General features: G+C 60.4%; 202 protein-coding genes, 2 tRNA genes and 2 pseudogenes (2 of these 206 running past the window's edge). 101 read left to right on the top strand and 105 right to left on the bottom strand.

Annotated elements, in window-relative coordinates; translation table 11 throughout:
- Positions 1 to 3,736, top strand: partial view of a translocation/assembly module TamB domain-containing protein gene (locus FAA97_RS14220; protein ID WP_136599200.1) — the 3' portion only. Its footprint begins 425 nt before the window's first position; 3,736 of the gene's 4,161 nt are visible here — the last part of the coding sequence; the start codon falls outside the window, past its left edge; it ends in the stop codon at positions 3,734 to 3,736.
- Between the two features lie 3 nt (positions 3,737 to 3,739).
- Here FAA97_RS14220 and FAA97_RS14215 read toward each other — a convergent pair whose 3' ends face one another.
- Entirely contained in the window at positions 3,740 to 4,165 is a 426-nt protein-coding gene (locus tag FAA97_RS14215; protein WP_136599199.1) for an Lrp/AsnC family transcriptional regulator, read from the bottom strand.
- Between the two features lie 124 nt (positions 4,166 to 4,289).
- Between FAA97_RS14215 and rocF the strand changes: the two genes are divergently transcribed.
- The 5 genes from rocF (at position 4,290) to FAA97_RS14190 (ending at position 9,386) form a co-directional block, all read left to right on the top strand.
- Positions 4,290 to 5,222 carry an arginase gene (gene rocF, locus FAA97_RS14210; protein ID WP_136599198.1) on the top strand — a complete coding sequence of 311 codons (933 nt, stop codon included), beginning with the start codon at positions 4,290 to 4,292 and terminating at the stop codon, positions 5,220 to 5,222.
- 221 nt (positions 5,223 to 5,443) lie between these two features.
- On the top strand, positions 5,444 to 5,884 hold the full coding sequence (locus tag FAA97_RS14205; RefSeq protein WP_136599322.1) for a glyoxalase superfamily protein: 441 nt from the start codon (positions 5,444 to 5,446) through the stop codon (positions 5,882 to 5,884).
- Positions 5,885 to 6,119: 235 nt separating this feature from the next.
- A complete protein-coding gene (locus tag FAA97_RS14200; RefSeq protein WP_136599197.1) occupies positions 6,120 to 7,856 on the top strand; it encodes a methyl-accepting chemotaxis protein in 1,737 nt (578 codons plus the stop codon).
- A 46-nt stretch (positions 7,857 to 7,902) separates the two neighbouring features.
- Entirely contained in the window at positions 7,903 to 8,379 is a 477-nt protein-coding gene (locus FAA97_RS14195) for a chemotaxis protein CheW (RefSeq protein WP_136599196.1), read from the top strand.
- 158 nt (positions 8,380 to 8,537) lie between these two features.
- Positions 8,538 to 9,386, top strand: a complete 849-nt coding sequence (locus FAA97_RS14190; RefSeq protein ID WP_136599195.1) for an asparaginase — start codon at positions 8,538 to 8,540, stop codon at positions 9,384 to 9,386.
- Between the two features lie 40 nt (positions 9,387 to 9,426).
- On the opposite strand, the gene FAA97_RS14185 is transcribed toward FAA97_RS14190, so the two are convergent.
- From FAA97_RS14185 to FAA97_RS14140, 10 genes are all read right to left on the bottom strand, one after another.
- A complete protein-coding gene (locus tag FAA97_RS14185) occupies positions 9,427 to 11,079 on the bottom strand; it encodes an OFA family MFS transporter (protein WP_136599194.1) in 1,653 nt (550 codons plus the stop codon).
- A gap of 85 nt (positions 11,080 to 11,164) precedes the next feature.
- On the bottom strand, positions 11,165 to 11,503 hold the full coding sequence (locus tag FAA97_RS14180) for a formate dehydrogenase subunit delta (RefSeq protein WP_136599193.1): 339 nt from the start codon (positions 11,501 to 11,503) through the stop codon (positions 11,165 to 11,167).
- Positions 11,493 to 12,326 carry a formate dehydrogenase accessory sulfurtransferase FdhD gene (gene fdhD, locus FAA97_RS14175; RefSeq protein WP_246041465.1) on the bottom strand — a complete coding sequence of 278 codons (834 nt, stop codon included), beginning with the start codon at positions 12,324 to 12,326 and terminating at the stop codon, positions 11,493 to 11,495. The genes FAA97_RS14180 and fdhD overlap by 11 nt, the downstream gene beginning before the upstream one ends.
- A gap of 6 nt (positions 12,327 to 12,332) precedes the next feature.
- On the bottom strand, positions 12,333 to 15,215 hold the full coding sequence (fdhF, locus tag FAA97_RS14170; RefSeq protein WP_136599192.1) for a formate dehydrogenase subunit alpha: 2,883 nt from the start codon (positions 15,213 to 15,215) through the stop codon (positions 12,333 to 12,335).
- Between the two features lie 60 nt (positions 15,216 to 15,275).
- Positions 15,276 to 15,491 carry a DUF4287 domain-containing protein gene (locus tag FAA97_RS14165; RefSeq protein ID WP_136599191.1) on the bottom strand — a complete coding sequence of 72 codons (216 nt, stop codon included), beginning with the start codon at positions 15,489 to 15,491 and terminating at the stop codon, positions 15,276 to 15,278.
- A complete protein-coding gene (locus FAA97_RS14160) occupies positions 15,488 to 17,044 on the bottom strand; it encodes a formate dehydrogenase beta subunit (RefSeq protein WP_136599190.1) in 1,557 nt (518 codons plus the stop codon). The genes FAA97_RS14165 and FAA97_RS14160 overlap by 4 nt, the downstream gene beginning before the upstream one ends.
- Positions 17,041 to 17,520: a formate dehydrogenase subunit gamma gene (locus FAA97_RS14155; RefSeq protein ID WP_136599189.1), complete on the bottom strand. Its 480-nt coding sequence runs from the start codon at positions 17,518 to 17,520 to the stop codon at positions 17,041 to 17,043. The genes FAA97_RS14160 and FAA97_RS14155 overlap by 4 nt, the downstream gene beginning before the upstream one ends.
- A gap of 128 nt (positions 17,521 to 17,648) precedes the next feature.
- Complete coding sequence (locus tag FAA97_RS14150; protein WP_136599188.1) at positions 17,649 to 18,584, bottom strand: LysR family transcriptional regulator; 936 nt, start codon at positions 18,582 to 18,584, stop codon at positions 17,649 to 17,651.
- A 27-nt stretch (positions 18,585 to 18,611) separates the two neighbouring features.
- Complete coding sequence (locus FAA97_RS14145; RefSeq protein WP_136599320.1) at positions 18,612 to 18,974, bottom strand: ArsR/SmtB family transcription factor; 363 nt, start codon at positions 18,972 to 18,974, stop codon at positions 18,612 to 18,614.
- A 46-nt stretch (positions 18,975 to 19,020) separates the two neighbouring features.
- Positions 19,021 to 19,956 carry an L-lactate dehydrogenase gene (locus FAA97_RS14140; protein ID WP_136599187.1) on the bottom strand — a complete coding sequence of 312 codons (936 nt, stop codon included), beginning with the start codon at positions 19,954 to 19,956 and terminating at the stop codon, positions 19,021 to 19,023.
- A gap of 162 nt (positions 19,957 to 20,118) precedes the next feature.
- Between FAA97_RS14140 and FAA97_RS14135 the strand changes: the two genes are divergently transcribed.
- The 4 genes from FAA97_RS14135 to FAA97_RS14120 all read left to right on the top strand — a co-directional run bounded on the left by FAA97_RS14135 (position 20,119) and on the right by FAA97_RS14120 (position 25,431).
- A complete protein-coding gene (locus FAA97_RS14135; protein ID WP_246041464.1) occupies positions 20,119 to 21,030 on the top strand; it encodes a LysR substrate-binding domain-containing protein in 912 nt (303 codons plus the stop codon).
- Positions 21,031 to 21,134: 104 nt separating this feature from the next.
- Positions 21,135 to 22,559, top strand: coding sequence for an aldehyde dehydrogenase (gene aldA / locus FAA97_RS14130; protein WP_136599186.1), 1,425 nt, complete (start codon positions 21,135 to 21,137; stop codon positions 22,557 to 22,559).
- Between the two features lie 25 nt (positions 22,560 to 22,584).
- Positions 22,585 to 23,802 carry a mandelate racemase/muconate lactonizing enzyme family protein gene (locus tag FAA97_RS14125; protein WP_136599185.1) on the top strand — a complete coding sequence of 406 codons (1,218 nt, stop codon included), beginning with the start codon at positions 22,585 to 22,587 and terminating at the stop codon, positions 23,800 to 23,802.
- 9 nt (positions 23,803 to 23,811) lie between these two features.
- Positions 23,812 to 25,431, top strand: coding sequence for a GMC family oxidoreductase (locus FAA97_RS14120; RefSeq protein WP_136599184.1), 1,620 nt, complete (start codon positions 23,812 to 23,814; stop codon positions 25,429 to 25,431).
- A gap of 65 nt (positions 25,432 to 25,496) precedes the next feature.
- On the opposite strand, the gene FAA97_RS14115 is transcribed toward FAA97_RS14120, so the two are convergent.
- The 8 genes from FAA97_RS14115 to FAA97_RS14080 form a co-directional block, all read right to left on the bottom strand.
- Complete coding sequence (locus FAA97_RS14115) at positions 25,497 to 25,904, bottom strand: F0F1 ATP synthase subunit epsilon (protein WP_136599183.1); 408 nt, start codon at positions 25,902 to 25,904, stop codon at positions 25,497 to 25,499.
- 69 nt (positions 25,905 to 25,973) lie between these two features.
- Entirely contained in the window at positions 25,974 to 27,437 is a 1,464-nt protein-coding gene (atpD, locus tag FAA97_RS14110; protein WP_136599182.1) for a F0F1 ATP synthase subunit beta, read from the bottom strand.
- Between the two features lie 24 nt (positions 27,438 to 27,461).
- Positions 27,462 to 28,340 (bottom strand): F0F1 ATP synthase subunit gamma, encoded by an 879-nt coding sequence (locus FAA97_RS14105; protein ID WP_136599181.1) that lies wholly within the window; start codon positions 28,338 to 28,340, stop codon positions 27,462 to 27,464.
- Between the two features lie 29 nt (positions 28,341 to 28,369).
- Complete coding sequence (gene atpA / locus FAA97_RS14100; protein ID WP_136599180.1) at positions 28,370 to 29,899, bottom strand: F0F1 ATP synthase subunit alpha; 1,530 nt, start codon at positions 29,897 to 29,899, stop codon at positions 28,370 to 28,372.
- On the bottom strand, positions 29,899 to 30,465 hold the full coding sequence (locus FAA97_RS14095; RefSeq protein ID WP_136599179.1) for a F0F1 ATP synthase subunit delta: 567 nt from the start codon (positions 30,463 to 30,465) through the stop codon (positions 29,899 to 29,901). The genes atpA and FAA97_RS14095 overlap by 1 nt, the downstream gene beginning before the upstream one ends.
- A gap of 263 nt (positions 30,466 to 30,728) precedes the next feature.
- A complete protein-coding gene (locus FAA97_RS14090) occupies positions 30,729 to 31,112 on the bottom strand; it encodes an AGROH133_08824 family phage infection protein (RefSeq protein WP_136599178.1) in 384 nt (127 codons plus the stop codon).
- 60 nt (positions 31,113 to 31,172) lie between these two features.
- The gene (locus FAA97_RS14085; protein ID WP_136599177.1) at positions 31,173 to 33,386 is read right to left on the bottom strand and encodes a primosomal protein N'; all 2,214 of its coding nucleotides are present in this window, start codon (positions 33,384 to 33,386) and stop codon (positions 31,173 to 31,175) included.
- A 57-nt stretch (positions 33,387 to 33,443) separates the two neighbouring features.
- Entirely contained in the window at positions 33,444 to 34,337 is an 894-nt protein-coding gene (locus tag FAA97_RS14080) for a GNAT family N-acetyltransferase (RefSeq protein ID WP_136599176.1), read from the bottom strand.
- 144 nt (positions 34,338 to 34,481) lie between these two features.
- On the opposite strand from FAA97_RS14080, the gene FAA97_RS14075 reads away from it, so the two are divergent.
- Positions 34,482 to 35,408: a tyrosine recombinase XerC gene (locus FAA97_RS14075; RefSeq protein ID WP_246041498.1), complete on the top strand. Its 927-nt coding sequence runs from the start codon at positions 34,482 to 34,484 to the stop codon at positions 35,406 to 35,408.
- Between the two features lie 79 nt (positions 35,409 to 35,487).
- Positions 35,488 to 36,582 (top strand): TraB/GumN family protein, encoded by a 1,095-nt coding sequence (locus FAA97_RS14070; RefSeq protein WP_136599174.1) that lies wholly within the window; start codon positions 35,488 to 35,490, stop codon positions 36,580 to 36,582.
- A 138-nt stretch (positions 36,583 to 36,720) separates the two neighbouring features.
- Here the strand turns inward: FAA97_RS14070 and lpdA are convergent, their stop codons facing one another.
- From lpdA to sdhC, 14 genes are all read right to left on the bottom strand, one after another.
- Positions 36,721 to 38,127: a dihydrolipoyl dehydrogenase gene (gene lpdA, locus FAA97_RS14065; protein ID WP_136599173.1), complete on the bottom strand. Its 1,407-nt coding sequence runs from the start codon at positions 38,125 to 38,127 to the stop codon at positions 36,721 to 36,723.
- A gap of 35 nt (positions 38,128 to 38,162) precedes the next feature.
- Complete coding sequence (locus FAA97_RS14060) at positions 38,163 to 38,663, bottom strand: hypothetical protein (RefSeq protein WP_136599172.1); 501 nt, start codon at positions 38,661 to 38,663, stop codon at positions 38,163 to 38,165.
- 8 nt (positions 38,664 to 38,671) lie between these two features.
- Positions 38,672 to 39,085: an MAPEG family protein gene (locus tag FAA97_RS14055; protein WP_136599171.1), complete on the bottom strand. Its 414-nt coding sequence runs from the start codon at positions 39,083 to 39,085 to the stop codon at positions 38,672 to 38,674.
- A 12-nt stretch (positions 39,086 to 39,097) separates the two neighbouring features.
- Entirely contained in the window at positions 39,098 to 40,321 is a 1,224-nt protein-coding gene (gene odhB / locus FAA97_RS14050) for a 2-oxoglutarate dehydrogenase complex dihydrolipoyllysine-residue succinyltransferase (protein ID WP_136599170.1), read from the bottom strand.
- Between the two features lie 56 nt (positions 40,322 to 40,377).
- Positions 40,378 to 43,374 carry a 2-oxoglutarate dehydrogenase E1 component gene (locus tag FAA97_RS14045; protein WP_136599169.1) on the bottom strand — a complete coding sequence of 999 codons (2,997 nt, stop codon included), beginning with the start codon at positions 43,372 to 43,374 and terminating at the stop codon, positions 40,378 to 40,380.
- A gap of 163 nt (positions 43,375 to 43,537) precedes the next feature.
- A complete protein-coding gene (gene sucD, locus FAA97_RS14040) occupies positions 43,538 to 44,440 on the bottom strand; it encodes a succinate--CoA ligase subunit alpha (protein WP_113461512.1) in 903 nt (300 codons plus the stop codon).
- A 17-nt stretch (positions 44,441 to 44,457) separates the two neighbouring features.
- Entirely contained in the window at positions 44,458 to 45,651 is a 1,194-nt protein-coding gene (sucC, locus tag FAA97_RS14035; protein WP_136599168.1) for an ADP-forming succinate--CoA ligase subunit beta, read from the bottom strand.
- Positions 45,652 to 45,682: 31 nt separating this feature from the next.
- Complete coding sequence (mdh, locus tag FAA97_RS14030; RefSeq protein WP_136599167.1) at positions 45,683 to 46,645, bottom strand: malate dehydrogenase; 963 nt, start codon at positions 46,643 to 46,645, stop codon at positions 45,683 to 45,685.
- A 162-nt stretch (positions 46,646 to 46,807) separates the two neighbouring features.
- On the bottom strand, positions 46,808 to 47,986 hold the full coding sequence (gene zapE, locus FAA97_RS14025; RefSeq protein ID WP_136599166.1) for a cell division protein ZapE: 1,179 nt from the start codon (positions 47,984 to 47,986) through the stop codon (positions 46,808 to 46,810).
- Positions 47,987 to 48,041: 55 nt separating this feature from the next.
- A complete protein-coding gene (locus tag FAA97_RS14020; protein WP_136599165.1) occupies positions 48,042 to 48,554 on the bottom strand; it encodes a protease inhibitor Inh/omp19 family protein in 513 nt (170 codons plus the stop codon).
- Between the two features lie 182 nt (positions 48,555 to 48,736).
- Positions 48,737 to 49,516: a succinate dehydrogenase iron-sulfur subunit gene (locus FAA97_RS14015; protein ID WP_136599164.1), complete on the bottom strand. Its 780-nt coding sequence runs from the start codon at positions 49,514 to 49,516 to the stop codon at positions 48,737 to 48,739.
- Positions 49,517 to 49,533: 17 nt separating this feature from the next.
- Positions 49,534 to 51,378, bottom strand: a complete 1,845-nt coding sequence (gene sdhA, locus FAA97_RS14010; RefSeq protein WP_136599163.1) for a succinate dehydrogenase flavoprotein subunit — start codon at positions 51,376 to 51,378, stop codon at positions 49,534 to 49,536.
- A 6-nt stretch (positions 51,379 to 51,384) separates the two neighbouring features.
- Positions 51,385 to 51,765 (bottom strand): succinate dehydrogenase, hydrophobic membrane anchor protein, encoded by a 381-nt coding sequence (sdhD, locus tag FAA97_RS14005; RefSeq protein ID WP_136599162.1) that lies wholly within the window; start codon positions 51,763 to 51,765, stop codon positions 51,385 to 51,387.
- Between the two features lie 11 nt (positions 51,766 to 51,776).
- Entirely contained in the window at positions 51,777 to 52,172 is a 396-nt protein-coding gene (gene sdhC / locus FAA97_RS14000; protein WP_136599161.1) for a succinate dehydrogenase, cytochrome b556 subunit, read from the bottom strand.
- A 283-nt stretch (positions 52,173 to 52,455) separates the two neighbouring features.
- Here sdhC and FAA97_RS13995 point away from each other — a divergent pair, with 283 nt between their 5' ends.
- Positions 52,456 to 52,821 carry a hypothetical protein gene (locus FAA97_RS13995; protein ID WP_136599160.1) on the top strand — a complete coding sequence of 122 codons (366 nt, stop codon included), beginning with the start codon at positions 52,456 to 52,458 and terminating at the stop codon, positions 52,819 to 52,821.
- On the opposite strand, the gene FAA97_RS13990 is transcribed toward FAA97_RS13995, so the two are convergent.
- The 5 genes from FAA97_RS13990 to tsaD are packed head-to-tail and all read right to left on the bottom strand — an operon-like array spanning position 52,802 to position 56,295.
- Positions 52,802 to 53,461: a class I SAM-dependent methyltransferase gene (locus FAA97_RS13990; protein WP_136599318.1), complete on the bottom strand. Its 660-nt coding sequence runs from the start codon at positions 53,459 to 53,461 to the stop codon at positions 52,802 to 52,804. The genes FAA97_RS13995 and FAA97_RS13990 overlap by 20 nt on opposite strands.
- 4 nt (positions 53,462 to 53,465) lie before the next feature.
- Entirely contained in the window at positions 53,466 to 53,897 is a 432-nt protein-coding gene (locus FAA97_RS13985; protein WP_136599159.1) for an EVE domain-containing protein, read from the bottom strand.
- 4 nt (positions 53,898 to 53,901) lie between these two features.
- Positions 53,902 to 54,195, bottom strand: a complete 294-nt coding sequence (locus FAA97_RS13980) for a YciI-like protein (RefSeq protein WP_136599158.1) — start codon at positions 54,193 to 54,195, stop codon at positions 53,902 to 53,904.
- A gap of 19 nt (positions 54,196 to 54,214) precedes the next feature.
- On the bottom strand, positions 54,215 to 55,195 hold the full coding sequence (locus tag FAA97_RS13975) for an NAD(P)H-dependent glycerol-3-phosphate dehydrogenase (RefSeq protein WP_425467426.1): 981 nt from the start codon (positions 55,193 to 55,195) through the stop codon (positions 54,215 to 54,217).
- A 5-nt stretch (positions 55,196 to 55,200) separates the two neighbouring features.
- Positions 55,201 to 56,295 (bottom strand): tRNA (adenosine(37)-N6)-threonylcarbamoyltransferase complex transferase subunit TsaD, encoded by a 1,095-nt coding sequence (gene tsaD, locus FAA97_RS13970; RefSeq protein WP_136599156.1) that lies wholly within the window; start codon positions 56,293 to 56,295, stop codon positions 55,201 to 55,203.
- Between the two features lie 73 nt (positions 56,296 to 56,368).
- Here tsaD and hemC point away from each other — a divergent pair, with 73 nt between their 5' ends.
- The 6 genes from hemC to FAA97_RS13940 all read left to right on the top strand — a co-directional run bounded on the left by hemC (position 56,369) and on the right by FAA97_RS13940 (position 62,306).
- The gene (gene hemC, locus FAA97_RS13965) at positions 56,369 to 57,298 is read left to right on the top strand and encodes a hydroxymethylbilane synthase (RefSeq protein WP_136599155.1); all 930 of its coding nucleotides are present in this window, start codon (positions 56,369 to 56,371) and stop codon (positions 57,296 to 57,298) included.
- A 1-nt stretch (position 57,299) separates the two neighbouring features.
- Positions 57,300 to 58,028 (top strand): uroporphyrinogen-III synthase, encoded by a 729-nt coding sequence (locus FAA97_RS13960; RefSeq protein WP_136599154.1) that lies wholly within the window; start codon positions 57,300 to 57,302, stop codon positions 58,026 to 58,028.
- Positions 58,029 to 58,102: 74 nt separating this feature from the next.
- Positions 58,103 to 59,440, top strand: coding sequence for a COG4223 family protein (locus FAA97_RS13955; RefSeq protein ID WP_136599153.1), 1,338 nt, complete (start codon positions 58,103 to 58,105; stop codon positions 59,438 to 59,440).
- Positions 59,441 to 59,443: 3 nt separating this feature from the next.
- Positions 59,444 to 61,108: a heme biosynthesis protein HemY gene (locus FAA97_RS13950; RefSeq protein WP_136599152.1), complete on the top strand. Its 1,665-nt coding sequence runs from the start codon at positions 59,444 to 59,446 to the stop codon at positions 61,106 to 61,108.
- Between the two features lie 9 nt (positions 61,109 to 61,117).
- Positions 61,118 to 61,594, top strand: coding sequence for a tellurite resistance TerB family protein (locus FAA97_RS13945; protein WP_136599151.1), 477 nt, complete (start codon positions 61,118 to 61,120; stop codon positions 61,592 to 61,594).
- Positions 61,587 to 62,306: a glutamine amidotransferase gene (locus FAA97_RS13940; protein WP_136599150.1), complete on the top strand. Its 720-nt coding sequence runs from the start codon at positions 61,587 to 61,589 to the stop codon at positions 62,304 to 62,306. Before FAA97_RS13945 ends, FAA97_RS13940 begins: the two co-directional genes overlap by 8 nt.
- On the opposite strand, the gene FAA97_RS13935 is transcribed toward FAA97_RS13940, so the two are convergent.
- Complete coding sequence (locus FAA97_RS13935; protein ID WP_136599149.1) at positions 62,291 to 63,538, bottom strand: MFS transporter; 1,248 nt, start codon at positions 63,536 to 63,538, stop codon at positions 62,291 to 62,293. The two genes, FAA97_RS13940 and FAA97_RS13935, sit on opposite strands and share 16 nt — an antisense overlap.
- 124 nt (positions 63,539 to 63,662) lie before the next feature.
- On the opposite strand from FAA97_RS13935, the gene FAA97_RS13930 reads away from it, so the two are divergent.
- Positions 63,663 to 63,953 carry a YggT family protein gene (locus FAA97_RS13930; RefSeq protein ID WP_136599148.1) on the top strand — a complete coding sequence of 97 codons (291 nt, stop codon included), beginning with the start codon at positions 63,663 to 63,665 and terminating at the stop codon, positions 63,951 to 63,953.
- The gene (locus FAA97_RS13925) at positions 63,950 to 64,264 is read left to right on the top strand and encodes a DUF167 domain-containing protein (protein WP_136599147.1); all 315 of its coding nucleotides are present in this window, start codon (positions 63,950 to 63,952) and stop codon (positions 64,262 to 64,264) included. The genes FAA97_RS13930 and FAA97_RS13925 overlap by 4 nt, the downstream gene beginning before the upstream one ends.
- A 3-nt stretch (positions 64,265 to 64,267) precedes the next feature.
- Here the strand turns inward: FAA97_RS13925 and ppa are convergent, their stop codons facing one another.
- The 4 genes from ppa to FAA97_RS13905 form a co-directional block, all read right to left on the bottom strand.
- On the bottom strand, positions 64,268 to 64,801 hold the full coding sequence (ppa, locus tag FAA97_RS13920; RefSeq protein WP_136599146.1) for an inorganic diphosphatase: 534 nt from the start codon (positions 64,799 to 64,801) through the stop codon (positions 64,268 to 64,270).
- Between the two features lie 117 nt (positions 64,802 to 64,918).
- The gene (locus FAA97_RS13915) at positions 64,919 to 65,425 is read right to left on the bottom strand and encodes a GNAT family N-acetyltransferase (RefSeq protein WP_136599145.1); all 507 of its coding nucleotides are present in this window, start codon (positions 65,423 to 65,425) and stop codon (positions 64,919 to 64,921) included.
- 175 nt (positions 65,426 to 65,600) lie between these two features.
- Positions 65,601 to 67,424 (bottom strand): translational GTPase TypA, encoded by a 1,824-nt coding sequence (typA, locus tag FAA97_RS13910; protein ID WP_136599144.1) that lies wholly within the window; start codon positions 67,422 to 67,424, stop codon positions 65,601 to 65,603.
- Between the two features lie 159 nt (positions 67,425 to 67,583).
- Positions 67,584 to 69,647 (bottom strand): M3 family metallopeptidase, encoded by a 2,064-nt coding sequence (locus FAA97_RS13905; protein WP_136599143.1) that lies wholly within the window; start codon positions 69,645 to 69,647, stop codon positions 67,584 to 67,586.
- Positions 69,648 to 69,840: 193 nt separating this feature from the next.
- Between FAA97_RS13905 and FAA97_RS13900 the strand changes: the two genes are divergently transcribed.
- Positions 69,841 to 70,266 carry a hypothetical protein gene (locus FAA97_RS13900; RefSeq protein WP_136599142.1) on the top strand — a complete coding sequence of 142 codons (426 nt, stop codon included), beginning with the start codon at positions 69,841 to 69,843 and terminating at the stop codon, positions 70,264 to 70,266.
- A gap of 118 nt (positions 70,267 to 70,384) precedes the next feature.
- On the top strand, positions 70,385 to 71,575 hold the full coding sequence (locus FAA97_RS13895; RefSeq protein WP_206110027.1) for a multidrug effflux MFS transporter: 1,191 nt from the start codon (positions 70,385 to 70,387) through the stop codon (positions 71,573 to 71,575).
- Between the two features lie 60 nt (positions 71,576 to 71,635).
- Here FAA97_RS13895 and FAA97_RS13890 read toward each other — a convergent pair whose 3' ends face one another.
- Positions 71,636 to 72,856: an argininosuccinate synthase gene (locus FAA97_RS13890; protein ID WP_136599141.1), complete on the bottom strand. Its 1,221-nt coding sequence runs from the start codon at positions 72,854 to 72,856 to the stop codon at positions 71,636 to 71,638.
- A 268-nt stretch (positions 72,857 to 73,124) separates the two neighbouring features.
- On the opposite strand from FAA97_RS13890, the gene FAA97_RS13885 reads away from it, so the two are divergent.
- On the top strand, positions 73,125 to 73,988 hold the full coding sequence (locus tag FAA97_RS13885) for an SDR family NAD(P)-dependent oxidoreductase (RefSeq protein ID WP_136599140.1): 864 nt from the start codon (positions 73,125 to 73,127) through the stop codon (positions 73,986 to 73,988).
- A gap of 74 nt (positions 73,989 to 74,062) precedes the next feature.
- On the top strand, positions 74,063 to 74,704 hold the full coding sequence (locus FAA97_RS13880) for a LysE family translocator (protein WP_136599139.1): 642 nt from the start codon (positions 74,063 to 74,065) through the stop codon (positions 74,702 to 74,704).
- A gap of 30 nt (positions 74,705 to 74,734) precedes the next feature.
- On the opposite strand, the gene rlmN is transcribed toward FAA97_RS13880, so the two are convergent.
- The 6 genes from rlmN to FAA97_RS13850 form a co-directional block, all read right to left on the bottom strand.
- Positions 74,735 to 75,973 carry a dual-specificity RNA methyltransferase RlmN gene (gene rlmN / locus FAA97_RS13875; RefSeq protein ID WP_246041462.1) on the bottom strand — a complete coding sequence of 413 codons (1,239 nt, stop codon included), beginning with the start codon at positions 75,971 to 75,973 and terminating at the stop codon, positions 74,735 to 74,737.
- A 222-nt stretch (positions 75,974 to 76,195) separates the two neighbouring features.
- Entirely contained in the window at positions 76,196 to 76,699 is a 504-nt protein-coding gene (locus tag FAA97_RS13870) for an invasion associated locus B family protein (protein WP_136599137.1), read from the bottom strand.
- Between the two features lie 268 nt (positions 76,700 to 76,967).
- On the bottom strand, positions 76,968 to 77,348 hold the full coding sequence (locus FAA97_RS13865) for a YkvA family protein (RefSeq protein WP_136599136.1): 381 nt from the start codon (positions 77,346 to 77,348) through the stop codon (positions 76,968 to 76,970).
- Positions 77,349 to 77,415: 67 nt separating this feature from the next.
- Positions 77,416 to 77,706 carry a 4a-hydroxytetrahydrobiopterin dehydratase gene (locus FAA97_RS13860; RefSeq protein WP_136599135.1) on the bottom strand — a complete coding sequence of 97 codons (291 nt, stop codon included), beginning with the start codon at positions 77,704 to 77,706 and terminating at the stop codon, positions 77,416 to 77,418.
- Positions 77,707 to 77,756: 50 nt separating this feature from the next.
- On the bottom strand, positions 77,757 to 78,338 hold the full coding sequence (gene thpR / locus FAA97_RS13855; RefSeq protein WP_136599134.1) for an RNA 2',3'-cyclic phosphodiesterase: 582 nt from the start codon (positions 78,336 to 78,338) through the stop codon (positions 77,757 to 77,759).
- Between the two features lie 66 nt (positions 78,339 to 78,404).
- On the bottom strand, positions 78,405 to 79,052 hold the full coding sequence (locus tag FAA97_RS13850; protein WP_136599133.1) for an arylesterase: 648 nt from the start codon (positions 79,050 to 79,052) through the stop codon (positions 78,405 to 78,407).
- 72 nt (positions 79,053 to 79,124) lie between these two features.
- On the opposite strand from FAA97_RS13850, the gene FAA97_RS13845 reads away from it, so the two are divergent.
- From FAA97_RS13845 to FAA97_RS13835, 3 genes are all read left to right on the top strand, one after another.
- Positions 79,125 to 79,841 carry an ABC transporter ATP-binding protein gene (locus FAA97_RS13845; protein ID WP_136599132.1) on the top strand — a complete coding sequence of 239 codons (717 nt, stop codon included), beginning with the start codon at positions 79,125 to 79,127 and terminating at the stop codon, positions 79,839 to 79,841.
- Positions 79,838 to 82,384 carry an ABC transporter permease gene (locus FAA97_RS13840; protein WP_136599131.1) on the top strand — a complete coding sequence of 849 codons (2,547 nt, stop codon included), beginning with the start codon at positions 79,838 to 79,840 and terminating at the stop codon, positions 82,382 to 82,384. Before FAA97_RS13845 ends, FAA97_RS13840 begins: the two co-directional genes overlap by 4 nt.
- A gap of 160 nt (positions 82,385 to 82,544) precedes the next feature.
- A complete protein-coding gene (locus tag FAA97_RS13835; protein WP_136599130.1) occupies positions 82,545 to 83,273 on the top strand; it encodes a Bax inhibitor-1/YccA family protein in 729 nt (242 codons plus the stop codon).
- A gap of 293 nt (positions 83,274 to 83,566) precedes the next feature.
- Here the strand turns inward: FAA97_RS13835 and FAA97_RS13830 are convergent, their stop codons facing one another.
- The 4 genes from FAA97_RS13830 to FAA97_RS13815 all read right to left on the bottom strand — a co-directional run bounded on the left by FAA97_RS13830 (position 83,567) and on the right by FAA97_RS13815 (position 88,476).
- Positions 83,567 to 84,142 (bottom strand): CarD family transcriptional regulator, encoded by a 576-nt coding sequence (locus tag FAA97_RS13830; RefSeq protein ID WP_136599129.1) that lies wholly within the window; start codon positions 84,140 to 84,142, stop codon positions 83,567 to 83,569.
- Between the two features lie 388 nt (positions 84,143 to 84,530).
- A complete protein-coding gene (gene fdxA / locus FAA97_RS13825; protein ID WP_136599128.1) occupies positions 84,531 to 84,869 on the bottom strand; it encodes a ferredoxin FdxA in 339 nt (112 codons plus the stop codon).
- Positions 84,870 to 85,045: 176 nt separating this feature from the next.
- Positions 85,046 to 85,456, bottom strand: a complete 411-nt coding sequence (locus tag FAA97_RS13820) for an RNA-binding S4 domain-containing protein (protein WP_136599127.1) — start codon at positions 85,454 to 85,456, stop codon at positions 85,046 to 85,048.
- A 2-nt stretch (positions 85,457 to 85,458) separates the two neighbouring features.
- Positions 85,459 to 88,476, bottom strand: coding sequence for a helicase-related protein (locus FAA97_RS13815; protein ID WP_136599316.1), 3,018 nt, complete (start codon positions 88,474 to 88,476; stop codon positions 85,459 to 85,461).
- Between the two features lie 256 nt (positions 88,477 to 88,732).
- Between FAA97_RS13815 and FAA97_RS13810 the strand changes: the two genes are divergently transcribed.
- Genes FAA97_RS13810 through FAA97_RS13800 form a run of 3 tightly spaced genes read left to right on the top strand, consistent with a single transcriptional unit; the run spans position 88,733 to position 90,178 of the window.
- Positions 88,733 to 89,731, top strand: coding sequence for an alpha/beta fold hydrolase (locus FAA97_RS13810; protein ID WP_136599126.1), 999 nt, complete (start codon positions 88,733 to 88,735; stop codon positions 89,729 to 89,731).
- A gap of 14 nt (positions 89,732 to 89,745) precedes the next feature.
- A complete protein-coding gene (locus FAA97_RS13805; RefSeq protein ID WP_082511155.1) occupies positions 89,746 to 89,898 on the top strand; it encodes a DUF3309 family protein in 153 nt (50 codons plus the stop codon).
- Positions 89,899 to 89,923: 25 nt separating this feature from the next.
- Positions 89,924 to 90,178 carry a glycine zipper domain-containing protein gene (locus tag FAA97_RS13800; protein ID WP_136599125.1) on the top strand — a complete coding sequence of 85 codons (255 nt, stop codon included), beginning with the start codon at positions 89,924 to 89,926 and terminating at the stop codon, positions 90,176 to 90,178.
- Positions 90,179 to 90,477: 299 nt separating this feature from the next.
- On the opposite strand, the gene phbB is transcribed toward FAA97_RS13800, so the two are convergent.
- Complete coding sequence (phbB, locus tag FAA97_RS13795) at positions 90,478 to 91,203, bottom strand: beta-ketoacyl-ACP reductase (RefSeq protein ID WP_136599124.1); 726 nt, start codon at positions 91,201 to 91,203, stop codon at positions 90,478 to 90,480.
- A 148-nt stretch (positions 91,204 to 91,351) separates the two neighbouring features.
- Positions 91,352 to 92,533 carry an acetyl-CoA C-acetyltransferase gene (locus tag FAA97_RS13790; protein ID WP_136599123.1) on the bottom strand — a complete coding sequence of 394 codons (1,182 nt, stop codon included), beginning with the start codon at positions 92,531 to 92,533 and terminating at the stop codon, positions 91,352 to 91,354.
- 227 nt (positions 92,534 to 92,760) lie between these two features.
- Between FAA97_RS13790 and phaR the strand changes: the two genes are divergently transcribed.
- Positions 92,761 to 93,339 carry a polyhydroxyalkanoate synthesis repressor PhaR gene (gene phaR, locus FAA97_RS13785; protein ID WP_136599122.1) on the top strand — a complete coding sequence of 193 codons (579 nt, stop codon included), beginning with the start codon at positions 92,761 to 92,763 and terminating at the stop codon, positions 93,337 to 93,339.
- A gap of 57 nt (positions 93,340 to 93,396) precedes the next feature.
- On the opposite strand, the gene FAA97_RS13780 is transcribed toward phaR, so the two are convergent.
- From FAA97_RS13780 to mtgA, 3 genes are all read right to left on the bottom strand, one after another.
- On the bottom strand, positions 93,397 to 93,792 hold the full coding sequence (locus FAA97_RS13780) for a hypothetical protein (RefSeq protein ID WP_136599121.1): 396 nt from the start codon (positions 93,790 to 93,792) through the stop codon (positions 93,397 to 93,399).
- A gap of 129 nt (positions 93,793 to 93,921) precedes the next feature.
- Complete coding sequence (gene rpmF / locus FAA97_RS13775; RefSeq protein ID WP_027487079.1) at positions 93,922 to 94,107, bottom strand: 50S ribosomal protein L32; 186 nt, start codon at positions 94,105 to 94,107, stop codon at positions 93,922 to 93,924.
- A 184-nt stretch (positions 94,108 to 94,291) separates the two neighbouring features.
- Positions 94,292 to 95,086 (bottom strand): monofunctional biosynthetic peptidoglycan transglycosylase, encoded by a 795-nt coding sequence (gene mtgA, locus FAA97_RS13770; protein ID WP_136599120.1) that lies wholly within the window; start codon positions 95,084 to 95,086, stop codon positions 94,292 to 94,294.
- An 82-nt stretch (positions 95,087 to 95,168) separates the two neighbouring features.
- Here mtgA and FAA97_RS13765 point away from each other — a divergent pair, with 82 nt between their 5' ends.
- Genes FAA97_RS13765 through FAA97_RS13755 form a run of 3 tightly spaced genes read left to right on the top strand, consistent with a single transcriptional unit; the run spans position 95,169 to position 97,831 of the window.
- Positions 95,169 to 96,083 carry a polyprenyl synthetase family protein gene (locus tag FAA97_RS13765; RefSeq protein ID WP_136599119.1) on the top strand — a complete coding sequence of 305 codons (915 nt, stop codon included), beginning with the start codon at positions 95,169 to 95,171 and terminating at the stop codon, positions 96,081 to 96,083.
- A 1-nt stretch (position 96,084) separates the two neighbouring features.
- Complete coding sequence (hisC, locus tag FAA97_RS13760) at positions 96,085 to 97,140, top strand: histidinol-phosphate transaminase (RefSeq protein ID WP_136599118.1); 1,056 nt, start codon at positions 96,085 to 96,087, stop codon at positions 97,138 to 97,140.
- Positions 97,141 to 97,198: 58 nt separating this feature from the next.
- On the top strand, positions 97,199 to 97,831 hold the full coding sequence (locus FAA97_RS13755; protein ID WP_136599117.1) for a LysE family translocator: 633 nt from the start codon (positions 97,199 to 97,201) through the stop codon (positions 97,829 to 97,831).
- A gap of 56 nt (positions 97,832 to 97,887) precedes the next feature.
- On the opposite strand, the gene FAA97_RS13750 is transcribed toward FAA97_RS13755, so the two are convergent.
- From FAA97_RS13750 to FAA97_RS13735, 4 genes are all read right to left on the bottom strand, one after another.
- On the bottom strand, positions 97,888 to 98,553 hold the full coding sequence (locus tag FAA97_RS13750; RefSeq protein ID WP_136599116.1) for a YiaD family glycine zipper/OmpA-like lipoprotein: 666 nt from the start codon (positions 98,551 to 98,553) through the stop codon (positions 97,888 to 97,890).
- A 76-nt stretch (positions 98,554 to 98,629) separates the two neighbouring features.
- Positions 98,630 to 99,895, bottom strand: coding sequence for a flavodoxin-dependent (E)-4-hydroxy-3-methylbut-2-enyl-diphosphate synthase (gene ispG / locus FAA97_RS13745; protein ID WP_136599115.1), 1,266 nt, complete (start codon positions 99,893 to 99,895; stop codon positions 98,630 to 98,632).
- A gap of 127 nt (positions 99,896 to 100,022) precedes the next feature.
- A complete protein-coding gene (locus FAA97_RS13740; RefSeq protein WP_136599114.1) occupies positions 100,023 to 101,228 on the bottom strand; it encodes an MFS transporter in 1,206 nt (401 codons plus the stop codon).
- A 149-nt stretch (positions 101,229 to 101,377) separates the two neighbouring features.
- Positions 101,378 to 102,541, bottom strand: a complete 1,164-nt coding sequence (locus FAA97_RS13735; RefSeq protein WP_206110025.1) for a M20 aminoacylase family protein — start codon at positions 102,539 to 102,541, stop codon at positions 101,378 to 101,380.
- Positions 102,542 to 102,685: 144 nt separating this feature from the next.
- Between FAA97_RS13735 and FAA97_RS13730 the strand changes: the two genes are divergently transcribed.
- A complete protein-coding gene (locus tag FAA97_RS13730; protein ID WP_136599113.1) occupies positions 102,686 to 103,339 on the top strand; it encodes a TetR family transcriptional regulator C-terminal domain-containing protein in 654 nt (217 codons plus the stop codon).
- 273 nt (positions 103,340 to 103,612) lie between these two features.
- A complete protein-coding gene (locus tag FAA97_RS13725; protein WP_136599112.1) occupies positions 103,613 to 112,123 on the top strand; it encodes a GH36-type glycosyl hydrolase domain-containing protein in 8,511 nt (2,836 codons plus the stop codon).
- 68 nt (positions 112,124 to 112,191) lie between these two features.
- Here the strand turns inward: FAA97_RS13725 and pyc are convergent, their stop codons facing one another.
- Both pyc and FAA97_RS13715 read right to left on the bottom strand, forming a co-directional pair.
- Positions 112,192 to 115,653, bottom strand: coding sequence for a pyruvate carboxylase (gene pyc, locus FAA97_RS13720; protein WP_136599111.1), 3,462 nt, complete (start codon positions 115,651 to 115,653; stop codon positions 112,192 to 112,194).
- 100 nt (positions 115,654 to 115,753) lie between these two features.
- Positions 115,754 to 116,491, bottom strand: a complete 738-nt coding sequence (locus FAA97_RS13715; protein WP_136599110.1) for a LuxR family transcriptional regulator — start codon at positions 116,489 to 116,491, stop codon at positions 115,754 to 115,756.
- A gap of 268 nt (positions 116,492 to 116,759) precedes the next feature.
- On the opposite strand from FAA97_RS13715, the gene FAA97_RS13710 reads away from it, so the two are divergent.
- Complete coding sequence (locus FAA97_RS13710) at positions 116,760 to 118,505, top strand: glucan ABC transporter ATP-binding protein/ permease (protein WP_136599109.1); 1,746 nt, start codon at positions 116,760 to 116,762, stop codon at positions 118,503 to 118,505.
- A gap of 61 nt (positions 118,506 to 118,566) precedes the next feature.
- On the opposite strand, the gene FAA97_RS13705 is transcribed toward FAA97_RS13710, so the two are convergent.
- From FAA97_RS13705 to FAA97_RS13660, 10 genes are all read right to left on the bottom strand, one after another.
- Entirely contained in the window at positions 118,567 to 120,105 is a 1,539-nt protein-coding gene (locus FAA97_RS13705; RefSeq protein WP_206110023.1) for a cryptochrome/photolyase family protein, read from the bottom strand.
- A complete protein-coding gene (locus FAA97_RS13700; RefSeq protein WP_246041460.1) occupies positions 120,099 to 120,812 on the bottom strand; it encodes an SDR family NAD(P)-dependent oxidoreductase in 714 nt (237 codons plus the stop codon). The genes FAA97_RS13705 and FAA97_RS13700 overlap by 7 nt, the downstream gene beginning before the upstream one ends.
- Positions 120,813 to 120,880: 68 nt before the next feature.
- Entirely contained in the window at positions 120,881 to 121,687 is an 807-nt protein-coding gene (locus FAA97_RS13695) for an alkaline phosphatase family protein (protein WP_136599107.1), read from the bottom strand.
- 46 nt (positions 121,688 to 121,733) lie between these two features.
- Positions 121,734 to 122,591 (bottom strand): SDR family oxidoreductase, encoded by an 858-nt coding sequence (locus FAA97_RS13690; RefSeq protein WP_136599106.1) that lies wholly within the window; start codon positions 122,589 to 122,591, stop codon positions 121,734 to 121,736.
- Between the two features lie 116 nt (positions 122,592 to 122,707).
- Positions 122,708 to 124,639, bottom strand: coding sequence for a beta-galactosidase (locus FAA97_RS13685; RefSeq protein ID WP_136599105.1), 1,932 nt, complete (start codon positions 124,637 to 124,639; stop codon positions 122,708 to 122,710).
- Positions 124,639 to 125,730 carry an ABC transporter ATP-binding protein gene (locus FAA97_RS13680; protein ID WP_136599104.1) on the bottom strand — a complete coding sequence of 364 codons (1,092 nt, stop codon included), beginning with the start codon at positions 125,728 to 125,730 and terminating at the stop codon, positions 124,639 to 124,641. The genes FAA97_RS13685 and FAA97_RS13680 overlap by 1 nt, the downstream gene beginning before the upstream one ends.
- Positions 125,723 to 127,828, bottom strand: coding sequence for an alpha-galactosidase (locus tag FAA97_RS13675; protein WP_136599103.1), 2,106 nt, complete (start codon positions 127,826 to 127,828; stop codon positions 125,723 to 125,725). Before FAA97_RS13675 ends, FAA97_RS13680 begins: the two co-directional genes overlap by 8 nt.
- Entirely contained in the window at positions 127,825 to 128,676 is an 852-nt protein-coding gene (locus FAA97_RS13670; RefSeq protein ID WP_136599102.1) for a carbohydrate ABC transporter permease, read from the bottom strand. Before FAA97_RS13670 ends, FAA97_RS13675 begins: the two co-directional genes overlap by 4 nt.
- Positions 128,676 to 129,584, bottom strand: coding sequence for a carbohydrate ABC transporter permease (locus tag FAA97_RS13665; protein ID WP_136599101.1), 909 nt, complete (start codon positions 129,582 to 129,584; stop codon positions 128,676 to 128,678). The genes FAA97_RS13670 and FAA97_RS13665 overlap by 1 nt, the downstream gene beginning before the upstream one ends.
- Positions 129,585 to 129,673: 89 nt before the next feature.
- A complete protein-coding gene (locus FAA97_RS13660; protein WP_136599100.1) occupies positions 129,674 to 130,906 on the bottom strand; it encodes an ABC transporter substrate-binding protein in 1,233 nt (410 codons plus the stop codon).
- A gap of 151 nt (positions 130,907 to 131,057) precedes the next feature.
- Here FAA97_RS13660 and FAA97_RS13655 point away from each other — a divergent pair, with 151 nt between their 5' ends.
- Complete coding sequence (locus tag FAA97_RS13655; protein ID WP_136599099.1) at positions 131,058 to 131,981, top strand: helix-turn-helix domain-containing protein; 924 nt, start codon at positions 131,058 to 131,060, stop codon at positions 131,979 to 131,981.
- 20 nt (positions 131,982 to 132,001) lie between these two features.
- On the opposite strand, the gene FAA97_RS13650 is transcribed toward FAA97_RS13655, so the two are convergent.
- Positions 132,002 to 132,889, bottom strand: a complete 888-nt coding sequence (locus FAA97_RS13650; RefSeq protein WP_136599098.1) for a GntR family transcriptional regulator — start codon at positions 132,887 to 132,889, stop codon at positions 132,002 to 132,004.
- 229 nt (positions 132,890 to 133,118) lie between these two features.
- On the opposite strand from FAA97_RS13650, the gene FAA97_RS13645 reads away from it, so the two are divergent.
- From FAA97_RS13645 to FAA97_RS13615, 7 genes are all read left to right on the top strand, one after another.
- Positions 133,119 to 134,624 (top strand): UxaA family hydrolase, encoded by a 1,506-nt coding sequence (locus tag FAA97_RS13645; RefSeq protein ID WP_136599097.1) that lies wholly within the window; start codon positions 133,119 to 133,121, stop codon positions 134,622 to 134,624.
- 30 nt (positions 134,625 to 134,654) lie between these two features.
- Positions 134,655 to 135,674, top strand: a complete 1,020-nt coding sequence (locus FAA97_RS13640; RefSeq protein ID WP_136599096.1) for an aldo/keto reductase — start codon at positions 134,655 to 134,657, stop codon at positions 135,672 to 135,674.
- A 9-nt stretch (positions 135,675 to 135,683) separates the two neighbouring features.
- Positions 135,684 to 136,130, top strand: coding sequence for an RbsD/FucU family protein (locus FAA97_RS13635; RefSeq protein WP_136599095.1), 447 nt, complete (start codon positions 135,684 to 135,686; stop codon positions 136,128 to 136,130).
- A gap of 160 nt (positions 136,131 to 136,290) precedes the next feature.
- Complete coding sequence (locus FAA97_RS13630) at positions 136,291 to 137,277, top strand: ABC transporter substrate-binding protein (protein ID WP_136599094.1); 987 nt, start codon at positions 136,291 to 136,293, stop codon at positions 137,275 to 137,277.
- A gap of 100 nt (positions 137,278 to 137,377) precedes the next feature.
- The gene (locus FAA97_RS13625) at positions 137,378 to 138,931 is read left to right on the top strand and encodes a sugar ABC transporter ATP-binding protein (RefSeq protein ID WP_136599093.1); all 1,554 of its coding nucleotides are present in this window, start codon (positions 137,378 to 137,380) and stop codon (positions 138,929 to 138,931) included.
- 53 nt (positions 138,932 to 138,984) lie between these two features.
- Positions 138,985 to 139,956, top strand: coding sequence for an ABC transporter permease (locus tag FAA97_RS13620; RefSeq protein ID WP_136599092.1), 972 nt, complete (start codon positions 138,985 to 138,987; stop codon positions 139,954 to 139,956).
- Between the two features lie 78 nt (positions 139,957 to 140,034).
- Positions 140,035 to 141,051: a zinc-binding alcohol dehydrogenase family protein gene (locus tag FAA97_RS13615; RefSeq protein ID WP_136599091.1), complete on the top strand. Its 1,017-nt coding sequence runs from the start codon at positions 140,035 to 140,037 to the stop codon at positions 141,049 to 141,051.
- 60 nt (positions 141,052 to 141,111) lie between these two features.
- On the opposite strand, the gene FAA97_RS13610 is transcribed toward FAA97_RS13615, so the two are convergent.
- Both FAA97_RS13610 and FAA97_RS13605 read right to left on the bottom strand, forming a co-directional pair.
- Entirely contained in the window at positions 141,112 to 141,720 is a 609-nt protein-coding gene (locus FAA97_RS13610; RefSeq protein ID WP_136599090.1) for an alpha/beta hydrolase, read from the bottom strand.
- Positions 141,721 to 141,779: 59 nt separating this feature from the next.
- Positions 141,780 to 142,712 carry a ring-cleaving dioxygenase gene (locus tag FAA97_RS13605; protein WP_136599089.1) on the bottom strand — a complete coding sequence of 311 codons (933 nt, stop codon included), beginning with the start codon at positions 142,710 to 142,712 and terminating at the stop codon, positions 141,780 to 141,782.
- A gap of 123 nt (positions 142,713 to 142,835) precedes the next feature.
- Here FAA97_RS13605 and FAA97_RS13600 point away from each other — a divergent pair, with 123 nt between their 5' ends.
- Positions 142,836 to 143,747, top strand: coding sequence for a LysR family transcriptional regulator (locus FAA97_RS13600; protein ID WP_136599088.1), 912 nt, complete (start codon positions 142,836 to 142,838; stop codon positions 143,745 to 143,747).
- A 107-nt stretch (positions 143,748 to 143,854) separates the two neighbouring features.
- On the opposite strand, the gene FAA97_RS13595 is transcribed toward FAA97_RS13600, so the two are convergent.
- Together FAA97_RS13595 and FAA97_RS13590 are read right to left on the bottom strand one after the other, a co-directional pair.
- Entirely contained in the window at positions 143,855 to 144,541 is a 687-nt protein-coding gene (locus tag FAA97_RS13595; protein WP_136599087.1) for a type 1 glutamine amidotransferase, read from the bottom strand.
- 154 nt (positions 144,542 to 144,695) lie between these two features.
- Positions 144,696 to 147,410, bottom strand: a complete 2,715-nt coding sequence (locus tag FAA97_RS13590) for an HAD-IC family P-type ATPase (RefSeq protein ID WP_136599086.1) — start codon at positions 147,408 to 147,410, stop codon at positions 144,696 to 144,698.
- Positions 147,411 to 147,695: 285 nt separating this feature from the next.
- On the opposite strand from FAA97_RS13590, the gene FAA97_RS13585 reads away from it, so the two are divergent.
- Entirely contained in the window at positions 147,696 to 151,955 is a 4,260-nt protein-coding gene (locus FAA97_RS13585; RefSeq protein WP_136599085.1) for a hypothetical protein, read from the top strand.
- Here FAA97_RS13585 and phnF read toward each other — a convergent pair.
- A complete protein-coding gene (gene phnF, locus FAA97_RS13580) occupies positions 151,952 to 152,677 on the bottom strand; it encodes a phosphonate metabolism transcriptional regulator PhnF (RefSeq protein WP_206110021.1) in 726 nt (241 codons plus the stop codon). The genes FAA97_RS13585 and phnF overlap by 4 nt on opposite strands.
- A gap of 95 nt (positions 152,678 to 152,772) precedes the next feature.
- Between phnF and phnG the strand changes: the two genes are divergently transcribed.
- From phnG to phnN, 14 genes are all read left to right on the top strand, one after another.
- Positions 152,773 to 153,240 carry a phosphonate C-P lyase system protein PhnG gene (phnG, locus tag FAA97_RS13575; protein ID WP_136599083.1) on the top strand — a complete coding sequence of 156 codons (468 nt, stop codon included), beginning with the start codon at positions 152,773 to 152,775 and terminating at the stop codon, positions 153,238 to 153,240.
- Positions 153,240 to 153,848, top strand: coding sequence for a phosphonate C-P lyase system protein PhnH (gene phnH, locus FAA97_RS13570; RefSeq protein ID WP_136599082.1), 609 nt, complete (start codon positions 153,240 to 153,242; stop codon positions 153,846 to 153,848). Before phnG ends, phnH begins: the two co-directional genes overlap by 1 nt.
- Positions 153,849 to 153,851: 3 nt before the next feature.
- Positions 153,852 to 154,958 (top strand): carbon-phosphorus lyase complex subunit, encoded by a 1,107-nt coding sequence (locus FAA97_RS13565; RefSeq protein WP_136599081.1) that lies wholly within the window; start codon positions 153,852 to 153,854, stop codon positions 154,956 to 154,958.
- An 11-nt stretch (positions 154,959 to 154,969) separates the two neighbouring features.
- Positions 154,970 to 155,848, top strand: a complete 879-nt coding sequence (locus FAA97_RS13560; RefSeq protein ID WP_136599313.1) for an alpha-D-ribose 1-methylphosphonate 5-phosphate C-P-lyase PhnJ — start codon at positions 154,970 to 154,972, stop codon at positions 155,846 to 155,848.
- Positions 155,845 to 156,621: a phosphonate C-P lyase system protein PhnK gene (phnK, locus tag FAA97_RS13555; protein ID WP_136599080.1), complete on the top strand. Its 777-nt coding sequence runs from the start codon at positions 155,845 to 155,847 to the stop codon at positions 156,619 to 156,621. The genes FAA97_RS13560 and phnK overlap by 4 nt, the downstream gene beginning before the upstream one ends.
- 23 nt (positions 156,622 to 156,644) lie before the next feature.
- Positions 156,645 to 157,352, top strand: coding sequence for a phosphonate C-P lyase system protein PhnL (phnL, locus tag FAA97_RS13550; RefSeq protein WP_136599079.1), 708 nt, complete (start codon positions 156,645 to 156,647; stop codon positions 157,350 to 157,352).
- The gene (locus tag FAA97_RS13545; RefSeq protein ID WP_136599078.1) at positions 157,349 to 157,963 is read left to right on the top strand and encodes a DapH/DapD/GlmU-related protein; all 615 of its coding nucleotides are present in this window, start codon (positions 157,349 to 157,351) and stop codon (positions 157,961 to 157,963) included. The genes phnL and FAA97_RS13545 overlap by 4 nt, the downstream gene beginning before the upstream one ends.
- Before the next feature lie 124 nt (positions 157,964 to 158,087).
- On the top strand, positions 158,088 to 158,945 hold the full coding sequence (gene phnC, locus FAA97_RS13540) for a phosphonate ABC transporter ATP-binding protein (protein WP_136599077.1): 858 nt from the start codon (positions 158,088 to 158,090) through the stop codon (positions 158,943 to 158,945).
- A gap of 80 nt (positions 158,946 to 159,025) precedes the next feature.
- Positions 159,026 to 159,931 (top strand): phosphonate ABC transporter substrate-binding protein, encoded by a 906-nt coding sequence (gene phnD, locus FAA97_RS13535; RefSeq protein WP_136599076.1) that lies wholly within the window; start codon positions 159,026 to 159,028, stop codon positions 159,929 to 159,931.
- 80 nt (positions 159,932 to 160,011) lie between these two features.
- On the top strand, positions 160,012 to 160,974 hold the full coding sequence (gene phnE / locus FAA97_RS13530; RefSeq protein ID WP_136599075.1) for a phosphonate ABC transporter, permease protein PhnE: 963 nt from the start codon (positions 160,012 to 160,014) through the stop codon (positions 160,972 to 160,974).
- 7 nt (positions 160,975 to 160,981) lie between these two features.
- Complete coding sequence (gene phnE / locus FAA97_RS13525; RefSeq protein ID WP_136599074.1) at positions 160,982 to 162,508, top strand: phosphonate ABC transporter, permease protein PhnE; 1,527 nt, start codon at positions 160,982 to 160,984, stop codon at positions 162,506 to 162,508.
- A gap of 50 nt (positions 162,509 to 162,558) precedes the next feature.
- A complete protein-coding gene (locus FAA97_RS13520) occupies positions 162,559 to 163,257 on the top strand; it encodes a DUF1045 domain-containing protein (RefSeq protein WP_136599073.1) in 699 nt (232 codons plus the stop codon).
- A 4-nt stretch (positions 163,258 to 163,261) separates the two neighbouring features.
- On the top strand, positions 163,262 to 164,398 hold the full coding sequence (locus FAA97_RS13515; protein WP_136599072.1) for an alpha-D-ribose 1-methylphosphonate 5-triphosphate diphosphatase: 1,137 nt from the start codon (positions 163,262 to 163,264) through the stop codon (positions 164,396 to 164,398).
- A complete protein-coding gene (phnN, locus tag FAA97_RS13510) occupies positions 164,398 to 165,003 on the top strand; it encodes a phosphonate metabolism protein/1,5-bisphosphokinase (PRPP-forming) PhnN (protein ID WP_136599071.1) in 606 nt (201 codons plus the stop codon). The genes FAA97_RS13515 and phnN overlap by 1 nt, the downstream gene beginning before the upstream one ends.
- 23 nt (positions 165,004 to 165,026) lie before the next feature.
- Here phnN and paoC read toward each other — a convergent pair whose 3' ends face one another.
- The 3 genes from paoC to paoA are packed head-to-tail and all read right to left on the bottom strand — an operon-like array spanning position 165,027 to position 168,811.
- A complete protein-coding gene (paoC, locus tag FAA97_RS13505; RefSeq protein ID WP_136599070.1) occupies positions 165,027 to 167,231 on the bottom strand; it encodes an aldehyde oxidoreductase molybdenum-binding subunit PaoC in 2,205 nt (734 codons plus the stop codon).
- Between the two features lie 3 nt (positions 167,232 to 167,234).
- On the bottom strand, positions 167,235 to 168,179 hold the full coding sequence (locus FAA97_RS13500) for an FAD binding domain-containing protein (RefSeq protein ID WP_136599069.1): 945 nt from the start codon (positions 168,177 to 168,179) through the stop codon (positions 167,235 to 167,237).
- On the bottom strand, positions 168,176 to 168,811 hold the full coding sequence (paoA, locus tag FAA97_RS13495; RefSeq protein WP_136599068.1) for an aldehyde dehydrogenase iron-sulfur subunit PaoA: 636 nt from the start codon (positions 168,809 to 168,811) through the stop codon (positions 168,176 to 168,178). The genes FAA97_RS13500 and paoA overlap by 4 nt, the downstream gene beginning before the upstream one ends.
- Positions 168,812 to 168,958: 147 nt before the next feature.
- On the opposite strand from paoA, the gene ppsA reads away from it, so the two are divergent.
- Together ppsA and FAA97_RS13485 are read left to right on the top strand one after the other, a co-directional pair.
- Positions 168,959 to 171,343 carry a phosphoenolpyruvate synthase gene (ppsA, locus tag FAA97_RS13490; RefSeq protein WP_136599067.1) on the top strand — a complete coding sequence of 795 codons (2,385 nt, stop codon included), beginning with the start codon at positions 168,959 to 168,961 and terminating at the stop codon, positions 171,341 to 171,343.
- A 216-nt stretch (positions 171,344 to 171,559) separates the two neighbouring features.
- Positions 171,560 to 173,455: a polysaccharide biosynthesis protein gene (locus FAA97_RS13485; protein ID WP_136599066.1), complete on the top strand. Its 1,896-nt coding sequence runs from the start codon at positions 171,560 to 171,562 to the stop codon at positions 173,453 to 173,455.
- An 83-nt stretch (positions 173,456 to 173,538) separates the two neighbouring features.
- Here FAA97_RS13485 and FAA97_RS13480 read toward each other — a convergent pair whose 3' ends face one another.
- The 4 genes from FAA97_RS13480 to FAA97_RS13465 form a co-directional block, all read right to left on the bottom strand.
- A complete protein-coding gene (locus FAA97_RS13480) occupies positions 173,539 to 175,161 on the bottom strand; it encodes a GumC family protein (protein ID WP_168801001.1) in 1,623 nt (540 codons plus the stop codon).
- Between the two features lie 117 nt (positions 175,162 to 175,278).
- Positions 175,279 to 176,295, bottom strand: coding sequence for a glycoside hydrolase family 5 protein (locus FAA97_RS13475; RefSeq protein ID WP_425467425.1), 1,017 nt, complete (start codon positions 176,293 to 176,295; stop codon positions 175,279 to 175,281).
- 67 nt (positions 176,296 to 176,362) lie between these two features.
- Positions 176,363 to 177,415 carry an acyltransferase family protein gene (locus tag FAA97_RS13470; RefSeq protein WP_136599063.1) on the bottom strand — a complete coding sequence of 351 codons (1,053 nt, stop codon included), beginning with the start codon at positions 177,413 to 177,415 and terminating at the stop codon, positions 176,363 to 176,365.
- A 91-nt stretch (positions 177,416 to 177,506) separates the two neighbouring features.
- Positions 177,507 to 178,739 carry a hypothetical protein gene (locus FAA97_RS13465; protein ID WP_136599062.1) on the bottom strand — a complete coding sequence of 411 codons (1,233 nt, stop codon included), beginning with the start codon at positions 178,737 to 178,739 and terminating at the stop codon, positions 177,507 to 177,509.
- A 243-nt stretch (positions 178,740 to 178,982) separates the two neighbouring features.
- On the opposite strand from FAA97_RS13465, the pseudogene FAA97_RS21465 reads away from it, so the two are divergent.
- Together FAA97_RS21465 and FAA97_RS13460 are read left to right on the top strand one after the other, a co-directional pair.
- A pseudogene (locus FAA97_RS21465) lies at positions 178,983 to 179,537 on the top strand (flagellin N-terminal helical domain-containing protein); the annotation flags it as partial.
- 24 nt (positions 179,538 to 179,561) lie between these two features.
- On the top strand, positions 179,562 to 180,650 hold the full coding sequence (locus FAA97_RS13460; protein ID WP_484237559.1) for a flagellin: 1,089 nt from the start codon (positions 179,562 to 179,564) through the stop codon (positions 180,648 to 180,650).
- 4 nt (positions 180,651 to 180,654) lie between these two features.
- On the opposite strand, the gene FAA97_RS13455 is transcribed toward FAA97_RS13460, so the two are convergent.
- Together FAA97_RS13455 and FAA97_RS13450 are read right to left on the bottom strand one after the other, a co-directional pair.
- The gene (locus FAA97_RS13455) at positions 180,655 to 181,335 is read right to left on the bottom strand and encodes a helix-turn-helix domain-containing protein (RefSeq protein ID WP_136599061.1); all 681 of its coding nucleotides are present in this window, start codon (positions 181,333 to 181,335) and stop codon (positions 180,655 to 180,657) included.
- A 359-nt stretch (positions 181,336 to 181,694) separates the two neighbouring features.
- Positions 181,695 to 181,784 (bottom strand) — tRNA-Ser (locus tag FAA97_RS13450).
- Between the two features lie 274 nt (positions 181,785 to 182,058).
- Between FAA97_RS13450 and FAA97_RS13445 the strand changes: the two genes are divergently transcribed.
- Together FAA97_RS13445 and FAA97_RS13440 are read left to right on the top strand one after the other, a co-directional pair.
- Complete coding sequence (locus tag FAA97_RS13445; RefSeq protein ID WP_168800999.1) at positions 182,059 to 183,234, top strand: DNA cytosine methyltransferase; 1,176 nt, start codon at positions 182,059 to 182,061, stop codon at positions 183,232 to 183,234.
- A gap of 275 nt (positions 183,235 to 183,509) precedes the next feature.
- Positions 183,510 to 184,514 (top strand): DNA cytosine methyltransferase, encoded by a 1,005-nt coding sequence (locus FAA97_RS13440; RefSeq protein WP_136599060.1) that lies wholly within the window; start codon positions 183,510 to 183,512, stop codon positions 184,512 to 184,514.
- Here the strand turns inward: FAA97_RS13440 and FAA97_RS13435 are convergent.
- Entirely contained in the window at positions 184,439 to 185,545 is a 1,107-nt protein-coding gene (locus FAA97_RS13435) for a 5-methylcytosine restriction system specificity protein McrC (RefSeq protein WP_136599059.1), read from the bottom strand. The two genes, FAA97_RS13440 and FAA97_RS13435, sit on opposite strands and share 76 nt — an antisense overlap.
- Positions 185,542 to 186,954, bottom strand: a complete 1,413-nt coding sequence (locus FAA97_RS13430; RefSeq protein WP_136599058.1) for an AAA family ATPase — start codon at positions 186,952 to 186,954, stop codon at positions 185,542 to 185,544. Before FAA97_RS13430 ends, FAA97_RS13435 begins: the two co-directional genes overlap by 4 nt.
- 133 nt (positions 186,955 to 187,087) lie before the next feature.
- On the opposite strand from FAA97_RS13430, the gene FAA97_RS13425 reads away from it, so the two are divergent.
- From FAA97_RS13425 to FAA97_RS13415, 3 genes are all read left to right on the top strand, one after another.
- Positions 187,088 to 187,519, top strand: a complete 432-nt coding sequence (locus FAA97_RS13425) for a very short patch repair endonuclease (protein ID WP_246041457.1) — start codon at positions 187,088 to 187,090, stop codon at positions 187,517 to 187,519.
- A gap of 167 nt (positions 187,520 to 187,686) precedes the next feature.
- Positions 187,687 to 188,826 carry a hypothetical protein gene (locus tag FAA97_RS13420; RefSeq protein ID WP_136599057.1) on the top strand — a complete coding sequence of 380 codons (1,140 nt, stop codon included), beginning with the start codon at positions 187,687 to 187,689 and terminating at the stop codon, positions 188,824 to 188,826.
- Positions 188,827 to 188,982: 156 nt separating this feature from the next.
- Positions 188,983 to 189,471, top strand: coding sequence for a hypothetical protein (locus FAA97_RS13415; protein WP_136599056.1), 489 nt, complete (start codon positions 188,983 to 188,985; stop codon positions 189,469 to 189,471).
- On the opposite strand, the gene FAA97_RS13410 is transcribed toward FAA97_RS13415, so the two are convergent.
- Positions 189,428 to 190,027, bottom strand: a complete 600-nt coding sequence (locus tag FAA97_RS13410; RefSeq protein WP_136599309.1) for a recombinase family protein — start codon at positions 190,025 to 190,027, stop codon at positions 189,428 to 189,430. The genes FAA97_RS13415 and FAA97_RS13410 overlap by 44 nt on opposite strands.
- Positions 190,028 to 190,158: 131 nt before the next feature.
- Between FAA97_RS13410 and FAA97_RS13405 the strand changes: the two genes are divergently transcribed.
- Positions 190,159 to 190,485, top strand: a complete 327-nt coding sequence (locus tag FAA97_RS13405) for a hypothetical protein (RefSeq protein ID WP_136599055.1) — start codon at positions 190,159 to 190,161, stop codon at positions 190,483 to 190,485.
- Between the two features lie 387 nt (positions 190,486 to 190,872).
- Here the strand turns inward: FAA97_RS13405 and FAA97_RS13400 are convergent, their stop codons facing one another.
- Entirely contained in the window at positions 190,873 to 191,478 is a 606-nt protein-coding gene (locus FAA97_RS13400) for a hypothetical protein (protein ID WP_136599054.1), read from the bottom strand.
- Between FAA97_RS13400 and FAA97_RS13395 the strand changes: the two genes are divergently transcribed.
- Positions 191,465 to 192,187 carry a hypothetical protein gene (locus FAA97_RS13395; protein WP_136599053.1) on the top strand — a complete coding sequence of 241 codons (723 nt, stop codon included), beginning with the start codon at positions 191,465 to 191,467 and terminating at the stop codon, positions 192,185 to 192,187. The two genes, FAA97_RS13400 and FAA97_RS13395, sit on opposite strands and share 14 nt — an antisense overlap.
- A 1,025-nt stretch (positions 192,188 to 193,212) precedes the next feature.
- Here the strand turns inward: FAA97_RS13395 and FAA97_RS13390 are convergent.
- From FAA97_RS13390 to FAA97_RS13375, 4 genes are all read right to left on the bottom strand, one after another.
- Positions 193,213 to 194,205, bottom strand: coding sequence for a site-specific integrase (locus FAA97_RS13390; RefSeq protein WP_136599052.1), 993 nt, complete (start codon positions 194,203 to 194,205; stop codon positions 193,213 to 193,215).
- A gap of 59 nt (positions 194,206 to 194,264) precedes the next feature.
- The gene (locus tag FAA97_RS13385) at positions 194,265 to 194,981 is read right to left on the bottom strand and encodes an HNH endonuclease (RefSeq protein WP_136599051.1); all 717 of its coding nucleotides are present in this window, start codon (positions 194,979 to 194,981) and stop codon (positions 194,265 to 194,267) included.
- Between the two features lie 15 nt (positions 194,982 to 194,996).
- Positions 194,997 to 196,442, bottom strand: a complete 1,446-nt coding sequence (locus FAA97_RS13380; RefSeq protein ID WP_136599050.1) for a P-loop ATPase, Sll1717 family — start codon at positions 196,440 to 196,442, stop codon at positions 194,997 to 194,999.
- Positions 196,443 to 196,652: 210 nt separating this feature from the next.
- Positions 196,653 to 196,742: transfer RNA gene (locus tag FAA97_RS13375), tRNA-Ser, on the bottom strand.
- A gap of 273 nt (positions 196,743 to 197,015) precedes the next feature.
- Here FAA97_RS13375 and rplU point away from each other — a divergent pair.
- The 4 genes from rplU to FAA97_RS13355 all read left to right on the top strand — a co-directional run bounded on the left by rplU (position 197,016) and on the right by FAA97_RS13355 (position 198,980).
- Complete coding sequence (gene rplU / locus FAA97_RS13370) at positions 197,016 to 197,330, top strand: 50S ribosomal protein L21 (protein ID WP_136599049.1); 315 nt, start codon at positions 197,016 to 197,018, stop codon at positions 197,328 to 197,330.
- A 33-nt stretch (positions 197,331 to 197,363) separates the two neighbouring features.
- Entirely contained in the window at positions 197,364 to 197,633 is a 270-nt protein-coding gene (rpmA, locus tag FAA97_RS13365) for a 50S ribosomal protein L27 (protein ID WP_136599048.1), read from the top strand.
- A gap of 124 nt (positions 197,634 to 197,757) precedes the next feature.
- Positions 197,758 to 198,396 (top strand): GNAT family N-acetyltransferase, encoded by a 639-nt coding sequence (locus FAA97_RS13360; protein ID WP_136599047.1) that lies wholly within the window; start codon positions 197,758 to 197,760, stop codon positions 198,394 to 198,396.
- A 5-nt stretch (positions 198,397 to 198,401) separates the two neighbouring features.
- Entirely contained in the window at positions 198,402 to 198,980 is a 579-nt protein-coding gene (locus FAA97_RS13355; RefSeq protein WP_246041455.1) for a GNAT family N-acetyltransferase, read from the top strand.
- Positions 198,981 to 199,013: 33 nt separating this feature from the next.
- On the opposite strand, the gene FAA97_RS13350 is transcribed toward FAA97_RS13355, so the two are convergent.
- Positions 199,014 to 199,877 carry an endonuclease/exonuclease/phosphatase family protein gene (locus tag FAA97_RS13350; RefSeq protein ID WP_136599045.1) on the bottom strand — a complete coding sequence of 288 codons (864 nt, stop codon included), beginning with the start codon at positions 199,875 to 199,877 and terminating at the stop codon, positions 199,014 to 199,016.
- 86 nt (positions 199,878 to 199,963) lie between these two features.
- On the opposite strand from FAA97_RS13350, the gene obgE reads away from it, so the two are divergent.
- From obgE to FAA97_RS13300, 10 genes are all read left to right on the top strand, one after another.
- Entirely contained in the window at positions 199,964 to 201,052 is a 1,089-nt protein-coding gene (gene obgE, locus FAA97_RS13345) for a GTPase ObgE (RefSeq protein ID WP_136599044.1), read from the top strand.
- Entirely contained in the window at positions 201,052 to 202,230 is a 1,179-nt protein-coding gene (gene proB / locus FAA97_RS13340) for a glutamate 5-kinase (RefSeq protein ID WP_136599043.1), read from the top strand. The genes obgE and proB overlap by 1 nt, the downstream gene beginning before the upstream one ends.
- Positions 202,223 to 203,506, top strand: coding sequence for a glutamate-5-semialdehyde dehydrogenase (locus tag FAA97_RS13335; RefSeq protein WP_136599042.1), 1,284 nt, complete (start codon positions 202,223 to 202,225; stop codon positions 203,504 to 203,506). Before proB ends, FAA97_RS13335 begins: the two co-directional genes overlap by 8 nt.
- A 37-nt stretch (positions 203,507 to 203,543) precedes the next feature.
- Entirely contained in the window at positions 203,544 to 204,134 is a 591-nt protein-coding gene (locus FAA97_RS13330) for a nicotinate-nucleotide adenylyltransferase (RefSeq protein WP_206110030.1), read from the top strand.
- 133 nt (positions 204,135 to 204,267) lie between these two features.
- Positions 204,268 to 204,678, top strand: coding sequence for a ribosome silencing factor (gene rsfS, locus FAA97_RS13325; protein WP_136599040.1), 411 nt, complete (start codon positions 204,268 to 204,270; stop codon positions 204,676 to 204,678).
- Positions 204,679 to 204,783: 105 nt separating this feature from the next.
- On the top strand, positions 204,784 to 205,266 hold the full coding sequence (rlmH, locus tag FAA97_RS13320) for a 23S rRNA (pseudouridine(1915)-N(3))-methyltransferase RlmH (protein ID WP_136599039.1): 483 nt from the start codon (positions 204,784 to 204,786) through the stop codon (positions 205,264 to 205,266).
- A gap of 178 nt (positions 205,267 to 205,444) precedes the next feature.
- Complete coding sequence (locus FAA97_RS13315; protein ID WP_136599308.1) at positions 205,445 to 206,827, top strand: murein hydrolase activator EnvC family protein; 1,383 nt, start codon at positions 205,445 to 205,447, stop codon at positions 206,825 to 206,827.
- Complete coding sequence (locus FAA97_RS13310) at positions 206,817 to 208,136, top strand: S41 family peptidase (protein WP_136599038.1); 1,320 nt, start codon at positions 206,817 to 206,819, stop codon at positions 208,134 to 208,136. Before FAA97_RS13315 ends, FAA97_RS13310 begins: the two co-directional genes overlap by 11 nt.
- Before the next feature lie 84 nt (positions 208,137 to 208,220).
- Entirely contained in the window at positions 208,221 to 209,390 is a 1,170-nt protein-coding gene (locus tag FAA97_RS13305) for a divergent polysaccharide deacetylase family protein (protein WP_136599037.1), read from the top strand.
- Positions 209,391 to 209,415: 25 nt separating this feature from the next.
- On the top strand, positions 209,416 to 209,946 hold the full coding sequence (locus FAA97_RS13300; protein WP_425467422.1) for an RNA pyrophosphohydrolase: 531 nt from the start codon (positions 209,416 to 209,418) through the stop codon (positions 209,944 to 209,946).
- A gap of 9 nt (positions 209,947 to 209,955) precedes the next feature.
- On the opposite strand, the gene FAA97_RS13295 is transcribed toward FAA97_RS13300, so the two are convergent.
- Positions 209,956 to 210,861: a LysR family transcriptional regulator gene (locus FAA97_RS13295; RefSeq protein ID WP_136599036.1), complete on the bottom strand. Its 906-nt coding sequence runs from the start codon at positions 210,859 to 210,861 to the stop codon at positions 209,956 to 209,958.
- A 131-nt stretch (positions 210,862 to 210,992) separates the two neighbouring features.
- On the opposite strand from FAA97_RS13295, the gene FAA97_RS13290 reads away from it, so the two are divergent.
- Both FAA97_RS13290 and FAA97_RS13285 read left to right on the top strand, forming a co-directional pair.
- Complete coding sequence (locus tag FAA97_RS13290; RefSeq protein ID WP_168800998.1) at positions 210,993 to 211,577, top strand: hypothetical protein; 585 nt, start codon at positions 210,993 to 210,995, stop codon at positions 211,575 to 211,577.
- A complete protein-coding gene (locus FAA97_RS13285) occupies positions 211,574 to 211,837 on the top strand; it encodes an Atu4866 domain-containing protein (protein WP_136599035.1) in 264 nt (87 codons plus the stop codon). Before FAA97_RS13290 ends, FAA97_RS13285 begins: the two co-directional genes overlap by 4 nt.
- 57 nt (positions 211,838 to 211,894) lie before the next feature.
- Here FAA97_RS13285 and FAA97_RS13280 read toward each other — a convergent pair whose 3' ends face one another.
- Positions 211,895 to 212,332, bottom strand: coding sequence for a rhodanese-like domain-containing protein (locus FAA97_RS13280; RefSeq protein ID WP_136599034.1), 438 nt, complete (start codon positions 212,330 to 212,332; stop codon positions 211,895 to 211,897).
- Between the two features lie 69 nt (positions 212,333 to 212,401).
- On the opposite strand from FAA97_RS13280, the gene ftrA reads away from it, so the two are divergent.
- Entirely contained in the window at positions 212,402 to 213,472 is a 1,071-nt protein-coding gene (gene ftrA / locus FAA97_RS13275) for a transcriptional regulator FtrA (protein ID WP_425467421.1), read from the top strand.
- 171 nt (positions 213,473 to 213,643) lie between these two features.
- Here the strand turns inward: ftrA and FAA97_RS13270 are convergent, their stop codons facing one another.
- Entirely contained in the window at positions 213,644 to 214,087 is a 444-nt protein-coding gene (locus FAA97_RS13270) for a metallopeptidase family protein (protein WP_136599032.1), read from the bottom strand.
- 161 nt (positions 214,088 to 214,248) lie between these two features.
- Between FAA97_RS13270 and FAA97_RS21305 the strand changes: the two genes are divergently transcribed.
- The 5 genes and pseudogenes from FAA97_RS21305 (at position 214,249) to bfr (ending at position 221,295) form a co-directional block, all read left to right on the top strand.
- Positions 214,249 to 215,217 (top strand): hypothetical protein, encoded by a 969-nt coding sequence (locus tag FAA97_RS21305; RefSeq protein WP_246041454.1) that lies wholly within the window; start codon positions 214,249 to 214,251, stop codon positions 215,215 to 215,217.
- Positions 215,218 to 215,257: 40 nt separating this feature from the next.
- Positions 215,258 to 216,721, top strand: coding sequence for a Y-family DNA polymerase (locus tag FAA97_RS13265; protein ID WP_246041491.1), 1,464 nt, complete (start codon positions 215,258 to 215,260; stop codon positions 216,719 to 216,721).
- A 7-nt stretch (positions 216,722 to 216,728) separates the two neighbouring features.
- A complete protein-coding gene (locus tag FAA97_RS13260) occupies positions 216,729 to 220,151 on the top strand; it encodes an error-prone DNA polymerase (RefSeq protein ID WP_136599030.1) in 3,423 nt (1,140 codons plus the stop codon).
- A 21-nt stretch (positions 220,152 to 220,172) separates the two neighbouring features.
- Positions 220,173 to 220,574: pseudogene (locus FAA97_RS13255) on the top strand ((2Fe-2S)-binding protein).
- 235 nt (positions 220,575 to 220,809) lie between these two features.
- Positions 220,810 to 221,295 (top strand): bacterioferritin, encoded by a 486-nt coding sequence (gene bfr, locus FAA97_RS13250; RefSeq protein ID WP_136599028.1) that lies wholly within the window; start codon positions 220,810 to 220,812, stop codon positions 221,293 to 221,295.
- Positions 221,296 to 223,027: 1,732 nt separating this feature from the next.
- On the opposite strand, the gene FAA97_RS13245 is transcribed toward bfr, so the two are convergent.
- Together FAA97_RS13245 and FAA97_RS13240 are read right to left on the bottom strand one after the other, a co-directional pair.
- Complete coding sequence (locus FAA97_RS13245; RefSeq protein ID WP_113459052.1) at positions 223,028 to 223,234, bottom strand: DUF1737 domain-containing protein; 207 nt, start codon at positions 223,232 to 223,234, stop codon at positions 223,028 to 223,030.
- Positions 223,231 to 224,148, bottom strand: coding sequence for an HpcH/HpaI aldolase/citrate lyase family protein (locus FAA97_RS13240; RefSeq protein WP_136599027.1), 918 nt, complete (start codon positions 224,146 to 224,148; stop codon positions 223,231 to 223,233). Before FAA97_RS13240 ends, FAA97_RS13245 begins: the two co-directional genes overlap by 4 nt.
- Positions 224,149 to 224,258: 110 nt before the next feature.
- Here FAA97_RS13240 and FAA97_RS13235 point away from each other — a divergent pair, with 110 nt between their 5' ends.
- The 6 genes from FAA97_RS13235 to FAA97_RS13210 all read left to right on the top strand — a co-directional run bounded on the left by FAA97_RS13235 (position 224,259) and on the right by FAA97_RS13210 (position 230,515).
- Entirely contained in the window at positions 224,259 to 224,489 is a 231-nt protein-coding gene (locus FAA97_RS13235; protein WP_136599026.1) for a hypothetical protein, read from the top strand.
- A gap of 149 nt (positions 224,490 to 224,638) precedes the next feature.
- Positions 224,639 to 225,244, top strand: a complete 606-nt coding sequence (leuD, locus tag FAA97_RS13230) for a 3-isopropylmalate dehydratase small subunit (protein ID WP_136599025.1) — start codon at positions 224,639 to 224,641, stop codon at positions 225,242 to 225,244.
- Positions 225,245 to 225,423: 179 nt separating this feature from the next.
- The gene (leuB, locus tag FAA97_RS13225; RefSeq protein ID WP_136599024.1) at positions 225,424 to 226,536 is read left to right on the top strand and encodes a 3-isopropylmalate dehydrogenase; all 1,113 of its coding nucleotides are present in this window, start codon (positions 225,424 to 225,426) and stop codon (positions 226,534 to 226,536) included.
- Between the two features lie 313 nt (positions 226,537 to 226,849).
- On the top strand, positions 226,850 to 227,719 hold the full coding sequence (locus FAA97_RS13220; protein WP_136599023.1) for an RNA polymerase factor sigma-32: 870 nt from the start codon (positions 226,850 to 226,852) through the stop codon (positions 227,717 to 227,719).
- An 83-nt stretch (positions 227,720 to 227,802) separates the two neighbouring features.
- A complete protein-coding gene (locus FAA97_RS13215; RefSeq protein ID WP_136599022.1) occupies positions 227,803 to 228,444 on the top strand; it encodes a glutathione S-transferase family protein in 642 nt (213 codons plus the stop codon).
- A 154-nt stretch (positions 228,445 to 228,598) separates the two neighbouring features.
- Entirely contained in the window at positions 228,599 to 230,515 is a 1,917-nt protein-coding gene (locus tag FAA97_RS13210; RefSeq protein ID WP_136599021.1) for a diguanylate cyclase, read from the top strand.
- A 42-nt stretch (positions 230,516 to 230,557) separates the two neighbouring features.
- On the opposite strand, the gene FAA97_RS13205 is transcribed toward FAA97_RS13210, so the two are convergent.
- Positions 230,558 to 230,686 carry the 3' portion of a M48 family metalloprotease gene (locus FAA97_RS13205; RefSeq protein ID WP_136599020.1) on the bottom strand. Its footprint extends 1,371 nt past the window's final position, so 129 of the gene's 1,500 nt are visible here — the last part of the coding sequence; the start codon falls outside the window, past its right edge; its stop codon occupies positions 230,558 to 230,560.

The following is a 230,686-nucleotide window of genomic DNA, read 5'->3' as shown; positions in this document are numbered from 1 at the left end:
CGTGCGCAACGTCGATCTGCCGATGGTCAGCCTTGGGGCGGCCCTTGCCGGGCAGGAGATCGGACTGTCGGCGCAGGGGTCGCTGCGCATTGCCGATAACACGATTGCGAGCCGGCTTACGGCAACGCGGCTGAACGATGTCGGCAACAATGCCATTGCCGATATTCTCTACGCACCCAACGACAACCGCCTGCGCATCCGCATGGATTATCAGGAACCGAGCCGCGGCTTTCTGGGCAACCTGATCGACATCCCGGGTCGGCCGCCGCTTGCCTTGCGCATGGATGGCGATGGCCCGCTCAACGATTGGGCAGGCCGCTTGGTTGCCTCACTTGCCGGTGTGGAAACCGTTTCGGTCGACACCACGCACACACTTTCCACCGAGGGTATACGCAGCATCACCGCCAAGGGCGGCGGCATGTTTGCCGATCTGTTGCCGCCAACCCTCCGCGACGCCTTTTCCGGGGAAACGGCAATCGACGTTGCCGCAAGGCTGACTGAGACGGGTGCTGTGACGATCGATAGCGGGCGCCTGACAAGCGGTGCCGTAACGATCACCGCCCAGGGGACTTACGACCCGAACGGAGAAAACGACCTGAAGGTCAGTGCTGCGGCAAACGGCGATGCGGTCGACCTGCCCATCGGAACCGAGGCTAGCGCGGGAACCGCAAGCATTCGCGCAGCCGAGCTCAGCGTGTCCGGCAGCGCGGCAGCGGCCAATCTAGCCGTTGACGCGGACCTTGCGGAACTCCGATTGCCGCAGGGCCGGTTCGGTGATGTGGCTCTTAGCGCCAAGAGCGCTTCTTTTGACCTTCTGAACCGCCAGGGCCCCGCTACGGCCGAACTGACCATCCAGCGCGCCGAGATACTGGACCCGCAGCTTTCCCCCTATGTGAAAGCGCCGATGGCCGCCGTGGCAGATCTGGTGATTGCCGAGACGATCGACATCAAAAGCCTGACGCTGGCTTCGCGCGGGTTGGACGCCGCAATCGATGGCACGTTCGATCCGGCCACGCTTGCCTTTTCCGGCACGGTCGCGGCAAGCGCTGAAAGCGCTCTCCTGCCGCCCGGTCTGCGTGAAAAGCTCAGCGGGCCGGTCTCTGCCTCGGCACGGATCGACTTTACTGCCCCGCAGGCCGTGAGCATCCGTGAACTTGCGCTCCAGTCCAGCCTTGGCACGGCGCAAGGGGCGCTCGCAATCGATCCTCAGGGCGCCATATCGGCCAACCTGACGGGCAGACTGAACGATGTGGGAAGCTTCATCGACAACGCCGAAGGAGCGGCAGCCTTCGACCTTTCGGGTTCCGGCCCACCGGAGGCGCTGCAAGTCGATGTCACCGCCGTCATCGAACAGGGAACGGCCGCTGGCTATCCGGTCGAGGACCTTTCTCTGAAGTTCTCTGGCCTTGCCAATCCCGAAGCTCCCAGCGGGCTGCTGGCAATAACAGGGCAGCTCGATGGCAAACCGGTAAATGCCGATGCGCGATTGGCAAGTGCCAATGGGCAAACGACCATCGATGGGCTGTCACTCGAAATCGGACCCAATCGGCTGACCGGCGCGCTTGCGCTTGACGACGGCTTCAAGCCCGAGGGTAAACTCGATTTCAACTTCCCGGATTTGAGCCTCCTGACTGCCTTGGCCGGACAGAACATCTCGGGCGATCTGACGGGCAGCATTGCGCTCGACAACGCCGGCGGCACGATCAGTGGCACTGTCGAGGCCAGGGGCGCGTCCCTCAAGCGGGACGACCTGACGATCGAAAACCCCGTCGTTGACCTGAAAATCAACGACCTTTCAGCCCTTTCGGCCGAAGGCGCAATCCGGGCAGACACGGCAATCCAAGGCACCAACCGGCTGGAAAATGCCGCGCTGACCCTGCAGAGCCTTGCCGGCAAAACGCAATTCGATCTGAATGCACTGTTCGAAGGTGCGCCAGCGCAATTGCAGGGACAGTTGACCCGAGGGACCGATGGGCTCTCCATCTCGCTCAACCAGTTGAGGCTCCAGCCACGCGGCATTCCGCTTGCGCTGAGCCAGCCGACGGACCTTAATCTGCTCGAGGGCGGGGTCACACTGAACCAGACGGTGATCCGGGCCGGCAATGGCCGCATCACGATCAACGGACGGGCCGGTGCCGATCTGGATCTGACGGTGGACATCACCGACCTGCCGGCATCGCTTGCCGCACAATTTGCGCCATCGGCGGCCCCGGAGGGCACGGTCAACGGACGGATCACGGTACGTGGCACGCCGTCGGCCCCGATTGCTGACTATCGGCTGGCGCTTGGCGCTGTTTCGGTGGCGCAAACACGGGCGGCCGGTCTGCCCGCCCTCGATATCAGCGCCAATGGCGACTTCCGCGACAACAGGCTTGGCCTGACAAGCCAGATCGCCGGCGGCGGGATCAACCTCGGCATCAACGGCGCGGTAACGCTTGCGACAGGTGCAGCACTGGACCTTCGCGTCAACGGCACCGTACCGCTCTCGGCCCTCAACGGGCAGCTGTCAAACCAGGGCTTCGTGGCCGATGGCACAGCGGCAGTCGATCTGACGATCCGCGGCAATGCCGCACAGCCCGAGATTTCCGGAACGGTCTCGACCAGTGGATCGCGCATCGTTGATGTGAGGCGCAATCTCGCTGTCGAAAACCTGACCACCAGCATCAACCTGACCGGCAGTCGCGCCGAGATTGGCGCCCTCACCGGCAGCTTTGCGACCGGCGGAACCCTCAATGCCTCCGGCTATATCGACATCCGGGGCACTGGCCTGCCAGCCGAACTCACGATCGCGCTCGACAAGGCCGTCTATGTCGATGGCGACACGGTGACCAGCACTGCCGACGCCCGGCTGACCCTGTCCGGCCCCCTGCTCGCCGGCCCGACGCTGGCCGGCACCGTCAATCTGGACCGCACCTCCATCACGCTGAGCGAAAGACGTCCGGCAAGTCTTGCAGAGCTGGATATCGTCCACAAAAACGCGCCGCCCCAGATCCTGAGGCAACAGCGAGACGACCGGCCGGCAGAAGGGCGAAGCTCCAGCAGCCCCTTGCGTCTGGACCTGACCTTGTCCGCCCCTTCGCAAACCTTCATTCGCGGTCGTGGCATTGATGCGGAAGTCGGCGGCACCATCCAGCTCACGGGAACGGCGGCAGCACCGTCCGTGACCGGTGCCTTTGAACTTCGTCGCGGCCGCATGCAGATCCTGACCCGCCGACTGGACGTGACGCGTGCGACCATCACCTTTGGCGGCGATCTGGTACCGATCCTTGATCTTGAAGCGCAGACGCTTTCCGGCAATGCGACGCTGACGATCAACCTCACCGGACTTGCCAGCGACCCGCAGGTTGCCTTCTCTTCGTCGCCAAGCCTGCCGCAGGACGAGATTCTGGCGCAGATCCTCTTTGGCCAATCCATGTCGCGCCTGTCTGCCCTCCAGATCGCGCAGTTGGCGGATGCGGCAGCCCAGCTGGCGGGCGGGCGGGGCACCTCGCTCTTTCAGGCGCTGCGCACGACGCTCGGGATCGACGATCTCGACATATCGACGGACGAGACAGGCCAAACGACAATCAGCGCCGGCAAATATCTGAACGACCGAACCTATTTCGAGCTGCAGCAGACGGGGAGCGGCGATGCCAAGGCCGTGATCAACCTCGATGTCGGACGGGGCGTGAAGCTCAAGGGCGAGGCCGGCGGCAGCGGTGCCGGCGGCGGCATCTTCTACGAGAAGGAATACTGAGGATCAGCCGATTTTGCTGGTTTTCAGGAGAATGCTGGATTCCGTCAGATTGATGCCCTCGATCAGGCGGATGCGTCGCAAGGTTTCGTCGAAGCCGGCGAGATCCTTGTCCTCGAGCTCGGCAATAAAGTCCCAGCGCCCATTGGTGGAATGCAGTGCCCTGACCTGCGGCAGCCCACGCAGCTGATGCGCCACGCGATCGGCAAACTTGCCGACCACCTCGATCATCACGATGGCCCGCACGCCCGCCGACTGGATCTCCTTGCCGGTCAGGATCGTAAACGCTGCGATGGTGCCATTGGCGACGAGCCTGTCGATGCGCGCCGAGACCGTTGCGCGCGACGCTCCCGTCATCGCCGCGAGCGAGGCGACCGGCAGGCGCGCGTTTTGGCGCAGGGCGCCGAGAATGTCGCGATCAAGATCATCCATTGAGCAAAACGTCATAGTGGTGTTGCGATATGCGAAGACTATCGCGCTTTATGACGATCTTCCACCTTTTTGACAGCATGAGCTGCGGCGAGAATGGCGACACGATCCGATATGGAGTGCGAGAATGAGCAAAACCTCTGACATCACCCTGATTGGCGTGCCTTTGGAGGAAGGATCCGGTCGGGGCGGATGTGCCATGGGTCCTGCAGCGCTCCGGATCGCCGGGATCAGCCAGGCGATGATTGACCTCGGTTATATCGTTGAGGATAGAGGCGATCTCAGGCCCGCTCCTGCAACAGACCTGGAGGAACTGCCGAAGGCCAAGAAGCTGCCTGTTGTCGCAGCCTTCACGCGCGCCATCGAACAGGAAACTTACTCAGCCGTCGCGCGCGGCTCGGTTCCCGTTCTGCTTGGTGGTGATCACAGCCTCTCTATGGGCAGCGTCTCCGGCATGGCGCGTCATGCGCAAGAAGTCGGTCGCCCGCTCTTCGTTCTATGGCTTGATGCGCATTCGGACTTCAATGCTCCGGAGACCTCACCTTCCGGCAACATCCATGGGATGCCGGTTGCCTTCTTCTGCGGCAGAGCCGAATTTGCCCCGATCCTTCCCTCGAACCGGCCGCTGGTTGATCCGCGCCACGTCTACCAGGTCGGCATCCGCTCCGTTGATGACGAAGAGCGCCGCGCCATCCGCGAGAACGCGGTCAATGTCTTCGACATGCGAGCAATCGATGAAGAGGGCATCGGCGCGATTCTCAGGCGGGTTCTCAATGATGTGCGCCAGGCGAACGCGCTTCTGCATGTCAGCCTCGACGTCGACTTCCTCGACCCGGATGTGGCGCCAGGTGTCGGCACCACTGTGCCAGGAGGCGCAACCTTTCGGGAAGCGCATCTGATCATGGAACTGCTGCACGATTCCGGTCTCGTCTCCTCGCTCGACTTGGTGGAGCTCAACCCATTCCTCGACGATCGTGGACGCAGCGCCCGCATCATGGTCGATCTCGCTGCAAGCCTGTTTGGCAAGCACATTCTCGACCGACCGACGCGTGCAGCGTAACACCCTCAGAAGGCCAGCCTTCAAGGCGCGGTGAGGGAGAGCTTGACAGTCAGGCCGTGACACCACATCTAGGGGTCACGGCAGAGGCGCCGGCCGCCCGCGGGGAAACCCTTGGTGAAGTCCTTGAACATTTGAAATCGCCCTTCCTGCGCATGCATGAATGGGGCAATGCGGGCACCTTGATCATCCTTTCGCATGCCGAACAGGACATGAGGCACGCCATGACCATGGCAAATATTTCGATTGACGACCTGAAAGCCCAGGCAAAGCGCCTGCGCACCACGATGGCGGCTGATGGCATGACCGTCAGCCACAGCAAGGCACTGGAGCTAGTGGCGAAGAGCCACGGCGCCCGCGACTGGAACACGGTTGCGGCGCAGGCATCACGCGACGATAACCGGCATGTACCACCGACAACGGTGGGCGCGATTGTCGAAGGCACCTATCTGGGGCAACGCTTTCGCGGGCGGGTTCTCTCGCTGACCGGGCTGTCGGATGGCGCCCACTGGCAGATCAGCCTGCACTTTGATGAGCCGGTGGATGTTGTCACCTTCGACAGCTTCTCCGCCTTTCGGCAGAGAGTGAACGGCACGATCGACGCCAAAGGCGTCTCTCCCCGCCGAACCTCGGATGGGAAACCGCATCTCGCACTGAATCTTTAGCACGCGGATTGGGCCGGGGCGGCAACGCCCGGGCCCTTCGGTTCGGTAGCCGCTATTCGCGCATTTGCGACAAACAGTCGGCTTCTTTACCTAAAATTGAACAGTTTGGGATCATTGCCGGATCACCCCGAGCTGATGGCTATGAAGGCTCCATTAAGTTTAACCAAATACAATTTGTATCACGACAAATCGGCAGCGACCTTGCGCCGCCGCTCGACATATTAGGACAAGAGCAGTGCGACTGAACTTTCTTTCCGGTTTCGATTCAAACGCAATTCTCGATGCACTGAGCCGGTCTCAGGCGATCATCGAATTTACACCTGATGGCATCATTCAGAACGCGAATGAAAACTTCTGTCGCGCAGTCGGCTACAGCCTCGCGGAAATCCGCGGCAAACATCACCGGATCTTCTGCGATCCGGCCTATGCTGCAAGCGCCGACTATCGTGAATTCTGGTCCAATCTCAATCGCGGCCAGTTCGACAGCCGGGAATACCGACGCCTGCGCAAGGACGGCTCCGAGATCTGGATCCAGGCCTCGTACAACCCGGTCTATCGCGGCAGCAAACTGACCAAGATCGTCAAGATCGCCGCTGATATCACCGAGGCAAAGCGCAAGGCGACCGAAGATGCCGGCAAGCTCGCCGCCATCGGTCGCGTCCAGGCGGTCATCGAATTTACGCCGCAGGGCAAGATCCTGAACGCCAATGAGAATTTTCTCGCAGCGGTCGGCTATGACCTCACCGAGATTGTCGGCAGGCATCATTCGATCTTCTGCGAACCGGCCTATGCACAGAGCGCCGCTTATCAGGGATTCTGGCAGACACTCGCCGAAGGGCAGTTCGTGACGGACGAGTTCAAGCGCATCGGCAAGGGCGGCAAGGAGATCTGGATCCAAGCCTCCTACAATCCGATCGTTGATCACAATGGCAAGGTGCTGAAGGTCATCAAGTTTGCCACCGACATCACCGATCGCATCCATGCCGTCGATGCGATTGCAGATGGACTGGAGGCCTTGGCAGACGGCGATCTGACCTGTGAAATCGGCGCTGCCTTCACGCCTGCCTTCGAGCGCATGCGCAAGGACTTCAACGGCACGCTCTGCCGCCTGCGACAGACGATCGCTTCGGTGAGCAACAATACGGAGAATATTGCCGGTGGCGCAGGCGAGATCATGGCGTCCTGCTCGGATCTGGCAAAACGTACGGAGGTCCAGGCAGCCTCGGTAGAGGAAACGGCAGCCGCTCTCCAGCAGATAACCCGCACCGTGACCGACAGTTCGCGCCGTGCATCCGAGGCGGGTGAACTCGTCGCCCGGACCAAGGCCGGCGCCGAGAAATCCGGCGAAGTGGTGCGCAGCGCCATTGATGCGATGGACCAGATCGAAAATTCCTCCCGGGAAATTTCCAATATCATTGGCGTGATCGACGACATCGCGTTTCAAACCAATCTTCTGGCACTCAATGCCGGCGTCGAGGCTGCTCGCGCGGGTGAAGCAGGCAAGGGTTTCGCGGTTGTGGCCCAGGAAGTGCGGGAACTGGCCCAGCGCTCCGCCAATGCTGCCAAGGAAATCAAGACACTGATCAACGCCTCTTCGGATCATGTGCGCAATGGCGTGCAACTCGTCGGCGAAACCGGACGGGCACTTGAGCAGATCGTCTCGGAAGTTCAGGAGATCAACGGCAACGTCATTGCAATTGTTGGATCTGCCCAAGAACAGGCAACCGCCCTTTCGGCTATCGGCGCGTCCGTGACCGGCATGGATGCCAATACCCAGCAGAACGCCATCATGGTGGAGCAGAGCACGGCGGCGAGCGAAAACCTTGCAAGTCAGGCATCCGCCCTGCGCAATCTCGTTGGGCAGTTTAGAATTGAGAAACGAACTTTCGATAAGCTTGCACCAGCACGTCGAGTGACGCCTGTCGCAACCGAGCCGGAGCGAAAACTTGTGGCGGGTGGTGCGCGCGGCTGAAACGCACACCGGACGCTTTGACTTTAAAAGATTGGGAAGACGAATCATGGCCACGATCAATTCCACCACCTTCGGCGGCGACACTCTCGAAATCATCGCATTCCGGCTGCACGATCAGGAATTCTGCGTGAAGACGACGACCATCCGCGAAATCCGCGGCTGGGCACCGTCGACGCCGATCCCGCATGCACCCGCTGACGTTATCGGCGTGATGAACCTGCGCGGCTCCGTCATTCCGATCATCGACCTCGCCTACAAGCTCGGCATGAAGAGCACGGTTGCCAACGAGCGCTCGGCCATCGTTGTCGCCGAGGTGCACAACATGGTCATCGGCATGCTGGTCGATCGCGTCTCCGACATACTGACGATTCCCTCAAGCCAGGTTCAGCCTGTGCCGGAAGTCTCGGCCTCGTTCGACAAGACCTTTTCGGAAGGTATTATCGCCAACGAAAACGGCATGATCTGCTTCCTGAACCTCGCCAAGATGTTCAAGGGCAGCGATCTCGAAGACCTGGCCGCCTGATTACCAAGGCAGCTTGAACGTATCGCAGGGCAGTGCGGCAACGCACTGCCCTTTTTTGCTGTGCGCAGGACCGTTGATCTTGGTCCCCACCTCGCTTAGGCCTTTGGCAGAGGCCGATCCGCCGATGGGATCGGGCAGATGAAGCAAGGGAATGCACGATGGAGCTTTTGCTGATCCATACCGGCGGCACGATCGGAATGGCCGAGACGCCCGAAGGACTGGCGCCGAAGGCGGGCCTTGTGGAGGATGCGCTCACCGCACGTCTGCCGCAGACGGTAACCTTGAAGAGCCATGTCTTCTCGCCGCTGCTCGATAGTGCCGATGTCGGGCCTCAGCACTGGAACACCATGCTCGACGCAATCAGAAGCCATCCGCAGGCCTCGGTCATCATCACCCACGGAACAGACACCATGGCCTTTACCGGGGCCGCGCTTTCACAGGCGCTGGCGGGAGAAAACCGCAAGGTCGTGTTGTGCGGCTCCATGGTACCGCTGGGCCACGAAGGCGATGCGGAGGGCAATCTCGATCTCGCGATTGCGACAGCCCTTGGGAACGATCCCGGCATCCATCTCGCCTTCGCTGGCAAGGTGATGGAAGCCGGCGGACTGGTGAAGCACAACAGCCATGACGTGGAAGCCTTCCGGGCGCAACCACAGGACCCGTTGCATCCGCCGCAAAGCCTACGGTTCGATACGACGCGCAAACTTGCAATCCTGACGCTCTCGCCCGGCATGCCAGCAGACGCGGTCGAGGCCATTGTGTCAAAGCTGGATGGTGCCGTCCTTCGCCTCTTCGGCTCCGGCACGGCGATGAATGATCCGGCGCTGATTTCGGTTCTGGCGGCAGCGGTTTCGGCGGGCAAACGCTTGCGCGGCGTCAGCCAATGCGAGGCCGGCGGCTTGCAGCCCGGCAGCTATGCCGCTGGTGCCGGGCTCTGGGGCGCGGGCGTCGAAAACGGCGGCAGACAGACGCCGGAGGCGGCCTTGATCCACCTCTGGCTCAACTGATCCTGCATGAAAAAAGCCGGCCCCGAGGCCGGCTTTCCCTTTATCCGAAGAGAGCAAAGCTGCTCTTGAGCGTTACCCAGACGCCCCACAGAAGAGGCAGGCCAACCACGGCCCAGGCAAGTGCCGCCTTGGCATCGAGACCGCCCTTGCCGATGCCGAAGGCGCCGGTGGGACCCGCGGTTGCAGCCACGGTCTTTGCCTGCAGCGAGGCCACTTCCTCATCCGACATGAACCACTTGTCGGAAAGAGGACGGACGAAGGCGTTGGCAACAAGGCCGAGCGCCAGCATGCCTGCCAGAATATACATGGTGCTCGTGTAGAGTTCCGGCCCCGGTGCCACGCCCGCCGCGATCTGCGCCTCACGGATGTAGTTGACGACGACCGGGCCGACGATGCCGGCGGTCGCCCAGGCTGTCAGAAGACGACCGTGGATCGCACCGACGAACTGCGTGCCGAAGATATCCGCGAGATAGGCGGGGATGGTGGCGAAACCACCGCCATACATCGACAGGATGATGCCGAAGGCAAGCACGAAGAAGGCCTTGGAGCCCATTTCGGCGAGCGTCGGGGCAAGAGCATAGAGAATGATGCCGAGGATGAAGAAGCAGAAGTAGGTGTTCTTGCGACCGATCTTGTCCGACATCGACGCCCAGAAGAAGCGTCCGCCGATGTTGAAGAGCGACAGAAGCCCCGTAAAGCCGGCGGCGATCGCTGCGATCTGCGCCTTCTGGCTGGCATCCAGTTCGGCAAATGCCACGCCCGGAACGCCGATCAGCGAGCCGGCGAAGATTTCCTGCAGCATGGGCGAGGCCATGCCGATAACACCGATGCCGGCCGAGACGTTGAGGCAGAGAACGGCCCAGATCAGCCAGAACTGCTTGGTCTTGTGGGCATCGCGCAGATGAACGTGACGGGTGGTGATCATCGAGCTCTTGGCGGCAGGCGGGGTCCAGCCTTCCGGACGCCAGCCGGCGGGCGGGATGCGATAACCGAAAGCGCCGCCGAGCATGAAGACGAAGTAGATGAGCGCCATGACGACGAAGGTCTGCCAGACGCCGACCGTCACATCCGTCTTGAAGGTGTTCATCAGAAGGTTTGCCAAAGGCGCGCCGATCATCGCACCGCCGCCAAAGCCCATGATCGCCATGCCGGTCGCCATGCCGCGCCGGTCGGGGAACCACTTGATCAGCGTCGAAACTGGAGAAATGTAGCCGAGACCAAGGCCCACGCCGCCGATTACACCGGCACCGAGCCACATCAGCCAGAGCTGGTGGGTCATGACGCCGACCGCGGCCACGAGAATGCCGCCGCACCAGCAGCAGGCGGAGACGAAACCGGCCTTGCGCGGACCAACACGCTCGAGCCAGCCGCCCCACATCGCCGCGGAGCAACCGAGAAGAACGAAGAACAGCGTGTAGATCCAGCCGAGATCGGCGACGCGCCAGTTGCACTCCGTGGTGAACAGCGCGCCAATCAGAGTGAGGCTCGAGCAGGAGGGATCGGCATTCGGGATTGCCTTGGTCAATGGTAGCCAGAAGACGCTGAAGCCGTAGGCCATGCCAATGCAGAGATGGATGGCCAGAGCTGCCGGCGGGACCAACCAGCGGTTAAATCCGGGCTGCGCGACTATGCGCTCCCGGTCGAGGAAACCTGTCCCCTCGAAATCTTTCGTCGTTGCACCTGTAACTGCCATTGCCCGTACCTCCTCTAAAATAGCTTTCAGAACTGAAATGACTCTCGTCGCGGGCAGGCGACCAGAATTGATGTGAGAATGTCGATCAGGCCTCTGGAATGCTCGGTTCCGACAGCGATTCTCCGGCTGCCGGTCCCTTGCCGCCAGGCGCACCAGCCGCTGCATCGCGTCCCACGCCGACCGCACCGGCATCCGGTTCGCCCGGACGCTTGATGGCAGACGATGCGGAGAGCACGAGCGGCAGGAAATCACCCAGTCGCTGATCGATCATTTCGAAAAAACGGCGCCGCATGCGCGGCTCCCAGAACTTGTTGATATGTGTCGCAACGCCTTCGATACGCACCTCTTCCGGCTGCGACAGGAAAAACACGGCGATCTGGTTGGCCATGCGAACCAGCTTCTCGTCGGTATGGCTAAGCGACATCAGAGATTCCTTTGAGATTGAGGCGATCGGGCCGGGTGAAGACTTCGCAATCCTCGTCCCTTGCGATTGCAACCAGGGTCATGCCGGCCTCGCTCGCGGTGCGCACGGCAAGGGTGGTGGGGGCCGAAATGGCGATGAGAACGGGACTGCCGGCGATGGCGGCCTTCTGCACCATCTCGACCGATAGCCGGCTGGTTACGACGATGGCACCAGCCGACGCCTGCCAGCCGCCAAGGGCGATGGCGCCGATGAGCTTGTCGAGCGCATTGTGCCGACCGACATCTTCGCGCACCGCAACCATCCCCTGACCAGGCAGATAGAAGCCGGCGCCATGCACCGCACGAGTACGCCGGTTGAGCCTCTGCTGGTCCTGCAGCGCGCTGGTGGCCGTGGTGACGTCTTCCAGGGAGAGCACCAGGTCTGCCGCGCTGACCGACGGTACGACCCGCATCGCCTGATCGATGGACTCGATGCCGCACATGCCGCAGCCGACCGGACCCGCCATCTGCCTGCGGCGCGCAGAGAGCGCCTCGGCATTGGCTTGCCTGAGCACGATCTGCAGATCGAGACCGTTGCCGGCTTCGACCACGTCGACCGCCTCGATCTCCACGGCTGACCGCACGATGCCCTCGGTCAGGGAAAAACCGACGGCGAAATCCTCAAGATCGTCAGGCGTTGCCATCATCACGGCATGTGTGGAGCCGCTATAGGAGAAAGCGACGGGAACTTCCTCGGGAATGGCGCGCTCGCCCTCCGAGACGAGGCCCTGTCTGACGATAATGGCCGGCACGCTGGCCGCAGTGGCTGGCGGGCTCCCGGACACCCGGCCTTACTCCGCCGCTTCCAGCTTGCCGACGATCCGGCGGGAGCGCTTCGACAGGTCGTCATACTCCTCCTGCCATTCCGTCGGACCATTCGAGGGCGAGATCTGCACCGCGGTCACCTTGTATTCCGGGCAGTTGGTGGCCCAGTCGGAGAAGTCGGTGGTGATGACGTTGGCCTGCGTGCCCGGATGGTGGAAGGTGGTGTAGACCACGCCCGGAGCAACGCGATCGGTGATGAGCGCGCGGAGTGTCGTGTCACCGGAGCGGCTGGCGAGCTTCACCCAATCGCCATCCTTGATGCCGCGTTGTTCCGCATCATGCGGATGAATTTCCAGAAGATCCTCTTCGTGCCAGACCACATTTTCGGTACGCCGGGTCTGGGCACCGACATTGTACTGGCTGAGGATACGGCCGGTGGTGAGCAACAGCGGGAAGCGTGGTCCTGTCCGCTCGTCCGTCGCGACGTATTCGGTGCGGATGAACTTGCCCTTGCCGCGCACGAAGCCATCGACATGCATGATCGGCGAGCCGAGCGGGAACTTTTCGTTGCAGGGCCACTGCACCGAACCCATTTTTTCCAGGTAATCATAGGAGACACCCGCAAAGCTTGGCGTCGAGGCGGCAATCTCCTCCATGATCTGGGAGGGATGCGTGTAGTTCCAGGCAAGGCCCATGGCCTTTGCGAGGTTCTGCGTGACTTCCCAGTCAGCATAGCCGTTCTTCGGCGTCATCACCTTGCGGACGCGATTGATGCGGCGCTCGGCATTGGTGAAGGTGCCGTCCTTTTCAAGGAAGGTCGAGCCGGGCAGGAAGACATGCGCGTAGTTTGCCGTCTCGTTGAGGAAGAGGTCGTGCACCACGACGCATTCCATGGCGGCGAGCCCGGCGGACACATGCTTGGTATCCGGATCGGACTGCAGGATATCCTCGCCCTGGATGTAGATGCCCTTGAACGAGCCGTCGACGGCCGCATCGAGCATGTTCGGGATGCGCAGCCCGGGTTCGTTGTGGAGCGTGACGCCCCAGAGCTTTTCGAAGGTCTCGCGCGTTGCGTCGTCCGAGATGTGGCGATAGCCCGGCAACTCATGCGGGAACGAGCCCATGTCGCAGGAGCCCTGAACGTTGTTCTGGCCGCGCAGCGGGTTCACACCGACGCCCGGACGTCCGATATTGCCGGTTGCCATGGCGAGATTGGCAATCGCCATCACGGTTGTCGAACCCTGGCTGTGTTCGGTAACACCGAGGCCGTAATAGATGGCGCCATTGCCGCCCGTGGCAAACAGGCGGGCCGCTCCGCGAAGATCGGCGGCGGGAACGCCGGTGAAGCTTTCCGTTTCTTCCGGAGAATGCTGTGGTTCGGCAACGAAAGCCGCCCAATCTTCGAACTCCGACCAGTCGCAACGCTCGCGGATGAAGGCTTCGGCAAACAGGCCCTCGGTGACGATGACATGCGCGAGCGCGGTCATGACGGCGACGTTGGTGCCGGGCTTCAAGGGCAGATGGAAGGCCGCCTCGATATGCGGGCTGCGGACGATATCGGTACGGCGCGGATCGACGACGATCAGCTTTGCGCCCCGGCGGAGGCGCTTCTTCAGCCGCGAGCCGAAGACGGGGTGACCGTCCGTCGGGTTGGCGCCGATCACCATGACGACGTCGGAATGCTCGACGCTGTCGAAGTTCTGCGTGCCGGCCGAGGTGCCGAAGGCCTGGCCGAGACCATAGCCGGTCGGCGAATGGCAGACACGGGCGCAGGTATCGACATTGTTGTTGCCGAAGCCGGCGCGGATCAGCTTCTGGACCAGGAAGGTTTCCTCGTTCGTGCAGCGCGACGAGGTGATGCCGCCGATCGACTCGCGGCCATACTGATACTGGATCCGCTTGAACTCCGAAGCGACATGCGCATAGGCCTCTTCCCAAGTGACTTCGCGCCAGGGATCGGTGATCTTCTCGCGGATCATCGGGTTGAGGATGCGGTCCTTGTGGCTCGTATAGCCATAGGCAAAGCGGCCCTTGACGCAGGAATGGCCACGGTTGGCCTGACCATCCTTCCAGGGCACCATGCGCACCAGCTCCTCGCCGCGCATTTCAGCCTTGAACGAACAGCCGACGCCGCAATAGGCGCAGGTCGTCACCATGGAGTGTTCGGGCTGGCCGATGGCAATGACGGATTTCTCCGTCAGCGTCGCCGTCGGACAGGCCTGGACGCAGGCGCCGCACGATACGCATTCGGACGACAGAAAGGCCTCGTGCGCACCGGGCGAGACGCGGCTGTCGAAACCGCGGCCCTCGATGGTCAGCGCAAAGGTGCCCTGGACCTCCTCGCAGGCCCGCACGCAGCGCGAGCAGACGATGCACTTCGAGGGGTCATAGGTAAAGTACGGGTTGCTCTCGTCCTTAGGCATCCACTGCGCATTGACATCGCCTGTCGCCGAACGGGCCTTGACGTGATTGTCGCCCTCGTAGCCGTAGCGGATATCGCGCAGGCCAACTGCGCCGGCCATGTCCTGCAGTTCGCAGTCGCCGTTCGCCGCACAGGTCAGACAGTCCAGCGGGTGGTCGGAGATGTAGAGTTCCATCACGCCCTTGCGGATCGCCTTCAGGCGCTCCGTCTGGGTGTGGACGACAATACCCGAGGCAACGGGGGTCGTGCAGGAGGCGGGCGTGCCGTTGCGGCCCTCCACCTCGATCAGACAGAGCCGGCAGGAGCCAAAGGCGTCGACCATGTCGGTCGCGCAGAGTTTGGGCACCTGGATGCCTGCCTCCATCGAGGCCCGCATGATGGATGTGCCTTCCGGCACGGTGATCTCGCGGCCATCGATGGTCAGCGTCACCATCTTCTCGGAGCGCGAGGCGGGTGTGCCGTAGTCGATTTCAGGAACGAGGGACATGAGGGCCTCCAGGTGGTCTGTCCGCAGCGGGTGAAGCCGCGCGAACATGTTCACTTCTGCTTACGGTTTCGTTTCGGCAAGGGTTGCGGCGACGATGGCATTGGCGTGCCCATGGCCGAGGCCATGCTCCTGCTTCAGCACACCGACAATCTGCATATGCGTCTTGCCCGTCTGCTGGCGGACAATGTCCTGCCAGTGCCGGATTGGCTTTCCATAGGTCTTCTCGATCGACGGAAAATAGGACGCAGGCCCCTTCACTTTCGTCGGTTCGCTCATTCCGCCGCCTCCCGCACTGGTGCCGGCCCAAAATCCTCCGGGAAATGCGTAAGCGCGCTCATCACCGGATAGGGCGTGAACCCGCCCAGCGCACAGAGCGAGCCGAACTTCATCGTGTTGCAGAGATCTTCCAGCAGCACCTTGTTCTTGTCCGGCTCGATACCTTGCGCGATCTTGTCGACCGTCTCGACGCCGCGGGTCGATCCGATGCGGCAGGGCGTGCACTTGCCGCAGCTTTCGATGGCGCAGAATTCCATGGCGAAGCGCGCCTGCTTCAGCATATCGACAGACTCATCGAACACCACCACACCCGCGTGACCGATCAGGCCACCGGCGGCCGTGAAGGCTTCGTAGTCGAAGATCGTGTCGAACAGCGACGGCGGGAAATAGGCACCAAGCGGCCCGCCGACCTGGACGGCCTTCACGGGGCGACCAGAGATGGTTCCACCGCCGATCTCGTTGATCAATTCACCGAGTGGCAGACCAAACGCGGTCTCGTAGAGGCCGCCATGCTTGAGGTTGCCGGCAAGCTGGATCGGGATTGTGCCATGCGAGCGACCGACGCCGAAATCGCGATAGAACGGAGCGCCCCGGTCCATGATGACGGGAATGGATGCGAGCGAGATGACATTGTTGACCACAGTCGGCTTGCCGAACAGGCCCTGCAGCGCAGGCAGCGGCGGCTTGGCGCGCACGATGCCGCGCTTGCCCTCAAGGCTGTTGAGCAGCGAGGTCTCTTCACCGCAAACATAGGCCCCTGCCCCCATGCGCACTTCCATGTCGAAGGCGTGAGCCGAACCCATGACCGACGATCCGAGAATGCCTTCGCGCCGGGCAATCGCAATTGCCTCTTCCAACATGGCAATCGCATGCGGATATTCGGAGCGGGTATAGACGTAACCCTTGGTCGCGCCGGTCGCGATACCCGCAATCGCCATGCCCTCGATCAGAACGAAGGGGTCGCCTTCCATGATCATGCGGTCGGCGAAGGTGCCGCTGTCGCCCTCATCGGCATTGCAGACGATGTATTTCTGATCGGCGACCGCATCGGCAACCGTTTTCCATTTGATGCCGGTCGGGAAACCCGCGCCGCCGCGACCGCGCAGGCCGCTGTCCGTCACCTGTTTGACGATATCGCCGGGTGCCATAGCTATGGCATTGGCAAGACCCTTCAGACCTTCGTAACGCCTGTAGTCGTCGAGCGACAACGGATCCGTGACGCCGCAGCGCGCGAAAGTCAGCCGCGTCTGCCCCTTGAGGAAGGGAATGTCCTTGGTGATGCCGTGGCCGAGCGGATGCGCGCCGCCGGACAGGAAATCCGCATCGAACAAGGAAGGCACATCCGAGGCTTTGACCGGGCCGTAGGCAACGCGTCCATGATCAGTGCGAACCTCGACCAGAACCTCCAGCCACAGCATGCCGCGCGAGCCATTGCGCACGAGACGGACGTCAAGGCCGCGGGTCGTGGCCTCCCGTTCGATGGCCGCAGCGACCTTGTCGGCGCCGACGGCGAGAGCGGCTGCATCGCGGGGTACGAAAACCGTGACGGTCATGCGCGCGCCTCCGCGAGAATTTCGCCAAGACAGTGCTCGTCAAGCCTCGCGTGCAGATCGCCGTCCAGCATCGCAGCCGGCGCCTGGGCACAAAGACCGAGACAGAAGACCGGCTCCAGCGTGATCGCACCATCAGCCGTCGTTTCATGCCAGTCGATGCCCAGGATCTGCCTGACGCGATCCGCCAGTGGTTCGGCGCCCATGGACTGACAGGCCTCGGCGCGACAGAGTTTCAACACATGCCGACCGGCAGGCTTGGCGCGGAAATCATGATAGAAGGTAACGACGCCATGCACTTCCGCGCGCGACAAATTGAGGGCCGTGGCGATGATCTGCTTCGCCTCTTCCGGGATGTAACCGAATTCTGCCTGGATCTCATGGAGGATCGGCAGCATCGGCCCCTCCATCTGACGACAGTGATCAATAATTTCGGAAATTCGGGCCGTTTCCTGCGAAACGACAGCGCGGATATTCATAGAATATGTCCTCCCAATCGACCATGCAGGGGCCGCGAATGTGCAATCCGGCATGGCAGGCCAGCTTCGAGATCCTCAACGGTGGAATTCGAAATTGCCTTTTGCGAAGGATGGCTGCCACGACGGGCTCAGGTCAATATCGGGAAATCGTCGCTCAATAGATAATTTCTATCAAAGGCCTCTGCTTTAACGAGCATCCGTGCCTCATGCAGCAATGCTGAGACGAGCGGCGTATGCGGCTCCCGGTGCGTGGCGACCAATCCGACAAGATGCGAGGCATCGGGCTCAGATATCGGAATCATCCGTATTTGCTCAGAAAATCCAAAGGATTCCGCGACATTTCGCGGCATGATCGAGGCCCACTGGCCGGTTCGGATATGCGAGAACAAAACAATCATCGAATTGGATTCCAGCGTCGGAGACACCTCAACACCGGCTTCCTGCATATGTTTATTGATAATACGACGATTTTGCATGTCGGCGGTCAATAGACAAAGCCGAAGACCCGAGACATCACGCCACGTGACGACATCGCGGTCTGAAAGCGGCGTTCCGGCCGCTGTAATCAGATGATAACGTTCGGAATTGAGCGGCACGGTCGTCACGCGGCCCAGTGGTTCGTTGTCGAGATAGGTGATGCCCGCATCGATCTCGAGATTTTCAAGAAGGCTCAAAACCTGCAGCGAGGTGCGCGACAGTACCGAGAATGTGACATTCGGATGCCGCTTCTGAAAAGGCTCCGTCAGCTTGCGGACCATGGCAAGCGCTGTCGGAATGGCAGCCAAGCGGATATGGCCTGCCAGACCACGCCGGGTTGCGCGCATTTCCTCGCGCATGGTGCGGGTATCGCCAACAATCCGGCGCGCCCATTCGAGGACGCGCTGACCTTCCGGAGTCAGTCCATGAAAGCGTGATCCGCGAACGACTAGACTGACACCGAGCTGCGACTCTAACTGCTGAATGGCAGCAGACAAGGTCGGCTGAGTGACACCGCATTCTTCTGCGGCACGACCGAAATGCTGTTCGCGGGCGAGCACGATGAAGAATTCGAGTTTGTCGATCATGGCATGTCCAACGGCCGCCGGCCCGGATCAGGCCTTTGCTTCATGCAGATCCGGCTGCGGGGCTGCCGACGGATCGCAGTACATCTTGTAGAGCACCGAGATCAGTTCGGCCAGTTGCGGATCAACGATACTGTAATAGATCTGCCGGCCATCCCGCCGCGTTTGAACGATCCGATCCATCCGCAAGCGTGCCAGTTGCTGCGACACCACTGCCTGCTGCATACCGAGAAAATGCTCAATCTCGGTCACAGTCCGCTCGCCCTTGCACAGCATGCACAGCATCAGCAGGCGCGATTCATGCGAGAGTGCTTTCAGGAGAGCGCTGGCGTCCCTGGCTTTATCGATCATTCCTTCAAGCCCGGGGTCAACAAGGTCCTCGGGCCCCTGCATGCCCTCCGCCTGCACCAAAAGAGATGCTTGTAGGGCGTCGTCCACCTCAGGCGAGTGCGATTGCATCGGCTCTCTCCTTCAAGATCGAGGCGCTCCGATGGAGAGCACGGGTCTCTTCGTCGTCGAGAACAGGAAAAAGGTCCGCGACAACTCCTTCGGCACCGATGACCCGCGGGATGGAAAGCGCGACATCCTGAACTCCGGTTGCATCTGCGGTCACCATGGACACGGAGAGCACATCCCGCTGATCATGGACGATCGCCTTGACGATGCGGGCAAGGCCGGCGCCGATGCCGTAATAGGTTGACCCTTTTCCGGCAATGATCTTGTAGGCGGCATTCCGCACCGCATGGTCGATGGTCGCGCGAACATCCTGCGTGAGTGGAGAGCCCACCTGGGCGGCAAAGGAGGTCAGGGGCACCGAACCGGCGCAGGCGCTCGACCAGGCCAGAACCTCGCTATCACCATGCTCACCGAGCACATAGGCATGCACGGATTGTGGCGAAATGCCGAGATGGCGACCGACCAGGCTACGAAAGCGTGCAGTATCCAGGATGGTCCCCGAGCCAATAACGCGGTGCGCCGGCAATCCGGAAAGGCGCGTTGTGATCTGCGTCATGATGTCGACCGGATTGGAGGCGATCAGCAGGATGGCATCCGGAGCCACAGGCAGGACCCGATCAAGCACCACTTTGAAAACGGCTGCATTGCGCTCCAGGAGAGCAAGCCGGCTCTCACCTGGCTTCTGGCTGACGCCGGCTGCAAGAATGATGACGCTTGCGCCAGCGAGATCTGTATAGTCACCGGCGTTGACAAGCGTGGATGACATGAAAGGCACGGCGTGAGCAATGTCTTCAGCCTGCGCCACAGCCAGCGCTTCGTTCTGGTCGATCAGAATGATTTCGCTAACAATGCCCATGAGCGCGAGAGCGTATCCGGCCGAGCTTCCCACCATGCCAGCGCCGACAATCCCGACCTTCATTTCGTCCCCCCATCCACTCCTTGGCTGACTTTTTAACGGCTGTTGCCGCGAGTTGAAAGCAGATGCCCGTTACAATTAGCGAGCATTATTGGTGGCATTCCGCCACAACTGACGGCAATATTGCCCTTCCGTGAAGACCAGCACTCCCCGACGAGAGGTTCCATGCGACGGCTGCCGGCGCTCTCCGCCATGAAAGTCTTTGAGGTCGTAGGCCAGACGCGCAGCTTTACACGGGCTGGGGAACTGCTGAACCTCACGCAGAGCGCCGTCAGCCGACAAGTTCGCAATCTGGAAGATCAGCTGGGCGAGCAGCTGGTGATCCGCCGCCATCACCATCTTGACCTGACGCCTTCGGGTGCCGAGCTCTTGAGCGCCTTGCAGCAGGCATTCCACGATGTAGAAGCCACGTTGCGCAATATTCGGGAAAAAGGCAATCTCAAACGGCTGCGCATCAATGCGCCTCCGACTTTTGCCAAGCGCTGGCTGATGCCCCGACTGGCGGAATTGCGAACAGTCCTGCCCGACATCGATCTCAGCATGACGACGGAACCGAACGACCGGCTGGCGGAACGCGGCATGCTCGATTGCGCCATCCGGTTCGGTGACGGTGAGTGGCCAGGCCTTCGATCCGAACGGCTGTTTACCGAACGGCATATTGCCGTCTGCGCGCCGCAACTGCTCACCGATATGCCTGCGGGCGACGCTTTCGACCTCGCCCGTTTCAAGCTTCTCCATGTCTTGGCGGCTGCCGATCGACGCTATCTCACCTGGCAGCGCTGGCTGGATGCGGCGGGCTACGGATCACACGACACTTCGGGCGGTCTGGAATTCGATCTGCTCGATCTCGTCATCGAGGCGGCCTGCAACGGGCTGGGCCTCGCCGTCGCCGATCAGGTTATGGTGGCGCCGCTGATGCGCGAAGGGCGCCTGATGCAAGTTCTGGACGTCGAAGTCGAAGGCCATGAGTCCTACTGGCTGGTCACCCGTACCGACCGCGCCACCTCACCTCATGTCGATCGCTTCAAGATCTGGCTCGACGAGCAGATCGGGGAATCGAACGCAGCACCGAGCTGAAGCATTCGCTTTTGGAATGGTTCACCCGATAAAACCTCGTTTGCAACAGATGCGGTAAGGCGTTCAACTTCAAGGCTCTAAGTGCATTACGGAGCCTCGACCCCATGGACGCGTTTCGCCTTTTCATCGACGGCGCCTTTGTCGACACCCAGAACCGGCCGAGTATCGACGTCCGCAATCCGTCAACGGGCAAAGTCTTTGCGCAGGTTCCAGCAGCCGCCGAGGCGGATGTCACGCATGCGGTTGACGCCGCCAAGCGCGCGCAGCGTGGCTGGGGCAGATTGCCGGCGATTGAACGCGGCAACGCGCTGCGCAAGCTTGCCGACATCATCGAAAGGAACGCTGAACGCATCGGCGAAGCGCTCGCGAAAGAATCGGGAAAAAGCCTCGCCGACGCAACAGGCGAGGCGATCTACGGCGTCGAACTGATGCGCTATCATGCGGAATGGGCCAGGCGCATCGAAGGCGAGCTGATCGAGAGCGATACGCCCGATGAAACGCTGATGCTGAAGCGTACGGCGATCGGCGTGGTGGCCTGCCTGATCCCCTTCAATTTCCCGATCTATACACTGGTACGCAAGATCGCGCCGGCGCTGATTGCCGGCAACGCCGTGGTCGTGCGTCCGAGCAACACCACGCCGACATCCGCCTTCGTCTTTGCCGAGTGCATTGCCGAAGCCGGCCTGCCCGCCGGCCTCGTCAACATCATAACCATGAGCCACGAGGTGGCCGAGGTCATGTGCACCCGAAGCGCCATCGGCATGATCACGCTGACTGGCAGCGTTGCTGCCGGCCAGACCGTGCTGGGCTATTGCCGCACTAACATCGCGAAGCCCTCGCTGGAGCTTGGCGGCAAGACACCCGTCATCGTTGAACCGGATGCCGACCTTGATGTGGTGACGAAGAGCGTACTTGCCGCGAAGACGGCCCATTGTGGCCAGGTCTGCACCTCGGTGGAACGGCTCTATGTCCATGCTTCGGTGCACGGCACCCTGCTTGAGAAACTGAAGGCCGCCTTCGAAACCCGCCATTTCGGCGATCGAGCGGCCCATCCCGATCGCATGGGGCCACTGGCGTCCGCCCATGCGAGGCTGAAGGTACACCACATGGTCGAACGCGCCGTTGCCGATGGCGCGACGCTTGAGGCCGGCGGTTATCTGCCGTCAGGCGACGGTTATTTCTATCCGCCGACACTGCTCTCCGCTTGCCGCCAGGACATGGAGATCGTGCAGGAGGAGGTCTTCGGACCGGTTCTCGCGGTGATGCCCTACACCGATTTCGATGAGGCGCTCGCCATGGCGAGCGACCATCAGTTCGGTCTCGCCTCGGTGGTCTTCACCGAGAACTACCGCAAGGTGATGAAGGCCGCGAACGAGATCGAGGCGGGCGAACTCTACGTCAACCGTTTCCCCGCCGATCCCTATCAGGGCTACCACGCCGGCTGGAAACGTTCCGGTCTTGGCGGCGATGACGGCAAACACGGCATGCTGGAATTCACACAGACCCGCCTCGTCATCCTCAAACATTGATTTTGCGCAGCACCAAGGGGCATCCATGAAAATCGCTTCGCTCAAGACACATGTTGTCGCAACGCCCGCACCACACATTGGTGGCATGTACTGGATCTTCGTCGAACTCCAGACCGCCTGTGGCGTGACAGGCATTGGCGAAATCTATTCGACCGCCTTCCACCCTTCCGGGATCGCTGTCCTCGTTGAAGATGTCTTCGCCCGCTATCTCGAGGGCCACGACCCGCACCAGATCGAGCGCTTCTGGCGCGCGGCCTATTCGAGCGGCTTTACCCAGCGACCGGACCCGACCATGGTTGGGATCATCTCCGGTCTCGAAATCGCCTGCTGGGACATCATCGGCAAGGCAGCGGGGCGGCCAGTGGCCGACCTGCTCGGCGGCACGGTTCATGACAGGCTGCGCGCCTACACTTATCTCTACCCGAAGAACGCAGCCGGCGAATACGACTACAATGATCCCGATCTTGCCGCCGAAGAAGCGATCCGCATGGTCGAGGCAGGCTTCACGGCGTTGAAATTCGATCCTGCCGGCCCCTACACCAACTATTCTGGTCACCAGCTATCGCTTCCCGTCATGGATCGCTGCGAGGAGTTCTGCCAGAAGATCCGCGATGCGATCGGCAATCGTGCCGACATCCTCTTCGGCACGCATGGCCAGATGGTGCCGTCTTCCGCAATCCGGCTCGCCAAGCGCCTGGAGAAATACGATCCGCTCTGGTTCGAGGAGCCGGTGCCGCCCGGCCAGGAGGCGGCCATGGCGGAAGTCGCGCGTGCCACATCGATCCCCGTCTCGACCGGCGAGCGGCTGACGACGAAATATGAATTCCAGAGAGTATTGCAGCTTGGCTCGGCCTCCATCCTGCAGATGAATGTCGCCCGCGTCGGCGGTTTGCTGGAGGCGAAGAAGATCGCCGGGATGGCGGAGGCCTTCTACGCACAGATTGCGCCGCACCTTTATAACGGCCCGGTCGGAGCAGCCGCTTCGATCCAGCTCGCGGCGACGTGTCCGAACTTCCTTATTCATGAAGCGATCATGGATTTCGGTGGCTTCCATGCCGAGGTGCTGAAGACAAAGCTGGGCTTCGACGACGGCTATCTCATTCCCTCGCGCGAGCCGGGTCTCGGCATCGAGCTGAACCACGATGTGATCGCGAAGCACACGCCTTACACCGGCGAGCGGCTGCACCTGCAGATGGCGGCAGAGCCTGCCGACGTGAAGGCTTTCGCACCGGCCAAGGGCTGAGGTTTTCCCATGATCTTCGATTTTATCGTGGTCGGTGCAGGCTCGGCAGGCTGCATCGTGGCCAGCCGCTTGAGCGAAACCGGGCGCCATACCGTGCTGCTCATAGAAGCCGGTGGAGAGGACAAATCCTTCTGGTTCAAGATCCCTGTCGGCTACGCCAGGAGCTATTACAATCCCAAGGTCAACTGGATGTACCGCACGGAGCCCGAGCCCAATCTCGGCGGGCGGCGGATCTATGCGCCGCGCGGCAAGGTGCAGGGCGGCTCCGGCTCGATCAATGCCATGGTCTTCGTGCGCGGCGCGCAACAGGATTTCGACGACTGGCGCGACGCCGGAAACCCTGGCTGGGGCTTTAGCGACGTGCTCCCCTATTTTCGCAGGCTGGAAACGCATGCACGGGGCGAGAGCCCCTGGCATGGCGGCGACGGCCCAATCCATGTGACCCCGATGCGCGGCGGAACGCACCCGCTGAGCGACGCCTTTCTCGACGCTTGCGACGAACTCGGACTGCCGCTGAACGACGATTTCAACGGCGCAACGATTGAGGGCGCTGGTGTCTACGACATCAACACGAGGCGCGGCCAACGCTCTCATTCGAGTACAGAATATCTGCGCCCGGCACTGAAACGCGCAAACCTGAGCATCGAGCGCGAAGCTCATGCCCGCCGGCTGCTGCTCGATACGGACGGGAGGGTATCTGGCATAGAAGTGGTCCAGCATGGTCAGGTGAGGCGCTTCGCCGCGCGCCGCGAGGTGATCCTCGCCGCAGGGGCCGTCGATACGCCCAAGCTGATGCAGCTTTCAGGCTTTGGCGAGGGCACGACTTTGGCTGCCCATGGCATCGAGACCCGCAAGCACCTGCCGACCGTCGGACAGAACCTGCAGGACCACCTCTGCGCAAGCTTCTACTATCGTTCGAAAAAACCGACGCTGAACGGCGATTTTGGCAGCCTCATCGGACAGGCACGCTTCGGCTTGATGTGGCTTTTGAAGCGAAGCGGGCCGTTTGCCATGAGTGTCAACCAGGCGGGCGGCTTCTTCCGTGGCTCACCCGACGAACCGCGGCCCAATATCCAAATCTACTTCAACCCGCTGTCCTATCGCATCCCCGACAACCCGCGCGCTGGCCTGACGCCGGAACCCTATCCAGGCTTCCTGATCGCCTTCAATGCCTGTCGGCCGACGAGCAAGGGCAGCGTGACGATCGCTTCGCCCGATGCCTCAGACGCACCACTCATCCAGCCAAACTACCTCTCGACAGAGCGGGATATCGCGGAAGTTTTGCAAGGAAGCCGGCTGGTCCGCCGCATCGCGGATGCGCGGGCGCTTGATGGTTGGGTAGCGGAGGAAGTCTCGCCTTCGAAACGCGCTGATACCGACGCCAAACTGCTCGATTACTTCCGAGGCAACAGTGGCTCGATCTATCACCTGTGCGGCACCTGCGCGATGGGCGCCCACCCAGATAAAAGCGTGGTTGATGCCCGCCTTAGGGTGCATGGCGTTCCGGGATTGCGGATCGTCGATGCGTCGATCTTTCCCAACATCACTGCCGGTAACATCAATGCACCGACAATGATGGTCGCGGAGAAAGGAGCAGCGATGATCCTCGAGGATGCGGCACGCTCCTGACCTTGTGGCATGAAAAAAGCCGGACCCAAGAGCCCGGCTTTAATCGCTACAGTCATGACCGGATATCAGGCCGCGACGAGAATTCCGTTGAGGTTGGTAAGCTCCGACAGATACTGCTCGAGCTTCGTCCGGTGTTCGTGATGCTCGACGCCTTCAAGCTCCTTGCGGGCTTCATCGATCCGCTTCGTCAGCGTATCCGGCGTAATTTCCGACAGCGCAACCGCGGATTCGGCAAGCAGCGTGCAGCCTGTCGGCAGCACATCGGCGAAGCCGCCGAAGACAACATACTTGTTCACCTGGCCCGAGGCGAGCTTCACGGTCACCACACCCGGCTTGATCGTCGTCATGGTCGGCGCATGATTGGCCATGACGGTCATTTCGCCTTCCGTTGCCGGAATGACGACTTCGCTCACCAGTTCGGAGAGCAGAAGACGCTCGGGCGAAACGAGCTCAAAGTTGAAATTGTCAGCCATGGTCGTTCACTTCTCTGATGAAGATTGGAGCGGCACGCGGCTTAACCCGCGTGCCGACATTCCGTTTGCTTAGGCAGCTTCGGCAGCCAGGCGCTTGGCCTTTTCAATGGCTTCCTCGATAGAGCCGACCATGTAGAAGGCAGCTTCCGGCAGATGGTCGTAGTCGCCGTTGACGAGACCCTTGAAGCCCTTGATCGTGTCTTCGAGAGCAACCAGCTTGCCCGGCGAACCGGTGAAGACTTCAGCAACGAAGAACGGCTGGCTCAGGAAGCGCTCGATCTTACGGGCGCGGGCAACGGTCATCTTGTCCTCTTCGGACAGTTCGTCCATGCCGAGGATGGCAATGATGTCCTGAAGGGACTTGTAGCGCTGCAGCGTCGTCTGAACCTTACGAGCCACTTCGTAGTGCTCTTCGCCGACAACCATCGGGTCGAGCATACGCGAGGTGGAGTCGAGCGGGTCAACGGCCGGGTAGATACCCTTTTCAGCGATCGAACGAGACAGAACCGTCGTTGCGTCCAAGTGGGCGAACGAGGTGGCCGGAGCCGGGTCGGTCAAGTCGTCGGCGGGAACGTAGATGGCCTGAACCGAGGTGATCGAACCCTTGGTCGTGGTGGTGATGCGTTCCTGCATCTGACCCATGTCGGTTGCCAGCGTCGGCTGATAACCAACGGCCGACGGGATACGGCCGAGCAGAGCCGACACTTCCGAACCAGCCTGGGTAAAGCGGAAGATGTTGTCGACGAAGAACAGAACGTCCTGGCCCTTGTCGCGGAAGTCTTCAGCGATCGTCAGACCGGTCAGAGCGACGCGAGCGCGCGCGCCCGGCGGTTCGTTCATCTGGCCGTAAACGAGGGCAGCCTTGGAGCCTTCGCCGCCGCCGTGCTTGTTAACGCCCGACTCGATCATTTCGTGATAGAGGTCGTTGCCTTCGCGGGTACGCTCGCCAACACCGGCGAATACGGAGTAACCGCCGTGTGCCTTCGCAACGTTGTTGATCAGTTCCATGATGAGAACGGTCTTGCCAACGCCGGCACCGCCGAACAGGCCGATCTTGCCGCCCTTGGCGTAAGGCGCGAGCAGGTCGACGACCTTGATGCCGGTGACCAGGATCTGCGCTTCGGTCGACTGGTCGACATAAGCAGGCGCTTCCTGGTGGATGGCGCGCGTACCAGACGTCACGAGCGGACCGGCTTCGTCAACCGGCTCGCCGATGACGTTCATGATGCGGCCGAGCGTTTCCGGCCCAACCGGAACCGAGATCGGAGCACCCGTGTCGGTGACCGGCTGACCGCGGACGAGACCTTCGGTCGAGTCCATGGCGATGGTGCGGACCTGGTTTTCACCGAGGTGCTGCGCAACCTCCAGAACGAGGCGGTTGCCGCCGTTTTCGGTTTCCAGCGCGTTCAGGATCGGGGGCAGTTCGCCTTCGAATGCGACGTCGACGACGGCGCCGATGACCTGCGTGACCTTGCCGAGAGCACCGGCTGCGGACTTCACCGCCTTAGACTTGGGGGTAGCTGCCTTAGCCATGTATCTTACCCTCTTTCCTTAACCTCAGAGCGCTTCCGCGCCCGAAATGATTTCAATGAGTTCCTTGGTGATCTGCGCCTGACGCTGGCGGTTGTACGAAAGCGTCAGCTTGTTGATCATCTCACCGGCATTGCGGGTCGCGTTGTCCATGGCGCTCATCTTGGCGCCCATTTCACCCGCGACGTTTTCGAGCAGAGCCCGGAAAATCTGAACCGAGATGTTGCGCGGGATCAGATCCTCAAGGATCGCCGAAGCGTCGGGCTCGTATTCGTAGAGCGCCGCCGCACCAGCCTGCGGAGCAGCCTCGGCCGGAGCGGCCGGGATGATCTGCTGGGCCGTCGGGATCTGGCTGATCACAGACTTGAACTCGGAATAGAACAGCGTGCAGACATCGAATTCGCCACGCTCGAACATGCCAATGACCTTGCGGCCAATGGCATCTGCGTTGCTGAAGCCAATACGCTTGACGTCGCGAAGATCCATGCGTTCGACGATCAGGCCGGCGAACTCACGGCGAAGGCTGTCGTAGCCCTTCTTGCCGACGCAGAAGATCTTGACCGTCTTGCCCTGGGCCAAAAGCTTGCGCGCATGGTCCCTGGCGAAACGGGCAATCGAGGAATTGAAACCGCCGCAGAGACCACGCTCGGCGGTGCAGACGACGAGCAGATGCACGTCGTCCTTGCCGGTGCCGGTCATCAGGCGCGGTGCGCTGTCGTCCGAACCCACAGCCTGGGCAATATTGGCCAGGACGGCGCTCATGCGCTGCGAGTAAGGGCGGGCAGCCTCGGCCGCTTCCTGAGCACGACGCAGCTTCGCCGCGGCGACCATTTTCATCGCCTTGGTGATTTTCTGCGTCGCCTTGACGGAGGCGATCCGGTTTTTCAGATCCTTAAGTGAAGGCATCCGTTATCCGTCCTTGGCTTGAGCCTGAGTTAGGCGAAGTTCTTCGCGAAGGTGTCGAGGGCGGCCTTGAGCTTGCCCTTGGTGTCGTCGCTGATCGCCTTATCTGCGCGGATCGTGTCGAGGATCGCCTTGCCTTCCGAGCGGAGGTAGGAAAGCAGACCCTGCTCGAACTTGCCGACGTCAGCAACCGGGATCTTGTCCAGGTAACCGTTGACGCCTGCGAAGATGACCGCGACCTGTTCTTCCGTCTTGAGCGGCGAGAACTGCGGCTGCTTCAGGAGTTCGGTCAGGCGTGCACCGCGGTTCAAGAGGCGCTGGGTTGCAGCGTCAAGGTCCGAACCGAACTGGGCGAAGGCGGCCATTTCGCGATACTGGGCAAGTTCACCCTTGATCGAGCCGGCAACCTGCTTCATCGCCTTGATCTGAGCGGCAGAACCGACGCGCGAAACCGACAGACCGACGTTAACGGCCGGACGAATGCCCTGATAGAACAGGTCGGTTTCAAGGAAGATCTGACCGTCGGTGATCGAGATGACGTTGGTCGGAATAAAGGCCGAAACGTCGTTACCCTGGGTTTCGATGACCGGCAGAGCGGTCAGCGAGCCGGCGCCAGCGGCGTCGCCCATCTTGGCGGCGCGCTCGAGCAGACGGGAATGCAGATAGAAGACGTCGCCCGGATAAGCTTCGCGGCCCGGCGGGCGGCGCAGCAGGAGCGACATCTGACGATAGGCAACAGCCTGCTTCGACAGGTCGTCGTAAGCGATGAGCGCGTGCTGACCGTTGTCACGGAAGTATTCGCCCATGGCGCAGCCAGCAAACGGCGCGAGGTACTGCATCGGAGCCGGGTCCGAAGCGGTCGCGGCGATGACGATCGAGTACTGCAGGGCGCCGCGCTCTTCGAGGATCTTCACGAACTGGGCAACGGTCGAACGCTTCTGGCCGACAGCAACGTACACGCAGAACAGCTTGTCGTTGTCCGGGCCGTTGTCGTGGATCGGCTTCTGGTTCAGGAAGGTGTCGAGAATGATTGCGGTCTTACCGGTCTGGCGGTCACCGATGACCAGTTCGCGCTGACCACGGCCAACCGGGATCAGGGCGTCGATGGCCTTGAGGCCGGTCGACATCGGCTCATGAACCGACTTGCGCGGGATGATGCCCGGTGCCTTGACGTCGACGCGAGCGCGACGGGTCGCATTGATCGGACCCTTGCCGTCGATCGGATTGCCGAGCGCATCAACAACGCGACCGAGCAGCTCCGGACCAACCGGAACGTCAACGATGGCGCCGGTGCGCTTGACGGTGTCGCCTTCCTTGATGCCACGGTCGGCACCGAAGATAACGACGCCGACATTATCAGCTTCGAGGTTGAGCGCCATACCGCGAATGCCGCCCGGGAATTCGACCATTTCACCGGCCTGGACGTTGTCGAGGCCGTAAACGCGGGCGATACCGTCACCGACGGAGAGCACCTGGCCAACTTCGGAGACTTCCGCCTCTTTGCCGAAGTTTTTGATTTGATCTTTCAGAATTGCGGAAATTTCCGCGGCGCGGATATCCATCAGCCAACCTCTTTCAGTGCAAGCTTAAGGGTGGAAAGTTTGGTGCGAAGGGACGTGTCGATCTGGCGCGAGCCGATCTTGACGATAAGGCCACCCAGCAGGGACGGATCGACCGTAACAGCGATCGAGACTTCCTTGCCGGTAACGCCCTTCAGCGCCGCTTTCAGTTCGGATTCCTGCTCAGCCGAAAGAGCGTGAGCAGAGGTGACTTCAGCCGTGACCTGACCCTTGTGACGGGCAACGATCTGGCGATATGCGGCCACCATGCCGGAAACGGCAAAGAGGCGACGATTGCTGGCAACGACCTTCAGGAAGTTCGACACGAGCGCGCTGAATTGTGCCTTGTCGGCAATCGCGCTGATGGCCTTCACCTGATCATCAGATGCAAAAACGGGCGACTGAACGAGGCGCTTGAAATCATCGCTCTCATCAATCATCGTCTGAAGACGGGCAAGGTCTGCAGCGACAGCGTCAATCGCGCCAGCCTCAAGCGCAAGCTCGAAAAGCGATGATGCGTAGCGCTCGGCCACGCCGGAAATCACTTGGGATGCGTCTGCCACGGGCAAAAAATTCCCTGATCTTGTCCCAGGATCGGCACAGGCCCGGGTGGACCCACCTAACATCCTGATAGTGTTTTGTTTTCCCCCGAAAACACAAATACGTATGACTTGCGTTTTCCGAATTTCGCGGTCCGTCTAGCATACGAGGTCTAGACTCGCAACACGCGTATTAACGGTTTGACCCATCAGAGCAAGGGCCACCGAGGAATTTTGTCGGTTTCTGCGTCAAATTGACTGCGTGTCGGTTGCCCTTGCGGGGTCCTGCAATCTCAAATGAGACCAAAGACATACGAGAGAACGAGAGCGGCCGTAGCGGCCTGCACAACCAGAGGAGGCACAACACGCCAACTGCTCCTTCCATCCGACATGATCGACAGGATGCGCGAAAACACGGAGAGCCCAAGGGCCGCTCCAAGCGCCAGGTAGACCATGGGCTGCGCGAGCAGAAGCGCCGTTCCGCAAAAGCCAGCCAAGAGGCCTCCCGCGGAGCGGACGGCCCCATAGCCGTCGTTGCGCCCCTCGCGGATATCCAGACCCGCCATTCGCATGGCCAGGCCCGGTGCAAGCAGCACAAAACAGCCTACCAGGGCCATGATCGTTGCAGCCAGGAATGCCAGTTGCTCACCCGGTTCCGTCGGGAAGTAGAATTCCATGGGGTCCTCGTCGTTGTTCTTCAGCGCGCGGTTTATGACACACTCTGAGAACGGGTGGAATCAGAGAAAACTCTGCGGATCGACATCGATCTGCACCTGTATTGAGCGTCTTTCCTTAGGTCCGCGATCGATCATTGCACGGACGAAGGTCTGCATGTCGTTCGTGCGCCGCCCGTGGATCAGAAGCCGGAAGCGGTGTCGTCCGCGGATAAGGGCAAGCGGCGCTTCGGCCGGGCCGAGGACCATGATACCGCTTTCCTGTGGCGCCGCCTGTCTGAGCCCGCGGGCATGGCCTTCCGCTTCGGCGCGCATATCGGCAGACACAATGATCGAGACCAGCCGACCATACGGTGGAAGCTGCGCTTTTTCGCGCTCGACGATCTCGCGCTCGTAGAAAGCGGAGGCATCTCCTGATACCAGCGCCTGCATAACCGGATGCTGTGGCTGAAAGGTCTGGATCAAGCCAAGGCTCTTGCGACCGGTCCGCCCTGCCCGCCCCGTGACCTGGGAAAGAAGCTGGAACGTTCGCTCCGCCGCTCGTGGATCTCCGTTCGACAGTCCGATATCGGCGTCGATGATGCCAACCAAGGTCATCAGCGGAAAATTGTGCCCCTTGGCGACCAACTGCGTACCGATGACGATGTCGGCTTCGCCATTGGCGATCGCTTCGAGCTCCAGCCGTAGCCGCTTGACCCCACCGAGATCGGAGGACAGCACCAGCGTGCGCGCATCCGGAAAATGCCTCTCCACTTCCTCGGCGATCCGCTCCACACCCGGCCCGCAGGCAACGAGATGGTCCAACGTGCCGCATTCGGGGCAGGCATTGGGTGTCGGCTCGTGATAGCCGCATTGATGGCACTGTATCTGGCCACGGAAACGGTGCTCGACCAGCCAGCTTGAGCACTGGGGACACTGGAACCGGTGACCGCAGACACGGCAAAGCGTCAAGGGCGCGTAGCCGCGACGGTTGAGAAAGAGCAGCGCCTGCTCTCCCCTCTCCACGGCCTTGCCAACCGAGCGCAGCAGAATTGGCGAAAGAAAGCCGCCGCGCTCTGGCGGATGACGGCGCATATCGATGAGGTGCAGATCCGGCATGGCCGCATCGGCAAAGCGGGTGGGCAGGTGGATGCGCTCATAGCGACCCGCAAGACAATTCACCTGGCTTTCGACGGAGGGGGTGGCGGAGACCAGCACGACCGGGAAGCCGGCGATGCGGGCCCGCACGACCGCCATGTCGCGTGCATTGTAGAACACCCGATCTTCCTGCTTGAAAGCCGGGTCATGCTCTTCATCGACAATGATCAGGCCGAGGTTCTCAAAAGGCAGGAAAAGTGCCGATCGCGCACCGGCAACGACCCGGATCTCGCCCGTTGCCACCTGACGCCAGACCTTCTCGCGCGTTCGGGTCGCAAGATCGGAGTGCCATTCGCCCGGCTTGGCCCCGAAGCGATCCTGAAAACGTTCAAGGAAGTTGGCGGTGAGCGCGATTTCCGGCAGCAGGATCAGAACCTGCTTGCCCTGCCGCAGCGTCTCGGCGATCGCCTCGAAATAGACTTCGGTCTTGCCCGAGCCGGTCACCCCATCAATCAGAGCGACGGCAAAACCACCCTTGCGCTGCATGGCGAGAATTTCGTCGGCGGCCTCCTTTTGCGGACCCGCGAGACGATGCGCTGCGAAATCGGGATCAGGAAGTGCAACCAAGGGCGGCGGTGGCAGAAAGACCTGCTCAAACACCCCCTGCTTGAGCAATCCATCAATGACGCTCGTCGACACGCCACAGGCATGGGCAAGCCCGCTCTTTGTCCATGACAGTCCATCCGCGGTAAGCGCCAGAACCTTTTCTCTTGCAGGCGTGATCTTTTCGGGCCGGTACCCGGAAAACCGCAAGCCCTCGATCATCGGTTCAGGGTCAAAGGCCGCAGGCGCGCGAAGCGCCATGCGTGCGACATAGCCCGGTGGGGACAAGGTGTAGGCCGCAATCCAATCGAGAAAGGCGCGCATGTCGCCGTCAAGCGGCGGGCAATCGAAGACCTTGGTGATCTCCCGCAGCTTCTTGGGGTCGACCCCCTTATCCTCGCCGCCATCCCAGACCACACCGATGACCTGCCTGGGGCCAAGGGGCACCTGAACGATCGATCCAGGTTCCACCGTGAGGCCAGGAGGCACGGCATAGCTGTAGGCAGTCGGTGCCGGCATGGGCACCAGCACCGGCACGACATTGCGGGCCGGCGGCTGGAAGAGTTCACCGAACAGGCTTTTCGAATCGTCCGTCATCGGCGGCAACTTGCCCCCGAAGGCGAGGAAAGGAAATAGCGATCCGGAGATCCTGCCTCAGTTGAAGGGACGATCTGGATCCACGGGCAGGTCATGAACCGTATAGCGTTCGAGCGCCCGGGTCACCTCGACCGGATCGCCATCAAGCGCGCTGACCGGGATCATGGGCCCGACCGTGAAGTCGAATTGCTGACCACGCTTGTTGAGAAGCTCGTAAAACACCGTCATGTCACGCAATTCGGTCGACCATTTGGCAAACCAGTAAAACAGCCCGGAATTGCGCGCTTTCATGTTCACCGGCAAAATCGGCAGGTCATATTTTCGGGCAAGCGAGATGGCTGAGGTTTTCCAAGGCCGTTCGTTGAGACGCCCATCGTCCCAATAAGCAATTCGCCCCGATGGAAACAGGATTGTCGCCTTGCCGTCCTCAACCGCGCGATTGGTCAGCTTCAGCGTTTCGCGGGCCTTCAGCTTGGATTTGTGTTCTTCCCGCCATTCTACCGGGATAATGATTTCCGACAGGCGCGGATTGACGCGGACCGCATCGCGGTTGGCAAAGAAAGTCATATCCGGGCGGCGCGATTTCATCAGATCGTACATGGCCACTCCATCGGCAATACCGGTGGGGTGATTGCTGACCAGGATAAAGCCGCCCTTTGACGGGATACGGTCTGCATGACGCTCGGCGATCTGAAGCTTCAGCGCATCGCTCAGATAATCAAAGACCTGCGCACCGTTGAGACGCGACACGTCATCGGCAAACTGAATGGCCTTGTCATAGCGCAGCAGCGTGTAGATGAAGGGCCGCATGACGGGCCAGAGCGGATGTTGGACGAGCTTCTGGCCGCGTTCTGCAATGAGCGTATCGACGATATGTCCGGGGCGCCCGTGCGACAGAAGAGCAATCGCATCGGACAAAGTGTCAAAGGTCGAAGCTGCGGAGCGACGCATCAGAGGCAACCTCGCCATTTGTTTCCTACGTTCTTTTCACCGCAGTGTGATCCGATCATGACAATCCCTGTTATTCGTGGTTCGGTAACGCTGATCCGGCATTGTTGAGTCGGATTTCCAACCCTGCATAACGCGGACGGCATAATTTTGATCCCGGCGGACGAAAAACTTCTGGTGGAACGGCAGGCATGGCTCGAGAGCCTGGCCGACGAGAGACGTCTAGCAACAAACACGCTTGAAGCCTATGAGCGCGACACGCGCCAGTTTCTGCAATTCCTGTCAGGACATATCGGCGGCCCTGTTGCTCTGTTCGACATTGCCGCTCTGCGACCGGCGGACTTGCGCAGCTTTCTCGCTTTTCGTCGCAGGGAGGGTGCGGGCGCGCGCTCCCTCGGCCGCCATCTGGCAGGCCTTCGGTCACTATTGCGCCATCTCGAGCGCAAGGGCCTCGTCAATGCGGCCGGTGCCGGTGCGATCCGCTCGCCCAAGCAGCCGAAATCGCTGCCCAAGCCGCTCAGTGGCGCCCAGGCAATTCAGGTCGTCGATAGAAACACACAGATGAACGAAGAGCCGTGGATCGCTGCCCGCGACGCGGCCGTGCTTTCGCTGCTCTACGGCTGCGGCTTGCGCATTTCAGAAGCGCTTGGTTTGACGCCAGAAACCTTCGAAGACAAGACGGTCAGTCTTCGCATTTCCGGCAAGGGTGGCAAGATGCGGATTGTACCGCTTTTGCCTGTGGTCGCTGAAGCGGTTCAGACGTACCGGAAGCTCTGCCCTTATCATCTTGAAACGGGGTCCCCGCTTTTTCGGGGCGCCCGTGGGGGACCTCTTCAGCCGGCGATCATCCAGCGGGAAATGCAGCGATTGCGCTCCGCCCTGGGCCTGCCGGATTCGGCGACACCGCATGCACTGCGCCACTCCTTTGCCACGCATCTTCTCGGAAGCGGCGGCGATTTGCGGACCATCCAGGAATTGCTCGGCCATGCCAGCCTTTCCACCACGCAGATCTATACCGGCGTCGACAGCAAGCGGCTGCTCGACATTTATGATCGCGCTCACCCGCGCGCCTGATGCAGGCAGTTTAACCAAGCGAATTAATCAATCGTGAGGCTTCTGCGGTCTATCGTCTCGCCACTCAACAGGAGATGACATGCCCGCCTTTCGCATCCTTTCAGAGCACATCCGCCGGTCCCGCCCAACGGCGATCGAGGCCTTGCACTGGGTCGTGGCGTCCATGCCGATGATGGTGTTGGCGCTTCTCATCGCCACCCTCACGGCGCTTTCGTCCGCCAGAGCCCAGGAGGCCGTGGCCTGCACGGGCGTTAACCTCCTGACGGCAATGGAGACGGACGATCCCGACCTGTTTGCACGTATCCGCGCTGAGGCCGACGCGGTGCCCAATGGCAAAGGTTTGTTCTGGAAAGTCGAAAAGGAAGGCCTAAAGCCTTCCTGGCTGCTCGGAACCATGCATGTGACCGATCCCCGCGTACTCGTCATGCCTGCGGGTGCGAAAGAGGCTGCGGCGGCGGCTGACGTGGTGGTCATCGAATCCGATGAAATTCTCGATGACAAGAAGGCAGGTGCAGCGCTTCTGATGCATCCCGACCTGACAATGTTTACGGATGGATCCAGCATCAAGGACCATCTCGACGCAGCGCAAATGGCAACGCTTGAGGCCGGTCTCAAGCAGAGGGGGCTTGCACTCGGCACCGTTGCCAAAATGAAGCCCTGGATCCTTGCCAGTTTTGTGGCGCTTCCGGATTGCGAACTGGCGCGCAAGGGGGCTGGGGCGTCCTTCCTCGACAAGCAGATCGCTGAAGATGCCGTTGCCGCCGGCAAGCCGGTGGCTGGCTTGGAAACCCTTGTCGAACAGCTGAAGGCGATGGCCGAGCTTCCAATCGACTTCCACTTTCAGGCCTTGATCGAGACAATCACGCTCGGCGACAAGATGGACGACGTGATGGAAACCATGACGGAGCTCTACCTCGCAGGCGATATCGGCATGACGATGCCACTCCTGAAGACGATCGCCCCATCGGCAGATGGTGACGACGAGAGCGCCTTTGCCGCTTTTGAAAGCCGCATCGTCAATGATCGCAATCTGGTCATGGCAGAGGGGAGCAAGCAGCACCTCGAAAAAGGAAATGCCTTCATCGCCGTCGGAGCACTGCATCTGCCTGGTGAGAAGGGCCTGGTCGAATTGCTCCGGGGTCAGGGCTACACCGTGACGCGCGTCGACGGCTGAGGCGAGGCGATCCGCCTGGCCTCAAGAGCCAAGCTTCAGATCAACCCATGAGCACACAAAAAGGCCGGCACTTGGACACAAGCGCCGGCCTTAATTCTTGCCTGGTTAACCGACTGAGCTTTGTCGGCTCAGGTCATATTACATGTGCAATGGCTTGAAGAAGGTTGCCAAGGCAGCTTCCTTCACCGCTTCCGACATGGTCGGATGGGCGTGGCAGGTGCGGCCGAGATCTTCCGACGAGCCGCCGAATTCCATAAGAACAGCCGCCTCGTGGATCATTTCGCCAGCACCGAAGCCAATGATATGCACGCCGAGCACACGGTCCGTATCCTTGTCGGCCAGAACCTTGACGAAACCGTCCATGGCCTGCATGGCGCGTGCACGGCCATTGGCGGTGAACGGGAACTTGCCGACCTTGTAGGCAATACCAGCGGCTTTCAGTTCTTCCTCGGTCTTGCCGACGGAGGCGACTTCCGGCTGGGTGTAGACCACGCCCGGGATGACGTCATAGTTCACATGACCATGCTGGCCGACGAGGATTTCGGCGAGCGCCACGCCTTCGTCCTCAGCCTTGTGCGCCAACATCGGCCCCTTGACCACGTCACCGATGGCATAGATGCCGGCGACGTTCGTGCGGAAGTGGCCATCGATCTCGACGCGACCGCGATTGTCCAACGCAACGCCGGCCTCTTCGAGGCCGAGACCTGCCGTAAAGGGCTTGCGGCCCGTGGCGACGAGAACAACATCGGCTTCGATCGTCTGGGCATCGCCGCCCTTGACCGGCTCGAACGTGACCTTGGCGCCTTCGCCAGCCCGTTCGACACCCGTGACCTTCGCGCCGAGATTAAACTCGATGCCCTGCTTGGCCAGGATCCGCTGGAACTGCTTGGAGACTTCACCGTCCATGCCGCCGAGGATCGTGTCGAGATACTCGACCACGGTCACCTTGGAGCCGAGGCGCGACCAGACAGAGCCGAGTTCCAGACCGATGACACCGCCGCCGACGACAATCATCTTGCCCGGAACCTTGTCGAGTGCAATGCCGCCCGTCGAGGAGACGATGACCTTCTCGTCGATCTCGACAGCAACGCCCGGAATGCCGGTAACATCGGAACCCGTCGCAATGACGATGTTCTTGGTTTCGAGGACCTGCACTTCACCGGCATCGTTGGTGACTTCCACCTTGCCGGCAGAGAGGATCTTGCCCGTGCCCTGGATGCCGTCGATCTTGTTCTTCTTGAACAGGAAGGACACGCCCTCGACATTCGACTTCACGGTCGCATCCTTGTGCGCCATCATCTTTTCGAGGTTAAGCGTCGGCGTGCCGACTTCGACGCCGAGATCGGCCATGCCATGCGAGGCATGGTGGAAGACTTCCGATGCATGCAGCAGGGCCTTGGACGGGATGCAGCCGATGTTGAGGCAGGTGCCGCCATAGGTCTGGCGCTTTTCGACGACTGCGACCTTGAGGCCGAGCTGGGCCGCTTTGATCGCGCAGACATAGCCGCCGGGGCCGCTACCGATTATCACTACATCATAAGCCATTGAACCGTTCCTTTGCCTGTTTTGCAGACTGCGCGTCACGTCTTGGACGCGCATTGTTTGAATTCGAAGACATCCCAGGGACCGGCGTCCAGCGCCTTGCCCGCTGCAGATGACATGATTGCAGGGCCGAAGCCCGGCAGAAGCAGCGCGTCCGGCGCATCCGCACCCTCCGGCGGCAAAAGATCGACGTGACCCGACTTCTCGTCGATGCTGTAGACGATACCCTTCCAGACCGTGCAGGCATTGAGCGTTTCGCCCGTCACATCGCCTTCGGGGCAATTGTTCATCAGCATGCCGACGGGTCTATCGACCTCGGGATCGTACAACACGCGGCCATCAAGCTTCATACCGCCGATTGTCGTGGCGAAACCATGGGTCACCGGCGTGTTTTCGCCACTTGAAGCAGCGAAGACAAGTTCGACGCCGGTCTCGGCCTCGCGGTACGTCGCCTTCTCAATCTGGCAGTCGGCAGCGAGGGCCGATGTGGCAAGCACGAACCCCGCCAGAAATACAGATCGTCCGAGCATCCCGCCCATGCCTTGCCTCAGAAAGCCAGCGTCAAGAACATCAGGCCGAGCCCAGCCATGGAGCCAAGCCAGACAAACGAGCGGATGTAGGGAATGCCGGCGAGATAAAGAGGATAGTAGGCGATGCGGCCGACAAACCAGACGACGGCACCGGCCAGACCAAGTCCGTCAGTCTCACCGGTCACCAGCAGCCCCGCTGCAAGCGCGACGAAAGCCGGATAAGTCTCGCGAAAATTGGACGAGGCTCGGGCCGCACGACCGGCGAGCTTACCCGCCGGTTGTTTACCTTCGTCACGCGGGCCGGCATTCCACTCTGTGCCCAATTCCTTGGTCGCGAACACGCCCTGCAGAAGGACATGCGCAACCAAGAGGACCACGCTCCAGGCGAGGAGCAGGATGAGCGGAGAGGCGGAAGCGGATACCGGCTCCATCGTGAAGTCTCCTTAGAGATCGAGAACCAGACGTTCCGGATCTTCCAGGCTTTCCTTGACGCGGACCAGGAAGGTGACGGCTTCCTTGCCATCGACGATGCGGTGATCGTAGGACAGCGCAAGATACATCATCGGACGGATGACGACCTGGCCACCGATCGCGACCGGACGCTCCTGGATCTTGTGCATGCCGAGGATACCCGACTGCGGCGCATTCAGGATCGGCGAGGACATCAGCGAGCCGTAAACGCCACCGTTGGAGATGGTGAAGGTGCCGCCCTGCATGTCGGCCATGGAAAGCTGACCGTCACGGGCAGCCTTGCCGAGACGGCCGATTTCCTTCTCGATTTCGGCGATCGACATCTGGTCGGCATCGCGCACGACCGGAACGACGAGACCCTTGTCCGTGCCGACGGCAACGCCGACATGGCAATAGTTCTTGTAGATGATGTCGGTGCCGTCGATCTCGGCGTTGACGGCCGGGAGTTCCTTCAGAGCATGCGTGACGGCCTTGGTGAAGAAGCCCATGAAGCCGAGCTTCACGCCATGCTTCTTCTCGAAGATGTCCTTGTAACGGTTGCGCAGGTCCATAACCGCCTTCATGTCCACCTCGTTATAGGTGGTGAGCATGGCAGCCGTGTTCTGGGCATCCTTCAGGCGCTTGGCGATCGTCTGGCGCAGGCGGGTCATCTTGACGCGCTCTTCGCGCGGCGCATCGGCAGCCGAAGAAGCTGCGCGCGGGGCAGCTGGCGCGGCGGCAGGTGCCGGAGCAGCCACGCCCTTGGCGATGGCGGCGAGTACGTCACCCTTCAGCACCTGACCACGCTTGCCGGAACCGTCGACATCGGCAGTCGCGATGTTGTTGTCGGCTGCAAGCTTGGCAGCAGCCGGAGCAGCCGGCATGGAGGGGCTGGCAGGTGCCGCAACCGGTGCAGGCGCGGCAGGAGCCGGAGCAGCGGGCGCGGCGGCCGGAGCCGATGCACCGGCGGAACCGGCAGCACCTTCAGCGATCTGGCCGAGCAGCGCGCCGAGGCCAACGGTCTCGCCATTCTGGGCGACGATTTCGGTCAGGACACCAGAGACCGGCGACGGCACTTCGACCGTGACCTTGTCGGTTTCCAGTTCGACGAGCGGTTCGTCGGCCTTGACGACATCGCCGACCTTCTTGAACCAGGTGCCGATGGTGGCTTCGCTGACGGATTCGCCGAGGGTGGGTACGCGGATTTCAGTGGCCATGATCTCAATTCCGTTGGTCAGAGAACGTTTCGGTCTGCGGGGTGGCGACGGGCGGATCAACCGCCCAGCGCGTCCTCGAGGAAAGCTTCAAGCTGTGCGAGGTGCTTCGACATCAGGCCCGTCGCCGGAGAGGCGGCAGCCGGACGGCCGGTATAGCGGACCCGCTGGTACTTGGCGTCGATATGGGCAAGTACCCATTCCAGGTACGGATCGATGAACGACCATGCACCCATGTTCTTCGGCTCTTCCTGGCACCAGACCATCTCGGCGTTGCGGAAACGCGAGAGTTCGTTGATCAGCGCCTTGGCCGGGAACGGATACAGCTGTTCGATACGCAGCAGATAGATGTCGTCGATGCCGCGCTTTTCGCGCTCTTCCAGAAGGTCGTAATAGACCTTGCCGGTGCACATCACGACGCGGCGGATTTTCGCATCCTTCTGCAGCTTGATCGGGCCGTCCTTGATGACTTCGGCGTCGTCCCACAGCAAACGGTGGAACGAGGATTCACCGGCCATTTCGGCAAGGCTCGATGTTGCGCGCTTGTGGCGCAGCAGCGACTTCGGCGTCATCATGATCAGCGGCTTGCGGAAGTCACGCTTCATCTGGCGGCGCAGGATGTGGAAGTAGTTCGCCGGCGTGGTGACGTTGGCGACCTGCATGTTGTCTTCGGCGCACATCTGCAGCCAGCGCTCAAGACGGGCAGACGAGTGTTCCGGACCCTGACCTTCATAACCATGCGGCAGTAGGCAGACGAGGCCCGACATGCGCAGCCACTTGCGTTCGCCAGAGGAGATGAACTGGTCGAACACGACCTGCGCACCGTTGGCGAAGTCGCCGAACTGGGCTTCCCAGAGCGTCAGCGCATTCGGACGCGCCAGCGAATAGCCGTATTCGAAGCCGAGAACGGCCTCTTCCGACAGCATAGAATTGATGACCTCGTAGCGTGCCTGCGTCGGCGAAAGGTTTGCCAGCGGGATGTAGCGGTCTTCGGATTCCTGATCATAGAGCACCGAGTGACGCTGCGAGAACGTGCCGCGCTCGCAATCCTGACCGGACAGGCGGATCTTGTGACCCTCGACGGCAAGCGAACCAAAGGCAAGCGCCTCGCCCATCGCCCAGTCGATCCCCTCGCCGGTCTCGATCATCTGCGCACGGTTTTCCATGAAGCGCTGGATGGTGCGGTGCGCCTTGAAACCTTCGGGAACCGTGGAGAGCTTGCGACCGATATCGCGCAGATCCTTGATCGGAACGGCGGTCTTGCCGCGACGCTGCTCATCGGCATTGTCGGCCGTGCGCAGACCGGACCACTGACCATCGAGCCAATCGGCCTTGTTCGGCTTGTAGCTCTGGCCTGCCTCGAACTCCTGTTCGAGATGAGCGCGCCAGTCGGCCTTCATCTTCTGAAGCTCGCCCTCGGAGATCAGGCCTTCCGCGATCAGACGTTCGCCGTAAAGCTGAACGACCGTCTTGTGCGCACGGATTTCCTTGTACATCTTCGGCTGGGTGAAGCTTGGCTCGTCGCCTTCGTTGTGACCGAAGCGGCGATAGCAGAACATGTCGATGACGACAGGCTTGTGGAACTTCATCCGGTATTCGGTGGCGATCTTGGCGGCATAGGTGACCGCTTCCGGATCGTCGCCGTTCACGTGGAAGATCGGCGCCTCGATCATCTTGGCGACGTCGGACGGATAGGGCGACGAACGCGAGAAGGCCGGATTGGTGGTGAAACCGATCTGGTTGTTGATGATGACATGCATCGTGCCGGCGACGCGGTGACCGCGCAGGCCAGACAGGCCGAGGATTTCGGCTACGACGCCCTGACCGGCAAAGGCCGCATCGCCGTGGATCAGAAGCGGCAGCACCTTGGCGCGCTCCTGCAGCGGGATGACATCGCCTTCATAGACCTTGGCGAGCTGATCCTGCTTGGCGCGGGCCTTGCCCATGACAACAGGGTTGACGATTTCCAAGTGCGACGGGTTGGCCGTCAGCGACAGGTGAACCTTGTTGCCATCGAATTCGCGGTCGGAGGATGCGCCGAGGTGATACTTGACGTCACCAGAGCCTTCGACTTCGTCAGGCTTGAACGAGCCGCCCTTGAACTCATGGAACACCGCACGGTGCGGCTTCGCCATGACATTGGTCAGCACGTTCAGGCGGCCGCGATGGGCCATGCCGAGAACGATCTCTTCCATGCCTTCCTGGCCGCCGCGCTTGATGATCTGCTCAAGCGCCGGGATCAGCGATTCACCGCCATCGAGGCCGAAGCGCTTGGTGCCCTTGTACTTGACGTCGATGAACTGCTCGAAGCCTTCGGCCTCGATCAGCTTCTGCAGAATGGCCTTCTTGCCGTTCGGCGTGAATTCGACACCCTTGCCAGGGCCTTCGATACGCTCCTGGATCCAGGCCTTTTCTTCCGGATTGGAGATATGCATGAATTCGACGCCGAGCGTCGAGCAATAGGTGCGCTGCAGGATGTCGAGCATCTCGGGGATGGTGGCGTATTCCATGCCCAGGACGTTATCGATGAAGATCTTGCGGCCGTAATCGGCCTCGGTAAAGCCATAAGCCGTCGGCGACAGTTCGTTGTAGTCCTCGACAGGTGCGGCAAGACCGAGAGGGTCAAGCTTGGCATGCAGGTGACCGCGCATACGGTAGGCACGGATCATCATGATGGCGCGCACGCTGTCGCGCGTCGCCTGAAGGACTTCGGCTTCCGATACCGGCTTGCCGGTGGCCACAGCCTGGGCTTCCGCCTTGGCCTGAACCTTCTTTTCGATAGCCTTCTCGACCTTACCCCAGTTGCCATCAAGCGCGGAGACCAGATCGCCGCTTTCGGCCAGTGGCCAGTTCTTGCGCTGCCAGGAAGCGCCGTCGGCAGCCTTCTTGACATCGGTCGGGTTGTCGGCGAGCGCCTTGAAGAAAGCCTTCCATTCATCGGAAACCGATGACGGGTCTTCCTGATAACGTGCGTAAAGCTGCTCGATATAGGCTGCGTTCTGTCCGTCGAGGAAAGACGTGATCAGAAACTGCTCGTTGGCTTCTTGCCTACCCATTGTGTAACGCGAGCACGACCGCTCGCCTCCCGACTAGAATTGATGGCCGGATGCCCGGCCTGCCGCTTGCGATCACACATGGTGCGAATCGCCGTTGTTGAATGCGAATTCCAGGCGAAGGAATGATCAATCAACCCTTCGCCTGGCTTATTGTATTGACGTCTCAGCCCTTGAGGACTTCGACCAGCGTCTTGCCGAGGCGTGCAGGCGAAGGCGAAACCTTGATGCCGGCTGCTTCCATGGCAGCGATCTTGGATTCCGCGTCGCCCTTGCCGCCGGAAACGACAGCACCGGCATGGCCCATGGTGCGACCCTTCGGAGCGGTACGGCCGGCGATGAAGCCCGCCATCGGCTTCTTGCGGCCCTTCTTGGCTTCGTCGATCAGGAACTGCGCTGCATCTTCTTCAGCCGAACCGCCGATTTCGCCGATCATGATGATCGAGGTCGTCTCAGGGTCTGCCAGGAACATCTCGAGCACGTCAATGAACTCGGTGCCCTTGACCGGGTCGCCGCCGATGCCGACAGCCGTCGTCTGGCCGAGGCCTTCGTTTGATGTCTGGAACACCGCTTCATAGGTCAGGGTTCCCGAGCGCGAGACGATACCGACCGAACCCTTGCGGAAGATCGAGCCCGGCATGATGCCGATCTTGCATTCTTCCGGCGTCAGGATACCCGGGCAGTTCGGGCCGAGCAGTCGCGACTTGGACTTGTCGAGCTTGGCCTTGACCCGCACCATATCCATGACCGGGATGCCCTCGGTGATGCAGGTGATGAACGGGATCTCGGCGTCGATCGCCTCGATGATGGCATCGGCAGCACCTGCCGGCGGAACATAGATCACGGACGCGTCTGCACCGGTCTTTTCCTTGGCTTCGGCAACGGTCGCGAAGATCGGCAGGGTTTCACCCTTGGAGCCGGTCCAGTTTTCACCACCCTTCTTGGGGTGGATACCGCCGACCATCTGCGTGCCGTAGTAAGCGAGCGCCTGTTCGGTGTGGAAAGTGCCGGTCTTGCCGGTCAGGCCCTGAACGAGGACCTTGGTGTTCTTGTTTACAAGAATGGACATCGAATAGGTTCCTCAGATTAGCCGTTGATCGCCGCGACGATCTTCTTGGCAGCGTCGTCCAGATCGTCGGCTGCGGTGATCGCGAGACCGGATTCGTTCAGGATCTTCTTGCCAAGTTCGACATTGGTGCCTTCGAGGCGCACGACGAGCGGAACCTTCAGGCCGACTTCCTGCACGGCGGCAACAACGCCTTCGGCGATGACGTCGCATTTCATGATGCCGCCGAAGATGTTGACGAGGATGCCCTCGACCTTCGGGTCAGCCGTGATGATCTTGAAGGCAGCCGCGACCTTCTCCTTGCCGGCGCCACCGCCGACGTCGCAGAAGTTTGCCGGTTCCTTGCCGTACAGCTTGATGATGTCCATCGTCGCCATCGCGAGACCAGCACCATTGACCATGCAGCCGATATTGCCGTCGAGGGCGACATAGGCGAGGTCCCACTTGGAGGCTTCGATTTCCTTGGCGTCTTCTTCGGTCTCGTCGCGCAGCGCCTTGACATCGTCATGGCGGAACATGGCGTTGCCGTCGAAAGAGACCTTGGCGTCGAGCACGCGCAGATGGTCATTCTTCATGACGATCAGCGGGTTGATCTCGAGGAGCGCCATGTCCTTTTCGGTGAAGGCCTTGTAGAGGATCGGGAAGAGCGACTTTGCGTCTTCGGCAGCAGCGCCCGAAAGCTCGAGAGCAGCCGAGATCTTGGCAACGTCGGCGGCGGTTACGCCAGCTTCCGGGTCGATCGCGATCGTGTGAATCTTCTCAGGCGTGTCATGCGCAACGGCTTCGATGTCCATGCCGCCTTCGGTCGAAACGACGAAGGCAACCTGACCGACCGAACGGTCGACGAGCAGCGAGCAGTAAAGTTCGCGAGCGATGTCGGCGCCGTCTTCAATGTAGAGGCGGTTGACCTGCTTGCCGGCTTCGCCGGTCTGCGCGGTCACCAGCGTGTTGCCGAACATTTCCTTGGCATGCGCCTTGGCTTCATCGATCGAGAAAGCGAGGCGAACGCCGCCCTTGGCGTCCGGCGACAATTCCTTGAACTTGCCCTTGCCGCGACCGCCGGCATGGATCTGGCTCTTGACCACGTAGAGTGGGCCCGGCAGCTGCTTTGCGGCGGCTTCGGCTTCTTCCGCGGAAAAGATCGCCACACCTTCGGCGACCGGTGCGCCAAAGCTCTTCAGGAGAGCCTTGGCCTGATATTCATGAATGTTCATTGTCGTGTCCCTGTCTTGGGCGAGATGGCAATTACTTGAGAGCCGGCGCGATGTTGATGCAGGCTTCGCAGAGGCCGGCAACGGCGCCGACGGACTTCTGGAAGGCTTCTTCTTCGGCCTTGTTGAGGTCGATTTCGATGATGCGCTCGACGCCGCCTTCACCGATCACAACGGGAACGCCGACATACATGTCCTTCACACCATACTGGCCGGTCAGGTATGCAGCGCAAGGCAGGACGCGCTTCTTGTCCTTGAGGTAGGACTCAGCCATTTCGATGGCGGAAGCAGCTGGTGCATAGTAGGCCGAACCGGTCTTGAGCAGGCCGACGATCTCGGCACCGCCATCGCGGGTGCGCTGGATGATTTCTTCCAGGCGCTCCTTGGTGACCCAGCCCATCTTGACGAGGTCGGTCAGCGGGATGCCGGCAATCGTGGAGTAACGGGCGAGCGGCACCATGGTGTCGCCATGGCCGCCGAGAACGAAGGCGGTGACATCTTCGACCGAGACGTTGAATTCTGCCGAGAGGAAGTGACGGAAGCGGGCGGAGTCCAGAACACCAGCCATGCCGACGACCTTGTTGGCCGGAAGGCCGGAGAACTTCTGCAGCGCCCAGACCATCGCGTCGAGCGGGTTGGTGATGCAGATGACGAAGGCGTTCGGGGCATATTTCTTGATGCCGGCGCCAACCTGTTCCATGACCTTGAGGTTGATACCCAGCAGATCGTCGCGGCTCATGCCCGGCTTGCGGGCAACGCCGGCGGTAACGATGCAGACATCTGCGCCTTCGATGGCGGCATAGTCGCTTGCGCCCGAGAGCTTGGCATTGAAACCTTCAACTGGGCCGGACTGGGCGATATCGAGGCCCTTGCCCTGCGGGATACCATCCGCAATGTCGAACAGGACGATGTCGCCCAGTTCCTTCAGACTGGCGAGATGCGCCAGCGTACCACCAATCATTCCGGAACCGATAAGAGCAATCTTTTTGCGTGCCATCGAAGAACTTCCTTTTGGATCAACGACAAGGTTGAAACGAGCGTTAGCTGGCCCTTGTGGAGGTCTCGCATACCGCCAATGGCAGAAAATCGCAATCGATTATTTTCCAGTGAGGAATTTCAATCGGTTAGAACTTTAAATTCTTACGTAAACGTAAGACTTTTATTGCTCGACAGGGACGAGACCAGCCCGTGTCTCTTGATGACGCTCAAGATAATCGGCACTCCGCATCTCGAAAAGGCGCGATACGGTGCGGTCAAACTCAAAGCCCTCTGTGCCTTTTGCTTCCGTCAGCAACTGATCGGCCGGGCGTACCGCCGAGGCGAAAAGACGAATGCCGGCATCGTAAAGCGCATCGATCAGAATAATGAAACGCTTCGTCTCGTTCCGTTTGTCCGGTCCGAGAAAGGGAATGTCCTCCACGAAGACGATGTCGAATTCGCGGGCAATCTCCAGATAGTCCAGAGCCCCCAGCGGTCGCTCGCAAAGGTCGCGGAAACTGAACCGTGCAGCGCGCCCGGCAGCACAGGGCACGTCGATCTGACGGCCCTTGACCTCCAGGTGGCGCGGGGCATACGGCGCGCCACCCGTCACATGCCGCCATGCGGCGTCCATCTGCTTGGAGGTTTCGGTGCAGAGAGGGGTCAGGAAGACAGGCAGGCTGTCGATCTTTTCCATGCGGTAGTCGGTCGGCGAATCCAGTGTCGTTACGTCGACATGGCGCTTCAACAAATCCACGAATGGAAGAAAAAGGCCGCGATTGAGACCATCCCGATAGAGGTTGTCGGGTTCGACATTCGACGTCGCCACGAGAATGCAACCGCGGGCAAAGAGCTCAGTGAACAGACGCGACAGGATCATCGCGTCAGCAATATCCGTGACAGTGAACTCGTCGAAGCAGAGAAGCTGCGCCTCGGCCCTCAAAGCGACTGCCACCGGCGGCACGGGGTCGGCCTGTTTGGTCTCACCCGCCTTCAGCTTCTGCCGGTGCGCATGAATGCGGGCATGCACATCGGCCATGAATTCATGGAAATGTGCGCGTCGCTTGCTCTCGACCGGAGCAAGCTCGAAGAACATGTCCATCAGCATGGTCTTGCCACGCCCGACGCTGCCATGAACGTAGAGACCGCGGATCGGGATCTCGGCCTTGCGCTTCTGCGCAAAGATCCATCCGAGCGCGCTGGTCTTGGCGGCCGGCTTGCGCGCCTTGAGGTCCGAGAGGATCCTGTCCAGTTGCTCGGCAACCTTCAGCTGCGCCGCATCGGCCTGAAGGTCTCCGCTCTTCGTCATGCCGCGCAACTGCTCTGCGACACTCAGCGCGTAATCGGGTAAGGGCTTCATGCAAGGCTCCGCCCGCAGACAGCGCAAAAGCGCTGCCGCGGTCTGCCGTTGTCGATCAACGGCTCAGGCTGAGGGGCTGTCCGGAGCGCGTGCTGCCGTCATAGCGGGTGTCGGCAGTCTTGTAGACGCTGCCGATCTGGTTGCCGTTGCGATCCTTGAAGACGACCTGCTTGCCGGCGACTTCCCAGGATCCCATCATGCTGAGGTCACCAGAGCAGCCCCGGGTTCCGCCGCGTGCACCACTGCCAAGATTGGTGAGAGTGAGGAACATGTCGCAGCTGGCACCAGCGGCCTGCACCCGCCAGTTGCCGACAAGCGATTCTTTCGTGACATCCAAACCGCCGCCAGCCGGCGCCGCCGAGGCAACGGCAGTGCCGTCGGTCGGCGCTGTCGGAAACTGCGAGGCGCCTGGAGGAGGCAGCTGGCCCGACTGAACCTGCGGCACTGGCTGGGCCTGAAGTGGCGGCAATGCATTGTTCGCAGTGTTCATGTTGCTGTAATTGGTGCGTTGGCACCCGGCCAGAGCCAGCAGAACTGCCAGTCCGGTAACGGCGTGGTTCAATTTCATCTATCTACTCCCGCTCTCGCGATGCTTTGCGCAATGTGCCGTAAAACTCGGTTAGAAATATGTTACCGCACTGTGGTTAATCAAGTTCCCCACATCGGGCGAACCGCTTCGCAGCCTCATAAAACGAAGAAAGGCCGCGCGGAAGGCATCCACACGGCCTTTTGATCACATGCCAGGAACGATCAAACGCGGCGCGCGACCATCATCTTCTTGATCTCGGCGATTGCCTTTGCAGGGTTCAATCCCTTGGGGCAGGCCTGGGCGCAGTTCATGATCGTGTGGCAGCGATAGAGCCGGAAAGGATCTTCCAGGTTGTCCAGACGTTCGCCGGTGGCTTCGTCTCTGGAGTCGATCAGCCAGCGATAGGCCTGCAGCAGAACAGCCGGACCGAGGTAACGGTCGCCGTTCCACCAGTAGCTCGGACAGGAAGTCGAGCAGCAGGCGCACAGGATGCACTCGTAGAGACCATCCAGCTTCTGGCGATCTTCATGGCTCTGGCGCCATTCCTTGGCCGGCGTCGGCGAGACCGTCTTCAGCCACGGCTCAATCGAACGGTGCTGGGCGTAGAAGTTGCTAAGATCAGGCACAAGGTCCTTCACGACCGGCATATGCGGCAACGGATAGACCTTTACGGTACCGTTCACCTCATCCATGCCCTTGGTGCAGGCGAGCGTATTCGTGCCATCGATATTCATCGCACAGGAACCGCAGATCCCTTCACGACAGGAACGGCGCAGCGTCAGGGTCGGGTCGATGTTGTTCTTGATGTAAAGAAGGCCATCAAGAACCATCGGGCCGCAATCGTCGACATCGATGTAATAGGTATCGATGCTCGGATTGGCGCCATCATCCGGGTTCCAGCGATAGACGCGATATTCGCGCACATTCTTGGCGCCGGCCGGCTTCGGCCAGACCTTGCCTTCGTTGATTTGAGAGTTCTTGGGGAGAGCCAGTTCTACCATGTCGAATACCTCTCAGATCAATAGACGCGCGCCTTGGGCGCGATCTTGTAGGGATCGATGCCTTCGGCGATGAGTTCGGTGTGCACCGGACGGTAGTCGAGCTTGACGTCGCCAGCCTCCGAAACCCAGGCCAGCGTATGCTTGCGCCAGTTTTCGTCGTCGCGACCGGCGAACGGACCGGACGTATAGTCCTCGCGCGCATGCGAACCGCGGCTTTCCTTGCGGGCTTCCGCGCCATAGACCGTGGTGATCGCATTGGCCATCAGGTTGTGCAGTTCCAGCGTCTCGACCAGGTCGGAGTTCCAGATCATCGAACGGTCGGTGACCTTGATATCCGGCAGCTCCTTCCAGATCGCCGAGAGGCGCTTGCAGCCGCTTTCGAGCGATTCCTGGGTCCGGAACACGGCCGCGTCTTCCTGCATGGCGCGCTGCATCTTGTCACGCAGCACGGCCGTCGGGGTCTGGCCAGACGCGTGACGCGTGTTGTCGAAGCGATCCATGATCTTGTCGCAGGCAGCAATGTTGAGCGCCGGGATCGGCGAATTGCGGTCGATGACCTCGGCTGCACGGATCGCAGCCGCGCGACCGAAGACAACAAGGTCGATCAGCGAGTTCGAACCGAGGCGGTTTGCACCGTGAACGGAGGCGCAACCGGCTTCGCCGACGGCCATCAGGCCCGGGATGACCCGTTCCGGATTGCTCGAATCGGCGTTCAGCACTTCGCCCCAGTAGTTGGTCGGAATGCCGCCCATGTTGTAGTGAACGGTCGGCAGAACCGGGATCGGCTCGCGGGTCACATCGACGCCGGCAAAGATCTTGGCCGATTCCGAGATGCCCGGCAGACGCTCGTGCAGAACGGCCGGATCGAGATGGTCGAGATGCAGGAAGATGTGGTCCTTGTTCTTGCCGACGCCGCGGCCTTCACGGATTTCCATCGTCATGCAGCGCGAGACGACGTCGCGCGAGGCAAGGTCCTTCGCGGATGGAGCGTAGCGCTCCATGAAGCGCTCGCCCTCGGAGTTGACCAGATAGCCGCCTTCGCCGCGGGCACCCTCGGTGATCAGGCAGCCTGCGCCGTAAATGCCGGTCGGATGGAACTGCACGAATTCCATGTCCTGCAGCGGCAGGCCGGCACGCGCGATCATGCCGCCACCGTCGCCGGTGCAGGTATGCGCGGAGGTTGCCGAGAAGTAGGCGCGGCCATAACCGCCGGTCGCCAGAACCACCATCTTTGCCGAGAAGCGGTGGATCGTACCGTCATCCAGGTTCCAGGCGACAACGCCGGTGCAACGGCTGCCATCGTCCGACATGATCAGGTCGAGCGCGAAATACTCGATGAAGAATTCGGCATTGTTGCGCAGCGACTGGCCGTAGAGCGTGTGCAGGATGGCATGGCCGGTACGGTCGGCGGCAGCGCAGGTGCGCTGGACCGGCGGGCCGTCACCGTAGTTCTGCATATGACCGCCGAACGGGCGCTGGTAGATCTTACCTTCTTCGTTACGCGAGAAGGGAACGCCGTAGTGCTCGAGCTCATAGACGGCCTTCGGCGCTTCCATGGCGAGATACTGCATGGCGTCCACATCGCCGAGCCAGTCGGAACCCTTGACGGTGTCATAGAGATGCCACTGCCAGCAGTCCGGCGTCATGTTGTTCAGCGAGGCGGCAATGCCGCCCTGCGCCGCAACGGTATGGCTGCGGGTCGGGAAGACCTTCGTGATGCAAGCCGTCTTGAAGCCCTGCTCGGCCATGCCGAGCGTAGCGCGAAGACCGGCGCCGCCGGCACCGACCACAACCACATCATAGGCGTGGTCAACATAGGTGTAGGCCTTACCGGTCTGGGCGAAGTTATGAATGGTTGCCATGTTGATTTACCCTACGAATGCGATCTTCAAGATGGCGAAAAGACAGAGGCCACCGATCAGGATCGCGAAGAACGTGTTCAGCATCAAAAGCAAAAGCTTCGGGATCTCTGCGTGAATGTAGTCCTCGATGATGACCTGCATGCCCAGCTTCATGTGGACAAGGGCGGAGAGAACGACCAGGCCCATAACGACTGCGACGAAGGGATGCGACAACGCGCCCACCACTTCAGCGTAAGGAGCGCCGTTGTACATGACGAGGAAGCCGACGAAGAATATGATCAGCGGAATGTTCGAAACTGCCGTCAGGCGCTGACGCCAGAAATGCTCAGTGCCATCCTTGGCCGAGCCGAGACCGCGGACCTTGCCGAGCGGAGTGCGCATATCCATGGAATGATGCCTCAGTTGCGAATGAGATAGGCGACGACCCAGATGACGATCGTCAGGACGACGGAACCAATGAGGTTGGCTTTCGCAAGCTTCGTCGAAAAGTGCTTGTCGAAGCCATAACCAACATCCCACATCAGATGGCGCAAGCCACCAAGCATGTGATGCATCAATGCCCAGGTATAGCCGAAAAGCACCAGCCGTCCGATGAACGTGCCCATGAACCAATTGACCCACTCGAAGTAGTCGGCCCCCGTTGCGGCAGCGATCAGCCACCAGGCAACAAGAATTGTGCCGAAATAGAGTGCAGCACCCGTAATGCGGTGCAGGATCGACATGACCATGGTCGGGATCGGCTTGTAGATTTGCAGGTGCGGCGACAGGGGCCGGCTTTTTGTCACATTCGCCATCTATTCCTCACGGCGTCACGATGCGGTCTGGAACCGCCAATTTGGGTCGCAATGCGCCAAACACTCTGTGTGCAATGCATCAGGGCGACGTTTAATCCCCTCCCCCCGGCACGACAAGCAGTTTTGATTGACGATTTCAATTTAATCGATTTGCGTGAACAGAACTTTAGCCGCACACAAAACGGCGAGGAGCACTACGAAAAAGCGAAGTTGGCGGATGACTTTAGCAACAACCTTCGGCATTGTGCGTTAACGAAGCGTTAACCACGCCGGAGAGGCACGAATGAAACTGTCATGCGTTAAGGTCTGGGTTCTTGCGCCACTTGCCATCCTAGCGGTGGCTTTTCCGGCGTCTTCCGGAGAGCGGGATCACCGTCATCACAGGCAGGGCGGCCACCACAAAGAGCAGTCGGTGATCGGATCGGCTGGCCTTCCTTCCGTGGTCCCCGGCATCGGCACCTTCGTCGGCAGCATCTCGGCCGTGCGCATCAAGGGAAATGGCGTCTTCGTTGCGGTCAACCGCACACCGCGCTCGCTTGTCGTGGACTATCGCCCGCCCAAGGCCCGGATCATCGAAGTGTCGGCCGAAAACACCGATGAGGCCTGCCACTTCCAAGCCGGTGTCTGCATCATTCGTCCGAAGAAGTGAGAAAGCGCCACACGGTGGTGCGCTTTACGTCCGCGTCCTCGAGCACCCGTGTTACGGGCACCTCGTAGGTCGCGAGAGCCTCAAGCTGCGTGCGTGGGCGATAGCTGCGTCCGGGATCGCCGACGAGGACAGTGACGCCGCGTCGCGCGAGGCTTGCAAACCATTCGGTGAGCGCTGCTGCGAAATCGCTCTCGTAAAACACGTCGCCCGCCAGAACGACATCCACATCCAGCGACAGCCCGATCAGATCCTCCTGCGTGAAGGCAATTTGCACCTGATTGAGCGCACTGTTTAATTGCACGGCGGATTTCGCCCAGGGATCGATATCGGCAGCGAGCACCGTTTCCGCGCCGGCTTTAACCGCTGCGATGGCAACAAGCCCCGAGCCGCTGGCAAAATCCAGAACCTTCCTGCCGCGCACCACCTCCGGATGATCGAGAACATAGCGGGCAAGGCCCTGCCCGCCTGCCCAGGCAAAGGCCCAGAAGGGCGGCGGCAGCCCGATCGCTTCAAGATCTTCCTCGGTCTTTTGCCAGAGATCATGAACTTCACTGGCAAGATGCAGGCGGATCTCCGGCACGTGCGGCGGCACCAGCACGTCGGTATTGTCGAGAATAAATCGCTCGGGATCGGTTTTCACGCGGTCAGACGGGCGGATTGTCGAGGCCACCCATACGGCAGACCTCGAAATATTCGCCTTCCGTCACCGGCTGAACGGAAAGGCGCATGGAGGTGACGAGCGCCATTTTTGACAGCTTCTCATTCGCCTTCACATCCTTCAGACTGACCGGCTTGGGCATATCGCAGACAGCGCGGATGTCGACGCAGTCCCAGCGGGCGTCGCCCTCAGCGGTCGAATCCGGATGCGAAAGCGCACAGACCTCGACAATGCCGACGACCTCAAGGCCTTCATTCGAATGGTAGAAGAAGCCCTTGTCACCGATCTTCATCGCCCGCATGTGATTGCGTGCAAGATAGTTGCGAACGCCGGTCCACTCTTCGCCTTCCGCACCTTTGGCTTTCTGCATTTCCCAGGACCACTTGAAGGGTTCCGACTTGTAGAGCCAGAATGCCATGCGATCACGCCTCCGGATTGTTGAAGACCCAGTTATAGGGCTTGATCTCGACCGTTTCGAACAGACCAGCCTTCGCATAGGGATCCTGCGACGCAAGCGCCTTGGCGGCTTCGATATCGTCAGCCGCGATGATCAGCATGGACCCGCACGGCTTGCCATCCGCGTCGAGGAAGGGGCCGCCGATCTTGAGTTTGCCCTCGGCATTGAGCCCGTTCAGCCACTCGATGTGTGGCGGTCGCGTCTCCATCCTGAGGTTCAGGTGGCCGGGCTTGTCGGCGCAGATGACGGCAAACAGCATGATCGTCTCCTTGAAAGATCTATTCGGTGGTGATCGGGCGCGACATCAATTGCGCAATAGCAGTCGGGATGTCCAGGCGTCCGTCAATGATTGCCGCCACGGCCTGCGTAATCGGCATTTCGATCTTGTAGCCTTCCGCGAGACGCGCCGCCACGGCGGCCGCGAAGGCCCCCTCGACAAGACCGCCATGTTGGGTGGAAAGAGCAGAGCCCCGCCCCAGAGCGATGCCGAAGCGCAGATTGCGGGATTGGTGGCTGGTGGCCGTGAGCACCAGATCGCCAAGCCCGGACAGGCCGCGAACTGTATCCGCCCTCCCCCCCGTGGCTTCGACCAGGCGAGACATTTCGGCAAGACCGCGAGCAATCAGGGCTGCACGCGCAGAATCGCCAAGTCCCATGCCTTCGACAATACCGCAAGCGATCGCGAGAACATTCTTCAAAGCACCACCAAGCTGCACCCCGACCCGATCGTCGGACGCATAGAGTCGGAAGGTCTGGCCCGAGATGGATCTGGCGAGGTAGTCCGCGATCGCAAGATCAGCTGCGGCAATTGCCATGGCGGTTGGCAGACCCTTGGCGATATCGGCAGCAAATCCTGGACCCGACAGCATGGCAATCGGATGATTGGGAAGCACGCTCTCCAGCACATCGGTCAAAAGACGCGAAGTCTGCTTTTCGATACCCTTGGCGCAAATGACAATCGGTGCCGCCGGCTTCAGGTGAGGACCATAGACCTCGGCCGCCGAGAGCTGCGCCTGCGAGGGCATGGCAAAAAGCACGATATCGGCATCCGCCACAGCATCTGGCCGAGCGGAGAAGGCAAGGCTCTCCGGCAGCGTTATGCCCGGCAATGCCGCCTCATGCACTCTTTGGCGGGCAAGATCCTCAATCAACGCCTGGTCTCGGCCAACGAGCAGGACGTGTGCCTTCCCCGTTTGAGCGATCACGGCAGACAGAGCCGTTCCGAATGCACCGGAACCGATGACAGCTATACGCAGCACGTGTGTCACGCCTTGGCTCCCCGTTTTCCATAGGCAAGCAAGGCCTTGGCATCCTGATCCAGCGGCCAGCGCGACCGTGGCGCGACCGTTAGCTCGTCCGCCGGGAGTCCGAGCGCCATACGCTCCAACCCGGCCCAGGCGATCATCACCGCATTGTCTGTGCAAAGATGATGCGGCGGCGCGACAAAACGGAAACCATGCTCCGCACACAGCGTGTCGAGCGTGTGGCGCACGTCCTTGTTTGCCGCCACGCCGCCTGCGACGACCAGTGCCGGCGCTGTGATCTCAGGATAGGTTTCGCGAAAGCGCTGCAAACCGCGACCAATCCGGTCCTTTAGTGTGCGCGAAATCGCGTGCTGGAAGGAGGCGCAAATGTCGGAGATATCCTGATCTGAAACGGGCGCAATGCTTTCGGCCGCCTGACGGACCGCAGTCTTCAGGCCGGAAAAGGAGAAGTCGAGGCGGGCTTCACCGACCAGAGGACGAGGAAATGCGAATCGTTTTGGATTTCCACTTGCCGCGGCGCGCTCGACGGCTGGACCACCGGGATAGGGCAGCCCCAGCAGCTTCGCCGTCTTGTCGAAGGCCTCGCCCAGCGCATCGTCGATCGTCGTGCCCCAACGCTCATACGCACCGACGCCCTTGACCAGAACGAGCTGCGTGTGGCCTCCCGAAACCAGGAGCATGAGATAGGGGAACGTGACACCATCAGTAAGGCGGGCAGTCAGCGCGTGCCCCTCCAGATGGTTGATGGCATAGAGCGGTTTGCCGGTCGCCCGCGCGAGTGCCTTGCCCGTCATCAGGCCGACGAGAAGCCCACCGATCAGACCGGGACCAGATGTCGCAGCGATCGCGTCCACCTCTCTAAGGGTGATGCCGGCGCGCTGAAGTGCCTCCTCGATGAGCGTGTCCAGCGCATCAACATGAGCGCGGGCTGCAATCTCGGGAACCACGCCGCCATAGGCGCTGTGTTCGTCGAGCTGGCTTAAAACGACATCCGCCTCGGTCACTGCAGACCCATCGGCAAGCCTCGTGACAATGGCGGCAGCCGTTTCGTCACAACTGGTTTCAATGCCAAGAATGCGCAAGTTGGCGATCATGAAATCCGTTCATTGATTGCGGTTCAGAGGAAACCCGTTTACGAAAATCGTCGGTAACAACGGACAAGTTCAGATGCAAACAAAACCTTTTCGCATCGGCACGCGCGGTAGCCCGCTGGCACTGGCTCAGGCCTCGGAAACCCGCGCAAGGCTGATGGTCGCGCATGGTCTGCCAGAGGAAATGTTCGAGATTGTGGTGCTCTCGACGAAGGGCGACCGGATCACGGACCGGGCCTTGTCGGAAATCGGTGGCAAGGGGCTTTTCACCGAAGAGCTTGAAGAGCAGCTGCTGTCCGGCGACCTTGATTTCGCCGTCCACTCCTCCAAGGACATGCCGACGAAGCTTCCCGACGGCCTGATGCTGTCAGCATACTTGCCGCGCGAAGATGCGCGCGACGCTGTCGTGGGACGCACCGCTCCGACGCTGGCCGAGCTTCCAATTGCAGCCACGGTCGGCTCGTCCTCCCTGCGCCGCCAGGCGCTGATCCGCCGTTTGCGCCCCGATATCAATGTCATTACCTTCCGCGGCCTCGTCGACACCCGTTTGCGAAAGCTCGCTGAAGGCGAAGTGGACGCTACCCTGCTTGCGTTCGCAGGATTGAAGCGTCTCGGCAAAACCGATGTCCCGACCCAGCTGCTTGATCCCGCTGAATTCCCGCCGGCGCCAGCCCAGGGGGCAATCTGCATTGAAAGTCGCATTGGCGATCGCCGCATCCACGACCTCCTGGATGCCATCAACGACCGGGCCACTTTTGACGCGGTGACCTGTGAACGTGCCTTCCTGGCTGCACTCGATGGGTCCTGCCGCACGCCGATTGCCGGCTATGCCACTGTCGACGGGTCCAGTATCCGCTTCTCAGGCATGATCCTTACCCCGGATGGCACGCGCTGGCACGACACCAAAATTGACGGCGAAACGCATCAGGCCGAAATCCTCGGACGATCCGCGGGCGAGGCGATCCGCGCCAAAGCCGGCACGGACTTCTTCGATAGCTGGAGTTGACATGCGGGTGGTCGTGACGCGCCCTCAGCCATCGGCAGCGCGCACGGCCGCAGCACTTGAAGCACGCGGCCATACGCCGATCCTGCTGCCGTTGATGCAGGCGCAACACACCACTTCAGCCCTGCTTTCGCCGCCGCCTGACGATGCCGCCGCCGTGATCGTGACGAGCTCGGAAGCACTGCGTGCCCTCGCCACGGCCCCGGAAGGCACAATAGACGCCTATCGGCGACTGCCACTCTACGCCGTTGGCCAGCGAACTGAAGAGGCGGCGCGAACGCTCGGCTTTTCGACAACGACCTCGGGGTCCGGCGACGGACGCAACCTTGCCTCCCAGTTGCTGCAATCGATAAGCCCTATAACCGGCGGCAGGCTCGTCTATCTCGCTGGCGAGCCGCGTAGCCCTGATCTGGAGGAGGCGCTTTCGGCGAATGGCCTGCGCCTCGACCTGCGTATCTGCTATCGCATGCTGTCGGCGGAGCCGGACGCCGCGACGCTAGGGACGCTTTCAAAGGCTCAGCCGGATGCCGTTCTGCTCTACTCTTCCGAAAGTGCGAGGCGCTTCGAGGAGGTTGCCAAGGCTCAGCCCGCCACTTGGTCTCGTGCGAAGTTTTTCTGCCTGAGTGAAAAGATTGCCACATCTCTATCGCCCGAAAAGCAAGCGAGAGCCTGCTTTCCGATGGAACCTCGGGAAGATTTATTGCTTCAATTGCTCGACAGGTGCGTGCGCTAAATGGGATCTTCACCCTTTCCTTCCTAGGTGTCACTGACTACCTTTAAAGCTGCTGATGAAATTGAGAGGTTGCCATGGTGTCCGGAAAGCCCCCGCGTCGATCGAAAGCTCCGCAAGAGCCGGTCACCATTGATCTGAAGGCTGACGAAGCGCGGAGTGGCGCCGAAACTGAGACAGCGGCGGATGCGGCAACCGCGCCGCTGGATGACAGTGTCGCACCGCTCGACGCCAACCCACAATCCAACGGGCCCAATCAGGAAGATCCGCAGTCTGAGAAAGACAGCGTGACAACCGAGGACATCGGCGCAGCAGGGATTGGCGGCGACGGCACCCCACTCGAGCGTGATGCCGCCCAAGCCTCAGCCCCCTCGCCGGAAACGCCGCCGAGTGAAGCGGCTGCAAGAGAGCCTGCCGCGCCGATCCCGTCCACCCAGCGCTCCGGCCCATCGACGTCGACACTGGTTGCCTCGGGCATTCTTGGCGGGCTTGTCGCTCTCGCGCTGGCTGGCAGCATGCAATATGCCGGGGTGTTACCGAGCATGGGACCTGAAGATGTCTCCACTCAAACCCCAGCGCCCGCGACCGAAGATCTGGCAATACTGAGATCCGAAGTCGAACAACTTTCCGCCAAGCTGGCCTCCCTTCCGTCTGACCCGGCAACCGAAGATCCGAAATTGCAGGAAAGGTTGGCCGCGCTGGAAAACTCTGTCGCCGCACAGGCCAACCAGCCGGCTCCACAGCCGGATACTGCAGCGCTCGACGCGTTGCGTGCCCAACTCAACAGCGCCAATCAGGCCATCGCCGCGCTGAGAACCGAAATTGAACAAAACCGCACAAGCCTGGAAGACAGCAATCAGCGTCTGGCAGACGCAGAAAAGCGGCTGGAAGAACCACGCAACGACGTCGAGATGGCGCGCGCGATTGCCCTTGCCGGTCTGAAGACGGCAATCGACCGCGGCGGCCCCTTCCTGTCCGAACTTGAGGCGCTCCGCAGCATCGCGCCTGAAGACCCGACGGTCCAGGCGCTTTCCGGCATTGCAAAGGCTGGCGTCCCGTCTCGTGTTGATCTTTCTCGGGATTTCGCTCCGGTTGCGGATGATATCCTTGCCGCAATCCACGCACCTGCCGAAGGGGAGAGCTGGAGTGATCGCCTGCTCTCGAGCGCCCGCTCCCTGGTCAAGGTTCGGCCGATCGGCAATGTCGAGGGCGATACACCGGAAGCGCTTGTTGCACGCATCGAGGACAAGCTCAAAAATGGCGATGTGAAGGGCGCCCACCTGGAGTGGCAGGCGCTGCCGGAGGCCGGGAAGACCGCATCACAGGCGTTTGCAGAGAAGCTCGATGCCCGTATCAAGGCTGAAGAGGCCGTCAGCCAGGCGCTTGCCCAGACCGTTGCCGGAAGAGAGGGCTGATCCATGCAGACGGTAGTTAAGCTTCTCTTTTTCTTTCTCCTGGTACTGGCCGTCGGTTATGGCTTTTCCTGGATCGCGGATCGACCCGGCGATTTGTGGCTGGAATGGCAAGGCCAACGTTATCAGACAGATCTGATCGTTGCGATTACGGCGCTGGTCGCCTTGATTGTCGTCACCATGGTGGCCTGGTGGCTTTTGCGTAGCCTCTGGACCTCACCTCATGCGATGAAGCGGTATTTTCGCGCTCGCAAGCGTGACCGCGGATACCAGGCGCTGTCGACAGGCCTGATTGCGGCCGGTGCCGGCAATGCGGTTCTGGCACGGCGCATGAGTTCGCGCGCGCGCAGCCTGATCCGCGCCGATCAGGAGCCATTGATCATGGTCCTCGACGCGCAGGCAGCGCTGATCGAAGGCCGCCATGACGAAGCCAGGCAACTGTTTCAGCGGATGGCAGATGATCCCGAAACGCGCGAACTGGGACTTCGGGGCCTGTATGTCGAGGCGACCCGGCTCGGGGCCCACGAAGCGGCCCGCCAATACGCCGAGACCGCAGCAGAACACGCTCCTTATCTGCCCTGGGCTGCGAAGGCGACGCTTGAGCACCGCTCTCGCGCTGGCCACTTCGATGACGCAGTTCGCTTGCTGGACCAGCAACGCATCGCCAATGTGCTCGACCGTCACGAGGCGGACCGGCTGAAGGCGGTGCTTTTGACGGCCAAGGCCGAAAGCCAGCTGGAAGCCGACCCTTCTGGTGCGCGGGACACGGCGATGAAAGCCATCAAGCTGGCCAAGGATCTGGTGCCGGCCTCGATCGTCGCGGCGCGAGCCTATCAGCGCGAAGACAATCTGCGAAAGGCAGCCCATATCCTGGAGCAAGCCTGGCGCCAACAGCCCCATCCGGAAGTCGCGCAGCTCTACATGCGTCTCAGATCCGGTGACAGCGCAGTCGATCGGTTGAAAAAGGCCGACAAGCTGGAAGCTCTGAAGCCCAACAACTATTACTCGCTGCTGTCGGTGGCAGAAGCTGCACTCGATGCCGGAGAATTCTCCAAGGCACGCCAGAAGGCAGAGGCCGCAGCCCGAATGGCATCGCGCGAGCGGGTCTACCTGCTGCTGGCCGATATCGAGGAAGCCGATACAGGAGATCAGGGCCGTGTCCGCCACTGGATGGCACATGCGTTGAAGGCACCACGCGACGAGTGCTGGATCGCAGACGGCCAGGTTTCGGACAAGTGGATGCCGATTTCCCCTGTCAGCGGCAAGATCGATGCCTTCGAGTGGAAAATGCCTTTTGGTCAATTGGAAGGTCCCGTCGAGGAGGGAGCTGCATCGCCCGGCGAAACCGCCGTTGCAGCATTGCCTCCCGTAACGCCTTCTCTAACGCCCGTTGCGACCTCGGGCACCACCCGCCCAGCCGAGCTGCACCAGCCGGCAGAGGCTTTGAATGGAACCAGCACCGTTGAACCGAGCGCACCTGCGCGGGCAAAGCCATCGGTCGACATCACACCTGCCGCACTGACAGCTGCAGCGCCATCCTCGCCTGCGCCTGCGACGACGACTGACGACAAGATTGTCGAACCCTTCTTCGGCCGCCCTCCGGACGACCCGGGCGTCAAGGATCCGAACCTTCAGGATCTGGAACCGAAGACACGACTGAAACTTTTCTGACAGGTGGCCATGTTCGAGCGACTGCAAGCATTCTTCCAGGGACTGGCACAGCAAAGCGAAAGTGCAGCTCTTGCGCCAGACGATCCGCGCATCACGGTGGCAGCGCTTTGTTTTCAGATCATGGAGGCGGATGGCGTGGTTCGTGACCGCGAACGCCGCAAGCTCGAAGAGATCCTGAAGGAGAAATATGGTCTGGATGGAGCGGCTCTTCAAAAACTGATGGTCGCGGCGCAGGCAGCGGAAAGCGACGCGGTCGACTATTATCGCTTCACGACCGCGCTAAAACGCCAACTCGATGTAGACCAGCGCCTGAATCTCGTTGGGATCCTCTGGGACATCGTCTATGCGGATGGAGATCGCAGCGAGATGGAGGATCATGCGATCTGGCGTGTCGCTGAGCTGCTGGGTATCTCGCAACGCGAAAGCATACACCTCAGGCAAGAGGCTGCATATCGGGCCGGACTCGACGCGACGCAGGATGATTGAGAAAGCCGCAACACCAAGGTCCATACTTGTCGTTCTGCATCAGGAACGATCGAGCGCGGGACGCGTCGGTCAGATGCTCGAGGAAAAAGGGTTTCACCTCGACATCCGTCGCCCTGTACTCGGAGATCCGCTTCCCAGGACCCTGAGCGACCATGTTGGCGCGGTGGTTTTCGGCGGCCCGATGAGCGCGAATGATCCGGACGATTTCATCAAGCGCGAGATCGACTGGCTCAGCATCCCGCTCAGAGAAAACAAACCCTATCTCGGGATCTGCCTTGGTGCGCAGATGCTCGTCAACCATCTTGGTGGAAAGGTGGAGGCGGACCGGGAGCAACGCACCGAAATCGGCTGGTATCCCATTCGCCCGACCGAGCACGGCCGGCTTCTGATGCAGTGGCCTCAGATGGTCTACCATTTCCATCGCGAGGGCTTTTCGCTGCCGCATGGCGCCAAACTCCTGGCTACCGGCGACGTCTATCCGAACCAGGCCTTTCGCTATGGCGAGAATGCCTGGGGCGTACAGTTTCACGCCGAACTCACCCGTGCCATGATGCATCGCTGGGTGGTGCATGGCGCACACCGCTTTATCCTCCCGAATGCGCAGCAGGGCCGCGAACACCTGGAAGGGCGCATGATTTTCGATGCGCCGCTGCGGACCTGGCTATGGGAGTTTCTCGATCTCGTCTTCTTAAGAGATCAGCGCGGTTCCTGACGCTCCGGCGCTTCGAGATTGTCGATCTTGCGCAATTGCGGGAAACCGAGCGCCCAGGCGATGGCAACCGCGAGCGTCCCGAAACCACCGATAACAACCGCTGGAACCGGACCGATGAAATGCGCCATGGTGCCGGCACGGAATTCGCCGAGTTCGTTGGATGCGCCGACAAACACCATGTTCACGGCATTCACACGGCCGCGCACCTCATCCGGCGTCCAAAGCGCAATCAGGGTCTCGCGGACATAGACAGACGCCATGTCCGCCGCCCCCATCAGCATCAGCGCGACGATGGAAAGCCAAGCGACATCCGAAAGCCCGAAGACGATGGTGCCTGCCCCGAAAAGCGCCACCCCAATGAACATGAACATCCCGGCATTGTGCCGGATGGGAAAACTGGCAAGCCCGATCGCAACGATGATTGCGCCGATACCGGGTGCGGCTCGCAAGAGGCCAAGTCCCCAGGGGCCGAGATCGAGGATGTCACGCGCGAAGACCGGCATCAGCGCAACAGCCCCTCCCAGCAACACGGCGAACAGATCGAGCGAGATCGCTCCGAGCACCACCTTCTCGCCGAAAATGAAGCGGAACCCGGCGAACAGCGTATCGACGGTAACCGCCTTTTCCGAGGTCCGCTGGGGCGGCCGCTTGACCAGAAAGACGAGGATAGCAGCGGCCGTGAAGAAGCCGAAGGATACGGAATAGGCGACGATAGGGCTCGCACCATAAAGAAGACCTCCGGCGACAGGACCGACAATCGAGGCCGTCTGCCAGGAGGAGGAATTCCAGGCGACCGCATTGGAGAGATCCTTGAGCGGCACCAGATTGGGGGCGAGAGACTGCACTGCGGGCGCTGCGAAGGCGCGCTCGATGCCGAAGATCACCAGAATGGCAAAGACGATGGTCGGCTCGAAGGCATCGGCAACCGTCAGGCCAAGGAGCGCTGCGGCACAAACCGAACTGACAATCATGCAGACAGACACGATCGCGCGACGATTATATCGATCGGCAACAGAGCCGGTCACTAGGATCAGAAGCAGCGACGGCAGGAACTGCACCAGGCCTATGAGGCCGAGATAAAACACATTGCCCGTCTGGTCATACATCTGCCAGCCCACGGAGACGCTGAGGATCTGCGTGGCGAACGCACCCAGAAAGCGGGCGAAGAAGAAGCGGGTGTACGAGGTATGGCGGAAGGCAGCAAACCGGTCATCGACCGAAGAAACATGCATTGGAAATACCTTGGGCTGCGGGACGGAGCGCCGTTAAACATGAATCGGAATGCGTGGTCCCCTTCCACTTGTCCGTTAAGTCGCCAATGTCTACATCTCTGTCAACCGCGAAATGGAGACATGCATGTACGCACTGCTGCAAACGATTGACCTTGCCCTGAGCATCTTCACCTGGATTCTAATCGGAAGCGCGATCTTCTCCTGGCTGTATGCATTCAACGTCATAAACTCTGGCAACCGGTTCGTCGCCATGCTGGGCCAGTTCTTCTACAATGTGACAGAACCGGTGCTGCGCCCGATCCGCCGCTTCATGCCCGACCTTGGTGGTATCGACATTTCGCCGATTGTCGTGCTGCTGATCATCTTCTTCCTGCGCTCGCTGCTTTGGACCAGCCTTGCGCCGCTGGTGCTGTGACCCGTCCCTATCGTTGCTTCAGTGATCATGTGCTGCTCACCATCAGGCTCACCCCGAATGGCGGGCGCGATATTCTTGAGAGTGTCGAAGTCACCGCAGACGGCCATGCCCATCTGCGGGCACGCGTCAGCGCAGTTCCCGAAAAGGGAAAAGCCAACAAGGCGCTGATCGCCCTCCTGGGCAAAAGCCTGAAATGTCCGAAATCGGCGATAACACTCGCATCGGGTGATACTGCCCGACAAAAAATCCTCCGGATCGATGGCGACCCGGAGGATTTGGCAAAACGTCTTGATAGTCTGATGTCGATCTGAGACTTACTTTTCGATCTTGGCGCGCTCGATCGATTCCAGGATAATCTGCTTGGCAACATCGACATCCTGCCAGTCGCCGATCTTGACCCACTTGCCCGGCTCCAGATCCTTGTAGTGCTCGAAGAAGTGCTGGATCTGCTTCAACGTGATTTCCGGCAGGTCGGTGTAGTTGGCAATCTTGTCGTAGCGGCGCGTCAGCTTCGGTACGGGAACGGCGAGGATCTTCTCGTCCATGCCACCGTCGTCTTCCATCATCATCACGCCGATCGGGCGTACGTTGATGACGCAACCCGGAACGAGCGGGCGGGTGTTGCAGATGAGAACGTCGAGCGGATCACCATCCTTGCACAGGGTATGCGGCACGAAACCGTAATTGCCCGGATAGGTCATCGGGGTGTAAAGGAATCGGTCGACCACAAGCGTGCCGGCGTCCTTGTCCATTTCGTACTTGATAGGATGGCCGCCGACCGGAACTTCAACGATGACATTGATGTCTTCCGGCGGGTTCTTCCCGATGGCGATGGCGTCGATGCGCATATTTTAGACCCCGTAGAGTGTTGAATTCCTGCGCTACCTAATGCGTATTATGCAGCAATGCAACACGGCTTTGGGCGTGGTTCCTCTCACCTTTGCGGCGGAAACCGGTGGACTTTGTCAGTTCCAGACAAAGCCCAGCTTTTTCAGATTGACGTCATCGAAGTCTTCGACCCCCTCGACCGCATCCACGCCGCCATTCGACCGGAAGAAGTTCGCAGCGATTTCGCTGTCTTCCAGGCACCAGACAACCAGTCCCTCGCAGCCAAGTTGCTTGAGAAGGTGGCGCGCTTCGGTAAACAGCTGGTGCCCGAGACCGACGCCCTGGTATTCGGGCCTCACGTAAAGCTCGTAGATCTCGCCTTCATGCGGCAGGGCTCTGGCACGGTTGATGCCACAAGAGGCGTAGCCGGCGACCTTACCGGCGACTTCAACGACGAGGATACTGGCCGGGCCGCGCGTTGCCTTGCGCCACCAGTTTTCACCGCGTCGCTCGATCATGCGGGTCAGGGCGCGATGCGGAATGATGCCGGCATAGGCGTGGCTCCATGCGGCACGATGCGCCTCTGCAATCTCTGGAGCGTCCGACGGCTCTGCCAGCCGCATATCGATCGACAGCGTCTTCATAACGTCGTTTCACCCCTGGCAGATGCCAATGACACTGGCCCTTTAACCGGACCCGCGGCGAACTTAACGCTTTTTTAAGGGATGCCGCAAGCGCGCGTCATCACCCATGCACAGACAAAAACCCCGGCCACAGGGACCGGGGTTTGAATGTCAAATCAGACAAGATGGAAGAAGATCAGATCGCTGCCTTGGACTTTTCCATGCGCTTGCGGTCGTTCGCGTCGAGGAACATCTTGCGCAGGCGGATAGACTTCGGCGTGACTTCCATCAGTTCGTCGTCCTGGATCCAGGAGAGCGCGCGGTCAAGCGTCATGCGGATCGGCGGGGTCAGCTTGACGGCTTCGTCCTTGCCGGCCGAACGAATGTTGGTCAGCTGCTTGCCCTTGAGCACGTTGACTTCGAGGTCGTTGTCGCGCGTGTGGATGCCAATGATCATGCCCATGTAGACCTTGTCGCCCGGCTCGATGATCATCGGGCCGCGGTCTTCCAGGTTGAACATGGCGTAGGCAACAGCTTCACCCGACTGGTTGGACAGGAGAACGCCGTTGACGCGACCGGTGATCGCACCCTTGTAGGGCTGGTAGTCGTGGAACAGGCGGTTCATGATCGCCGTGCCGCGGGTATCGGTCAGAAGTTCCGACTGGTAGCCGATCAGGCCGCGGGTCGGAGCAAGGAACTTCAGACGAACGCGGCTGCCGCCCGAAGGACGCAGCTCGGTCATCTCCGCCTTGCGCTCGGACATCTTCTGGACGACGACACCGGAATGCTCTTCATCGACGTCGATGACGACTTCCTCGATCGGCTCCAATGTCTGGCCTGTCGCTTCATCCTTGTGCATGACGACGCGCGGACGCGAAACGGCAAGCTCGAAGCCTTCGCGGCGCATGGTCTCGATCAGAACGGCGAGCTGAAGTTCGCCACGGCCGGACACGTAGAACGAATCCTTGCCTTCGGCTTCTTCGATCTTCAGAGCGACGTTGCCTTCAGCTTCCTTGAACAGACGGTCGCGGATGACGCGCGAGGTGACCTTGTCACCTTCGGTGCCGGCAAGCGGGCTGTCGTTGACGATGAAGGACATGGTGACCGTCGGCGGGTCGATCGGCTGCGCCGTCATGGCTTCGGTAACCGAAGGATCGCAGAACGTGTCGGCGACCGTACCCTTGGACAGGCCGGCGATGGCGACGATGTCACCCGCATGGGCTTCTTCGATCGGCTGACGCTCGATGCCGCGGAAAGCGAGGATCTTCGAGATACGGCCGGTTTCAACCGTCTTGCCGTCCTGAGACAGAACCTTGACGGCCTGGTTCGGCTTGATCGAGCCGGACGCGATGCGGCCGGTGATGATACGACCGAGGAAGGGATTGGCTTCGAGAAGCGTGCCGATCATGCGGAACGGGCCTTCCTCGACCTTCGGCTCCGGCACGTGCTTCAGAACGAGGTCGAGCAGCGGCGCCAGGCCTTCGTCCTTCGGACCTTCCGGGTTGACGTTCATCCAGCCGTCGCGACCAGAACCGTAGAGGATCGGGAAGTCGAGCTGCTCGTCGGTGGCGTCGAGATTGGCGAAGAGGTCGAAAACTTCGTTGATGACTTCTTCGTGGCGGCCGTCCGGACGGTCGATCTTGTTGATCGCAACGATCGGGCGAAGGCCGACCTTCAGCGCCTTGCCGACAACGAACTTCGTCTGCGGCATCGGGCCTTCGGACGAGTCAACGAGAACGATCGCGCCGTCCACCATCGAGAGGATACGCTCGACTTCGCCGCCGAAGTCGGCGTGGCCGGGCGTGTCGACGATGTTGATGCGGTGACCCTTCCACTCGATGGAGGTCGCCTTGGCCAGGATCGTGATGCCACGTTCCTTTTCCAGGTCATTCGAGTCCATCATGCGCTCGGCGGTGCGCTGGTTCTCACGGAAAGAGCCCGACTGCTTCAGAAGCTCGTCGACAAGGGTCGTTTTTCCATGGTCGACGTGCGCGATAATCGCGATGTTGCGCATTTTCATGTTTGTGATCTCTGATAGCTGGGGCGCAATACGGGAGAGAGGCGCCGATTTACTTTGGCGCGCTCTTACCCTGTTTTTTGCATTTGCGAAAGGGGGAAACGCTGAAACGCGCCGGCGATGGTTACCGCCGGCGCTGGCCAAAACTCTGCGGGAAGCAGTTTAAGCGGCAAGCCCCTTCTTCTTCAGCATGGCGTCGGGGCTTGGCATCTTGCCACGGAATGCCTTGTAGGCCTCCTCCGGATCGACCGCGCCGCCGACAGAGTAGATGTTTTCCTTCAGCTTGCGCGCAGTTTCGGCATCGAATGCATTGCCCGCTTCCTCGAAAGCAGCAAAGGCGTCGGCATCCAGCACTTCCGACCACATGTAGGAATAATAGCCTGCAGAGTAACCGTCGCCGGAGAAGACATGCTGGAAGTGCGGCGTCGCATGGCGCATGACCAGGGAGGATGGCATACCGATCTTGGAGAGGACATCGGCTTGAACTGCCATCGGATCCTCGATCGCAGCCTGCGTGTGAAACGCCATATCGACCAGCGCGGACGATGTGAACTCCACGGTATTGAACCCGGCATTGAAAGTGCGTGCGGCAAGAACCTTGTCGAGCAGCGCCTGAGGCATGGCGGCTCCGGTCTCGTAATGCACGGCATAGGTTTGCAGGATTTCCGGCACAGTCAGCCAGTGTTCATAGAGCTGGGACGGCAGCTCGACGAAGTCACGCGAAACGCCGGTGCCCGAGACCGAGGGGTAGGTCACGTTGGACAACATCCCATGTGCCGCATGGCCAAACTCATGGAAGAGAGTGCGCGCATCGTCGAGCGACAAGAGCGCGGGCTGACCGGCCTCCGGCTTGGCGAAGTTGCACACATTGTAGATGATCGGGATCTCACCGTGCTGCCCGTTTTTCAGCGTCAGACGATGCTGCGACTGGAACGAGCTCATCCAGGCGCCGGAGCGCTTTGAAGGGCGCGCAAAGTAATCGCCGAGGAACAGCGCCACGAGCTTGTCGTCGCGGTCACGGATTTCGAAGACCCGGACGTCAGGATGATAACCTGTCACGTCCTTCATCGGCACGGCATGAATGCCGAAGATCCGGTTTGCCACATCGAAACAGGCTTCAATGATCTTTTCCAGCTGCAGATAGGGCTTGAGCTCGGCCTCGGAAAAATTGAACCTCCGCGCTCGCAGCTTCTCGGCATAATGGCGCCAGTCCCAGGGGGCGACCTCGTGATTGCGCCCATCTTCGGCGATGAGCTCCGCAAGGTCGCGTTCTTCCGCCTCAGCCTGGCGCACCGCCTTTTCCCAGACCTGCATCAACAGGCCATTCACGGCATCCGGTGTTTTCGCCATGGTGTTGTCGAGCTTGTAGGCAGCGAAGTTCGCATAGCCGAGAAGCGCGGCCTTCTCGGCGCGCAAGGCAAGCGTTTCCTTGACGATCTCGCGATTGTCCGTCTCACCGCCATTCATGCCACGGGATGTCCAGGCCTTGAAGGCCTGCTCCCGCAGATCCCGGCGCTCGGAAAAGGTCAGGAACGGCTCGATGATGGATCGGGACAGCGTGACGATATGGGTATGTCCACCGCCATGAGCATGGGCGGCAGAAGCCATGGCATCGCGCAGAAATTGCGGAATACCGGCAAGATCTGCTTCTCCCGACAAGGGCAAGACCCAGGATGTCTCGTCGCTCAACACATTCTGCCCGAAACGCGCACCGAGACTTGCAAGCCGCTCGTTGATTTCGGCAAGGCGCTCCTGCTCAGGCTTGGGCAGCTTTGCGCCCGAACGCACGAAGCCCTTCCAGTGACGCTCCAGCACGCGCACCTGTTCGCCATCAAGGCCAAGGGCATCGCGACGGCTCCACAGCGCATCGACGCGGGAAAACAGCGCGGCATTCATGCTGATCATCGAATAGTGACGGGACATCTTGGGCGCAATGTCGCGCTCCAGCGCCTGGATCACAGGATTGGTATGCGCACCCGCCTTGTTCCAGAACAGCGCCGAGACGCGGGACAGCGCATCGCCCGCGATTTCCAGCGCTACGATCGTATTGGCGAAGGACGGTTCATCCTGCTGGCCCGCAATCGCGTCGATTTCCACCTTATGCTCTCGCAGCGCAAACTCGAATGCAGGCGCGAAATCCTCGTCGGCAACCTTCGTAAAGTCAGGCAGCCCGTGCGGACCCGACCACTCAAAGACTGCGCGATTGGAGACAGCTTTATCGCTCATGAAAACTCCTGGGGCCTGGGCCTAATGCCGAAGAGAAAAACCTTACCTGATATGGAAGGAAGGACAGACAAAGACAACCATTCAAGAAACGGTGCACAAACATATAATTGAACGGAAAATTAGGGCAAATTGATTGACGATTTTTCGAATGTGACGCTAAACCGAATCATCCCATGATGAGGATGGTCAAACCATGGAAATCTTTCCAATTCGTCCAGTCGGCGGCTCGTTGAAGCTGAACGACACGCGCCAGACATCAGACGCGCGACTTGGTACCTTCGATCCGTTGAAGGAGGCCGCCGAGACCAACACCGTTTTCGAGGAAGCACTTTCGGTTTTCGCCTCGATGACACCGCGACGGTTGCGCGAGATTGCGGCCGAAAGCTACCATCGTGACGAAATCGACGAGCAAACCTATCGAGAACTGGCAACGGAACTGCCGATGCAGGCCGTCGATCGGAACGGCAACGTGACGGATCTTTCTGACCTCACCGAAGACACGAATTTCGACTACGCTGAGTATTTCCGCACGCAACAATCGCTGGCCGAGATGATCGGCGATATGGACATGGCCGAATCCTACTCGAAGGTTCTCGATTTCTTCGGCCGAACCGCATGATGAAGGATCGGCAGGGCAAGATTTAATACTCGCCCTCGGCCCTGATCCGTCCTAGATCTTGCTTGAGGCGCCTCCGGCTGTGAGGCGCCGATTTTGTTTTGACCAGAATCGAGTCCGCATGACTGCCGCAATGATGAGCGAACGGCGCACCACCTTTCTCGGGGCGCTGCTGACCACTCTTGGCCCCATCTCCATGTCGCTCTACACGCCAGCCATGCCGGAACTGGTGCGAGCCTTCGACACGACCGAAGCGGCGATCAAGCTTACGCTCTCCTTCTATTTTGCAGGCTTCGCCGTGGCACAGCTGATTGCAGGTCCTCTCGCCGACGCACTGGGACGCAAGAAGGCAACGCTGCTTTTTCTCGGAATCTACGTATTCGGCTCGGTTCTGGCGACATTTGCCAGCTCCGTTGACCTCATCCTGGTGTCGCGCCTCATCCAGGGGATAGGCGCCTCAATCGGCGTGGTGGTCGGCAGAGCGATCGTGCGCGACCTCTATACGGGCCCAAATGCCGCACGTATCCTGAACACCATAGGCATTTTCCTGGCGATCGGCCCGGCCATGGGGCCGACTTTGGGCGGCCTGACGCTTGGCGCATTCGGCTGGAACGCGGTATTCCTCCTCCTGGTCGGCTTCGGTCTGCTGAGCATCGGCTGCGTGATTGTCTTCCTTCGGGAAACCACCACGCCTGACCTGGCCAAGCTGCGTCCAGTGCAATTGGCGGCAAATTACGGCACCGTGCTCCGCACCCCGATTTTCCTCGCCTCCTCCTTGGTGTTGAGCGGCACGATCGGCGCGCTCTATGCGCAGTCAACGATGTTGCCCTTCATCCTCGTCAATGAAATCGGATTGACACCAACCCAGTTCGGTATGGGCATGCTGATGCAGTCCGGGGCCTATCTCGGTGGCTCCCTGGTTCTTAAGGTCGTATCGCGACGCGTGTCGGGGCCAAGGGCCGCACGGATCGGCATCACCCTCTGCGGCTTCGGTGCCATCAGCATGGCGATGTCAGTCGCACTTGTGACCCCGTGTTTCCTGTCCATCATGACACCGGTTGCGATTTGCACCTTCGGCCTCGCCTTTCTGAGCCCGCATGTCGTGACAATGAGCATGGCGCCCTTCGGTCACATCGCCGGGTCCGCATCGGCCATGACCGGCTTCCTCCAGATGTCCGCTGGGTTTCTCGCAGGTGTGGCAGCAGCACTCATCGGCAATCCCTTAACCGCCTTCGGGATCATCATTCCCTTCATGGAGCTCAGCGCTCTCGCAGGCTTCCTCTGGCTTTCCCGTCTCAACAGAGCGACATGAAAAAAGCCGCCTCTCCAATCGGACAGGCGGCTTCGAACTCTATGGATTGAAACCCGCGGCTTAGTCGCGATTACGCTTGGCGAGTGTGCGCAGGCGCAGCGCGTTGAGCTTGATGAAGCCGGCTGCGTCCTTCTGGTCGTAGGCGCCCTGGTCGTCTTCAAAGGTGACGAGCGTATCGGAATACAGCGACTTCGCCGATTCCCGGCCGATGACCATGACATTGCCCTTGTAGAGCTTGAGCGTCACTTCGCCCTCGACATGCTCCTGGCTCTTATCGATGAGGGCCTGCAACATCTCGCGCTCCGGCGAGAACCAGAAGCCGTAGTAGATGAGCTCTGCATAACGCGGCATCAGCTCGTCCTTCAGGTGCGCGGCACCACGGTCAAGCGTGATCGATTCGATGGCCCGGTGAGCGGACAGAAGAATGGTGCCGCCGGGTGTCTCGTAAACGCCGCGCGACTTCATGCCGACGAAGCGGTTTTCGACGAGATCGAGGCGACCGATGCCGTTGTCGCGACCGTAGTTGTTGAGCTCGGCCAGCAGTGTCGCCGGGCTCATGCGCACGCCATTGATAGAGACAGCGTCACCCTTTTCGAAGCCAACCTTGATGATGGTTGCCTTGTCGGGAGCCGCTTCCGGCGAAATGGTGCGCATGTGCACGTATTCGGGCGCCTCGACGGAGGGGTCTTCGAGAACCTTGCCCTCGGAAGAGGAGTGCAGCAGGTTGGCGTCGACGGAGAACGGCGCTTCACCCTTCTTGTCCTTGGCAACCGGGATCTGGTGCTGTTCAGCGAAATTGAGAAGATCCGTACGGCTCTTGAAGGCCCAGTCGCGCCACGGCGCGATGATCTTGATGTCGGGATTCAGCGCGTAGGCAGAAAGTTCGAAACGAACCTGGTCGTTGCCCTTGCCGGTTGCACCATGGGCAATCGCATCGGCGCCAGTCTTCTTGGCGATCTCGATCAGGTGCTTGGATATCAGCGGACGAGCGATGGAGGTGCCGAGCAGATAGACGCCTTCGTAGACGGCGTTGGCACGGAACATCGGGAAGACGAAATCACGGACGAACTCTTCGCGCACGTCTTCGATGAAGATCTCCTTGATGCCGAGCATCTCCGCCTTCTTGCGAGCCGGCTCGAGCTCTTCGCCCTGACCAAGGTCGGCGGTGAAGGTGACGACTTCAGCGTTGAGTTCGGTCTGAAGCCATTTCAGGATGATCGAAGTGTCGAGACCGCCGGAATAGGCGAGGACGACTTTCTTCACGTCTTTTGGGAGTGCCATATCGATGTTCCGTCTGGAGGGAGCGAGGCTCAAACCCCGCCTGGATCAAGAATGGCGGCACTTTTAGCCAGATTCCGCTTGCGTGCAAGGGCAGCCGAGGACTTGCCATGATCGATTATCGGCTGACGTCTGGCGAGCCTCTGGTCTGCACAGGCTTTGAGTCAGTCCGGGGTCCCGTCGTCATGGACGCGCCGTCACGTTGACGATGTGTAGGCAAGATACCATATCGCCGACAGCCACACACCACCGGTTTAGAAGGAGTCAATTCATGACGATCCAACATCCTGCGCTCTCGAGGGGGCATGTCGCCGTCATCACCGGAGCCGCATCCGGCATCGGTCTGGCGGCGGCCAAGACATTCGCCGGTGTGGGTCTGAGCGTGGTGCTCGTCGATCTCGAGGGAGACCGGCTGGCGAGCGCGGCAACAGAAGTCACCGCACTTGCACCGGGTGGGGAGGCCGATGTCGTTGCGATTGCGACCGATGTGTCCAAACTAGACGAGCTCGAGGCTCTTGAGCGCGCCGTCATCCAGCGCTTCGGACGCGTACATGTATTGATGAACAATGCTGGCATCCAGCCAGGCAGCGCCCTTTTCGGCCCTCAGGCCAACTGGGAAAACGTGCTCGCCGTCAACCTGATGGCCGTGGTCAACGGAAGCCGCATCTTCGGCCCCGGCATGGTTGCCCACAAGGACCCCGGCCTCATCATCAATACCGGATCCAAGCAGGGCATTACGACGCCGCCCGGCGATCCTGCGTACAATGTCTCCAAGTCCGGCGTCAAAGCCTTCACCGAGGCACTGCAGCACGAACTGCGCAACATGCCGGACTGCAATATCAGCGCCCACCTGCTGATACCGGGCTTCGTCTTTACCGGACTGACCGCAAACGACAGGACGGAAAAGCCTGATGGTGCCTGGACGCCGGAGGAAACCGTCGAGTTCATGCTGGACAGCCTGGAACGCGGTGATTTCTACATCTTGTGCCCCGACAATGAAGTGCCGCGCGCGCTCGACGAGAAGCGAATCGCCTGGGCAGCGGGCGACATCGTCGAAAACAGACCACCGCTGTCGCGCTGGCATCCTGACTATGCTGACGCGTTCAAGGCCTACCTTTCCGTCCCGACGGAGTGATTGGCAAGCTCATCAAAGACCGCTAATGTTGAAACGCCCGCAGTTCGCGGGCGCTTCTTTTTGCGGTGGCCCTTATGGATTTTCTGCCCAGCCTGCCTGTTTTCCTGGCGTTCAGCCTTGCGATGCTGATCCTCGCGATCACGCCTGGACCCGACATGACCTTATGGATCAGCCGATCGCTGCGCGACGGCCGGACGATCGGCCTCATGACGCTGGCGGGAACGAGCTTCGGGATTGCGGTCCATACGATGCTGGTGGCCTTCGGTGTATCGGCCCTGATCGTGGCCTCGCCGACGGCCTTCCTCATTCTGAAGACGGGGGGAGCCGCCTATCTGCTGTGGCTGGCGCTGCAGGCCATCCGCCACGGCTCGAATTTCGTCGTCAAGGCGGAGGGCGAAGCCGTAGCCTCCAGACGGGGCGCTTTTTTGAACGGACTTTGGGTCAATCTGCTCAACCCCAAGGTCATCATCTTCTTCATGACCTTCTTGCCGCAGTTCGTGACCGCTTCCGATCCTGATGTCACGGGCAAGCTGATCTTTCTCGGCCTGTGGTCGATCGTCTTGTCGATGCCGCTCGGCATCGGCATCGTCTATGGCGCGGATTTCATGTCGCACTGGCTGCAGACAAACCGCAAGGTCTTGCGCGGCATCGACTACACTTTCGCCGGGGTCTTCTCGATCTTCGCCGCAAAAATCCTCATGACGCAGTCAAGATGACCAAGGGGCGCGAGGGCAGCTGCCCTGCGCTCAATCGTCATCCTCACCGTGACCGGCGATCATCATCGCCTCAAATGCCAGACGCTCCGTCTTGCGCATGCGCTCGGATTCCGATTTCAGCTGGCCGCAAGCCGCGAGGATATCACGTCCACGAGGCGTTCTGATCGGCGAGGCAAAGCCGGCTGCGTTGATGAAATCGGCAAATTTCTCGATCTGCGCCCAGTCGGAGCACTGGTAGTTGGTGCCCGGCCAAGGGTTGAACGGGATGAGGTTGATCTTCGCCGGCACGCCCTTGAGCAGCTGCACCAGACGCTTGGCATCCTCCAGACTGTCGTTGATGTCCTTCAGCATCACATATTCGAACGTGATGCGCCGGGCATTCGACAGACCCGGATAGTTGCGACAGGCTTCGATCAGCTCCGCCAGCGGATACTTCTTGTTGATCGGCACGAGAATGTCGCGCAGATCGTCGCGCACGGCATGCAGCGAAATGGCAAGCATCACGCCGATCTCTTCCCCCGTCCGGTAGATTTCCGGCACGACGCCAGACGTGGAGAGCGTAATCCGGCGCTTCGACAATGACAGCCCGTCGCCATCGGAGGCAATCAGCAGCGCTTTCTTGACCTCTTCGAAATTGTAGAGTGGTTCGCCCATGCCCATCATCACGATGTTCGTGACCTTGCGATCGCTGGAGGGAACCATCGCACCGACAGAGGTATCGCGATCGGGAAAATCGCCGAGCCTGTCTCGGGCCAGCAGAAGCTGGGCGAGAATCTCTTCCGCCGTCAGATTGCGCACGAGCTTCTGCGTGCCCGTATGACAGAAGGAGCAGGTCAGCGTGCAGCCTACCTGGCTCGATATGCAGAGCGTACCGCGCCCCTCCTCCGGGATATAGACGCTCTCAACTTCGACCGGGCGGCCCGCACCGCGCGGCGGGAAGCGCAGAAGCCACTTGCGCGTTCCGTCGTTCGACACCTGCTCCTCGACGATCTCAGGTCGGGCGATGGTGAAATGCTGCTTGAGCAACTCGCGCATGTCCTTTGCAACATTCGTCATATGGTCGAAATCCGACACACCACGCACATAGAGCCAGTTCCAGATCTGCGAGACCCGCATCTTGATCTGCTTCTCCGGCACGCCCTTCTCGCGCAGCGCCTGGCCCATCGCTTCGCGATCGAGGCCGATCAGGCTTGGCTTCTCGGCAAACGCGACGGGACGTGCGGAGGCCGTCGCAGAATTTCGCTCAGGAAGAGTCACGGTGACAGTCATGTGCAAGACCTCGATGCCACAGCTATCAGCCTGCTCTCCCGGAGCGGCTCAAACCTGGCACTGTGTGAATTCGGTTTGGGATATTGCCAACAGCTGAATTTCCCATGTTCGGGCGCAATTAGCAGCTTTTTTGCAATTCGTCACCCCGCCAACAGACGGAATGGTAAAACGCAACGAGGGCCGGATAGACCGGCCCTCGCACAATTGGAAACCCAGCATCGATTATTTGCAGTTCTGGATCTTCTGAAGCGCCGCCGATATGCCGGAGAGCGAATAAGTGTAGTTTGTCGCCGTTCCACGTGCCGAGGTCGCTTCCACGGTCATGTTGGTGCCGCCCTTCATGGCAGCCACCAGTGCCGGCTCCTCCGCAGCATTTTCGACCCAGGCAGAGCTTTCCTTGACGAACATGACGAAGCTCTTGCTATCAATCGTCACCTTGACCTTTGAGTCACCCTTCATCGGATAGCCCATCATGGCCTGAGGCTCGTATGAGATGTTCTGGCCCGGACGCTGCGAAACGACGAAGAAGATGTCGCCGTGATTGACCGAAGCGGGCTCCTTCGCAGTCGGGACCGAAAGCACGTAGCATACAGTGCTATTTCCAGCCTTGTACGAATAGGCACCCCAGGCCTTGAACTGCTCGATGCGCGTCGGAGATTGTGCGTTGGCGAGTCCGCTGCTCGCCAGAATGATTGCCAATGCGGTTACGCTACGTCTTACGAACATGTCTTCCTGCCGGTTGTTTGCATACGGCGCCAAACCTCGGTCAGGCGCGCATCGTCAAAAACTGTCTTCAGTTTGACTTTATTTACCTTACCAAACCGTGAACGAGTTCCGATTTGGTGTCGCGATGTTGAGAGGCCTGACATCGCGGCCTACATGGTGTGAGATCTTCAGTCCACCGGACACGCCCGATGTAGAAGCAATGATTTAGGCGAGATTTGGGCTTCGCCGGCCTTTTACGACTGCCCGTCCATCCACAATTCGCTGACAATCACACACGATCAGGTTGATCTGCCAGCACATCGTCGGCGGCATCATAGTGCCGCTCCTTGATGTTCCGATTGATCATGGCAATCGCGGTCGACAGAACTGCGATGTCATCGGTGAAGCCGACAACGGCCAACACATCCGGTATGACATCGATCGGCATGACAAAATAGGCAAGCGCTGCAAGCAGGGTACCACGCACGCGCAAAGGGGTTTCCCTGTCGACGGCGCAATAATAGGCGGCCACCACGTCGCGCGAGAACGGAATTTGACGCGCGGCCTTGCGGAAGGTCGGCCAGAAGCGGTCGCGGACCTTTTTCTCCCGCCTCTCCTGGGTCTCCTCGTCGCCGGGCAACAAGATTTCACCGATTTTCACGTCATCCATGTCCGTCGATCCTTCCCAAGTTCAGATCAAGCATATGTGATGACGAAACCGAGATTTCAATGGCCCGTCAGCCGCCAGCTGCCTCTTCCATCGCGGCAGCGAGCTTCAGATCGAGCTCGGTGACGCCACCGGCACTGTGCGTCGTCAGCCGGATATCCACCTTGCGATAGACATTGCTCCATTCCGGATGGTGATCCATGCGCTCGGCAGCCAGCGCTGAGGCAGTCATGAAAGCGAAAGCTGCACGGAAATTCCTGAAGACAAACTGCTTCTCGATGGCCAGTCCATCCGCACTGAGACGCCATCCAGGCAAACTGGAGAGCTCAGAGCGCACCTGATCCTGACCGAGCGTCGCCATCGAAGCACCTCCTATGGGCTTTAAAAATGCGGTACCCTTCTGGGCGCTTTCTAGAAGCGCGGATAATCAGCAACTGCGGACTGAGATCGCCTTCCGGCCTCATGCAGCGGAAAGACCTCCTCGGTCAGATAGGGACCACCGCCAATGGAGTCTCGCGACGAGAGAAGGACAAAGCGCGTGACCGTAAACGGCAAGGTCTGGAAATCGCCCCGGCCCGTCAGATAACGTCCGACCTCATCGTTACGCGACGCCTTGAGCCTGGCCAGCGTAACATGGGGTGAGAATTTGCGGGGATCAGGCGGCAAGCCGATCCGCTGGCAGATCCGCTCGATCTCCGCCTGCAGGGCAAACATCTCGGGTGCCGGGGTCACGCCGGCCCAGATCGAATGGGGTTTCTTGGAGCCGAAGGAGCCGACCCCATGAAGACTCAGTGAGAATTCCGGTCGATCAACCCTGTCGAGACGATCGACAATTTCATCTGCCGTGCGTCCATCCACATCGCCGATGAAGCGCAAAGTGATGTGATAGTTCTCGACGTCGATCCAGCGGGCGCCGGGCAGGCCTCCCCGCAGCAGAGACAAGCTCATGGCTGCATTGCGGGGAATCTCGAGGGCAGTGAACAATCTCGGCATGGAGCGCTCCCCGAATCTTTTGCAGGTGCTCACAGCGAATCACGCGATGCGGCGCTGTGCAAGTCCCTATTTCGTGTGATCCTCAACCCTCTTTAGCCATTCCTCCGTGATCGGCAGCATGCGCTCGGCGATCAGGGCAAGGCCCTTTGTATTGGGATGCATGCCATCCTCCAGCAAAAGTCCCGCCTCGGTGATCACGCCATCAAGGATGAAAGGGTAAAGCGGGAGATCGTGTTTTTCCGCCAGCCGCGGATAAATTGCATTGAATGACTGCGCATACTCTCCGCCCATATTCGGCGGTGCGAGCATACCGACGAGAAGGACCGGAATGTTACGCTCCTTCAGGCGCGTAATGATCCGATCGAGGTTCTCCTCGGTCTTTTCAGGCGAGACGCCGCGAAGCGCATCGTTGGCCCCAAGCTCCAGGATGACGCCATTCGTTCCATCGGGCACCGACCAGTCCACTCGCGAAAGGCCGCCCGAGGAGGTATCGCCAGACACGCCGGCATTCACGATCGTAACATCATGCCCCTTGCTTTTCAGAACGCGCTCAAGCTGCGCCGGCAGGGCATCCTCCTGCGGCAACTGATAGCCAGCCATCAAACTATCACCAAGACCCACGAGGGTGAGGCTTTGCGCCGATGCGGTGGCTGCAAAGGCAAAGAACCCCGCCAGGATCACGGTGAAATGAAGCAACGCAGCTTTAAAACTCATGGTGCCTTTCCTAGATTGCAGCGATACCGCCGATGAAGCGGACGGGTTTCAACAGATATAGGATGGCCACGGGTGAGAAACACCATCATCGAACTGAAAAGCGCTGATCTCACCCTGGGCAATGCCGCAGCCTCAGTCCACGTCTTGAAAAGCATTGATCTTGCGATCGATGAGAGTGAAGCCGTCGGCATCGTTGGCCCCTCGGGCTCGGGCAAGTCGACACTTCTGATGGTGCTTGCCGGGCTGGAGCGCCTCGATTCCGGACAGATTTTTCTGCGCGGCACGCCACTCCACGAGCTGAACGAGGATCGGCTTGCCGATTTCCGCGGCAAGAATATCGGGATTGTCTTTCAATCCTTCCATCTGATCGCCAATATGACGGCGCTGGAAAACGTGGCGGTGCCGCTGGAACTTGCGAATGTCCGAAATGCCTTTGACATCGCCCGCACCGAGCTGCAGGCTGTCGGACTTGGCGAGCGGCTGAACCATTATCCCGGCCAGTTATCGGGCGGCGAGCAGCAGCGTGTGGCAATTGCCCGCGCACTTGCCCCCTCCCCCGCCGTTCTGATTGCGGATGAACCGACAGGCAATCTCGACACCGAGACCGGTCGACAGATCGCCGACCTCCTCTTTGCCAAGCAGAAAGAACGCGGCATGACGCTGGTGCTCGTCACCCACGACACGTCGCTCGCCGCCCGCTGCTCCCGGCAGATCCGGGTTGCATCAGGCCAGATTGCCGGCGACAGCAGACATGAAAGCAAGCCGTTGACGATCTCGGTGCCGGCATGACCTCCTTCTCGACCCGGTTCTCTGTTGCCCTGCGGATTGCGTTGCGCGAATTGCGCGGCGGCTTGCGCGGCTTTTACATCTTTCTCGCTTGCATTGCGCTCGGCACCGCGGCCATCGCCGCCGTCAACTCCGTCTCGGGCGCAATTACGGATGCCATCTCTTCCGAGGGTAGAACGCTGCTGGCCGGCGACATGCGTTTCGAACTCGACAACCGGGAAGCCACGGACCAGGAGCGCGCCTTCCTCAGCCGCTATGGCGATATCCAGCTCTCGACCAATCTGCGCTCGATGGCACGCCTGGCAGATGGATCTGACCAGTCGCTGGTCGAGATCAAGGCCGTCGATGACGCCTATCCGCTCTATGGCAAACTGATCGCCGACCCGGATCGCCCACTTGCCGAACTCCTTTCCACTGATGGCAATATTCATGGGGCGCTGGTGGCGCCGCTGCTCCTGGAGCGTATGAACAGCCGCGTTGGCGACGACTTGCTGATCGGCAATGCCCGCTTCCGCATCACCGGAACGATTGTCACCGAGCCGGACGCCATCTCCGACGGTTTCGGGTTTGCGCCCCGCGTTCTGACAAGCCGCGACGCGCTCTTTGCCAGCGGCCTTGTTGCGACAGGCAGTCTCGTCGAGCACGCCTACAAGATCCGTTTCAAGACGCCGACCGAGACCGCAGCCACCATACGCGAAGCCGCGCAGCGCGAGTTTCCGACGGCGGGATGGTCAATTCGTGCCAGCGATCGGGCTGCTCCTTCCCTTGCGGAAAATATCGAGCGCTTCTCGCAATTTCTGACACTTGTCGGCCTGACCGCCCTGATCGTCGGCGGTGTCGGGGTCGCAAATGCCGTCAAAGCCTTTCTGGATTCCAAGCGGACCGTGATCGCAACGCTGAAATGCGTTGGCGCGCCCGCCTCTGTCGTTGTGCTCGTCTATCTGATCCAGATCACACTGGTCGCGACGCTCGGGATCGCTCTGGGCCTGGTTCTTGGGGCGATTGCCCCTCTGATCACGGCCACCTATCTTCAAGGCATCCTGCCTATCTCTGCCGAGTTTACGCTCTATCCACGGGCCTTGGCGCTTGCCACGGTATTCGGCCTGCTGGTGACCTTCGCCTTTGCCATTCTTCCGCTCGGCCACGCACGAAAGGTGCCGGCAACCGCGCTCTTTCGCGAACAGGGTTTTGAGGAAACGGGCCTTGCACCCTGGCCTTACATCCTCGCCATGGGGGCAGCCCTATCAGCCATCGCGGCACTGGCCATTTTCAGCTCCGAACAACGCTGGATCGCCGCCACTTTCCTTGCGGCGATGGCGATCGGGTTTGTTCTGCTGCGCCTCGTTGCCTACGGCATTGCATTTCTCGCGAAACGGAGCCCCCGCATCCACTCCGCAGCGCTACGGCTGGCGGTCGGCAACATTCATCGTCCCGGTGCGCTGACGCCAGCGGTGACGTTGTCGCTGGGACTTGGTCTCAGCCTGCTTGTCGCCCTCGCCCTGATTGATGGCAACCTGCGGCGCGAGTTGACCGGAAACTTGCCCGAGCGCGCGCCGAACTTCTTCTTTGTCGATATTCAGGGCAACGAGATCGACGCCTTCCGCCAGCGCGTCGAAACCTTGGCGCCTGAGGGCAAGCTGATCGAAGTACCGATGCTGCGCGGGCGGATTCTGGCGCTCAATGGAACCGAGGTCGAGAAGCTCGAGGTCCCGCCGGAGGGTCGTTGGGTTCTGCGCGGCGACCGTGGCCTCACCTACGCCCGCAACGTTCCCGAAAACAGCACTGTAACGGAAGGCGAGTGGTGGCCGGATGACTATAGCGGCGAACCGCTGGTCTCCTTCTCAGAGCAGGAAGGCCGCGAGCTTGGCCTGAAGATCGGCGACACGGTGACGGTGAACGTCCTTGGACGCAACATCACCGCGAGGCTCGCCAGCTTCCGCACCGTGCAATGGGAGAGCCTGTCGATGAACTTCGTCATGATTTTCTCTCCCAATACGTTTGCCGGCGCGCCACATGCCTGGCTCGCGACGCTGATCGATGGTGAAGCGACGCCCGCCGAGGAGGCAACGATCCTGCGCGAGGTGACGCGCACCTTCCCAACCATCACCACGGTACGGGTGAAGGATGCCTTGGAAGTGGTCGATCGCCTCGTCGGTCAGTTGGCAACAGCCATCAGGGCTGCAGCCGCTATCGCGCTCATCGCATCGGTTCTTGTGCTTTCTGGCGCGCTTGCCGCCGGGAACCGCGCACGCACCCATGATGCGGTCATTCTGAAGACCCTCGGCGCGACGAGAGCCATGCTGATCCGTGCCTTTACCTATGAGTATCTGCTGCTGGGCATTGCGACGGCCGTCTTCGCATTGGTCGCGGGAGGCGGCATTGCCTGGTACGTGCTGGCAATGATCATGAAACTGCCGTCCAACTTCCTGCCGGATGTAGCCTTGCTGACGCTGCTGATCGCCCTCGTGGTCACGATCGGAATTGGCCTTGCAGGAACTTGGCGGATTCTTGGGCAGAAAGCCGCGCCTGTCTTGAGAGAACTTTAGTTCGCATCGCTCCCCGGAGACGGCGCATTGCCGTTTTCCGCACCGGGGTCTTGTCCATCGCCCCGGGAACTCTCATATTCAAGGAACGCATGCTGAGCTTCGCAGCAGCGCTCGGGCATGAGCGCCCGTCGTGCAACACCGAAGCTTGAAAGAGGAACCTATGTCTGAACTTCGCAACTATCAAAGCCGCGCGGCGCATACGCCTTCGGCCGCGATGATCGACGAAGGTCTGCGCGCCTATATGCTGAAGGTTTACAACCTGATGGCACTGGGCCTGTCGTTGACCGGCGTCGCTGCCTTTGCAACGTACCAGCTGGCTGTCTCCAGCCCTGCCTTCGCGCAGGCCATCTACGGCTCGCCGTTGCGCTGGGTTGTGATGCTGGCACCACTTGCCATGGTCTTTTTCCTGAGCTTCCGCATCCATAAGATGAGCGTATCGACGGCACAGATGACCTTCTGGGCCTACTCGGCGATCATGGGCGTATCCCTCTCGTCGATCTTCCTGATCTATACCGGTGGCAGCATCGTCCAGACGTTCTTCGTCACGGCAGCCTCGTTCGGCGCATTGTCGCTCTATGGCTACACGACGAAGCGCAATCTGTCGGCAATGGGCTCGTTCCTGATCATGGGCCTCTTCGGCCTGATCATCGCCTCGCTGGTCAACCTGTTCCTGGCTTCCTCGGCGCTTGATTTCGCCATCTCCGTCATCGGCGTCTTCCTGTTTGCCGGCCTGACGGCCTGGGATACGCAGCAGATCAAGGAATCTTACTTCGAAGCCGACAGCGCCGAGACCGCTGGTCGCAAGGCGATCATGGGTGCGCTGAGCCTCTATCTCGACTTCGTCAACATGTTCCTGTTCCTCCTGCGTTTTCTTGGAAACCGCGAATAACGGAAACAGATATGTGAATAAGAAACCCCGCTTCCTTCGAGCGGGGTTTTTTACGGCCTGGACAAACATCGGCAACTGCTGACACCGCACTTTCGCGTCGCAGCAGGCCTGCGCGAAGCCTTTGCACGGAGCAGTGCGACCGATGACGCGATCTCACGTCCTGTCTTCATCTCAGCGCATTGGCAAACCGCGCGGCAGTGCCTGGCAAACGTCCTTCGACATCGCTTGCTGCAGACCAAAAAAAACCTCCGGATTTCGCCGGAGGTTTTTTCAATGCTGGTCGGGCGTGCCCTTTAGGCAGCTTCTTCCTGCGCGTCATCCTCTTCCACGGTCTTGCCGCGCTTCGGGCCCTTGGCAAGATTGACCTCAACGAGGCGAACAGCCTCTGTCTCAGACATCTTGTTCACAGCAGCAATCTCACGCGCCATGCGGTCGAGTGCGGCTTCATAGAGCTGACGCTCGGAGTAGGACTGCTCCGGCTGGTTTTCGGCGCGGTAAAGATCACGAACGACTTCGGCAATCGAGATCAGATCGCCGGAATTGATCTTCGCATCATATTCCTGGGCGCGACGAGACCACATGGTGCGCTTGACGCGGGCCTTGCCTTGAACGACCTTCAGGGCGCGATCGACAAAATCGGTTTCGGAGAGCTTGCGCATCCCGATGCTCACGGCCTTGGCAACCGGAACCTTGAGGCGCATCTTGTCCTTTTCAAAGTCGATGACAAAAAGCTCGAGCTTCATGCCGGCGACTTCTTGCTCTTCGATTGCGCTGATGGTACCCACGCCGTGAGCGGGGTATACGATCGACTCGCCGGTCTTGAAACCGTGGCGTGCCGAGGAATTCTTCTTCTGCTGCTGGGTCGTCATTCTAATCAAACACTCCCTGTTTTGCTCCCGGCGTGGGTGCCGGCCGCCGGGTCGGTCAGGCCCGGATGAGACATCTCGCTTAAGTCGAGACATCCTGGTCCAGTGCGTCACAGTGCAAAATCATCCATCTCGCGCCGATAAAGCGACATGGCGATGTCGCTCGATCTCACGTCATTCGAGGCAGAAGTGAAGTTGCTTTCGTGATGGTTCAGGGCACAACTATGCCGCACAAGTGGAACAGTTTCTGGAGCCTATCACAAAAAGATGCGGAAATCAATATTTTACTGCATCGCGTCACAAAGACGGCACAGATGCAACGGCATCGGGGCGGGGTGGCGGAAAATTGGGCAAATTTTACATGAATCCCGAGGATTCCGCCGAACAAAGGTTAATCACCCGAACCAGGCTTTTCTGAGAAGAACTTCTCGAATTTGCCTTCGACACCGTCCATTTCTTTGGCTTCCGGCATCGGCTCTTTCTTGACCGTGATGTTCGGCCAGATCTTGGCGTAGTCCGCGTTGATCCTCAGCCACTTGTCGAGCCCCGGCTCAGTGTCGGGCTTGATCGCCTCGGCTGGACATTCCGGCTCGCACACGCCGCAGTCGATGCATTCGTCGGGATGGATGACGAGGAAGTTCTCGCCTTCGTAGAAGCAATCCACCGGGCAGACTTCGACGCAGTCGGTGTATTTGCAGCGAACGCAATTGTCTGTGACGATGTAAGTCATGCAACACTCCAGAATGACGCTTTGAACGCGGAACCAGCAACAGTCCTACCACGCGGCAGGGCGAAGGCGGCTTTGCGCGGCAGTCTCTTTCTTCAACTGTGTGTCAGCTACTGCGTTCTGAAAACCAAGGCAAGGTTAAACAGTTCTCATTTTGCCGGGCTGCCAAGGCAATTATTCTATCGCTCGTCGTCATTCCAGGGCGCCCTGAACTCGTCAAGCACGCGCCGCTCCCTTTTGGTCGGACGGCCCGTTCCCGGCGCACGCACGCCCTGCTCCAGCTCACCGAAGGGGCGGGGCGGCTTCGGCGGCGTAAGATCCTCGTAAAGAAGCTTGGCTTCCTCATAGGGCCCACGGCGCTCGCCGGCCCCCTTGACCACCAGGATCAGATCCCGCTCTGGCATGGAAACCTCGATCCGGTCCCCGCTCTTTACCTGATAGCTTGGCTGCCGTACGGACTGACCATTGATCCGGACATGGCCCGCCGAGATGCGCTCCTGCGCGAGACTGCGTGATTTTGCCACACGGGCGAAAAACAGCCACTTGTCGATGCGCTGGCGCGAACCGCTTTGTGGCTGTCGATCGTCCATGCTTACTTCTTCAGTTGATCCTTGAGGGCTGCCAGCTTGGCGAAGGGTGAATCCGGATCCACAGGCTTGTCCTTGCGCGGCGGCTTGGCCTCGAAGCGCTGGCCGCCCTGCGGACGTCCACCCTCGCGATCGGGACGCGGTCCACGGTCCTTGCGGTCACCGCGGTCCTGACGCTCACCCTTGCCGGCGAACTTGCCACGACCACCTTCGGGTCCATCCTTGCGAGCGCCATCGCGACGGCGATCGTCACGGCGGCCTTCCGGCTTTCCTTCGCCTTCTGCACGGCGCGGACCTGCGCCACCTGGACGGCGATCGCCGCCGGAGCGCTGATTGCCCGCACCCCGCTGGTTGTCGCCACGCCCACCCGGACGCCACAACAGGACCGGCTTCGGTTCGGATGCCTCTTCCGTCGCCGCGACAGCGTCCGTTGTCTCGGCAGGCGCGGGTGCGGCAGCCTCTGCAACGGCTGCGGCGTCGCTTGTAGCATCCCCGGCATCGGCGTCTGCTTCGGGATCAGCGGCGGGCTCGGCAGACTGCTCGGTTGAAGCAGCAGCTCCGCCCAGCGATGCCAGGTAAGCTGCGGCTTCCTCGGCCGTTACACTGTCTGCCCGATAACCGAGGCCCTTGAGGATTTCTTCCATATCATCCGGCGTGGCACCCAGAATGGAAAGCATGGCCGTCGTTGCGGTGAAGCGGCGGCCGTCATAGGCGCCTTCCGGGCGCGCAGTAGAACCCGGCTTCCACTGCAGCAGCGGACGAATGAGATCGGCCAGACGCTCGAGGATGTCGATACGCACGGCACGCTTGCCAAGAAACCGGAAGCCGGCGAGCTTGTAGAAGCTGCGCTCAAAGCTCTCTGTCGTGACAACGGAGGTTCGGCCCGCCGCCAGAACCGGAATGAGATCGCCATAGCCCGGCTTGTCGAGGCCATCGTTCTTCAGCGCCCAGAGCAGCGTGATAAGCTCCGCTGGCGCGGGCTTCAGCAGAGCGGGCATGAAGATGTGATAGGCGCCGAAGCGTACGCCATAGCGGCGCATGGAAGCACGACCGTCCTGATCGAGCGACTTCACGTCATCGGCAACATCGCGACGGAACAGCACGCCGAGGTTTTCCACCAGCTGGAAGGCCAGGCCCTTGGCAAGACCTTGCAGGTCTTCTGCGCGCGACAGATCGTCAAGCGGCTTGAGCACCGTGGAAATATGATGATTGACGAAGCGTTCGACACGGGCGGCGACGTGGTCGCGCGCATTGCCGCTCAGTTGCTCGTCGGCCAGCAGGATAACCCGCGGATGCAGGATATGGTCGGTACCGGACAGCCGGGCGACGGGATCACCGAGCCAGCGGACATAGCCATCCGAACCGATGGCAAAATCGCCATTGCCGGCGGCATGCAGCCGCGCTGCCCGCGCTTCGAACTCCAGCGCCAATGCCTTGTAGGCCGCAGCCTGCACGGCCTTTGCATCCGAACCTTCGGCGCCGGAGATCGGCGTGAACCGGAACCCGGAAAGTTGTCCCATGGCGTGGCCTTCAACGAAGACGTCGCCGTTCACACTGATTTCAGCTTCCAACATTGCATTCTCTCTCAAGCGCTTCATGAGCACAGATGTCCTGCGATCAACAAAGCGTTTCGTCAACCGTTCATGTAGCGCATCGGATAATCGATCTTCGATTTCCCGCGTCTTTTCTTGCCAGTGTGTCGGATCGGCAAGCCAACCAGGCCGATTCGAAACGTAAGTCCAAGTTCTAATCTGCGCAATACGCGCCGACAGCGTGTCGATCTCGCCATCCGTGCGGTCTGCGCGCCTGACCTGTTCGGCCAGAAAATCCTCATTCACAGTGCCGCGGCGAACCAGATCGAAATAGAGGCTCTGAATCAGATCGGCATGTTGTGCCGGCGTAATGCGCCGATAGTCTGGCAGAGCGCAAGCCTCCCAGAGTTTTTCTACACGCTCCGGTCGATCAGTGACATCGATCACCTCGGGATAGCGAGAAAGATATTCCAGCGCCTGCTGATCTGTTGCCGGCAGCGCGCGCGCCAGCCCTTCGATACGCGGTGCCACATCGAGGCTGCGCTGAAGGGCCGTGACCGAAGAGAAGTCGAATTGCGAGGTGCGCCACTGCAACACCTTGAGCGCGTCGAACTGGTGCGTTTCGAGACGCTCCACCAACTCCTCGTCAAAGGGCTCCACCCGGCCCGTCACCCCGAAGGTCCCGTCCTTGACGTGGCGCCCGGCGCGCCCGGCAATTTGCCCCAGTTCACCGGGGTTGAGATTGCGGAACTGGTAGCCGTCGAACTTGCGGTCCTGAGCGAAGGCAACATGATCCACATCGAGATTGAGACCCATGCCGATCGCATCGGTCGCAACGAGATAATCGACATCGCCCTCCTGGTAGAGACCGACCTGCGCATTGCGGGTTCGCGGGCTGAGTGCACCGAGAACCACGGCGGCTCCACCCCGCTGACGGCGAATGAGTTCAGCGATCGCATAGACCTCGTCAGCAGAAAACGCGACGATTGCAGAGCGATGCGGCAGGCGAGTAATCTTCTTCTGCCCGGCATAAAACAGCTGCGACAGGCGCGGCCGCTCGACGATGGTGATCCCGGGCAAAAGCTGCAACAGGATCGGCTTCATCGTGGCGGAACCGAGGAGCAGCGTCTCTTCCCGGCCGCGCAAATGCAGCAGGCGGTCGGTGAAGATGTGCCCCCGCTCCAGATCACCGGCGAGCTGAATCTCGTCGATCGCCACGAATGCCGCCTTGGTTTCACGAGGCATCGCCTCGACGGTGCAAACGGAGAAGCGGGCATTGGCCGGACTGATCTTCTCTTCACCGGTGACCAGCGCAACATTGTGCGCACCGACGCGCTCCACCACGCGGGTATAGACCTCACGTGCGAGCAGGCGCAGCGGCAGGCCGATAATCCCCGAGCCATGGGCAACCATGCGCTCGATGGCAAAATGCGTCTTGCCGGTATTGGTCGGTCCCAGCACTGCCGTAACGCTGCGACCGCTCAGGATCATGGGATGGCTGTTCAATGAGCGCTCCGCTGGTCGGGCCATACTTCCCGGTCAGGGTTCGGCTTCCGTTGACGAGACACATGGCCATGAAGTTCGTCAAAGGCAAGACGATTTCAGGTCCGATGGTGAAAAACCGAAGAATTTGCGTCGGGCGCTTTGTTGAACTGCGCTTTCCGCAAAGCGCGTCATAGCGCGATCCCATTGCGTGCAATGGAACAATCGCAGGCGATGTGTCGTTTGGCGGGCAAAGGTAAAGACGATGACGCTACCGCCACCAAGCCCAGACTGGATTGCCGAAGAAAGCTCAGGCGATAACTACGTGCTGATCCACGGCATGGTTATGGCGCCAAGCTTCTGGCGCACCTACGCCCCCATGGTGGCACGCCAAGGGAAATCAGCAGCCTATCCCCTACCCGGCCACCACCCATGGCGCCTGACGGAACCTGGCCAGGGCTTTGATGCAGATGCCGTCGCTGATGCCTATGCCACCGCCATCCGGCGCGATTTCGACGGCGAGCCGGTGACACTGATTGGCCATTCGACCGGCGGCTTCGTGTCCCTGCTGATCGCCATGCGTTATCCCAATCTCGTCCGCGCCGTGATCCTCATGGGCGCGTTCGCCTGCGGGCGCTTCGAGGGTCAGGAGCGGCTGCCGGCAAAAATGCTGCGGGTCCCGAAAGTCGGCCCCTTTCTGTTTCGGCAGTTTTTCCTGCGCTGGATCTCGACGGCCGAGCAGTTCCGCTGGGGATCGCTCGAATGCGTCTACGATATCGCCTGCCCTTGGGAAAACGAACAGGCGAAGGGCTCCATGGAAAACGTGCGGCTCGACCTTCTGCGCTCGCGACCGGAGGACATTGCCGCCTGCATCCGCTTCATGTCCTCCACCAGCCTGCTCGGCGGGTTGACGGAAATCGCGGTGCCGGTGTTGAACATCGTGGGGGCGAACGACGCCATCGTGCCGCCACCGCACCAGTTGCGTGTTTCCAAGCTTCTACCACAGACCCAGACAGTCATCCTGAACCAGTGTGGACATCTGCCGATGGTCGAACGCCGTGCAGAGACAGATCTCGCGATCAAGGCCTTTACCGCGACAGTGTCGATCAGTAGCAGCGCAACGCCCTCGCTTGCGCCGCAGCTGGGCGTTTTGGCGCGGCTTCTGCATGCTCACGAGAACGAGTCGTTCTCGGCAACACCGCGTGGAACAAAACCCGTGACGCGGCGTTCTCAGACCAGACGATACGAGATCTACCAAGACTAAGGAGAGGGCCAACAATGTCCACAATTCTGATCGTAATATTGATTCTTCTGCTGATCGGGGCACTACCGAGCTGGGGCTATAGCCGAGGCTGGGGCTACGGTCCGTCAGGGGGCCTGGGACTCGTACTGCTCATTCTCATCATCCTGATGTTGATGGGTCGAATTTAAACTCCTCGTTCAAAGGTCAAGAACCATGAAAAAGATCATCCTCGCAGTCGCCCTCATTGCCCCTCTCGCAGCCTGCACCGCCACTGAGCGCGGCGCCGGTATTGGTGCCGCCTCTGGCGCCGTCATCGGTGGTGTTGCCACCGGCAACGTCCGCGGCGCAGCGGTCGGCGCAGCAGTTGGTGGTGTGGCTGGCGCCCTCATCGGCAATTCGCAGGAGCGCAGCGGTTACTGCGTCTATCGTGACCGCTACGGCCGCACCTACGAAGCACGCTGCCGCTAAACCTCGGATAGCCTTCACTCCAAAGCCGTCGGACCCTCTGGGTTCGGCGGTTTTTTAGTTCTTGAATTAAGCTTTGGATCAAAGGCGGAACGAAGTGGGGACGAATCGCGGACACAAGAGGTTTCCCGGTTTGTTCACCGCTAGATGTTGTCGAACAACGAAACCTTAGCCACACATTGCGGTGGATATTAATGACTTCTCAGCTCTGACATCCGCCGAGCCGTTAACGGAACGCAGTAAAAACGGATGAAGCCGGCGACAAGCGCCGGCCTCCCTAATGTTCCTGTTGTTAATACGCATCAGACGAAAAACTGGCCGCCGTTGGCAGAGATGGTCGACCCTGTGATGAAGCCAGCATCGTCGGAGGCCAGGAAGACGACGCAGCGCGCAATTTCCTCCGGCTCGCCCAGCCTTCCAACCGGGATCTGCGGAATGATGCGCTCTGTCAGCACCTTTTCCGGGATAGCGCGAACCATTTCCGTGCCGATATAACCCGGGCAGATGGCGTTGACGGTGATGCCTTTGGCAGCGCCTTCTTGCGCCAGGGCCTTTGTAAATCCGAGATCGCCGGCTTTTGCCGCGGAATAGTTTGCCTGACCCATCTGCCCCTTCTGGCCATTGATCGAGGAAATATTGATCACCCGGCCAAAGCTGCGGTCGCGCATGCCGCTCCACACAGGGTGCGTCATATTAAAGAGGCCCGTGAGATTGGTATTGATCACCTCTCCCCATTGCTCAGGCGTCATCTTGTGGAACATGGCATCGCGGGTGATGCCGGCATTGTTGACGAGCACCTCGACCGGACCGAGCGCTGCTTCCACCGCAGCAATGCCTTCCACGCAGGCTTGATAGTTCGACACATCCCATTTGAACACGGGAATGCCAGTTTCTGTCTCGAAAGCTTTCGCCTTTTCCTCGTTGCCGGCGAAGTTGGCCGCCACTTTGTAGCCGGCATTTTTCAATGCAAGCGAAATGGCCGCGCCGATGCCGCGCGTGCCTCCCGTTACCAAAGCCACTCTGCTCATATGCTTCCCCCCTTGTTTTTCTGGGTCGATGGTCGATCCACGGGCGAAGCGGTTCCCGTCGCTTCGCCATGGTCAGGTGAACTCGGCAGATACCGAGAGGTCGAAATTGAGTGCAATCAACGAATTGGCGTTCAACCACCTCGCGGCGTCAATAGGCCTCAAGGCACATGGCAACGCCCATCCCGCCACCGATGCAAAGGGTTGCAAGTCCCTTCTTGGCGCCGCGACGTTTCATCTCGAACAGCAGCGTGTTGAGGATGCGGGCACCCGAGGCACCCACGGGATGGCCGATGGCAATCGCACCGCCGTTGACGTTGACAATAGAAGTATCCCAGCCGAGATCCTTGTTGACGGCGCAGGCCTGCGCGGCGAATGCCTCGTTCGCCTCGACAAGATCGAGATCGCCGATCTTCCAGCCGGCCTTTTCAAGTGCCTTCCGTGAAGCCGGAATTGGGCCAGTGCCCATGATCTTCGGATCGACGCCGGCAGTTGCCCAGGAGACGATCCGAGCAAGGGGTGCAATCCCGCGGCGCGATGCCTCGGCTTCCGGCATCAATAGTGCCATGGCCGCACCGTCATTGATCCCCGATGCATTCCCGGCCGTCACCGTGCCTTCCTTGTCGAAGGCGGGTTTCAGCTTCTGCATGCTCTCAAGCGTCGCCCCATGACGGATGTACTCGTCCTGATCGACAGTCACATCGCCCTTGCGACCTGGAACGATGACCGGCACGATTTCGTCCTTGAACCGACCGGCGAGCTGCGCGGCTTCCGCCTTGTTCTGCGAGGAGACGGCAAAGGCGTCCTGTTCGTCACGGGTCAACTGCCACTGGCGCGCGACGTTTTCCGCCGTCGTGCCCATGTGATAACCATAAAAGGCATCCGTCAGGCCGTCCTTGATCATGGTATCGACCATCTTGAGGTCGCCCATTTTGGTGCCGTTGCGAAGATGGGCACAATGCGGCGCGATGGACATGGATTCCTGGCCGCCGGCAACGATGATCTTTGCATCTCCGGTTGCGATCTGCTGCATGCCGATGGCGACGGCACGCAGGCCCGAACCGCACAGCTGGTTCAGGCCCCAGGCGGTGGCTTCCTGAGGAATGCCGGCCTTCATGGCAGCCTGACGAGCCGGGTTCTGCCCCTGGCCGGCAGTCAGGATCTGGCCGAGGATCACTTCGTCCACCTCGTCTGCACCAACCCCTGCCCGCTCAAGCACCGCCTTGATGGCGACGGCCCCCAGATCATGCGCGGCGACGGAGGACAACGCGCCGTTGAAGGAACCCACTGGCGTTCTGGCGGCGCTGGCAATCACGATGGACGGGGTGGTCATGGATGGATCCTCCGATGCGTTGTGGTTAAGCAGAAACTGACAAAGACTGGCACCCCTGTCAAACCACTTGAGGCCTCACGTTACCTTCTTTGGTTGCAACCGGAATGACAAAAATCAAAACGCGCATCCTGCAACGCACAAAGAGATTGTCACCAGACTTCATTTGCGCTTACATTCGTGACGGGAAGAGCAAAAACCATCAAAAATCGACGGGTTAGGAGACAGCAATGGCCAAGACCGATGGCGACATCGTTATCAAGAAATACGCCAATCGCCGCCTCTACAACACCGGGACAAGCACCTACGTCACGTTGGAAGACCTCGCGAAGATGGTGAAGAAGGGCGAGGATTTCGTTGTCCAGGATGCCAAGTCAGGCGAGGACATCACCCACTCCGTTCTCACCCAGATCATCTTCGAACAGGAATCGAAGACGGGCAACACACTGTTGCCGATCTCCTTCCTCAGGCAGCTCATCGGTTACTACGGCGACCAGATGCAAATGGTCGTGCCGAGCTTTCTCGAGCACTCCATGAAGGCCTTTACCGAACAGCAAAGCCAGATGCGCGATCAGCTCAGCCGGGCGTTCGGGGACAATCCGCTGTCTAAAAATCTGCAAATGCCGATGCAGATGATGGAGGAGCAGGTCAAGCGCAACACCGAGATGTTCAACCAGGCCATGCAGATGTTTTCGCCGTTTGGCGCAACATCCCAGCCGGTCAAGGAGAGCCGCAAGGCCGAAGCCAAGGACATCGACGAGCTGAAAGAACAGTTGCGTTCTCTGCAAAACAAGCTCGACAACCTCTAAGCGTCCAGACGGCGACAGAACATCGCCGCCTGGATCGAATCGAGGATGGCAGCGGCCTCAAAGGCCGATGGAGACGTCGCGCGCAGCTGTGCGGTTGGATATCGTAAAACCGGCGACCACATCGATCAGCGCGATGATCATCAGGCTGAAGAACAGTTGCGTGGCGCCGTCCCGAACCAGCAGGAACTCCACCAGAAAAGCAATGAAGACGAGCATGGACAGCATGTGGTTAAGCAGCGAGTAACGACTGCTGACGGTGGACTTCAGCATCTCGACGAAGAGCACGATAAGTGCGGCGACCACCAGGAGATCGCCAAGCGTGACGGTCCAGATGGCCCCTGACAGCATGGGAACTGCGACAAGCGTCGCCGAAAAGGCTGCCACTCCGGGGCCTAGGATCACGACATTGTAAAGAATGAACGGGATAATCATCAACGGCACGGCAACGAACATCTGCAATCCCTCAGTTTGTAGATGCCGGCCCGTGGCGGCGGCTTCTGCCGCACACTAAACGATGCCTCAGTCAAAAAAGCAAAAGGCCGGCATGACGCCGGCCCTATTCAACAAGCAAATGCGCCTGAATTATGCGCTTTCCTTCGGGGTCAGAACCTGACGGCCGCGATACATACCGGTCTTCAGATCGATATGGTGCGGACGGCGCAGTTCGCCCGAGTTCTTGTCTTCGACATAGGTCGGGTTCTTCAAGGCGTCCGCAGAGCGGCGCATACCGCGCTTGGACGGGCTTGTTTTTCTCTTCGGTACAGCCATTTTCACTACTCCACGTGACGGGCAAAACAGGTTTAGCGGCCTCTATGAGGCCGGACATACCCTGTCTCGAACTCGGAATTTGGCGGGCTTATACATGCCATTGGGGGCTTTGACCAGTCCCTGCAGTATTTTTTTGGCCGCACGCGTGCGCAATCGGATTGCGGAGCGGAAAAACACGGGCACCCTAGTCAAAAAGACAGGACGTATAGGCGCCAGACTGCCGTGCGCGCCGATCGACAACGGCTGCCAGGCGACGCAATCCGGGGCCCGGCTTGCTGGCCACGCGATCGATCGGATTGGGCAGTGAAACCGCCAGCAGCGCCGCCTGCTGCCGCGTCAGCTTCGCAGCCGACGTCTTGAAATGATATTGGGCAGCTGCTTCCGCACCGTAGATGCCGGGACCCCACTCGGCCACGTTGAGATAGACTTCCATCGTCCGCCGTTTCGGCCAGAGGAGATCGGATACCAGCGCCAGTGGCAGCTCAAGGGCCTTGCGTACGAAGGACCGACCATTCCAGAGGAAGAGATTTTTCGATGTCTGCATGGAGATCGTACTTGCGCCGCGCGTTGCTTCGCCGGCCATCGCGTCATCGATCACCGATTGGAGCTGCGCCCAATCGACTCCACCATGGCTGCAGAACTGCCCGTCCTCCGACATCATGACCGCGCGAACCAGGTTCGGTGAAATGTCGTCAAAGGCCACCCAGCGCCGATCGTAACCCTGAAGCGTTACGAGATCGGCGAGCATCAGCGTGGAGATGGGGCGGACAAAGTCCGGGCGGTAGAGAACGATCAGGAGATAGGGAGCGACAAGGAGAAAGATGACAACCAAGAAGATGCGTCGCAGCCAAACCCGGACGGAGCTGCGCCCCGTGTCCTCAAGCGCCTGATAACGCTCTTCCGTCCTGTCATTTTCATCCAGCAAAGATGCACAGCCCCTGGTCCGTCCTTCCCTTCCATATCCGGCCCACGCGCCCATGACCAGACCGAGCCCTCTTCGTCCCCATGCTTCCGTCGAAATTCCCGTTGCCTGACACCCGGCAGCATGCCAAATAGCCGGGATGGACCAAGCCGCACGCGCCTTTGAAAACAAGCTCCGCTCTTATGCATCCGCCGTCGAGGAGAGGCTTGACCATCTGCTTGGCCCCGAGGTGCGGCAAGAGGAGATTGCTCGCCCCGCCCGGCTTCTGGAAGCGATGCATTACGGCGCGCTGAATGGCGGCAAAAGGCTGCGGCCGCTTCTGGTGGCGGAAAGCACACGGCTTTTCGGCGGCTATGAGGATGCGGCCCTCCAGGTTGGCTGCGCACTCGAATGCATTCACAGCTACTCGCTCGTCCATGACGACCTGCCCGCGATGGACGATGACGATCTGCGCCGGGGCAAGCCGACCGTGCACATTGCCTATGACTACGCGACGGCCATCCTCGCTGGCGACGGACTTCTGACCTACGCCTTCGACATACTGGCCTCGGATCAAACGGATCTGCCCGACAGCGCCAAGATCGCGCTGGTGCTCTCCCTGTCACGCGCCGCAGGCATCGGCGGCATGGCGGGCGGCCAGGCGCTCGATCTCGCGGCGGAGACGGAGGCACCCGACGAACAGGGCATCGTCACGCTCCAGGCAATGAAGACGGGCGCGCTTATCCGATTCGCCTGCGAGGCTGGCGCCATCATTGCCCAGAGACCGGAGGACGATCGCCGGCGCCTGCGCCGCTTCGGCGAAATCATCGGCCGGGCGTTCCAACTTGCCGACGACCTGCTCGACGTGACCGCGGATGCGCAATCCATGGGCAAGGCGACCGGGAAAGATGCTGGCAAGGGCAAGGGCACGCTGGTCGCGATGCGCGGCATTGCCTGGGCGACGACAGAACTCGACAGGCTCGTGGCCGAAGCGAAAGAAAGCCTTCTCCCCTACGGGGCTGCCGCAGAACCACTGAACGAGATCGCCCACTTCGTGGCGACGAGGAAGAACTGACATGAGCCGCTTCTGGTCGTCTGCCGTCCACGATCTTGATCCCTACGTCGCCGGCGAGCAGCCGAAGATTCCCGGCCTGATCAAGCTCAACACCAATGAAAACCCTTACGGCCCCTCGCCGCGCGTGATCGAGGCTATTCAGGCCGCGGCCGGCGATCGGCTGCGCCTTTATCCCGATCCGTCCTCCACGGCACTTCGGCAGCGGCTCGCAGCCCGCTTCTCACTGACGACAGACCAGGTCTTTGTCGGCAACGGTTCGGATGAGGTGCTGGCCTTCGTCTTTGCCGGGTTGCTGAAGCACGATCGGCCGCTTCTCTATCCCGACATCACCTATAGCTTCTACAAGACCTATGCCCGGCTCTTCGGCGTAACGGTCGACGAAATCCCGCTCGACGACACCTTGCGGATCCGCATTGCGGACTATGAGCGCCCATGCGGCGCCATCATCCTTGCCAATCCGAATGCCCCGACAGGCGTCGCGCTGCCGCTCGATGACATCGAGGCGCTGGTTTCGAGCCATCCGGAGCAGGTGGTCGTGATCGACGAGGCCTATGTCGATTTCGGCGCGGAGAGCGCGGCCACGCTTGTTCCCAGATATGACAATCTTCTCGTCGTGCAGACCTTCTCGAAATCGCGCTCGCTTGCCGGGATGCGGGTGGGCTTCGCCCTTGGGCAACGCCCGCTGATCGTGGCACTGGAGAGAATGAAGGACAGCTTCAACTCCTATCCGCTCGATACGCTGGCTCAGGCAGCCGCGACTGCGGCCATCGAGGACGAAGCATGGTTTTGCGAGACCCGCGACAAGATCGTCGCCAACCGTGAGATGCTGACCAAGGCGCTGCTGGACCACGGTTTCGAGGTTCTGCCCTCTGCGGCAAACTTCGTCTTTGCCCGACATCCTGGCCGTGCGGGCGGCGACCTCGCGAAAGACTTGCGTGAGCGTGCCGTGCTGGTGCGCCACTTTGCCAAGCCACGCATCTCGGACTACCTGCGCATCACCGTCGGCACCGATGCGGAATGTCATCAACTTCTCGCAGCGATCGATCAAATCATCTGACGTGTGTTGCATCGCGATCCCGGCTAGCCTTGCCAGCCTAAAGAACGGGGTCAACAGCATGCAGGATATCCTTACTCACTGGCCACAGGTGGTCAGCGCCTATCTCGTCTATCTGGTTGCGGTGATGAGCCCCGGCCCCGCGACCATGGCAATCGCCTCGACTTCGCTCGGACAAGGCAGACGGCATGGCCTTGTCATGGCGAGCGGCATCTTCTGCGGCTCGATGACCTGGGCCGCGGCCGCATCCCTCGGCCTCGCTGCCGTCCTCAGCCATTATGCCGAGGCCCTGTTCGTTCTGCGTGTTCTCGGCGGATGTTATCTGCTCTACCTTGCCTGGCGCGCCTTCCGATCGGCGGCAAGCAACACCGACCAGATGCGCACTCAACGCACCCCTGAAAGGCTGCGCACCACGTTTCTGAAGGGCTATGCAATCCACGTGACCAACCCCAAGGCCATCTTTGCCTGGCTGGCCATCATCACCATCGGCTTGCCGGCCCACGCCACACCGGCAGCGGTGGCCCTGATCGTTGGCGGCTGCCTGGCCACCGGCCTGACAGTATTCATGGCCTATGCGCTGCTGTTTTCCACCCCACGCGCGCTTGCGATCTACACCAGCGCCCGGCGCACCATCGATGGCGTTCTCGGCACCCTGTTCGCCTTCGCCGGCGTCAAGCTCTTGATCATGCGGTAAAAGAAAAGGCGCCGTCGGTGGACGGCGCCTTCGTGATGCAAAGCCCTGGGTAGCAATCAGTTCGCGGTCAAAGGTGCGATCTGGATTTCCACGCGGCGGTTCTGCGCGCGGCCATCCGGGGTGGCGTTCGATGCGACCGGCTGGCTCGGGCCGAAGCCGAGCGAAGAGACACGGCGCGGATCGATGCCCTGGCCATTGAGGTAACTCGCCACGGAGAGCGCGCGACGCTCCGAGAGCGCCTGGTTATGCGCCAGGCTGCCGGTCGAATCCGTATGGCCGTTGACGTCGATCAGGGTCTTCTCGAACTTGCGCAGGACGATCGCGACCGAGTTCAACGTGGGATAGAACTGCGGCATCACCGCATCCTGGTCCGTTGCGAAGGTGATGTTCGACGGCATGTTGAGAATGATGCGGTCGCCGACGCGCGTCACCGAAATGCCGGTGCCTTCGAGCTGCGCCCGCAACTCGGCTTCCTGCTGGTCCATGTAGTTGCCGATGGCGCCACCGGCGAGCGCGCCGAGACCGGCACCGATCAGTGCCGCGTTGCGGCGACCGACAGGCGAACCGCCAACGGCAAGACCGCCGAGCGCGCCAACGGCAGCGCCGATGGCAGCACCACCGGCCGTGTTCGAAACCTTCTGCTGGCCCGTATAGGGATCGGTCGTGGTGCACGCGCTGAGATAGGTCGCGCACATGGCGAGAATGGCAAACTTTTTGATCATGCTGGGAGCCCCTCCAAGACTGGTCTGATGATTTCAGAACAGCGAAAATGCGGCAACAAAAAGTTGCCGCCGTCCGTTATTCCGCAGCGGTTTTGCGACCGTAGCGCTTCTCGATGTAGTCGGCCACAAGCGCCTCGAAGTCCTGCGCGATGTTGGGACCCCGCAATGTCATCGCCTTCTCGCCATCGATGAAAATGGGTGCTGCCGGGTTCTCGCCGGTGCCGGGCAGGGAGATGCCGATATCGGCATGCTTGCTCTCGCCCGGTCCGTTGACGATACAGCCCATGACAGCCACATTCAGCCCCTCGACACCCGGATACTTGTCGCGCCATGTCGGCATATTCTTGCGCAGATCGTCCTGGATCTTCTGCGCCAGTTCCTGGAACACCGTGGAAGTCGTGCGTCCGCAGCCCGGACAGGCTGCAACCACGGGCACGAACTGGCGGAAGCCCATGACTTGCAGCAGTTCCTGCGCCACCTGCACTTCGCGCGTGCGGTCGCCATTCGGCTCGGGCGTCAGCGAGACGCGAACCGTATCGCCGATGCCGTGCTGCAGCACATAACCCATGGCGGCGGAGGATGCGACGATGCCCTTCGACCCCATGCCGGCCTCGGTGAGACCCAGATGCAGCGCATGGTCGGAGCGATCGGCCAGCATCGAATAGACAGCGATCAAATCCTGCACTTGGCTGACCTTGGCGGAAAGGATGATGCGGTTGCGCGGAAGACCAATTTCCTCGGCAAGCTCCGCCGACAGCAGGGCGGATTGAACGATGGCTTCACGCGTGACCTGACGGGCCGAAAGCGGCGAACCGATTGCGGCGTTTTCGTCCATCAGCCGCGTCAGCAACTCCTGATCGAGCGAACCCCAGTTCACGCCGATGCGCACGGGCTTGTCGTAGCGGATCGCCATCTCGACGATCTCTGCAAACTGCTTGTCCTTCTTGTCCTTGAACCCGACATTGCCGGGATTGATCCGATATTTCGCCAGCGCTTCGGCGCAGGCTGGATGATCGGCAAGCAGCTTGTGACCGATATAGTGAAAATCGCCAACCAATGGCACGTCCATGCCGAGCCGCAACAACCTCTCCCGAATCTTCGGAACGGCGGCCGCGCTTTCGTCCCGGTCTACCGTGATGCGCACGATCTCGGAGCCGGCCTTGTAGAGCGCGGCAACCTGGGCAACGGTCGCATCGATATCGGCGGTATCGGTGTTCGTCATCGACTGGACGACGACGGGTGCGCCGCCGCCGATGATGACGCCACCGACCTCTACCGCGACGGATGCGCGCCGCGGCTTGGGGTCATAGGCATCGGGGGATGGGAGTGTGATTGCAGTCATGGCCGCTTCTCTTCAAGCCTCATTCGCCATCGAGGTGGATCAAAGCCGTCCGCTTGTCAACCTTGGCCATCGGGCGGGACATCATGCCCCACCCTGTGTGACGCGCATGTGATCGGCAAGGCCGAGATCACGAGCCCTGGCCGTTGTCCACGCGATCGGCATGGCGGGCGAGGTTCGACAGCACCAGGACGACGACGAGCAAAGCCGGTATGGCGGTGTAGACGCTGGACAACGAGGTATGCTCTGCAACGAAGCCGATCAGCGACGGCGCAAAGAGAATGCCGGAATAGCCCATGGTGGTGACGACAGAGAGGCCGACGCCGGGCGGCAGGCCCGGAATGTTGCCCCCGGCGGAAAAGGCGATCGGCACCATGTTGGAAATGCCGATACCGGCGATCGCAAACCCGATCATCGAAATCGCCACATTGCCGGCCTGACCGGCAAGCACCAGGCCGATGATCGCCATCACCGCGCAGAACCGCAAGGTTCTGACCGCACCGAACCGGTCGCGCACGATGTCGCCGGCAAAGCGGCAGACCGCCATGGTGAAGGAGAAAGCGGCGAAGGCAAACCCGGAGGTTTCCGTCGTCGCACCCAGTTCGTTGCGTAGATAGAGAGCGCTCCAGTCGAGTACCGTTCCCTCCGGCACCATGCTGAACAAGGCCACAAGGCCGATGAGCCATGGCAGGAGCGTCAACTTCGTGCCAGCCTTGGCCTTGACCTCTTCGGGATGCGGCGCGTCGGAAAGCAGCATCGGTCGCGCAATGAGGAAGAGAACGAGGCATACCGCCGCCAGAAGCAGCACGTGGCCCATGACGCCAAGGGCCGCAATCAGGAGGCCGCCGGTCGCAGCTCCGCACAAGCCGCCCAGGCTCCAGAAGGCATGGCACGAGGACATGATCGAACGGCGCATCTTGCGCTCGACTTCAACCGCATTGGCATTCATCGCCACATCCATGGCCCCCGTCAGCCCCCCGAACAGGAAGATCGCGATAGCGCCCATCCAGACCGTATCGACAAGCGTTACCAGCACGATCGTCGGAATGAAGAGCAGGGTCGTCACGATCGAGACCTTGCGGGAACCGAGGCGGGCGATCTGCAGCCCTGCGACCGGCATCATCACCAGAGAGCCGACGCCGAAAACGAAGATCATCATGCCGAGCATGAGTTCGGTCAGCCCAAGCGTACTGGCAAAGAACGGGATCTTTGGCGCCCAGGCACCGATCACCATGCCATTGAGAAAGAACAGGATGGCCACGGCAATGCGCTCGCGGGTGACGAGCGGGGAAGTAAGTGATGTCAAGGGCGCGGCCATCGTCGGTTTTTCATTCATAGTCAATCTCCAAATCGATGCGCGCACTATCAATTAAATCGATTTAAATCGCAATGCGGGACGATTTTGGCTGCTCTCAACTTTTGTTTCGGACGAAAACACGAATGGAGGGGACGACCGTGAAGCCCCCCTCCAAAGACGGATCATGCTCACGTCCGCGCCAGATACCGCTCCGCCAGCTCCACCCAGAAACTCGTGCCGATCGGCAGGATATCGTCGTTGAAGTCGTAACGCGGATGGTGAAGCGGCGGATCGTCTGGCGTCCGCTGCGTCCCCAGGAAGAAATAGCTGCCCGGCCGCTTCGCCAGCATGTAACCAAAATCCTCGCTCCCCATCATTGGGCGCGCCATGTCGAAGACCTGATCGGCGCCAGCAAAACTGATGGCGACATCGCGGACGAAATCGGTCTCTGCCTGATGGTTGATGGTCGGATCATAACCACGTTCGTAGTCGATGGTCACACCCATGCCGTAGCTCGCCGCCTGCCCTTCTGCCACCGCGCGAATGCGGCTTTCGAGCTGATCCCGCACGGCGCTGTCGAAAGACCGGATCGAGAGCACCATCTCTGCCCGCTCGGGAATGACATTGCTTGCCGCTCCGGCATGAAAACCACCAACGGTGACGACCGTCGGATCGAGCGGATGAATGTTGCGCGAAACAATCGTCTGCAGCGCCATGATGATCGACGCGCCACAGACGATTGGATCGGCCGTCGACTGCGGCTCCGCGCCATGGCCGCCGCGTCCGTTCACCGTGATCTTGCATTCGTCGACGGCTGCCATGATCGGCCCGGCGCGCAAGGCGAACTTTCCGAAGGGAATGTCCGGATCGTTGTGGAGGGCAAAGACGGCATCGCAGGGAAATCTGTCGAACAGGCCATCCTCGATCATGATGCGTGCGCCACCGAAATTCTCTTCGGCAGGCTGGAAGATGAGGTGGATGACGCCATCGAAATTGCGGCGTTCAGCAAGCAGTTTTGCCGCTCCGAGCAACATCGCGGTATGCCCGTCATGCCCGCAGGCATGCATCATGCCCGGGATCTGGCTTGCATAGGGCAGACCCGTTTCCTCATGGATGGGCAAGGCGTCGAAATCGGCGCGAATGCCGATGCTGCGGCTGCTGGAACCGTTTTTAAGGGTTGCCACCACGCCCGTCTTGGCAAGGCCGCGGGTAACCTCATAGCCCATCGCCGTCAGCCGCTCGGCGACATAATCCGATGTCTTGAACTCCGACAATCCGATCTCCGGGAATTGATGCAGATGGTGTCGCGTGGCTCGTACTTCGTCCATCATGTTCGCGGCATGGATTGTCATGAAATCCTATCCTTAATGCAGGTATCGCTCTCAGCGTCGGCGACAGACACTGGCACTTGCAGCCGGGTGGTTCAACCGGATAAAATGTATGCGGCCGCATCTTCCAGAACCTGGTGCCGGTCTTGCTTCCCTTTGGAGACCGAAATGACCCGCCGCAGCTTTCAGCGTGCCGGAGAAGCCGAGCGCCGCCAGAACCTCGTCAACGCGACGCTGGAAAGCATTTCAGACCATGGCCTCGAAGGCGCAACCGTGCGCGATATAGCGGCAAGAGCTGGCGTCACCGGCGGCCTGATCCGCCACTATTTCGATGGCAAGGACCAGATGGTCCAGGAAGCCTATCGGGAAATGCTGGCGACCATGACGCAAACCGCGATCCAAGCCATGGGCGCTGAGGAAGGAGAAGCGTCAGACAGGCTGCGCCGCTTCATCATCGCAAACCTTTCGCCCCCCATCGCAGACCCCAAGGCCTTGTCACTCTGGGCAGCCTTCATCAGCCGCGTCAGAACCGATGAGGAATTCGGCAAAATTCACCGGGAAAATTACCTGGTAATCTTGTCGACGGTTGAACACATGGTCGCCTCGTTGCTCTCGCAGCATGGATCTCGCGGCGAAAACCGCAATGCACGCGAACTGGCAATTGCGATCAACGGCCTGATCGACGGTCTCTGGTTGGAGGCGTCCTTGGCAGGAGATCTTTTTGACGAAACCAGACTACCAGACATAGCGCTGACGGCCGTGGAAGCTCTGCTCGGCGGCATTTCTCTCAGCCGCAATAACAGTCGCGAAGAGGCTCAATGATCCAATAGCGGCCATGACGGTAACCGTTAAGCCAAAGAGTCTTCGCAATCCCGTTGCCAGCCGCTTGAAAAGAGTCATAAAAGGGCGAATTTATCGCTTCGGGAGCGTGCAACCGGGCAAAAGACTATGTCCGATGGCCGACCGGTCCTATTACCGCCCACTTCTGTCTCAATGGTCGATCTTACCTGTGAGTGATGTGCTGACATTCGATGCCTGATGGCTCTGAGAATACGCCTCCGTTCCCGCCAACCAAAACCGAGTAATAAATCTTCCATGACGCTGCACGTTCCTTCGCGCGACCTTGAAGCAAAGCAGATCGACCACAATGATTCGATCCGCGCTGCCTACTTCACCATTGATGAGCTCGCCGACAGCGCTGCATCGCTTGCCCTCGACGGAACACGCGAACTTCCCAATTTCATGGAGTTCGACTTCTTCGCTCGGCACAAGGAGAACGAACGCGAAATCCTGCGTGTCTATCGCGCGACAGCCGCAGATGTAGAAGCCGGCGCGACGATCACACCTGCCGCAGAATGGTTGCTCGACAATCACTACGTCATCGAAGAAGCGATCCAGGAAGTTCGACGAGACTTCCCGCGCAAATTCTATCAACAATTGCCGACAATGAAGATCGGCAATCGCGACGTTCCAAGAACGATGGCGCTGGCCTGGCTCTATGTCGCGCATACGCATTCGACCGTCTCCCAGGAAAGCATGACGGCTCTCGTCGAAGGTTTCCAGCGCCACAAGGTGCTCGATATCGGCGAGCTTTGGGCTCTGCCGTCCATCGTGCGCTTCGTGCTTGTTGAAAATCTCCGCCGGATCGCGACCCGCGTCGATCGCTCCCGCCAGATGCGCCGCAAGGCCAACGAAGCGGCCGACACGATCATCCGCCTCAACGATCCGGCAGCGGCGGCGGTCTATCTCGGGCAGATAGCGAATCTCGCCGACGACAACACCTTTGCCACACAGTTCCTCTACCGGCTCCGCAACGGCTCGCAGGATACGCGTTTTGCCGTCGATTGGATCGAGCAGCGGCTGGAAGCCGCTGGCCGCACTGCGCAAGAAGCCATGGACGCCGAACATAATCGGCTGTCCTCTGGCAATGTTACGATGGGCAATATCGTCCGCGGCCTGCGCGAGATCGATGACAAGGAATGGTCGGTCTGGGTCGAAGAGGTCAGCAAGGTCGATGAAGTCCTCGGCGACCAGACCGACTTCCGCGATCTCGATTTCGGTTCCCGCAACGCGTACCGCAACACCATCGAGAAGCTGGCGCGCCGTTCTGATCTCTCGGAAATCGAGATTGCCCAGAAGGCAATCGCCCTGGCATCAGAGCGGGCGGGCCACGATGGGCTGCGCGATGTCGGCAGCTATTTCGTCGGCAATCGGCGGCAGGAACTGGAAGCGGAAATCGGCTATCGTCCCCCGCTGTCACGACGCGTGTCCGACGGCATCCGCAAATTGCATTGGCTGGCAATTGCTATTCCTGTCCTCCTGATCACCCTTGTGGCACTTGCCGTCATCGGTAATTTCCTGACTACGGCAGGGCTGGCGACGCCGCTGATCATTGTTCTGCTTCTCCTCGTCTCACTTCCTGTTTCGGAAGGGGCGACTGGTCTGTTCAACACCCTTGTCACCTTCCTCGTCAAACCCTCGCGCCTGACCGGCTACGAGTTCAAGAACGGCATTCCCGAGGATGCCAAGACGCTCGTCGCTGTCCCATGCATGATCACCAAGCGGGATGATGTTGACGAACTGATCCGCAACCTCGAAGTCCACTACCTCACCAATCCGCATGGCGAGATCTATTTTTCTCTTTTGAGCGACTGGAAAGACAGCGCCCAGGAAGAGACGCCGGCAGACCTCGAGATCCTCGACTATGCGACCCGTGAAATCGAAGCGCTGAACGCGCGCTACCGATCCGATGGGCGCACCCGCTTCTACCTCCTGCATCGCCGCCGTCTCTACAATCCCGCAGAGGGCTGCTGGATGGGCTGGGAACGCAAGCGCGGCAAGTTGCACGAGCTCAATCTCCTGCTGAGAGGGGATCGCGACACCTCCTATATGCCAGGTGCCAACATGGTACCGGATGGCGTGCGCTACGTGATGACGCTCGACGCCGATACGCGCCTGATGCGCGATGCGGTGACGAAGCTCGTCGGCAAGATGCACCATCCGATCAACCGCCCTGTGCATGATGAAAAGACCGGCCGGGTCATCGGCGGCTACGGCATCTTGCAGCCGCGCGTCACACCATCGCTCACGACAGGCAATGACGCTTCGGTCTTCCAGCGCATTTTCTCGATGAACCGCGGCCTGGACCCTTATGTCTTCACCGTTTCGGATGTTTATCAGGATCTGACCGACGAGGGCACGTTTACCGGCAAGGGCCTTTACGACGTTGACGCCTTCGAGCGCGCCATCAAGGGACGCATCGACGAAAACACGGTCCTCAGCCACGACCTTCTTGAAGGCTCGTTTGCGCGCTGCGCACTCGTGACCGATGTCGAGCTGGTCGAGGATTTCCCGACCCGCTACGAGGTGGAAGTGTCGCGTCAACACCGCTGGGCACGTGGCGACTGGCAGCTGCTTCCCTATATCGGCGATCCCAGCCGGGGCATCACCGCCCTTGCCCGCTGGAAGATGGTCGACAACCTGCGCCGTTCTCTGACACCGATTGCCTGGTATGCCGCATCTGTTCTTGGTTGGGCCTGCATGGATCCGGTCACGGCCAGCGTCTGGCAGCTTCTCCTGATCTTCAGCCTGTTTGTCGCGCCAACGATTTCGCTGCTGTCAGGTCTCTTGCCCCGCCAGACCGATATCGTCCACGCCGCACATTTCAACTCCTTGTGGACCGAGATCCGTTCCATCAATGCACAGGTCGCCCTGCGCATCGTCTTCATCGCGGATCAGGCCTGCATGATGGCCGATGCCATCGCACGCTCGCTCTATCGGATGCTGGTTAGCCGCAAGCTCTTGCTTGAATGGCGCACTGCGGCCAGCATCCAGTCTGCGGCCCAGGGCTCTGTTGCTTCCTACTATCAAAACATGCGCAATGCTCCCGTGCTGGCGATCGTGTCGCTTGCCGTCGCCGCCCTGCCCGGTGGTTACGGTTATCTGATCGGCCTGCCCTTTGCGCTGCTGTGGGTCGCGTCCCCCTTCGTGGCCTGGTATGTCAGCCAGTCGGCGGAGACCGAGGACCGCCTCGAAGTGCCAGCGCACGTGGCCTACGAACTGCGTAAGATCGCACGCCGTACCTGGCGCTATTTCGAGACATTCACCACCGCGGGCGACAACTACCTTCCGCCGGATAACTTCCAGGAAACCCCGGAACCGGTCGTCGCGCACCGCACCTCTCCGACCAATATCGGCGTGTACCTGCTCTCCGTGGTGTCAGGCCGCCACTTCGGCTGGCTGAGTTTCGACCAGACCATCGAACGGCTTGAACAGACGATCTCGACCGTCGAGCGCATGGAGAAGTATCGCGGTCACCTCTACAACTGGTATCACACCGACACCTTGCTGCCGCTTGGACCCCGCTACGTTTCGGCGGTCGACAGCGGCAACCTTGCCGGACACCTGATCGCCATCTCATCGGCATGCCGCGAATGGGCAGAAGCCCCCTCAGCCCACCTGCAGGGCAATTTCGACGGTATCGGCGATGTCGCCGGCATCCTGCTTGAAGAACTTCGTCAATTGCCGGACGACCGCAAAACGGTCCGTCCGCTGCGCCGTCGCCTGGAGGAGCGTGTCTCCGGCTTCATCAACGCGCTGGCTGCCGTGAAGCGCGAGCACGAATTCGCCTCCATCCGGATCATCAATCTGGCTGTGCTTGCACGCGACGTCCAGAAGCTCGCTGGCAACTTCGACGTCGAAGTCCGGTCCAAAGGCACGGCGGAAGTCTTGCGCTGGACCGAGGCGCTGGTTTCCGTCTGCGAGGCGCATATCGCCGATACCTCCTTCGATGTCTCAAACATCGATCCGCTGCGCCAACGCTTGGCGCAACTGTCGGAGCGCGCGCGTACCATTGCCTTCCAGATGGATTTCACCTTCCTCTTCCGCCCGGAGCGGCGCCTGCTCTCCATCGGCTACCGCGTCGACGGACGCGAACTCGATGAGGCCTGCTACGATCTGCTCGCTTCCGAATGCCGTCTGACCAGCCTGTTTGCGATTGCCAAGGGCGATCTGCCGACGGAGCATTGGTACCGCCTCGGTCGACAGGTCGTGCCGATCGGCGCGCGTCCTGCCCTGATCTCCTGGTCGGGTTCGATGTTCGAATACCTGATGCCGCCGCTTGTCATGCAAGAGCAGCAGGGAGGCATCCTCAACCAAACGAACAATCTCGTCGTCATCGAACAGATCAATCACGGTCGCCGTCTGAACATCCCCTGGGGGATTTCTGAAGCCGCCTTCAATGCCCGTGATCATGAGATGAACTACCAGTACACCAACTTTGGTGTGCCGACGCTGGGGCTGAAGCGCGGTCTCGGCCAGAACGCCGTCATTGCGCCTTACGCCTCCATCCTGGCCAGCCAGTATCACCCGGAAGCATCGCTCACCAACCTTGAGCGCCTGCGCAAGCTTGGGGCGCTGGGTGCCTATGGCTTCCACGACGCTGTCGACTTCACACCGACACGCCTGCAGGACGGCCAGAAGTGTGCCGTGGTCTACAACTACTATGCCCACCACCACGGCATGTCGATCGCAGCCGTGGCGAACGTCGCCTTCAACGGCCGCCTGCGTGACCTCTTCCACGCTGATCCGGTCATCGAGGCTGCCGAACTGCTGCTGCAGGAAAAGTCACCGCGTGAAATCCCTGTGATGAACGCGAAATACGAGCCGCAGACACCGGCAAAGGGTCAGGCCAACCTGCTCCGCGCCGAGATCCGCACGATCGAAGAACCGGCCACCAAGGATCGGGAAGCCGTCTTCCTGTCGAATGGCCACTATTCGGTGATGCTGACCGCCACCGGCTCCGGTTTCTCTCGCTGGAACGGGCAATCCGTGGCCCGCTGGAAGCCCGACCCGACCGAGGACCGTTGGGGCACCTTCCTCTTCCTTCGCGACACCACCGACAATCGCTGGTGGTCGGCCACCACAACGCCAAAGCGCGCAACCGGAGAGACATCGAAAGCGATCTTCGGCGATGACAAGGCCGAATTCTTCAAAACCGTAGGGGATATCGAGACCTGCGTCGAATGCATCGTTGCCACCGAGCACGACGCTGAAGGCCGCCGTCTGACCATCCTCAACAAGGGCACGGAAGATCGATACATCGAAGTGACGTCCTATCTGGAGCCTGTTCTGGGTTATGACGATGCCGATGCAGCGCATCCGCTCTTCTCGCGCATGTTCGTGAAGACGGAATTCGGACGTCGGCGCGATGTCATTCGCGCCGAGCGCAACAAGCGCAGCCCGAACGAAGCCGATATCTGCGTTGCCCATCTCGTTGTCGATAGCGCCGGACAGGGTCGTCCGACGGAGTTTGAAACGGACCGTCGCCGTTTCCTCGGCCGCGGCCGCGGCCTTGCCGAGGCCGCAGCCTTTGATCCGGGCGCAACGCTCTCCGGCAGCGAAGGCTTTACGCTCGATCCAATCTTGAGCCTGCGCCGTGTGGTGCGGGTACCTGCCGGCAAGAAGATCTCCCTGATTTTCTGGACCATGGCGGCCCCAAGTCGCGCCGAAATCGACCAGGCAATTGAACGCTATCGCCATCCCGATGCCTTCGCGCATGAACTCGTGCATGCCTGGACGCGCGCACAGGTCGAACTTCGCCACATCGGCATAACCTCGCAGCAGGCGGCCGCTTTCCAGCATCTCGGTCGCTACCTCACCTATCCGGATCCGCATCTGCGGGCTGACCCGGACAGCGTGCGCACGGGCCTCAAATCCCAATCTGCGCTGTGGCCGATGGCAATTTCGGGCGACAATCCGATCTTTGCGCTGCGCATCAACGACGATATGGACCTCGATATCGCACGCGAGGCGATGAGCGCGATCGAATATCTGCGCCGTCGCGGCGTCATCGCCGATCTCGCCATCGTCAACGAACGTGCCACGTCCTACGCTCAGGAAATGCAGCACGCACTGGATCAGATGGCTGAAAACCTCAGGCATCGCCTGCCACCTGGCAGCCAGCATGTCTTTATCGTCCGCAATGATCTTGTCGGAGAAGACGCCGTCGCATCCCTGATTGCCGCTGCACGCGTGGTGCTGCACACCCGCAACGGCAAGGTCAGCGATCAGGTCAACCGCGCCGTCTCGCTGTTTGCCAAACCGCGCAATTCGGATGCTGCTATCGAATGGGAGGGCATCAGCACCTCCCACGCCCCCAGCATCTCCGAAGCAGCCGAACCGTCGGGCGCTGGCCTTGATTTCTGGAACGGTATCGGTGGTTTCTCAAGCGACGGCAGCGAATATGTCGTCCGCCTGAATGGCCGCACCACCACCCCACAGCCTTGGATCAACGTAATTGCCAATGAACGCTTTGGCTTCAACGTCTCCGCTGAAGGAACCGGCTTTACCTGGAGCCAGAATTCCCGCGACCACCAGCTGACCCCCTGGACCAACGATCCGGTAATGGATCGCCCGGGCGAAGCGTTCTACGTTGTTGACACCGAGACCGGTCGTTGCGTTGCTCCGTTTGCGGCATTGAACGATGACCCCTTGGCCACCTATGAGACAAGACACGGCCTGGGCTACTCGGTCTTCACAAGCCAGCATGCTGATATAGCGATCGAAGTAACGCAGACCGTGTCCAAGGAGGAGCCGGCAAAGCTTAGCCGTCTGCGCCTCACCAATACAGGCATGACCAAAAGCTCCTACCGGATCCTCGGACTGACCGAATGGGTGCTGGGCAACAATCCGGCGCGTTCGGCGCCCTTTGTCCTGTCGAGCTATGACGAGACCTCGGGCGGCCTTCTCGCCACGAACCCGTACGACCTGCAATATCCGGGTCGGACGGCATTCTTTGCCGGCCCGGACATGCCTGAGAGCTTCACCGCAAGTCGGCGTGAATTCATCGGTCGCAATGGCAGCATCCGCTCGCCACTGGCAGTCCATCAGAGCGCCAGCCTGTCAGGCACAATCGAAAGCGATGGCGACCCCTGCGCGGCGCTGGCGTTTACGATCGACCTGAAGGCTGGCGAAACACGCGACCTGGTCTTCCTGCTCGGGGAAACGGAAACCGCCGAGGAGGCGGGCAAGCTGATTGCATCGCTTCGCCAGCAGAGCTTCGACGATATGCTGAATGCCACCCGCAGCCATTGGGCAGCGCGGACCGGCAAGCTGCATGTCGAAACCGGCGACAAGGCGTTCGACAATCTGGTCAATCACTGGCTGCCCTATCAGGCGCTCGCTTGCCGTATTACGGCACGGGCCGGCTTCTACCAGGCCAGCGGCGCTTTCGGCTTCCGCGATCAGTTGCAGGATACGCTTGCCTTCCTGGCAACCGAGCCGGCGCTGGCTCGACGCCAGATCCTGAACGCCGCCTCACGCCAGTTTCTGGAAGGCGACGTCCAGCATTGGTGGCTGCCGAAAAACGGCGCGGGTGTTCGCACGCTGATCTCTGACGATGTTGTCTGGCTGGCCTATGCTGTCCATGCCTATGTCAAGGCAACCGGCGACGAGACGATCCTCGATGAAGTTCTGCCGTTTATCGAGGGGCCGTCACTCCAGGCTGGACAGCACGATGCCTTCTTCGAACCCGCTCAATCTGAAACGACGGCAAGTCTTTACGAACATGCGGCCATCGCCCTCGACCTCGCGATCAAGCGCACCGGTGCGCACGGTCTGCCACTGATCCTTGGTGGCGACTGGAACGACGGCATGAACCGTGTTGGCATAGAAGGCCGCGGCGAGAGCGTGTGGCTTGCCTGGCTCTTGGCCATGACGCTCAAGAACTTTCTGCCGATCGCGGGAGAGCGCAATGATAGTGCTCGCGTTGCCTCATGGTCGAAGCACATCGAAACGCTGATGGATGCCGTCGAGACGTCCGGCTGGGATGGCGCGCACTACAAGCGTGGCTATTTCGACGACGGCTCAGCCCTGGGCTCCAGCACTTCGGTCCAATGCCGCATCGATTCGATCGCCCAATCCTGGAGCGTTCTGTCAGGCCTTGGCCAGGAAGAGCACGTGAAGCTGGCGCTCGATGAAGCGATGAAGGAACTCGTCGACATCGAGAACGGCATCGTTCGGCTGTTCACGCCAGCCTTCGACAAACCGGAGGTGGACCCGGGCTATATCGGGGCCTATCCGCCCGGCGTGCGTGAAAACGGCGGCCAGTATACCCATGCCGCGATCTGGCTTGGACTGGCCCTCCTCAAGGCAGGCCGAATTTCGGATGCCTGGCATGTCTTCACGGTCATCAATCCCATCCATCATGCCAACGATGTCGCATCGGTCGAACGCTACAGGGTCGAACCCTATGTCGTCGCAGCGGATGTCTACGGCAATGAGGCCTATCCGGGACGTGGCGGCTGGACCTGGTATACGGGTTCCGCCGGCTGGCTCTACCGGTTTGCCGTTGAAGGTATCCTCGGCATTTCCACAGCCGGAGGCAAACTTGAGGTCAATCCGTCGCTTCCTCCACATTGGCAGGGCTACTCGGCCAAGGTGATGCTCGGCGGACGGGAAATCTCGATCACAGCAACGAAGACGGCTACCGGCGTCGACGTGACGTTGGACGGCATGCCGTCCTCGGAGCCATCAACCTCAGCGGTGGAACCACAGGCGGCGCCGGCGAAACGCAAGACCAGACGTAAACCGACACCAGCCGAATAAGCTGGCAAAACAAAAAAGACCGCCGGCGATCAAACCGGCGGTCTTTCTGTAAGCGGAGTGTGCTGCGCTCAGGCCGTGTAGGTCACCAGCAGGTCCTTGGCGTCGATCTGATCGCCAACCCGCACCAGAACCTCTGCAATCGTACCGTCGCGATCAGCGTGCAGCGCTGTCTCCATCTTCATGGCTTCGATCGACAGAAGCACATCGCCACTCTTGACGGTCTGCCCGACGGTGACGGCGACTGTGGAGATGACACCCGGCATCGGCGCACCGAGCTGCGCAACATTGCCGAGTTCGGCTTTGCGACGAACGGCACTGCCGGATGCGCCATGAGCTCTGTCCGGCACCTTGATGCGGCGCGGCTGGCCATTCAACTCGAAGAACACGGTGACCATACCCTTCTCGTCGGTATGGCCTATGGCCTGGTTGACGATGACAAGCGTCTTGCCCTTTTCGAGGTCGACAAACAGCTCTTCCCCTGCCGGCAGGCCGTAAAAATACTGCGGCGTCGGTATCACCGAAACCGGACCGTAAGTATCGGCAGCAAGCGCATAGTCGGTGAAGACCTTCGCATACATCAGGTAGGAAGCGAACTCGAAATCGGAGACCTCTCGGCCGAGCTTTTCTTCGATTGCCTTGCGTTCGGCATCAAGATCGGCTGCTGGCAGAAGCGAACCGGGCACTGCCGTATAAGGCTGGTCACCTTTGAGCACTTTCTTCTGCAGCGCTTCGGGCCAACCGCCCGGCGGCTGACCGAGATCGCCCTTCAGCATCGAGACGACAGACTCCGGGAAGGCAATGTCCTTGGCCGGGTTCTCCACGTCGGCCACGGACAGATCCTGGCTCACCATCATCAGGGCCATGTCGCCGACAACCTTGGAAGAAGGCGTAACCTTGACGATATCGCCGAACATCTGGTTGGCATCGGCATAGGCCTGGGCAACCTCATGCCAACGCGTTTCCAGCCCCAGCGAGCGCGCCTGCTCCTTGAGGTTGGTAAACTGCCCGCCCGGCATTTCGTGCAGATAGACTTCGGATGCAGGTCCCTTGAGATCACTCTCGAACGCGGCGTACTGCGTCCGCACAGCCTCCCAGTAGAAGGACAAGCGACGGATCCAGTGCGGGTCGAGCCCCGGATCGCGCTCCGAGCCGCGCAAGGCTTCGACAAGAGAGCCGAGGCAAGGCTGCGAAGTATTGCCCGAGAAGGCGTCCATGGCGGCATCCACGGCATCGACACCAGCGTCAACGGCTGCAAGCACGGTCGCGGCAGCAATGCCGGAAGTATCGTGCGTGTGGAAATGGATCGGCAGGCTGGTTGCCTCGCGCAGCGCCTTGAACAGCACCTTGGCCGCACCCGGCTTCAAGAGGCCCGCCATATCCTTGACCGCGATGATATGCGCACCGGCCTTTTCGAGCTCACCAGCAAGGGCTGTGTAGTAATTCAGGTCGTACTTCGGACGCGCAGAGTTCAGAAGATCGCCCGTGTAGCAGATGGTCGCTTCGCAGAGCTTGTTCTCTTCGATGATGGCATCCATCGACACGCGCATGTTGTCGACCCAGTTCAGGCAGTCGAAGACGCGGAAGAGATCGATCCCGCCCTTGGCTGCTTGGCGGACGAAATACTTCACGACATTGTCGGGGTAGTTCTTGTAACCCACGCCGTTCGCACCGCGCAGCAGCATTTGCAGAAGGAGGTTCGGCGCCGCTTCCCGGACGAGAGCAAGACGCTCCCACGGATCTTCGGTGAGGAAGCGCATGGAAACGTCGAAGGTCGCCCCACCCCAGCACTCGAGCGAAAAGAGGTTCGGCAGCGCCCGCGCATAGGTATCGGCAACGCGCGCGATATCATGCGTGCGCATGCGGGTGGCCAGCAGGGACTGATGTCCGTCACGCATGGTCGTGTCGGTCATCAGGATGCGGCTCTCGTTGCGCATCCAGTCGCCGAACTTCTTCGGGCCGAGCTCATCGAGAAGCTGCTTCGTACCCGGCCTGATATCGGCGTCGATGAACGGCACCAGCGGCTCGGCAGCATCCGCTGGCGGTTTGGGACGGCCCTTCACTTCGGGATGCCCGTTGACGGTCACATCAGCAAGATAGGTCAGAAGCTTCGTGGCGCGGTCCTGGCGCTTCACCTGCTGGAAGAGTTCCGGCGTCGTGTCGATGAAGCGCGTCGTATAGGAATTGTCGCGGAAGCTCGAATGTCCGATGATCGCTTCAAGGAAGGTAAGGTTCGTCGCCACGCCGCGGATACGGAACTCGCGAAGCGCACGGTCCATGCGACTGATCGCTTCCTGCGGCGTGCTGCCAGACGCCGTTACCTTGACCAGAAGCGGGTCATAGTAACGGGTGATGATCGCGCCGGAATAGGCCGTGCCACCGTCGAGCCGAATGCCGAAGCCGGCAGCCGAGCGATAGGCTGTAATGCGGCCGTAGTCGGGGATGAAGTTCTGCTCGGGATCTTCTGTCGTGATACGGCACTGCAGCGCGTGGCCATTGAGACGGATATCTGCCTGCTTCGGCACGCCGGATTCCGGTGTGCCGATCGCGTAACCGTCAAGGATGTGGATCTGCGCCTTGACGATGTCGATGCCGGTCACGACTTCGGTGACCGTGTGCTCGACCTGGATACGCGGATTGACCTCGATGAAGTAGAATTTTCCGGTGTCTGCATCCATCAGATACTCGACGGTACCGGCCCCGATGTAATTGGTCGCTTTCGCGATCTTCAACGAATAGTCGGCCAGTTCCTGGCGCTGGGCCTCGTTGAGATACGGTGCCGGGGCGCGCTCGACAACCTTCTGGTTACGGCGCTGAATGGAGCAATCGCGCTCGAAGAGATGCACCACATTGCCATGCGTGTCGCCAAGGATCTGGCTTTCGACATGGCGGGCGCGCTCGACGAGCTTTTCCAGATAGACTTCATCCTTGCCGAACGCAGCCTTGGCCTCGCGCTTGGCTTCTGTGACTTCGCGGATCAGGTCCTTCGGATCACGGATCGCGCGCATGCCGCGTCCACCCCCACCCCAGGAGGCCTTGAGCATGACGGGATAGCCGATTTCGGCCGCAAGCCGGTGGATTTCGGCTTCATCCTCCGGCAGCGGATCGGTGGCCGGAACGACCGGCACGCCGACGCTGATGGCCAGATTGCGGGCGGCAACCTTGTTGCCAAGCTGGCGCATCGTATCGCTTTTCGGGCCAATGAAAATCAGGCCGGCTTCATTGCAGGCGTCGACAAATTCCGGGCTTTCAGACAGCAGTCCATAGCCCGGATGAATGGCATCGGCGCCGGAGAGCTTGGCAACCCGGATGATTTCCTCGATCGACAGATAGCTCTCAATCGGCCCGAGATCGCGCGACAGATGCGGGCCGCGTCCCACCTGATAACTCTCGTCGGCCTTGAAGCGATGCAAGGCAAGCTTGTCTTCCTCCGCCCATATGGCGACGGTCTTCAAGCCGAGTTCATTGGCCGCTCGAAAAACACGGATGGCGATTTCCGAGCGGTTTGCGACGAGAATCTTGGATATTGGCAATTCGATCTCCCAAAACGATATGCCAGGGCATTGTGCGCCTGCGAAGAGAACTCATAGCGCGTCGTTAAGGGAAGTTCAATTTACCAACTGGGTCCGAGAATCAGGTTACCAGCCCGAGCCGGAATGAAAGTGCCACAACATGCTGGCGGTTCTTGGCATTCAGCTTGTCCTGAATACCGTTCATGTACCAGTCCACCGTGTGGTTCGAGATCTGCAGGATCTTGCTGATCTCGTTCGACGTCAGTCCATCGGCGAGATAGTTCAGCACCTCCATCTCGCGCCGTGTCATTCGCGCTTCGATCTTTTGCGACGCAGCAAGAAGATCCGGGTGCTTGAATTCCAGGAGGCGCCAGTAAGCCTTCTTTGCGACAGCATCGAAGAGGCTCATTTCACTTGGCGAGAGATCAACCGGCTTTCCACCAACGGTGAGGTTGCCCAAGAGACCCGTGCGCCCATGGACCGGGAAAATATAGCCATCAACCAGACCGTAGCGAACACTGTCCGCCAGCATTCGCTCCATGCGCTTGCGATGCGGATCGCTGCGGAAGGCGATCAGCGCATCGCGCCAGCGAAAGCCCATCTGCGCCTGGCCAAGGTGGCGAATGGTCGGGTCGATCAGGACATATTTTTTTGAGATATAGAGCTGCGGCCAGCCTTCCGGCCACCGGCCTGACATCAGGAGGTTCATCGGGGTTTCATTGGGTTTCGGCTGCCTGACGACACCGTAATAATCGAAGCCATAGGCGCGCAGCAGCTTTTCCAGCTCTTGGATGAGCTCGGCGGCCGTTCGGCATTCGTCTGCGACGACGAGAAAATGAAGCAGGTGATTAATGTTCACTTGGACCCCCCAAAATTCGGGATTGAAATATCCTTAAAAAGCCATCCTGGAGACTTTTCACAGTCAATCACGACAATCTGAACAAATATCGTTAAATAGCATTATGGAAAGCTTAATAAATTTGGCGGGTTCTCGCAATGAACCGCCTGACGGCCCCAAGTGCAACATATTGCAAGGTAAAGTCCCAGGCAGTAGGCATCCTGCCAAATCAAATACCATGGACCGACGGGTCCGCTAAAGCGAGCCACGTTTCCGGAGGACGATCCACTTGACGCTCTTGCAGGTCTATTTCAAGGCACTGAAATATCTCGCCCGATACAGGCTGCGCGTGTCCCTCGTTGTGGGCGCAAACGTGGTGCTGGCGGTCATCACGATTCTGGAACCAATTCTGTTCGGTCGCATCATCGACGCCATTTCAGAACAGCAGGATCCAACGAAGATTCTGATCGCCTGGGCAGGCTTCGGCGTTTTCAATACCGTTGCTTATGTGTTGGTGGCACGTCAGGCCGACAGACTGGCGCATGGACGCCGAGCTGATCTTCTCACGGATTCCTTTGCCAAGATCATCTCGATGCCCCTCAGCTGGCACCAGCAGCGCGGCACGTCCAACGCCTTGCACACTCTTCTGCGGGCCGGCGAAACGCTTTTCGGCCTATGGCTCGAGTTCATGCGCACCCATCTTGCCACCGCGGTTGCGCTCACGCTCCTGGTACCAACAGCGTTTTCGATGGATGTGCGGCTGACATCGGTGCTGATTGCGCTCGCCGTCCTCTACATCATCATCGGCAAGACGGTCACCAACCGGACAAAGGCAGGACAGGCCTCCGTCGAGGGGCACTATCACAATGTCTTCTCGCATGTGAGCGACTCGATCAGCAACGTCTCGGTGTTGCACAGCTACAACCGCATCGAAGCCGAAACCAAGGCTCTCAAGACCTATACAACGGAGCTGCTTGCGGCCCAGTATCCGGTACTCGACTGGTGGGCACTGGCTGGCGCGCTCAATCGCATCGCGTCCACACTCTCGATGTTGGTCATCCTGGTGATTGGAACGCTGCTGGTTCAGCAAGGAGAACTGAAGGTCGGCGATATCATCGCCTTTATCGGCTTTGCCGGCCTTTTGATCGGCCGTCTCGATCAGATGATCTCCTTCGTCAACCAGATCTTCGAGGCACGCTCCAAGCTTGAGGACTTCTATAACCTCGAGGACGCTGTCCAGGAGCGAGAGGAGAAGGCGGGCGCCCAGGACGTCAATCAAGTCAGGGGCGACGTCGAATTTCGCGGCGTCAATTTTGACTTCCCCTCGACGACTCAGGGGGTCCGCGACATCAATTTCAAGGTTCATCCCGGCCAGACCGTGGCAATCGTCGGCCCGACAGGTGCGGGTAAGACGACGCTGATCAATCTTCTGCAGCGCGTGCACGAGCCGCAAACAGGTCAAATTCTGATCGACGGCCATGACATCGCCAAGATGACCCGAAAATCGCTCCGCCTCGCCATTGCGACGGTGTTCCAGGATGCAGGTCTGCTCAACCGCTCGATCAAGGAGAACATTCGACTTGGTCGGGAGGACGCAACGGAGGAAGAAATCATCGAGGCCGCAGAAGCGGCCGCCGCTTTGGACTTCATCGAAAGTCGCATGATTGGCTTCGACACGCCGGTCGGTGAGCGCGGCAACCGCCTCTCGGGCGGGGAGCGTCAACGCATCGCAATCGCACGGGCCATTCTGAAGAACGCCCCCATTCTCGTACTCGACGAGGCGACCAGCGCGCTCGATGTCGAAACGGAAGCCCGGGTGAAGCAGGCAATCGACCGTCTGCGCCAGAACCGCACCACCTTCATTATTGCGCACCGGCTTTCGACCATTCGCGAGGCCGATCTCGTGATCTTCCTCGATCATGGCGCAATCGTCGAGATGGGCAATTACGACCAGCTCAGCAGCCTCGGCGGTCGCTTCACGTCGCTTCTGCGCACCAGCGGCCTGATGAAGGAAGAGCCGAGCCCCGCCATCTGACCGGGGCTTGGCCGCGATGCCCCCGAGGCATCTCGCGTAAAAAGAATGGTCGCGTCACGCTTCAGAGATCCTCGAGCGCTTCGAGGATCTTCGATGCGTGGCTGCGGATCGCCTTCTGCTTCAACGGATCCATGCGCCGCCAGGTCGCATACATGTTCGTCAGCCGTGCGTTGCCTGAGAGCCGCTCCGTGTTGCGCGCGAGAAATTCCCAGTACAGCGCGTTGAACGGACAGGCCTTGGGGCCGGTCGTCAGCTTCGGATCGTAAGCGCAACTGCCACAGAAATTGCTCATCCTGTCGATATATTTGCCGCTTGCGGCATAGGGCTTGCTCGCCATCAGACCGCCATCGCCATAAAGCGCCATGCCGAGGGTATTGGGCAGTTCCACCCAGTCATAGGCATCCGCGTAGACGGCCAGATACCACTCGCACACTTCTGACGGCGCAATGCCGGCGAGCAAGGCGAAGTTTCCCGTCACCATCAACCGCTGTATATGGTGCGAATAGGCGTGCTCGATCGTATCGCCCACAGCTTGTGCCATGCAGTTCATCCGGGTTTCGCCGCTCCAGTAGAACCACGGCAGGCCACGCTCGGCCTTCAGATGATTGCGATCGGCATAGCCGGGCATCTCGGTCCAGTAGATACCACGCACATATTCGCGCCAGCCCAGGATCTGACGGATAAAGCCCTCGACAGCATTGAGCGGCGCCCGCCCCTCATACCAGGCTGCCTCCGCTCGTCTGATCACATCGAGCGGCAGGAGGAGGCCGGCATTCACATAAGCGGAGATCAGCGAGTGGTAGAGATAGGGTTCGCCTTCGACCATCGCATCCTGATAGTCGCCGAAGCCGGGCAGGACCTCATCGATGAAATGGGCGAGCTCGCGCTCTGCCTGCGCCTCGGTCACCGCGAAGTGGAAGCTCTCAAGCGTGCCCATGTGCTCGGCGAAACGCGCTTCGACCAGCGAAAGAACCGATTTTGTGATCTCGTCCTTTCGGTGGCTGATCCTCTTCGGCCCTTTGAGGCCAGACGCCGGAGGTTTGCGGTTTTCGGCATCGAAATTCCACTTGCCGCCAACCGGATCATCGCCCTCCATCAGGACGCGATGACGACGGCGCATGTCCCGATAGAAATACTCCATGCGCAGCTGCTTTCGCCCTTTGCGCCAGGCCCTAAAATCGTCGATCGAACAGAGAAAGCGATCGTCCGTCCGGATCTCGACCGGTACGCCGAGCCGCTCGCTCCATGTCCGCATTTCCTCCGCCAGACGCCATTCGCCACATTCGGTTGCGACCACAGCAGTGGCGCCGGTCTCCCGAAGCGCACGGGCCAGCTCGTTTTCCAGGCTCTGCGTGTTCTTGGGATCATCGAGCGTGACGTACCGGACCCGGATACCCTTCTTCTCAAGGGCTTGCGCGAAGTGCCGCATCGCGGAAAAGAGAAAGGCGATCTTCTTCTTATGGTGCTTCACATAGGTCGCTTCGCTCATGACCTCCGCCATCAGCACGAGCGAGGTGTCGGGCTCAAGATCACTCAGCGCCGACAGCGAAGGGCTGAGCTGATCGCCGAGAACGAGGTGGATGCGCGACACGCTCACCATTCGATCGGCTGACCGTCATAGGCGAAAAAGCAGCCCGTATGCGAAGGCTGCAGCCCGTCCAGCGCCGCAAGCATCATGGAAACGCTCTGCACAGCGCTGATGCGCTCATGGCCCTTTGCGAAGCCACCGGAAAACCCCGTGTCGACCGACCCCGGATGCATCGCAACCACGACGCTTGCCGGGCGCTGGCGGGCGATCTCGATGGCCGCGGTGCGCGTGATCTGGTTCAGTGCCGCCTTTGCCGAACGATAGGAGATCCATCCCCCCAGCCTATTGTCGCCGATGGACCCGACGCGGGCCGAAAGGTTTGCGAAGACGCTCTTGCCTTCGCTTGCAAGCAACGGGGAAAAATGCTTGAGGGCGAGTGCGGGACCAATGGCGTTCAGCGCGAATTGCGCGGCCATCGCGCCGGCATCGATGGCCTTGATCGTCTTCTCCGGGCCCGTGCCGTCGATCACCAGAGCGCCCGTCGCGCAAAGGATGAGATCGAACCTCAATCCCGCATCCGAGAACCGGGCCGCCGCAGCCGCGACTGACGCCTCGTCCGTGATGTCGAACCCGTCGCGACTGCGCGACACTTCTTCCACCGCCGCGCAACGCGAATCTGTCCTCAGTGCTGCCGCGAAGGCGCTGCCGATGCCGCCGCTCGCGCCGAGCACGAGAGCGCGGTAACCGGGATTGAGCGACGTCATTCCGGGAAAGTCCATCTGAAACTCCTGCTGGTCCTTGCTATCCACTACGGACGAAAGCCCGGCCGGATCAGAACGTTGCAGGGTCAGAGGCGCTCTATCGCATGATCGAATGCCGGAAGAGCGCCGGGATCGACATCCATCAGCCGGCAGACCAGACCGGCGATCTCGGTCTGCCGGAAAGGTTTTTCAGAGCCGAAGCGGAAGCCGAGCGTGTAGAACGGCACCTCGGTTTCGTCAGCAGTCGGCCCTGCGTGATTGCCATCATTCCCCATGCCATGATCGGCCGTGACAATGATGGTGTAGCCCTCCTCGATCCAGCCAGGTACATGCCGGGCAAGAAGATCGCCCTGAACACGCGCGGCGTTGCGATAGCCCACACTGTCACCCCCGTGCTTATGCCCGGCGTCATCGACATTCATCGGATGCAGCAGGAGAAAGTCCGGCCGCTGGGCACGGATCAGCCATTCGGCATCCGCGAACAGGTGGCTGTCGGGATAGTGGTCGTCCCAGTAGAATATCCCATGGGTGATATCGCCCTCGCCGTTCACCAGAATACGGTCGCGATGACGATCAAAGGGGAAGGACACATAAAGTTCCGAGACCCAGGAGTAGGCGGCGGCAGCTGTGACTTTTCCAGCGGCTCTAACGCGGGAAAAGACATTGTCGCCAAGCGAGCGGCGAACCACACCATTGCTGACCACGCCGTGATCGACAGGCACCCGCCCGGTCAAAAGCGTCTCATACAGCGGACGCGACATCGCCGGCAATTCGCAGGTCAGCTTGCGGACATCCGCTCGGCCTGCGGCGACGAGGCCCTCGAGATAGCCGAGGCAGGTGCGGGCCGCGTCGTAACGCAGCCCGTCGAGAACGATCAGGATTACTTTGCTCATGGCCGGCAACTTGCCACGCGTTTTGGGAAACGCAAGTGACGGCCGCTCAAAGGATAGGCTTGCCACCCGTCACGGCGATGGTGGCGCCGGAGACGTAGCTCGAAAGCGGATCCGCCAACATGACATAGGCGGTCTGCAGCTCGGCCGGCTGGCCCGGACGCTTCATCGGGACCTGCTTGCCGAAGTTCTTGACCGAGTCTTCCGGCATGGTGGAGGGGATGAGCGGCGTCCAGATCGGCCCCGGCGCCACGGCATTCGCGCGGATCTTCTTCTCCGCCAGCATCTGGGCAAGCCCGGCGGTGAAATTCTGGATCGCACCCTTCGTCGTTGCGTAAGCGAGCAGAGACGGGTTCGGATTGTCCGAATTGATCGACGCGGTGTTGATGATCGAGCCGCCGTTTTTCATGTGCGGCACGGCAGCCTTGGTCAGATAGAACATGGCATGGATGTTGACACGAAATGTCAGCTCCCACTCCTCGTCCGGGATCTCGGTGATGTCATCGAAGGTCGCCTGATGCGCCGCGTTGTTGACCAGGATGTCGACAGCGCCCAACTCGCGAACCGCCGTCTCGACGATCTCCCGGCAATGGTTTGCATTCTGGATGTCGCCGCGTACCAGCACAGCCTTGCGGCCTGCCTTTTCCACCCAGCGGGCGGTATCCTTCGCGTCGTCATCCTCCTCGATATAGGAAATCAGAACATCGGCGCCCTCGCGGGCATAGGCAATCGCAACGGCCCGTCCGATGCCGCTGTCACCACCGGTGATGATTGCCTTCAGCCCCTCCAGCCGGCCGGAGCCCTTGTAGCTTTCTTCGCCATGATCAGGACGCGGATCCATGTCCGCCGTGCGACCCGGCATGGGGACCTTCTTCTGCGGAAAGGGCGGTGTGGGGTAGTCAGCCATCTGTCTTCTCCTCATGGGTGTATGGAGGATCAAACAGAGAAGTGGCGGATGGGTTCCGGACGGGTTGGATGGAACGCCGAAGGGCCGGCTCTCACCGGCCCCTCAGGCAAAAGTCTTCAGGCGCGCCACACGGCGACCTCCTGTGGTCCGACAAACGCGTTGCCGAGCAGGGGCGTCGCACCCTCCGGCAGGGGCCAGCTCTCCGCTCCGTAGTTGAAAGCAAAGACCAGAGCGCCGCGACGGCGAATGCGGATGAAGTCCGGCACCCGCATTGTGGGGATACCTGCTCTACGTGTCGAAAGTTCCATCACCTGCCCGAGCAGACCCGCATCCGGCCAGCAGGCGAGGTATAGGACATTGCCTTTTTCGGTCAGCGCGGGATCGCCGTTGTCGAAGGTGGCGAGCACCGAAGCCGACGTCTCCAGATACTCCCGCCAGCGGATCGCATGCCCTGAAACCGCACCGGAAACGCCATCGGCGAGACCTGGACGCATCGACGAAACCTGGATCACCCGATTGCCGCTCAAGGCGCCCAGCGGCCCCGGCGGCAGGTTTTCGGGAATGCGGAAATTTCGGTCGCGGGACCCCGTGCGCGTGCCGATGACAACGACACCTTCGGCCTTCTCGAGTTCCGCACGAGCCGCTTCGGTGACTTCCGTCATGCAGGGCACGACAACAAGCGGGTACCCCTCAAGCGAGGCGCCCGGACGGACGAAATCGACGTTCAGGCCAAGATGACGCAGCGCCTCGTACCAGCGGAAGCACAGTTCCTCGTAGCGGAAGTCCTTGCCCTGCGGCTGGATCATCGTCGACCAGTAGCTCTGATAGTCGAAGACAAGCGCCACCGGTGCCTGGCGCGTTTCGGGCAGCTCGCCGAGAGTGGCGAGCTCCTCCGAAACCTGCATGGCCTCCTTGCCGCCCGGCGACCATTCGTCGAGACCGGGCAGGTTCAGGCCCGCATGCATCTGTTCCTGCGCAAAGGGCGCCTGGCGCCAGCGGAAATAGCTGACGACATCAGCGCCATGCGCGAGCGCTTCCCAGGTCCAGAGCCGCACCATGCCGGGCTTCGGCACGGGGTTCCACGGCGCCCAGTTCACCGGACCCGGTTGCTGCTCCATCACCCAGAAACGGCCCTTGCCGACGGCGCGGTAGAGATCGTGGTGATAGGGCGCGATATCGGGATGCGAGGTCGCGGCCCAGCGATTGCGCTCGTCTTCCGTGAAGGGGAACTTCTCCACAAAGCCAATCGGATAGCTGTCCCAGGAAGCGAGATCGAGATTGTCGCCCACCTTGAAGTGGTCGAAATCGGAGACGAAGCCCATGAAGTTATGGGTGATCCACCGACCGGGAGAATGCTTGCGGATGATTTCGCACTGCATCTTGTCATAGGCCGCGACCTGATCCGAATGGAAGCGCCAGAAGTCGAGACGCGTCGCCGGGTTCGGCTCCGTTACCGTCAGGTTCGGCAGGGCGACATCGTCGAAGCTCGTCAGCTCCATCGACCAGAAAACCGAACCCCAGGCTTCGTTCAGCTGGTCGGTCGATTGGTAACGCAGCCGCAGCCAGCGCTTGAAGCTCTTCAGGTCCTCAGGGCCCCAGGACAGCGTCGTATCGTGACAGCCATATTCATTGTCCGTCTGCCAGCCGACGATGCCGGAGTGCTCGCCATAGCGCTTGGCGACGATCTCGACGATCCGGGCGCTTTCCTTCCACCAGGTCTCGGAGGAAAAAGTGTAGTGGCGACGCGAGCCAAAACCGCGCGGACGGCCCTGCTCGTCATAGGGGATGATATCGGGGCACTCGTCCACCAGCCACTTCGGCGGGGTCGCGGTCGGCGTGCCGAGCACGACCTTGAGGCCTGCTCCATGCAGCACGTCAATCGCCCGATCGAGCCATTCGAAGGTGAAGGTACCGCGCGAGGGTTCCAGGCGAGACCAGGCGAACTCGCCGATGCGCACGAAGGAAATGCCGAGTTCGCGCATGCGGCGCGCGTCGGTTCGCCACCGGCTTTCGTCCCAGTGTTCCGGATAGTAGCAGACGCCCAGCATTATCGTGTGAGATCCCCATTGATGACGGCCTTGCCGTCCTTGTCAAACAGATGGCAGGCCTTGGCATTGATGCCGAGGCGAAGCGTCTGGCCGGGCTTCTCGCTGGCCAGGCCATCGGCCTTCACCGCAAGCTCCGAGCCATCGGCAAGCGTGACGAAGAACAGCGTCTCCGAACCCAGATATTCGGCAAGCTTCACGGTCGCTTCGATAACGACATCGCCCTTGCCCGTTGCATCGATATGCTCGGGGCGGAGACCGAAGGTCAGTTCGCCGGCCGGAACGCTCGCCCCATGCGTCGGGATCGAGATCTCGGCACCGGGCAGACGCACCACGGCGACACCGTCGGCAGCGGAGGCCTGAACCTTGATGAAATTCATCTTCGGCGAGCCGATAAAGCCGGCGACGAAGAGATTGTTCGGACGATGATAAAGCTCGAGCGGCGAACCGACCTGCTCGATTTGGCCCGCGGAGAGCACGACGATCTTATCGGCCATGGTCATGGCCTCGACCTGGTCATGGGTGACGTAGATCATCGTTGCCTTGAGGTCCTGATGCAGCTTGGAAAGCTCCGTGCGCATCTGGACGCGCAGCGCCGCATCAAGGTTCGAGAGGGGCTCGTCGAACAGGAAGACTTCGGGATTGCGGACGATCGCACGACCGATCGCGACACGCTGGCGCTGACCACCCGACAGTTGTCCGGGCTTGCGCTGCAGAAGCGGCTCGAGCTGCAGCATTCTTGCCGCCTCAGCCGTCCGCTCGGCGATCATCACCTTCGGATGTCCCGTCATCTTCAGACCGAAACCGATATTCTCCTCGACAGTCATGTGCGGATAAAGCGCATAGGACTGGAAGACCATGGCAACGCCGCGTTCCGACGGGCCGATGCTCGTCATGTCCTGGCCACCGATCGCGAGCGAACCAGAGGTGATGTCCTCGAGGCCCGCAATCATGCGCAGAAGCGTTGACTTGCCGCAGCCGGACGGGCCGACGAAGACGCAGAACTCGCCATCCTTGACGTCGAGATCCACACCCTTGATGACGCTGAGCGCGCCGAACTGTTTCTTGACGCCACGCAGGCTCACGTCAGCCATGGGTCTTGCCTCCCTTGATGGGTTCGAGTTCGAGGAGAAGGGCGCTTTCGGGCGTCAGCATCGGCAGCGGCAGTCCGGCGAGACCGGCACTGGAAAGCGCGAAGCTGACGGCTCCCGACAGCAGTGCTTTCTGCCCCTCGGAGATACGGATGAATTGCGGCTCGGCCGGCAGCACGGTCCTGATCCGCCATTGGCCACCGAACTGGGTGACCTCGTCGGGCAGGCGCAGCGGTGCAGGCTGTTCACCCACCATTTGCGGCCCTTGGGCGACGATCACCACGATCTTTTCTGCAGACGCAGCACCCCAGACATAGCGACCGTCGAGCGGCTCCATGCGGAAACTGGCGCCCGGCGCATGGAAGAGACCGCATAGCCGCTTGTAGGTCTCGATATAGACCTTGAGTTCGTCGCGCTCCTCATCGGTGAGTTCAAGCGGATTGAGCTCCACACCGAGGTGATAGGCGATGGCCACCAGCGCCCGGAAAGCGAGTGTGTGGCGGCGACCGGTCTGATGGTTCGGCGAAGCCGAGATATGGCTGCCGAGAATCTCCGGCGGCACGAACACGGACGCGCCGCGCTGGATTTCAAGCCGCTCCAGCGCATCCGTGCAATCGGACGTCCAGACGCGATGGGTGCGCTTCAAGGCGCCGTAATCGATGCGACCGCCACCGGAGGCGCAGCTCTCGATTTCGACACCGGGATGAGCGGCACGAATGCGGTCCATCAGCGCATAGACGGCACGGGTCTGGGCTGATGTTTTCGCCTTGCCGTCGCGACCGGCGGCATGCGTCAGATCGCGATTCATGTCCCACTTGATGTAGGAGACGGCATGGTTGGAAAGCACCGCGTCGATCTTGCCGAAGAGATAGTCGGAGACTTCGGGACGCGTCAGATCCAGCACCAACTGGGTGCGTGATTCAAGGATCGGACGTCCCTCGATTGTCAGCGCCCAATCGGGATGCGCCTTGTAGAGCTCGGAAACCGGGTTCACCATCTCAGGCTCGAACCAGATGCCGAACTGCATGCCAAGCCCGGTGACATGGTCGACCAGCGGCTTCAAACCATCGGGATACTTCCTGATATCGATATCCCAGTCGCCAAGGCTCGTCGTGTCGTTATCGCGCTTGCCGAACCAGCCATCGTCAAGCACAAAACGCTCGATGCCGATCTCAGCGGCCGCTGTTGCCTGGGCTTTCAGCGAGTCCATCTGGTGGTCGAAATAATTGCCTTCCCAGGTGTTGAGCGTTACCGGACGGGGGCTCATCGCACCGCCTGGCCATTGGGTCAGCTCGTCACGGACAAAGGCATGGAAGTCTTGGCTGTCGGCGCCGGCATAGGCGATCGGACTGCGATAGCTTTCACCTGGCTTCAGAACGATTTCGCCCGGCTCGAAAAGCTCGCCGAGATGCACCAGGCGCCGGCCGTCATCGGTCCGGTCGATGACCATCTGATGGTTGCCGCTGAAGCCAAGCGTGACGCCGAAGATCTGGGTCTCGCTTTCGATGAACAGCATCGGGAAACGGTCATGCGAGGTGCGGCCGCGCCGGCTTTCCTGGATCCAGGTCCCATTGCCCAGAAGCTCGCGCCGCGTTTGGAACTCGCGCCCCCATATACCGGTGAAGCTCATCACCTGCACATCGCCGGCAGGGACAAGGAAAGTCGCCGCCATGCACCGATCAAGCTGATAATCCGCGTCACCCAGATTGCTGATTTCCGTCGCCATTGAAATCAGGCCGGAGTCATGCGCGGTGAGCGTGATGGCAATGCCGAGCCTGGCGACCGAATCGACAGCTTTTAGCACCGTCTGATTGCCGTCGCGAAGGACCGTCCATCCGCCAAACTGCGCGACGAAGTCACGCCCGCCACGATGGCCTGCAATTGCCGGCCAGCCAAAGAAGCCCATGCCGCCCGTCGGCAGCAGCACATTCGAGGGCACGGCGATATCCATGCCGTTGACCCGGCTGGAACGCTCGATCTCGAAGAGAGGATCGGGTTCGACAGGTTCGGAACCAAAAGACAGGATCTCCGGCATGCCAAGTTCCGGCAGGCGAAGGCTCAGCGCCATTTGCCCTGAATCGATAATGACGATTTCACTCATCCCTTGGTCGCTCCGAGTGTGAGGCCGGCTATGAAATGCCGTTGCATGAGGAAGAACATGGCGACCGGCGGCAGGGCCGCAACGATCGAGCCGGCAGAGACGAGATGCCAGGCGGCGACCCACTGGCCGTTCAGCGAATAAAGCCCGGCCGTCACCGGCATGGCGTGCTGGCCCTGCACCAGGACGGTTGCCCAGAAGTAGTCGTTCCAGACGAAGGTGAAGACCAGCACCGACAGCGCTGCAATGGCCGGCCGCATCAGGGGCAGCACGATGTAGCGGAAGATCCGCCATTCCGAGACGCCCTCGACCCGGGCCGATTCGATCAGCGCGAAGGGCAGTCCCTTGATGAAATTGCGCATGAACAGCGTGCAGAAGCCGGTCTGGAAGGCGACGTGGAACAGCACGAGGCCCACCGTCGTGTCATAAAGACCGGCCCGAAGCGTCATGTCGCGCACCGGCACCATCAGGATCTGGAAGGGGATGAAGTTGCCGGCGACGAACAGAAAGAACAGAACGAGATTGCCCTTGAACTTGTAGACGGCGAGCGCAAAGCCGGTGAGACAGGACAGCGCCACCGCCCCGATGACCGTCGGGATCGTCACCTTGAAAGAATTGAGAATGTAGTAGCCAATCGGCGAATTGTTGAAGACCGCCGAATAATTCTCGAAACCGGCAAATCCGGAGGGGATGCCGAAATAGTTGCCGGCGGCCAGATCGCCCGCCGGCCGGACCGAGGTGATCGCGACGCCGATGAGCGGCAGGAGCCAGAGAAACAGCGCCACCGGCAGCAGGATCTTGTACGCCGTCTGCGCAAACGGCGAGGCCTTCTGGATAGGGGTGGGGAACATCAGGCGTTCCTTTCCTGCGAAAGCATGCGGACGATGAAGAGCGAGATGAACACCATCATGATCAGGAAAAGCACGACCGCGATCGAGGCGCCGTAGCCCATGCGGAAGCCGTACTCCGAGAGCGCCTGCTCATACATGAAGTAGGAGAGCACCGAGCTCGAACCGTAGGGGCCGCCCGCCGTCATGATGGAAACCAGATCGAAGGAACGCAGCGATCCGATGACCGTGACCACCATGGCAAGGAAGGTCGCCGGCGCCAGTTGCGGCAGGATGACGAACCAGAGAAGCTTCAGGCCCTTGGCGCCGTCCATACGGGCTGCTTCCACCTGCTCGGGATTGATGTTGTTGAGACCCGTCAGATAGAGGATCATACAATAGGCCGTCTGCGGCCAGAGGCCGGCGACGATAATGCCGTAGGTGACGTAGCGCTCGTCGGCCAAAACCGCGATCTGCTCGCCGAACAGCATTTCCGTCAGCTTCGAGAACAGACCGAAATCCGGCGCGTAAAACCAGGTGAACATCAGACCGACCACGACCTGGCTGATCACGAAAGGGAAGAAGAACAGCGACTTGTAAAGCCGGATGCCGGCAACAGTCTGGTTGAGGAACAGCGCCACGGCTAGACCCGCGGGAATGGAGAGGAGGTACAGCACCAGCCAGATGAGATTGTTCTTCAGCGACGTGTAAAACGTGTCGTCATCGATGAGTTCGACATAGTTGCCCGCGCCGATCCACGTCATCGGGCCGAGACCATCCCAGTCGTGGAAACTGATCCAGATCGACTGGAAGATCGGTACCAGCACGTAGAGAACGAACATCAGCATGCCCGGCGCCAGAAACAGCCAGGGGGCAAGCGCCTGCTGGTTTCGCTTCCAGAAACCGGACGAGGAAGACACGGTGTTGCTCATGGCGGCACCTCAGGATTGACACGGAAACGGCAACCGGATGCCGCGACCAAGAAGGTCCACAGCACCCGGCGCAGGGAGGACGAAAGTCCTTATTTGTAGACGCGTGCGCGGATTTTCTCGAGACGCTCCAGGATCCGGTCGAGATTGTCGGGCTTGACCATGAATTCCTGGAAGCCTTCCATGCCGACCTTCGCCATTTCGGCATTGGCGTCGCGATCATAGAACTGTGCCAGCGCATGGGCATTGGACAGCATCTCGAAACCGGCCTTCAGGAATGGATCCGCCGGCTGTTCGGCCTTGTTGTTGACCGGCAGCTGCCCCAGCGTCGCATTCATCTTGGTCTGTGCTTCGGGAGAGGCAAGATAGGCCAGGAATTTGCGGGCATCGTCCTTGTTCTTCGCACCGGACGGAATGTGGAACGTGTCCGTCGGGGCTTCCTCCGACATCGGAATGCCGGCGGTAATTTCCGGGAACTGCATGAAGCCGATCTGCTCTTCCTTCAGCCCGCCGTCCTTCATCGTGGCGACCGCGAAATTGCCCATCAGATACATGGCAGCCTTGCCCTGTACCATCTGCGGGACGGCATCCTGCCAGTCGATTGCGGCGTGGTTCTGGTTGAAGTAGCCGGCCTTGACGAGTTCGCCCCACTTCTCAAACACGGCCTTTACGCGCGGATCGGTGTAGGGAACCTTGCCCGACGTGAGTTCCATGTGGAACTCGTAACCATTGACGCGCAGGTTCAGGTAGTCGAACCAGCCACCGGTCGGCCAGAGCGCCTTGGTGCCGATGGTGATCGGTGTGATGCCGGCCGTCTTCAGCTTTTCGCAGGCGGCAAGGAACTCGGCCCAGGTCTTCGGCGGCTCGATGCCCTGTTCGGCGAAGATATCCTTACGGTAGTAGATGCCCCACTGGTAATAGGTGTAGGGCACGCCCCACTTCTTGCCGTCGATGGTCATCGAGGCGGACGCGGATTTCAGCTGGTCGTTCAGACCATTGGCGTCCCAGACGTCCGTGACATCTTCGAACAGACCGGCCTTGACGAAGGGCTCCATGCGGTTGCCGGCATACCAGGCGGCAACGTCGGGCGCGTCGGCGGTTAGGAAGTTGCGGATGGCCGACTTGTAGCCTTCGTGGTCAAAATTGTTCCACTTCACCGTGATGTCGGGATTGGCCTTCTGGAAATCCGCGATCAGCTCTTCCATCGCCTTTTTCGGCACGGGATCGGAGTGGTCGGAATTCAGGATGATCTCGCCGGCGAACGCCGTGGAAGACAAAAGTGCTGCACTGAGGGCAAACGCGCTCAGGCTCTTGAAAAGGGTCATGTTTTCCTCCCTATGACCGCCTCACGTCATGCAATGCGGAGCCTTCGTTCAGATCCTGCTGGGACCGACCGAACGCGCTCATCTTGATCATCAGCCGCGAACCCGTAATAATCTACCGACTTTTCATGGAAATTATCCGGGATCCTAAGCTTTGGAACACGTCAAGCCTCTGCCGGGGGACGAATCCGTCCCCGTCCACCCGGATCACGATCCCCGCCACCCCCTTGTGGTCTTTGGCGACCATCGCTTCTGTGCCGGTGAGACACTGGTGGTGCATCGCATGGCGGGCCCGCACATGCACAGCCAGATCGAACTGAACTTCGTCCTCTCCGGCACCATGACCTACTGGTTCGACGGTCGCGAGTTGACGGTTGACGAAGGCCGGCTCTGTCTCTTTTGGGGCATGATCCCGCATCAGGTCATCGACCGGCAGGAGGGGACCCGCTTTGTCTGCCTTTATGTGCCGATGTCGGTGTTCCTCGGGCTTGCCAATCTCAGCCGCTTCCGCGACGCCGTCTTCCGCGGCGCGATGATCGAGGCGCTCGAGATCCGCTCCTATGACCGGGACATCTTCATGCGCTGGCGCGAGGAGCTTCTCGCCGGCGATGCCGATCTCACCGAAATCGTCCGCAACGAACTGACGGCGCGGGTGCTGAGGGTCGAGCGCGAGGGCTGGCGGGATCTGCGCGAAGAAGGATCAGCGATCGCAAGCCTGACCGCAAACGACAGCGAACGCGCCGAGCATGTCGAGCGGATGCTCCGATTTATTGCCGAGCACGCGCTGGATCCCATCTCCGCCGATGACGTGGGCCGGGACGCGGGTCTGCATCCGAACTACGCGATGTCGATCTTCAAGCGCGCCGTGGGCCACACCATCAATCAGGCGATTGTCCGGCACCGGCTGGATACGGCGCAATCACTGCTGATCTCCACCGACCTCTCGGTGACCGATATCGCTTTTGAAAGCGGCTTCGGCTCCGCCTCCCGCTTCTACGAGGCCTTCGCCGACAGGTTCCGCGAAAAGCCGATATCGTTTCGCCGCCGCATGCGTGCCAAAGGCGTGGTGCAAGCCTGACGGACGCTGTGTGACATCATTCAGGCAATCTCCTGGATCGATTGCAACAGTGTCTCGCGCGCCGACTTGAGGTGCCGTCGGCACGTGACCTCCACTTCAGCGGGATCGCGGGAAAACAGAGCCTTTATATAGTCGAGATGCTCTTCGAGTGCCCGCTGGTTGCGCGCGCGGGCATTCGTCTTGTTCCACTGGTAGTGATAGTGGAAGACGATCGAGATGATATCGTAGAAGTCGATGATGAAGCGGTTGCTGGACGCCTTCTGCACCATCAGGTGAAAGCGTTCGTCCAGCTCGGAAAACTCGGTGTAGCGATTGTCGATATCCGCAAGCAGCGCGTGGTGCTGCTCTTCGATGGCCCGCAACTCTGCCCAGGCCGGGTGCTCTTCCACAAGATGAACGAAGCTCAAGGCGGAGCGCAGTTCGAACATTTCGCGCACTTCGGTCAGCTCGAGCGCGAATTCCCGGGTAAAGCCTTTCAGCACCCAGTGGCTGTTGGGGCGCTTCTCGATCAGACCGAAGCGGCTGAAGCGGATGAGAAACTCGCGTACGGCAGTGGTACCGATCCCGATATCGCGCGCCAGTTCCAGCTCGTTGATCTGCATGCCGGGCTGCGCCCCACCAGCTAGGATTCGCCGCATGAAACTGCGCTCGATGATCTCAGACAGCGAGTTTGTCTCCTCGTCAGGAAAATAATCGCCCGGAAGAGGTCTGCGCAGAACCGTTTTCGAGCGCTTGTCCCAGACAATCAGCCCCTCGTCGCCAAGCCGGCTCAGAATGGCGCGAACCGTTGTCCGGCTGACGGCGAGATTCGCGCCAAGATCCGGCTCTGAGGGCAGTTGATCGGTATCCTCGATCAACCTTAGGGTGCGATTATAGGCATCTTTGAAAACGGTATTCTGCTTGGCCATGGATCCGCCGGGGTTGATGTCTGTCGAGCTTATGCCAGCCTCTTGGCGCATGGGGGAAAGATAGGCAACGAAAACTGCCACCGCACGTCGACCCTCATGCTGGAGAGAGGAGCTGGACGCAGGATCATCTGTCCTTTATCGATATAATACCCATTGACGAACCTCTGTCCATTGCCGATAAAAGACAAATGAAGAGATCCGGTGAACCGGACGTCAGGGAGAACCTCGGGTGTCGAAATCAGCATGCATTCTGCTGTCAGAGCAGGACAATGTCGCCGTAACCACAGTCGTGGTGGAACCGGGTTTTCCGCTGCCCGGCGGCGCACTCTCCAAGGTAAAGGTCGATCCGGGCCACAAGATCGCGGTCCGCGCCATCGCCAAGGGTCAACCTGTGGTCAAATATGCCCAGGCAATCGGCCGTGCCACAACGGACATTGCCGCAGGGGACCATGTCCATTCCCATAATCTTGCCTTCGACGAAGATCGCCTCTCGGTCAGTGGCCTGGCTCAGCCGGAGACCGCAAGCGCGGCTGACAAGGCCCGCACCTTCATGGGGTACCGCCGCGCCGACGGGCGCGCAGCGACCCGCAACTATATCGGCATTATCGCCAGCGTGAACTGTTCCACCACCGTCTGTCGCGCCATTGCGGACGCCGCCAACCGCACCATCCTGCCGCACTACGAAGGCATCGACGGCTTCGTGCCAATCGTGCACGACCAGGGCTGCGGCATGAGTTCGACTGGCGACGGCATGCGCACGCTGCATAGAACGATAGCCGGCTACACGAGACATGTGAATTTCGGCGGCGTCCTGATGGTCGGCCTTGGCTGCGAAGTCAACCAGCTCACCCTTTACGGCCAGAGCGGCGCCGGTGCCTCCAAGCGCCATTTCAACATCCAGGATGCCGGCGGTTCGCGCCGGGCGGTCGAGAATGCGCTCGCCATCCTGAAAGAGATCGCAGCCGAAGTTGGCACCATGCGCCGCGAACCGATCTCCGTCAGCGAGATCATCGTCGGCCTGCAATGCGGCGGGTCCGACGGCCTGTCCGGCATCACCGCCAATCCGGCGCTCGGCGTCGCCGTCGATATTTTGGCTGGCGCCGGCGGGACGGCAATCCTCTCCGAGACTTCGGAAATCTACGGTGCTGAACACCTGCTGCGCAGTCGCGCCGTCAATGAGGAGGTCGCCGTCAAGCTCGACGGTCTGATCTCCTGGTGGGAAGCCTATGTCGCCCAGCACGGCGCCTCGCTCGACAACAACCCGTCGCCCGGCAACAAGAAGGGTGGTCTCACCACCATCCTCGAAAAGTCGCTCGGCGCCGTCGCCAAGGGTGGGCGCTCGCCGCTGACTGCTGTCTACAATTATGCCGAACGCGTCACCGAGCACGGCCTCGTTTTCATGGACACGCCCGGCTACGACCCGGTTTCGGCCACCGGTCAGGTCGCGGGCGGCGCGAATGTGATTGCCTTCACCACCGGTCGCGGCTCCTGCTTCGGCTCGCGCCCCGTGCCGTCGATCAAGCTGACGAGCAACACGGCCCTCTACAACGCCATGGAAGAGGACATGGATATCGATTGCGGCGTCATTGCCACGGGCGATGCCAGCGTCTCTGGCCTTGGCCGCGATATCTTCGATCTGATTATCGACACAGCCTCCGGCAAGAAGACCAAGAGCGAACTTTTCGGATACGGCGACAACGAATTCGTGCCGTGGCACCTCGGTGCCACGCTCTGATCGAGACCTTGAGCGATACGGGAAAGCAGCATGAAGACGAGACGCATCGGCAGGACCGCGCTTGAGGTCACCGAATATTCCTTCGGCACGGCGCCGCTTGGCGGCCTCTACCGACCCTGCCCTCGCGACGTGGGCATTGCAACGCTCCAGGCGGCCTGGGATCACGGGATCCGCTATTTCGACACCGCACCCCATTACGGCTTTGGCCATGCCGAACGTTATGTCGGAGACTTCCTGCGGGACAAGCCGGAAGACAGCTACGTTCTCTCCACCAAGGTGGGCCGCCTCCTCGCACCCGTGCCAAAGCACCAGATACCAAATGTCGGCTTTGTCGATCCCCTGCCCTTCAAGCTCGTCTATGACTACAGCTATGACGGCATCATGCGCTCGGTGGATTTCAGCTATGCCCGCCTCGGCCTGAACCGCATCGACATCCTCTATGTCCACGATATCGGCGTCTACACCCATGGCCGTGAGGTCAATGACCACTATGTGAAGCAACTGCGCGACGGTGGCTACAAGGCGCTCGATCAGCTGAAATCATCCGGCGCCATCAAGGCTTTCGGCCTCGGCGTCAACGAGGTGCCGGCCTGCCTGGACATGATGGCCGACATCGATATCGACGTTATCTTGATGGCTGGCCGCTATTCGCTGCTGGACCGTTCTGCCGTCGAAGAACTCCTGCCCCTGTGCGAGAAGCGCAGCACCTCCATCACCGCCGGCGGCGTGTTCAACTCGGGCATTCTGGCAACGGGCGCGGTCCCCGGTGCCCATTTCGACTATACGCCGGCCACAGACGAGGTGCTCGACAAGGTGCGGGCCATGGAAGCGCTCGCGGCTGAGCGCGGCAGGCCCCTTGCCCAGTTCGCCCTGCAGTTCCCGCTGCATCATTCTGCGGTGGCTTCCGTCATCATCGGCACGGCGAAGCCGGACAGCCTCGACCGAAACATGGCGCTCACCAAGGAAGAACTGCCGGCCTCCTCCTTTGCCCGCTTCGAACCGCACACGCTGGTGGCACCGCCGCTGGGCGATACGGCCGTACGAGAATAGGAGCGCCAGATGCTGAAGGGCATACACCCCCTGCTTGGACCTGAACTCCTGCACGCCTTGGCCACCATGGGCCATGGCGACGAGATCGTCATCGCCGACGGCAATTTTCCTGCCGCCACGATGGGGCCCAAGGTCATCCGGGCTGACGGCATCGGAGCCGTCGACATTCTGGAAGCAATCCTCGCCCACATGCCGCTCGATCAATTCGTCGAGCAGGCTGCCTGGCGCATGCAGGTTGTTGGTGACCCGGATGCAGTGCCGGAGGTCTGCAGCGAGTTCCAGAGCATGATCAGCCGGCTGGCCGGTCCATTCGAACTGGCAAGCCTCGAGCGCTTCGCCTTCTACGAGCGAGCGCGACAGGCGGCCTACATCGTCGCGACAACCGAGCTTAGGATCTATGGCAACGTCATCTTGAAAAAGGGCGTCGTCTACCCCGAGGAAGTCCACCGGGTCTGATCAAAAAGCCGCTCGCGACGGTCAAAAAGACGACTTGCCAAGCTTCGGCTCTTTCAGTAGCGTCAATCGAATTGTTTTTTATCGATAAAGATAGATCCGGGTGCGTTCTGCGGATCGGTCTCAACCTGGAGGAACAGGACGCGTGGAGAGGAGAACGACTATGAGCATTCTGAAGAGCATGACACGCTGTGCCCTGATGGGCATCGCCGGCGCAGCATTGATGACATCCATGATGCCGGCCCCGTCCTTTGCCCAGGACGTGACCATTCCGATCATCGTCAAGGACACGACGTCCTTCTATTGGCAGATCGTTCTGGCGGGCGCCCGCCAGGCCGGCAAGGATCTCGGCGTCAGCGTACCGGAGCTTGGCGCCCAGTCCGAGTCCGACATCAACGGCCAGATCAGCATTCTGGAGAACGCCGTTGCCGGCAAGCCGGCTGCCGTCGTCATCTCGCCGACCGAGTTCAAGGCCCTCGGCAAGCCGGTCGATGAGGCCGCGAAATCCGTACCGGTGATCGGCATCGATTCAAGCGCGGACTCCAAGGCCTTCACCTCGTTCCTCACCACGGACAACGTGCAGGGCGGTCGCATCGCAGCCGACGGCCTCGCAGCGGCAGTCAAGGCAGTTACCGGCAAGGAAGAGGGTGAGATCGCGATCATCACCAGCCTGCCGGGTGTCGGCTCGCTCGACCAGCGTCGCGAAGGCTTCCTCGACCAGATCAAGACGAAGTATCCGGGCCTGACGGTGGTGGCGGATCGTTATGCAGATGGCCAGGCCACCACCGGCCTGAACATGATGACCGACCTGATCACCGCCAATCCGAACCTCGTCGGCGTCTTTGCCTCCAACCTGATCATGGCGCAGGGCGTGGGCCAGGCGATTGCGGAGAACAAGCTCGGCGACAAGATCAAGGTCATCGGTTTCGACTCGGATGAAAAGACGGTCGGCTTCCTCAAGGAAGGCGTGCTCGCCGGTCTCGTCGTTCAGGACCCTTATCGCATGGGTTACGACGGCGTGAAGACGGCGCTTGCCGTCTCCAAGGGCGAGAAGGTCGAGACCTTCGTTGATACCGGCGCGAACCTCGTGACCCAGGCCAACATGGCAGACCCGAAGATCGACGCCCTTCTCAACCCCAAGGTCAACTGATCGCATCTTCCGCACGCGCGGCGAAGGTCGCGCGTGCGGGACTGGCAACGACGGATGCGGGAGGCGTCCGTCGATGGCCTTGCTTCACGGGAGGAACGATATGACGACGCTGCACGATGTGAGCCACCGGCATGACGGTGACCCGGCTTTGAGGGAAACGGACCACGTCGCGCCGGGATCGCCTATTCTTGAACTCGTGGGGCTGCAAAAGAAATATGGCGGCGTCGAAGCCCTGAAGCCTGCCAATCTCACGTTCCTCGCTGGTGAGATCCATGCGATCGTCGGCGAAAATGGCGCAGGCAAGTCGACGCTGATCAAACTCCTCACCGGCGTCATTCCCCGTACCGCCGGCGAGATCCGCTGGTGCGGCAAGCCCGTTGCCCTGGCCACGCCCAATGAAGCCATCCAGCGTGGCATCAATGCCGTGCATCAGGAGGTCGTGCTCTGCCCGCACCTCACCGTCGCCGCCAACATGTTCTTGGGCGACGAGATGGAATCCGGCGGACTGATGCGCCAGCGCGCCATGACCAAGGCGGCACAGAACGTCCTGGACGATCTCGGCTTCAATCTGCCCGCAGGCGAGACGCTGGCAAATCTCACCATCGGCCAGCAGCAGCTGGTCGCGACAGCGCGTGCCGCCATGCGCGGCATCCGCTTTCTAATTTTCGACGAACCCACCGCCTATCTGACGCGCCAGGAATCGGCCCAGCTTTTCCGGCTGATCCGCCGCCTTCAATTGGAAGGCGTGACCATCGTCTATATCAGTCACCGCATGGAAGAAGTTTTTGAACTCGCCGACCGCGTTTCGGTTCTTCGCGACGGCACCCATGTCGGCACACGCAACATTGGCGAAACCGACGATGCCGAGCTGATTGCCCTGATGATCAACCGCTCGATCGAGCAGATCTACCACAAGGAGCAGATCGCCCTCGGCGCCACCATCCTCGAGACCCGCAATTTGAGCGGACCCGGCTTCTCCGATGTCTCGCTCCAGGTACGCTCCGGCGAGATCGTCGGGCTGTACGGCCTGATTGGCGCCGGGCGCAGCGAATTTGCGCTGGGGCTCTACGGCCGACAACCACTGTCCGGTGGCGAGGTGTTCTGGGACGGCAAGAAGGTGGTGATCGACACCGAGCGCAAGGCCATGGATCTCGGCATAGCGCTGGCGCCCGAAAGCCGTCGTGACCAGGGCCTGTGCCTCAATCTTCCGATCGGTCTCAATATCAACCTGCCGGTCTTTGGGCGGCTGAGCCACGGGCTGACGATCAGCCGCCGGCAGGAAGCATCGAATGCCGACAGGCAGATCGCCGATCTCCGGATCAAGACGCCGCACCGGTCGGTGCTGGCATCGGCCATGTCCGGCGGCAACCAGCAGAAAATCGTCATCGGTAAATGGCTGAGCCATGGCGCGCGTCTCTTCATCTTCGACGAGCCGACCGTTGGCGTCGATGTCGGAACCAAGGCGGAGATTTACCGACTGTTCGGAAAGCTGCTGCGGGAGGGCGCTGGCATCATTCTGATCTCGTCCTACCTGCCGGAAGTCTACGAGCTCTCCGACCGGCTGCACGTGTTTCGCCAGGGCCGCCTGGTCGCCAGCCATGACTACAGGGCCGCATCGCACGAAGACGTGCTGACCGAAGCCATCGGCGTCTGACGCCGGCCTGCATGCACGAAACTAAAAAGATTGGGACGACAGGGAGGACAAACATGAGCACCGACACCACGGACATCAAAGTGGCGCCGAAACGGGGGATGAACATCCTATTCGGCCTGACATTGCTTGGCCTCCTGCTCTTCCTCTGGCTTTTGCTCGGTTTCGCGACCAACAGCTTCTGGACGCCCAACAACATCAGCAACCTTCTGCGTCAGGGTGCGATGACGGCCATTCTGGCCGTCGGACAGACCTTCGTCATCATCACCGCCGGGATCGACCTCTCGGTCGGCGCCGTCGTCGGCTTCGCCAGTGTCATCATCGCCTGGCTGCTCGCCGCGGGCGTCCCGGTCTGGCTCGCCATCATCCTCACGCTCCTGATGGGCGTCGCGATCGGCATGTTCCATGCCTTCGGCATCGTGCGCATGGGACTGCCGCCCTTCATCATCACGCTGGCGACCCTGACCTCCCTGCGCGGCATCGGCCTTCTGATCACCAACGGCTCCACCATTTCGATCAGCAACGAAGCCTTCACCAACTTCGCCCGCGCCGATTTTCTCGGTGTGCCAAGCCTCTTCTGGATGGTCATCGTGGTCGCGGTGCCGGCCTATGTCTTTCTGCACCTGAGCCGCTTCGGCCGCTATCTCTTCGCGGTCGGATCCAACAGCGAGGCCGCACGCCTGTCGGGCGTCAACGTCAATCGCACCATCTACCTCGCCTATATCCTTTCCTCCACGTGCGCAGCCTTTGTCGGCATCCTGCTTGCTTCGCGCATCGGCATCGGCAATGCGACACAGGCCGAAGGCTGGGAACTTCAGGCGATTGCCTCGTCGGTCATCGGCGGAACGAGCCTGTTTGGCGCGGTGGGGTCGGTTCACGGACCGCTGCTCGGCGCCTTCATCCTGGCGACGATCAACAACGGTGCAAATCTGATGAACGTCAACTCGTTCTGGCAGCGCATCATCACCGGCGTCCTGATCATCGTCATCGTCTACTTCGACCAGCTGCGTCGCCGCCGCAGCCGCTAACCCTCCCAAGCTGGGGACGCCGCGAATGGCGTCCCCTTTTTTCACATCAAACCTGCCGGGTCACCGAAAGGAGCCAACATGAAGGCCGCATTGTGTGTTGAACCGGGCCGACTGGAGATCGTGGAACGCGATCCACCGACCCGTCCGGGATCCGGCGAGGCCCGCATCGCCGTCAGCCATGTCGGCATCTGCGGGACCGACTACCACATCTTCGAAGGCAAGCACCCCTTCCTCGAATATCCAAGGGTCATGGGCCACGAGATCTCGGCAACCGTGATCGAAGCCGGCGAAGGGGTCGATCTGAAGGTCGGCACCAAGGTTATCGTCAACCCCTACATCGCCTGTGGCACCTGCATCGCTTGCCGCAAGGAAAAGCCCAATTGCTGCACCAACATCCGCGTGCTTGGCGTGCATATAGACGGTGCCATGTGCGAGGAGATCACGGTTCCGGCCACCAATCTTTACCCCGCCGACGACCTCTCGCCGGAAGCTGCGGCTACGGTCGAATTCCTGGCGATCGGCGCCCATGCCGTCCGCCGCTCCATGGCCCCTGCAGGCTCACGCGCGCTCGTCATTGGCGCTGGCCCGATCGGCCTCGGCACAGCCATCTTCGCACGCATCGCGGGACATGAAGTAACGCTGCTCGATACCAGTCCGGAACGGCTGTCGATGGCCTCGGATCGCCTCGGCTTCACTTCCGGGCTGATCGCGGACGAGCGGCTTGAAGACGCGGTATCCGAACTGACGAAGGGCGACGGCTTTGACGTCGTCTACGACGCCACCGGCTACCGCGCCTCAATGGAACGCGCTTTCCGCTTCGTCGCCCATGGCGGGAGCCTTGTACTGGTCAGCGTCGTGAAGGAAGACATCACCTTCTCCGATCCCGAATTCCACAAGCGCGAAATGATGCTGATCGGCAGCCGCAATGCCACACGTGTCGATTTCGACCATGTTCGCCAATCGATCGCCGAGGGTCTTGTGCCGATCGAGCAATTGATCACCCATCGCACGATCTTGGCGAACCTCGCCGAGGATTTGCCGCGCTGGGCGCGCGAAAAATCCGGCCTGATCAAGGCGCTGATCAAGATCGGTTGAGACCGTGACATTCAGAAGCCCCGCAGCTTGGTCGCGGGGCTTCCAGGCGTCGCGGGCATCTCAGGCCTTCTGCAGAAACGCCGCGATCGCCTCGATCTCGCCTTGCTGCACCTCATGGCCACCTGGATGCAGAAAGGTTTCGACCGAAGCACCCTGCGCCTTGAGGTAGGCCGTCAGCCGCTCGGTCAGCGGCAGGGGGCAGATGGGATCACGCTGTCCGGCCGTCACCAGTGCGGACAGAGCGCCAAGCCCCGGCTGTGACGGCGGATCGAAGGGGATCAACGGATGCATCAGCACCGCCCGGTCAAAGAGATCCGGCGCCTCGAACAGGACGGATGCCAGAATGTTTGCGCCGTTCGAATACCCCAGCCCATAGATCGGGCGCTCCGGGTTCGCCGCCTTATGGGCTCGGATGAAGGCCGCCATCTTCGCCGTCCTCTGGGCGAGATCGGCCATGTCGTAGACGCCTTCGCCGGTTCGCTTGAAGAAGCGGGCAGCCCCGTATTCGGAAACGTCACCGCGCGGTGAAACGATCCCGGCTTCCGGCAAAATTTGCTTCACCAAGCCGGGAAACTGGTGCTCGTCTCCGCCGGTGCCATGAAACGTAAAGACTACTGGCGCGGCACCTTTCGGGGCCTGATGGAAGTGGATGTAGCTATCGAGTGCCATGATGGTGTTCTCCATGAGGAGACGAGGCCTTTGCACATGGCATCGTCTCCTCCCTAAGGTTAGTCCTGGATCGGCGGCAAATGCGCCTCGATCTGCGCGCGATACTGCTGGTAGCGGGTGGGCAGCTTCAGCGCCTCGCCCAGATGCGCGGTATCCTCGTCGCGGTTGAACCCGGGCTCGTTTGTGGCGATTTCAAACAGCACACCGCCGGGTGTGCGGAAATAGATCGCCCAGAAGTAATCGCGATCGATCACCGGTGTCACCTGATAGCCGGTATCCATCAGCGCCTTGCGGACCTCCAGCTGCGCTGCACGGTCATCGACGGCGAAAGCAACGTGATGGACCGAACCCGCGCCCTGCTGGGCATTCGATGCACCGGGCAGCACTTCGAGATCGATGTAGTCGGCACCGTTGCCGCCGGGAACGGCGTAGCGGACGAACGTGTCCTGCGTATCGACGGGCTGGTAGCCCATGAACTTCAGGAGTTCGCCGGTGGCGCCTTCGTCGCGCAACCGCATGGTCACGCCGCGGAACCCGTGGATGCCTTCCGAAATGCCAACGGGGCCACCGGCATAAGGCAGACGGGCATCGCCATCGACTTCGGCCAGCGCAAAGCCGTCGCCGTCAGGGCCGGCAAAACGCAAGCGGTCTTCGCCGAAGAGCGAATAGGAACCGAGGGACTTCACCCCCTCCTTTGTCAGCCGCTCCTGCCAGAAGCCGAGTGTGCCCTTCGGCACGGAAAATACGGTCTCCGAGACCTCGCCAGCACCCCGGCCGCCCTTGCCCATGTTGGCGAAGGGAAAATAGGTCATGACTGATCCCGCATTGCCGACTTCGTCGCCGTAGTAGAGGTGATAGACATCGGGAGCGTCGAAATTGACGGTTTTCTTCACGCGCCGAAGACCGAGCGTCTTTGTGAAGAAATCATTGTTCTGCTGGGCATCTGCGGCCATCGAGGTCACGTGGTGCAGGCCTTTGATCTGGGTAAGCATGGCTCTGATCCTTTCCCCGGCAGATACGCCGGTCCTGTTCTGTGAAGGAAATATGGACCCTGACACCTCCCATGATAATAAGCATAATATGACGCATATTATTGCAAGGGGAACAATAATCGAATGGGCGAACTTGAAGCCATAAGGACCTTCCTCACCGTCGCAGACCAGGCGAGTTTCACCACTGCCGCCCGCCTGCTCGGAATGACGCCGGCGTCGGTCACCCGAACTGTCTCGGGGCTGGAGCAGGCATTGGGGGTCCAGCTTTTGTTGCGGACGACACGCAAGGTATCACTGACCTCGGCCGGCGCCGCCTATGCCGCGCGCGTCGCACCGCTCGTCGCAGGCCTTGTCCGCGCGACGGAAGAAACGCGCGATCTGCAGAAGGTGACGGTCGGCTCCCTGCGGGTGTCTGCGCCGATGTCGCTCGGCATGAAGGTGCTGCCCACGGTGTTATCGCAGTTTTCGATCATCCACCCGCACACCAGCGTCGCGATCGACCTCTCGGATCGCTTCATCGACATCGTCAAGGAAAGCTATGACCTTGCGATCCGCATCTCCGGTCCGCCGACGGACAAGTCGACCATCTGGCGCAAGATCCGGCCGGTCCCGCGCCTGCTGGTGGCATCGCCGGACTTCGTCGCGCGCCATGGCCTGCCGAGCAGGCCGGAAGATCTCACCGATCTCGAATGCCTGAGCTACAATGATCAGCTGAAGACGGAGACCTGGGAGCTGAGCCGTCCGGGTCAGGCCAGGTCGATCGAAGCCATGGGCCGCTTCTCGATCAACAACGGCGATTTCCTCTGCCAACTGGCCGTGGCCGGCGAGGGCGTGGCCCTCCTTCCGCGCTTCATCGTCGAGGAGGATATGCGGGCCGGCAGGCTGCTCGAGATCCTCCCCGGCTGGACCACCCCGGAAATCTGGCTGACGCTCTACTATCCACCGTATGAGCAGCTGCCGCTGAGGGTCGCGACCTTCTCGGATTTCTTCGAGGCCTTCATCAAGGAAAGCTGGGAGGCCGCGCCAGAGCGCTAGAGCATTTCCAGCCGAAGCGTGATCGCTTCGGCGTCGGATAATGCGGAAAAACAGAAGCTTAGAGCATTTCCGGTGATCCCGTGATCACCGGAAATGCTCTAAGTCTATCAACGGTCGCGCGCCAGGAACTCGCCGATTTCCGTCGCCACGCGCTCGGTGGCAACCGGCTGATCGACCCGCTTGACCGCATCATACAGACTGTCGGGAATCGCGGACCTGCGCGCAGACGCCAGCCCCTCGAAGAAGTCGGGCGAAAACTCCGGATGCGGCTGATAGGACAGACCCCAGTCATCATAGCGGATGACAGCATTCTCGCATCGATCCGTCTTGCCGATGACCTCTGCGCCCTCCGGCACACGGATGACCTGATCCTGATGCCAGGCGAGCAGCACCTGCTCTTCGCCCGTATCCGACCGCCGATAGGTCACAGGCCCGGCCGACCATCCACCCTCGAACTTTTCGACATGTCCACCCAGCGCCTTCGCCATGACCTGATGGCCGAAGCAGATGCCGACCATCGGCACGCGGGCCGCATGAACCTGCCGAATGAAATCCTCCAGCTTGCGGATCCACGCGTGCTCCTCATAGACCCCGAATTTTGAACCGGTCAGCAACCAACCATCGGCTTCGTGCGGACTTTCGGGGAAAGAACCATCGACGACGAACCAGGTCTTGAATGAGAAATCGAACTTGCCGAGCAGGCGCTTGAACATGTCGGCATAGTTTCCGTGCTCATCTGCCAGTTCCGCCGGCGAGTGCCCGGTCACGAGAATGCCGATCGTCTTGCTGCTCATTACCTTGTCCTGTCCGTCAAGCCACGCGCTGCGTGAATAATCCGGCACGACTATAACAAATGCCGAGACGATTTGTCATGCAGAGCGCTGACGCAGTGACGGAATTTCAAGAATGATGGCGCGATGCGCCAAGAGCTCACCTCCAGCATCCGGATTATGCAACATTGCGCGACCGGCGAAGCGCAATCCGGATCTGTTTTTCCGTTTCGACCAGCGCGAAGAAAACACATCCGAGTGCAACAATCAGAAGCCCATCGACAAAGGGAACCGGCTGCGTCCCGAACCAGGCCTGGAGGGACGGCAGATAGGTCACAGAGAACTGCGCAAACGTCACGGTGACAACGCAGAACCAGACTGCCGGTGTCCCGCGCACCGCACGCCAGGTCAGCGATGTGGTGTAGAAATTCCGGATAAAGAAGAGATGGAAGATCTCTAGCACGACCAGCATGTTCATGGCCATGGTGCGGGCGAGCGCTGGATCGTAGTCCCGTCCCAAAGCGTAGAAATAAATGCCGAAAACGGCGGCGGCAAACAGCAGCGATACAAGCACGATGTTCCACAGCAGTTCGACACCGAGCAGCGGCTCATTGCGTTGCCGGGGCGGTCTCGACATTGTGGCGGCCTCGGAGGGTTCAAAGGCCAGCGCGAAACCGAGGGTGATCGTGGTGACGAGATTGATCCAGAGGATTTGAACGGCTGTAATCGGCAGCGAAAGCCCGGCAAACAGCGCAACGACAATGGTCAGCGCCTCGCCGGCATTGGTTGGCAAGGTCCAGCTGATCACCTTCTTCAGGTTGTCATAGACCGTTCGCCCCTCGGAGACCGCAGCGACGATCGACGCGAAGTTGTCATCCGCCAGAACGATTTCGGCAGCTTCCTTGGCCGCTTCGCTCCCCTTCTGCCCCATGGCAATCCCGGCATCGGCGCGTTTCAAGGCCGGTGCGTCATTGACCCCGTCGCCCGTCATCGCAACCGTCAATCCACGTGCCTGCAGGGCAATGACAAGGCGAAGCTTGTGGGCCGGCGAGGTGCGCGCGAAGATATCGACATCGAGGGCGGCATGCTCGAGTTGCAGATCATCCAGTTGATCGATGTCCTGCCCCGTCAGCACCCGATCAGTGTGCTTCAACCCGATCATGGCCGCAATCGCGCGGGCTGTCCCTGCATGGTCGCCGGTGATCATCTTCACACCAATGCCGGCCCGATGGCAGGCCGCCACCGCAGCGATCGCCTCTTTACGCGGCGGATCGATCAACCCGACCAGCCCGAGCAAGGTCAGGTGTCCATCAAGATCTGCAGCCGACAGGTTCCGGTGGTTGCCGCGCACACTCCGAACAGCCAATGCCAAGACCCGCTGGCCCTTGGCAGCAAGCGCTTCGATTTCGTCGGCCCAGTAGCCGGTCTCGACGTCGCGTGTACCCCCTTCTGCACATCGCTGGTCCTTGCAAAGCGCAAGAACTGCTTCCGGCGCACCTTTCACATGGATCAGCCGTTGACCATTCCGCTCCTCATGCAGCACCGCCATGTAGCGGTGGGCGGCATCGAAGGGAATGGTGGCAAGGCGATCCCACTCTCCGGAAAACGGATCTGGCCCACCACCCGTAATCTTGCCCGCCAGCGCCATCAGGGCACCCTCCATCGGATCGCCCTCGACGCGCCAGGTGTTCCCGGACACGCTCAACATCGCATCGTTGCAAAGGGCCGATGCCCGCGCCATGTCGATCAGGATCCGATGCTCTTGCCTGTCGGCATCCGCATCATGCAGCCGGATTGCGCCATCAGGTGCATAGCCCACTCCGTCCACCGCAAACACGTGGTCACGGGTGACCAGCGTTGCGACCGTCATTTCGTTACGCGTCAGTGTCCCCGTCTTGTCGGTGCAGATTACCGATACGGAGCCCAGCGTCTCAATCGCCGGGAGACGTCTGACGATGGCGTTTCGCTTGGCCATGGCCTGCACGCCGACGGCGAGCGTGATCGTCATGACGGCGGGCAGGCCTTCGGGGATGGCAGCGACCGAAAGCCCGACCACCGTCATGAACAATTCGCTGAAAGGCAAGGCTCCGAACGAGGAGCCATAGAGAAGCAGGATACCTGCGAGGATCAGGATGAACAGGGTCAGCCAGCGGGCAAACACGTCCATCTGGTGCACCAGCGGCGTTGTCAGTGTGACCACATCGGAGAGAAGGCCGCTGATGCGCCCAATCTCCGTTCTGCTTCCCGTCGCAACCACAAGACCGCGCCCACTGCCCGTCGCAACGAGCGTGCCGCTGAACAGCATCGATGACCGATCACCAATTGCACAATTGCGAGCCACCGGATCTGCGATCTTGTCGACAGGAACGGACTCGCCGGTCAGCGCCGCTTCCGATACCTTGACGCCATGGGCCTCCATGATCCTGAGATCGGCGGGTATCCTGTCTCCCGCTTCGAAAAGTACGACATCGCCAATCACAAGGTCTGTCGCGTCGATGCTTCGGCGCTGCCCGTTGCGCAAGACGGAAGAGCGCAGCGCGAGCATGCCCCTGATCGCGTCCATCGCCGCCTCGGCACGTCCCTCCTGCAAGAACCCGACGATCGCGTTCACCAGAACGACGGCGAGGATAACACCGGCATCAACCGCATGTTCAAGCAGGAACGTCACCAGCGCTGCGGCAAGGAGGACGTAGATCAGGATATTGTTGAACTGCGAAAGGAACCGGACGACGGCACTGCGTCTTGCCGCCTGCGGCAGACGGTTCTGTCCGTGCGTGAGCAGCCTACTGGCGGCTTCTTCCCCCGTGAGGCCTTGTTCACTTCCCTGAACACGCTCAAGCGCATCCGTGACCGACAGAGCGTGAAAGGCAACATCCTGCATAGTATCCCGCATCCTGGCTCCCTCACCTTTTGGCGCCACCATGCCAATACATGCCCGCCCGCAAATTGATCCATGACAAGTGCAGGCTGCAGGATCACTCAACTTTTCGGATGCAGCAAGAAAGGCTCAGGCAAGCATGGCGGGCAAGATTGGCTGAGCATGCTCTCGGTGATTCGCTCGTCTTCACCTGGAGCGAGATAGATTTTTGCCGGTCTGCGTGCGGCTGTCGTCACGACGTGACGGAAGTGTCGGCGGATCGGCTCCATCGATTTAGCTGAACGCGAGAGCAAGACCGCCATGACCTCGATCCCGAACACCTTGAGCCCGGCTCAGATCAAGACGCTACCGCCATCCACGGTCGCGGCCTGGACGAAAGAGGAAGTCGGCACACTCTCCGCCTCCCAGATTGCAGCCTTGTCGGCAACACAGGTGGCCGCTCTCCAGAGCGACGCGGTATCCGGCCTCAACAACAACCAGTTGAACGCCATCAGCACGCGGGCGATCACAGGACTAACCCTCGATCAGATAACGGCCTTGTCTACCGATCACGTCGCGGGTCTCTCGGCGACCCACGTGGGAGCGATGACTGCGGCGCAAATCGGCGGGCTGAACACCGAGCAAGCCGAGGCGCTCACCCCTCAGCAGATTGCGCGCATGAGCGCGAGCCAGATCGCGGCCCTTTCGTCCGAGGAACTAGCAACCTTCAGCACCGCAGATATTGCCGCCATCAGCACCGCGGGCATGCGTGGCTTGACGCCTGAAAAACTGGCCTCGCTTTCGCCGGAGCAAATTGCGGCACTCAAGCCGGCCCAGATCGCAGCATTGCGAAACGATCAGATCGCCGCACTGACGCCGTCGCATCTTGCCGTCCTCAATGCCGGTCAGATTGCGGCGTTGACGGCCTCTCAGGTTTCCGTCCTGTCGACAGATCAGCTGGGAGCATTGGCGCCGTCACAGGTTGGGGCCATCTCGACCCGAGGCGTGGTCGGCCTCAAGCCGAACCAGATTGCCGGCTTGAGTGGCGACCAGGTTGCCGCAATGACAGGCGGGCAGATCACGGCATTGAATTCCGCCCAGATCGGCGCCTTCTCCATTGAGCAACTGCAAAGGCTCGATCCGACGCGGATCGCTGCAATCAACACGAAAGCCATCCCGGGTCTGAAGGCCGAACAAATGGCAAGCCTGACGGCAGAGCAACTGGGCGCACTGACGACCGCGCAGGTGACGGCACTGCGACCGCATCAGATGGCAGCACTCTCGGACAGCCAGATCGCCAGCTTCACGCCAGCACAGCTGCGAGGGCTCTCCGGGCCGCAACTCGCCGGCTTGTCGGTGGATGTCGTGGCGGGCCTGTCGAAAGACCAGCTCGCCGCACTCAATCCCAAGGCCCTGGCCGGCATGACCATCACCCAGATCGCCGCGCTGACAACGGAACAGATTGGCGGCCTTGCCACGTCCCAGGTGGCCGCGCTGACAGCCCGCCAGGTCGGCGCCCTCTCGACGACCCAGATCGCTGCATTCACGCCGGCGCAAACCGCTGCCATTTCCACGACAGCACTATCAGGCCTCAGCCTCGATCATCTGGCAGCCCTGACGCTGGATCAGATGGGCGCATTGACGACCCGCCAGCTTGCAGGCCTCAATGCAAGGCAGTTTGGGGCGTTCAGCTCCGACCAGATCTCAAGCCTGTCGAAGGCGCAGATTACCTCGTTGACCGCTGCGCATCTCGGGGTCATGACAACTGAAGATATCGGCGCGCTCTCGCCGGAGCAGATTGCAGCCATTTCCCCGCGCGCCATCGCAGGATTGAAAGCCGATCAGATTGCAGCTCTCGGCCCTGACCAGGTGGACGCGCTGACGAAGGCGCAGATCACGGCCCTGAGTTCAAGCCAAGTCGGCGCGCTGACGGCAGAAACCGTCAGCCGCCTTTCGCCCGAGATGATTGCGGCGATCAATGTGAACGCCGTTCCCGGCCTCCGGCCGGAGGCGATTGGTGGTTTGACACCTGAACAAACCGCCGCGCTCACGCCAACGCAGGTGCGCGTTCTCTCTACCGGCCAGATCGCTGCACTGACGCCGGCCCATATCGAGGCGATGTCGGTGCCACAAGTCGCAGCCTTGAGTGGCGTTCAATTGTCGAAGCTGACGACCGAAGCCTTTGCCGCCATGTCACCGGCACAAATCGCGGGTCTGTCGCCGCTGGCCATCTTCGGATTGTCGACCGAGCAACTCGGCGCGCTCGATTCCAACCAGTCGGAGGCACTCACGGCATCGCAGGCGGCAAAACTGAGCCCAACACAGCTTGCGGCCCTCAGTGCAGAGGCGATTTCGACCTTTTCTCCTGCCGACATCGCAGCGATCCCGCCAGCAGCCCTGGCCGCTCTCCCTGCCGAGAAACTTGCAGGATTGAGCACCGAACAGATCGAAAGCCTTTCGGCCGCACAGATTGCCGCGCTGACGACGAAGCAGATCGAAGGGCTGACAGCCGCGCAGCTTGCGACGCTGAGCCCGACCCAGATCCGCGCCCTGACAGCAACGCAGGTCGCAGCCTTGACGCCGACGCGCCTTGCCAGCCTCTCGACAGAACAGATCGCCGGCTTCAACGCCAAGGCGATCGCCGCCCTGTCGACCGAGCAGATTGCGGCCCTCTCCGCAGATCAGGTCGAAGCGCTCACATCAGCCCAGACGGGGGGGCTTACCGCCGGTCAGATTGCGATCCTCAAACCCTCCGATATCGCAGCATTTCTGCCGGGCGAAATCGCAACGCTTACACCAGCAACCGTCGCCGCACTGTCAACGGACAGCATTGCCGTCCTGAGCCTCGAACAGCTCGGCGCACTGACCACAGCCCAGATTGCGGCCTTGACCGCCAATCAAATGGCGGCCCTCAGCCCGTCGCAGATGGAGGCATTCTCCCCCACCCAGATGGCCGCCTTTGGCGCAAGCCAGATCGGCGCCTTGCCGCTCGGAAATCTGGCAGCCCTGTCGAACACGCAGATCGCAGCCATCAGCAGCAAGGGGATTTCTGGTCTGACCGCCCAGCAGATCGGCTCGCTCTCGGCAAGCCAGGTGGATGCACTGACAGCCGCACAACTGAGCGGACTGACCGCGACGCAGGTCGCAACCTTGAGCCTTGACCAGCTCAACCTCTTCACGGGCTCCGATATCGCGGCGCTCAGCCCTGCGGGCATCAGTGGCCTGACAAGCCAGCAACTGGCAGCCCTGACCTCCGACCAGACAGCAGCACTGACTGCGGCGCAGATTGGGGCTTTGACGACAACGCAGATTTCGGGTCTTACGGCACAGCAGGTATCCAGGCTCTCGGCCACCCAGATCGGTGCTCTCTCTGCAACGCAACTTGGCGCAATGAGCACCGGTGCGGTGGCGAGCCTCTCGACAGCCCAGATCGCAGCCATCACAGCCAAGAACCTGCCAGGCCTCTCGCCTGAGCAGATCATGGCGATGTCAGACACACAAATCGACTCCCTCTCGACGACACAGATTGCAGCCCTGACGGCGCAGCAGGTCGGAGCGCTGTCGAGCCAGCAGCTTGCCACCTTCTCGAGCAGTGATCTCGCCGCCTTGAGTGCGGCTGGCATTGCTGGCCTGCGCCCAGCCACCATTGCCGATTTCAGCCACGCACAGCTTCAGGGTCTGACCACGACGCAGATGGCAGGTCTGACCTTCGACCAGCTCAACGCCTTGAGCTCCGATCAGGTCTCGGTCCTGAGCAAGGCCCAGATCGGGGCGCTATCGGCAACGCAGATCGCCGGACTTCCGACGGCCAGCATCGGCGCCCTGTCGGCAGAGCAGATCGCTTCCATTTCGCCAAAGGCAATTCCCGGTCTGAGCACCGCGCAGGTTGCCACCATGAGCCCCAGCCAGGTGGATGCGATGTCCACGGCACAAATCGCCGCCCTCACGGCTGCCCAGCTCAGCTCGCTGTCTCCCACCGCTCTGGAGACTTTTTCGACAACCGATATCGCCGCAATCTCGACCACGGCCATTTCCGGTCTGACGCCGACAACGGTCGCCGCCTTGCAGCCGGAACAGGTGTCGGCGCTGACCGCAGGCCAGGTGGCAAGCCTGAGCTATTATCAACTGCGCGCATTGACCCCGGTCCAGGTCGGAGCACTGACGCCCGCTCAGATTACGGCCATGAACGCCATCCAGGTCGCCACCCTCGGGGCCGACAAGATCGTTCAGATGACACCGGACCAGATTGCGGCAATCAGCCCGACATCCATCAACGGACTGACCGTCGACCAGCTGTCCGCCATGTCCGCCACCCAGGTCGCGGCAATCACGGTCAGCCAGGTCGCCGGCCTCAATGCAACACAGGTGACAGCGCTCGGCCCGAACAAGCTCGCCCAGTTTACCCCTGCCGAAATCGCTGCCATCAACCCGTATTCCGTACCCGGAATCACGCCGGAGCAGATCTCCCATCTGAACAGGGATCAGTTGCAGGCGTTCACGCCGGTCCAGAGCCAGGTCATGGCACCGGAGCAGATCGCCGCCGTGCTCGCCGCCCTCCAGACGGCACAAGCTGCCGCTTAACTGCGGACCGTGAATTGGACACGGTCTGCCGGAAAGCGCGTCATCGCATACTGAATGGGGCGACCTTGCAGATCGGTATTCACGGCACGCGTGACCAGCACGATGGCACCCGGTGTCAGCCGGAGCTCTACCACGTCGTCCGGTTCGGCATGCGTCGCTGAAATCTCCGTTAGGTCCCGCAGATAGTCATCGATCCCGCAGGCCGCCAAAGCCTGCGTGATCGACCCGGTTTGTGCAAACGCCCGATCGATCCCGGCGAAACGATCCGCCGGAAACCACATCGTCGAACGCGACACCGGACGTCCGTCAGCCTTGCGAATACCGTCAAGCCGAATAACCTCGGCACCCGGTTCAAGACCCAGCCGCCGTGCGGTTTCGCTCGAGGCCGCCTCAACGGCGGAGGCGAGAAGAAGACCCTCGACCTCCCTCGCCTGCGCACCGATGCCCTCTGTCAGACGAGTTCTGAGCGCGATGGGAAAATCGAACTTGTCGCGACGCTCGATGATCGTTCCAACGCCTTGGACCGCCCTGACAATCCCCTCCTCCGCCAAAGCAGCAAGCGCGGCCCTGACCGTATGGCGGTTGACGGAAAACTCTTCCGCCAACAGTTTTTCCGCCGGCAGCTTTCCCGAAGCGTCATAAAGGCCTGCTGCAATATTGGCACGAATCCGATCCGATATCTGCCGCCAGAGCGCGACGCCCTTCTGCTTTTGCAGCCCCATGTCCAAGCCCCTGTCACACCCTTGTCATCCATGAGCGCTAATCATACACTATGATGTATAGTTGTCTATATAAATAGACATTTAGGAGGTCAAAGATGGATGGAGCTGGAAACGAGGCGGTCATGCCTGAACCCCGCAAAAGGATCGCGGATCTGCTTGCACGCGCCACCCTCGGCGAACTCCAGACCGGACTGGCAAGCCTCGACGCCGAACCGACCTACAGCCTCATTCGCGGTCCCGAAACGGGCCTCGTCATGGTGCGCGGCAGGATCGGCGGCGGGGGTGCCGCCTTCAACCTTGGAGAAGCGACCATGAGCCGCGCCAGCATAAGGCTCGAAGACGGCCGGATCGGCCATTCCTATCGCCTGGGCACGGACCGCAAGGCGGCAATCCTTGCGGCGATCCTTGAAGCGGAAAGCCAGAAGGCGAGCAGCCTGGCGGTGATCGAGCAAGCGCTGCTGGTGCCGCTCACCGCGCGCCTCGCAAAGGAGAGCGAGACACTCCAGGCCGAAACCGTTGCCACCAAGGTGGATTTCTTCACCATGGTCAGAGGAGAAGACTGATGCACACCTCCGCCTCAAGCCTCGTTGGCGCCTTCGCAGATCCGGTTCATGACGCACAGGGGACCTTCCGACAGGTCATGGATGCGATGGCGCGGCCCGGATCGCTGCAGACCATGACCGCCACGCTTGCACCGCCCCCGCCCCTGGACATGGCATCCGGTGCCTTGCTCCTCACCCTTTGCGATCAGGACACGCCTGTCTGGCTGGCCCCATCACTTGCACAATCGTCCCTGCCTGCCTGGATCGGATTTCACACGGGTGCACCTGTCGTCGCCGAGAAGGCCGATGCCCGTTTCGCTTTCTCCGGCCTTGAGAACGCCATGCCGGTTCTCATGCATTTTGCCCAGGGCACACAGGAATACCCCGATCGCTCGACCACACTGGTGGTGCAGCTTGCCTCGCTTCACGATGGCCTCCCCTTGATCCTAACGGGTCCGGGCATCCGCAACACGGCGAGCATTGCGCCGAGAGGTCTGCCCGACACCTTCCTGCGTCAGTGGATGGACAATCGTGGCCTCTTCCCCCGCGGGGTCGACCTCATCCTCACGGCAGGCCGCGAATTCATCGCCCTGCCACGCACTTGCGCCATCTCTCAAGGGGAGGCCTGAGCCATGTATGTTGCCGTCAAGGGTGGCGAAAAAGCCATTGCCAATGCCCACAGACTTCTCGCCGATCGCCGCCGTGGCGACCGGGCGCTCCCATCCGTCACAGTCGACCAGATTGTCGCTCAGCTCGGCCTCGCCGTCGATCGGGTCATGGCGGAAGCCTCGCTTTACGACTGCACGCTGGCAGCCCTTGCGCTGAAACAGGCCCGCGGCGACATGATCGAGGCAATCTTCCTGCTGCGCGCCTATCGCACCACATTGCCGCGCTTTGGCACCTCGCGCCCAATCGAGACCGCCACCATGCGGATCGAACGCCGCGTCTCCGCCACCTACAAGGATCTGCCCGGCGGCCAGCTGCTCGGACCAACCTTCGACTACACCCACCGCCTGCTAGACCCCTCGCTGCTCGAAGACGAAGCCGTCGCTGAACCAGAGCATCGGGATGACGCCCATGAAGCCGTCATGCGCGTTTCCGACATTCTCGATGGTGAAGGCCTGATCGAGCCGGATGGCGAGATACCCGAGGATCACATCGCCGGCGACATCACCCGAGAGCCGATGGAATTTCCGATGCCCCGCGACCTGCGCCTCCAGGCGCTTGCCCGCGGTGACGAGGGCTTCCTGCTTGCACTCGGTTATTCCACCCAGCGCGGCTATGGCCGCACCCATCCCTTTGTCGGCGAAATCCGCATGGGTCTGGTCGAGGTGGAATTCGATGTGCCGGAACTCGGCTTCGCCGTCTCGCTCGGCGAAATTCGGGTCACGGAATGCCAGATGGTCAACCAGTTCAAGGGCTCGGCCAAGGCACCGCCACAGTTCACCCGCGGCTATGGCCTCGTCTTCGGCCAGAGCGAACGCAAGGCCATGTCCATGTCGCTGGTCGACCGTGCACTGCGCACCGAGGAATTCGGCGAGGATGTCGTGGCCCCGGCCCAGGACGAGGAATTTGTGATCTCGCATTGCGACAACGTCCAGGCGACCGGCTTCGTCGAGCATCTGAAGCTGCCGCATTACGTCGACTTCCAGGCCGAACTGGATCTCGTCCGCCGCATGCGGGCGAAACACGATGCGAGCCGCAACGATGAGACCGACCTCAAGGAGGCCGCAGAATGAGCACGCCGGCAATGGAACTCGCCACCTACAATTTCGCCTATCTCGACGAACAGACCAAACGCATGATCCGCCGCGCGATCCTGAAAGCGATCGCCATCCCCGGCTATCAGGTACCGTTTGCAAGCCGTGAAATGCCGATGCCCTATGGCTGGGGCACCGGCGGCGTGCAGGTGACCGCATCGATCATCGGCCGAGAGGACACGCTGAAGGTCATCGATCAGGGCGCTGACGACACGACCAACGCCGTTTCCATCCGCGCCTTTTTCCAGAAGGTTGCCGAAGTCGCTGTGACCACGAAAACAGGCGAAGCGACGATCATCCAGACCCGCCACCGCATCCCCGAGGAGAAACTGCGGGAAGGCCAGGTGCTGGTCTATCAGGTGCCGATCCCCGAACCTCTGCGCTTCCTCGAACCCCGCGAAACCGAAACCCGCAAGATGCATGCGCTGGAAGAATACGGCCTCATGCATGTGAAGCTCTACGAGGATATCGCCAAGCACGGCCGCATCGCCACCACCTATGCCTATCCGGTGAAGGTCGAGGGCCGCTATGTGATGGACCCGTCGCCGACGCCGAAGTTCGACAATCCGAAAATGCACATGTCGGAGGCCCTGCAGCTCTTCGGCGCAGGCCGTGAAAAGCGCATCTATGCGGTTCCGCCCTATACCGACGTTGTCAGCCTCGACTTCGAGGATCACCCGTTCGAGATCCAGTCCTTCGACAAGCCCTGTGCGCTCTGCGGTGCCCACAACGTCTATCTCGATGAGGTCGTGCTCGACGATAAGGGCGGCCGGATGTTCGTCTGCTCGGATACCGATCACTGCGAGACGCGCCAGGCCGAGGGCCATGTCGGCGAGATGCTCGCCCAGAACCAGGAGGCCGCCGAATGAGCGACCAGCCACTTCTGAAAGTCCGCAACCTCTCCAAGTTCTACGGCAGCCGGATCGGCTGCTCCGATGTCTCCTTCGATCTCTGGCCGGGCGAAGTGCTCGCCATTGTCGGTGAAAGCGGCTCGGGCAAGACAACGCTTCTCAACTGCCTCTCCACCCGGCTGATGCCGACGACCGGCAGCGTCGACTACCACATGCGCGACGGCCAGTACCGCGAGCTCTACCACATGGGAGAAGCCGAACGCCGCTTCCTGATGCGCACCGACTGGGGCTTCGTCCACCAGAACCCGGCCGATGGCCTGCGCATGACGGTCTCGGCTGGCGCCAATGTCGGCGAACGTCTGATGGCGGTTGGTGATCGCCATTACGGAAAGATCCGCCAGACGGCGAGCGAATGGCTGGAGCGGGTCGAGATTTCCACCGATCGCATCGACGACCAGCCGCGCGCCTTTTCCGGCGGCATGCGCCAGCGCCTGCAGATCGCCCGCAATCTCGTCACCGGCCCCCGCCTCGTCTTCATGGACGAGCCGACCGGCGGCCTCGATGTCTCGGTCCAGGCCCGCCTGCTCGATCTGGTGCGCGGACTCGTCAACGACCTCGGCCTCTCGGCCATCGTCGTCACGCATGATCTCGCCGTCGCCCGCCTGCTTTCACACCGGATGATGGTGATGAAGGACGGCCATGTCATCGAACAGGGCCTGACGGACCGCGTCCTCGACGATCCCCGTCAGCCCTACACCCAGCTTCTCGTCTCCTCGATCCTCCAGGTCTGACGGACGTCGCGAAAGGAAAGACCATGCCCACGCCCCTCGTCGTCTCCGAAGTCTGCAAGAGCTTCACCATGCATCTGCGCGGCGGCCTTGTCCTGCCAGTCGTCTCCGATGTCTCCTTCTCGATTGTGTCGGGCGAATGTGTCGTCCTCGGCGGCCCCTCCGGCGTCGGCAAAAGCTCGATCCTCAAGATGCTCTACGGCAACTACGCCGTCGATGCCGGACAGATCCTCGTCACCCACCATGACCGCATCGTCGACATTGCGACCGCCGATCCCCGCACCGTGCTCGAAGTCCGTCGCACCACCCTCGGCTATGTCAGCCAGTTCCTGCGCACCGTGCCACGCGTCTCGGCCCTCGACGTCGTTGCCGAACCGCTGGTTGCGCGCGGCACGCCAGGCGAGGAAGCAAGAGAACGGGCAGCAGAACTGTTGAGCCGGCTCAATCTTCCGCGCGACTTGTGGCAGCTTCCGCCCTCCACCTTTTCCGGCGGCGAACAGCAGCGCGTCAATATCGCCCGCGGCTTCATCACCGACCATGCCGTCCTGTTGCTCGATGAACCAACAGCCTCGCTCGACGCTGCCAACCGCGCCGTTGTCGTGTCGATGATCCGCGCCAAGAAGGAGGCAGGCGTTGCCCTTCTCGGCATCTTCCACGACGAGGAAGTCCGCGAGGCTGTTGCCGATCGCATCCTCGACGTCATGCAGTTCTCGCCGCGCAAGGTGGCCGCATGACAAAGAAACTCGGCCTCGAACCGCTTATCCACCCAACCGCCAGCGTCACCGGCTCAAGGCTCGGTCGCTACACCGAAGTGGCAGACCGATGCCGGCTCGACGAAGTCGAGATGGGCGATTATTCTTACATCATGCATGATGGCGCTGTCTGGTGCACAAGCATCGGCAAGTTTGCCAACATCGCTGCCAGCGTCAGGATCAACGCCACCAATCATCCGACATGGCGCCCCACATTGCATCACTTCACCTATCGCGCCGCAGACTATTTCGAAGGCGCGGAAAACGACCACGACTTCTTCGCCTGGCGGCGCGACAACCGCGTGACCATCGGCCATGATGTCTGGATCGGCCATGGCGCCACGATCCTTCCTGGCGTGACAATCGGCGATGGCGCCGTGATCGGTGCTGGCGCCGTCGTCTCCCGCGATGTCGCACCCTACACCATCGTCGGTGGCGTGCCAGCCAAGCTGATCCGCGAGCGCTTTCCCGCAGACGTTGCAGTAGCTATGCAGGCGCTCGCATGGTGGGACTGGGAGCACGATCGTCTCTTTGCGGCGCTCCAGGATTTTCGCGAGCTCGACGCCGTTGCATTCCTGTCAAAATACACCTGAAAGTCCAGGATTTTCAGGGCGTCCCGCATCTTTGCAAAACTGACGCAAAACTGACATTCGCGCTTCACGCTGGACCATTAGTGGATACCCAACACCGCGATAAACGACGGCGAAGGACATACCCATGCAATTCCAGTTGACCCACCTCACCCGACAGTTCGGCAGCAATACCGCTGTCGACAAGGTGACGCTGGATATCCCGTCAGGACAGATGGTCGGCGTTATCGGGCGCTCGGGCGCCGGCAAGTCCACCCTTCTGCGCATGATCAACCGCCTGGTCGATCCGACCGCCGGCAGCATCCGTTTCGGCGATCTGGAAGTCTCGTCCTTGCGGGGCTCTGCGCTGCGCAACTGGCAGCGCGATTGCGCGATGATCTTTCAGCAGTTCAATCTTGTGCCGCGTCTGGATGTCTTGACCAACGTCCTGCTCGGTCGTCTCAATCATCGCTCGACAGGCCTCAGTCTGCTTGGCCTTTTCACCCGCGAGGAGCGCCTGATGGCGATTGCCGCGCTCGAGCGCCTCGGCATTGAGCAGACGGCCCTGCAGCCGGCCGGCACGCTCTCGGGCGGACAGCAGCAGCGCGTGGCCATCGCGCGCGCGCTCATGCAATCGCCGAAGATGATCCTTGCCGACGAGCCGATCGCCTCGCTGGATCCGCTCAACGCCAAGATCGTCATGGACGCTCTGCGCGACATCAACGAGCGCGAGGGCATCACCATCATCACCAATCTCCACACGCTCGATACCGCCCGCAATTACTGCGAGCGCATCATCGGCATGGCCCGTGGCCGCGTCGTCTTCGACGGCTCGCCAAACGAGCTCACAGCCGAGGCGGTGCATGAAATCTACGGCGCCGACCAGCATGGCAGCGGCATCGACGAGACCATGACCTCGACCAGTATCAACATATCGCGCCAGGACAATGAGGCGCGCGCCATCCCATCCCCGGGTCTGCGCACTCTGGCAGTTGCCGAGGCCTGACCACGAAGATCGCCGGCCCTGCGCGAGGGGCGCATTCGAGACATTTGAACCTCAAACCCAATCCAACGGGAGACACTGTCATGTTGAAGAAGATCCTGCTTGCCACTGCGGCATTTGCCGCCCTCGCCGTCAGCGCCCAGGCCGAAGACCTCAAGGAATTCCGCATCGGCATTCTCGGTGGCGAGAACGAAGCCGACCGTCTGCGCAACTTCCAGTGCATGACTGAAAAGCTCCCGTCGGTTCTCGGCGTTGAAAAGGTTTCGCTCTTCCCGGCAGCCGATTATGACGGCGTTGTCCAGGGCCTGCTTGGCGGCACGCTTGACTATGCCGAGCTCGGCGCGTCTGCCTTCGCCAAGGTTCACCTCGCCAAGGCTGATGCCGTTGAACCGATCCTGACCACGGTCCAGACCGACGGCGCAAGCGGCTACTACTCGATCATGGTTGCCCGCAAGGATTCCGGCATCACCAAGATCGAAGACGTCAAGGGCAAGAAGCTGGGCTACGCCGATCCGGACTCCACCTCCGGCTACCTCGTTCCTCTCGTCACCCTGCCGGAAGCGCTCGGCGCCCCGGTTGACCAGGTTGTTGCCTCCACCGGCTTCGGCGGCGGCCATGAGAACCTCGTTCTCGAAGTCGTCAAGGGCACCTTCGACGTCGGCACCACCTGGGGCTCGGGCGTTGGCGAGTTCAAGGACGGCTATTCGTCCGGCAACCTGCGCAAGATGGTCGACAAGGGCATCCTGAACATGGAGGACCTTGTCGAAGTCTGGAAATCTCCGCTGATCCCGAACGGCCCGATCGTTGTCCGCACCTCGATGAACGACGATATGAAGACCAAGTTCAAGCAGTTCATGGTCGACCTGCCAAACTCTGATCCGGCCTGCTTCTCGGCCATCCAGGGTGGTGACTTCAAGGGCTACACCGAAGTCGACGTCGACTTCTATAAGCCCATCATCGACGCCCGCAAGGCAACCATCGGCGGCTGATTTCAGCTGACGCATAGATGGGCCGTCGGCTGACAGACAGCCGGCGGTCTTCTTTTGAAGAGTCGAGAGGACAAGCGGCAATGGCCATCACTGCGACACAGCCAACCTTGAGCGAACGCGGCGCGCGTGTCGAGCGGCACTGGCAGGAACTGGCGGCCAAGCGACGTCTCTACACCGGCTTCGGTCTCCTCCTGCTCCTCCTCGCCATTTCCGGTTCACTCTGGTTTGCCAACGAGACCAATTCCGGCAAGTTCTTCGATCGCCTGCCCTACTTCTTTGATTTCATCGAAGATCTGGTCCCGCGGGACGGATGGGAAATCTGGCGCGCGCTCTTTGACCTGTCTTCGCCCTATGCCGATGGCAGCATGAAATACAACTATCCGGAGGGCCGGCTCTACATCACCGAAAGCCTCTACATCCCGGAATATTTTCACAAGATGGCCGAGACGGTGAACATCGCTCTGATGTCGACCGTGGTTGCGACGATCATCGCCTTTGGCCTGTCGTTTCTCGCCGCGAAGAACATGATGCCCGCCGCCTGGATCCGCTGGCCGGTGCGCCGCTACATGGAAATCCTGCGTGCCTTTCCGGAAGTCGTCATTGCCGGCTTCTTTCTGGCCACCCTCTCGCTCGGCCCCATCCCCGCCATCATCGCCGTCACGGTGCATACGATTGGCGCGCTGGGCAAACTGTTCTTCGAGGTGATCGAGAATGCCGATATGCGCGCCGACGAAGGTTTGCGTGCTGTTGGCGCCAACTGGTTTGAGCGCGTCTGGTTCGCCATCACGCCACAGATCATGCCCAATTTTATCAGCTATGCCCTGCTGCGTTTCGAAATCAACGTCCGCGCCTCCACCATTATCGGCGCCGTCGGTGGCGGCGGCATCGGCGAATTGCTGCGACTGTCGATCGGTCAGGGGCATGAGGCAAAGACGCTTGCCATCATCCTGCTCCTGCTGACGACCGTTATCGCCATCGATCAGTTCTCCGCCATGCTTCGCCGCAAGCTGGTTGGCGAGCAGGCTTTTCAGTCGGTTACGTGAGGTTCCCATGGCCATGATGAACGCCGCCGAATTGAACCGCCTTGCAGAACGCTATCCGCATGTTCTGGAACGCTCGCTCTGGCAACGCTATCGCGCACCGATCTCGATCGGCATGCTTGCGCTCTACTTCCTCTTTTGCTGGTGGTTCTTCGCCATCGGCAAGACGTTGACCCAAGCCAATTGGGGCATTGCCGGAAACTATCTCGCCGACTGGGTCTCCTATGAGATCCGCCCCGAATTCGAAATCGATCGCGACGGGGCACTGACGATCAGCTATCCTCGCTTCGACCCGATTGGCCCCAATCCGAACCCGGACTGGATCGAGACACGGCACGAGACGATCACCCGCTCCGCTGCCCCCGCGGCAGCCGCAGTGGTGGACGAACCCGCCCCGGCAGCCAAGCCAAGCTCGTCTTTCAGCTTCATGGCGCCCACGACGCCGCAGGATAGCGCTCCGGCCGCGGCCCCCGTGCAGCCATCCCCGACACAGCCGGTGTCGGAGGAGGTGATCACCGAGGCGGTCGTCAATCTCGGCAGCTCTGCCCATATCGAGATCGCAGGCAAGACCGTGACCCTCGTCCGCGGCGATCATTCCGTGCGCCTTCTTCTCGACGCCGAGGCAGATACCGTCACCATTGACGGCGCAAGCGCCGACTGGGTCGAACAGCGCTCGATCGGTGGCCGGGTCATCGCCTATTTCGGCGCCGCCGGCTGGATCGATGTGTCGTCAGAGCGTGTGCGCATCCGCAAACGCTTCTTCGGCTGGGAAAATTTCATCTTCGATACCAATTCGCCCTTCTTCGATCTTTCAGCAGGTGAAGTCTGGCAGAAGGTAACCTCGGCTGATCGTATCGATCCTTCCATGAGCAATCTGGCCCTTGCCTGGAACAACATCCTCTACAATGCCTCCTGGCAGCATCTCGACGTCTGGACGAAGCTCCTGCAGACCATTGTCATGGCCTTCGTCGGCACTCTGTTTGCCATGCTGGTGGCTTTCCCGCTTGCCTTCATCGCAGCGCGCAACATCACCCGCAATCGGCCGGTCAACCAGATCACCAAGCGCTTCTTCGATTTCCTCCGCTCCGTCGACATGCTGATCTGGGCGCTCTTCTTCACCCGCGCCTTTGGCCCCGGACCGCTTGCGGGTATCTCGGCGATTTTCTTCACCGACACCGGCACGCTCGGCAAACTCTACTCCGAAGCGCTTGAAAATATCGACGACAAGCAGCGCGAAGGCGTCAAGTCCGTCGGTGCGCCAGCTGCCGCCGTCCAGCGTTACGGCGTGCTGCCCCAGGTCATGCCCGTCTTTGCCTCGCAGGCGCTCTATTTCTGGGAGAGCAATACACGCTCGGCAACGATCATCGGCGCGGTCGGCGCCGGCGGCATCGGCCTCAAGCTCTGGGAAGCCATGCGCACCAATTCCGACTGGGAAAACGTCGCTTACATGGTGCTCCTCATTCTCATCGTCGTGTTCCTATTCGACGCGATATCCAATAGCCTGCGCTCGCGCCTGATCGGCAAGAACCGCCACTGAGTCGGATGGCGACCCCTTGCCGCCCTCCCCTGATCCGAAAGCCTCGACCTTTGCGATACGCTGTCTATTTCACCCCGGCCCATGATCATCCGCTGACAATGGCAGCAGCGGAATGGCTGGGACGCGATGCCTTTTCGGGTGCCGACCTTCCTCAAGCTCCGGTTGAAGGCTTCGATGCGGCAAGCCTTGCCGATCTTACGGCCGACCCGCGCCGTTACGGTTTCCACGCCACGCTGAAGGCACCGTTCGCCCTTAAGGAGGGTGTGACCGAAGACGACCTTCTTTCGGCATTTGATGAGGCCTGCGCTACACACTCCGCCTTCGACATCCCGAGCGTCACCATCAGCCGGATCGGACCCTTCTTTGCGCTGGTGCCGTCGGAACCGAGCGAAATGCTCGACGCCTTCGCCGCCAGCATGGTCGAAGCCTTCGAACCGCTGCGCGCACCGCTCTCTGAAGCCGATATTGCCCGTCGCAACCCGGAACGCATGAGCGAGGGTCAACGGCAACATCTGCTCAAATGGGGCTATCCTTACGTGTTTGAAGAATTTCGCTTCCACATGACATTGACCGGCCCCGTGCCGGAAGATCAGGCCCCCGCCATGGCCGAAGCGCTTCATCGCCATTTCCAGGCCTTCAATGGGTGCCCTGTCTCGATCGATGGGCTCGCGCTCTTCAGCGAGCCAGAGCGCGGCGCCCCTTTCATTGTCCATTCCCGGCAGCCTCTGGCTGCACCAACCAACGGCTGATCCCATGACCGAACAGATCTTCACCAATGCCCGTATCGTTCTTGAGGACCGAATTCTCGATGGCAGCGTCGTCATCCGCGACGGAAAGATCGCAGAAATCGCCGAGGGCTCCTCTGCCGCAGGCGAGGATTTTGGCGGCGACTTTCTGATCCCCGGTCTGATCGAACTGCACACCGACCATCTTGAGTCCCACTATTCGCCGCGGCCGGGCGTGCGTTGGCACATGACCTCAGCCATCCAGGCGCATGACGCCCAGGTGACCACCTCCGGCATCACCACGGTCTTTGATTGCCTGCGCATGGGCTCGGACGAAGACGGCGGTTTCGACAGGGGCGAGATGCGCGCGCTTGCGGATGCCATCCAGGCCGCCGAACGCGATGACAGGCTGCGCGCCGAACATCTGATCCATCTCCGCTGCGAAGTCGCCTCCGACAATGTTCTGGATCATTTTGCCGATTTCGCAAACGACCCGCATGTCCGTCTCGCCTCGCTGATGGACCATTCGCCGGGCCAGCGCCAGTTCCAGACGATGGAGCAGTACACGCTCTACTACAAGACCAAGCGAGGTCTCACCGACGAGCAGTTCGCCCGTTTCGTCGACAGCCGCCTCGCGCTTTCCGCCCGCTATTCCGCACCCCATCGTGACGCGCTCGCCAAGGCCTGTGCGGAGCGCGGCATCACGGTTGCAAGTCATGACGATGCGACACTGGCCCATGTCGAGGAAGCCAAGGGCCACGGCGTGCGTCTTGCCGAATTCCCGACCAGCATCGAGGCCGCCGAAGCTTCGCATCAGGCGGGCATGAGTGTGTTGATGGGCGCGCCCAATGTGGTCCGCGGCAAGTCGCATTCCGGCAATATCGCAGCGCGGGATCTTGCCGAACGCGGTGTGCTGGATGTGCTTTCTTCCGACTACGTACCCTTGAGCCTGCTCCATGCCGCCTTCGTGCTCGCTGATGATGTCGATGGCATCGAGTTGCCCTCGGCCGTTGCCATGGTTACCGCGACACCGGCGCGGACCGTGGGACTTTCCGACCGTGGCCGCATCGCCGAAGGCCTGCGCGCCGATCTGGTGCGCGTGCGCCGGCACGAAGGCGTGCCGGTCATTCGCGCGGTCTGGCGAACAGCCAACCGGGTCGCCTGATGCCGGATAGAGAGAGACGGCGTCACCCTGATCTGGAACACGAGAATGCCGGCACGCTGATCGTCGTCGTCGGGCCGAGCGGCGTCGGCAAGGACAGCCTGATAGCCGTCGCACGGCGCCATTTTCGCGACGATCCCGACATCCGTTTCGTGCAACGGGTGATAACCCGACCTGCAGATAGCGGCGGGGAAGATCATCGCCCGGCATCAATGGATGCGTTCACCAAAGCGAAGTCTGCCGGCGACTTCGCCATCGATTGGGAAGCGCACGGCCTCCGCTATGGCGTGCCAATCAGCATATTGGCCGATCTTCGTTCCGGTGCCACCCTTGTTGTCAACGGCTCCCGCTCAGCCCTCCCTCAGTTCGAGGAGAGATTTGCAAAGCTGGTGGTCGTCAATGTGACGGCGAGACCGGATGCGCTTGCAGCACGCCTTGCCGCCCGCGGTCGCGAGACGGCAGCCGAAATCGAAGCCCGACTGAACCGCACGACTGAGCCACCACCCTCAGGCGCCCATGTGGTGACGATCAACAACAGCGGGGCTCTTGAGGCAGGCGCGCAGAAGCTGATCGACCTGATCGGGCGCCTCGCCCACCAGACGGCGTAACGGGATGCAAGCGCGGCAACGCCTCAGGCCACCTGCGGCAACCCTCCGATCAGTTTGTCGAGCGTGATCGGATAATCGCGCACCCGCACACCGGTTGCGTTGTAGATCGCGTTGGCCACCGCCGCAGACACGCCGCAAAGGCCGAGTTCACCGACACCCTTCGCTTTCATCGGCGACGACATCGGATCCGCCTCGTTAAGGAAGATCACGTCCTGATGCGGAATGTCTGCATGGACCGGCACTTCGTAGCCCGCGAGGTCGTGGTTGACGAAGAAGCCGCGCTTGGTATCGACAGCCAGTTCCTCCGAAAGTGCAAGGCCCACGCCCATGGTCATCGCACCGATTACCTGGCTGCGTGCTGTGATCGGATTGAGGATGCGACCGGCGGCGCAAACTGCCAGCATCCGGCGAACCCGAATCTCCCCGGTAAACGCGTCAACCGCCACCTCGACGAAATGCGCGCCGAACGTCGATTGCTGATGGGTTTTGTGGAGGTCGCCCCATTCTATGACATCCTCTGCCACCAACCCTTCCTCTCCCGCTGCCTCAGCAAGCGGGATCGATCGATCGCCTGAACGCACAAAACCGCCCGCGAAGGTGATGTCGTTCGAGTTGAAACCGAGCGTTTTGGCAATCTCTTCGCGAAGCTTCACGCAGGCTGCATAGACCCCGGACGTCGAGCAATTTGCGCCGAACTGACCGCCGGATCCCGCCGAAACCGGGAACTGCGAGTCGCCGAGCCTCACGTCGACAGCCTCGATCGGAATGCCAAACATCTCTGCAGCGGTCTGGGCAATGATCGTGTAGCTGCCGGTACCGATGTCGGTCATGTCGGTCTCAACCACCACACGTCCGCCAGCCTCCAGTCGGACACGGGCCGCAGAAGGCACCAAAAGGTTGTTACGAAACGCAGCCGCCACGCCATGCCCGATGAGAAAGCGTCCTTCGCGACGGCTCGCTGGCTGCGGGCTGCGCGCCTGCCAGCCAAAACGTTCAGCACCAAGCTTCAGGCATCCGATCAGATCGCGCTGCGTGAAGGGGCGTTCGGGATTTTCAGGATCGACCTGCGTATCATTTGCAACGCGGAAGTCGATGGGGTCCATGCCAAGCTTTTCAGCCATTTCATCCATTGCGATTTCCAGCGCCATCAGCCCCGGCGCCTCACCCGGTGCCCGCATGGCATTGCCTTCGGCAAGATCAAGCCGCGCAAGCCGCATCGCCGTCATGCGGTTCTCGCCGGCATAGAGCAGACGCGTCTGCATCACCGCAGTTTCCAGGTCACCCTCTGGGAGATTGCCGGACCAGCTTTCATGCCCGATCGCGGTGATCTTGCCATCCTCATCAGCGCCGATGCGGATCCGCTGGATCGTCGCAGGCCGATGCGTGGTGTTGTTCATCATCATCGGACGCGGCAGGGCAAGCTTTACGGCACGGCCTGCAGCTTTCGCGCCGACAGCGGCCAGCACCGCGTCCACCCGCAGAAAGAGCTTGCCTCCGAAACCGCCGCCAATATAGGGCGACTTCAGCCGGATTTTTTCCTTGTCCATGTTGAGAACCATCGCCAGATCGGTGTGCCACCAGTCGATCATCTGGCTCGAGGTCCAAACTGTCAGCTGATCGCCATCCCATTTGGCAAGAGACGCATGCGGCTCCATCATCGCGTGGCTCTGATCCGGTGTCTCGTAGGTCGCATCCAGCGTCACGGCAGCGGAATTGAAGGCATCGTCGAAATTGCCGACCGCAGTGTCCGCATTCTCCGAGTCCGGGTCCGGCGGCGAAGCTGAGCCCTTCGCAGCCTCCAGGTCGAACGAGCCGGTCTCTTCCTGATACTCGACATGGATCAATGCGGCCGCGGATCGGGCCTGCTCGAAACTCTCGGCAACGACGACGGCGATTGCCTGATGGTAGTGCTCGATCTTGTCACCGCCAAAGAGATGAGCCGTGTTGTTCTTGCCCTTGCGAGCTTCGCCGAAGTCGATTGACGTCACAACCGCAAGCACGCCGGGCGCTGCGCGGGCCGCATCAGTGTCAATCGAGAGGATCCGACCTTTGGCAATGCCAGAGCCAACAGGAAAACCGTAGGCGACATCGCCGCCGATATCGCCATGCTCGTAGGCATAAGGCGCGCGGCCACTCACCTTCAGGGGGCCATCGATTCGGCGATGCGGCTGGCCGACCACCGTCAGATTGTCGATTGCATTGGTTGTTTCCGGCTTGTCGAATTTCATCGCTCAACCCTCCACGTCTGAGAGGATCGATGCAAGCATGCGCTCGACAAGATCCAGCTTGTATCTGTTCTGGTCGGTTGGGCGGGCGTCCGCCATAAGGGCGTCGGACACTGCCTTCGCCCCCTCAAGCGCTTCAGCGCTCTCCACCCGCCAGGGCTTGTGCGCTACCCCACCCACGGCAAAGCGTTTCGTTCCATCATCACCAATCACGGCACCAACGGAGACGAGGGCGAACGCATAGGACGCGCGGTCGCGAACCTTCTGATAAACCTGCCGCCCGCCGATGGGCGCAGGCAGTGTGACGGCCGTGATGAACTCACCGGGCTGCAGGGCCGTTTCAATATGCGGGGTATCCCCCGGCAAACGATGGAAGTCGGCAATCGGTATGGACCGACGATTTCCATCGGTCCCGATCGTCTCCACCGCCGCGTCAAGCACGCGCATCGCAACCGCCATATCGCTTGGATGAGTGGCGATACAGTGTTCGCTCGCACCGACGACAGCATGTTGGCGATTGAAGCCTGCAAGGGCAGAACATCCACTGCCTGGACTGCGTTTGTTGCAAGGCTGGTTGGTGTCGTAGAAGTAGGGACAGCGGGTCCGCTGCAAGAGATTGCCCGCCGTGGTCGCCTTGTTGCGCAACTGCCCGGAGGCGCCGGCAAGCAGGGCCCGCGACAAAATCTGATAGTTGCGCCGCACGCGGGCATCGGCTGCAAGGGCGGTGTTGCGCACCAGGGCTCCGATGCGCAGACCACCGTCCTCCGTGTCCTCGATCTGATCAAGCGGCAGCCGGTTGATGTCAACAAGATGCGTCGGAGCCTCGATCTCAAGCTTCATGAGGTCGAGCAGATTGGTCCCGCCAGCGATAAATCGGCAATTCGGGTTGGCGGCCGCGGCCTCAACTGCGTCTTCGACAGAGCGGGCGCGGTGATAGGTGAAAGCCTTCATGCGTTCTCTCCCGCAACCTCAAGCATCGCCTCGATGATGTTGGAATAGGCACCGCATCGACAGATATTGCCGCTCATCCGCTCGCGCAGCTCATCGACGGTGACGTTCATCTGCCCCTCCAGGGAGCCGCTGACGTGGCTTGGCAAACCATTGCGGATCTCGTCAAGCACCGCGATGGCCGAACAGATCTGTCCAGGCGTGCAGTAACCACACTGGAAGGCGTCGTGACGCAAAAATGCATCTTGCATCGGATGCAGATCACCCGGTTCGCCCAGTCCTTCGACGGTCGCAACCCTGTCGCCATCATGCATCACCGCAAGGCTCAGACAGGCGTTTATCCGTTGCCCCTCAACAAGCACCGTGCAGGCGCCGCACTGGCCGTGATCACAGCCCTTCTTTGTGCCCGTCAACTCCAGATGTTCGCGCAAGACATCGAGAAGGGTGGTTCGATTGTCGACCACGAGTGCAACGGACTTGCCATTGACGGTCAAATTCACCTCGGAACGATGCGATGGGGAAAGGGCTTTGTCAGCCTGATGGTTTGCGTGCATGCCTGCTCCGTGGGTGACACTGACGTCGACCATCAAGGATACGAACGCCGCGGTGGGAAGGGACGAGGAACAATATTGCATATGAACGCCTGAAAAAGTCGAAGGGTCCATACGTCAATTGCTAGTTTCTTTCCGAGATTGACTCCGATCAAGGCATGACACACCCGCGCAGGTAGCATTTCCCATGAGCGGCACAGAGCATGTGGCCGACCAGCGGAGGAATGCATCATGAATGGCAATGCACCCGTTTTGTGGTTCGAACAGCTTCGTCGCGCCGATGTCGCGCGCGTCGGCGGCAAAAACTCATCACTCGGCGAAATGATCCAGATCCTGGAAAGCCGCGGCGTCGACGTTCCTCCCGGCTTTGCCACGACATCGGAAGCCTATTGGGACTATGTGGATGCGAACGATATCCGTGAGGCGATGACCGATCTTCTGGACGACTGGATCGCCGGTCGCACCAGTCTTTCCGAAACTGGCAATGCCATCCGCAAGCTCTTCCTGCGCGGCATCTGGCCAGATGAAACCGCCCAAGCGATCGTTGACGCCTATCGTGATCTTTCAAAACGCGCTGACACGCAAGATATCAGCGTGGCGGTGCGCTCAAGTGCGACCGCCGAAGATCTCCCGGATGCCAGCTTCGCCGGGCAACAGGAAACCTATCTGAACATCAGCGGCGAAGCGGCACTGCTCGATGCCTGCCGGCGCTGCTATGCATCGCTTTTCACCGACCGCGCAATCTCGTACCGGCAGACCAAGGGGTTTGACCACATGAAGGTGGCGCTGTCGATCGGTGTCCAGCAGATGGTCCGATCCGACATCGGCGGCTCCGGCGTCATGTTCTCGATCGACACGGAAACCGGGTTCGACAAGGTCGTGTTGATCAACGCCGCATGGGGGCTTGGCGAAAACGTCGTTCAGGGAGCCGTTGATCCGGACGAATACCAGGTCTTCAAGCCACTCTTGTCCAATCCCGCACTCAAACCGATCATCGCCCGCAAATGCGGGGCAAAATCGATCAAGATGATCTATGGCGGACAGGAGGAGCCGACACGCAACGTGCCGACGTCCAAGGCCGAGCGTCAGGCTCTGGTCCTGGGGGATGACGAAATCCTGACGCTGGCGCGCTGGGCCACCACGATCGAGGATCACTACGGCTGCGCCATGGACATGGAATGGGCGCGCGACGGGAATACCGGGCGCCTCTATATCGTACAGGCGCGTCCCGAAACCGTGCAATCCAATCGCCAGGGCGCATCCTTCCAGCGCTATGCGATCAGCAACAAGGGCAAGACCCTGGTGAAGGGTCTGTCCATCGGTGACAAGATCGTCTCCGGCCGCATCTGCCTGATTGAATCGGCCAGGGATATCGGCAAGTTCGTCGATGGCTCCGTTCTGGTGACCTCAACCACCGATCCGGACTGGGTCCCGATCATGAAGCGTGCAACCGCTATCGTCACGGATCACGGTGGTCGCACCTCTCATGCCGCCATCGTCAGCCGTGAACTGGGCCTGCCCGCCATTGTCGGCACCGGGGATGCAACGCATCTGTTGCACACCGGCCAGGACGTGACTGTTTCGTGCGCGGAAGGCGAGGAGGGCATGGTCTATGAGGGTCTTGCAGATGTGACGGTTGAAACCCTTGACCTCGACAGCATCCCGGATACCCGCACCCAGGTCATGCTCAACCTCGGCAATCCGGGTGCTGCCTTCCGCTGGTGGAAACTTCCGGCCGACGGGGTTGGCCTGGCCCGCATGGAGTTCGTCATCAGCAATGCCGTGCGCATCCACCCGATGGCGCTTGTCCGCTACGACAGCCTGAAGGACGAAGCGGCCAAGACCGAGATCTGGAGCCTTACCCGCGGTTATGAAGACAAGACCCAATATTTTGTCGATCAGCTGTCCGAGGGGCTCGCCCAGATTGCCGCCACCGTCTATCCAAAGCCGGTAATTGTCCGGATGAGCGACTTCAAGACCAACGAATATGCCGGTTTGATTGGAGGCGCAGCGTTTGAACCGCAGGAAGAAAACCCCATGATCGGTTTTCGCGGTGCCTCACGCTACTACTCACCCCGCTACCGTGAGGGCTTTGCGCTTGAATGCCAGGCGATCCGGAAGCTGCGCAACGATATGGGCCTCGACAATGTGATTGTCATGATCCCCTTCTGCCGCTCCATCGCCGAAGCCGAAAAAGTGCTCGCTGTCATGGCCGAAAACGGTCTTGAACGCGGCAAGGATGGCCTCAAGATCTATGTCATGTGCGAGATCCCCTCGAATGTCATTCTGGCGAAACAGTTTGCCGAGCATTTCGACGGCTTCTCGATCGGTTCCAACGACCTCACACAGCTGACGCTTGGCGTCGATCGGGATTCCGGCGATTTGGCCGATCTCTTCGATGAGCAGGATGAAGCCGTCAAATGGATGATCGGCACCGTGATTTCCGAAGCGAAAAAGGCTGGCGCCAAGATCGGCCTGTGCGGCCAGGCGCCAAGCGACCATCCTGAATTTGCAAAATTCCTGGTAGCAGCCGGCATCGACAGCATTTCGGTGACGCCTGACAGTTTCATCGCGGTGAAGAAAAAGGTCGCCGACGCGGAGGTTGCAGGACGGTGACTGGATACCTTTCTGGTGTGACACGGACAGATCAGGGTGGCCGGACAGACGATCTAAACAACTGACTTTGCTGGGAATTACTGCCAGCAAAGTCTATTGGACACTTCTCATGTTCAAGTTGCAGTTTTAATTCATATCCGTCATAGAGGAGGCATGCCGTCTAGGTGTAGGCATTCGTTCGTTCAGATTGAGCAGTCAGGCTAGTCTTACCCACCCATGGAAACCATTTTTCTCCTTGTCCGTGAGACGGCCATCAAAATTCCGCGCCGCTGGAAGCGCGCCTTTCTGATCGTAATCGATGCACTGCTGCTGCTCTTTGCGCTTTGGGCCGCCTATGCGCTGCGGCTGTCGAACTGGAGTCCCGCCCTTACCAGCGAGCGCATTTCGCTGGCACTCCTCGCACCGCTTGTCGCGATCCCCGTCTTCATTCGGCTTGGCCTCTATCGATCGGTCATCCGCTATCTGCCCGAAGCGGCGATCTGGACCATCCTCCGTGCAATGATGATCGCCACGATGAGCTGGGTCATCATCATCTTCCTGATGGAGATGGCCGGCCAGGGCATCGTACCAAGATCCGTACCCCTCCTTTATTTTCTTCTCGGAACGATCCTGATCGGCTGCAGTCGGTTTGCGGCAAAGTGGATGCTGAGCGTCGGCACCGGCATGCGTCGCAATGAGGTACCCATCTTCATTTACGGAACCGGCGCGACAGCAGCACAGCTGGCGCGGGCGTTGCGCGGTCATGGGAACCGTTTTGTCATGGGCCTGATTGACGACGATCCGGTCAATCACGGCCGAGACGTTGCCGGCTATCGCGTCTTCCCACCGCGCGACCTGCCGAATCTGGTTGAGCGCTATGGCATTCGAGAGATTGTGCTGAGCATGTCTTCGATCCCCGCGGAATCACGGCAGGCGGTGATTGCACGCGTCACCGGCCTCGGCGTCAAGGTCCGCACGGTGCCGGATATCGGTGACATCGTGGATGGCCGCTATCTGGTCAACCAGATCCGTGAAATCGAGATCGACGAGCTGCTGGGACGCTCCTTCGTGCCACCGGACAAGCAACTGCTCGGCCACGCCCTTACAGGCAAAACGGTCATGGTAACCGGCGCTGGCGGCTCCATCGGCTCCCAGCTCTGCCGCCTCATTGCGACCTGGAAACCGGCAAAGCTCATTTTGGTCGAGGCCAGCGAATACGCGCTCTATCGCATCGAACAGGAGCTGTGCAGTGAGACTGGGCCGGTCGTGATCCCGGTGCTCGGTTCTGTGACGGACGAACGGCTGATGCGTCGAACCATTCGAGGTCACGGCGTCGAGGTGGTCTATCACGCAGCGGCACACAAGCACGTGCCTCTCGTCGAGGCCAATATTCTTGAAGGTATCCGCAACAACGTCTTCGGAACTCTGACGGTTGCACGCATTGCCGCCGCTGAAGGCGTTGGCCATTTCGTGCTGATCTCCTCCGACAAGGCCGTGCGCCCAACCAATGTCATGGGAGCGACAAAGCGCTGGGCCGAACTGATTGTCCGACAGATCGCAAACGAGGCAAAAGCGCAAGGCAAGCCGCAGATCTTCTGCGCCGTCCGGTTTGGCAATGTGATCGGCTCCAACGGTTCCGTCGTTCCGCTGTTCAAGGAGCAGATCGCGAAGGGGGGGCCGGTCACCGTTACTGACCCGGACATGACCCGCTACTTCATGTCTATCCCGGAAGCCGCGGAACTCATTGTCCAGGCAGGCGCCCTCTCGCAGGGCGGCGACGTTTTTCTCCTCGACATGGGAGAACCGGTTCGGATCGGTGATCTTGCAGAGAACATGATCCGCCTGGCCGGTTTCTCGGTGAAAACCGACGATCAAAACGGAAGCGGTATAGCAATCGAGGTCATCGGCAAGCGGCCGGGCGAAAAGCCGTTCGAGGAGCTGTTCTACGATCGGGCGAATGCCAAGCCAACACAGCACCCGAAGATCCTGCGCGCCGATGGTGCAATTGAAGCGAACGACGAAGTGCCAAGCTGGTTGCGTGACCTCGATAAGCTGGTCGAGGCTGAAGCCGAAGCGGACGCGAAGCGGATGCTTTTCGCCCTGATCGATCGTACCGATCAGCAGAAAAACTAGGGACCGCAATCGCAATTCGGAAGTGTCTAATGGTCTGAATGCGAACGGCGGCGCCATGAGGGGCTCGCCTTTCGCCAGAGTGGCTAGTTCCGCCTGACCAAACGGCGATATAGAGCCAAAGCAACCGCGGCCCCCACGCCGAGGCCGAGACCAAGAAGCCCGCCGCCAAACACGCCGGCCATCATGAGCGCGCGACGCCCCGGGCCATCGGCCCTCTCAGGTGGGTATGCCTCGGAGAGTATCCGCACATTGCTCGCATAGAGGCTCTTTTCGGCAGCCGTCTCTTCGCTGCGCCTCAAGACAGCCTCGTAGACATCCTGTGCAGCCTTGGCCTTACGCTGCAATTCACCAAGTTCGATAAGGGCAGATGCATTTGTGGTTTGGGAGGCCTTCTGGACATTCAGTTCCTTCAGCAGATCGGCCTCTTCCTTTTTCGCCACCTCGTATGTGCCGCGAGCCCCCGTCACCATGCGCTGCAACTCAAGGCCGATCTGCCGCTCGACATCAGAAAGTGATGCTTTGGCGGATTGCAGCTGCGGATGCCGCTCTCCAAGACGCTCGATGAGGCTGCTGACATTGGCCGAGAGGCCGGCATACTGCGTCCTGAGATCTCCAAGGGTTCGCGAGGCGGCCGCATCGCCAGCCAACACATCATTCAGATCGAGCTTCGAAACATTGTCGAGCTGGGCTTTTGCCTCGATGATCTTGCGCTGTGCAGCCACCAGCAGATCGTCGAGAGATTGCAGCCGTTTATCCGCAATCTGGGCGCCATCCACGGCAAAGAGGTCATTCCTGGCGGTGAATGCCCGCACCTCTTCCTCCGCTGCCACCAAAGCCTCGCGCAGGGCGGGCAGTTGACTGGTCAAGCCGGCGTTTACGCTGCCGGAACTGCTTTGAGCACTCGATCTACTGTCGTCAAGATAGGCCGCAACCAGGGCATTGGCGATGGTCGAAGACTTGGATGCTTCGGAGGTGGTGACCCTGACTTGAAAGACATAGGTGCCATCCTGGCGCGACACCTGGATGCGTCTGGAAAGTTCGGCCAATACGCGGTTCAGGTCACCGGCCTGACTGCCTGCGGTTCCCTGTCCGAATTCCGGATCGGACATCAGTTTCAAATTGGTCGCGACCGTCTCGAGAACCCGGCGCGAGGAAATGATCTGTGTCTGACTGTCGATCGTGCCGTTCAGGATCTCGGGGGAAGGAGCGCTGTCGCTCTGGCCAAACTGGACGGCAAGCGTTTGCGGATCGAAATAGAGTGTCGACGTCGCGCTGTATGTCTTTGGCAAGGTGGCGCTCAATAACGCCCCCGAAAGGGCGCCGACCAGTGCAATAGCAAGGATGGGCGTGCGATATGTCCAGGCAGCCGCCACCACGAATTTGAGATCGAGGACTGCCGGCTCCTCCGCATGCGGCGGTGGTGAAGTCACGCTTGTGATCGAGCCATGCGCTTGAGCGGTGCGCGTTCGTGGTTGGGGTTTGCCATCTGCAGGAAACTCCATCTCCGATCGCTGCCAGGGAAACCGCTCGTGCGAGCGCTTTTCGATATCGTCCATAGTCAGCGGCCTGCCGCGCGGCGGCTCCAGATTGGCGGCTTCGCCTTTCGATCCCGCAAGATAGCGACGCAGGCTGACGGCCGCGGTGCCGTCGGGCGAAGACGGCGACGCTGCAGTCGCAGAACGCGTTCGGGGATCGAACTCAGCCATCTCCTGGACTTTATCCTTCACTAGGGTTCGTGCACCCATGCAGCGCAGATCTGACTTGGTCCGGCCAGATACCCGTTTGTTGCTGAACTATGATAATTTACAGTTAATCAACCGTTATCACCGCGCCGAATTCATGACGCACCAGCCGCGATCTTGCGCTTCAGGGTTCAGCGCCGGAATGAGAGACGACAACTGCTGACGATCTCCCTTATCCGTCGGCTGGATGTTATTGCCTTCGTCTTCGGCCCACCAGTCGCCGCCGGCCCAATAGGTCCATCCCAGCCAGACGTCTGGATTGTCGGCAATCGCCTGTGTCATGCGGGTCAGTCCCTCAAGACATTGAGGCTCGCTCGAACCACCGAACTCGCCAAGGAAGGCGCGTTTGCCATGGGCGCGCAGCCAGTCGGAAAGCTTGTTCATGCCGTCGACGGCTAGATCGACATTGACACAGGCTTCATGGGTGCCCGAGAGATCCTTGTCCATGTACTGGTGAACCTCGAATGCGTAGCGGTCGAGTGGATCGACAACAGACAGCATCACGCTCGCGTTCGAGCCCCGGCCAAAGTCTTGCTCCCATGTCACGACGCCGCTCCAATGCGTCCCCGGAACCAGAATGAGATTTCCGGCGCCAATCGTGCGAATGCCGGCAATCGCCATATTGGCAGCCTCCAGCCAGACGGTCGGGGCGATGTCATGCGGCTCGTTCATCAACCCGAAGGCGATGCCCTCCTGATTGGCGAACTCGGCTGCAAGCCGGATCCAGAACTGCGCGAACTGCCGTGACGGCACATCCGCGGATCCGATCTGACTGCCAGAGTAGTAGCCGAAATTGTGCGGATCTAGGATGACGCTGAGGCCCTTCGCCCGTAATCCCGCAACGCTCGTCTTCAGCCTGTCCAGCTCAACAAGGTCCAGAGGACCTCCGAGACTGGGTTGAAGACGCTCCCACTTGAAGGGAAGTCGTACGGTATCGAAGCCTTTCGCCGCGAAATAGGAGACTGTGGACGCGGAAGGATAGGTGAAGTTGACACCTTCAACGCCATCCGCCTCGCCGTATTCGGCGCCGGACAGGTTCACCCCGCGAAAGCAGAGATCATTTGGCTCGGCATGAAGAGACCCACAAGAGAGCAGCATGGCAAGGCCGATTGCGCCAGCGCGCCGCGGCAGAGGTGAGAAACAGGCTGAGCGGACGCGCAAGCTGTCAGGCATTGCCGGCCGTCGTCATGCTGCGTTCCCTTTTCGGTCCGGTGGACGCCAGGAACCGGCCAACAGGCTGCTCGAAGAGATAGTAGCTGGCAAGGCCAACTGCGGCCGACGCCAGAACCATCAAGCCAACGATGACGGTATCACTCGGCACCACCGCCTTCACCCAGGGATAGACCATGCGCGAACCGGCCAGCGTGAAGACATGGGTGAGATAGATGGAATAGGAGGCGTCGCCGAGGATCCGCAGCCAGCGCCAGCGCTTCAGATCTGGCAGGTCGATGGCTGTCGCGAAGAAGATGATGATAGCAGCCGGAATGCCAATCGAGACCAGACGCGGCAGATCGAATTCGAGATGGTCATTGATCAGAAGCAGACAAAAACCCAGGGAGACGGCAAGAGCCACCACCGGCGGGGAAAAGGAAATCCCGGACTTGTAGACGCGACCCAGCAGGACCCCGGCGACGAACTCGAAGATGACGGTATCCCCATAGAACCGCCCGGCAGTGCTCTCGGGCAGAAGATTGGCAAGCACAAACAGCCCGCCGATAAGAGCCGTTATCGCAGCGATGCGAAGCCTCTGGGGAATGAGGAGGCAGAGACCGAACAGAAAATAGAAATACATCTCGAAATTCAGCGTCCAGCCCGGAACGATCAGCGGCGCGATCATCCTGCCCTCGGGATCGGACGGATTGAGCCAGGGAATGAATGCCAGAGACGCCAGAATGTGCGGCATGTCGAATTGCGTCGACTTGAGGATCTGCGGCGCAATCAGCGCAACAAAGGCTGCAGCCAGCGTGATCGTCCAGTAGAGCGGCACCACGCGACGCAGCCGTTTCCACCAGAACTCCGCAGGCGTCTGCGGCTTGTCTGCGGTCGTGATCCACATGACGAAACCGCTCAGCACGAAAAACAGGTCAACGCCGCTTTTCCCGAACAGGTAATCCGTCATCCAGGCATCGGGATTGAGCTTCTCCATCTGCAGGATGGCGTGAAAATACACGACAAGAAGAGCAGCGACTGCCCTGATATATTGCAGTTGAACGCACATGATAGCTCGCAATACGCCGAAGGGGACGTGTCCAGGCGTCGATCTATACCCCGGGACAGGCCGGATTGTCCTTCAAGACCTGCCAAAGCGGTTAATGGCCGTGCACGTCCGGTCTCCGCAGAAATCCAACAAGCAGCCAGAGCAGGGCCGCAACCTTGATCGAAAAGACAGCCGTCCCACCGATCATCATGTTGAGGAAGAGAAAGATCGTCAGTGCAAAAGCGAGGCGCTTTTGCGCTGCCGTCTGTCCTGCGGGGTAAAAGCTGACAAAGAGCCAGAAGGCCAGGAGGCCAAAGACCGTGCTGGCATTGATCACATAGATATAGCCGCTATCGGCAAAACCCGCGACATTGCGCACGTCAAGCGCCAGAAGCTGGATAAAATCGAGATCGAAGAAACCCTTCATCGTCAAAACGATGCGTCCATCGAGCGTGTCGCCGCTGGCATCCGGTCGCAAGAGATAGACGAGCGCACCGGCAAGGATGATGCCCGGCATGACCAGGGGGCGCAGACTGTTGCTGATCTTCGGAAACAGTCCATAGCCGATGAGACAGACAAACGCGAAGGCCAGCATGCTTCTGGAATCATTGGTCAGCAGGATGAAGACCACGGTCGCGATCATCAGCCACCGATCGGATGCGCGGATCTGTTTGAAACGGCTGACCAAATAGATGCAGAGTACACCGGAAAAATTGGCGAGCGACACCTGTTCGAGGAAAATGGAGGCGGTGCGATGATCACTCAGGCCGAAGGAAAACCGGCCGGGAATGTTGAGAGCATTCTGAAAGATCTTCGTGCCCCCGAACGCGACCTGTTCAAGCCCCCGGGTATTGCTGAAATAGAGCGACGGATAAAACAGGTCTTCGTAGATCCGGGTGAAAAAGATCTCCACCAGGAGCACCGAAAGGACAAAGACGCATGAGATTCGAAAGACGAAAGCGAGACTTTTCGCGTCGGTCAGCATACCCATCTGACAAAAGACCGCGATGATCAGAACATTGCGGAAAAAATCGACAAACACCAAGCCATTGGCCGCCGAGGTATAGAGCATGACCACGGCAAAAAAGCCTGTCAGCGCCACAATCGGCAACGCGTCCTCAGACAGGCCGCGATAAAAAAGGTAGAGCAGCGAAACGAACAGCAAGCTGATTTCAACAAGCGCCACATGGGAAAAACCGAGAGGCATCCCATGCGCATTGATGATGGCAAGAACGCCATTATAGATCACGGCAAACGGAACCACGAGGCGCACAAGTCGCCCCTGCCCCGACGCTCGTCCGGGCAGCGTCCCTGTCTGTGAACCGTGAAGGCTGCTGATGTTCATCCCCAACACCTAACCGACTCGCTTGCAGCCGAGAAGAGGCGGCCATGCCAAGGCGAAGGCGCGCGGACTGCATCCACGTGCAGGTTAAAGGCGCTTTCGTGGAGCCAATCATGTTTGTGCTCCCCGGTATTTCTACCGTCGGATAGAGCGACCTCCGTTAACGTTTCGGCAACTATGAAGGCGCTCGGCAACTAGACGGTATCATGATGATTCCGCTGGCTTTTGAGAGTGAGAGCGGGCGTGATGGCAAGTATCCTGACGAACATTTCGGCCATGGCGGCCTTGCAGACCCTGCGGACGGTATCCTCCAGTCTCGGAGACACCCAGGCTCGCGTCAGCTCGGGACTGCGCGTCGGAACCGCCGCAGACAGTGCGGGCTATTGGTCTATCTCCACGACCATGCGCTCTGACAACATGGCTATGGGCGCCGTCGTCGACGCACTTGGATTGGGAGCCGCGAAAGTTGACACGGCTTACGCCGGCATGGAATCGGTCGTCGATGTCCTCAAGGCGTTCAAGGCGCGACTGGTGGCCGCGAGCGAGGAGGGCGTGGATAAATCGAAGGTCCAGGCTGAGTTGAATGAGCTCAATCAGCAAATTCTGGAAATCGCATCCGCGAGCAGCTTCAATGGCGTCAACTGGCTCTCGACGGATTTCGCTGATCTGGGACAAGCCACATCCTCCGTCATGTCCTCTTTTGCACGAGCAGAGGACGGAAGTGTCAGCGTGAAAAAGACGGACGTCACGCTGGCTTCCATCTCGCTCTTCAATTCAACCGGTGACGGCCTCCTTCAGAAAGGCAAGCCAACCGATTACGGTGGAATGCTCCCCTACCCGCCCCAGGGATCGAGCTCAGGATATCAGTTTTTCACAGTGCCGCCGTCCACTACGGCTTGGCCCGCCGGCGCGGAAATCACATTTGATCTTCTCGTTGATGGTCCAAATCCAGACGCTGGCACGCCTTACCCGGTAACCATTGATCAGGCGACAGTGATCGCCGCTCTCGGCACAGATACGATCACAGACGGTGCCGACATGAGCAATGTTTTGAAACAGGCAATCGGGTCGCTGATACCAGTGAGCGTATCCGGATGGGGACCGTCCACCTCCTACCCGTTTGGCCACTTCAGTGTTACCTCCGACGACACCGTCAACGGACTTTATTCAAGCGTGAAGGTCGCCAACCTTGTCAGCACCTTGCCAGGTGCAGAGGACTTCGGACTGGGCACCCCGTCCTCATACAACAACCGATATACCAGCGCCTACCTGAGTTTTACCGAGGCCTTCGTGCTGGACAACAACCATGAGTTTGCCTTCAGCGTGAGGGTCAACAACGGCTCGGTACAGAACTACAGCGTGACAGAAGAGGATGTGAATGCGGTTCTCGGAAACAGCAACGGAGTCGTATCCAGCGCTGAGGAATATGCGGCGGTGCTGCAGCATGTGATGGCCTCGTCAGGGCTGCAAATCTCGACTGGCAGCTACTACGACGAAACGAAGTACATACGCTTCAGCCCCGATCCGCTCATCTACCCGGAGCAAGGAAGCAACTCGCAAATCGTGTTTTCAAACGTGGACGGCAACGAAGTTCTCTTCGACCTCGCCGACGTCGATGTCACTGACCCTACCATAGATCTCGACAGCTACCTCATGGGCGTAGAGAAAATGCTGAAGAAGACGACATTGGCGGCTTCGAAGCTAGGCGCTCTCCAGGCCCGTATCGCACAACAGGCTGAGTTCACGATCAAACTGATGGCAAGCATCGATCAGGGTATCGGTCGCCTCGTCGATGCCAACATGAGCGAGGAATCGACGAGGCTCAAGGCACTGCAGACCCAGGAGCAGCTCGCCATCCAGTCCTTGTCGATCGCCAACACCGGTGCAGACTCGATCATGCAGCTGTTCAGGTAAGTCGCTAGTCGGCACTTCTGTCCAAGTGCATCGCCATCAGCATGGCGACCAGATGAACCGTGTTGCGGGCGCCCATGCGATCCTTCATCCGGCTTAGCCGATGCTCAACGGTCCGATGCGAAAATCCGAGCGTGCTCGCAATTTCCTTGGCCGTTGCACCCTCGATAAGAAGCTGCGTTATCGCCTCATCCTCAACGTCCAGATTTGCCTCTTGCCGTGGCCGGGTCAGCAGGAACCTCGCATAGGATGAAGAGATGATCCATTGCGAGCCACCGTTGTTCTTCTGTGGCAGCAGTATGCGATCGTATCCAAGGCTGAGACCCATCAGCTTCGTCTTGACCAGCTCCATGCGCGGCTGTTGCGTATGCGCCACCTCCAAGAGCCGCGGGATAACGGCCTCCTCCATGTAGCGGCGGTCCTTGAAATCACCAATCCGGCAATCGGCGAACAATTGATTGATGTTCAGCACGCGAGACGTGAAGCCGGAGTGCCTGATCGCCTTCATTTCCCACTGCAGCGGATCGTCGCCGTTCAGTCGGATCACGGTCAGTCGCATCTTGATCGAGAGTTGATCGATAACCGGAGCGAACACGACCTCCGGGTCGGAGGCATCATCAGCACTTGTCGTCAGCCATCGATCAATCAAAATTCGCGCAACAGCTGAAAAGGGAGTCTGGCCGACCATCTACTATACAAACCTCAAATCACGCGACCATCCAACCCAAAATTGTGCAATCTTCAAGAGCACATTGCGCCTAAGCTGTTGGAAATAGTGAAGAAGTCACAAGTATTTGAAGAGCTGTGAAAGCAAAACTATGAAGTATCGCGCTGATCTGCATCCGGTGGAGACACTCCGCATCGGATCGCTCCTCGCCTGCACCAGGCGCTCCCTGAAGTCGGTCAATAGCTGCTATTGACGCACCAGATGGATTGGTCTCGCGATCCGCACCGGTCACAACCCCGCAGGCGCCCGCCCTATCGGAGAGCCGCCGGTGGACTGATATCATATTGCATCTGCGATATCTGCTGCGAAAGCTCGGAAGATGGCGGAGAGGGTGGGATTCGAACCCACGATACCCTTGCGAGTATGCCGCATTTCGAGTGCGGTGCTTTCGACCACTCAGCCACCTCTCCGGTCACACTGGTCGGCGCACGGTGGCGCGGGCTGTCTCATAGCGGATTTTTGAGCCTGGCGCTGCGCCGCAATCGCGCCCTTGGAAGTTATCCCCGTGACACCTATGTTGCAGCCAGGCAATAGTTGTGAGCTTCACACCCGCATTGGGAATTTGACTTGACTTCTCATTTAAAAAGAGAACATTCAGAGAACTAAACTATAATATGTGGCGCTGTATCTGCAGCCCCCCTCGACCAAACATCCTCGTAACACATTGAAACTACTGGGAACGATATGAGCAACACAAGTAGCCTTATTAGTCTGTTTTCGGGAATCGGTGGGTTCGAACTGGGCTTTCAATCCCAAGGCTTCAAGGCTGAAGTTTGCTGCGAGATTGACCCGAATGCTCAAGCGGTTTTACGCAAACGATTTTCCGAGGCGACGCTCATGTCGGATGTTGCGGATATCACTAAACTACCGCCGGTCAGGGTTCTAACGGCGGGGTTTCCCTGCCAAAACTTAAGCCTCGTTGGCAACAATACAGGGATCAACGGTCGTGACACGAAAATCGTTCACGACATGTTCAGAGTGATAGCGACAAATCCTTCACCGGAGTGGCTTATTTTAGAGAATGTTCCCTTCATGCTTTGGCAGCATAAAGGGGAAGCTATCCAGTTCGTCACCTCGACATTATCCGAACTTGGTTACAAATGGGCATACCGCGTGGTCGATGCGCGCGCATTCGGATTGCCTCAGAGGAGGCGCAGGGTCCTGATAGTTGCGAGCAAGATCCATGACCCGCGTAGCGTAGTTTTCGGCGAAAGCCATGCGGAGCCGGAGTGGTTGAGGGACGACGGTTCTGTTCCCGTCGGTTTCTCGTGGACCGAGGGCCGCATGGGGCTTGGCTGGGCACCAAACTGTGTGCCTACTATCAAAGGTGGTTCTAGGGTCGGCGTTCCATCGCCGCCAGCCATCTGGTTTCGCGATTCGGGACTAATCGGCACTCCCTCCCTAGAGGATGCCGAGCGTCTACAGGGCTTCCCTTCCGGATGGACGAAGGTTGAAGGGCTGAACAGAGACTCATTTCGCTGGAAGTTAATCGGGAATGCTCTTCCAGTAGTGTTCGGAGCCTGGCTCGCGAGAAAAATTAAAGATCCCTCCGAACCCGATGTGGGTAGCAGAGAAAGACCATGGCGAGAACGAGTGTGGCCCAACGCGGCTTATGATCTTGGGGCAGGTATAATGAGAGTGGACATATCCGAGTTTCCTGAGGACAAAGGTAGCGAAGGGTTAGCCTCATTCCTGCTTGATGAAGTAAAGCCACTGTCCTCAAAGGCTGCTCTGGGATTTCTCAACCGTGCGAGAAGCGGAAAGCTAAAATTCGTCGATGGCTTCCTAGATGCGGTTGAGCTGCATGCTAACCGCATGAAACAAGATGTCGGGAACAACACACTTAAGCGCGCTGCTTGAAGGAAGACTCTGTGAAATGGGATCCGCAACTGAACTTGACTCTGGCCCCTACCCCAGTGCCAATTCTGGAATTTGGGAGAGAGTTAAACGAGATCAAAAGAACTACGACTTCGTTGTCAGGACAGAGGTTCGTCACTAGCGTAGTCGCCGACGCCAGGAGTAATGATCTCGAAAGCGGATTTGCTAAGGCCTGGCTAAAGACCAAACATAGGCCAGTCGGCATAAGTCCCACGGATGAGGTCAGGATCGTCGACCTATTCTCTGGATGCGGTGGCATGAGCCTCGGCATCGATGAAGCGTGCCGCGCTCTAGGCAAACATCCAGTTCATTCCTATGCCGCCGAACTAGACCCTACCTATGCAGCGGTTTACGCACGCAACTTCAACCCCACCTCTCAGCATGTTGGGGACGTGACGGAGGCGCTTTCAGGAGTTCTGGGAACGCCGTTAAGCTACCGAGAACGCGAGCTTCGCGATAGCCTCGGTCGCGTCGATTTGCTCTGCGGTGGCCCGCCGTGCCAAGGCCATTCCGATCTAAATAACTACACACGGCGCAGCGATCCGCGCAACTCACTTTACGACCGTATGGCTCGCGCAGCGGAAGTTCTTAATCCGAGATCGGTCATCATTGAAAATGTTCCCGGCGTCCAACGAGATCGAACTGGAGTTTTCACCCGCACAGTCGGATTTCTAGAGCAGCTTGGTTATAGTGTATACGTTACCACACTGGATGCTAGTGAATTTGGTGTTCCACAAGCGCGAAAGCGCACGTTTGTATTAGCTTTGCAGAGCAGAAAGCATCTAGAGCATTTTACAAATGTGCTCGAACAGTTAAGGAATAAGCAGTCGCGTGATGTCCGCTGGGCAATCGACGATTTGAATGTGCAATCTGGCGAATTTGACAGGCCCTCAACGCTTTCCGACGAAAGTCAGAGGAGGGTAAACTGGCTTTTTGAAACCAATTCGTTTGAGCTTCCCGACTCAATGCGTCCTGATTGCCATAGGCTCAAGCAACACACCTATAAATCGGTATACGGCAGAATGTATCCGGACCGGCCTGCTCCGACGATCACTACCGGTTGTCTGGTTATGGGACAGGGTCGCTTTATTCATCCGACGGAGCCTCGGACCATCACACCTCACGAAGCGGCCAGAATTCAATCCTTTCCAGATTTCTTCGATTTTGGGCTTCAAAAAAGAACAACCTACGCCAAACTGATAGGAAACGCAGTTCCACCGTTGCTAGCATTTCCTGTAGGGCTTGGCATACTTTCTAGTTGATGGACTATATCAATGATGCCATCGTGAATTGATCGCCAGTCCTTTGAAAGGTCGATAGGTCTAAACGAAAAATTAGAGCCGCACACTGAGAAGTCGAGTGCCTCTAGCTCACCAACGTCTGGATACAAAACTAAGCCAGAGACATCGCGGGACGGCTGCGTTGCTTTGACATTACAGACATAAGAAAATATTTGGTAGAAGTGTTCAGAGCGGATTTTGTTCGTTCCGTGGTGTGACGAAATTTGATTTGCCGTAAACTTTGCGTCGATCACAATGGATTTGTTTTGAGCAAACTCTAGCACCACGTCCATATTGAGATGTGGAATAAGGCCGCTATCTCCGTGCCTGACTTGCAGGTCGGCCATTTGAAAACGGCGAGCGCCAACCTTAGCATGCGGCATGTGTTCTTGTAAAAAGCCCCTTAAAAAACCTTCGAAAACCCTCCGCATTCTAGCTTCGTCCCGGTAGAGCTCATCGAACCAGGAGCTCCCATCCCCGTCCGCAGGCGAGAAGCGCAGCATCAGCAGTTCACAAAGGGCCATTGGATAGCGGTAAGTTTTCGGCAGTATCAGATTAGACAACCTAGTGAATGCGCTTCTGTCTGCGGTGATGGTGGAAACGCTCGAAAGCCTTTGCTCTAGAGCAAACGCATCCTTTCTAATCATTGCATTGAGGCTCTCTTGCCTCGCAAGAAGGGCCAATGCCGCCTTCAATATGCGATTCGGAAGAGTGTCGATTGACGTGCTCGGAGACGAGCAGACTAGAATCTTTCGTTTGTAGCCGGACTCCCTAACGGACTGGGTAAAGTTAATTTTTCCTCGTGGACGCCGTGTGCGCTCTAGATCGCTCACAAATGACACTGCAAGATGACGTTTAACTATGGCCGTCGACATCCTGCAAATCTCAGAACCGATGATTTCTGCTGGGGAACTGAAGTCATCAAAAGACGTCCGCCGAGCGCCAAGCGGGGGTAAAATACCCCATGCATAACACAGCATGTAGTATAAATTGGCTATAGGAATTGACTTCATTCGCTCCCCACGATCGGAGCGGTGTCGTTTTCAACCTCAGCAGGAAATGGTTTCAGCAGCTGTGCTTCGTATGATGCCGCAGTCTCGGGCGAGTCGAACCAATATTCACGAAGAAGTGGACCAATTTCATGGACAATAATTGATCTATACCATTTCTGATGGTCAGTGGGCGGGCTGCTTGGGCAAAAATAGCTGTGACCGATTTCAAATCCAGCTCCGAGCGACCGAGTTTCCGACCGTATGGCTTCATTCAGCGAGTTAAGCCTCAGAAATACTTCCTTGACAAAAGCAGAAGGCAATCCTTTAGCAATGAGAAAGGAGGCAAAGTTCTCATCACCAAAAGCGGGCGGTATGGTGACAAAAGAAAACCGACGCCGCAGTGCATAGTCTACTATGGCCAGAGATCGATCAGCGGTATTCATTGTTCCTATGATATATACATTAGGTGGGACGTAAAATTCCTCAGCGCTCATGTTTGGATCTTTGTAAGCTAAATTCATTCCGTATACAGGAGATCGCTTTGTTGACTCGATGAGCGAAAAGCACTCACCGAAAACTGCAGAAACGTTGCCTCTGTTAATTTCATCTATTATCAAAACATGATTTTTATCTTCGCTCAGCCTCGCAGTTTCGCAGATCTCCATGAAATGGCCAGCTGCCAGCTCGAATCCATCGCCGTTGGGCCTCCATCCCTGAATGAAGTCGTCGTAGGAGTAGCCCGCATGAAACTGAATGGCTGTAACGTTACCACCGTCGCCCACAAACGCCTTTGCGAGAGCCGTTGCAAGTGTAGTTTTCCCCGTTCCTGGGGGTCCCTGCAATATAATACATTTTTTCCTGACTAGTTCGCCCAATACTTCATCTGAGAAATCTTTATCTATAAACAAACCCGGAATATCTTCTAAGGCCCTACTGGCAAAAGAGCTACTTCCCGCACCCGATGGAGCTTCTATTACTATCCTTCTGTCTTTTGGCACCAGGAAATATTCAGCCAGCAGGGCGGCTTCTTTCTCTTTTCTCTTATCGAAGTAGATTCTTTCCACATGCCATTCAGGGTCGGCGCCGACCAAAATACCTATGCCACCAGCACGCTGCACGTTGGCGTCCATATATCTGGCTATCTTTTCATAGGTTGCCGCCTCGCCCGTGCAGCGCATCACAAACACTCGATTTAGCAAAGGGATTGAGGCGTTTCTTTTCGCACCGTTTGACTCACTGATGCTGCGCGCGGTCTGCTTCTCATCGCTAAGCGTGCGAATATCAATCCAGTTCGGATCAACTCCGGCGATCTTCGCTACGGCCTCAGAAAAATCCCTCTTTTGTTGCGTCGTAAGCTGTGGACGAGTTCCGCTGCTTTCAATGACCAGGTTATCAAAGATAACTTTCGATTCTGGATTAGCCTGATTCACCGTTTCACCTCAATTAACCAAATCTACCGCAGGTAGGTAACCTGATTCGCCATCGTTCTGCCTAGCTGTTGATAGAACTTTTGATTTTAGGTGATCACCGCAACGGAGAACGCCTCGTCCGAAGGAGCTCTAAGTGAGCATATTCGATGAAAAAGATGTATCTGAAGTTCGCCGCCGTATCATGAGGGCGAATGTTCATAAAGACACCAAGCCGGAACTCGAAGTTCGATCATTCCTCCACAAGAACGGCTATCGCTATCGGCTGCACTATAGCCGTCTGCCGGGCAAACCTGATATCGTTTTTCCTTCGCGAAAGAAGTTGATCGACGTTAGAGGCTGCTTCTGGCATGACCACAGGTGTGCACGGCATTCGAGGTTACCGAAAGCTCGGTCACATTTTTGGACCGAGAAGTTACGCGCCAACAGCGAACGCGACCACAGAAACGAGCAGCTGTGGGTCGCGGCAGGGTGGACTTTCCAAATTGTTTGGGAATGCGAACTCAAAGACAAAAAGGCCGAGCTTGAGCGCTCGCTTATAGACTTCTTGAAAGACAATCCCGCTTGACGCCCATTTAGCACGCCGGCTTTGACCAACGCTGGCCGTAAGATTGCATTCCCGTTTTCATCACTGTGAATCCGACCGCTGATCAAGCAGCTTATCGGCGGACGACAGTCGTGTGCGATGACAGTCGCCCAAGCACGAAACGCATAGTCAACGTCCAGGTGCATTCAATGGAAAAGACACGAGAGGAAATCTACCGCCTGGTTTGGTCGACACCACTGAACAAGCTGGGGTCAGAATTCGGCGTCTCAGGTCAAACGCTCGCCAACGTCTGCAGACGCTTCGATATACCCGTTCCACCAGCTGGATACTGGCAGAAGCTGGCTTTCGGCAAAGTAGTCGAGAGACCTGAATTGCCGACAGAGAGGGCTGATAGAGGCTCGATCGTCAGTTTGGGCCCGAAGGTGCCCCGCTCTGCCCTAGCCGCAAAACCGGTTGAGATTCGCGAGGTTGAGGCAGGAGCAGTCGAAAACTTCCAGACAGCGCTCCCTTCGCATCCGATCGTGGCTTCAATCCGCAAGCGGCTCGCAAAACTTAAATGGTATGAGGACTTTGCCACTATCACGGTGCCACCCTTCAAAATCACGACATCGCCTGGCTCCATCGGGCGAATATGCGATCTCGTTGACCAGCTGGTGCGGGAGATGCAGGGGCAAGGCTGGAGTCTGCAGAAGCAGGACACCGACGCATGGCGTCTAATCATCCAGGAGGAAGAGATCTGGATGAGCTTCCACGAACAGACCGAAAGGATTGCTCACATTCCGACCAAGCAAGAACTGCGAGACGCAGCGCAATACTCATGGCGAAAGATTCCGGAATTCGACCATGTGCCATCGGGGTTGCTGAAGCTCACGATTACCAACGCCAGTTATCTCGGACTGCGCGCCAACTGGGCAGATGGAAAGAAACAGCGGCTAGAGATGACCATGCCTAGCGTCTTAGAGGGGCTGGCAGCAGCAGGCTCAGCCCTCCACGCACGGCGTTTGGAGAGGGACGAGCAAGCCCGCCAATACGCTATTTGGGAGAAGCGGGAAGCCGAGCGAAAACGCTTAGAGCAAATCCAGTTTGCGCGCGTTGGCGAACTGAAGGCTTTGGCGCGACGGCATCGCGAAGCAGCCGAATTAAGAGCATTCGTTACAGCTGTCCGAGAGCTCGTGGCCCGGTCTCCGGAGAGCGAGGGGAGCGCAGCAGTGGAATGGCTGAACTGGGCAGAGCAAGCCGTTGAGGGGCTCGACCCACTAGGGTCCGGGCCGCCCCATCTGATGTCAGAGCACGATGCCTACTACAGTGCCTATAAGTATCGGGAGTAGCGCCTGGTAGACTCAGGGATGCTCACTGGCTGGCTCCGAGCTTCTGGTCGATGTCCGACAGCGGAAACCAGACGGCACGCGCCTTTGACTCGCTCTGGCGCTTTCTGGTTTTTGCGGCTAACCAGATGCGGTTTTTGATACCGGACTCGATTTGAAATGCCGAAGAAGCAGAAGCGCGACAACGCATATTACGAAGAACGTCTGAAGAACGAGTTCCCCGCGACCTACGCCGACCTGCAGGCCGGGAAGCACAAGACGATTGCCGAAGCAGCAATCGCCGCAGGATTGAAGAAGCCAAGGACCCGAATCCAGGAGCTTAGGAATGCGTTCGGCAAGTCTAGCAAGACTGAGCAGGCCGACTTTCTTTGCTGGCTGACGGCCCAAGGCTATGCAGTCGCATCAAGCCCAGCAGTAGGCGTAGCTGCTTCCGCGATCGCGATGGATAGGAGACTGCTTCCTGCCACAAAGGCGCGGATCGAGGAAATCATGGCAAAGCGCGGGGTGGAGATGGGCGAGGTCATGGCTGAGATGGGATGCAACCCCTACGATCAGTCGGTGAGCCGAGCGCTGCGGCGCTTGACGCGGCTGCAGCCCGATGTGATCACGGCCCTGGAGAAATGGCTGGCTGCGAACGCATCGATTTGACGGAACCGCGCAGGAGCCGTGCGAGCGTTTTCGGGTGCACACCGTATGCCGCAGCGACGTCGGCGACGGGCTCCAGGTCGTTCTCGATTGCCGATCGCGCGGCTTCGGTCTGCTCTGGTGTCATCGAGCGACGGCGTCCAATTCGCGATCCTCGCGCTCTGGCAGCTTCCATCCCCGCCTTGGTGCGCTCGCTGATGATGGCTCGTTCGAATTCCGCCATCGCGGCCATCATGTGAAAAACCAGCCGTCCGCCCGATGAAGAGGTGTCGATGCTCTCAGTCAACGACCGAAAATCACAGCCCCTCTTCGATAGCCCGTTCACGGTCTGAATTAGGTCGACGAGAGAGCGTCCAAGCCGGTCGAGACGCCAAACGACGAGCATGTCACCCCGCTTGACCTTCTTGAGAGCGGTGAGAAGACCAGGACGCTGGAAGTCGGCGCCGGATACCCCATGGTCGGTGAAGATCTCTGAGCAACCAGCCGCCTTCAATGCGGCGACCTGCATATCAAGGTTCTGCTCGACCGTTGAAACACGGGCATAACCGACCAGCTTAATCTCGTGCATCCTCACGCTCCAATGGCAGCTAAGCGATTGACATAAAGGAACGATTTCGCTCTGTCGGTCATAAAATGGAGCTTCTCCGGAAGCCCTTGAAACCATAGGATGCGACCGGTCAGCAGTTACAGTTGACCTCTATCGGACAAAGGTTCCCTTTCGCTCTAGCGGGCAAATCCAGGCACTATGTCAGCGAGGAGTTCATGGACATTTCATTGATCATTTTTGCATCGGGTATTGTGTTCGGTGGTGCCTGCGCGATCTTAGCCGCAAACAAGAACCGAGACCCGCTCGGCTGGTTCGCGCTCGGCTTCCTCTTCAGCTTCGTTGGATTGATCGTGATCGCCGCACTCTCGCCCGCAGAGAAGTCATCTGCCGACAGCCGGTCGAAACGACGCCAGGGTAACGGCGAGTTCGCATCCAACCCGAAAGACCCGGAGCGCCCCTGGCTGGGATGAGACTTGGGCGCATTCGCTTCGAATGCTTGGCGCGCAAATTAGATGAAAACTCTAAACGTCTACAGAGTTTTCATTCGCGGAACCTTCTACGACTCCCGGAACTGCAGCTCCTCTCCTGGACGAGAATGATTTCACCGTAATATTATATATATTGTCTATTATTATATATACATATTTACGATAGATGGACGGGAATGAAGCTCGCTTCCGGGAGTGAATTTGAACAGGTGCTCACCGGCGTGATCCTTGTCAGGAACGCTACATTCTCGCACCGGCGACCGTCTCGCTTGCCCTTGCTCGCCCCTGAGCGAAAGGAAGCATGCTCTGACCTATCACGGGCACTGTCTGCGAAACTGCCAGGCCCCGCAGACAGGAGCTATCGAAGTGTCACTCGGACCGGATCGGCAGACCGCTAAGCTCGTGTTCAAGCAGAAGCTGGTCAGTGCTTGGTAATTCTGCGGACAGCGCATTGCTGACCCACAGTCCAATCGGGGGGCGAGGATATCCATTGGGGTTGCGCAAGTAGTTGTCTACGTGCGCGGCAACTACGCGTGCGGCACCGCCATAAGTTCCGGACTTCTGAAGCCAGATCGCATGCTGGTGACCACACGTGTGCCGGATCAGATGATCGAACGTCGGCAGGAACGGGCAATCATCGTTCCACAGCAGGCGGCAAACCAGCTGGAGAGAGACGCGATGATCTCCTAACACCCGCCAATTGAGGTTACCGCTCTCCAAATACGAGCGAAGCAGCTTCGGGAAAAATGCCCTGCAATCTGCTACGAGGTCTTCGGGCACAGGAATTACGTGCATGTTCATAATATGTTGCTCCATTTGTTGAACACCAACAATTATAGCGGCCAGCCGATCGAACAGCCGCAGGTCAGGAGCGTGGTCAGAAACCTTGAGAAAACCGTTTGATTTCAGCAGGCAGTAGAATGTATGGCCGGAGAGATATTGCTCGAAAGGCGGTAAGATAGTGTCCGCGATCAATTCAAATGCCGTTGCGTTTCTGTTCGCCTATGTTCGAAAAATGCCCAAGACGATGAAAGAGCTAAACCAGCTTAAAGAGCTGCGTGCGCAATCCGCACTACTGCTGCGGTTCGCGAAGGCGCGTGGTCTAGAAACGCCGGTAAGACGACCTGCAGTGACAACCTATCGCTCAGCCGTGTTCACGAGAAATGCAGATTTTAGGCGGGCAGTTGCTGAAGCTAGAACAGCTTCGGCGGTCATATGGGTAGCCGACCTCGGCCAATTGTTTCGCATGGCCACAGCCCTAAACACCACCAAGATCATGGAAGATCTGGATAAGCTAGATTTGGATCTGGTCGACTGCACAAGCGGAAAGAAATGGACCGAATTCAGTGCACCCGAACGTCTGATGTTGATGCAAGAAGCCGCGTCTCGCAAAATCAGCTCTGCAATCTCGATGTCTACCAGGAAGGGGCAAGCTCCAGAGCTTCAAAGCGCACTCAAGGGTGCGCTCTCCAACAAGGCGAAGGCTGACCAGCATGCCACCCAGCTCCGGCCAGTGATAGAAGAACTGAAGGCCACTCTTCAGCCAGGTGAGTCGCTTACACCGGCAAAATTGATGCGTCACCTTAATGAGCAAGGTATACAGCCAGCGCGTGGCGCTAAGTGGTCTTACAACGGCTGCAAGAACCTTCTACACCGCCTGCATCTGCATCTGCATATTCATTGAAAACTCTAAACGCTTGCAGAGTTTTCAGTCGCGAGCTTCTCTGGAACGCCGGAAGGAAAAAGCGCTCTCCCGGAAGGACGGGATTTCACCGTAATGTTATCTGTATATATTATATTAATTTATATACATGTTTACGATAGACGGACGGGAATGGAATTATCTTCCGGTAGGGTAACCACATAGGTGCTCACCGGCGCAGTTCATGGCCTTTAGCTACATCGCTCATCTCAGCATGAAAGCCAGCGCCAGGGCTCAACCTCGTCAACAATACAGTTAGCTCAGAGCTAAGCCACGGCTGCACCCGTATTTCTGCGTTCCCATGACAGGCATGGGAGGATAGGTCGCCTAGTCATCGCGGCCATGGAAGGCATCCCCATCGTGCAGCTTGATTTCTTCTAGGACTTCGATATCCGCCAATCGACCTGGGTCTCGATCGAAGATCGCCGCAGCCAAGGCGAAGGAGGTTGCGCGGCACCGGGCGGGAGTGAACGAGAGGCGGATGCTCTGCCGTGGATCGTCCACAAAGAGCTGAGGATTTTGATAGCGCTCGACCGCCTTCAGGTCCTCTCAGCAGGCCGCGCTAATGCCAGTGCGCTGGCGCGCGGGTATAGGTTGATCTTTGCAAGCATCCTGACGCACCAGCGGATATGTTTTTGCCACTGGCGCCCAAGGGATTGGTAGCGTCTACCAACTGGCTCACCCGTCCGGCGTCCAGTAAAATTGGCAGTCAAAGCTGCTTGACTTTCAGGGAGTGACGCGCAAAGCGCCCGATGCAACTCAAGCGCGTTGCATTACCTTTACATCGGCACCAAAAACGCCTGAAATGGGTAAAATCCGCAAGGTGGTGTAAACATCATGACAAGGTCGGGCCCAAATCGGCAGTGTTTTGAAGGTTGGAGGCAAGGTCGAACACAACCAAAGGTATACACTTTTGACCGTTTTTGTCCCGCGACCTTTACAGATTTAGCCGTGAGGCAAGGTCTATGTAAACATAGCGCAAGGCGACGGCACTAGCGCAGATAGATCTACCCTAGGCGCGCAACGAGATCATCGGCGCTCAGATGGGTGTATCGCTTCAGCATCCGGAGCTCTTTGTGTCCGGAGATGCTGCTGACCTCGATGATATTCAGACCCCGCTCGAATAGACGGCTGACGCCCTCGTGACGCAGGTCGTGAAAACGCAGCGATTTGATCCCTGCCCTGATGAGCAATCGACGCCAAGCCTGTTCCAGCGCTCCCGGCGTCATCGGGAAGACCGTAGATAGACCTACCGGCACACGCGCCTTCCAATCCATCAGCGCGTCAAACGCTCTCTGAGAGAGCGGCACCTCGCGACCGGAACCGTTCTTGGTCAGGGCAAGCGTGATCACCCGGCGATTGTGCGAAATGTCAGACCATTTCAGGCCGAGGATCTCCCCTCGCCGCATCCCTGTCTCGATAGCCAGTATCAGCAGCGTTTTGAAGTATGGCGTCTGTCCGCCGTCGCAGCCATCGAGAAGCCGTTGCTCCTCATCGCCCGTCAGTCTCCGGCTGCGCTCATTGCGGATCATCGGACGGCGAACCAGCTTCACCACGTTCTTTGCGAGCGGCAAACCCCAATCGCGGATAGCGACCTCTAGGACGTGGCTCAGGATCGCAAGCTCGCGGACGGTCGTAGATGGAGCTACCGTCTGGAGCCGCTCGTCGCGGAACGATGCAATGTCCTGTTGGCTCAGCCCGATCAGCGTTCGGTAGGCAAGATCATGACGACGCAGCACGTCGATTCGCTGGACCTCTTGAACGGACCCGCGCTTGGTGGGCGAGATCTCGCGCTGGTAGCGCTCCAAGAGCTGCCCAAGCGTCGTGCTTTCGAGGATCTTCGTATCCGGGGCAGCGCCGAAGCGATCGACCTGGGCTTCCAGGTCGCGAGCCCACTTCTCGGCTTCCTGCTTGGTGTCAAAGGACTTGCAGCGGGGCTTCATGCCGCGCCGGCGCACCTGCGCCTGCCAACGTCCTCTGAGCTTCCGGATCGTCGCCATGTGATCTCCAATCAATATTGAAGATCACGCGTAGGACGCCCCTGGAGGGGTGCCAAGGTTTATCCCGGCACGATTAGAGCTCGGGCCTCGTCAAGACCCATCCATCTGGCCTTCGCCACCATGGCGCGGTGAATGAGACGATGGCAGCAGGCGCAGAGCAAAGCCAAGTCGGCCAGCTTCGTCTTGCGCTCACCGGCGTCGGCAAGCGGAACGAGATGGTGCGCCTCGAAGATGGCCTCCTGCAGAGGCTCTTCCAGGTCGGGCCGAGCCAAATCGCAAATGTCACAACGGAAACCCGCGACGCGGCGATCGTCCAGCAGCATCTTGCGCACCTTAGGATTCCGCTCTCGCCGAATATGAATGGCAGTAAGAACCCGTCCTTCGGGTAGCTCCTGCTCAATCTCCGGGATTTGCTCCGAGCCGACAGTTGCGATTCCTGCCTTTATTGCCTTAGCGATCTGGTGCACTTCGTCTTTTCGAGCTCCATACTCCGCCCAGATCTGGCGATCCATGCTCGATACGTTTCCGAGTCCCTTGCCGGTCGCGACCTGACGAATGTTCATGAGCTTGAAACCCACACCATCAGGATTTCTAAATGTCGGCTGTTTAGCGACCTCCGCGTAATACGGAAGAGAGCGAAGTATTTCGGAAAGCGCTTTTACCTCTGGCGCCCGCGGCGATGGCACTTTCCCATCGACGTCGAAATACAGAGCCAGCGCGAGAAGCGTTTCATCCCGTGTCCAGCGTGGATTCCCATGTCCCTGCGTGACTGCCACGAAGCACCTCTTTAATTAAACGAGATTTAGTGCTTTCCACAGACCTCTGTGTAGCATGATCTTTTCCCTCTCATCAAAACTAGAGTGCCGATTTCTGTATTTGAAAGAATAGAACGTATTCCCGCCCGGCTTATTCTGGATTGCCCCCAAAGCGCTACACTCAAATAAACTCTCGCATATTTCGTGAATTCGCTCCTCAGCCAGTGCCTTTTTCATTGTTTTCGACACTGCGATAAGCTCACTGAATGAAAAATCTCTTTTCTTAACCCTCCCAAACGCAGCAATTATCAATTGGATCTCATCGGGATCAGCATACCCGCTAAGTTCGTCTTCGATCTCTGGGAGGAAATACTTTATTGAATATTCGCGCAATCCTGCTTTGAACGCATCTACATCAACGATGTTGCCACGGCAAAAAACCTGGATATGCGTCAATAACTGCAAGAAGTCGCGAGGCGTGTGACGCGTCATGTCTAGCAGCTGCTTAGCCGCACGCTCTCCATTGAGGTAATCCGGTATCAAAGTGCCGAAAAGCTTTGCCCCGGAACCCAGGCTACGCAATGTTCTAAGCTGCGCAGCGTGAAGCAGCAACGAATTCTCCGGGTTCTGAGGATCGTGATACCAGTCGAATTCAACTGAGGCATCATGACGTATCTTATTCTTATTGGCGCCGGGTATCCGTTCGAAAAGATCGGTCCTACAGAGCAGTATTATTTTTGATGGAACGCCATGTTTTGCAAAATCAGAATTAAGCCGAGATACTTCAAATATCAGCGCAGCCAGGGACTTGTATTGTATTTCTCGAGACGTCAAAATATCGTCCAAACCATCTATGATCAGATAGTGCTTACTTGTGCTTCGAAAGCCTCTAACGATATTTTTCAGGCTTTCAACGAAGTCAGGGATCTCCGACGCCGGACGAATATCCGACCCCGCCCACTCAAAGGATGCCAACTCACCAGGCAGGGCGAGCTTAAAGCTGTTTTTGCTTGTTGTTCTGACGATAGAAGCTGGATCTGAGCTAGGAGACAAACCCATTTGCCGAAACGCTTTTGCAGCATCGAGCAACGCGGGCATATTGTAATGCGAGCCTCCCTCGTCCCCTACCATTGATTCTAGGAGGTAAATTAGTAGGATCCATGACCACGCTGTCGGGTATTTCGCCTCAGGCTCAACGTCACCACGGATCAGTTTTGAAAAGGGTGTAAACGGGAAATCCGCCAATGAGACCAGCTTAGCAAAACGGTCATGGCGGTCGGCGAGGGTGAGATGCAAACGCTCTCCCAGTGATGATTTTCCGGCGCCTTTGTATCCTAGGAACAGGAATTTCTTGCCGTCAGTTGCTTCTTCTGCTGCAGCCTTGAAGTCTATGTAACCTTCAGTGATTAGGCCAGGGTCATTATCACGCTCGTGCTCCGCACTGATAAAGCCAAATGCTATTTTTCTGAAATCGTCGGCCACAGCCCGCCCCCCCCGCAACGAATCGCAAGCTAGATCAGATTGTGCAGGGAATAAAACTGCAAGTTCAAAATTGAAAATCTACAACGCACGATGAGTTAACGCCGTTACGTTAGTGCCTGCATCGTGGCCCTAGCTAACATGGGCGCCCAGCTCGAAAATTAGCAGACATCAGTTAGTCGCTGGAAACCCTTGCACCCCAAGGGTTCGCGATGGCGGAGAGGGTGGGATTCGAACCCACGATACCCTTGCGAGTATGCCGCATTTCGAGTGCGGTGCTTTCGACCACTCAGCCACCTCTCCGGTCACATTGGTCGGCGCACGGTGGCGCGGGCTGTCTCATAGCGGCAACTCACCCCCCATGCAAGAGCGAATATGACGGTTTTTCCCGCTTTTATCTTGACACTCCTGAGGGGCTCACGTATGCGACCCTCGACCCAAAGTGTGCAGAACTGCGCCTTGTGGTCTTCGCAGCTTGCGAAGTGAACCGGCGGGATGAAAATCCTGCTTCTCCGACTGGCAAAAAGACGGCCCCCTTTGCAAGGGAGAGCCGGAACGAACATGAAAGGTTAAAAAATGTTCGCAGTCATCAAGACCGGCGGTAAGCAGTACCGCGTGAACGCCAACGACGTGCTGACCATCGAAAAGCTGGAAGCCGAAGCTGGCGCGACCATCGAATTCACCGAGATCCTCGTTGTCGGCGAAGGCGCCGATGCCAAGATCGGCGCGCCCTTCGTGGCTGGCGCCAAGGTCACGGCCGAGGTTGTTGAACAGACCCGCGGCAAGAAGGTCATCGCCTTCAAGAAGCGTCGTCGTCAGAACTCCAAGCGTTCGCGCGGCCATCGTCAGCATCACACCGTGGTGCGCATCACCGACATCGTCGCAGCCTGAAACGCGGATAACAAGGTTTAAAGGAGCAATCCAATGGCACACAAAAAAGCTGGCGGTTCCTCGCGCAACGGTCGCGATTCCAATTCCAAGCGCCTCGGCGTGAAGAAGTTCGGTGGCGAAGTCGTCATCGCAGGCAACATCATCGTGCGTCAGCGCGGCACCCAGTGGCATCCCGATGCAAACGTCGGCATGGGCAAGGACCATACCCTCTTTGCGCTCACCGCTGGCAATGTGAACTACCGTACAAAGGCGAACGGCAAGGTATACGTGTCCGTGATGCCGAAAGCCGAAGCAGCAGAATAAAGCCGGTAGCGTTTAACAGCCGGCGTCTCATCGACCCGGCTGACCGCATCAGGTTCAGTCTAGAAAAAAGGGGAGATGGGGCGCCATCTCCCCTTTTTTCTTGTCCAACAAAGGAGACTGAACCATGGAAAGCTTATTGATGAGGGAGGATCAATTCCGGTCCCCCGAAGAGCGGCAAAGGCCCGATCGGTCAAGAACCGATTGCCCCGTCTTGTTGTCACAACGGCTCGTCCTGCGCGCCCCGCACATCGAAGACATCGACGCCCTTGCCCATCTCGCCAACAACGCCGCGATCGCCACAATGGTGGCCCGCATGCCGCATCCCTACACGGCAAAAGACGCGGCCGACTTCGTGCGACGCACGAATATCGGCGAGATCGGCAAGTGCGTCTATGCCATCACCAAAGCGGAGAACGGCGAGTTCCTTGGTTGCTGCGCGCTGGAGCCCAATCCGATCGATGATACCACGCTCGAAATGGGGTACTGGCTTGGCGAACCTTACTGGAACAAGGGTTACGCAACGGAAGCGGTGCATGCGCTGATCGACATGGCGTTTCGCACGCGGGAATGGGTGTCGCGCATCGATGCGCGCTGCCGGGTCACCAACATCGCCTCGCGGCGGGTCATCCAGAAGTCGGGCTTCCAGTTCCAGGGCACCGGCATGGTCGGCAATCTCGCGATGGGCGGCACGGTTCCGGTCGAATGGTACAGGCTGGATCGCAAGACCTGGCTGTCGCTCAAGAGCTGGGGGGAGATGCGGTGAGCGCGATGCTGGCAGATAGAGCAGTCACGGCAGCGGCCATGCCAGGCCCCTGCCCGGTCATCGAGACGTCCCGTCTCGTGCTGCGTCCCCACCGGATGCAGGATGCGGATGCGATTGCCACCTCGCTTGGCGATTTTGCCGTCGCCCGCATGTTGACGCGGGTGCCCGTCCCCTATGATCGGGAGGATGGACGCGATTGGCTGAACATGGTGACTTCGGGCCTCAAGCCGGACTGGCACTTCGCAATCACCCTGGATGGGGTGCATGTCGGCGTCGTTTCGCTCGAGCTGCGCCATGGCCTTTGGAACGTGGGCTACTGGCTGAACCGCTTCTATTGGGGCAAGGGCCTCATGTCCGAAGCGGTCGATGCAGCGCTCGAGCGCTTCTTCAGACGCATGGCCGGGATCGAGATTGCAAGCGGTGCCTTCGCCGACAACCCCGCCTCGCGCCGTGTTCTGGAGGGGCGCGGCTTCCGCGTCATCGGGATGCGCGACGTCTACTCGAAAGCCCGCGGGCAAATGGTGCCGCTCGTCGAAATGCGGCTCGGCCAGACGGACTTTGCCACCCGCACGCACAAGCCATAGTCAGCAATGCTCCGGGCGCCCGCCGCCCGGAGTTCATTCCTCCGCCAGTTCGACCCAGACCGGCAGATGGTCTGAGCCAACCGCCGACACATCCACCCGGCAGGCCTTCAGCCGGGATACCAACCCACCACTGACAAAGCAGTAATCGAGATGCATACGCCGCGAACCGTCCTCGCTGATCCAGCTATAACCGCCCTCGGGACGGCACTTCAGATGCGCCTCGACATCCGTGGGCAGGCCCGTCCTCGGCGCGCGTCCGTAGTAGGCATCACTTCGCCCGACCATGGCGACATATTCGGGGCTCTCAGGCTCCATGTTGAAATCGCCCATGACAAGAAAGTCCTCCGGCAGCGGCGGGTCGGACACGGCAAATTCGATTGCACCCGTCAGCGCCCCGCCCTCGGAGACGTAGCCAAAGACGCGCTCCTTGAGAAAATCGATCTGCGCGATACGCTCGTCCGGCGAAACATGGTCGAGATGGACAGAATAGACACGCAATGCACCGCCGGGCGCGTCAATCACGGCCTCGAGCGCGCCCCGCTGCAGGTTCAGCTTGTCGAAGGTGCGGCTGCGCGGCAAAAGCAGGTTGCGACAGGCATGGAGCGGATAGCGCGACAACACCATATTGCCGAACTGGAAGCGCCGTTCGCTCAGCCGACCCTCGACAACAGCGTGATCCACCAGAATGTCGCAGGCCGGACCGAAGGCGACGAAATAGTCGGGAAACTGCGCGGAAAAGGTCTCGACGAGATCGGCGTAGCCGTTTCGGCTATAGCCGCGCGTGACCTCCTGAAGCGCGATCACATCGGCGCCGCGAAGGCTGGCAGCGATCCGGTCCGGGTCAAAACGCCCGTCCTGGCCTATGCCATACTGGATGTTGTAGCTGACGAACTTCACGATACTCTTTGACCTCCGCGCCCTGCGGCGATAACGATGGCCGCGATCCGAGCGGAAAAACGCAACCGACACAAGACGGCAGTACGATGAAATTTCTCGATGAAGCTAAGGTATACATTCGGTCCGGCGATGGTGGCGGCGGTGCCGTCTCGTTTCGGCGCGAGAAATTCATCGAATTCGGCGGCCCGGATGGTGGCGATGGCGGCCGCGGCGGCGACGTCTGGGTCGAGGCGGTCAACGGCCTCAACACCCTGATCGACTTCCGCTTCCAGCAGCATTTCAAGGCCAAGACCGGCACCCACGGCATGGGCCGCAACCGCACCGGTGCCAATGGCGAAGACGTGACCCTCAAGGTCCCGGTCGGCACGCAGATCTTCGAGGAAGACAACGAGACCCTGATCGTCGACCTGACGGTCGAGGGCCAGCGCTTCCGCATCGCCAAGGGCGGCAATGGCGGCTTCGGCAACGCCCATTTCAAGACGGCGACCAATCAGGCGCCGGACTGGGCCAATCCGGGCCTGGAAGGCGAAGAAAAGACCGTCTGGCTGCGGCTGAAGCTGATTGCCGATGCCGGCCTTGTCGGCCTGCCCAATGCCGGCAAGTCGACCTTCCTCGCCTCGGTCACCCGCGCCCGGCCGAAGATCGCCAACTATCCCTTCACCACCCTGCATCCCAATCTCGGCGTCGCCACCATCGACGAGCGCGAATTCATCCTGGCCGACATTCCGGGCCTGATCGAAGGCGCGCATGAAGGTGTCGGCATCGGCGACCGCTTCCTCGGCCATGTCGAGCGCACCCGCGTGCTCTTGCATCTTGTCTCCGCCCAGGAAGAACAGGTCGGCAAGGCCTACAAGACCGTGCGCCACGAGCTGGATGCCTATGGCGCCGGCCTCGAAGACAAGCCGGAAATCGTGGCCCTGTCGCAGATCGACGTCCTGGATGAAGCCGAACTGAAGAAGAAGGCGACGGAGCTGAAAAAGGCCTGTGGCCAGACGCCGCTTCTTCTCTCGGCCATCACCGGCAAGGGCATGACGGACGCGCTGCGTGCGCTTCGTGATGTCATCGTTGCCGCCCAGGGCAATCAGCCCCTGCCCGAAAAACGCGAGAAGAACCGCCGCAAGCGTGATGAGGACGGCAATCTGGAAGCCGGCCTCGACGGAGAAGGCGACGACTGATGACGACCCGGCTCCGCTCGCTCTCCCGCGTCAAGCGCGTCGTCATCAAGATCGGCTCCGCCCTGCTCGTCGATCGTGGATCCGGCATCAAGGCGGACTGGCTCGATGCCATCTCGGATGACATCGCCGCATTGAAAGCCCGCGGAACCGACGTGCTCGTCGTGTCCTCGGGCGCCATCGCGCTTGGCCGCACCGTGCTCGACATGCCCAAGGGCGCCCTGAAGCTCGAGGAAAGCCAGGCCTGCGCTGCTGTCGGCCAGATCGCGCTTGCCCGTCATTGGGCCGAAAGCCTGTCGCGCCACCAGATCGTCGCCGGCCAGATCCTGCTGACGCTTGGTGATACCGAGGAGCGGAGGCGTTACCTCAACGCGCGCGCCACGCTCAACCAGCTGCTGAAGATCGGCGCCGTGCCGATCATCAACGAGAACGACACGGTTGCCACGACGGAAATCCGCTATGGCGACAATGATCGCCTCGCTGCCCGCGTCGCCACCATGGCCGGTGCCGACCTGCTGGTCCTGCTCTCCGATATCGACGGCCTCTACACGGCACCGCCCCATCTCGATCCCGATGCACGCTTCCTCGACACGATCGAGGAAATCACGCCTGAAATCGAGGCCATGGCAGGCGGAGCCGCTTCCGAACTGTCGCGTGGCGGCATGCGCACCAAGATCGACGCCGGCAAGATCGCAACCGGTGCCGGCTGCGCCATGATCATCGCCTCGGGCAAAACCATGAACCCGCTTGCATCCATCGAGACCGGCGCCCGCCATTCCTGGTTCGCCGCCTCGAAATCGCCAGTCACCGCCCGCAAGACCTGGATTGCCGGGCAGCTGCAGCCGGCCGGCACGATCGAGGTCGATGCCGGGGCGGAAGGCGCGCTGAAGTCTGGCAAAAGCCTGCTGCCCGCCGGCGTGAAATCCGTTTCCGGCGCGTTCCATCGCGGCGATACCGTGTCGATTGTCGGCACCAATGGCCGTGAGATCGCCCGCGGACTTGCCGGCTACGATGTCGAAGAGGCGCGCCGCATCTGCGGCCGCAAATCGAAGGAAATCGAGGAAATCCTGGGTTATGCCGGCCGTGCCGCCATGATCCACCGCGATGACCTCGTCATGACCGAACTCGGCCAGCGCGATGCGGCTGCCGCCGATGACCGGAAGGATGCCGCCCATGCTTGATACCGTCTCCAGCGACACCTCGGTTGAGGCCGTCATGCTCGACATCGGCCGCCGCGCCCGCCGCGCCGCGCGACCGCTGGCAACGGCATCGACGCAAGCAAAGAACAAGGCTCTGAACGCCATGGCCGATGCGCTGATGGCCGCTGAAGCCGACATCCTTGCCGCCAATGCGATCGACCTGAAGAATGCCGCCGAGACCGGTGTCGCAGCCTCCTTCATCGACCGCCTGACGCTGAACACCGAACGCATTGCCGGCATTGCCACATCGCTTCGCGAAATCGCCGACCTGCCGGACCCGGTCGGTTCGCTGATCGCCGAATGGGACCGCCCGAACGGCCTGCATATCGAGCGCGTCCGCACGCCGCTCGGCGTCATCGGCGTGATCTATGAAAGCCGCCCCAATGTCACGGCCGATGCGGGTGCACTCTGCCTCAAGGCCGGCAATGCCGTCATCCTGCGCGGCGGCACCGACAGTGTCCATTCCTCGCGCGCCATCCATGCCTGCCTGGTCAAGGGGCTTGAAGCTGCCGGCCTGCCGGGTGATGCGATCCAGCTGGTACCGGTCACGGACCGCGCCGCCGTCGGCCATCTGCTCTCCGGTCTCGACGGCTCGGTCGATGTCATCGTGCCGCGCGGCGGCAAGAGCCTCGTCGCCCGCGTCCAGCAGGAAGCCCGCGTTCCGGTCTTTGCCCATCTCGAAGGCCTCTGCCACGTCTATGTCGACGCCTCGGCCGATATCGACATGGCGGTGAAGATCACCGTCAATGCCAAGATGCGCCGCACCGGCATTTGCGGCTCCGCCGAAACCCTGCTCGTCGATCGCGCCGCAGCCCACACGCATCTGAAGCCCATCCTCGATGCGCTTGCCGCGAGCGGCTGCGAGATCCGCGCCTCGAAAGCCGTGGCCGAGCGTGTCGCTGGTCTGAAGCCTGCCACCGAGGCCGACTGGACCACCGAGTATCTCGATGCGATCATTTCGGTCGACCTCGTGGACGGTATCGATGGCGCCATCGAACACATAGCCCGCTATTCGTCGAACCACACCGAGGCCGTCATCGCCGAGGATCCCGAAGTCGTCGAGCGCTTCTTCAACGAGATCGATTCCGCCATCCTCCTGCACAATGCCTCGACCCAGTTCGCTGATGGTGGCGAGTTCGGCATGGGCGGCGAGATCGGCATCGCGACCGGCAAGATGCATGCGCGCGGACCGGTCGGCGTGGAACAGCTGACCTCCTTCAAATACCGCGTCCACGGCACCGGCCAGGTCCGTCCCTGACGTGGAAGAGCAGGCCCTCGCGCATCGCCACACCATCATGCCGCATGTCGAGCCGGGCATGGTGGTGGGCCTGTTCGGCGGGTCCTTCAATCCGCCGCATCAGGGCCACACGCTGGTCGCCGAGATTGCCATCCGCCGCCTCGGGCTCCACCAGCTCTGGTGGATGGTGACGCCGGGTAATCCCTTGAAAAGCCACCGGGAGCTTGCGCCGCTCGCCGACCGTCTTTCAGCCTGCGAAGCCATGGCCGAGGATCCGCGCATCAAGGTCACCGCCTTTGAAAAGGCACTCGGTACGAGCTATACCGCAAAGACGCTGGATTACATCCGCGCCCGCAACTCGGCCGTCCACTTCGTCTGGGTGATGGGTGCAGACAATCTCGCCGGCTTCCACCGCTGGCAGCACTGGCAGAAGATCGCCTCCACTTTCCCCATCGCGGTCATCGACCGTCCGGGCTCGACACTTGCCTATCTCTCGTCGAAAATGGCCCGCACCTTCGATTATGCCCGGATCGATGAGGAGGATGCGGGGGTGCTCTGGCAGAAGAAGGCGCCGGCCTGGACCTTCATTCACGGACCTCGTTCGACCCTCAGCTCCACCGCCCTGCGCACGGCTCAGAAAAACCCCTGACATGGCCGGGGGAAACAGTGCTTTTCCGGGCCATCCCTTGAAAGAATCGCCGATCGATGCCACCTTTTGAGGGCGATCACCGTTTCAGGGATCGCAGACGTGCTGTTCTGTGTTGCCAAAGAAAGGATGAACTCTGACAACAGTACACACCAAGGGACGCGCTCCTCGCGCTATCCCGACGAGCGTGGAACGTGGCGCCGATGCCGCAGCCCGCGCCCTTGAGCTGGTCCTCGCAAGTCTCGAGGACTCGAAAGCAGAAGACATTGTCTCCATCGACATTGCCGGCAAATCCGCGCTGGGCGACTACATGGTCGTCGTATCCGGACGCTCCAGCCGTCATGTCACGGCCATCAGCGAGCATCTCATTTCCGATCTGAAGGACGAAGGCCTGGGCTCCGCCCGTGTCGAGGGCCTCGAAACCGGCGATTGGGTGCTGATCGATACCGGAGACATCATCGTGCATGTGTTCCGACCGGAAGTTCGCGAATTCTACAACCTGGAACGGATGTGGGCGGCTCCCGATATCGAGGACAGGCTGCACTGATACGGCCGGCCGTCCTTTCGGATGGTCGCAAAGCCGGATTGACACGGCCGGAGGAATCCGGCCGATAGAAACGGTTGTGTGACCGTAGACTTGGATGACTGCCGCATGAAGATTGGCATCTATGCCGTGGGCCGGCTGAAGGCTGGACCGGAGAAGGAACTCGCGTCCCGTTATCTGGACCGCTTCGCCAAGGCCGGACCGCAATGCGGCCTGGAATTCAGCCGCACCGTCGAGCTGAATGAAAGCCGCGCTAGCAATGCCGATACGCGAAAGCGCGAGGAAGCCGCCGAGCTTTCCCGCCAGGTTCCGGATGGCGCGTTCATCGTCGTGCTCGATGAACGCGGCAAGGCGCTCGACAGCGCCGAATTTGCCAAGGTCGTTGGCGATGCTGCCGACAATGGTCAGCGCGACATGGCCTTTGTCATCGGTGGCGCCGATGGTGTTGACCCGGAATTGCGCGATCGCGCACGTCTTGTCCTCAACCTCGGCAAGCTCACCTGGCCACATCAGCTGGTACGCATTCTGATCGCCGAACAGCTCTACCGTGCGGTCACCATTCTGACCGGTCACCCCTATCATCGGGTGTGACGGAATTATGGCGCTTATCGCTTTGCGAGACGCGCAAATCAGCGTATTTTCCCCGGCGAAACGGGAAGATACCTTGCCAAGAGCAACAAGATTGACTGCCATAAACCGGATGCGGGGCTTGAATGCCATCCGCATGGCGCAGTCTGTCACCCTGCTATGCCTGGCAGGCCTCTTTGCAATGCCGAGTGCAGAGGCAATCGCCGCCCCGGACGATCACGCCGCCGTAACAACAGGCGCGGTCCCGCCACGGCAGGATCGGGACGATCTCATCACCACGACGGTCAAGCCGCAAGAGCCTCAGGACCCCGCGCTCGAACTGCGCTCCAAGCGCGACGAGGTGAGCGGCGAACTGCAGGAAATTGCCCGCAGCATGAAGCTTTCGGAAGAGAAGGCAGCGCAGCTGGAAGCCAGCATCGCCGCCTTGACCAAGTCTTCCGAGACGATCAAGGCAGCCCTCATCGAGTCAGCCGCGCGGCGCAAGGAGATCGAGACCGGCATCAGCGAGGGCGAAAAGCGCCTCGCCGATATCGGCCTCAGGGAAGATGCGATCCGCGCCTCCTTCAAGGGTCGTCGGGCCGTGCTTGCCGAAGTCCTTGCTGCCTTGCAACGCATGGGGCGCAATCCACCGCCCGCGCTGCTGGTAAGCCCTGAAGATGCGCTGGCCTCTGTCCGCACCGCCATCGTGCTGGGTGCGGTCGTTCCTGGCGTGCGCGCCGAAACCGACAAACTGGCCGCCGACCTGAAGGAATTGATCGCCCTGCGCGATACCAGCCGCGTCGAAATGGAGAAACTCGTGGCCGCGATTGCCACCCGGCAGGAAGAGGAGCGCCGCATGGACCTCCTGCTTGCCGAAAACGACCGGCTGGCGCGAACCAATTCGCTGCAATTGCAGGCCGAGCGCAAGCAGGCCGAAGCGCTGGCAGCACAGGCAACGACGATGGAATCGCTTATCCGCTCCCTGGAGGATGAGATCACCTCGGTTCGCCAGGCAGCCGATCTTGCCCGCGCCGAAGAGGCACGCCGCGCCGAAATGAGCGAGGAGCAGCGGGCACGGGCTCGTGATTTGGTGCAATCGGGATTGCCTGATAAAAACCGTATTGCGCCCGCATATGCGTTCTCCGAATTGAAGGAAAAGCTGGAGCTGCCGGTTGCGGGAGAAACCCTGCGCCAGTTCGGCGATCCGGATGGCACAGGGCATCAGGCATTGGGAACCGTCATCGCCTCGCAACCTGGCGCGCTCGTGACAGCGCCGGCGGACGGATGGGTGGTTTTCGCAGGCAATTTCAGAAGCTACGGTCAGATGATCATTCTGAACACGGGCGACGGCTATCACATGGTGCTGTCTGGCATGGACCGCATCACCACGGGCCAGGGCAAGTTTGTCCTGTCGGGCGAGCCCCTGGCGACCATGGGTGAAAAAAGAGTGGCCAGTGCGACCGCTTTGGCGCTGGAAACGGACAGGCCAACTCTTTACATTGAACTTCGAAAAGACGGTAAACCGGTTGATTCCCGTCCCTGGTGGGCAGGAGGCGATTCTGGAAAGGCACAGAATGATTCGTAGGGTCTCTCTTCTCCTCGTCGGCGCACTGATGGGCGCAACCGCGATGAGCGTCATCTATTCGGCAGGCGTTCCCGCCCAGGCGGCGGGTGCGTCCACCTACAAGGAACTGTCGATCTTCGGCGATGTGTTCGAGCGCATCCGCGCCCAATACGTCACGCCGCCGGATGAAAACAAGCTGGTCGAGAGCGCCATCAACGGCATGCTCACCTCGCTGGATCCGCATTCCGTCTACATGAACGCCAAGGATGCGGAAGACATGCAGACGCAGACCCGCGGCGAATTCGGCGGGATCGGCATCGAAGTCACCATGGAAGAGGAACTCGTCAAGGTCATCACGCCGATCGACGACACGCCGGGCGCCAAGGCCGGCATCCTCGCCGGCGACTTCATCTCCGACATCAACGGCGAAAGCGTGCGCGGTCTCAAGCTTGAGGAAGCGGTCGAGAAGATGCGCGGCGCGGTCAACACGCCGATCAAGCTGACGATCCTGCGCAAGGGCGCCGACAAGCCGATCGAAATCACGGTGACCCGTGAAATCATCCCGATCCGCGCCGTCAAGTCGCGCGTCGAAGGCGATGTCGGTTATCTCCGCGTCATCTCCTTCACCGAAAAGACCTTTGACGATCTCGAAGCCGCAATCGAGAAGATCAAGAAGGAAGTGCCGGAAGACAAGCTCAAGGGCTACGTGCTTGACCTGCGCCTCAATCCGGGCGGCCTGCTCGATCAGGCCATCTACGTCTCGGACGCCTTCCTGGAACAGGGCGAAGTGGTCTCCACCCGCTCGCGCGATCCGCAGGATACCCGTCGCTTCAACGCGTCTGCCGGCGATATGACCGACGGCAAGCCGGTGATCGTGCTCGTCAACGGCGGTTCGGCCTCCGCGTCTGAAATCGTCGCAGGCGCCCTGCAGGATCTGAAGCGTGCAACGGTGCTCGGCACCCGCTCCTTCGGCAAGGGCTCCGTCCAGACCATCATCCCGATGGGCGAAAAGGGCGCGCTGCGCCTGACCACGGCGCTCTACTACACGCCGTCGGGCCGTTCGATCCAGGGCACCGGCATCGAGCCGGACATCAAGATCGAGCAGCCGCTGCCGGAAGAACTTCAGGGCAAGGTGCGCTCCGAGGGTGAATCCGCGCTTCCCGGCCACATCAAGGGCCAGAACGAAAGCGACGAAGGCTCGGGCTCGATCGCCTATGTGCCGCCGGAAGCCAAGGACGACGTTCAGTTGAACCACGCACTCGATCTTCTGCGCGGCAACAAGACGGATCCGGCCTTCCCGGCAGATCCGCAAAAGGCCTCCCTGCAGTAACAGTCTCAAACCGCCGCCCGCGTCACCATCCTGACGCGGGCGTTCGGGTCTTCGTGATCCGCCCCAACTACCGGAAGTCTCGGCATGGATCTGCATGCACCGCTCGGTCAGGAGCGAAAGGGCGGCAAAGGCAAGAAGCCACGCCCGCGTCTATCCACGCTCTCTTCTGTTCTGGCTGGCCTTGCGCTGGTCGGCGTCTCCCTTTGGACATCGCTGACGCCTCTTCCCCTGTCGCAAGACCCGCCGATTACCCTTGCTGAAAAATCCGAGGAACCGACGATCGCGATCGCCGGAACCGAGCGTGAGCCCCTGGACAGTGCAGGCGGCCTGCCGACAAGCGGCCCGCGCGACGGCGCCAATGTCAGGCGCACCACGACAGACGACGGCAATGTCGTCACCACCTTCACCCCTTCCTCGCGGTCGGGACCCGTCATCATCGGGGCGTCGGAGACGCAGGATCCACGGCTTGCCGGCCAGCCCAATGATGATCTGCTCGAGGATACGCCGGAAGGCCGCCTGCCGATCGTCTCGGCCTCCGGCCTGCGCCCTGTCGATTACTACGCCCGTCCCTGGTCCGGCGCGCGCGGCACCCGCATTGCAATCGTCATCGGCGGCATCGGCCTCAGCCAGACCGGCAGCCAGAAGGCCGTGCACGATCTGCCGGAAGACGTGACCCTTGCCTTTGCCGCCACCGGCAATAGCCTGACGCGCTGGATGCAAGAGGCCCGCCGCAAGGGCCATGAAGTGCTGTTGCAGGTGCCAATGGAGCCCTTCGACTATCCGAACAATGATCCCGGCCGCAATACGCTGATTGCCGAGGCGAATGCTGCGACCAATCTCAAGAATCTGCACAAGGCCATGGGCCAGATCACCAATTACACGGGCATCATGAACTATATGGGTGGTCGGTTCCTGGCCGATGACAAGGCCATGGATCCCGTCATGCGCGACATCGCGGCCCGCGGCCTGCTCTTCCTTGATGATGGCTCGACCGCCCGCTCGCTGTCCGGCGATTTCGCCAAGGCAATCGGCTTTCCGCAGGCCTTTGCCGATGTCGTCATCGACAGCCAGATCGACCGCCAGGCGATCCTCGCCAAGCTCGACGAACTGGAACGCATCGCCCGGCGCAATGGCCAGGCGATCGGCGTGGGTGCCGCCTTCGACGAGACCATTGACGCGGTCGCCAAATGGCGCGACGAAGCCGTCAGCCGCGGTGTCGAGATTGTCGGTGTCTCCGCGATCGCCGCCGAGTGACCTTTCACGCCAGGAACGAGATCCCATGAGCTCTGAAATCGAAAAGCCTCCTGTTCGCGCCGAGGATCTACCCTATCGCCCCTGCGTCGGCATCATGGTGCTCAATCGTGAGGGCCGGGTCTGGGCCGGACGCCGCATTTCGGAAGGCAATTCGGAATATGACGGCTCGCCGCAGCTCTGGCAAATGCCCCAGGGCGGCATCGACCCCGGCGAAGACCCACTTCCCGCCGCGATCCGCGAACTCTACGAAGAGACCGGCATCAAGACCGTTTCGCTGCTGGCCGAGGCCGGCCGCTGGATCAATTACGACCTTCCCCCTCACCTGATCGGCATCGGACTGCGCGGCAAATATCGCGGCCAGACCCAGCGCTGGTTCGCCTTCCGCTTTGAAGGTGACGAGAGCGAGATCATGATCAACCCGCCGCCGGGCGGCCACACGGCCGAATTCGATGAATGGGCCTGGAAGCCGATGCAGGATCTGCCCGGCCTGATCGTGCCCTTCAAACGCGCCGTCTATGACGCGGTCGTCGCCGAATTCGCCCATCTGGCCGGTTGAACTCTCCCGTCAGCCGGCCCCTCGTCCGCGGCGATAGCGCTGCACGTGATCGACAAGCGCGCGCAGTTTCGGCGCCATGTTGCGGCGGTTGGGAAAGTAGAGATAGAAGCCGGGATAAGGCTCAAGATAGTCGTCGAGAACGGAAACCAGTTCCCCACGGGCCAGATACGGCTCGAAGGTCTCCCGCACGGCATAGGTGAGCCCAGCACCCGCCAGCGCCATACGCAGCATCAGGCGCAGATCGTTGGTCGTGATCTGCGGGGTCAAGGCCACCGCAAATGTCCGCCCCGCCTCCTCGAACTCCCAGGGTGCCGGCACCTCGTCCGGCGCCGGACGCCAGGCGATGCAGCGATGGCCGGAAAGGTCGCTCGGATGCTGCGGCACCCCGTGACGTTCGAGATAGGCGGGGGAGGCCACGACGGCCTCGCACTGCGCCCCGGTCAGCGGGATCGCCACCATGTCCCGCTCGATCACCTCGCCGAGCCGCACTCCGGCATCGAAGCCGCGGGAAACGATGTCCCACGTCTCGTCGGTCACCGTCACGTCGATGGTGATATCCGGATGCGCCTCGGCGAAGCTGCCAAGGAGCGGTCCTGAAAGAAAGGCATCGGCAATCGAGGTCACGGCAATCTTCAGGTGCCCCGCCGGTCGCGCATCGCCGCCCAGCCCCTCCAACGCCGCGCCGATTTCCGCCATCGGCTGCCCGAGATGCTGAAGCAGCCGGCTTCCGGCTTCCGTCAGCCGCACGCTGCGCGTCGTGCGCACCACAAGCGCAATGCCGCAGGCGTTCTCCAGCCGCTGCACGCCCTGGCTCACCGCCGACCGGGTGACGCCGAGGCGGCGGGCCGCACCGGCAAAACTCTCCTCCTCTGCAACAGCGAGAAACACCGGCAGAAGGTTCAGATCCGGCATCATTGTAAAGCATACCTCACCAATATGGTCACGACTGACTGGATACCGGCGACAATCCGTTCCGTCTAGGGTCTCCACATCGGCAAGGCGATCCGCCCCGGCCGATGTGAGATGCCTCAAGAAAGGATGTTTCCATGACCACACTCATCAGACTGAGCCGGACGCTGGCATTGGCTCTGCTCGCACTCCCCGCGCTCCTTGCGCCGGCAGCCGGTTTCGCGGCTGACAAGGACTGCCCGGCGAGCGGCAGCGAAAGCCCGCTCGAATTGCACCGTGACTGGATCATGGAGGGCTGGGAACGGCGCGAAGCCGACCCGGCCTTCGTCTTTGCAACGAAGATGCAGCGCTACTACGACCTCACCCATACGGAAGGCGTGTTCTACGACAATTTCGCCCCCGGCCAGACACAGCTCTTCACCGATTCCGCCCGCTACGGCGCCAATTGGGAAGATCTGCAAAACGCCGCGCGCTCCGTGCGCCACGGCCTGACATCGGGCCATGACCAGCTTCTCGACGGCAATGTCGCATCCACCACACTGGGTTTCGTCGGACGGCTGGAACGGCTGAACGGCGAGGTTCTGGCCTTCGACGGCCGCTCGCAGCTCGGCTGGACCTGCAGGGACGGCAACTGGAAGATCCGCCAGGAGCTGAACTATGCCTGGGTGGTCGAGCCGGAAACCATCGCGGACGTCCTGGGAAAGGGGGAGCTGACACCATGAGTGATACCGGAGAGAAAAAGCCTGCATCCCACCCCTATGTCGGCCTCTGGGTCACGAAAGATCGATCGGTTCGCCACGAACTCCTGCCCGACAATCGCTATGTCGAAGCCCGCGGCAACCGCGAACGCGCCTATCTCGGCCGTTATGAAGTGACCGGAACGCATATCGAATACTGGGACGATACCGGTTTCACCGCCGATGGCGATTTCCGCGATGACATCCTCTATCACGGCGGCATGGTTCTCCATCGGGAACGCTGATTGCCGCGCAGGCGGGCGGCCCTTATGGCCGCCCGTTCCCGCCCTCACCATCAGGGCTCAGCGGACAGCCTGCAACCCGCCACTTTCCACCGCAAACCCTTCATCCGCCCAGCCGGTCATGCCGCCGATCATCACCTTGACCTTGCGCTTGAGCCTTGCCAGCCGCAGGGCCGCACGGTCGGTGCCGTTGCAATGCGGCCCGGCGCAATAGACGACGAACAGCGTGTCCTCAGGCCATTCCGCCATCTTCCGTTCCGTCATCTTGCCATGCGGCAGGTTGATGGCGCCCGGCACATGGCCACGCTCGAACAAGGCCGGTCCGCGCACGTCGAGCAGCACGAAATCCGGCTCGCCTTTTTCCATGGTCGCATGCACATCCCAGCAATCCGTCTCGAAGGCCAGGCGCGCCGCATAATGCGCTTCGACAAGGCCAGGCTCGGCGGCAGGAAATTCGGTGACGAGGCTAGGCGTGCGGCTTGAGGTGAGGCTTGGCATGCGAAGGCTCCTTTCTTGGTCTGGTGAAAGCACCTTGCCTTTTTGCGCGATGTGGCGAAACTGGCCAGCATGCCAACAAGCGTCAAGATCATGCCAATGTTAGTCACAACCACGCAGCGTGAACAGTCCCGTGAAGCCGCCTCCCCTTTCACAGCCTCCCCGCTTGCCGGACCGCGCGTCGTGACCCTCGCCTATGACGGCCTTTGCACCTTCGAGTTCGGTGCGGCGGTGGAGGTGTTCGGCCTGTCACGGCCCGAAATGGGCTGCAACTGGTATCGCCATGCCACGGCTGCCATCGAACCTGGCCCCTTGCGGGCCGCCGGCGGCTTGAGCGTGACCGCGTCTGGCGATCTCTCCTTGCTGGAAGAGGCAGATCTTATCGTCGTGCCTGGCTGGCGCGGTATCAACGAGCCTGTCCCACCCTCTCTCATCGCTGCCCTGCGCGCCGCCCATGCCCGGGGCGCCCGTCTGATGTCGCTCTGCTCCGGTGTTGCGGTGCTCGCCGCAACCGGCCTTCTCGATGGCCGTCGCGCCACCACTCACTGGCGCTATGTCGATGCGATCGCCGCCCGTCATCCGGCCATTCAACTCGATCCGGACGTGCTTTATGTCGATGAGGGCGACATGCTGACGGCCGCCGGCAGTGCGGCCGGCATCGATCTCTGCCTGCATGTGGTGCGCCGCGATTTCGGCGCCGAGGCGGCAAACAGCGTGGCACGTCGCCTGGTCGTGCCGCCGCATCGCGAAGGCGGCCAGGCGCAGTTCATCCTCCGTCCCGTCCCGGAGGAGCGCGAAGGCCGCAGACTTGGGCCACTGATCGACTGGATCGACGCCAATCTGCACCGGGAGGTAACGCTGACCGAAATGGCGGCGCAAAGCGGCATGAGTATCCGCACGTTCCAACGACGGTTCAAGGAGATGACCGGCGCATCACCCGGCGATTTCCTTCTCACCCGCCGGCTGCGCCATGCCTGCGACCTCTTGGAACGCAAGTCGGGAATTTCGCTGAATGATGTGGCGCTTGCAGCCGGCTTCGGCACGCCGGCCACGCTCCGCCACCATTTCCGCACCCGCCTGTCGACAAGCCCCGCCGCCTATCGGGCGCGGTTTGGCCATGGGAAACCCGCACCTACTGCATAATTCCTTAAATCGGAATCGATTTAAGGTGAAAATTATGCAGCAGATATAAAGCGCTACAGCGAACCTTTGTGCGCCATGTTTGGCGCACGGCGCTGTAGCGCAAGCAACTGACATCATGTCCGCTCAATTCGGAAGGTGCAGGCGCAAGGTGTGAGGTAGATCGCCCTGGGCTCAGCGCTCGGCGGCAGCGGCCTCTTCGGCGCTTTCTTCGATCCGCTCCATGTCATCGTCGGACAGGCCGAAGTGATGTCCGATTTCATGGATCAGTACATGGGTAATGATATCGCCCAGCGTTTCTTCGTTCTCCGCCCAGTAATCGAGGATAGGACGGCGATAAAGCGTGATGCGGTTCGGCATCATGCCGGTTTCCATGGAAAATCGCTCCGAAATGCCGCGCCCTTCAAACAGGCCGAGCAGATCAAAGGGGGTTTCGAGCGCCATGTCTTCGAAGACTTCATCGGTCGGAAAATCGGTGATCTCGATGATGAGATCGCGGCTCAGGTCGCGAAATTCCTGCGGCAACCGGCCATAGGCCTCGATCGCCAGCGACTCGAACGTGCTGATCGTCGGCGCATGCCGTTCCTGCCAATCCTCGCTCTGATCTATGCGGGCCATGGATACTCCTTACATGCCCGCACATATAGGGGTTTTGCGACAGGATTTCGAGAGTGAATTCAAGGGAGGAATAAATTCTTATATTCATCCCCGTTGACTCTTGCGGCAAGCTCTGGAATCCATAAGAACAAATGAGGAACATCTGATTAACGGAGAACGTCATGGGCCCGCGGCCTTCGGCGAAGGAAGAGCTTTTTGCCCTCAGGCAAGCAATTGCCCGTATCGAGGGAAAGCCCGACCATGCCGCCCGTCTGGCTGCCACGGCGGACGGACCAGACCTGCCGGACGACCAGCAAGAGCAACAGGTTGACCACCCCGGAACATCCGAAGCCGAAGCCATCTTTGCTCCGCTGGCCGCCGAATGGACGGCAGAAGGCAGCATGATCGAACTGCGCGGCGACCGGTTGCAGCAGGCCGGTGCGCTCTCCGGCTTTGGCCTGTCGCTCGCAATGATGTCTGCGGTCGAGCCCGGCGCAGAAAAGCCGTCCGCATCACGCCCCTGCCTCTTCATCGCCGATCCGCATGTCGTGCGGGAAGCGGGCCTGATCTATGCGCCCGGTCTTGGCCATTATGGCCTCTCGGCTTCCGAACTGGTGCATGCGCTGCCACGCCGCATCGAGGATGCATTGTGGCTCACGGAGGCGGCGCTCACCTCGCGGGCCTTCTCCACCGTGCTCCTGGAGGTGCATGGCAATCTCAAGAAATTCGGTCTCACCGAAAGCCGCCGGCTGAGCCTCAAGGCCCGCAGCACCGGCGGTCGGCTGCTGATCTTGAGACAAGCGGGTGAGGAAGAGGCGTCAAGTGCCGCCTTCCGCCTGTTCGTCAGGCCCGCACCGGCGGCGGCGCGGCCTCTTTCCAATGGATCCCTGCTGGGCGGCAGCATCGGGAATCCCGTCTTTCACATCTCAATCGAGAAATCCCGTCTGCCGGGACTTGTCGATCTTACCCTGGAGTGGATCCCCCATGACCGCCGCCTTCACGCCCTTGCTCACGCAACATCAGGCCTCGGAACAGCGCATCCTGTCCCTGTGGCTGCCGAGGCTCTCCACCGACCGCATCGCGCGCCGCCGCTGGGGTCTGTCGTGGCGCTCGGACAGACACGCATTCAAGGGTTCGAGCGCGCATCCTGAACGCCCGCCGCTCGCCTGTGTCGGGCGCGTCGCCAATGCCATGCGCCTCACAGCACTCGATGAAAGCGCCGAAGCCTTTGGCTTGAGCGTGGGTCAGGGGCTTGCCGAGGCAAAAGCCATCTGTGTCGCGCTTGAGGTCATCGAGGCCGATCCCGCCGCCGACCGCGCCTTTCTCGAGGCCATTGCCGACTGGTGCGATCGCTATACGCCACTGGTTGCACTGGATGGCGAGGACGGACTGTTTCTCGACATCACCGGCTGTACCCATCTGTTCGGCGGCGAGGAGAGGCTGCTCGCCGACCTCACCCACAGGCTCACAGGTTTCGGCCTGGCCGTCAGCGTCGCCGTGGCCGCAACGCCCGGACTGGCGCGCGCCTGCAGCCGCTTTGGCGGTCCCGGCCGGGTCGCTCCTGAAGACAGCGAGAGAGCACTGGCGCCGCTTCCCATTGCCGCGCTGCGTCTCGCGCCGGAGATCCTCGCCAATCTCGCAAGGGTCGGGCTGAAACGGGCCGGCGACCTGATGGCGGCGGCACGCGCGCCGATCACCCGCCGCTTCGGCCCCACCCCCATGCGCCGCCTCGATCAGGCGCTTGGCCGCGAGGGCGAGCCGATTTCACCCCGCCGCCTGTTGCCGCTCCTGTCGGCCGAGCGGCGGCTGGCCGAGCCCATTGTCAGCGAGGAGCATGTGCTGGACCTCGCTGCCCGGCTTGCGGCCGGCCTCAAAACCGCGCTGGAAGCGCGTGGTGAAGGTGGCCGGCTGTTCGAGCTCCTGGTGTTTCGCGTCGATGGTCGCGTCTTCCGCATCGAGGTCGGCGCATCCGCCCCCTTGCGCGATCCCGCCCGCATCCGCGCCCTGTTTACCGAGCGCCTCGCCGTGCTTGCCGATGAACTCGATGCCGGTTTCGGCTATGAGCTTCTCCGCCTCAACGTGCTGATCAGCGAGACCTTCCAGGAGCAGCAGGCCGGCTTGTCGGAAGAAGCCGAGATGGCGGGCGAGCACCTGACCCGCTTTCTCGACAAGGTCTCCGCCCGCCTCGGCGACAAGGCGCTGCGCCTGCCGGTCGCGCTTGCCAGCCACTGGCCGGATCGCGCGTCAGGCTTTCAGCCGTTGAGTGAAGAGGCCCGCCTGAAGGCTTCGGCGCCCGCCCCTGTCCCAACCGCATCACCCTCTGCCGCCCCCCTTGCCAAAAGCGTCGAACCGCCCGCCCGCGGCGCAAGGCCACTTCGTCTGCTGGCCCGCCCCGAACAGGTCGAGGTCATGTCCTCGGTTCCCGATGGCCCGCCGGCCAGTTTCCGCTGGCGCCGCGTTCAGCGCCGCATCACCCGGGCCGAAGGTCCCGAGCGTCTGGCGCCGGAATGGTGGATCGATGGCGAAGAGGCCCCGCCGCGCGACTATTTCCGCATCGAGGATACTGCCGGCCAGCGTTTCTGGCTGTTCCGCCAGGGGCTTTACGAGCGCCGCACCGTCACCCCCACCTGGTTCCTCCAGGGCTTTTTCTCCTGAGGCGCCGATGCTGAGACCCGCAGGTGAGGCCGCCGATCCCCGGTTTTTCGAAATCGGCCTCAAGAGCAATTTCTCCTTCCTCGACGGCGCCTCCCACGCCGAAGAGCTGGTGCGCGAGGCACTTGCCCTTGGTCTCGACGGCATTGGTCTTGCCGATGTCAACACAGTGGCCGGCGTCGTGCGCCTGCATGCCTCCGCCAAGCTCAACAACCTCGCCTTCCGCCCGGGCGCCCGTCTCGCCTTTGCCGACGAGACGCCGGAATTGCTTGCCTATCCCATGGATCGCAAGGGCTGGGGCCATCTCTGCCGTCTCCTGAGTGCAGGCAATCTGCGCTCGAAGAAGGGGACCTGCACGCTCTATGCAGAGGACCTCGAGGACTGGCACGAAAGCCTCCTGTTCGTCGCCATGCCGCCTGCCCTGGTCACCCCCGCCACGATCGATGATTTCAAGGCAAGGCTTGCCCCCTTGCAGGCGCTGCTGGGGTCTCGGCTTCATCTGGCGCTGGTGCCACGCTATGACGGCTTCGACCGCAAGACCTTCGAGGAGCTTTCCCTGATCGGCGGTGATTTCGGCCTGCCGCTGATCGCCACCAACGACGTCATCTATCACGAGCCCGCCCGCCGGCCGCTGGCCGATGTCGTCATCGCCATCCGCGAGCACGTGCCGGTCGCCGAAGCCGGCCTTCGCCTGCATGCCCATGCCGAGCGGCATCTGAAAACCGGCAGCGAAATGGCCCGCCTGCTGCGCGCCTATCCTGAAGCGATGGCCAACAACGCGAAATTCTTTAGCCGGCTAAAATTCTCTCTCGATGAACTCTCGCATCAGTATCCCGACGAGATCTTCGATGGTGAGCCTCCGGCAGTGGCCCTCAAACGCCTCACCTTTGAGGGGGCCGCCCGCCGCTATCCCGACAAAATTCCTGAAAATGTCCTCGGTCTCCTCGATTACGAACTCAAGCTGATCTCGGAAAAGCGCTACGAGCCCTATTTCCTCACCGTCTATCGCATCGTCTGCCACGCCCGTTCGGTCGGTATTCTCTGCCAGGGTCGAGGCTCGGCTGCCAATTCGGCCGTCTGCTTCTGCCTTGGCATCACCGAGGTCGATCCGCAAAAGACCACCCTGCTCTTCGACCGCTTCATCTCGACCGAGCGCGACGAGCCGCCGGACATCGACGTCGATTTCGAGCACGAGAAGCGCGAGGAGGTGATCCAGTTCATCTACCGCACCTATGGGCGCGAGCACGCCGCCCTGACAGCCGCCGTCATCAGCTATCGCTCGCGCTCGGCCGGCCGCGAGGTGGCAAAGGCCTTCGGCATGTCGAACGATGTGCAGTCGGCGCTCGCCGGCTCCATCTGGGGCTGGTGGACGCATGATTTCACCGAGGATCAGGCCCGGGCCGCAGGGCTTGATCTGGCCGACCCCACGACGCGTCGGGTCCTCGATTATGCCCAGGCCCTGCAGGACTTCCCCCGCCACCTCTCGCAGCATGTCGGCGGCTTCGTCATCACCCGAGACCGGCTGGACGAGGTGGTGCCGATCATGAACACCGCCGATGGCCGCTACATGGTGGAGTGGAACAAGGACGACCTCGACACGCTGAAGATCCTCAAGATCGACGTTCTTGCGCTTGGCATGCTCACCTGCCTCGCCAAGGCCTTCAAGCTGCTCGCAATCCATTACGACCGCCACGAGACGCTCGCTTCGGTCAATGAGGACCAGCAGAATGCCGTCTATGACATGATTTGCCGCGCCGATACGCTCGGCGTCTTCCAGATCGAGAGCCGCGCCCAGATGAGCATGCTGCCGCGCCTCAAGCCGCGCAAATTCTACGATCTGGTCATTGAGGTGGCGATCGTCCGCCCCGGCCCGATCCAGGGCAACATGGTCCATCCCTATCTGAAGCGTCGCGAGGATGATCTCGCCGGCCGGCCGATCGATTACCCCAGTCCAGAACTCAGACACGTGCTGGAGCGCACGCTCGGCGTGCCGCTTTTCCAGGAACAGGCCATGCAGATCGCCATCACCGCCGCCGGCTTCACGCCGGGAGAGGCCGACAGGCTGCGCCGCGCCATGGCCACCTTCCGCCGCACCGGCCAGGTCTCGAGTTTCCAGAAGCGCATGATCGAGGGCATGGTGGCCAATGGCTATGATGCCGAATTCGCCGCCCGCTGCTTCAGCCAGATCGAGGGTTTCGGCGAATACGGTTTTCCCGAAAGCCATGCGGCCTCCTTTGCCCTGCTCGTCTATGTCTCCTGCTGGTTCAAGGCTTATTATCCGGATGTCTTCTGCGCCGCGATCCTCAATTCCCAGCCGATGGGTTTTTATGCACCGGGCCAGCTGGTGCGCGACGCCCGCGAGCACGGCGTCGAAATCCGGCCCATAGACATCAATCATTCCGACTGGAATTCTACGCTGGAAGGCAATGAAGATGGGCAGCCCGCCTTTAATCCTGATCGCATCCAGTCCCGCCATGCCTCGATGAAAGCCGTCATCGTGAGCCGCCACGCCGTCCGCCTCGGCTTTCGCCAGATCAAGGGCCTGTCGGAGACCGAGATGAACCGCCTCGTCGAATGCCGCGGTTCAGGCTATGATTCCGTCCGCGATCTCTGGCTGCGCACCCGCCTTCCCCGCGCCGTCATCGAAAAGCTGGCCGATGCCGATGCCTTCTCCTCTCTCGGGCTCAATCGCCGCGATGCGCTTTGGGCCGCCCAGGCGCTCGATTCAGGCACCGCGCTGGAAGAACTGCCCCTCTTCCTCTCGCTTCCCGGTGAGGATCTGCAGGAAGAGGCGGAAGTTGCCCTGCCGCGCATGCCGCCGGGCGAGGAGGTTTTGAGCGATTACCGCAGCCTCAGCTTCTCGCTCAAGGCCCACCCCCTGTCCTTCCTGCGCACCGCCATGCGCCGGGCGGGGCTGCGCTCGAGCGTGGATCTGGAAACCTTGCCGAATGGCGCAAAGGTCACGCTGGCGGGCCTCGTCCTCGTGCGCCAGCGCCCCGGCTCGGCAAAGGGCGTGATCTTCATGACGCTGGAGGATGAAACCGGCACGGCCAATGCCATCGTCTGGCCGAAGGTCTTCGAGCGCTGTCGCCCCGTCGTCATGGGCGCAAGGCTGGTGGTCATCCGCGGCCGGCTGCAAAAGGCCAATGGCGTCATTCATGTGGTGGCCGATCACCTGGTCGATGCCAGCGCTCGGTTGAGCCTGCTGCTTGGTGATATCAAGGGGCTCGATAGTCTCGCCCATGCCGATGAAGTGCGCCGTCCGGGCGTCGATCAGCGCCGCCCCCGCGAAATGCCGGGTGCGCCATTGCCGCCGCAGACCGTGCCGGCACCGGCACCTGCCCCGACGGCGCTCATCAAGGGGCCACCGCCGGGCCATCCCCGCCGCAGCGCCATGGCTGACCTGATGCCGAAGGGCCGCAATTTCCACTGAGAAGAGGTGCCCGGCCGGCACATGCGATTTTTCTTGACAAATGTCGTCCGGTTCACGAGAAAGGGGACAACGAGTGTCATGTTTGGCGAGTGCCCGACCATGCTGGTCTGCAGCTGCAATTTCATCACGGACAAGGAAATCCAGGCGGTCATCACCGAGCTTCTGGATCAGGACTGTTGGCAGCTGATCGTGCCCGGCAAGGTCTATCATGCCATGGGCAAGCGCGGTCGCTGCTGCGGCTGCTTTCCCAATGTGGTCGAGATCATCATCCGCACCACCGAAGAATACCACGCCGCGCGCAAGACCGAAGAAACCAAGGTCGTGGATTTCATGGAGCGTCTGAAGCAGTTCCACGAGGAACAGAAGGCAGCCCTTGCCGAGCGCCGCCAGGCCATGATCACGGCGCGCCGCGCCGCCGGCTAATCCGCTCCCACCCCGCCGTTCGATCCGCCAGAACATCGCCCGACAACATCATGCGCACCGAGGATGTGCGTCTTTCTGCACGCTGCGTCCCTCGCTGCAATCCCTGCCGCGCGGCGCATGAGCCTTTCGAACTGCACCCGAGCAGAAGTTTAGAATCCTTCTAAGATGACACTCGACAGATCGCATTTCGAGAGATAACATCTGCCCATTCCAATCACGTATAAGGACGAAAACCATGAAGGGTGATCCCAAGGTCATTGAACAGCTCAACGAGGCCCTCTTCCTCGAGCTCGGCGCGGTCAATCAGTACTGGCTGCACTATCGCCTGCTGAATGACTGGGGTTACACCAAGCTCGCCAAGAAGGAGCGGGCAGAATCGATCGAAGAGATGCAGCACGCCGACAAGATCATCGACCGCATCATCTTCCTGGAAGGCCACCCGAACCTGCAGACCGTAGCACCGCTGCGCATCGGCCAGAACGTCAAGGAAGTGCTCGAAGCCGATCTCGCCGGCGAATACGATGCCCGCACCGCCTACAAGGCTTCGCGCGACATCTGTCACGCGGCGGGTGATTACGTCTCGATGAAACTCTTCGAACAGCTGTTGATCGATGAGGAAGGCCATATCGACTTCCTCGAAACCCAGCTCGATCTGCTCGCCAAGATCGGCGAGGAAAAATACGGCCAGCTCAACGCCGAATCCGCCGATTCCGCCGAGTAACACCTGCCGCAGCCCTTCTCAAAAGCCCCGCCTCGGGGCTTTTGTCGTTTTCAGCCCCGAGAGCCTGGTTCACCCATCGGCGTCGTAACACCCTTTCCTCGTCCGCCCGTCGGGCACCGCTCCGAAAAGAAGATGGTCCGCCGCCCCCCCAGCGGGTCACTACACGCACGATCCTCGGCAAAACCCTCATCCAGCACTTTCGCGCCAACTCTCTGCCGATGGGAAACGAAGGGGCCGGCTCTGCGTTATTGCGCGCCCCTTCAGCCCCTCATCCGCCCTTCGGGCACCTTCTCCCCGCAAGCAGGGAGAAGGCCATGACGGCCAGCCCCGCACAACACTCCGACGGTGCGACGGCACCCCCAACACAAGGCTTCGTCGGGTGGGCTCCATCTGCACGGCGCATCCCACGGCACAACGCCCCCTCTCCCCGCCTGCGGGGAGAGGGCAGGGTGAGGGGCAAGGGCCACCAGATGCGAGGCAGCGGCGCGCTCACCCTTCTCCCCAGCGGGGAGAAGAGGGTCCGAAGGACCAGATGAGGGGGGCACGAAGCGCAAGGCGTTATGGCAGAGCCCTGGCAGGGTCACCGGAACCTGCGCTCGGTGAAATTCGGCTGCGCCGCCCCCCTCATCCGGCGCTTGCGCGCCACCTTCTCCCCATCGGGGAGAAGAGGGAAACCGCCCTCGGCAGCATCTTAAACCTCAAAAACCGGGGACGCCGCACCCAAATTCTTGAGCCAAATCAACACCCCGCGCCTTCAATCATCCCCGTCTCCCGCACATGCCCCATACTCGGTGCTGTCCCGCCCTCGGATACACCTGACGATGCGATGTCAGGCGAGGCGGGATCGGCGCCGGGGCGATGTGCTGTCGCAGGCAGAAAACCCCGGCCCACTTGCAACGGTCTCCCTCCTGACGAAGGGCTGGACGAGGGTGATGGGGTCGGATGTCCCCAAAACCTGGATACCCTGATCGGAAGGGCGTGCCTCAGAGGCACACAGACAAGGCGCCCGCGCTGTCGCGAACACTCCAGACGGCGGGGCGAAACAAACGGCGGGGATGGGGTCAGTCTTAAAGACAGATCCCATCCCCCGGGCGAGGGTCCCGGTCGGAATGGTGCACCATCCGGCGGGAACCTCCCGGGCCACCGGCCAGGCTGACGCAGACATTCCCTCGGGAGGACTCTGCCAAGCCGGACCCTACGCCCGGTCAATCTTTGGCCCTTTTCTCGTCATCCTCGTCCTCGGGTTTAACCCGAGGGATAACCCGAGGACCGAGAAAAGCCAAAGACCGTCGCCGCCCTGCCAGAGAGACGCATGCGAGCGGGACAAAACGCCGAACGGGGCGCCGGAAGGAGCCACATACTACTACTTAGACAGGCTGCTTCTGGCGCCCCGTCCGAGACAAGTTTTCACCTCCCGGAGGACGAGGAGTCCGACCGGCGGTTCAGCTTGGGGTTTTTGAAAGAATGCATAGGTGCCGTCGCCGGAAACGTCGTTTCCGGGGCTGCCTTGGTAGATCCTCGGGACAAGCCCGAGGATCTACCAAGGCCAGCAGAGAGCATGACGGTTATGGCAGGTGAACCCGTCGGATAGCCTCTCCCCCACAACCATCTTGGGACGAAGTGGGCGAGCTGCCCCCACAAGGGGGAGGACGGAAAATCTGAGGTTTAGCCCTGATCGGGCTAAGCCCTCGATTTTGTAACCTCTCCCACAAGGGGAGAGGAGACGCACCCCTTACTGCTCGCCGAGCTTCATGCTCGGATCATAGTCCTTGCCGTGCACCGTCTTCACCACCGCCTGGCCGCAATACAGCCGGTTCTCCGCGGCGTTGAAAGTGTGGCTTGGCGAGCCGTGCAGTTCCCAGCCCTTGTTCAGTGCATCGGTCACGCGGTGGCAGAAGGAGGAATCGTCTGGGCCTGTCAGGAAGCGATAGACTTTCATGCGGTTGGATCCTTTCGGTCTTTCAAGAAGGCGACGCGCTCGAGCAGCCGTGCGGCCTCCTCCGCATGCAGCCTTTCGACCATGCGGCCGTTGATGGTCATGACGTTGAGACCCGCATTGGCAGGATCTGAAAAGGCTTCGATCAGCAATCGCGCCTCGGCGATGGTGTCATCACTTGGACCAAAGGCGCGGTTGGCGCTGGCAATCTGGGCCGGGTGAATGAGCATTTTGCCATCAAAGCCCATGGCAGCCCCTTGTGCGCATTCCGTGTCGAAGGTGATGAGATCGCTATAAGTGTTCGACACACTGTCGATGACATCGAGCCCAAAGGCCCGGGCCGCAAGAACGATCTGCATGAGATAGGGCACGAGATAGCGCCGTTCAGGCTCGGCAGGAATACCGGTTGCCTTGCGCAGGTCATTGAGCCCGACCACCAGCGCATCGAGCCGCCCCGCTTCGGTACGACCGGTCGCTGCAATCGCTGCGGCATTGAGCACGCCGAGCGGCGTTTCGATCATGGCCCAGATCCGCACGGCCTCGGCACTGTCACGTTCCTCCAGCAGTTGCACCGCATCGAGAACCGCGTCGGGGTCCTCCACCTTCGGCAACAGCACCGCATCGGGGGCCGCAGCGATCACCATGGCCATGTCATCGCGGAAATGCGTGCCGTCCGCGCCGTTGATGCGAATGATTCGCTCCCGCTGCCCTAGATCCGCCGACCGCAGGAACTGCGACAAAAGGAGGCGGGCCTCTGCCTTGCGCTCGGGCGCCACCGAATCCTCGAGATCGAAGATCACCGCATCGCAATCAAGGCTCTGCACCTTGAAAAGCGCGCGTTCGTTGATGGCCGGCACCGTCAGCACGGAACGACGCGGGCGCGAGGAGGGGCGAGACGCATGTGGCAGAAAAGTCATGGTGCTGTTCTCGCAAGCTTTGTTCCGCCGCGCAAGATGACAAATCGGTGAACTCCCCTTGCAAAGCAGGGAGGGAAGGCTCACCTTGGGGAGGTGAAAGGATAACGCCCATGCAGAATCTCCGTTCCGCCGCTTTCGCAATCGCTGGCCTCGCCTTTGTTGGTATTGCCGCCGCCTTTGCGGTTTCCCTGACGCTGATCGTCGGCGCCCTCCTGACGGTCACGATGGCTGTCCGGATGCTGCTGCCGCGGGCAAAGCGCCAACCGGTTTATGCCCGGGCGAAACGGCGTGAAGACCTGCGCGTCTGGAACGACGGCAAGGGCACGATCATCGATCTGTAAAAGCCCACAACGGGCAAAGGTGAGGCACTGCGGCTGCAGCCGCCCGCGGCCAAGACTTGCGCGCTTGCCAGATTCTCCTTCAATTCCGGTCGAATTTGCTCTATGGGCAAGGGGATTAGACCCGTATTAGCCAGATCGAAGGCAGACTGATGGACAAGTTCGTAAAGCTCACCGGTGTTGCGGCACCTCTTCCGGTCGTCAACATCGACACCGACATGATCATCCCCAAGGATTATCTGAAGACCATCAAGCGCACCGGTCTCGGCACCGGCCTCTTTGCCGAAGCCCGTTACAACGAAGACGGTTCGGAAAACGCAGACTTCGTTCTGAACAAGCCCGCCTATCGCAATGCCCAGATCCTGGTTGCCGGCGACAATTTCGGTTGCGGCTCGTCGCGTGAGCATGCGCCGTGGGCCCTGCTCGACTTCGGCATCCGCTGCGTCATCTCGACCTCGTTCGCCGACATCTTCTACAACAACTGCTTCAAGAACGGCATTTTGCCGATCGTGGTCAGCCAGGACAATCTCGACAAGCTGATGGACGATGCCAGCCGTGGCTCGAACGCTGTGCTGACCGTCGATCTGGAAGCCCAGGAAATCACCGGTCCGGATGGCGGCAAGATCTCCTTCGAAATCGACGCCTTCAAGCGCCACTGCCTGCTGAACGGCCTCGATGATATTGGCCTGACGCTCGAAAAGGCATCGAGCATTTCGACCTTCGAAAAGGCGAATGCCACCGAGCGCCCCTGGGCCTGACCAGAACCATCTGACAGCGACGATCGAGCCGGGCCCCTGCCCGGCTTTTTCATGTCGGAGCGGGCGTGAGCGAGCTCTCGGAAAGCCCGCAAACCGTACCGTTTCCGGCCCATCTCGCTTGAAAAGCCCTGGCCCCGCACGTAAGACACTGCCACTTGTTTTTTGAGTGGAGGGTTTCCATGACGGCTCGCAATCTTCTCCTTTTGCCCGGCGACGGCATCGGCCCCGAGGCCATGGCCGAGGTCCGCAAGATCATCGCCTATATGAACGAGGAACAGGCCGCGGGCTTCGTCACCGACGAAGGTCTCGTCGGCGGCTCTGCCTATGACGCCCATGGCGCGGCGATCTCGGAAGAGGACATGGCGAAGGCGCTTTCCGCAGACGCCGTCCTCTTCGGCGCCGTTGGCGGTCCGAAATGGGATGACGTGCCGTATGAAGTGCGCCCGGAAGCCGGCCTCCTGCGCCTGCGCAAGGATCTCGAACTCTTCGCCAATCTGCGCCCTGCGATCTGCTATCCGGCGCTTGCCAATGCCTCCTCGCTGAAGCCGGAGCTGGTCGAAGGCCTCGATATCCTGATCGTGCGCGAACTGACGGGCGGCGTGTATTTCGGCGAGCCGAAGACGATCACCGATCTCGGCAACGGCCAGAAGCGCGCCATCGATACGCAGGTTTACGACACCTACGAAATCGAGCGCATCGCATCCGTCGCCTTCGAACTCGCCCGCACCCGGGGCAACCGCGTCTGCTCGATGGAAAAGCGCAACGTGATGAAGTCGGGCGTCTTGTGGAACCAGGTCGTGACCGCGACCCACAAGGAAAAGTTCTCCGACGTGACGCTCGAACACATGCTGGCCGATGCCGGCGGCATGCAGCTCGTCCGGGCGCCGAAGCAGTTCGACGTCATCGTCACCGACAACCTCTTCGGCGACATGCTTTCGGACGTTGCAGCCATGCTGACCGGTTCGCTCGGCATGCTGCCATCGGCGTCGCTGGGTGCGCCCGATGGCAAGACCGGCAAGCGCAAGGCGCTCTACGAGCCCGTGCACGGCTCGGCGCCTGACATCGCCGGCAAGGGCATTGCCAACCCGATCGCCATGATCGCCTCCTTCGCCATGTGCCTCAGATACTCCTTCAACATGGTCACCGAGGCCGATCGTCTCGAAAAGGCGATCGCCAATGTGCTCGACAAGGGCATTCGCACCGGCGACATCATGGCCGAAGGCTGCCGCCAGGTCGGCACGACCGAGATGGGCGACGCCATTCTGGCCGAGTTCAAGGCGCTTTCCGCGTGACATGATGGCGGCCAAGCGGGCCGCTTGATCCATCGGAAAAGCTAGAAACGGCGTGGGGCAACCCGCGCCGTTTTTCTGTGCTGGAGCCATGCCGTGCACGGTCACGTCTTCGTGACGCGCAAGCCTTTTAGAAGAAGCGGATAATCCAATAGGCTCCAGGCAACGTAGACTGAAACAAAATGACGAGGAAATGGAACAAAAGGCAACCCAGGCACAATCCGGTGGAACCGGATGCGCGCTCGCCCGTTGAGACTGGACTTGACGGATATAGGGCCCGTCGACACGCGATCCACCCCGACCAGGAGAGATTCCGATGAAAGCCATGTCCGCCGACCGACACATCATCCGATACGCGATGGCACAGCCCTATCTGGAACGCCAGGAAGAGCTTGATCTAGCTATCCGCTGGAAGGAGAACGACGATCAGGGCGCGCGCAATCGCATCGCCCAGGCGCATATGCGCCTCGTCATTGCCATGGCCTCCAAGTTTCGTGGCTTCGGCCTGCCCCTGAATGACCTGATTCAGGAAGGCTATATCGGCCTGCTCGAAGCCGCTGCCCGCTTCGATCCCGGCCGCGAAGTCCGCTTCTCCACTTATGCCGGCTGGTGGATCCGCGCATCGATGCAGGATTACATCCTGCGCAACTGGTCGATCGTCCGCGGCGGCACTAGTTCCAGCCAGAAGGCGCTGTTCTTCAATCTGCGTCGCTTGCGTGCAAAGCTTGCACAGGGCGACAATCGCCTGTCCGATCAGGCGATCCACCAGGAAATTGCAACCGCCCTGGGCGTCAGCCTTGCCGATGTGCAGTCGATGGATGCCCGCCTCTCCGGCAACGATGCGTCACTGCAGACGCCGGTTGCGGGCCGCAACGGCGAAGGTACGGAGCAACTCGACATGCTGGAGAGCAACGAGGCCCTGCCGGACGAGCAGGTCTCGTCGATCATCGATGGCGAGCGCTGGACTGGCTGGCTGCGCGATGCCATGAACCGGCTGAACGACCGGGAGAGCCGGATCATCCACGCCCGTCGCCTGACGGAAGACGGCGCGACGCTCGAAGAACTCGGTGTTGAGCTTGGGATCTCGAAGGAACGCGTGCGACAGATCGAAACCCGGGCGCTCGAAAAACTGAAGCTCGCCTTGACCGAAAAGGCACCGAACACCCTGCGTCTCGAGATGGCATAGGTCTCGCCACCTCAGAATTTTAACAGTTCCTCCTGGGTTGTTTTCCGGTTACAACGCAACCGGTTGAGACATCGAGGATAACTGTGGCCAGCGACACTGAACACTATCGCCTGTACGGCGCTCCGGGTTGGGGCTCGGTTCTTGTCGAGGCGGCTCTCGTCCAGGCAGACTTGGACTTCACCTTTGAAAACGTTGAGGGTTTCGACCAGCCGGGAGCGGTACGCGACCGCCTTCTCGCGGTCAATCCTCTCGCTCAGGTGCCGGTTCTGGTTCTGCCAGACGGTGCAACGATGACCGAAAGCGCTGCCATCCTGTTTTATCTGGCGGAAACACATCCCGATGCCGGCCTTGCCCCCGCTATCGACGATCCGAAGCGCCCTGCCTTTCTGCACCGACTTGTCTGGCTTGTGGCTGCTGTCTACGCGACATTCACCTATGCGGACTATCCCGAGCGCTGGGCTCCGAGTGCCCCGGAGGAGCTGAAAGATCGGGTCATGGCCCGCAGAAAGCTGCTGTGGCAGCAGTGGGAAACCCAGGTTCAGCCTTCACCCTGGGCGCTCGGAGAGCAATTCTCAGCTCTGGACATTTGCGTCTGTGCAATGAGCCGTTGGCAGCCGGGTCGCGACTGGATGGCGGCACACTGCCCAAAGCTGATGTCCATTGCGCTTAAGGCCGACGAAGAACCGGATCTCGCGGCCGTCTGGCAACGGAACTTTCCCGACTGAGGTCCTGGTAACGCCCCATATCGGAACAGCGAAGAGAGGGTGGGCCGTTAAACCTAGCATAATACGTGAAGGATTTTTCACCCTCTTCGTGTAAGGGTTGCTTTATAAGAGCTCATTAAACTGCGTTCTCGATCGTTTCGTGTAAGGAAATAACGTGCACGCGCTTTGGAATCATGTGCTGGCCAATTGCGCCGTCATTCTCTTCGTTATCCTGGCCTGGACCAATTTGCCCCAAGGCAAGACGGTCAGCGACCGGCGCGAACAGCTGAAACTCGGGGCGTTTTTTGGTCTTGCCGCCTTGCTCGTTATGACGCGGCCGATCGAAGCCGCGCCCGGAATCCAGATCGATCTTCGCACCATCCCCATTGCCATTGCGGGCTTTGCCGGTGGATGGCCGGGCGCACTCGTGGCCAGCGCGATGGCCGGCGCTTACCGGCTGTGGATTGGGGGACAAGGTGCAATTCCGGGATTTTCGACAATCCTGGGCTTTGCCGTGCTCGGAGCGGTCTGCGGTATGCTGAGGCTACGAGACCGCTTCCCGTTTGGCGCCATTTTCGGCTTTTCGGTTCTCGTGACAGTCTTCGACCTTCTGATCATCTCGATCATGCCGGAGCATGACACCATTGACGCTCTGCGTCATCAGATGGCCATCTGGGCAGGCACGATCTTTATAACCACCTACTTTGCCTCCCTGTCCGTTCAGGCCGAACTGAGACGGCGCGACATCGGGCGTACGCTCAAGACCTACGAGGCGGTCATCCAGTCGCTGCCGGAGAGTCTGAACGTCAAGGATGAGGACGGACGGTTTGTCCTCGCCAACCAGGCGACGGCCAAGCTGATGCGGGTCAGTTCCGCAGGAGATCTGATCGGCAAAACGGATTTTGACTTCTACCCGCCCGACATTGCCAGCGCGTTCCAAGCCGACGAGCAGCAGATCTTGGCCGCGGGAACCGCAAGACTGGTCGAACAGAAGATCACCTGGGACGACGGCACTGCGATCGATCTTTCCACGCTCAAGGCGCCTCTGCACGATCCGGACGGCCAATTCCTCGGTCTGATCACGCACAATCGCGATCTCACGGAAAAGAGGCGGCTGCAGCGTGCCTTGCTGGAAAGCGAAAAACGCATCAAGGCCGCGCTATCCAACATGGCAGACGGATTGATCATGTTCGATGCCAACCTCAATGTGGTGTTCTGCAACGAGCAATATCGCTCGATGTTTCCCCTCACTGCGGATGTGCGGGTTCCGGGCATGCCGGCGCGCCAGATTTTGGAGACGGCCATGGCCCGTGGCGAATTGACGGGCATCCCGCCGGAGCAAGCCACGGCGTTCATCGATAGCGCCATGTCGAGACTGAAGCTTTCCGGGACGGTCGAGTTTCCCATCTATGATGGGCGCTGGGTCGAATCGCGCACCACGCCGCTCGACGATGGCGGTTGCCTCGTGGTTTGCTCCGACGTGACGCGGGCAAAGCAGGATGAACAGGAGCTTCGTGAGCTGAACCAGCGCCTGTCTGAAATGGCGATGACCGACAGCCTGACCGAACTTCTCAATCGACGCGCGTTCGATGCGACCCTTGCAACGGAATTGGAGCGGGCACAGGCCGCTGATCTTCGCCTCAGCCTTGTTCTGATCGATGTCGATCGCTTCAAGGCCTATAACGACACTTACGGCCACACATCCGGAGATCAGTGCCTCAGGCAAGTTGCGGAGGTGCTTCGTGCTGTTGCGCGCCGTCCCGGCGCCAGATCCGCGCGATATGGCGGCGAAGAACTGGCCGTTGTCCTGCCCAATACCACCGAAGAGGAAGCCATCCGCATCGCCCATGATTTGCGCCAGCGCATCCGTGACTTGTCGATACCGCATATGGGCAGCGAAAAGGGTGTGGTTACAGCAAGCATAGGTGTCACCACGCTGTGCGGATCGGCTGACCGGTTGCTGACCTCGGCCCAGTTCATTGGCCGCGCGGACCAGGCGCTCTACAATGCCAAGGCAGCGGGACGGGATATCGTGCGGTGCTGGCAGGAATCCAACCAACACTTCGACCGTCCGCTCCAGGCGCGCGGTTGAGCCTGATGACGGCCACGGCCGCACCAAGGGCGGCTGGCCTGCCTATTCGGTGATGATCTTGACGCGCATGCCGGGTGCGACGCTTGAGGTTGGCGTGAGCGCGTTGATCAGCCGGAAGAGTTCGAGCTTGCGGTCTGTGCCCATCATGCGTGCGGCCATGGTGCCGATATT

It is taken from the genome of Peteryoungia ipomoeae, assembly GCF_004912165.1.
Taxonomy (GTDB): domain Bacteria; phylum Pseudomonadota; class Alphaproteobacteria; order Rhizobiales; family Rhizobiaceae; genus Allorhizobium; species Allorhizobium ipomoeae.
The sequence above is the reverse complement of the archived record's forward strand: the minus strand, read 5'-3'. Positions and strand labels throughout refer to the sequence as shown.

What these genes read in the sequence shown, in the direction of transcription:
- FAA97_RS14215 (WP_136599199.1), bottom strand. Translation starts at nt 4,165, where the DNA reads ATGGATGATCTTGATCGCGACATTCTCGGCGCCCTGCGCCAAAACGCG.
- rocF (WP_136599198.1), top strand. Translation starts at nt 4,290, where the DNA reads ATGAGCAAAACCTCTGACATCACCCTGATTGGCGTGCCTTTGGAGGAA.
- FAA97_RS14205 (WP_136599322.1), top strand. Translation starts at nt 5,444, where the DNA reads ATGACCATGGCAAATATTTCGATTGACGACCTGAAAGCCCAGGCAAAG.
- FAA97_RS14195 (WP_136599196.1), top strand. Translation starts at nt 7,903, where the DNA reads ATGGCCACGATCAATTCCACCACCTTCGGCGGCGACACTCTCGAAATC.
- FAA97_RS14190 (WP_136599195.1), top strand. Translation starts at nt 8,538, where the DNA reads ATGGAGCTTTTGCTGATCCATACCGGCGGCACGATCGGAATGGCCGAG.
- FAA97_RS14185 (WP_136599194.1), bottom strand. Translation starts at nt 11,079, where the DNA reads ATGGCAGTTACAGGTGCAACGACGAAAGATTTCGAGGGGACAGGTTTC.
- FAA97_RS14180 (WP_136599193.1), bottom strand. Translation starts at nt 11,503, where the DNA reads ATGTCGCTTAGCCATACCGACGAGAAGCTGGTTCGCATGGCCAACCAG.
- fdhF (WP_136599192.1), bottom strand. Translation starts at nt 15,215, where the DNA reads ATGTCCCTCGTTCCTGAAATCGACTACGGCACACCCGCCTCGCGCTCC.
- FAA97_RS14165 (WP_136599191.1), bottom strand. Translation starts at nt 15,491, where the DNA reads ATGAGCGAACCGACGAAAGTGAAGGGGCCTGCGTCCTATTTTCCGTCG.
- FAA97_RS14160 (WP_136599190.1), bottom strand. Translation starts at nt 17,044, where the DNA reads ATGACCGTCACGGTTTTCGTACCCCGCGATGCAGCCGCTCTCGCCGTC.
- FAA97_RS14155 (WP_136599189.1), bottom strand. Translation starts at nt 17,520, where the DNA reads ATGAATATCCGCGCTGTCGTTTCGCAGGAAACGGCCCGAATTTCCGAA.
- FAA97_RS14150 (WP_136599188.1), bottom strand. Translation starts at nt 18,584, where the DNA reads ATGATCGACAAACTCGAATTCTTCATCGTGCTCGCCCGCGAACAGCAT.
- FAA97_RS14145 (WP_136599320.1), bottom strand. Translation starts at nt 18,974, where the DNA reads ATGCAGGGGCCCGAGGACCTTGTTGACCCCGGGCTTGAAGGAATGATC.
- FAA97_RS14140 (WP_136599187.1), bottom strand. Translation starts at nt 19,956, where the DNA reads ATGAAGGTCGGGATTGTCGGCGCTGGCATGGTGGGAAGCTCGGCCGGA.
- FAA97_RS14135 (WP_246041464.1), top strand. Translation starts at nt 20,119, where the DNA reads ATGCGACGGCTGCCGGCGCTCTCCGCCATGAAAGTCTTTGAGGTCGTA.
- aldA (WP_136599186.1), top strand. Translation starts at nt 21,135, where the DNA reads ATGGACGCGTTTCGCCTTTTCATCGACGGCGCCTTTGTCGACACCCAG.
- FAA97_RS14125 (WP_136599185.1), top strand. Translation starts at nt 22,585, where the DNA reads ATGAAAATCGCTTCGCTCAAGACACATGTTGTCGCAACGCCCGCACCA.
- FAA97_RS14120 (WP_136599184.1), top strand. Translation starts at nt 23,812, where the DNA reads ATGATCTTCGATTTTATCGTGGTCGGTGCAGGCTCGGCAGGCTGCATC.
- FAA97_RS14115 (WP_136599183.1), bottom strand. Translation starts at nt 25,904, where the DNA reads ATGGCTGACAATTTCAACTTTGAGCTCGTTTCGCCCGAGCGTCTTCTG.
- atpD (WP_136599182.1), bottom strand. Translation starts at nt 27,437, where the DNA reads ATGGCTAAGGCAGCTACCCCCAAGTCTAAGGCGGTGAAGTCCGCAGCC.
- FAA97_RS14105 (WP_136599181.1), bottom strand. Translation starts at nt 28,340, where the DNA reads ATGCCTTCACTTAAGGATCTGAAAAACCGGATCGCCTCCGTCAAGGCG.
- atpA (WP_136599180.1), bottom strand. Translation starts at nt 29,899, where the DNA reads ATGGATATCCGCGCCGCGGAAATTTCCGCAATTCTGAAAGATCAAATC.
- FAA97_RS14090 (WP_136599178.1), bottom strand. Translation starts at nt 31,112, where the DNA reads ATGGAATTCTACTTCCCGACGGAACCGGGTGAGCAACTGGCATTCCTG.
- FAA97_RS14085 (WP_136599177.1), bottom strand. Translation starts at nt 33,386, where the DNA reads ATGACGGACGATTCGAAAAGCCTGTTCGGTGAACTCTTCCAGCCGCCG.
- FAA97_RS14080 (WP_136599176.1), bottom strand. Translation starts at nt 34,337, where the DNA reads ATGCGTCGCTCCGCAGCTTCGACCTTTGACACTTTGTCCGATGCGATT.
- FAA97_RS14070 (WP_136599174.1), top strand. Translation starts at nt 35,488, where the DNA reads ATGCCCGCCTTTCGCATCCTTTCAGAGCACATCCGCCGGTCCCGCCCA.
- lpdA (WP_136599173.1), bottom strand. Translation starts at nt 38,127, where the DNA reads ATGGCTTATGATGTAGTGATAATCGGTAGCGGCCCCGGCGGCTATGTC.
- FAA97_RS14060 (WP_136599172.1), bottom strand. Translation starts at nt 38,663, where the DNA reads ATGGGCGGGATGCTCGGACGATCTGTATTTCTGGCGGGGTTCGTGCTT.
- FAA97_RS14055 (WP_136599171.1), bottom strand. Translation starts at nt 39,085, where the DNA reads ATGGAGCCGGTATCCGCTTCCGCCTCTCCGCTCATCCTGCTCCTCGCC.
- odhB (WP_136599170.1), bottom strand. Translation starts at nt 40,321, where the DNA reads ATGGCCACTGAAATCCGCGTACCCACCCTCGGCGAATCCGTCAGCGAA.
- FAA97_RS14045 (WP_136599169.1), bottom strand. Translation starts at nt 43,374, where the DNA reads ATGGGTAGGCAAGAAGCCAACGAGCAGTTTCTGATCACGTCTTTCCTC.
- sucD (WP_113461512.1), bottom strand. Translation starts at nt 44,440, where the DNA reads ATGTCCATTCTTGTAAACAAGAACACCAAGGTCCTCGTTCAGGGCCTG.
- sucC (WP_136599168.1), bottom strand. Translation starts at nt 45,651, where the DNA reads ATGAACATTCATGAATATCAGGCCAAGGCTCTCCTGAAGAGCTTTGGC.
- mdh (WP_136599167.1), bottom strand. Translation starts at nt 46,645, where the DNA reads ATGGCACGCAAAAAGATTGCTCTTATCGGTTCCGGAATGATTGGTGGT.
- zapE (WP_136599166.1), bottom strand. Translation starts at nt 47,986, where the DNA reads ATGAAGCCCTTACCCGATTACGCGCTGAGTGTCGCAGAGCAGTTGCGC.
- FAA97_RS14020 (WP_136599165.1), bottom strand. Translation starts at nt 48,554, where the DNA reads ATGAAATTGAACCACGCCGTTACCGGACTGGCAGTTCTGCTGGCTCTG.
- FAA97_RS14015 (WP_136599164.1), bottom strand. Translation starts at nt 49,516, where the DNA reads ATGGTAGAACTGGCTCTCCCCAAGAACTCTCAAATCAACGAAGGCAAG.
- sdhA (WP_136599163.1), bottom strand. Translation starts at nt 51,378, where the DNA reads ATGGCAACCATTCATAACTTCGCCCAGACCGGTAAGGCCTACACCTAT.
- sdhD (WP_136599162.1), bottom strand. Translation starts at nt 51,765, where the DNA reads ATGGATATGCGCACTCCGCTCGGCAAGGTCCGCGGTCTCGGCTCGGCC.
- sdhC (WP_136599161.1), bottom strand. Translation starts at nt 52,172, where the DNA reads ATGGCGAATGTGACAAAAAGCCGGCCCCTGTCGCCGCACCTGCAAATC.
- FAA97_RS13995 (WP_136599160.1), top strand. Translation starts at nt 52,456, where the DNA reads ATGAAACTGTCATGCGTTAAGGTCTGGGTTCTTGCGCCACTTGCCATC.
- FAA97_RS13985 (WP_136599159.1), bottom strand. Translation starts at nt 53,897, where the DNA reads ATGGCATTCTGGCTCTACAAGTCGGAACCCTTCAAGTGGTCCTGGGAA.
- FAA97_RS13980 (WP_136599158.1), bottom strand. Translation starts at nt 54,195, where the DNA reads ATGCTGTTTGCCGTCATCTGCGCCGACAAGCCCGGCCACCTGAACCTC.
- tsaD (WP_136599156.1), bottom strand. Translation starts at nt 56,295, where the DNA reads ATGATCGCCAACTTGCGCATTCTTGGCATTGAAACCAGTTGTGACGAA.
- hemC (WP_136599155.1), top strand. Translation starts at nt 56,369, where the DNA reads ATGCAAACAAAACCTTTTCGCATCGGCACGCGCGGTAGCCCGCTGGCA.
- FAA97_RS13960 (WP_136599154.1), top strand. Translation starts at nt 57,300, where the DNA reads ATGCGGGTGGTCGTGACGCGCCCTCAGCCATCGGCAGCGCGCACGGCC.
- FAA97_RS13955 (WP_136599153.1), top strand. Translation starts at nt 58,103, where the DNA reads ATGGTGTCCGGAAAGCCCCCGCGTCGATCGAAAGCTCCGCAAGAGCCG.
- FAA97_RS13950 (WP_136599152.1), top strand. Translation starts at nt 59,444, where the DNA reads ATGCAGACGGTAGTTAAGCTTCTCTTTTTCTTTCTCCTGGTACTGGCC.
- FAA97_RS13945 (WP_136599151.1), top strand. Translation starts at nt 61,118, where the DNA reads ATGTTCGAGCGACTGCAAGCATTCTTCCAGGGACTGGCACAGCAAAGC.
- FAA97_RS13940 (WP_136599150.1), top strand. Translation starts at nt 61,587, where the DNA reads ATGATTGAGAAAGCCGCAACACCAAGGTCCATACTTGTCGTTCTGCAT.
- FAA97_RS13935 (WP_136599149.1), bottom strand. Translation starts at nt 63,538, where the DNA reads ATGCATGTTTCTTCGGTCGATGACCGGTTTGCTGCCTTCCGCCATACC.
- FAA97_RS13930 (WP_136599148.1), top strand. Translation starts at nt 63,663, where the DNA reads ATGTACGCACTGCTGCAAACGATTGACCTTGCCCTGAGCATCTTCACC.
- ppa (WP_136599146.1), bottom strand. Translation starts at nt 64,801, where the DNA reads ATGCGCATCGACGCCATCGCCATCGGGAAGAACCCGCCGGAAGACATC.
- FAA97_RS13915 (WP_136599145.1), bottom strand. Translation starts at nt 65,425, where the DNA reads ATGAAGACGCTGTCGATCGATATGCGGCTGGCAGAGCCGTCGGACGCT.
- typA (WP_136599144.1), bottom strand. Translation starts at nt 67,424, where the DNA reads ATGAAAATGCGCAACATCGCGATTATCGCGCACGTCGACCATGGAAAA.
- FAA97_RS13905 (WP_136599143.1), bottom strand. Translation starts at nt 69,647, where the DNA reads ATGAGCGATAAAGCTGTCTCCAATCGCGCAGTCTTTGAGTGGTCGGGT.
- FAA97_RS13900 (WP_136599142.1), top strand. Translation starts at nt 69,841, where the DNA reads ATGGAAATCTTTCCAATTCGTCCAGTCGGCGGCTCGTTGAAGCTGAAC.
- FAA97_RS13895 (WP_206110027.1), top strand. Translation starts at nt 70,385, where the DNA reads ATGACTGCCGCAATGATGAGCGAACGGCGCACCACCTTTCTCGGGGCG.
- FAA97_RS13890 (WP_136599141.1), bottom strand. Translation starts at nt 72,856, where the DNA reads ATGGCACTCCCAAAAGACGTGAAGAAAGTCGTCCTCGCCTATTCCGGC.
- FAA97_RS13885 (WP_136599140.1), top strand. Translation starts at nt 73,125, where the DNA reads ATGACGATCCAACATCCTGCGCTCTCGAGGGGGCATGTCGCCGTCATC.
- FAA97_RS13880 (WP_136599139.1), top strand. Translation starts at nt 74,063, where the DNA reads ATGGATTTTCTGCCCAGCCTGCCTGTTTTCCTGGCGTTCAGCCTTGCG.
- rlmN (WP_246041462.1), bottom strand. Translation starts at nt 75,973, where the DNA reads ATGACTGTCACCGTGACTCTTCCTGAGCGAAATTCTGCGACGGCCTCC.
- FAA97_RS13870 (WP_136599137.1), bottom strand. Translation starts at nt 76,699, where the DNA reads ATGTTCGTAAGACGTAGCGTAACCGCATTGGCAATCATTCTGGCGAGC.
- FAA97_RS13865 (WP_136599136.1), bottom strand. Translation starts at nt 77,348, where the DNA reads ATGGATGACGTGAAAATCGGTGAAATCTTGTTGCCCGGCGACGAGGAG.
- FAA97_RS13860 (WP_136599135.1), bottom strand. Translation starts at nt 77,706, where the DNA reads ATGGCGACGCTCGGTCAGGATCAGGTGCGCTCTGAGCTCTCCAGTTTG.
- thpR (WP_136599134.1), bottom strand. Translation starts at nt 78,338, where the DNA reads ATGCCGAGATTGTTCACTGCCCTCGAGATTCCCCGCAATGCAGCCATG.
- FAA97_RS13850 (WP_136599133.1), bottom strand. Translation starts at nt 79,052, where the DNA reads ATGAGTTTTAAAGCTGCGTTGCTTCATTTCACCGTGATCCTGGCGGGG.
- FAA97_RS13840 (WP_136599131.1), top strand. Translation starts at nt 79,838, where the DNA reads ATGACCTCCTTCTCGACCCGGTTCTCTGTTGCCCTGCGGATTGCGTTG.
- FAA97_RS13835 (WP_136599130.1), top strand. Translation starts at nt 82,545, where the DNA reads ATGTCTGAACTTCGCAACTATCAAAGCCGCGCGGCGCATACGCCTTCG.
- FAA97_RS13830 (WP_136599129.1), bottom strand. Translation starts at nt 84,142, where the DNA reads ATGACGACCCAGCAGCAGAAGAAGAATTCCTCGGCACGCCACGGTTTC.
- fdxA (WP_136599128.1), bottom strand. Translation starts at nt 84,869, where the DNA reads ATGACTTACATCGTCACAGACAATTGCGTTCGCTGCAAATACACCGAC.
- FAA97_RS13820 (WP_136599127.1), bottom strand. Translation starts at nt 85,456, where the DNA reads ATGGACGATCGACAGCCACAAAGCGGTTCGCGCCAGCGCATCGACAAG.
- FAA97_RS13815 (WP_136599316.1), bottom strand. Translation starts at nt 88,476, where the DNA reads ATGATCCTGAGCGGTCGCAGCGTTACGGCAGTGCTGGGACCGACCAAT.
- FAA97_RS13810 (WP_136599126.1), top strand. Translation starts at nt 88,733, where the DNA reads ATGACGCTACCGCCACCAAGCCCAGACTGGATTGCCGAAGAAAGCTCA.
- FAA97_RS13805 (WP_082511155.1), top strand. Translation starts at nt 89,746, where the DNA reads ATGTCCACAATTCTGATCGTAATATTGATTCTTCTGCTGATCGGGGCA.
- FAA97_RS13800 (WP_136599125.1), top strand. Translation starts at nt 89,924, where the DNA reads ATGAAAAAGATCATCCTCGCAGTCGCCCTCATTGCCCCTCTCGCAGCC.
- phbB (WP_136599124.1), bottom strand. Translation starts at nt 91,203, where the DNA reads ATGAGCAGAGTGGCTTTGGTAACGGGAGGCACGCGCGGCATCGGCGCG.
- FAA97_RS13790 (WP_136599123.1), bottom strand. Translation starts at nt 92,533, where the DNA reads ATGACCACCCCGTCCATCGTGATTGCCAGCGCCGCCAGAACGCCAGTG.
- phaR (WP_136599122.1), top strand. Translation starts at nt 92,761, where the DNA reads ATGGCCAAGACCGATGGCGACATCGTTATCAAGAAATACGCCAATCGC.
- FAA97_RS13780 (WP_136599121.1), bottom strand. Translation starts at nt 93,792, where the DNA reads ATGTTCGTTGCCGTGCCGTTGATGATTATCCCGTTCATTCTTTACAAT.
- rpmF (WP_027487079.1), bottom strand. Translation starts at nt 94,107, where the DNA reads ATGGCTGTACCGAAGAGAAAAACAAGCCCGTCCAAGCGCGGTATGCGC.
- mtgA (WP_136599120.1), bottom strand. Translation starts at nt 95,086, where the DNA reads ATGGGCGCGTGGGCCGGATATGGAAGGGAAGGACGGACCAGGGGCTGT.
- FAA97_RS13765 (WP_136599119.1), top strand. Translation starts at nt 95,169, where the DNA reads ATGGACCAAGCCGCACGCGCCTTTGAAAACAAGCTCCGCTCTTATGCA.
- hisC (WP_136599118.1), top strand. Translation starts at nt 96,085, where the DNA reads ATGAGCCGCTTCTGGTCGTCTGCCGTCCACGATCTTGATCCCTACGTC.
- FAA97_RS13755 (WP_136599117.1), top strand. Translation starts at nt 97,199, where the DNA reads ATGCAGGATATCCTTACTCACTGGCCACAGGTGGTCAGCGCCTATCTC.
- FAA97_RS13750 (WP_136599116.1), bottom strand. Translation starts at nt 98,553, where the DNA reads ATGATCAAAAAGTTTGCCATTCTCGCCATGTGCGCGACCTATCTCAGC.
- ispG (WP_136599115.1), bottom strand. Translation starts at nt 99,895, where the DNA reads ATGACTGCAATCACACTCCCATCCCCCGATGCCTATGACCCCAAGCCG.
- FAA97_RS13740 (WP_136599114.1), bottom strand. Translation starts at nt 101,228, where the DNA reads ATGAATGAAAAACCGACGATGGCCGCGCCCTTGACATCACTTACTTCC.
- FAA97_RS13735 (WP_206110025.1), bottom strand. Translation starts at nt 102,541, where the DNA reads ATGACAATCCATGCCGCGAACATGATGGACGAAGTACGAGCCACGCGA.
- FAA97_RS13730 (WP_136599113.1), top strand. Translation starts at nt 102,686, where the DNA reads ATGACCCGCCGCAGCTTTCAGCGTGCCGGAGAAGCCGAGCGCCGCCAG.
- FAA97_RS13725 (WP_136599112.1), top strand. Translation starts at nt 103,613, where the DNA reads ATGACGCTGCACGTTCCTTCGCGCGACCTTGAAGCAAAGCAGATCGAC.
- FAA97_RS13705 (WP_206110023.1), bottom strand. Translation starts at nt 120,105, where the DNA reads ATGGTGAGCGTGTCGCGCATCCACCTCGTTCTCGGCGATCAGCTCAGC.
- FAA97_RS13700 (WP_246041460.1), bottom strand. Translation starts at nt 120,812, where the DNA reads ATGGACTTTCCCGGAATGACGTCGCTCAATCCCGGTTACCGCGCTCTC.
- FAA97_RS13695 (WP_136599107.1), bottom strand. Translation starts at nt 121,687, where the DNA reads ATGAGCAAAGTAATCCTGATCGTTCTCGACGGGCTGCGTTACGACGCG.
- FAA97_RS13690 (WP_136599106.1), bottom strand. Translation starts at nt 122,591, where the DNA reads ATGGCTGACTACCCCACACCGCCCTTTCCGCAGAAGAAGGTCCCCATG.
- FAA97_RS13685 (WP_136599105.1), bottom strand. Translation starts at nt 124,639, where the DNA reads ATGCTGGGCGTCTGCTACTATCCGGAACACTGGGACGAAAGCCGGTGG.
- FAA97_RS13680 (WP_136599104.1), bottom strand. Translation starts at nt 125,730, where the DNA reads ATGGCTGACGTGAGCCTGCGTGGCGTCAAGAAACAGTTCGGCGCGCTC.
- FAA97_RS13675 (WP_136599103.1), bottom strand. Translation starts at nt 127,828, where the DNA reads ATGAGTGAAATCGTCATTATCGATTCAGGGCAAATGGCGCTGAGCCTT.
- FAA97_RS13670 (WP_136599102.1), bottom strand. Translation starts at nt 128,676, where the DNA reads ATGTTCCCCACCCCTATCCAGAAGGCCTCGCCGTTTGCGCAGACGGCG.
- FAA97_RS13665 (WP_136599101.1), bottom strand. Translation starts at nt 129,584, where the DNA reads ATGAGCAACACCGTGTCTTCCTCGTCCGGTTTCTGGAAGCGAAACCAG.
- FAA97_RS13660 (WP_136599100.1), bottom strand. Translation starts at nt 130,906, where the DNA reads ATGACCCTTTTCAAGAGCCTGAGCGCGTTTGCCCTCAGTGCAGCACTT.
- FAA97_RS13650 (WP_136599098.1), bottom strand. Translation starts at nt 132,889, where the DNA reads ATGGCCAAGCAGAATACCGTTTTCAAAGATGCCTATAATCGCACCCTA.
- FAA97_RS13640 (WP_136599096.1), top strand. Translation starts at nt 134,655, where the DNA reads ATGAAGACGAGACGCATCGGCAGGACCGCGCTTGAGGTCACCGAATAT.
- FAA97_RS13635 (WP_136599095.1), top strand. Translation starts at nt 135,684, where the DNA reads ATGCTGAAGGGCATACACCCCCTGCTTGGACCTGAACTCCTGCACGCC.
- FAA97_RS13630 (WP_136599094.1), top strand. Translation starts at nt 136,291, where the DNA reads ATGAGCATTCTGAAGAGCATGACACGCTGTGCCCTGATGGGCATCGCC.
- FAA97_RS13625 (WP_136599093.1), top strand. Translation starts at nt 137,378, where the DNA reads ATGACGACGCTGCACGATGTGAGCCACCGGCATGACGGTGACCCGGCT.
- FAA97_RS13620 (WP_136599092.1), top strand. Translation starts at nt 138,985, where the DNA reads ATGAGCACCGACACCACGGACATCAAAGTGGCGCCGAAACGGGGGATG.
- FAA97_RS13615 (WP_136599091.1), top strand. Translation starts at nt 140,035, where the DNA reads ATGAAGGCCGCATTGTGTGTTGAACCGGGCCGACTGGAGATCGTGGAA.
- FAA97_RS13610 (WP_136599090.1), bottom strand. Translation starts at nt 141,720, where the DNA reads ATGGCACTCGATAGCTACATCCACTTCCATCAGGCCCCGAAAGGTGCC.
- FAA97_RS13605 (WP_136599089.1), bottom strand. Translation starts at nt 142,712, where the DNA reads ATGCTTACCCAGATCAAAGGCCTGCACCACGTGACCTCGATGGCCGCA.
- FAA97_RS13600 (WP_136599088.1), top strand. Translation starts at nt 142,836, where the DNA reads ATGGGCGAACTTGAAGCCATAAGGACCTTCCTCACCGTCGCAGACCAG.
- FAA97_RS13595 (WP_136599087.1), bottom strand. Translation starts at nt 144,541, where the DNA reads ATGAGCAGCAAGACGATCGGCATTCTCGTGACCGGGCACTCGCCGGCG.
- FAA97_RS13590 (WP_136599086.1), bottom strand. Translation starts at nt 147,410, where the DNA reads ATGCGGGATACTATGCAGGATGTTGCCTTTCACGCTCTGTCGGTCACG.
- FAA97_RS13585 (WP_136599085.1), top strand. Translation starts at nt 147,696, where the DNA reads ATGACCTCGATCCCGAACACCTTGAGCCCGGCTCAGATCAAGACGCTA.
- phnF (WP_206110021.1), bottom strand. Translation starts at nt 152,677, where the DNA reads ATGGGGCTGCAAAAGCAGAAGGGCGTCGCGCTCTGGCGGCAGATATCG.
- phnG (WP_136599083.1), top strand. Translation starts at nt 152,773, where the DNA reads ATGGATGGAGCTGGAAACGAGGCGGTCATGCCTGAACCCCGCAAAAGG.
- phnH (WP_136599082.1), top strand. Translation starts at nt 153,240, where the DNA reads ATGCACACCTCCGCCTCAAGCCTCGTTGGCGCCTTCGCAGATCCGGTT.
- FAA97_RS13565 (WP_136599081.1), top strand. Translation starts at nt 153,852, where the DNA reads ATGTATGTTGCCGTCAAGGGTGGCGAAAAAGCCATTGCCAATGCCCAC.
- FAA97_RS13560 (WP_136599313.1), top strand. Translation starts at nt 154,970, where the DNA reads ATGGAACTCGCCACCTACAATTTCGCCTATCTCGACGAACAGACCAAA.
- phnK (WP_136599080.1), top strand. Translation starts at nt 155,845, where the DNA reads ATGAGCGACCAGCCACTTCTGAAAGTCCGCAACCTCTCCAAGTTCTAC.
- phnL (WP_136599079.1), top strand. Translation starts at nt 156,645, where the DNA reads ATGCCCACGCCCCTCGTCGTCTCCGAAGTCTGCAAGAGCTTCACCATG.
- FAA97_RS13545 (WP_136599078.1), top strand. Translation starts at nt 157,349, where the DNA reads ATGACAAAGAAACTCGGCCTCGAACCGCTTATCCACCCAACCGCCAGC.
- phnC (WP_136599077.1), top strand. Translation starts at nt 158,088, where the DNA reads ATGCAATTCCAGTTGACCCACCTCACCCGACAGTTCGGCAGCAATACC.
- phnD (WP_136599076.1), top strand. Translation starts at nt 159,026, where the DNA reads ATGTTGAAGAAGATCCTGCTTGCCACTGCGGCATTTGCCGCCCTCGCC.
- phnE (WP_136599075.1), top strand. Translation starts at nt 160,012, where the DNA reads ATGGCCATCACTGCGACACAGCCAACCTTGAGCGAACGCGGCGCGCGT.
- phnE (WP_136599074.1), top strand. Translation starts at nt 160,982, where the DNA reads ATGGCCATGATGAACGCCGCCGAATTGAACCGCCTTGCAGAACGCTAT.
- FAA97_RS13515 (WP_136599072.1), top strand. Translation starts at nt 163,262, where the DNA reads ATGACCGAACAGATCTTCACCAATGCCCGTATCGTTCTTGAGGACCGA.
- phnN (WP_136599071.1), top strand. Translation starts at nt 164,398, where the DNA reads ATGCCGGATAGAGAGAGACGGCGTCACCCTGATCTGGAACACGAGAAT.
- paoC (WP_136599070.1), bottom strand. Translation starts at nt 167,231, where the DNA reads ATGAAATTCGACAAGCCGGAAACAACCAATGCAATCGACAATCTGACG.
- FAA97_RS13500 (WP_136599069.1), bottom strand. Translation starts at nt 168,179, where the DNA reads ATGAAGGCTTTCACCTATCACCGCGCCCGCTCTGTCGAAGACGCAGTT.
- paoA (WP_136599068.1), bottom strand. Translation starts at nt 168,811, where the DNA reads ATGCAATATTGTTCCTCGTCCCTTCCCACCGCGGCGTTCGTATCCTTG.
- ppsA (WP_136599067.1), top strand. Translation starts at nt 168,959, where the DNA reads ATGAATGGCAATGCACCCGTTTTGTGGTTCGAACAGCTTCGTCGCGCC.
- FAA97_RS13485 (WP_136599066.1), top strand. Translation starts at nt 171,560, where the DNA reads ATGGAAACCATTTTTCTCCTTGTCCGTGAGACGGCCATCAAAATTCCG.
- FAA97_RS13480 (WP_168801001.1), bottom strand. Translation starts at nt 175,161, where the DNA reads ATGGCTGAGTTCGATCCCCGAACGCGTTCTGCGACTGCAGCGTCGCCG.
- FAA97_RS13475 (WP_425467425.1), bottom strand. Translation starts at nt 176,295, where the DNA reads ATGCTGCTCTCTTGTGGGTCTCTTCATGCCGAGCCAAATGATCTCTGC.
- FAA97_RS13470 (WP_136599063.1), bottom strand. Translation starts at nt 177,415, where the DNA reads ATGTGCGTTCAACTGCAATATATCAGGGCAGTCGCTGCTCTTCTTGTC.
- FAA97_RS13465 (WP_136599062.1), bottom strand. Translation starts at nt 178,739, where the DNA reads ATGAACATCAGCAGCCTTCACGGTTCACAGACAGGGACGCTGCCCGGA.
- FAA97_RS13460 (WP_484237559.1), top strand. Translation starts at nt 179,562, where the DNA reads ATGCTCCCCTACCCGCCCCAGGGATCGAGCTCAGGATATCAGTTTTTC.
- FAA97_RS13455 (WP_136599061.1), bottom strand. Translation starts at nt 181,335, where the DNA reads ATGGTCGGCCAGACTCCCTTTTCAGCTGTTGCGCGAATTTTGATTGAT.
- FAA97_RS13445 (WP_168800999.1), top strand. Translation starts at nt 182,059, where the DNA reads ATGAGCAACACAAGTAGCCTTATTAGTCTGTTTTCGGGAATCGGTGGG.
- FAA97_RS13440 (WP_136599060.1), top strand. Translation starts at nt 183,510, where the DNA reads ATGAGCCTCGGCATCGATGAAGCGTGCCGCGCTCTAGGCAAACATCCA.
- FAA97_RS13435 (WP_136599059.1), bottom strand. Translation starts at nt 185,545, where the DNA reads ATGAAGTCAATTCCTATAGCCAATTTATACTACATGCTGTGTTATGCA.
- FAA97_RS13420 (WP_136599057.1), top strand. Translation starts at nt 187,687, where the DNA reads ATGGAAAAGACACGAGAGGAAATCTACCGCCTGGTTTGGTCGACACCA.
- FAA97_RS13415 (WP_136599056.1), top strand. Translation starts at nt 188,983, where the DNA reads ATGCCGAAGAAGCAGAAGCGCGACAACGCATATTACGAAGAACGTCTG.
- FAA97_RS13390 (WP_136599052.1), bottom strand. Translation starts at nt 194,205, where the DNA reads ATGGCGACGATCCGGAAGCTCAGAGGACGTTGGCAGGCGCAGGTGCGC.
- rplU (WP_136599049.1), top strand. Translation starts at nt 197,016, where the DNA reads ATGTTCGCAGTCATCAAGACCGGCGGTAAGCAGTACCGCGTGAACGCC.
- rpmA (WP_136599048.1), top strand. Translation starts at nt 197,364, where the DNA reads ATGGCACACAAAAAAGCTGGCGGTTCCTCGCGCAACGGTCGCGATTCC.
- FAA97_RS13360 (WP_136599047.1), top strand. Translation starts at nt 197,758, where the DNA reads ATGGAAAGCTTATTGATGAGGGAGGATCAATTCCGGTCCCCCGAAGAG.
- FAA97_RS13355 (WP_246041455.1), top strand. Translation starts at nt 198,402, where the DNA reads ATGCTGGCAGATAGAGCAGTCACGGCAGCGGCCATGCCAGGCCCCTGC.
- obgE (WP_136599044.1), top strand. Translation starts at nt 199,964, where the DNA reads ATGAAATTTCTCGATGAAGCTAAGGTATACATTCGGTCCGGCGATGGT.
- proB (WP_136599043.1), top strand. Translation starts at nt 201,052, where the DNA reads ATGACGACCCGGCTCCGCTCGCTCTCCCGCGTCAAGCGCGTCGTCATC.
- FAA97_RS13335 (WP_136599042.1), top strand. Translation starts at nt 202,223, where the DNA reads ATGCTTGATACCGTCTCCAGCGACACCTCGGTTGAGGCCGTCATGCTC.
- FAA97_RS13330 (WP_206110030.1), top strand. Translation starts at nt 203,544, where the DNA reads ATGCCGCATGTCGAGCCGGGCATGGTGGTGGGCCTGTTCGGCGGGTCC.
- rlmH (WP_136599039.1), top strand. Translation starts at nt 204,784, where the DNA reads ATGAAGATTGGCATCTATGCCGTGGGCCGGCTGAAGGCTGGACCGGAG.
- FAA97_RS13315 (WP_136599308.1), top strand. Translation starts at nt 205,445, where the DNA reads ATGCCGAGTGCAGAGGCAATCGCCGCCCCGGACGATCACGCCGCCGTA.
- FAA97_RS13310 (WP_136599038.1), top strand. Translation starts at nt 206,817, where the DNA reads ATGATTCGTAGGGTCTCTCTTCTCCTCGTCGGCGCACTGATGGGCGCA.
- FAA97_RS13305 (WP_136599037.1), top strand. Translation starts at nt 208,221, where the DNA reads ATGGATCTGCATGCACCGCTCGGTCAGGAGCGAAAGGGCGGCAAAGGC.
- FAA97_RS13300 (WP_425467422.1), top strand. Translation starts at nt 209,416, where the DNA reads ATGAGCTCTGAAATCGAAAAGCCTCCTGTTCGCGCCGAGGATCTACCC.
- FAA97_RS13295 (WP_136599036.1), bottom strand. Translation starts at nt 210,861, where the DNA reads ATGATGCCGGATCTGAACCTTCTGCCGGTGTTTCTCGCTGTTGCAGAG.
- FAA97_RS13290 (WP_168800998.1), top strand. Translation starts at nt 210,993, where the DNA reads ATGACCACACTCATCAGACTGAGCCGGACGCTGGCATTGGCTCTGCTC.
- FAA97_RS13285 (WP_136599035.1), top strand. Translation starts at nt 211,574, where the DNA reads ATGAGTGATACCGGAGAGAAAAAGCCTGCATCCCACCCCTATGTCGGC.
- FAA97_RS13280 (WP_136599034.1), bottom strand. Translation starts at nt 212,332, where the DNA reads ATGCCAAGCCTCACCTCAAGCCGCACGCCTAGCCTCGTCACCGAATTT.
- ftrA (WP_425467421.1), top strand. Translation starts at nt 212,402, where the DNA reads ATGCCAACAAGCGTCAAGATCATGCCAATGTTAGTCACAACCACGCAG.
- FAA97_RS13270 (WP_136599032.1), bottom strand. Translation starts at nt 214,087, where the DNA reads ATGGCCCGCATAGATCAGAGCGAGGATTGGCAGGAACGGCATGCGCCG.
- FAA97_RS21305 (WP_246041454.1), top strand. Translation starts at nt 214,249, where the DNA reads ATGGGCCCGCGGCCTTCGGCGAAGGAAGAGCTTTTTGCCCTCAGGCAA.
- FAA97_RS13265 (WP_246041491.1), top strand. Translation starts at nt 215,258, where the DNA reads ATGCGCCTCACAGCACTCGATGAAAGCGCCGAAGCCTTTGGCTTGAGC.
- FAA97_RS13260 (WP_136599030.1), top strand. Translation starts at nt 216,729, where the DNA reads ATGCTGAGACCCGCAGGTGAGGCCGCCGATCCCCGGTTTTTCGAAATC.
- bfr (WP_136599028.1), top strand. Translation starts at nt 220,810, where the DNA reads ATGAAGGGTGATCCCAAGGTCATTGAACAGCTCAACGAGGCCCTCTTC.
- FAA97_RS13245 (WP_113459052.1), bottom strand. Translation starts at nt 223,234, where the DNA reads ATGAAAGTCTATCGCTTCCTGACAGGCCCAGACGATTCCTCCTTCTGC.
- FAA97_RS13240 (WP_136599027.1), bottom strand. Translation starts at nt 224,148, where the DNA reads ATGACTTTTCTGCCACATGCGTCTCGCCCCTCCTCGCGCCCGCGTCGT.
- FAA97_RS13235 (WP_136599026.1), top strand. Translation starts at nt 224,259, where the DNA reads ATGCAGAATCTCCGTTCCGCCGCTTTCGCAATCGCTGGCCTCGCCTTT.
- leuD (WP_136599025.1), top strand. Translation starts at nt 224,639, where the DNA reads ATGGACAAGTTCGTAAAGCTCACCGGTGTTGCGGCACCTCTTCCGGTC.
- leuB (WP_136599024.1), top strand. Translation starts at nt 225,424, where the DNA reads ATGACGGCTCGCAATCTTCTCCTTTTGCCCGGCGACGGCATCGGCCCC.
- FAA97_RS13220 (WP_136599023.1), top strand. Translation starts at nt 226,850, where the DNA reads ATGAAAGCCATGTCCGCCGACCGACACATCATCCGATACGCGATGGCA.